209 protein-coding genes, 1 tRNA gene and 4 pseudogenes (2 of these 214 only partly in view) are annotated in these 226,398 nt (G+C 62.2%); 78 read left to right on the top strand and 136 right to left on the bottom strand.

Annotated features, from left to right (window positions below; all coding sequences use genetic code 11):
* The 4 genes and pseudogenes from EJ075_RS34180 to EJ075_RS27690 all read right to left on the bottom strand — a co-directional run.
* Positions 1-1,035 (bottom strand): annotated as a pseudogene (locus EJ075_RS34180) (asparagine synthase C-terminal domain-containing protein); its annotated part reaches 119 nt to the left of the window's first position; the annotation flags it as partial.
* Positions 1,015-1,878, bottom strand: a complete 864-nt coding sequence (asnB, locus tag EJ075_RS34175; protein WP_348627382.1) for an asparagine synthase (glutamine-hydrolyzing) — start codon at positions 1,876-1,878, stop codon at positions 1,015-1,017. The pseudogene EJ075_RS34180 and the gene asnB, both read right to left, overlap by 21 nt.
* Before the next feature lie 4 nt (positions 1,879-1,882).
* Positions 1,883-3,151, bottom strand: a complete 1,269-nt coding sequence (locus EJ075_RS27695; protein WP_126106508.1) for an O-antigen ligase family protein — start codon at positions 3,149-3,151, stop codon at positions 1,883-1,885.
* On the bottom strand, positions 3,148-4,371 hold the full coding sequence (locus tag EJ075_RS27690) for a glycosyltransferase family 4 protein (protein ID WP_095485555.1): 1,224 nt from the start codon (positions 4,369-4,371) through the stop codon (positions 3,148-3,150). The genes EJ075_RS27695 and EJ075_RS27690 overlap by 4 nt, the downstream gene beginning before the upstream one ends.
* A gap of 1,104 nt (positions 4,372-5,475) precedes the next feature.
* Between EJ075_RS27690 and EJ075_RS27685 the strand changes: the two genes are divergently transcribed.
* From EJ075_RS27685 to EJ075_RS27675, 3 genes are all read left to right on the top strand, one after another.
* Entirely contained in the window at positions 5,476-7,179 is a 1,704-nt protein-coding gene (locus tag EJ075_RS27685; protein ID WP_126106507.1) for a calcium-binding protein, read from the top strand.
* A 252-nt stretch (positions 7,180-7,431) separates the two neighbouring features.
* The gene (locus EJ075_RS27680) at positions 7,432-9,198 is read left to right on the top strand and encodes a calcium-binding protein (protein ID WP_126106506.1); all 1,767 of its coding nucleotides are present in this window, start codon (positions 7,432-7,434) and stop codon (positions 9,196-9,198) included.
* A 519-nt stretch (positions 9,199-9,717) separates the two neighbouring features.
* Positions 9,718-10,464, top strand: coding sequence for an FkbM family methyltransferase (locus EJ075_RS27675; RefSeq protein WP_126106505.1), 747 nt, complete (start codon positions 9,718-9,720; stop codon positions 10,462-10,464).
* A 60-nt stretch (positions 10,465-10,524) separates the two neighbouring features.
* Here EJ075_RS27675 and EJ075_RS27670 read toward each other — a convergent pair whose 3' ends face one another.
* Positions 10,525-10,827, bottom strand: coding sequence for a DUF982 domain-containing protein (locus tag EJ075_RS27670; RefSeq protein WP_095485216.1), 303 nt, complete (start codon positions 10,825-10,827; stop codon positions 10,525-10,527).
* A 216-nt stretch (positions 10,828-11,043) separates the two neighbouring features.
* Here EJ075_RS27670 and EJ075_RS27665 point away from each other — a divergent pair, with 216 nt between their 5' ends.
* The 3 genes from EJ075_RS27665 (at position 11,044) to EJ075_RS27655 (ending at position 16,259) form a co-directional block, all read left to right on the top strand.
* Positions 11,044-12,105 (top strand): glycosyltransferase family 4 protein, encoded by a 1,062-nt coding sequence (locus EJ075_RS27665; RefSeq protein ID WP_126106504.1) that lies wholly within the window; start codon positions 11,044-11,046, stop codon positions 12,103-12,105.
* Positions 12,106-12,153: 48 nt separating this feature from the next.
* A complete protein-coding gene (locus EJ075_RS27660) occupies positions 12,154-14,316 on the top strand; it encodes an amylo-alpha-1,6-glucosidase (protein WP_126106503.1) in 2,163 nt (720 codons plus the stop codon).
* Positions 14,317-14,480: 164 nt separating this feature from the next.
* On the top strand, positions 14,481-16,259 hold the full coding sequence (locus EJ075_RS27655; RefSeq protein WP_126106502.1) for a trehalose-6-phosphate synthase: 1,779 nt from the start codon (positions 14,481-14,483) through the stop codon (positions 16,257-16,259).
* A 96-nt stretch (positions 16,260-16,355) separates the two neighbouring features.
* On the opposite strand, the gene EJ075_RS27650 is transcribed toward EJ075_RS27655, so the two are convergent.
* Genes EJ075_RS27650 through EJ075_RS27640 form a run of 3 tightly spaced genes read right to left on the bottom strand, consistent with a single transcriptional unit; the run spans position 16,356 to position 19,274 of the window.
* Positions 16,356-17,027, bottom strand: coding sequence for an ABC transporter ATP-binding protein (locus EJ075_RS27650; RefSeq protein ID WP_126106501.1), 672 nt, complete (start codon positions 17,025-17,027; stop codon positions 16,356-16,358).
* Positions 17,024-18,265 (bottom strand): ABC transporter permease, encoded by a 1,242-nt coding sequence (locus EJ075_RS27645; protein WP_126106500.1) that lies wholly within the window; start codon positions 18,263-18,265, stop codon positions 17,024-17,026. The genes EJ075_RS27650 and EJ075_RS27645 overlap by 4 nt, the downstream gene beginning before the upstream one ends.
* A gap of 7 nt (positions 18,266-18,272) precedes the next feature.
* Positions 18,273-19,274, bottom strand: coding sequence for an efflux RND transporter periplasmic adaptor subunit (locus tag EJ075_RS27640; protein ID WP_245458231.1), 1,002 nt, complete (start codon positions 19,272-19,274; stop codon positions 18,273-18,275).
* Between the two features lie 174 nt (positions 19,275-19,448).
* Between EJ075_RS27640 and EJ075_RS27635 the strand changes: the two genes are divergently transcribed.
* Positions 19,449-20,132, top strand: a complete 684-nt coding sequence (locus tag EJ075_RS27635) for a TetR/AcrR family transcriptional regulator (RefSeq protein ID WP_245458230.1) — start codon at positions 19,449-19,451, stop codon at positions 20,130-20,132.
* Positions 20,133-20,248: 116 nt separating this feature from the next.
* On the opposite strand, the gene EJ075_RS27630 is transcribed toward EJ075_RS27635, so the two are convergent.
* From EJ075_RS27630 to EJ075_RS27610, 5 genes are all read right to left on the bottom strand, one after another.
* Complete coding sequence (locus EJ075_RS27630) at positions 20,249-20,773, bottom strand: cupin domain-containing protein (protein ID WP_126106497.1); 525 nt, start codon at positions 20,771-20,773, stop codon at positions 20,249-20,251.
* Positions 20,774-20,794: 21 nt separating this feature from the next.
* Positions 20,795-21,673, bottom strand: a complete 879-nt coding sequence (locus tag EJ075_RS27625) for a methyltransferase domain-containing protein (RefSeq protein ID WP_126106496.1) — start codon at positions 21,671-21,673, stop codon at positions 20,795-20,797.
* A gap of 201 nt (positions 21,674-21,874) precedes the next feature.
* Entirely contained in the window at positions 21,875-22,423 is a 549-nt protein-coding gene (locus tag EJ075_RS27620) for a cytochrome c (RefSeq protein WP_095485226.1), read from the bottom strand.
* 142 nt (positions 22,424-22,565) lie between these two features.
* The gene (locus EJ075_RS27615; protein WP_126106495.1) at positions 22,566-25,088 is read right to left on the bottom strand and encodes a two-component system VirA-like sensor kinase; all 2,523 of its coding nucleotides are present in this window, start codon (positions 25,086-25,088) and stop codon (positions 22,566-22,568) included.
* Positions 25,085-25,975 (bottom strand): cytochrome c peroxidase, encoded by an 891-nt coding sequence (locus EJ075_RS27610; protein ID WP_164547201.1) that lies wholly within the window; start codon positions 25,973-25,975, stop codon positions 25,085-25,087. The genes EJ075_RS27615 and EJ075_RS27610 overlap by 4 nt, the downstream gene beginning before the upstream one ends.
* 59 nt (positions 25,976-26,034) lie before the next feature.
* Here EJ075_RS27610 and EJ075_RS27605 point away from each other — a divergent pair, with 59 nt between their 5' ends.
* Entirely contained in the window at positions 26,035-27,012 is a 978-nt protein-coding gene (locus EJ075_RS27605) for a response regulator (protein WP_348627344.1), read from the top strand.
* A 44-nt stretch (positions 27,013-27,056) separates the two neighbouring features.
* On the opposite strand, the gene EJ075_RS27600 is transcribed toward EJ075_RS27605, so the two are convergent.
* Entirely contained in the window at positions 27,057-27,359 is a 303-nt protein-coding gene (locus EJ075_RS27600) for a DUF982 domain-containing protein (protein ID WP_095485556.1), read from the bottom strand.
* A gap of 318 nt (positions 27,360-27,677) precedes the next feature.
* Here EJ075_RS27600 and EJ075_RS27595 point away from each other — a divergent pair, with 318 nt between their 5' ends.
* Positions 27,678-29,135 (top strand): NCS1 family nucleobase:cation symporter-1, encoded by a 1,458-nt coding sequence (locus EJ075_RS27595; RefSeq protein ID WP_095485230.1) that lies wholly within the window; start codon positions 27,678-27,680, stop codon positions 29,133-29,135.
* Between the two features lie 162 nt (positions 29,136-29,297).
* On the opposite strand, the gene EJ075_RS27590 is transcribed toward EJ075_RS27595, so the two are convergent.
* From EJ075_RS27590 to tpiA, 5 genes are all read right to left on the bottom strand, one after another.
* Complete coding sequence (locus EJ075_RS27590; RefSeq protein ID WP_126106493.1) at positions 29,298-29,837, bottom strand: DUF1697 domain-containing protein; 540 nt, start codon at positions 29,835-29,837, stop codon at positions 29,298-29,300.
* Between the two features lie 18 nt (positions 29,838-29,855).
* The gene (locus EJ075_RS27585; RefSeq protein ID WP_095485232.1) at positions 29,856-31,493 is read right to left on the bottom strand and encodes a CTP synthase; all 1,638 of its coding nucleotides are present in this window, start codon (positions 31,491-31,493) and stop codon (positions 29,856-29,858) included.
* A gap of 137 nt (positions 31,494-31,630) precedes the next feature.
* Positions 31,631-32,752, bottom strand: coding sequence for a L,D-transpeptidase (locus EJ075_RS27580; protein WP_126107485.1), 1,122 nt, complete (start codon positions 32,750-32,752; stop codon positions 31,631-31,633).
* Positions 32,753-32,964: 212 nt separating this feature from the next.
* Complete coding sequence (gene secG, locus EJ075_RS27575) at positions 32,965-33,444, bottom strand: preprotein translocase subunit SecG (protein ID WP_095485233.1); 480 nt, start codon at positions 33,442-33,444, stop codon at positions 32,965-32,967.
* A gap of 178 nt (positions 33,445-33,622) precedes the next feature.
* Positions 33,623-34,390, bottom strand: a complete 768-nt coding sequence (tpiA, locus tag EJ075_RS27570) for a triose-phosphate isomerase (RefSeq protein ID WP_095485234.1) — start codon at positions 34,388-34,390, stop codon at positions 33,623-33,625.
* A gap of 144 nt (positions 34,391-34,534) precedes the next feature.
* Between tpiA and EJ075_RS27565 the strand changes: the two genes are divergently transcribed.
* The 6 genes from EJ075_RS27565 (at position 34,535) to lexA (ending at position 40,901) form a co-directional block, all read left to right on the top strand.
* Positions 34,535-36,427: a SurA N-terminal domain-containing protein gene (locus EJ075_RS27565; RefSeq protein WP_095485235.1), complete on the top strand. Its 1,893-nt coding sequence runs from the start codon at positions 34,535-34,537 to the stop codon at positions 36,425-36,427.
* Complete coding sequence (gene trpD / locus EJ075_RS27560; RefSeq protein ID WP_095485236.1) at positions 36,424-37,434, top strand: anthranilate phosphoribosyltransferase; 1,011 nt, start codon at positions 36,424-36,426, stop codon at positions 37,432-37,434. Before EJ075_RS27565 ends, trpD begins: the two co-directional genes overlap by 4 nt.
* A gap of 4 nt (positions 37,435-37,438) precedes the next feature.
* A complete protein-coding gene (gene trpC, locus EJ075_RS27555) occupies positions 37,439-38,290 on the top strand; it encodes an indole-3-glycerol phosphate synthase TrpC (protein ID WP_126106492.1) in 852 nt (283 codons plus the stop codon).
* 66 nt (positions 38,291-38,356) lie between these two features.
* Positions 38,357-38,854: a cyclic pyranopterin monophosphate synthase MoaC gene (gene moaC, locus EJ075_RS27550; protein ID WP_126106491.1), complete on the top strand. Its 498-nt coding sequence runs from the start codon at positions 38,357-38,359 to the stop codon at positions 38,852-38,854.
* The gene (glp, locus tag EJ075_RS27545; RefSeq protein ID WP_126106490.1) at positions 38,854-40,059 is read left to right on the top strand and encodes a gephyrin-like molybdotransferase Glp; all 1,206 of its coding nucleotides are present in this window, start codon (positions 38,854-38,856) and stop codon (positions 40,057-40,059) included. The genes moaC and glp overlap by 1 nt, the downstream gene beginning before the upstream one ends.
* A 104-nt stretch (positions 40,060-40,163) precedes the next feature.
* Positions 40,164-40,901 carry a transcriptional repressor LexA gene (gene lexA / locus EJ075_RS27540; protein WP_126106489.1) on the top strand — a complete coding sequence of 246 codons (738 nt, stop codon included), beginning with the start codon at positions 40,164-40,166 and terminating at the stop codon, positions 40,899-40,901.
* Here lexA and EJ075_RS27535 read toward each other — a convergent pair.
* Positions 40,895-43,327, bottom strand: coding sequence for a ComEC/Rec2 family competence protein (locus EJ075_RS27535; protein ID WP_126106488.1), 2,433 nt, complete (start codon positions 43,325-43,327; stop codon positions 40,895-40,897). The two genes, lexA and EJ075_RS27535, sit on opposite strands and share 7 nt — an antisense overlap.
* A gap of 102 nt (positions 43,328-43,429) precedes the next feature.
* Between EJ075_RS27535 and gltX (EJ075_RS27530) the strand changes: the two genes are divergently transcribed.
* A complete protein-coding gene (gene gltX, locus EJ075_RS27530) occupies positions 43,430-44,854 on the top strand; it encodes a glutamate--tRNA ligase (RefSeq protein ID WP_126106487.1) in 1,425 nt (474 codons plus the stop codon).
* A 181-nt stretch (positions 44,855-45,035) separates the two neighbouring features.
* Positions 45,036-46,364, top strand: coding sequence for a citrate synthase (gene gltA / locus EJ075_RS27525; protein ID WP_095485242.1), 1,329 nt, complete (start codon positions 45,036-45,038; stop codon positions 46,362-46,364).
* Between the two features lie 54 nt (positions 46,365-46,418).
* On the opposite strand, the gene lpxB is transcribed toward gltA, so the two are convergent.
* From lpxB to EJ075_RS27460, 12 genes and pseudogenes are all read right to left on the bottom strand, one after another.
* Positions 46,419-47,585, bottom strand: a complete 1,167-nt coding sequence (gene lpxB / locus EJ075_RS27520) for a lipid-A-disaccharide synthase (protein ID WP_126106486.1) — start codon at positions 47,583-47,585, stop codon at positions 46,419-46,421.
* Positions 47,575-48,477: a UDP-2,3-diacylglucosamine diphosphatase LpxI gene (lpxI, locus tag EJ075_RS27515; protein ID WP_164547198.1), complete on the bottom strand. Its 903-nt coding sequence runs from the start codon at positions 48,475-48,477 to the stop codon at positions 47,575-47,577. Before lpxI ends, lpxB begins: the two co-directional genes overlap by 11 nt.
* The gene (gene lpxA / locus EJ075_RS27510; protein WP_126107484.1) at positions 48,464-49,297 is read right to left on the bottom strand and encodes an acyl-ACP--UDP-N-acetylglucosamine O-acyltransferase; all 834 of its coding nucleotides are present in this window, start codon (positions 49,295-49,297) and stop codon (positions 48,464-48,466) included. The genes lpxI and lpxA overlap by 14 nt, the downstream gene beginning before the upstream one ends.
* 13 nt (positions 49,298-49,310) lie before the next feature.
* Positions 49,311-49,778: a 3-hydroxyacyl-ACP dehydratase FabZ gene (gene fabZ, locus EJ075_RS27505; RefSeq protein ID WP_095485245.1), complete on the bottom strand. Its 468-nt coding sequence runs from the start codon at positions 49,776-49,778 to the stop codon at positions 49,311-49,313.
* Positions 49,771-50,829, bottom strand: coding sequence for a UDP-3-O-(3-hydroxymyristoyl)glucosamine N-acyltransferase (lpxD, locus tag EJ075_RS27500; RefSeq protein WP_126106484.1), 1,059 nt, complete (start codon positions 50,827-50,829; stop codon positions 49,771-49,773). The genes fabZ and lpxD overlap by 8 nt, the downstream gene beginning before the upstream one ends.
* 179 nt (positions 50,830-51,008) lie before the next feature.
* Positions 51,009-53,381 carry an outer membrane protein assembly factor BamA gene (bamA, locus tag EJ075_RS27490; RefSeq protein WP_126106483.1) on the bottom strand — a complete coding sequence of 791 codons (2,373 nt, stop codon included), beginning with the start codon at positions 53,379-53,381 and terminating at the stop codon, positions 51,009-51,011.
* 217 nt (positions 53,382-53,598) lie between these two features.
* Positions 53,599-54,741: an RIP metalloprotease RseP gene (gene rseP / locus EJ075_RS27485; protein WP_126106482.1), complete on the bottom strand. Its 1,143-nt coding sequence runs from the start codon at positions 54,739-54,741 to the stop codon at positions 53,599-53,601.
* A gap of 102 nt (positions 54,742-54,843) precedes the next feature.
* Complete coding sequence (locus tag EJ075_RS27480; RefSeq protein ID WP_126106481.1) at positions 54,844-55,659, bottom strand: phosphatidate cytidylyltransferase; 816 nt, start codon at positions 55,657-55,659, stop codon at positions 54,844-54,846.
* Positions 55,656-56,399, bottom strand: a pseudogene (locus EJ075_RS27475) (isoprenyl transferase); the annotation flags it as partial. The pseudogene EJ075_RS27475 and the gene EJ075_RS27480, both read right to left, overlap by 4 nt.
* A gap of 11 nt (positions 56,400-56,410) precedes the next feature.
* Positions 56,411-56,965: a ribosome recycling factor gene (gene frr / locus EJ075_RS27470; protein ID WP_095485252.1), complete on the bottom strand. Its 555-nt coding sequence runs from the start codon at positions 56,963-56,965 to the stop codon at positions 56,411-56,413.
* Positions 56,966-57,090: 125 nt separating this feature from the next.
* Entirely contained in the window at positions 57,091-57,813 is a 723-nt protein-coding gene (gene pyrH / locus EJ075_RS27465; RefSeq protein WP_111546675.1) for a UMP kinase, read from the bottom strand.
* A gap of 138 nt (positions 57,814-57,951) precedes the next feature.
* A complete protein-coding gene (locus EJ075_RS27460; protein ID WP_126106479.1) occupies positions 57,952-59,058 on the bottom strand; it encodes an aldo/keto reductase in 1,107 nt (368 codons plus the stop codon).
* 113 nt (positions 59,059-59,171) lie between these two features.
* Between EJ075_RS27460 and EJ075_RS27455 the strand changes: the two genes are divergently transcribed.
* Positions 59,172-60,128, top strand: coding sequence for a LysR family transcriptional regulator (locus EJ075_RS27455; protein WP_126106478.1), 957 nt, complete (start codon positions 59,172-59,174; stop codon positions 60,126-60,128).
* Here the strand turns inward: EJ075_RS27455 and tsf are convergent.
* The 6 genes from tsf to EJ075_RS27425 all read right to left on the bottom strand — a co-directional run bounded on the left by tsf (position 60,118) and on the right by EJ075_RS27425 (position 65,324).
* On the bottom strand, positions 60,118-61,041 hold the full coding sequence (gene tsf / locus EJ075_RS27450; RefSeq protein WP_095485255.1) for a translation elongation factor Ts: 924 nt from the start codon (positions 61,039-61,041) through the stop codon (positions 60,118-60,120). The genes EJ075_RS27455 and tsf overlap by 11 nt on opposite strands.
* 118 nt (positions 61,042-61,159) lie before the next feature.
* On the bottom strand, positions 61,160-61,957 hold the full coding sequence (gene rpsB / locus EJ075_RS27445) for a 30S ribosomal protein S2 (protein ID WP_095485256.1): 798 nt from the start codon (positions 61,955-61,957) through the stop codon (positions 61,160-61,162).
* A 178-nt stretch (positions 61,958-62,135) separates the two neighbouring features.
* A complete protein-coding gene (locus EJ075_RS27440; protein ID WP_126106477.1) occupies positions 62,136-62,747 on the bottom strand; it encodes a LysE family translocator in 612 nt (203 codons plus the stop codon).
* A complete protein-coding gene (locus EJ075_RS27435; protein WP_126106476.1) occupies positions 62,744-63,022 on the bottom strand; it encodes a DUF4031 domain-containing protein in 279 nt (92 codons plus the stop codon). Before EJ075_RS27435 ends, EJ075_RS27440 begins: the two co-directional genes overlap by 4 nt.
* A gap of 69 nt (positions 63,023-63,091) precedes the next feature.
* Positions 63,092-64,390, bottom strand: coding sequence for a hypothetical protein (locus tag EJ075_RS27430; protein ID WP_126106475.1), 1,299 nt, complete (start codon positions 64,388-64,390; stop codon positions 63,092-63,094).
* A gap of 103 nt (positions 64,391-64,493) precedes the next feature.
* Positions 64,494-65,324, bottom strand: a complete 831-nt coding sequence (locus EJ075_RS27425) for a cell envelope integrity EipB family protein (RefSeq protein ID WP_095485259.1) — start codon at positions 65,322-65,324, stop codon at positions 64,494-64,496.
* A 138-nt stretch (positions 65,325-65,462) separates the two neighbouring features.
* On the opposite strand from EJ075_RS27425, the gene EJ075_RS27420 reads away from it, so the two are divergent.
* The 4 genes from EJ075_RS27420 to EJ075_RS27405 all read left to right on the top strand — a co-directional run bounded on the left by EJ075_RS27420 (position 65,463) and on the right by EJ075_RS27405 (position 68,484).
* A complete protein-coding gene (locus tag EJ075_RS27420; RefSeq protein WP_095485260.1) occupies positions 65,463-65,927 on the top strand; it encodes a RidA family protein in 465 nt (154 codons plus the stop codon).
* 7 nt (positions 65,928-65,934) lie between these two features.
* Positions 65,935-66,663: a glycerophosphodiester phosphodiesterase gene (locus EJ075_RS27415; RefSeq protein ID WP_095485261.1), complete on the top strand. Its 729-nt coding sequence runs from the start codon at positions 65,935-65,937 to the stop codon at positions 66,661-66,663.
* Between the two features lie 41 nt (positions 66,664-66,704).
* The gene (locus EJ075_RS27410) at positions 66,705-67,922 is read left to right on the top strand and encodes a GNAT family N-acetyltransferase (protein ID WP_126106474.1); all 1,218 of its coding nucleotides are present in this window, start codon (positions 66,705-66,707) and stop codon (positions 67,920-67,922) included.
* A 130-nt stretch (positions 67,923-68,052) separates the two neighbouring features.
* Positions 68,053-68,484 (top strand): HIT family protein, encoded by a 432-nt coding sequence (locus tag EJ075_RS27405; RefSeq protein ID WP_126106473.1) that lies wholly within the window; start codon positions 68,053-68,055, stop codon positions 68,482-68,484.
* 87 nt (positions 68,485-68,571) lie between these two features.
* Here EJ075_RS27405 and clpA read toward each other — a convergent pair whose 3' ends face one another.
* The 3 genes from clpA to EJ075_RS27390 form a co-directional block, all read right to left on the bottom strand.
* Complete coding sequence (clpA, locus tag EJ075_RS27400; protein ID WP_126106472.1) at positions 68,572-71,040, bottom strand: ATP-dependent Clp protease ATP-binding subunit ClpA; 2,469 nt, start codon at positions 71,038-71,040, stop codon at positions 68,572-68,574.
* Between the two features lie 6 nt (positions 71,041-71,046).
* Positions 71,047-71,373, bottom strand: a complete 327-nt coding sequence (clpS, locus tag EJ075_RS27395; protein ID WP_036241697.1) for an ATP-dependent Clp protease adapter ClpS — start codon at positions 71,371-71,373, stop codon at positions 71,047-71,049.
* 275 nt (positions 71,374-71,648) lie between these two features.
* Positions 71,649-71,978, bottom strand: a complete 330-nt coding sequence (locus tag EJ075_RS27390) for a phasin family protein (RefSeq protein ID WP_095485265.1) — start codon at positions 71,976-71,978, stop codon at positions 71,649-71,651.
* Positions 71,979-72,308: 330 nt separating this feature from the next.
* Here EJ075_RS27390 and EJ075_RS27385 point away from each other — a divergent pair, with 330 nt between their 5' ends.
* Complete coding sequence (locus EJ075_RS27385; protein WP_126106471.1) at positions 72,309-73,685, top strand: D-alanyl-D-alanine carboxypeptidase; 1,377 nt, start codon at positions 72,309-72,311, stop codon at positions 73,683-73,685.
* Positions 73,686-73,731: 46 nt separating this feature from the next.
* Here EJ075_RS27385 and EJ075_RS27380 read toward each other — a convergent pair whose 3' ends face one another.
* From EJ075_RS27380 to EJ075_RS27365, 4 genes are all read right to left on the bottom strand, one after another.
* Positions 73,732-74,433 (bottom strand): DnaJ domain-containing protein, encoded by a 702-nt coding sequence (locus EJ075_RS27380; RefSeq protein ID WP_206437517.1) that lies wholly within the window; start codon positions 74,431-74,433, stop codon positions 73,732-73,734.
* Complete coding sequence (locus EJ075_RS27375) at positions 74,430-75,161, bottom strand: hypothetical protein (protein ID WP_095485268.1); 732 nt, start codon at positions 75,159-75,161, stop codon at positions 74,430-74,432. Before EJ075_RS27375 ends, EJ075_RS27380 begins: the two co-directional genes overlap by 4 nt.
* A gap of 88 nt (positions 75,162-75,249) precedes the next feature.
* Positions 75,250-75,687, bottom strand: coding sequence for a DUF1489 family protein (locus EJ075_RS27370; protein WP_095485269.1), 438 nt, complete (start codon positions 75,685-75,687; stop codon positions 75,250-75,252).
* Between the two features lie 84 nt (positions 75,688-75,771).
* Positions 75,772-77,175, bottom strand: a complete 1,404-nt coding sequence (locus EJ075_RS27365) for an L-serine ammonia-lyase (RefSeq protein ID WP_095485562.1) — start codon at positions 77,173-77,175, stop codon at positions 75,772-75,774.
* A 161-nt stretch (positions 77,176-77,336) separates the two neighbouring features.
* Here EJ075_RS27365 and EJ075_RS27360 point away from each other — a divergent pair, with 161 nt between their 5' ends.
* Positions 77,337-78,092 carry a DUF599 domain-containing protein gene (locus EJ075_RS27360; RefSeq protein ID WP_095485270.1) on the top strand — a complete coding sequence of 252 codons (756 nt, stop codon included), beginning with the start codon at positions 77,337-77,339 and terminating at the stop codon, positions 78,090-78,092.
* On the opposite strand, the gene EJ075_RS27355 is transcribed toward EJ075_RS27360, so the two are convergent.
* The 6 genes from EJ075_RS27355 to EJ075_RS27330 all read right to left on the bottom strand — a co-directional run bounded on the left by EJ075_RS27355 (position 78,029) and on the right by EJ075_RS27330 (position 82,618).
* A complete protein-coding gene (locus EJ075_RS27355) occupies positions 78,029-78,832 on the bottom strand; it encodes a YdcF family protein (protein WP_126106470.1) in 804 nt (267 codons plus the stop codon). The genes EJ075_RS27360 and EJ075_RS27355 overlap by 64 nt on opposite strands.
* A 214-nt stretch (positions 78,833-79,046) precedes the next feature.
* On the bottom strand, positions 79,047-80,612 hold the full coding sequence (locus EJ075_RS27350) for an amidase family protein (protein ID WP_126106469.1): 1,566 nt from the start codon (positions 80,610-80,612) through the stop codon (positions 79,047-79,049).
* Positions 80,612-81,070, bottom strand: coding sequence for a GNAT family N-acetyltransferase (locus tag EJ075_RS27345; RefSeq protein ID WP_095485273.1), 459 nt, complete (start codon positions 81,068-81,070; stop codon positions 80,612-80,614). Before EJ075_RS27345 ends, EJ075_RS27350 begins: the two co-directional genes overlap by 1 nt.
* A gap of 7 nt (positions 81,071-81,077) precedes the next feature.
* Positions 81,078-81,365, bottom strand: coding sequence for an Asp-tRNA(Asn)/Glu-tRNA(Gln) amidotransferase subunit GatC (gene gatC, locus EJ075_RS27340; RefSeq protein WP_095485274.1), 288 nt, complete (start codon positions 81,363-81,365; stop codon positions 81,078-81,080).
* Positions 81,366-81,458: 93 nt separating this feature from the next.
* The gene (locus EJ075_RS27335; protein ID WP_126106468.1) at positions 81,459-81,872 is read right to left on the bottom strand and encodes a hypothetical protein; all 414 of its coding nucleotides are present in this window, start codon (positions 81,870-81,872) and stop codon (positions 81,459-81,461) included.
* 38 nt (positions 81,873-81,910) lie between these two features.
* Positions 81,911-82,618 carry a metal-dependent hydrolase gene (locus EJ075_RS27330; protein WP_126106467.1) on the bottom strand — a complete coding sequence of 236 codons (708 nt, stop codon included), beginning with the start codon at positions 82,616-82,618 and terminating at the stop codon, positions 81,911-81,913.
* Between the two features lie 100 nt (positions 82,619-82,718).
* Between EJ075_RS27330 and ruvX the strand changes: the two genes are divergently transcribed.
* Entirely contained in the window at positions 82,719-83,204 is a 486-nt protein-coding gene (ruvX, locus tag EJ075_RS27325) for a Holliday junction resolvase RuvX (RefSeq protein WP_095485277.1), read from the top strand.
* Here ruvX and EJ075_RS27320 read toward each other — a convergent pair.
* The 3 genes from EJ075_RS27320 to EJ075_RS27310 form a co-directional block, all read right to left on the bottom strand.
* On the bottom strand, positions 83,171-83,482 hold the full coding sequence (locus EJ075_RS27320) for a DUF6105 family protein (RefSeq protein WP_077384057.1): 312 nt from the start codon (positions 83,480-83,482) through the stop codon (positions 83,171-83,173). The genes ruvX and EJ075_RS27320 overlap by 34 nt on opposite strands.
* Entirely contained in the window at positions 83,482-84,042 is a 561-nt protein-coding gene (locus tag EJ075_RS27315) for a hypothetical protein (RefSeq protein ID WP_126106466.1), read from the bottom strand. Before EJ075_RS27315 ends, EJ075_RS27320 begins: the two co-directional genes overlap by 1 nt.
* A 127-nt stretch (positions 84,043-84,169) precedes the next feature.
* Positions 84,170-85,798 carry a DNA alkylation response protein gene (locus tag EJ075_RS27310; RefSeq protein WP_126106465.1) on the bottom strand — a complete coding sequence of 543 codons (1,629 nt, stop codon included), beginning with the start codon at positions 85,796-85,798 and terminating at the stop codon, positions 84,170-84,172.
* 177 nt (positions 85,799-85,975) lie between these two features.
* Between EJ075_RS27310 and EJ075_RS27305 the strand changes: the two genes are divergently transcribed.
* From EJ075_RS27305 to dprA, 4 genes are all read left to right on the top strand, one after another.
* The gene (locus tag EJ075_RS27305; protein WP_095485279.1) at positions 85,976-86,935 is read left to right on the top strand and encodes an aspartate carbamoyltransferase catalytic subunit; all 960 of its coding nucleotides are present in this window, start codon (positions 85,976-85,978) and stop codon (positions 86,933-86,935) included.
* Positions 86,935-88,221, top strand: a complete 1,287-nt coding sequence (locus EJ075_RS27300; RefSeq protein WP_126107482.1) for a dihydroorotase — start codon at positions 86,935-86,937, stop codon at positions 88,219-88,221. The genes EJ075_RS27305 and EJ075_RS27300 overlap by 1 nt, the downstream gene beginning before the upstream one ends.
* 81 nt (positions 88,222-88,302) lie before the next feature.
* The gene (gene plsY / locus EJ075_RS27295; RefSeq protein WP_126106464.1) at positions 88,303-88,890 is read left to right on the top strand and encodes a glycerol-3-phosphate 1-O-acyltransferase PlsY; all 588 of its coding nucleotides are present in this window, start codon (positions 88,303-88,305) and stop codon (positions 88,888-88,890) included.
* The gene (gene dprA, locus EJ075_RS27290) at positions 88,887-90,023 is read left to right on the top strand and encodes a DNA-processing protein DprA (protein WP_126106463.1); all 1,137 of its coding nucleotides are present in this window, start codon (positions 88,887-88,889) and stop codon (positions 90,021-90,023) included. The genes plsY and dprA overlap by 4 nt, the downstream gene beginning before the upstream one ends.
* A 129-nt stretch (positions 90,024-90,152) precedes the next feature.
* Here the strand turns inward: dprA and EJ075_RS27285 are convergent.
* Positions 90,153-90,228 (bottom strand) — tRNA-Lys (locus EJ075_RS27285).
* A 296-nt stretch (positions 90,229-90,524) separates the two neighbouring features.
* Between EJ075_RS27285 and EJ075_RS27280 the strand changes: the two genes are divergently transcribed.
* Positions 90,525-91,001, top strand: coding sequence for a BA14K family protein (locus EJ075_RS27280; protein WP_095485564.1), 477 nt, complete (start codon positions 90,525-90,527; stop codon positions 90,999-91,001).
* Positions 91,002-91,083: 82 nt separating this feature from the next.
* Here EJ075_RS27280 and glpK read toward each other — a convergent pair whose 3' ends face one another.
* The 15 genes and pseudogenes from glpK to EJ075_RS27205 form a co-directional block, all read right to left on the bottom strand.
* A complete protein-coding gene (gene glpK, locus EJ075_RS27275; RefSeq protein WP_126106462.1) occupies positions 91,084-92,577 on the bottom strand; it encodes a glycerol kinase GlpK in 1,494 nt (497 codons plus the stop codon).
* Positions 92,578-92,666: 89 nt separating this feature from the next.
* The gene (locus tag EJ075_RS27270) at positions 92,667-94,391 is read right to left on the bottom strand and encodes an ABC transporter substrate-binding protein (protein ID WP_126106461.1); all 1,725 of its coding nucleotides are present in this window, start codon (positions 94,389-94,391) and stop codon (positions 92,667-92,669) included.
* Positions 94,392-94,468: 77 nt separating this feature from the next.
* On the bottom strand, positions 94,469-94,750 hold the full coding sequence (locus EJ075_RS27265) for a DUF2160 domain-containing protein (RefSeq protein ID WP_164547197.1): 282 nt from the start codon (positions 94,748-94,750) through the stop codon (positions 94,469-94,471).
* A gap of 67 nt (positions 94,751-94,817) precedes the next feature.
* Positions 94,818-95,738, bottom strand: coding sequence for a carbohydrate ABC transporter permease (locus EJ075_RS27260; protein ID WP_206437516.1), 921 nt, complete (start codon positions 95,736-95,738; stop codon positions 94,818-94,820).
* 1 nt (position 95,739) lies between these two features.
* A complete protein-coding gene (locus EJ075_RS27255; RefSeq protein WP_095485285.1) occupies positions 95,740-96,606 on the bottom strand; it encodes a sugar ABC transporter permease in 867 nt (288 codons plus the stop codon).
* Positions 96,607-96,608: 2 nt separating this feature from the next.
* Positions 96,609-97,679, bottom strand: a complete 1,071-nt coding sequence (locus tag EJ075_RS27250) for an ABC transporter ATP-binding protein (protein ID WP_126106460.1) — start codon at positions 97,677-97,679, stop codon at positions 96,609-96,611.
* A 13-nt stretch (positions 97,680-97,692) separates the two neighbouring features.
* On the bottom strand, positions 97,693-98,775 hold the full coding sequence (locus EJ075_RS27245) for an ABC transporter ATP-binding protein (protein WP_095485287.1): 1,083 nt from the start codon (positions 98,773-98,775) through the stop codon (positions 97,693-97,695).
* Between the two features lie 39 nt (positions 98,776-98,814).
* The gene (glpD, locus tag EJ075_RS27240) at positions 98,815-100,341 is read right to left on the bottom strand and encodes a glycerol-3-phosphate dehydrogenase (RefSeq protein ID WP_126106459.1); all 1,527 of its coding nucleotides are present in this window, start codon (positions 100,339-100,341) and stop codon (positions 98,815-98,817) included.
* A 126-nt stretch (positions 100,342-100,467) separates the two neighbouring features.
* Entirely contained in the window at positions 100,468-101,235 is a 768-nt protein-coding gene (locus EJ075_RS27235; protein ID WP_095485289.1) for a DeoR/GlpR family DNA-binding transcription regulator, read from the bottom strand.
* A gap of 130 nt (positions 101,236-101,365) precedes the next feature.
* Entirely contained in the window at positions 101,366-102,778 is a 1,413-nt protein-coding gene (locus EJ075_RS27230) for an aspartate aminotransferase family protein (RefSeq protein ID WP_126106458.1), read from the bottom strand.
* Positions 102,779-102,802: 24 nt separating this feature from the next.
* Complete coding sequence (locus EJ075_RS27225; RefSeq protein ID WP_095485291.1) at positions 102,803-103,534, bottom strand: peptidase; 732 nt, start codon at positions 103,532-103,534, stop codon at positions 102,803-102,805.
* Positions 103,535-103,565: 31 nt separating this feature from the next.
* Positions 103,566-104,360 carry a transglutaminase family protein gene (locus tag EJ075_RS27220; RefSeq protein ID WP_095485292.1) on the bottom strand — a complete coding sequence of 265 codons (795 nt, stop codon included), beginning with the start codon at positions 104,358-104,360 and terminating at the stop codon, positions 103,566-103,568.
* A 7-nt stretch (positions 104,361-104,367) separates the two neighbouring features.
* Entirely contained in the window at positions 104,368-105,309 is a 942-nt protein-coding gene (locus EJ075_RS27215; RefSeq protein WP_095485293.1) for an alpha-E domain-containing protein, read from the bottom strand.
* A 21-nt stretch (positions 105,310-105,330) separates the two neighbouring features.
* Positions 105,331-106,721, bottom strand: a pseudogene (locus tag EJ075_RS27210) (circularly permuted type 2 ATP-grasp protein).
* Between the two features lie 190 nt (positions 106,722-106,911).
* Entirely contained in the window at positions 106,912-107,148 is a 237-nt protein-coding gene (locus tag EJ075_RS27205; RefSeq protein WP_023674883.1) for an Lrp/AsnC ligand binding domain-containing protein, read from the bottom strand.
* A 274-nt stretch (positions 107,149-107,422) separates the two neighbouring features.
* On the opposite strand from EJ075_RS27205, the pseudogene EJ075_RS34170 reads away from it, so the two are divergent.
* Positions 107,423-107,512: pseudogene (locus tag EJ075_RS34170) on the top strand (DUF4864 domain-containing protein); the annotation flags it as partial.
* A gap of 52 nt (positions 107,513-107,564) precedes the next feature.
* On the opposite strand, the gene EJ075_RS27195 reads toward EJ075_RS34170, so the two are convergent.
* From EJ075_RS27195 to coaD, 7 genes are all read right to left on the bottom strand, one after another.
* Positions 107,565-108,950, bottom strand: coding sequence for a hypothetical protein (locus EJ075_RS27195; RefSeq protein WP_126106457.1), 1,386 nt, complete (start codon positions 108,948-108,950; stop codon positions 107,565-107,567).
* Between the two features lie 174 nt (positions 108,951-109,124).
* Positions 109,125-110,255 (bottom strand): tRNA guanosine(34) transglycosylase Tgt, encoded by a 1,131-nt coding sequence (gene tgt, locus EJ075_RS27190; RefSeq protein ID WP_126106456.1) that lies wholly within the window; start codon positions 110,253-110,255, stop codon positions 109,125-109,127.
* Positions 110,248-111,363: a tRNA preQ1(34) S-adenosylmethionine ribosyltransferase-isomerase QueA gene (gene queA / locus EJ075_RS27185; RefSeq protein ID WP_126106455.1), complete on the bottom strand. Its 1,116-nt coding sequence runs from the start codon at positions 111,361-111,363 to the stop codon at positions 110,248-110,250. Before queA ends, tgt begins: the two co-directional genes overlap by 8 nt.
* Positions 111,364-111,375: 12 nt before the next feature.
* Positions 111,376-111,774: a hypothetical protein gene (locus tag EJ075_RS27180; RefSeq protein ID WP_095485298.1), complete on the bottom strand. Its 399-nt coding sequence runs from the start codon at positions 111,772-111,774 to the stop codon at positions 111,376-111,378.
* Entirely contained in the window at positions 111,771-112,283 is a 513-nt protein-coding gene (locus EJ075_RS27175) for a peptidylprolyl isomerase (RefSeq protein ID WP_091593716.1), read from the bottom strand. The genes EJ075_RS27180 and EJ075_RS27175 overlap by 4 nt, the downstream gene beginning before the upstream one ends.
* Before the next feature lie 28 nt (positions 112,284-112,311).
* Positions 112,312-112,902 carry a peptidylprolyl isomerase gene (locus EJ075_RS27170; protein WP_126106454.1) on the bottom strand — a complete coding sequence of 197 codons (591 nt, stop codon included), beginning with the start codon at positions 112,900-112,902 and terminating at the stop codon, positions 112,312-112,314.
* Positions 112,903-112,977: 75 nt separating this feature from the next.
* Complete coding sequence (coaD, locus tag EJ075_RS27165) at positions 112,978-113,478, bottom strand: pantetheine-phosphate adenylyltransferase (RefSeq protein ID WP_126106453.1); 501 nt, start codon at positions 113,476-113,478, stop codon at positions 112,978-112,980.
* Between the two features lie 298 nt (positions 113,479-113,776).
* On the opposite strand from coaD, the gene EJ075_RS27160 reads away from it, so the two are divergent.
* Positions 113,777-113,929 carry a hypothetical protein gene (locus tag EJ075_RS27160; RefSeq protein ID WP_095485300.1) on the top strand — a complete coding sequence of 51 codons (153 nt, stop codon included), beginning with the start codon at positions 113,777-113,779 and terminating at the stop codon, positions 113,927-113,929.
* 58 nt (positions 113,930-113,987) lie between these two features.
* On the opposite strand, the gene gyrA is transcribed toward EJ075_RS27160, so the two are convergent.
* Positions 113,988-116,789, bottom strand: a complete 2,802-nt coding sequence (gene gyrA / locus EJ075_RS27155; protein WP_126106452.1) for a DNA gyrase subunit A — start codon at positions 116,787-116,789, stop codon at positions 113,988-113,990.
* A gap of 191 nt (positions 116,790-116,980) precedes the next feature.
* Entirely contained in the window at positions 116,981-117,835 is an 855-nt protein-coding gene (locus tag EJ075_RS27150) for an AraC family transcriptional regulator (RefSeq protein WP_126106451.1), read from the bottom strand.
* Positions 117,836-117,955: 120 nt separating this feature from the next.
* Between EJ075_RS27150 and EJ075_RS27145 the strand changes: the two genes are divergently transcribed.
* The 4 genes from EJ075_RS27145 to EJ075_RS27130 all read left to right on the top strand — a co-directional run bounded on the left by EJ075_RS27145 (position 117,956) and on the right by EJ075_RS27130 (position 120,075).
* Positions 117,956-118,492 (top strand): hypothetical protein, encoded by a 537-nt coding sequence (locus tag EJ075_RS27145; protein ID WP_126106450.1) that lies wholly within the window; start codon positions 117,956-117,958, stop codon positions 118,490-118,492.
* A gap of 32 nt (positions 118,493-118,524) precedes the next feature.
* On the top strand, positions 118,525-118,902 hold the full coding sequence (locus tag EJ075_RS27140) for a VOC family protein (RefSeq protein WP_095485304.1): 378 nt from the start codon (positions 118,525-118,527) through the stop codon (positions 118,900-118,902).
* Between the two features lie 148 nt (positions 118,903-119,050).
* On the top strand, positions 119,051-119,680 hold the full coding sequence (locus EJ075_RS27135; RefSeq protein ID WP_029352879.1) for a MarC family protein: 630 nt from the start codon (positions 119,051-119,053) through the stop codon (positions 119,678-119,680).
* A complete protein-coding gene (locus EJ075_RS27130; protein WP_245458026.1) occupies positions 119,677-120,075 on the top strand; it encodes a DUF4440 domain-containing protein in 399 nt (132 codons plus the stop codon). Before EJ075_RS27135 ends, EJ075_RS27130 begins: the two co-directional genes overlap by 4 nt.
* Before the next feature lie 53 nt (positions 120,076-120,128).
* Here EJ075_RS27130 and EJ075_RS27125 read toward each other — a convergent pair whose 3' ends face one another.
* Positions 120,129-120,554, bottom strand: a complete 426-nt coding sequence (locus EJ075_RS27125; protein ID WP_126106449.1) for an OsmC family protein — start codon at positions 120,552-120,554, stop codon at positions 120,129-120,131.
* A 126-nt stretch (positions 120,555-120,680) separates the two neighbouring features.
* Positions 120,681-121,202 carry a single-stranded DNA-binding protein gene (ssb, locus tag EJ075_RS27120; protein WP_126106448.1) on the bottom strand — a complete coding sequence of 174 codons (522 nt, stop codon included), beginning with the start codon at positions 121,200-121,202 and terminating at the stop codon, positions 120,681-120,683.
* Positions 121,203-121,438: 236 nt separating this feature from the next.
* On the opposite strand from ssb, the gene EJ075_RS27115 reads away from it, so the two are divergent.
* The 8 genes from EJ075_RS27115 (at position 121,439) to EJ075_RS27080 (ending at position 129,602) form a co-directional block, all read left to right on the top strand.
* A complete protein-coding gene (locus EJ075_RS27115) occupies positions 121,439-121,753 on the top strand; it encodes a metalloregulator ArsR/SmtB family transcription factor (RefSeq protein WP_126106447.1) in 315 nt (104 codons plus the stop codon).
* A complete protein-coding gene (locus EJ075_RS27110; RefSeq protein ID WP_126106446.1) occupies positions 121,750-122,247 on the top strand; it encodes an SRPBCC domain-containing protein in 498 nt (165 codons plus the stop codon). Before EJ075_RS27115 ends, EJ075_RS27110 begins: the two co-directional genes overlap by 4 nt.
* A gap of 21 nt (positions 122,248-122,268) precedes the next feature.
* Entirely contained in the window at positions 122,269-122,874 is a 606-nt protein-coding gene (locus EJ075_RS27105) for an ATP-dependent Clp protease proteolytic subunit (RefSeq protein WP_126106445.1), read from the top strand.
* Between the two features lie 100 nt (positions 122,875-122,974).
* Entirely contained in the window at positions 122,975-123,265 is a 291-nt protein-coding gene (locus tag EJ075_RS27100; protein ID WP_126106444.1) for a hypothetical protein, read from the top strand.
* A gap of 826 nt (positions 123,266-124,091) precedes the next feature.
* Positions 124,092-127,013, top strand: coding sequence for an excinuclease ABC subunit UvrA (gene uvrA, locus EJ075_RS27095; RefSeq protein ID WP_126106443.1), 2,922 nt, complete (start codon positions 124,092-124,094; stop codon positions 127,011-127,013).
* Positions 127,014-127,050: 37 nt separating this feature from the next.
* A complete protein-coding gene (locus EJ075_RS27090; RefSeq protein WP_126106442.1) occupies positions 127,051-127,521 on the top strand; it encodes a GNAT family N-acetyltransferase in 471 nt (156 codons plus the stop codon).
* A gap of 26 nt (positions 127,522-127,547) precedes the next feature.
* Positions 127,548-128,354 carry a DUF72 domain-containing protein gene (locus EJ075_RS27085; RefSeq protein WP_126106441.1) on the top strand — a complete coding sequence of 269 codons (807 nt, stop codon included), beginning with the start codon at positions 127,548-127,550 and terminating at the stop codon, positions 128,352-128,354.
* Positions 128,355-128,450: 96 nt separating this feature from the next.
* A complete protein-coding gene (locus tag EJ075_RS27080; protein ID WP_126106440.1) occupies positions 128,451-129,602 on the top strand; it encodes a GGDEF domain-containing protein in 1,152 nt (383 codons plus the stop codon).
* Between the two features lie 38 nt (positions 129,603-129,640).
* Here EJ075_RS27080 and EJ075_RS27075 read toward each other — a convergent pair whose 3' ends face one another.
* The 6 genes from EJ075_RS27075 to urtA form a co-directional block, all read right to left on the bottom strand.
* A complete protein-coding gene (locus EJ075_RS27075) occupies positions 129,641-129,817 on the bottom strand; it encodes a hypothetical protein (protein ID WP_095485313.1) in 177 nt (58 codons plus the stop codon).
* 483 nt (positions 129,818-130,300) lie between these two features.
* Positions 130,301-130,996: an urea ABC transporter ATP-binding subunit UrtE gene (gene urtE / locus EJ075_RS27070; RefSeq protein WP_095485572.1), complete on the bottom strand. Its 696-nt coding sequence runs from the start codon at positions 130,994-130,996 to the stop codon at positions 130,301-130,303.
* 70 nt (positions 130,997-131,066) lie between these two features.
* On the bottom strand, positions 131,067-131,813 hold the full coding sequence (gene urtD / locus EJ075_RS27065) for an urea ABC transporter ATP-binding protein UrtD (RefSeq protein WP_126106439.1): 747 nt from the start codon (positions 131,811-131,813) through the stop codon (positions 131,067-131,069).
* A gap of 3 nt (positions 131,814-131,816) precedes the next feature.
* On the bottom strand, positions 131,817-133,049 hold the full coding sequence (urtC, locus tag EJ075_RS27060; RefSeq protein ID WP_126106438.1) for an urea ABC transporter permease subunit UrtC: 1,233 nt from the start codon (positions 133,047-133,049) through the stop codon (positions 131,817-131,819).
* Positions 133,046-134,662 carry an urea ABC transporter permease subunit UrtB gene (gene urtB / locus EJ075_RS27055; protein ID WP_095485317.1) on the bottom strand — a complete coding sequence of 539 codons (1,617 nt, stop codon included), beginning with the start codon at positions 134,660-134,662 and terminating at the stop codon, positions 133,046-133,048. Before urtB ends, urtC begins: the two co-directional genes overlap by 4 nt.
* Positions 134,663-134,787: 125 nt before the next feature.
* Positions 134,788-136,098 carry an urea ABC transporter substrate-binding protein gene (gene urtA, locus EJ075_RS27050; protein ID WP_095485318.1) on the bottom strand — a complete coding sequence of 437 codons (1,311 nt, stop codon included), beginning with the start codon at positions 136,096-136,098 and terminating at the stop codon, positions 134,788-134,790.
* A 301-nt stretch (positions 136,099-136,399) separates the two neighbouring features.
* On the opposite strand from urtA, the gene EJ075_RS27045 reads away from it, so the two are divergent.
* A complete protein-coding gene (locus EJ075_RS27045; protein WP_095485573.1) occupies positions 136,400-136,795 on the top strand; it encodes a hypothetical protein in 396 nt (131 codons plus the stop codon).
* Positions 136,796-136,863: 68 nt separating this feature from the next.
* Here the strand turns inward: EJ075_RS27045 and EJ075_RS27040 are convergent, their stop codons facing one another.
* The 3 genes from EJ075_RS27040 to EJ075_RS27030 form a co-directional block, all read right to left on the bottom strand.
* A complete protein-coding gene (locus EJ075_RS27040; protein ID WP_126106437.1) occupies positions 136,864-138,435 on the bottom strand; it encodes a GMC family oxidoreductase in 1,572 nt (523 codons plus the stop codon).
* A gap of 45 nt (positions 138,436-138,480) precedes the next feature.
* Complete coding sequence (locus EJ075_RS27035; protein ID WP_126106436.1) at positions 138,481-139,011, bottom strand: twin-arginine translocation signal domain-containing protein; 531 nt, start codon at positions 139,009-139,011, stop codon at positions 138,481-138,483.
* 79 nt (positions 139,012-139,090) lie between these two features.
* Positions 139,091-139,486 carry a VOC family protein gene (locus EJ075_RS27030; RefSeq protein WP_126106435.1) on the bottom strand — a complete coding sequence of 132 codons (396 nt, stop codon included), beginning with the start codon at positions 139,484-139,486 and terminating at the stop codon, positions 139,091-139,093.
* A 260-nt stretch (positions 139,487-139,746) separates the two neighbouring features.
* Here EJ075_RS27030 and EJ075_RS27025 point away from each other — a divergent pair, with 260 nt between their 5' ends.
* Positions 139,747-140,052, top strand: a complete 306-nt coding sequence (locus tag EJ075_RS27025; protein WP_126106434.1) for a ribbon-helix-helix domain-containing protein — start codon at positions 139,747-139,749, stop codon at positions 140,050-140,052.
* On the opposite strand, the gene EJ075_RS27020 is transcribed toward EJ075_RS27025, so the two are convergent.
* Complete coding sequence (locus EJ075_RS27020) at positions 140,049-140,759, bottom strand: DeoD-type purine-nucleoside phosphorylase (protein WP_126106433.1); 711 nt, start codon at positions 140,757-140,759, stop codon at positions 140,049-140,051. The genes EJ075_RS27025 and EJ075_RS27020 overlap by 4 nt on opposite strands.
* A gap of 84 nt (positions 140,760-140,843) precedes the next feature.
* On the bottom strand, positions 140,844-143,414 hold the full coding sequence (locus EJ075_RS27015; protein ID WP_126106432.1) for a PAS domain-containing sensor histidine kinase: 2,571 nt from the start codon (positions 143,412-143,414) through the stop codon (positions 140,844-140,846).
* A 306-nt stretch (positions 143,415-143,720) separates the two neighbouring features.
* On the opposite strand from EJ075_RS27015, the gene EJ075_RS27010 reads away from it, so the two are divergent.
* Positions 143,721-144,461, top strand: a complete 741-nt coding sequence (locus EJ075_RS27010) for a flagellar biosynthetic protein FliO (protein WP_164547196.1) — start codon at positions 143,721-143,723, stop codon at positions 144,459-144,461.
* Between the two features lie 99 nt (positions 144,462-144,560).
* Here the strand turns inward: EJ075_RS27010 and dksA are convergent, their stop codons facing one another.
* Entirely contained in the window at positions 144,561-144,977 is a 417-nt protein-coding gene (gene dksA / locus EJ075_RS27005) for an RNA polymerase-binding protein DksA (protein WP_006202025.1), read from the bottom strand.
* Between the two features lie 264 nt (positions 144,978-145,241).
* Between dksA and EJ075_RS27000 the strand changes: the two genes are divergently transcribed.
* The 4 genes from EJ075_RS27000 (at position 145,242) to EJ075_RS26985 (ending at position 149,119) form a co-directional block, all read left to right on the top strand.
* On the top strand, positions 145,242-145,745 hold the full coding sequence (locus EJ075_RS27000; protein ID WP_126106431.1) for a histidine phosphatase family protein: 504 nt from the start codon (positions 145,242-145,244) through the stop codon (positions 145,743-145,745).
* Between the two features lie 64 nt (positions 145,746-145,809).
* A complete protein-coding gene (locus EJ075_RS26995; RefSeq protein WP_126106430.1) occupies positions 145,810-147,288 on the top strand; it encodes a YcjX family protein in 1,479 nt (492 codons plus the stop codon).
* A complete protein-coding gene (locus tag EJ075_RS26990) occupies positions 147,285-148,376 on the top strand; it encodes a YcjF family protein (RefSeq protein ID WP_126106429.1) in 1,092 nt (363 codons plus the stop codon). The genes EJ075_RS26995 and EJ075_RS26990 overlap by 4 nt, the downstream gene beginning before the upstream one ends.
* 188 nt (positions 148,377-148,564) lie before the next feature.
* The gene (locus tag EJ075_RS26985) at positions 148,565-149,119 is read left to right on the top strand and encodes a hypothetical protein (RefSeq protein ID WP_126106428.1); all 555 of its coding nucleotides are present in this window, start codon (positions 148,565-148,567) and stop codon (positions 149,117-149,119) included.
* 93 nt (positions 149,120-149,212) lie between these two features.
* Here EJ075_RS26985 and EJ075_RS26980 read toward each other — a convergent pair whose 3' ends face one another.
* Positions 149,213-149,479, bottom strand: a complete 267-nt coding sequence (locus EJ075_RS26980; protein WP_095485329.1) for a hypothetical protein — start codon at positions 149,477-149,479, stop codon at positions 149,213-149,215.
* 247 nt (positions 149,480-149,726) lie between these two features.
* Between EJ075_RS26980 and EJ075_RS26975 the strand changes: the two genes are divergently transcribed.
* Together EJ075_RS26975 and EJ075_RS26970 are read left to right on the top strand one after the other, a co-directional pair.
* Entirely contained in the window at positions 149,727-151,562 is a 1,836-nt protein-coding gene (locus EJ075_RS26975; RefSeq protein ID WP_126106427.1) for a monovalent cation:proton antiporter-2 (CPA2) family protein, read from the top strand.
* 17 nt (positions 151,563-151,579) lie between these two features.
* Positions 151,580-152,128, top strand: a complete 549-nt coding sequence (locus EJ075_RS26970) for a DUF924 family protein (RefSeq protein WP_126106426.1) — start codon at positions 151,580-151,582, stop codon at positions 152,126-152,128.
* 48 nt (positions 152,129-152,176) lie between these two features.
* Here the strand turns inward: EJ075_RS26970 and folK are convergent, their stop codons facing one another.
* The 3 genes from folK to folP all read right to left on the bottom strand — a co-directional run bounded on the left by folK (position 152,177) and on the right by folP (position 153,987).
* Positions 152,177-152,689: a 2-amino-4-hydroxy-6-hydroxymethyldihydropteridine diphosphokinase gene (gene folK, locus EJ075_RS26965; RefSeq protein ID WP_126106425.1), complete on the bottom strand. Its 513-nt coding sequence runs from the start codon at positions 152,687-152,689 to the stop codon at positions 152,177-152,179.
* Positions 152,673-153,032: a dihydroneopterin aldolase gene (gene folB / locus EJ075_RS26960; protein ID WP_126106424.1), complete on the bottom strand. Its 360-nt coding sequence runs from the start codon at positions 153,030-153,032 to the stop codon at positions 152,673-152,675. Before folB ends, folK begins: the two co-directional genes overlap by 17 nt.
* 112 nt (positions 153,033-153,144) lie before the next feature.
* The gene (gene folP, locus EJ075_RS26955) at positions 153,145-153,987 is read right to left on the bottom strand and encodes a dihydropteroate synthase (RefSeq protein ID WP_126106423.1); all 843 of its coding nucleotides are present in this window, start codon (positions 153,985-153,987) and stop codon (positions 153,145-153,147) included.
* 84 nt (positions 153,988-154,071) lie between these two features.
* Between folP and EJ075_RS26950 the strand changes: the two genes are divergently transcribed.
* From EJ075_RS26950 to EJ075_RS26940, 3 genes are all read left to right on the top strand, one after another.
* Positions 154,072-154,689, top strand: coding sequence for a DUF922 domain-containing protein (locus EJ075_RS26950; RefSeq protein WP_164547195.1), 618 nt, complete (start codon positions 154,072-154,074; stop codon positions 154,687-154,689).
* A gap of 483 nt (positions 154,690-155,172) precedes the next feature.
* Entirely contained in the window at positions 155,173-155,391 is a 219-nt protein-coding gene (locus EJ075_RS26945) for an AbrB/MazE/SpoVT family DNA-binding domain-containing protein (protein ID WP_280953365.1), read from the top strand.
* Entirely contained in the window at positions 155,391-155,765 is a 375-nt protein-coding gene (locus EJ075_RS26940; RefSeq protein WP_095485336.1) for a type II toxin-antitoxin system VapC family toxin, read from the top strand. The genes EJ075_RS26945 and EJ075_RS26940 overlap by 1 nt, the downstream gene beginning before the upstream one ends.
* 270 nt (positions 155,766-156,035) lie before the next feature.
* On the opposite strand, the gene EJ075_RS26935 is transcribed toward EJ075_RS26940, so the two are convergent.
* The 3 genes from EJ075_RS26935 to EJ075_RS26925 all read right to left on the bottom strand — a co-directional run bounded on the left by EJ075_RS26935 (position 156,036) and on the right by EJ075_RS26925 (position 158,060).
* Positions 156,036-157,064 (bottom strand): NAD(P)/FAD-dependent oxidoreductase, encoded by a 1,029-nt coding sequence (locus EJ075_RS26935; RefSeq protein ID WP_126106421.1) that lies wholly within the window; start codon positions 157,062-157,064, stop codon positions 156,036-156,038.
* Positions 157,065-157,270: 206 nt separating this feature from the next.
* The gene (locus EJ075_RS26930) at positions 157,271-157,591 is read right to left on the bottom strand and encodes a 2Fe-2S iron-sulfur cluster-binding protein (RefSeq protein ID WP_006334837.1); all 321 of its coding nucleotides are present in this window, start codon (positions 157,589-157,591) and stop codon (positions 157,271-157,273) included.
* Positions 157,592-157,691: 100 nt separating this feature from the next.
* A complete protein-coding gene (locus tag EJ075_RS26925; RefSeq protein ID WP_095485577.1) occupies positions 157,692-158,060 on the bottom strand; it encodes an Hpt domain-containing protein in 369 nt (122 codons plus the stop codon).
* A gap of 273 nt (positions 158,061-158,333) precedes the next feature.
* Between EJ075_RS26925 and EJ075_RS26920 the strand changes: the two genes are divergently transcribed.
* Positions 158,334-164,795, top strand: coding sequence for a kinesin (locus tag EJ075_RS26920; protein WP_126106420.1), 6,462 nt, complete (start codon positions 158,334-158,336; stop codon positions 164,793-164,795).
* A gap of 79 nt (positions 164,796-164,874) precedes the next feature.
* On the opposite strand, the gene EJ075_RS26915 is transcribed toward EJ075_RS26920, so the two are convergent.
* From EJ075_RS26915 to EJ075_RS26890, 6 genes are all read right to left on the bottom strand, one after another.
* Positions 164,875-165,318, bottom strand: coding sequence for an SRPBCC family protein (locus EJ075_RS26915; protein WP_029352946.1), 444 nt, complete (start codon positions 165,316-165,318; stop codon positions 164,875-164,877).
* 151 nt (positions 165,319-165,469) lie between these two features.
* The gene (locus tag EJ075_RS26910; protein WP_126106419.1) at positions 165,470-165,865 is read right to left on the bottom strand and encodes a DUF2314 domain-containing protein; all 396 of its coding nucleotides are present in this window, start codon (positions 165,863-165,865) and stop codon (positions 165,470-165,472) included.
* 150 nt (positions 165,866-166,015) lie between these two features.
* Complete coding sequence (locus EJ075_RS26905) at positions 166,016-166,684, bottom strand: ABC-type transport auxiliary lipoprotein family protein (RefSeq protein ID WP_185928242.1); 669 nt, start codon at positions 166,682-166,684, stop codon at positions 166,016-166,018.
* 46 nt (positions 166,685-166,730) lie between these two features.
* Complete coding sequence (locus tag EJ075_RS26900) at positions 166,731-168,104, bottom strand: MlaD family protein (RefSeq protein WP_126106417.1); 1,374 nt, start codon at positions 168,102-168,104, stop codon at positions 166,731-166,733.
* A 14-nt stretch (positions 168,105-168,118) separates the two neighbouring features.
* Positions 168,119-168,940, bottom strand: coding sequence for an ABC transporter ATP-binding protein (locus EJ075_RS26895; RefSeq protein ID WP_126106416.1), 822 nt, complete (start codon positions 168,938-168,940; stop codon positions 168,119-168,121).
* A 1-nt stretch (position 168,941) separates the two neighbouring features.
* On the bottom strand, positions 168,942-170,129 hold the full coding sequence (locus EJ075_RS26890) for an ABC transporter permease (RefSeq protein WP_126106415.1): 1,188 nt from the start codon (positions 170,127-170,129) through the stop codon (positions 168,942-168,944).
* Positions 170,130-170,229: 100 nt separating this feature from the next.
* Between EJ075_RS26890 and dgcA the strand changes: the two genes are divergently transcribed.
* Positions 170,230-171,213 (top strand): N-acetyl-D-Glu racemase DgcA, encoded by a 984-nt coding sequence (gene dgcA / locus EJ075_RS26885; RefSeq protein WP_126106414.1) that lies wholly within the window; start codon positions 170,230-170,232, stop codon positions 171,211-171,213.
* On the opposite strand, the gene EJ075_RS26880 is transcribed toward dgcA, so the two are convergent.
* A complete protein-coding gene (locus EJ075_RS26880; RefSeq protein ID WP_126106413.1) occupies positions 171,184-172,401 on the bottom strand; it encodes an MFS transporter in 1,218 nt (405 codons plus the stop codon). The two genes, dgcA and EJ075_RS26880, sit on opposite strands and share 30 nt — an antisense overlap.
* Before the next feature lie 127 nt (positions 172,402-172,528).
* Complete coding sequence (locus EJ075_RS26875) at positions 172,529-173,350, bottom strand: UDP-2,3-diacylglucosamine diphosphatase (protein WP_126106412.1); 822 nt, start codon at positions 173,348-173,350, stop codon at positions 172,529-172,531.
* A 119-nt stretch (positions 173,351-173,469) separates the two neighbouring features.
* On the opposite strand from EJ075_RS26875, the gene EJ075_RS26870 reads away from it, so the two are divergent.
* Positions 173,470-174,249: an SDR family oxidoreductase gene (locus EJ075_RS26870; protein WP_095485345.1), complete on the top strand. Its 780-nt coding sequence runs from the start codon at positions 173,470-173,472 to the stop codon at positions 174,247-174,249.
* Positions 174,250-174,331: 82 nt separating this feature from the next.
* Here EJ075_RS26870 and EJ075_RS33865 read toward each other — a convergent pair whose 3' ends face one another.
* Entirely contained in the window at positions 174,332-174,682 is a 351-nt protein-coding gene (locus EJ075_RS33865) for an alpha/beta hydrolase (protein ID WP_245458025.1), read from the bottom strand.
* 77 nt (positions 174,683-174,759) lie between these two features.
* Complete coding sequence (locus EJ075_RS33860; RefSeq protein ID WP_245458024.1) at positions 174,760-175,407, bottom strand: alpha/beta fold hydrolase; 648 nt, start codon at positions 175,405-175,407, stop codon at positions 174,760-174,762.
* A 144-nt stretch (positions 175,408-175,551) separates the two neighbouring features.
* Here EJ075_RS33860 and EJ075_RS26860 point away from each other — a divergent pair, with 144 nt between their 5' ends.
* From EJ075_RS26860 to EJ075_RS26850, 3 genes are all read left to right on the top strand, one after another.
* Positions 175,552-176,385, top strand: a complete 834-nt coding sequence (locus tag EJ075_RS26860; protein WP_245458023.1) for a LysR family transcriptional regulator — start codon at positions 175,552-175,554, stop codon at positions 176,383-176,385.
* A 212-nt stretch (positions 176,386-176,597) separates the two neighbouring features.
* Complete coding sequence (locus EJ075_RS26855) at positions 176,598-178,922, top strand: NADP-dependent malic enzyme (protein ID WP_126106410.1); 2,325 nt, start codon at positions 176,598-176,600, stop codon at positions 178,920-178,922.
* 81 nt (positions 178,923-179,003) lie between these two features.
* Entirely contained in the window at positions 179,004-180,200 is a 1,197-nt protein-coding gene (locus EJ075_RS26850) for a DUF2865 domain-containing protein (protein ID WP_126106409.1), read from the top strand.
* Here EJ075_RS26850 and gltX (EJ075_RS26845) read toward each other — a convergent pair.
* The 5 genes from gltX (EJ075_RS26845) to EJ075_RS26825 form a co-directional block, all read right to left on the bottom strand.
* A complete protein-coding gene (gene gltX / locus EJ075_RS26845; RefSeq protein ID WP_126106408.1) occupies positions 180,118-181,491 on the bottom strand; it encodes a glutamate--tRNA ligase in 1,374 nt (457 codons plus the stop codon). The genes EJ075_RS26850 and gltX (EJ075_RS26845) overlap by 83 nt on opposite strands.
* Before the next feature lie 136 nt (positions 181,492-181,627).
* Positions 181,628-183,433, bottom strand: coding sequence for an ABC transporter ATP-binding protein (locus tag EJ075_RS26840; protein ID WP_126106407.1), 1,806 nt, complete (start codon positions 183,431-183,433; stop codon positions 181,628-181,630).
* A 489-nt stretch (positions 183,434-183,922) separates the two neighbouring features.
* Positions 183,923-184,336 (bottom strand): GNAT family N-acetyltransferase, encoded by a 414-nt coding sequence (locus EJ075_RS26835; protein ID WP_126106406.1) that lies wholly within the window; start codon positions 184,334-184,336, stop codon positions 183,923-183,925.
* Positions 184,337-184,391: 55 nt separating this feature from the next.
* Positions 184,392-186,107 carry an NAD+ synthase gene (locus EJ075_RS26830; protein ID WP_126106405.1) on the bottom strand — a complete coding sequence of 572 codons (1,716 nt, stop codon included), beginning with the start codon at positions 186,105-186,107 and terminating at the stop codon, positions 184,392-184,394.
* A gap of 108 nt (positions 186,108-186,215) precedes the next feature.
* Positions 186,216-186,929, bottom strand: a complete 714-nt coding sequence (locus EJ075_RS26825) for a DNA-3-methyladenine glycosylase I (protein WP_126106404.1) — start codon at positions 186,927-186,929, stop codon at positions 186,216-186,218.
* Positions 186,930-187,013: 84 nt separating this feature from the next.
* Between EJ075_RS26825 and EJ075_RS26820 the strand changes: the two genes are divergently transcribed.
* Positions 187,014-187,577 (top strand): DUF1003 domain-containing protein, encoded by a 564-nt coding sequence (locus EJ075_RS26820; protein ID WP_126106403.1) that lies wholly within the window; start codon positions 187,014-187,016, stop codon positions 187,575-187,577.
* Positions 187,574-188,161, top strand: a complete 588-nt coding sequence (locus EJ075_RS26815; protein WP_126106402.1) for a DedA family protein — start codon at positions 187,574-187,576, stop codon at positions 188,159-188,161. The genes EJ075_RS26820 and EJ075_RS26815 overlap by 4 nt, the downstream gene beginning before the upstream one ends.
* 3 nt (positions 188,162-188,164) lie before the next feature.
* Here the strand turns inward: EJ075_RS26815 and EJ075_RS26810 are convergent, their stop codons facing one another.
* The 7 genes from EJ075_RS26810 to EJ075_RS26780 all read right to left on the bottom strand — a co-directional run bounded on the left by EJ075_RS26810 (position 188,165) and on the right by EJ075_RS26780 (position 195,958).
* Entirely contained in the window at positions 188,165-188,752 is a 588-nt protein-coding gene (locus tag EJ075_RS26810; protein ID WP_126106401.1) for a hemerythrin domain-containing protein, read from the bottom strand.
* Positions 188,753-188,792: 40 nt separating this feature from the next.
* The gene (locus tag EJ075_RS26805; protein ID WP_029352991.1) at positions 188,793-189,152 is read right to left on the bottom strand and encodes a diacylglycerol kinase; all 360 of its coding nucleotides are present in this window, start codon (positions 189,150-189,152) and stop codon (positions 188,793-188,795) included.
* Between the two features lie 95 nt (positions 189,153-189,247).
* Complete coding sequence (locus EJ075_RS26800) at positions 189,248-189,667, bottom strand: GFA family protein (protein ID WP_126107478.1); 420 nt, start codon at positions 189,665-189,667, stop codon at positions 189,248-189,250.
* 192 nt (positions 189,668-189,859) lie between these two features.
* Positions 189,860-190,417: a dihydrofolate reductase family protein gene (locus EJ075_RS26795; protein ID WP_126106400.1), complete on the bottom strand. Its 558-nt coding sequence runs from the start codon at positions 190,415-190,417 to the stop codon at positions 189,860-189,862.
* Between the two features lie 188 nt (positions 190,418-190,605).
* Positions 190,606-191,979 carry a 3-deoxy-7-phosphoheptulonate synthase class II gene (locus tag EJ075_RS26790; RefSeq protein WP_126106399.1) on the bottom strand — a complete coding sequence of 458 codons (1,374 nt, stop codon included), beginning with the start codon at positions 191,977-191,979 and terminating at the stop codon, positions 190,606-190,608.
* Between the two features lie 181 nt (positions 191,980-192,160).
* Positions 192,161-195,658, bottom strand: a complete 3,498-nt coding sequence (gene mfd, locus EJ075_RS26785; protein ID WP_126106398.1) for a transcription-repair coupling factor — start codon at positions 195,656-195,658, stop codon at positions 192,161-192,163.
* A 12-nt stretch (positions 195,659-195,670) separates the two neighbouring features.
* A complete protein-coding gene (locus tag EJ075_RS26780) occupies positions 195,671-195,958 on the bottom strand; it encodes a succinate dehydrogenase assembly factor 2 (RefSeq protein ID WP_126106397.1) in 288 nt (95 codons plus the stop codon).
* Between the two features lie 92 nt (positions 195,959-196,050).
* Here EJ075_RS26780 and recG point away from each other — a divergent pair, with 92 nt between their 5' ends.
* Positions 196,051-198,159, top strand: coding sequence for an ATP-dependent DNA helicase RecG (gene recG, locus EJ075_RS26775; protein WP_126106396.1), 2,109 nt, complete (start codon positions 196,051-196,053; stop codon positions 198,157-198,159).
* Here the strand turns inward: recG and EJ075_RS26770 are convergent.
* The 4 genes from EJ075_RS26770 to EJ075_RS26755 form a co-directional block, all read right to left on the bottom strand.
* Complete coding sequence (locus EJ075_RS26770) at positions 198,111-198,869, bottom strand: DUF502 domain-containing protein (RefSeq protein WP_126106395.1); 759 nt, start codon at positions 198,867-198,869, stop codon at positions 198,111-198,113. The genes recG and EJ075_RS26770 overlap by 49 nt on opposite strands.
* Before the next feature lie 80 nt (positions 198,870-198,949).
* Positions 198,950-200,773: a glutamine--fructose-6-phosphate transaminase (isomerizing) gene (gene glmS / locus EJ075_RS26765; protein ID WP_126106394.1), complete on the bottom strand. Its 1,824-nt coding sequence runs from the start codon at positions 200,771-200,773 to the stop codon at positions 198,950-198,952.
* 235 nt (positions 200,774-201,008) lie between these two features.
* Positions 201,009-202,370, bottom strand: coding sequence for a bifunctional UDP-N-acetylglucosamine diphosphorylase/glucosamine-1-phosphate N-acetyltransferase GlmU (glmU, locus tag EJ075_RS26760; protein ID WP_126106393.1), 1,362 nt, complete (start codon positions 202,368-202,370; stop codon positions 201,009-201,011).
* Positions 202,371-202,537: 167 nt separating this feature from the next.
* On the bottom strand, positions 202,538-203,284 hold the full coding sequence (locus EJ075_RS26755) for a cytochrome c biogenesis CcdA family protein (RefSeq protein WP_126106392.1): 747 nt from the start codon (positions 203,282-203,284) through the stop codon (positions 202,538-202,540).
* Positions 203,285-203,457: 173 nt separating this feature from the next.
* Here EJ075_RS26755 and EJ075_RS26750 point away from each other — a divergent pair, with 173 nt between their 5' ends.
* The 8 genes from EJ075_RS26750 to rpmG all read left to right on the top strand — a co-directional run bounded on the left by EJ075_RS26750 (position 203,458) and on the right by rpmG (position 212,702).
* Positions 203,458-203,835 carry a hypothetical protein gene (locus EJ075_RS26750; RefSeq protein WP_126106391.1) on the top strand — a complete coding sequence of 126 codons (378 nt, stop codon included), beginning with the start codon at positions 203,458-203,460 and terminating at the stop codon, positions 203,833-203,835.
* Between the two features lie 451 nt (positions 203,836-204,286).
* On the top strand, positions 204,287-206,914 hold the full coding sequence (topA, locus tag EJ075_RS26745) for a type I DNA topoisomerase (protein WP_126106390.1): 2,628 nt from the start codon (positions 204,287-204,289) through the stop codon (positions 206,912-206,914).
* Positions 206,915-206,956: 42 nt separating this feature from the next.
* Positions 206,957-209,227 (top strand): ribonuclease R, encoded by a 2,271-nt coding sequence (gene rnr, locus EJ075_RS26740; RefSeq protein ID WP_245458228.1) that lies wholly within the window; start codon positions 206,957-206,959, stop codon positions 209,225-209,227.
* Positions 209,227-209,679: a DUF983 domain-containing protein gene (locus EJ075_RS26735; protein ID WP_126106388.1), complete on the top strand. Its 453-nt coding sequence runs from the start codon at positions 209,227-209,229 to the stop codon at positions 209,677-209,679. Before rnr ends, EJ075_RS26735 begins: the two co-directional genes overlap by 1 nt.
* Positions 209,680-209,751: 72 nt before the next feature.
* Complete coding sequence (locus tag EJ075_RS26730; protein WP_095485367.1) at positions 209,752-210,486, top strand: NUDIX domain-containing protein; 735 nt, start codon at positions 209,752-209,754, stop codon at positions 210,484-210,486.
* Positions 210,487-210,506: 20 nt separating this feature from the next.
* Positions 210,507-211,682, top strand: coding sequence for an MFS transporter (locus tag EJ075_RS26725; protein WP_095485368.1), 1,176 nt, complete (start codon positions 210,507-210,509; stop codon positions 211,680-211,682).
* A gap of 104 nt (positions 211,683-211,786) precedes the next feature.
* Positions 211,787-212,245 (top strand): hypothetical protein, encoded by a 459-nt coding sequence (locus tag EJ075_RS26720; RefSeq protein ID WP_095485369.1) that lies wholly within the window; start codon positions 211,787-211,789, stop codon positions 212,243-212,245.
* 289 nt (positions 212,246-212,534) lie between these two features.
* The gene (gene rpmG, locus EJ075_RS26715; protein WP_006201775.1) at positions 212,535-212,702 is read left to right on the top strand and encodes a 50S ribosomal protein L33; all 168 of its coding nucleotides are present in this window, start codon (positions 212,535-212,537) and stop codon (positions 212,700-212,702) included.
* A gap of 392 nt (positions 212,703-213,094) precedes the next feature.
* Here the strand turns inward: rpmG and EJ075_RS26705 are convergent, their stop codons facing one another.
* Together EJ075_RS26705 and EJ075_RS26700 are read right to left on the bottom strand one after the other, a co-directional pair.
* Positions 213,095-214,468, bottom strand: coding sequence for a PleD family two-component system response regulator (locus EJ075_RS26705; RefSeq protein ID WP_095485371.1), 1,374 nt, complete (start codon positions 214,466-214,468; stop codon positions 213,095-213,097).
* Positions 214,469-214,501: 33 nt separating this feature from the next.
* Positions 214,502-214,858, bottom strand: a complete 357-nt coding sequence (locus EJ075_RS26700) for a response regulator (protein WP_287247952.1) — start codon at positions 214,856-214,858, stop codon at positions 214,502-214,504.
* A gap of 250 nt (positions 214,859-215,108) precedes the next feature.
* Here EJ075_RS26700 and EJ075_RS26695 point away from each other — a divergent pair, with 250 nt between their 5' ends.
* Positions 215,109-215,408 (top strand): DUF3572 domain-containing protein, encoded by a 300-nt coding sequence (locus EJ075_RS26695; protein ID WP_095485583.1) that lies wholly within the window; start codon positions 215,109-215,111, stop codon positions 215,406-215,408.
* 102 nt (positions 215,409-215,510) lie between these two features.
* Here the strand turns inward: EJ075_RS26695 and EJ075_RS26690 are convergent, their stop codons facing one another.
* Together EJ075_RS26690 and EJ075_RS26685 are read right to left on the bottom strand one after the other, a co-directional pair.
* Entirely contained in the window at positions 215,511-216,992 is a 1,482-nt protein-coding gene (locus tag EJ075_RS26690; RefSeq protein WP_126106387.1) for a hypothetical protein, read from the bottom strand.
* 101 nt (positions 216,993-217,093) lie between these two features.
* Positions 217,094-218,539: a S8 family serine peptidase gene (locus EJ075_RS26685; protein WP_245329857.1), complete on the bottom strand. Its 1,446-nt coding sequence runs from the start codon at positions 218,537-218,539 to the stop codon at positions 217,094-217,096.
* A gap of 119 nt (positions 218,540-218,658) precedes the next feature.
* On the opposite strand from EJ075_RS26685, the gene EJ075_RS26680 reads away from it, so the two are divergent.
* Together EJ075_RS26680 and EJ075_RS26675 are read left to right on the top strand one after the other, a co-directional pair.
* Positions 218,659-219,201, top strand: coding sequence for an RNA polymerase sigma factor (locus tag EJ075_RS26680; RefSeq protein WP_095485373.1), 543 nt, complete (start codon positions 218,659-218,661; stop codon positions 219,199-219,201).
* Positions 219,198-219,977 (top strand): anti-sigma factor, encoded by a 780-nt coding sequence (locus EJ075_RS26675; protein ID WP_126106386.1) that lies wholly within the window; start codon positions 219,198-219,200, stop codon positions 219,975-219,977. The genes EJ075_RS26680 and EJ075_RS26675 overlap by 4 nt, the downstream gene beginning before the upstream one ends.
* Before the next feature lie 88 nt (positions 219,978-220,065).
* Here the strand turns inward: EJ075_RS26675 and EJ075_RS33285 are convergent, their stop codons facing one another.
* From EJ075_RS33285 to EJ075_RS26660, 3 genes are all read right to left on the bottom strand, one after another.
* Positions 220,066-220,380 (bottom strand): hypothetical protein, encoded by a 315-nt coding sequence (locus tag EJ075_RS33285; RefSeq protein ID WP_164547194.1) that lies wholly within the window; start codon positions 220,378-220,380, stop codon positions 220,066-220,068.
* Positions 220,381-220,553: 173 nt separating this feature from the next.
* A complete protein-coding gene (locus EJ075_RS26665; protein WP_126106385.1) occupies positions 220,554-221,264 on the bottom strand; it encodes a DUF6065 family protein in 711 nt (236 codons plus the stop codon).
* A 148-nt stretch (positions 221,265-221,412) separates the two neighbouring features.
* Positions 221,413-221,988, bottom strand: coding sequence for a GNAT family N-acetyltransferase (locus EJ075_RS26660; protein ID WP_126106384.1), 576 nt, complete (start codon positions 221,986-221,988; stop codon positions 221,413-221,415).
* A 68-nt stretch (positions 221,989-222,056) separates the two neighbouring features.
* On the opposite strand from EJ075_RS26660, the gene EJ075_RS26655 reads away from it, so the two are divergent.
* Positions 222,057-223,385, top strand: a complete 1,329-nt coding sequence (locus EJ075_RS26655; RefSeq protein WP_126106383.1) for a DNA polymerase IV — start codon at positions 222,057-222,059, stop codon at positions 223,383-223,385.
* 90 nt (positions 223,386-223,475) lie between these two features.
* Here the strand turns inward: EJ075_RS26655 and EJ075_RS26650 are convergent, their stop codons facing one another.
* Positions 223,476-223,982 carry a hypothetical protein gene (locus EJ075_RS26650; protein ID WP_126106382.1) on the bottom strand — a complete coding sequence of 169 codons (507 nt, stop codon included), beginning with the start codon at positions 223,980-223,982 and terminating at the stop codon, positions 223,476-223,478.
* Positions 223,983-224,170: 188 nt separating this feature from the next.
* Between EJ075_RS26650 and EJ075_RS26645 the strand changes: the two genes are divergently transcribed.
* Complete coding sequence (locus EJ075_RS26645; RefSeq protein WP_126106381.1) at positions 224,171-225,052, top strand: DMT family transporter; 882 nt, start codon at positions 224,171-224,173, stop codon at positions 225,050-225,052.
* Positions 225,053-225,064: 12 nt separating this feature from the next.
* On the opposite strand, the gene EJ075_RS26640 is transcribed toward EJ075_RS26645, so the two are convergent.
* Positions 225,065-225,868 (bottom strand): potassium channel family protein, encoded by an 804-nt coding sequence (locus EJ075_RS26640; RefSeq protein ID WP_095485381.1) that lies wholly within the window; start codon positions 225,866-225,868, stop codon positions 225,065-225,067.
* A gap of 104 nt (positions 225,869-225,972) precedes the next feature.
* Positions 225,973-226,398, bottom strand: the final stretch of a protein-coding gene (locus EJ075_RS26635; protein ID WP_126106380.1) for a methyltransferase. The gene runs 585 nt beyond the window's last position; only the last 426 of its 1,011 coding nucleotides appear in the window; its start codon lies off the right edge, out of view — the gene reads right to left on this strand; it ends in the stop codon at positions 225,973-225,975.

Raw genomic sequence — 226,398 nt, 5'->3', positions numbered from 1 at the left:
GCCTTCCATCCAAGTGATCTCGCCAGCACGCCTCGACCTTTGCAAAGTCGAATATCCCGTCTCCGGAGAGGCGCATGTCGGTGAGAACATCGCTGGCCCAGATGCGCAGCGGACCTCTCAGCCAGACTGCTATGGGAACATCGAAACCTTGCTTCGGACGATCGATCAGCCGCTCGGGAACATACCGATGCAGCAACTGACGAAGGAGCCACTTGCCTTTGCCGTGGCGCACCATTACGTCCGCCGGTAGGCGCCAGGCGAAGTCGACAACGCGATGGTCGAGAAGCGGGCATCGTCCCTCGAGGCCGGCGGCCATGCTGGCGCGATCCAGCTTCACCATTATGTCGCCAGGCAGGTAGCCGACCATGTCATCGTACAAGAGACGGGACAGCAGATCATCAAACGGAGGTTCGCCCTGAACCGATACGGGTGTTTTCTGATGGGTGAGGTTCTCGGTCGATGATCCACTGAGCCGCTGATACAATTCGTTCTCATCTGCCGCTGCGAGCAGCCGAGCCAGGCGATCCAACCGGTCGCTCCGCAGCGCGTGCCGGGCATGCACCGAAAGCGGCAGCTTACCGACGAGATCGTGACGGGCTGCACGAGCAAGCAATCCAACACCTGCAGCAAGCGTCTGACGCAGCGGCGACGGCAGCGTATGCAGTCGTCTCGCTCGAGCTGCCATAAGGTGGCGAGCGTAGCCGGCGAAGCATTCGTCGCCGCCGTCGCCCGTCAGAGCCACCGTAACGTGCTGGCGAGCGAGCCTCGCCACGAGCAGAGTTGGTATCTGCGATTCGTCGCCGAACGGTTCGTCCCAAATTTGCGGCAGTTCTGGAATGACCTCCTGCGCGGCCGCGCTGGAAAGGTGGAGTTCGGTATGGTCGGTGCCCAGATGTCGGGCGACCGCCGCAGCGTGCGGAGCCTCATCGAACCCGCACTCTCCGAAAGCTATGGTGAATGTGCGCACCGGCTTCTCCGACTGCGCTTGCATCAGGGCAACAACGGCTGAACTGTCTATCCCCCCGACAGGAAGGCTCCCAGCGGGACGTCAGCGATCATGCGCTCCCGAACGGCAAGTCGAAGCAGGACATCGAGCTCATTCGTCAGTTCTTCATCGGTGCCGACAATCGGGTCCGCCCTACCCTTCGTGGCGGTGTCGGCCAGCGACCACCAGTACCGGATGCGATCCAAAAGCGACGCGGCACTGCGCGCCTCGGTAAAATTTGCGGCCGTTACGGACAGTACCGAACCAGGCGGCAACTTGAATACGCCTCGCCAGATGCACTTGTCATCCGGTACCCATCCCCTCGACAGCATCGTCGTGGCGACATCGAGATCGAGTTCCTGACAGAAACCTGGAAAGCAGTTGATCGCCTTCAACTCGGAGGCAAAAACGAGCGCGTCGCGTGTTGAAGCAACGTAAAGCGGCTTCTTGCCCATTCGATCGCGCGCGAGATGAAGGGTCCTGGTCTCCCTGTCCCACAATCCAAAGGCGAACATGCCGGCGAAGCGCTTGAGTGCGGCATCGAGCCCCCAACTCTCAATCGCGCACAGCAAGACCTCGGTATCGCAGGTGCTGCGGAAACGATGGCCCGCGCCTTCAAGTTCGCGGCGCAGGTCGTGGAAATTGTATATTTCGCCGTTAAAGGTGATGGCATATCGGCCAGTTGCCGAATGCATCGGCTGGTGTCCTGCTTCCGACAAGTCGACGATGGCCAAACGCCTGTGGCCGAAGGCAACGCCGGCTTCCCGATCTCGCCAGAAGCCGTAGCCATCAGGCCCACGATGACGAAGGGCTGTCGTCATTTGCGCTATTGCCCTCAGCGGCTTCGCACTGGCCGCATCGGTTGCAAGAAGAATTCCGGTGATCCCACACATCCCGTCACCCCAAGTCCGTGGATGTTTTTCTAGAAGATACCGAAGCTGCTCGCGGCGTTCCGGCAACGAGACAGAGGGTCAGCCCAAACCAAACGATCGGGTGGCGGATGATCAGGTGCGGAAACCCGTAAATCATGATCGCCACCACCAGCGCAAAAAGCGCGTCGAGCTTCGCACGCCATGCTGACATGGCGGCCGAGCCGACGATCCAAAACAGGGCCAGGATCGCAATCAGACCACCTTGAGTGTACAGATCGAGTACCGTGTTGTGGGCCTCGAAAGGTTCGGGCAGAAACTGCCGATAGTAGACGGAGGGGCGGGCCACATGCGGGCCGGGACCGAGGCCAAGTGACGCTGACGTCACGCCCTTGTAGACTGCATCACCCCAGAGCCTGACGCGAAGTGTAGCGGTTGAGGCGGTCTCCTCGCCGCCCCCCCCCTTGCTGAGGCTCTTGGCGAAATTTTCGACGCTGCTCATGTCCTTGAGCACGTAAGGCGTCATCGACATCGCCAGGGGGAGGAAGCCGATCATCAAGAGCACGGCGACTTGCCGGGAAACGCCGACCTTGGCACCGGTCGTGAGCCATGTCCGAACCCGCAGCCCTAGAAATATCAGGCAGGTCAGGACGCTTGTAAGAAGATACGCATCACTCCTTGTCAGCCTTCCGACATAGACGGTCAGTACAAGGCTGCTGAACCCAAACAACCTTCCCCATGGACTGCTTGTGGTCGTCGCAAGATGTAAGGCCAGGGGGCCAAAAAGTGCACAATAGATCGCGAGTTGGTTCGGATTCTCGGACCAGCCGGTGAAGCGATCCCAGAACCAGGGATTGACACCGGATTGGTGGATCCAACCCCACCCAAGTGCCAGCTGAAAGGTAAAGCATGCACTCACTATCCCGATCGCCCACCAGGCAGTGCGGCGCAGATGGCGACCAGCGTCGGGCTCCGCAGCGGCCAGGCAGGTGACGCTGGCCAACAGCAGGTAGGCCATTGTGTCGTGAATCGGCCCCGAGAGGTCCAGAACCGTCGTGGTCAGCAAACCGACAAGGGCCCCGACCCCCTGAGCAAACGTCATGATCAGCCAGAAGGTCACAAGACGGAACAGGGCCGGCGTCGCCTCCAGGCGACCACCAACGACTACGCGCCCGATCGACAGCATGATCCAGAGCGATAGGAACAATTCGGTATATCCGAGGTGCAGTCCCGGAACACTGATCTGCGCCGCATAGCCCATCGAAATGCCGGCGGCCAGCAACGCGCTCCGGATCATCGGGGCGCTCCACCCAATTCGCGGTTTGCGGCATTTTCTTTGAGCAAGACCGGGGACGCCGGTCGAGCAAGACCGCCGTGGGATTCGGCGCTAAGGACATTTTTGTACAGATCGCAATACTGATCGACCACCCGCGGCAGCGCGAACTGCTCCCGGACCAGTTCGACGGAACGACCGCCCATGACCTTTCCACGGCCGCGGTCGGACAAGATGTCTATTATTCGAGACGCAAGCCCATCAGCATCGTGCGGTGGGACGAGATAGCCGTTCCATCCGTCCTCAACCACGTCATTGCAGCCAGGCATCCTTGAGGCGACGATAGGCAATCCCGCCAGTCCTGCCTCGAGCAAGACGCGCGGAATCCCTTCCCGATATTGCGTCGGAAAGGCGAACAGATCGGCCATGCCAAGAAGGGCTGGAACATCGCGTCGTGGACCCAAGGCTATGACATGGGGTGCATATTGATCGATATCCGATTTATCGACGGCAAAGGGCCCCTCAGATTCCCATGGGCCGACAAGCACGAAACGTGCATCAGGCCTTTTTGACAGGATGCGTGGAACTGCTTTGAGGAGTGTCGGGATGCCCTTCTGGCGGGTCAGCCGGCCAACGAAAATTACGACTTCGGCGGACTGGAGCCCAAACTCTTCGCGCATTTTCATCGCCGACGGGGCAAGGTGCCTTGCCATGGCGAACGCATCGACGTCGATTCCAGAACTGCGGATCAGCCGCCCGCTGCCGCGTCGGATTAGTCGGTAGCGCTCAAAGAAAGCCTGATCGTCCTGATTTTGGAAGACCGTCGCAGCCGTCCAGAAGGACGAGAGCCATTGCAGTCCGCAAAAGATTGGACGTAGGGCCAGAGCCCGTGGCTCCAGCGACGAGAATGTCCAGCCCAGACCATTGATCGTGCGGATCACTGGAACCTTCCCGCGCGCCGCAAGCGGCGTCAGCAGGTTCGGCTTGGTGTCGAAACTTTGGACAATGTCCGGTCGTAGTTCCGACATTAATTTTCGAATCGCTCTGATGGCCCCCCATCCCCCGCTACTGCTGGCAAATCGGTCGAAACCATAGCTGCGATGCGGAATGCCATGTCGCAAAAACGCGGCTTCAGCACCACTGGAGACGGCAGTGACCCGAAAACCCCTTTCGCGCAGCGACATCAGGAACGGAATTCTTAAGGCGTGATCCTCGCCTCCCACGCACATGAGATGCGGGTTCATCCTGCCTCTCCCGACCATGCGCCGTCTCCCAATCGCGGGAAGTGGCCGGCTTTTGCTTCTGCCTTCATGATCTTGGTTTCGCTTCTTCTGCGCGTAAGATGCCAAGTCACGGTAAGGGCAGGCTTGCCTACTGTCCTCGTCTGTTTGAATGAGGCAAACCGCATTTGGATCAAGGTGTTGCGAGCTTCAGGCCGTTAGGTCTCCCGGCTTGGCGCGACAATCCGCACCAAGGACCTGCACAGGTGTGGTACCGAGGCCGTATGGCGGGCCGTCTTGACGCGCATATCCTCCTGCGCAATGAGGGGGTGGCGGGGTCATTTACGCGTGGAAGTTGAGGAATCCTGCGGGCACATTCGCCCATGGGCGGGCAACCGAATACTGCGCTTCCGACAGCCGTCGGTTGTTAGACCTCCGTCTGGGCCGGTGCCTAGGTATGCTGGTTGAGCCGCATCTCAGTCACATCCGTCTTGGCTGCCTTCCCGCGACTGGCAGCTAAGCCAAACTCGACTACTCCGATGTCGGCAACCTTAGTTTTATCGGTTGTAAGCGAGCACCCGCCCACTGTGTCCACAACAAATTTGGTTGCGACAGCAGAGGACATGGCCCGGCCCAGAACCTAGCTTAACGTGATCGGATTTGCTCGCAGGCAAGTGCGCATATTGTGCAGAAGAGCTATTCTGCCTGCCGTTCTATTTATGGCCTCTAGTTGTCGGCAATCAAAAATCCGATTTTTGCCACGCCACTTCAGCGGGGTCAGCACCGCCAAGGCACCATCATAACCTACCAGCTTCGGCGCCGTCCAAATCATATTAAAAACCAAGCCACTCATAGCAAAGTATTTTTGAAGGCAAGTTCATATAAATAGTTACCAAGATCGATTCGCTGAAAATATAATTTATCTTAATAGGCGTTTAGAGACTGCGATGAAAAAACGCTTTTTTTGATCTCGAACCGGTCGGTTGTCATAAGTAGAATTTTCGCTTCCGTGCGGCAATCCTGTCGGCGATCAACGAATCTATCAGAAGGGTGCGGGTATTTGATTTGTTGCTAATATACGCCGTCTAGTAGGCAGGCACCGCGGGGCGCTAAGAAAAAGGAATATAAATGGCACTTCATTTTGCAGCGGGTGGATCCGCCACCGAAGTCGCAAGCGCCGGCTTCAATCTGGTTGACGTTCAATACGTTGATCAGGTCAACGAGCTGCCGGATGGCACGAAGGGCTTGGTCTGGCTCAACGAGGGCGAGGGCGTAACTCAGTCCTTTATCGACAAAGTCACCCCCTTCCTTGGCAATCCGAAGGTATTTGGGTTTTTTCTCGTCGACGAGCCGGATCCCACCGGCCAATACCACACACAGGTAGACGCTGAGGATCTGAAAGCCGAATCCGACTGGATCCACTCTCGTATGCCAGAAGCCAAGACCTTCATCACCGCGATGGACATGGGGTCTGCCGCCGATCCGGATTTTTCCAACACCTACAACTATGACAACACGCATATCGATCTGTTCGGAATAGACCCGTACCCAGTGCGCACCGGCACAGAAACGGTCGATTACGACATGATCGACAGAACCGTGGCTGCAGCGGTGGAGTCGGGCATCCCGACCAGCGCGATCGTTCCGGTCTACCAGACCTTTGGCGGCGGCAATTATACGACCAACACGGGCGGCAAATATGTCATGCCGACGACGGATCAGTTGGAGACCATGATGGACCACTGGGAACAGCTGGTTCCCAATCCTGCCTTTGACTTTGCCTACGCCTGGGGTTCACAGGAAGGCGATACCGCGCTTGAGAGCTCACCGGAGCTGCAGGCTGTTTTCCGGGAACACAACCTTGCTACGCCTACCACCGTGCCTGACGTTGCTCCGCCTACCCCCGTGCCTGACGTCGCTACGCCTACGCCCGTGCCTGACGTTGCTACGCCTACGCCCGTGCCCGACCTTGCTACGCCTACTCCTACTCCCGTGCCTGATGGCGGCAACGACGATTACTATGTCGACAATGCCGGCGATAGGGTGATCGAGTCCGCTGGCCAAGGTCAAGACAGGGTGTGGACCGCTGTGGACTATGCGCTCTCAGCCGGCTCGTCGATTGAAGTCCTTGGCACCACTGAGGACGCCGGCACCACGGCGATCAACCTCACCGGCAACGAATTGGCCCAAACCATCCAGGGCAATGCCGGCGCCAACGTCATCAATGGCGGCGGCGGTGCTGACAAGTTGAACGGCTTTGGCGGCAACGACGATTACTATGCCGACAATGCCGGCGACGAGGTGGTCGAGTCCTCTGGCCAAGGTCAAGACAGGGTGTGGACCTCTGTGAGCTATGTGCTCTCAGCCGGCTCTTCGATTGAAGTCCTCGGCACCACGAAGGACGCCGGCACCACGGCAATCAACCTGACCGGCAACGAATTGGCCCAAACCATCCAGGGCAATGCCGGCGCCAACGTCATCAACGGCGGCGGCGGTGCCGATAAGTTGAGCGGCTTTGGCGGCAACGACATTTTTGTCTTCAATAGCGCCCTTGGTGACGGCAATGTCGACAGGATTACCGACTTCAATCCGTCCCAGAACAAGATCCACCTCGACGACGCGATTTTTGCCGGGCTCAAGTTGGGCACGCTCACATCCGACGCTTTCTTTGCGGGTAGCGCCGCGGATGATAGCGCCGACCACATCATCTACAACAGTTCGACTGGAGCGCTCTCCTTCGACAGTGACGGGATCGGCGGTGCGTCTCAAACACAGTTCGCCACTCTCTCACCCGATCTGTCGCTTAACGCAGCCTCATTCTTTGTGACCTGAAGGAGCTAGCGGCAAACGAGACCGCGCCAGGGCCCGCGGTCGCCTACAGAGACAGGTGGACAAACTGCACCTTGAAGCCTGTCTCTTTGGCGAGCGTGAATGCTCTGGCGCGGACCGTCAGTCAAATCACATGACAGCTCCGTCGAAGATCAATGATTCTATCAATGGCATGTCGCTAATTGATTAGGCGCTAATATGGGCCGTCGAGTAGGCAGGGGAACGGGGGCTATCGAATCAGACGAGGATATTCGCATGGCCACAATGCACTACACTTGGGGCGCCTCAGCGGCCCAGGCCAAGGCCGCTGGTTTCAACCTGGTTGATCTTCAATACGCGTCATCGGTCAACGCGTTGCCGGATGGCTCGAAGGCCCTGATCTGGCTCGGCGAGAGCAACGGGGTAACCCAGTCCTTTATCGACAAGGTAACGCCTCTCATCGGCAATCCGAAGGTTCTTGGATTTTTCCTGACTGATGAGCCTGATCCCACCGGCAGATACCATACCCAGGTGAGCGCTGCCAACCTGAAGGCGGAATCCGACTGGATCCATTCCCATTTTCCGGGCGCCAAGACTTTTATCACCCTGATGGACATGGGGTCGTTCGCAGATTCGGACTATTCCAATACCTACAATCCTGCCAACACTGGCATCGATTATTATGGAATAAACCCTTATCCGGTGCGCACAACTGCGGTGGACTTCAACTACATTGATAGAGCCGTGGCTGCGGCGTTGGAAGCAGGCATCCCGCAGAGCGCGATCATTCCGGTCTATCAGGCGTTTGGCGGCGGCGGCTGGGCGACCAATACGGGCGGGTCGTATGTCATGCCCACGACGTCTCAGATGCAGACCATGATGGACCACTGGGAAAGGCTGGTTCCCAATCCTGCCTTTGACATGGCCTATAAATGGGCCTCGCAGAACGGCGAAACCTCGCTTGGCAACACTTCGTCAATGCAATCCTTTTTCCTGCAGCACAACACCAGCACGACGACCCCGCCTCCAACCGACACCCCGCCTCCAACCGACACCCCGCCTCCTACCGACACCCCGCCTCCTACCGACACCCCGCCTCCTACCGACACCCCACCTCCTACCGACACCCAACCTCCGACTACCGATAAACTCGACGGCACCAGCGGAGCCGATGTTCTTCGGGCAACCGGTGCCCACACAATGGCCGGCCATGGCGGCAATGATGATTACTATCTCGACAGTGCCGGCGATAAGGTGGTCGAGTCCTCTGGCCAAGGTCAAGACAGGGTGTGGACCGCTGTGGACTATGCGCTCTCAGCCGGCTCGTCGATTGAAGTCCTTGGCACCACGAAGGACGCCGGTACCACGGCGATCAACCTCACCGGCAACGAATTGGCCCAGACCATCCAGGCCAATGCCGGCGCCAACGTCATCAACGGCGGCGGCGGTGTCGATAAGATGAGCGGCTTTGGCGGCAACGACGATTTCTATGTCGACCATGCCGGCGACAGGGTGATCGAGTCCGCTGGCCAGGGTCAAGACAGGGTGTGGACCGCTGTGGACTACGCGCTCTCAGCCGGCTCGTCGATTGAAGTCCTCGGCACCACGAACGACGCCGGTACCACGGCAATCAACCTGACCGGCAACGAGTTGGCCCAAACCATCCAGGGCAATGCCGGCGCCAACGTCATCAACGGCGGCGGCGGTGCCGACAAGTTGAGCGGCTTTGGCGGCAATGACATTTTCGTCTTCAATAGCGCCCTTGGTGACGGCAATGTCGACAGGATTACCGACTTCAATCCGTCCCAGGACAAGATCCACATCGACAACGCCATCTTTGCCGGGCTGAGCGCGGGCGCGCTCACATCCGCCGCTTTCTTTGCGGGTGCGGCTGCGCATGATAGCTCCGACCATATTATCTACAACAGTTCAACTGGAGCGCTCTCCTTCGACAGCGACGGCATCGGCGGCGCAGCTCAAACACAGTTCGCCACCCTTTCTCCAGGTCTCTCGGTTACGGCAGGCGCATTCTTTGTGACCTGAAGAGCTGGCGGGAAACGAGATCGCGCGAGGGCCAGCGGTCGCCAACAGAGACAGGTGGACAAACTGCACCTGAAGCCTGTCTCTTTGGCGAGCGTGGATGCTCTGGCGCGGACCGTCCCCAAAACCATTCTAGGCCATTTCGGCATAGTCGATTCCCCTCATGTCTTGCAAAGCAGGCTACCCTCAGCCCGTGGAGCTCCAGGAAACGGCAAGATTAGCTTAAAGTGCCGGTTCCCCTGAACCAGCAGCAGGCCAAAGGAACCGCGCTGGTTTCGTTGCGCAGTGTTTCGGCGAAACGTGTATGGCCTGTCATTCATTCGTAGGATGAGAGTTCATATCTCAATGGCTAGAAATTGAAGATGAGTGGACCTGCCCTTCTCCCGCACAAGGCGATGCGTGTCTGAGCTTGGAGAGAGTCCGGTAGACGTCAGTTCCGCGGGCAAAGCAGCAAGCGGGTTCTTAAAAACTGAGGATGCTAGGCCGCAACGGAGCCGGCAGTGCTATTGGCAATGAGGGGTCATGGGAAAGATCAAGCAATCCTTAGAGGTCTTACGAACCGAGGGACCTGGTCGACTCCTCCAGTTGTCGGCCCTGTCGCTGACCGAGCCGCTTAGATCGCAAGGGCTTCGCCCTCGCGTTGCGTCTGATGCAAGGCAGGCATTGTCCCATCTCAATTTGACAAAGCGAAGTCGCGGATTGTTTATCGATTGCGGCTCAAATATAGGCCAAGGGTTTAGATACTTTTCTGCATACTACACGCCCGATAGATACGATTACATTTTGATCGAACCCAACAAGAATTGCCTTGCTCAGCTTAATGCTTTGCGCGCAGAAAATTTGACTATGGAGATTGTCGCAAAGGCGGCAAGCGTGAAAGATGGCTACGCTGAATTGTTTGGCCCCCCTCCAGAACGGTCGGAGGCCACCCACCAAAGTTGCTCGCTAGTCTTGGACCACAACGGAAGCCTGTATCAATCGCAGCGATTTGCGCCGGACCTCGTCGAAACGTTTTCGCTCTCACAGATGATCCGGACAAAGCGTAAGCTGTATGATGTGATCGTTCTCAAGCTCGACGTCGAAGGGGCAGAGTACGAAATTCTTGATGATTTGATCAGGGCTGGGACCCATCGTGATCTATATGCCGCCTATGTGGAATTCCACTCTCTTAAACTGAGGAATCCCGCGAGACGGGAGAAGCGCGCCCTGGAAGCTCAAATGGTGCGCGAATTCGATGAAGCCGGCATTCGATTTAGAAGGTGGATATAGCGTCCCGACAGGAACGCCGGCTCCGACACAGCGCTAGATCGAAGAAAAGTGGGCGGGCGTCTATCGCCTCGGCGAGTATACGCTGTCCATCTTTTCGCTGCCTATCGGCAGCGTCATGTCGTCATCCAGCAACCGGGTGATCCGGGCAAAGCCCGCAAAAGCCTTTCTTGCTTCCTCGGCAGACATCTGACCTGCCAGAGCCGCAGCGCAGCAGTTCAGCGCGCATTGATACACCGGCCCGCGCCGTCCTCTCGGCCATTTCCGCAAAAACGCCATCGCTTCATTAACGCCCTCAATGTCCTCCACAGGCTGTCCCTGCCCGTGCGAAATCCGCACAGGCGAAAAGAATTGTAGGCGATCCATTTGTTCCTCCCGGTCGATCGCGATGCGTTCGATCGAACCTAGTTAAATTCACGGCCAGCCAATTGGTTCCCGGCAAAAATGCCCACGGCCTTGATAAATGGCTGCGGACCAGCTGAGTGAATCGCCAGTCATCGCCCGACTTCTTGCCGTTGCGGGAACGTTCGGGGGCTGATGCATTTCGACTTCAGCGATGATCTTTGAGGGAAACGCCAGACTATGAGAATAGCCCATGTGGCGCCGCTCCATGAATCCGTGCCGCCTCGGCTCTATGGAGGTACGGAGCGCATTGTCTCCTATCTGACCGAAGGATTGGTCGAGCTTGGCCATGACGTAACCTTGTTCGCCAGTGGCGATACAAGGACGTCGGCAAAATTGGTACCGTGTCGCGAGCGAGCGCTGCGTCTTGACCCGCGCCCGCTGAAATCCGAGACAGCCGCGCATCTTTCGATGCTTTCCAAGGTGAGGAAACAAGCTCAAGAGTTTGATATCATTCACTTCCACCTCAGCCATTTTCTGCACTTTTCCTTCTTCGAGCACATGCCCGAGCGGACGGTGACGACGCCGCATGGCAGGCTCGACTATGTCGATCTGGCGCCGGCCTATGAACGTTTTCCACGCTTTCCGATGATCTCCGTTTCCCGTGGCCAAAGAACGGGGCTCGCCAACGCGAACTGGTTGGCGACGATCCACCACGGGCTGCCGACCGAGATCTACAAACCGGTTTTCGAAACGAGCCCAGGGAAGCCGTACCTCGCCTTCCTTGGCCGGATGTCGCGCGACAAACGTCCGGATCGTGCCATCGAGGTCGCGCTGCGCTCGGGGCTGAAACTGAAGCTTGCGGCAAAGGTCGGCGATGACGACCGCGCCTATTTCCGCAAGATGGTCGAGCCGCTGGTCGACGGTGACCGTGTCGACTATGTCGGCGAGATCGAGGAGGACAAGAAGGCGGAGTTCCTGGGCAAGGCAGCAGGCCTCATATTCCCGATCGACTGGCCCGAGCCGTTCGGTCTCGCCGTCATAGAGGCGATGGCCTGCGGCACTCCGGTGATCGCCTGGAACTGCGGCGCCATGCCGGAGATCGTCGATCAGGGCGTGACCGGTTTTATCGTGGATTCCATGGAGGACGCGGTCGCGTCTGTGCCCGGCATGCTGCGGCTCGACAGGCGGGAGGTGCGGGCTGTCTTCGAAAGGCGGTTTTCCGCTAAAAGAATGACCCGCGACTATGTTTCCGCCTATGCGCGCCTGATCGGTGCCTCGGCCGAAGCAAGGGCGTCGTAAGCGGCGTTACCTCGGGGGCGCAGAGCGAACGAGAGAGATGTATAGCGAATGACCCAACTCGACGAGCGCAAGCTTGATCCCGCGGTGGCACTTGCCTCCCTGGACGCCACCGCACCGCGGGAGCCGCACCGGCTGTTCGCCCTCAAGCAAGGCGATTGTTTTGCCGTGGCCGACGCTTACGGCGATATCCGCGGCGCCGGCGACGGTTTCTTCCGTGACGACACGCGAGTGCTTTCCGAATTCCGGCTGACAGTCGGCGGCCGGCAAACGTCGCTGCTCGGCGCGTCGCTCAGTCAGGACAATGTGCTCTTCACCTCCAACCTGACCAATCTGCCGATGCAGAGCGTCCGCGGCCGAGACATTCCGCAGGGCGCGATCCATATCGAACGTGTCCGCCTGCTTTGGCAGGACCGGCTGTTTGAACGCATCACCCTTTCCAATTACAGCCAGGAACACTCCACCATCCGCGTTTCGCTGCACTTTGCCGCCGATTTCCGCGACATGTTCGAAGTGCGCGGCTCGACAAGGCTAAAGCGCGGTATGGCCCATGCTGCCGAGACGGATGCGACCTCCGTCCTGCTTCGCTACGACGGATTGGACGGGCTGGCGCGGATGTCGGCGATATCGTTCTCGCAGGCGCCGGACCATCTGGCGGCCGACCGTGCGGATTTCCTGATTGCCGTGACGAGGCGCAGCAGCAAGGTGCTGTATGTCGAGGTTGGTCCCGAGGTCGCGGAAACGCCGAACCGCGATCGCTACCGCGCCGCCGCGGCGCGGGCTCGCTTCGGCATGCGGGCCAAGCGCCGCCATGGTGCCACGGTGCATAGTTCCGGGCGCGTCTTCAACGATTGGGTCGCGCGCGCTCGCGCAGATGTGGCGCTGCTGACCACCGAGCTTACGACCGGACCCTACCCCTATGCGGGCATTCCTTGGTTTTCGACGGCGTTCGGCCGCGACGGCGTGATCTCCGCGCTGCAGATGCTTTGGCTTAACCCGGGCTTGGCGCGGGGTGTGCTGGCCTTCCTTGCTCAGCACCAGGCGACGGAGACATCGCCGTTCAGCGATTCGCAGCCGGGCAAGATCATGCACGAGACCCGCAAAGGTGAAATGGCGGCGCTGAGGGAACTCCCCTTCGGCCGCTACTATGGCGGTGTCGACACGACGCCGCTCTACATCCATCTCGCCTGCGCCTATGCGGACCGCACCGGAGACATGGCGTTTGTCGACAGCCTGTGGCCGTCGCTCTGCGCGGCGGCTGAATGGACCGAGGACGCAAGCCGGCCGACCGGCTTCGTTACCTATCAGCGTGCCGCCGCGTCCGGCCTCACCAACCAGGGATGGAAGGACAGTATCGATTCCGTCTTCCATGCAGACGGTCGAATACCCAAGGGCCCGATCGCCCTAGTGGAGGTGCAAGGTTATGTCTTCGCCGCGTTCCGGGGGCTGGCGGCGCTCGCCCGTCGCCGCGGCGAGGACGACAGGGCCGATCATTGGGACAGCCGCGCCGAGGCGATGCGCACCTCCGTGGAACGCCATTTCTGGCTGGACGATCTCGGCTTCTATGCCTTGGCGATCGACGGCGCTGGCGAGCCCTGCAAGGTGCGGACGTCTAATGTCGGGCATCTTCTCTATGTCGGGCTCCCCGAGCCGATGCGGGCGCAGATGGTCGCCGACCAGCTGCTTTCGGCGCCCTTCCATTCGGGTTGGGGGCTGAGGACGCTCGCCGACGATGCTGTGTTCTTCAACCCGATGTCGTACCACAACGGTTCGATCTGGCCACATGACACCGCCATGTGCGGCGCCGGTCTGGCACGCTTTGGCGAGCGTGAAAGCGTGGTCCGGCTGATGAGCAGCACCTTCGAATCGGCGGTCCATTTCAACATGCGGTTGCCCGAACTGTTCTGCGGTTTTACCCGCGCGCCGGGCGAAGCGCCGATCGCCTATCCCGTCGCCTGCTTGCCGCAGGCGTGGTCGGCCGGGTCTGCCTTCATGCTGATGCAGGCCTGTCTCGGCCTGGAGATCGACGGCTGGAAGGGCGAAATCCACGTCACTCGGCCTAGGCTGCCGATTGGTATCGACATGCTCACGCTGAGGCATCTGGGCGTTGGCGCAAGGGCGGTGGATCTGACATTTCAGCGCGTCGGCGACAGGGTCGTCGCCTATCTCGCCGACCGGCACGAGGGATTGGTGCCGCTCATCGTGCGGACCTAGTTTGGCTTTGCACATCGAATTGCCGCCTCGCTCCAACTACCGGAACCGATGGCCCATCCGTGCGTTGCAAATCATGCCGGCGCACAGCGGCATGTCACCAGTGGCCGGCCTCGAAAAACAAAGAAAAATGGCCACCGACCGGCCAAAGGGAAAACGCTGTTCCAATGTCAGACTATGGCATAGAGGCTCTCTTGCTTCTGATCCTTGCAAGCCTCGGCCTTTCCGCTGCTGCCGTGGTATTCTCGGCATTCCAACGACGCCACAGCCACACGCCAGCTGTCGCATACGCTTCAGGCGAGGACGTGGCTTCGGAAGCGGCTCGCAAAGTGCTGCGAGAATTTGAAAAGAACGGACACGCGGCCGATGCAGCGCTGATCACATGGTCACCCGACACCTTGCGCAAGATTCTGGCCGACGATCTGCCGGAAACGCAGGTGATCGTGGTATCCAACCGCGAGCCCTACATCCACAACATCGGGGATGATGGCGTCGAGCTCTTGGTACCGGCCAGCGGGCTGGTTTCCGCGCTCGAGCCGATCACCCGCGCCTGTGCCGGCACCTGGATCGCCTACGGCGGCGGAACAGCGGACCGTCTCATGGTCGACAAGAACGACCGGGTTGAGGTGCCGCCTGGCAATCCGTCCTACGCGCTGCGCAGGGTCTGGCTGACAGAGGAAGAATACAAGGGCTACTATCTGGGCTTCGCCAATGAAGGTCTGTGGCCGCTTTGCCATATCGCCTTCACCCGCCCGATTTTCCGCGCGTCGGATTGGGAGGCCTATGAGTCCGTCAACCGGAAGTTCGCTGATACGGTGGTTGCTGAAGCGCGCAACGCGCGGCCGATTGTGCTGGTCCAGGACTACCATTTCGCGCTCTTGCCGCGCATGATCCGCGAGCGCCTGCCCGAGGCGATCGTTATCACTTTCTGGCATATCCCGTGGCCCAACCCGGAAGTGTACAGCATCTGCCCTTGGCGTGAACGGGTCCTGGAAGGCCTGCTCGGCAGCTCCATCATCGGCTTTCATACCCAGTTCCATGCCAATAATTTCGCCGAAAGCGTCGATCGCTTCCTGGAAAGCCGTATAGAGCGGGCCGATGCGGCGATCTCCTACGGCGGACAGACGACGCTGGTGCACGCCTATCCCATCTCCATAGAATGGCCGGCCGAACTTTTGGCGAAACTGCCCGAGGTCGAAGAATGCCGCACCCGCCTGCGCGAGAGGTTCGGACTGAAAGCGGATGTCAAACTGTGCGTCGGCGTCGAGCGTCTCGACTACACGAAGGGCATTCTCGACCGTTTCCGGGCGCTGGAAGAATTGTTCACGAGACATCCCGAATGGGTCGGGAAACTGGTTCTGCTTCAGATCGCGGCACCCAGCCGGGGCACGCTCCCGGCTTACAGGCAACTCCATGATGAATGCCGTCGCTATGTCGAAGAGATCAACCAGCGCTACGGCAGCGAGGATTACAGTCCTGTCCTGATGATAGACAAACATCACGCGCAGGAACAGGTCTACGAGATCTATCGCGCCGCCGACATATGCATGGTCACCAGCCTGCATGACGGCATGAACTTGGTGGCCAAGGAATTCGTCGCAGCGCGCGACGACGAACAGGGTGTGTTGTTGCTCAGCACCTTTGCCGGCGCTTCGCGCGAGCTTCTGGAGGCATTGATCGTCAATCCGTACGATACGGCTATGACGAGCGAGGTGCTGCTGCAGGCGCTGACCATGACGCCGGAGGAACAGCGCGAGCGCATGCGACCCATGCGCGAGATGGTCCGCGACAACAATGTCTATCGCTGGGCCGGCAGCATGCTTCTGGATGCGGCCCGCCTTCGCAAGCGCGGCGACCTCGACCGGGTGATGGGTAACGGCGAGCGACCATCGAACAACAACAACGTCATTCCCATATTCGAGCGGGCTAGAAAGGCAGTGTCGTGACGATCCTTCGCTGACGCCGGCGCCGAAGCTGTCGGAAAAGATGCCCTCGATCGCATCAACGCCCTGCCCCACGGCCCCGGCAACCGAAGAAGCTGATCAGCCGATCTTCCCGTCCACGATGTGAATGCGGCGATCCATGCGCGCCGCCATGTCGAGATCATGCGTAACCGCCACGACGGTCTTGCCGCGCTCGCGCACCAGATTCTCCAGGATTGCAAAAACCTGCTCGGAACTCTTGCTGTCGAGGCTCCCTGTCGGCTCATCGGCCAGGATAAGCGGCGGGTCGTTGGCGAGCGAGCGTGCCACCGCGACGCGCTGACGCTGGCCGCCCGAGAGCTGGTCAGGCCGCTTGTCGAGATGTTCGCTGAGCCCCAGGGATGAAAGCAGCTCCCCTGCCCGTTCGCGCATCTGAGGCCGCGCCAGTCGGCCCAGCTTGCGCATTGGGATTTCGACATTTTCGCGCGCCGTGAACTCCGGCAGCAGAAAATGAAACTGGAACACGAAGCCCAGCATCGAAAGCCTGGTCCGCGCGCGTTCCCTTTCATTCATCGGCTCGGTGTCGCGGCCGCCTATCCTCAACGTCCCAGCGGTCGGCCGGTCGAGCAGCCCGAGCAGATAGAGCAATGAGGATTTTCCGGAGCCGGAGGGACCGGTGACGGCGACGAATTCTCTCTCGTCGATCGCGAGCGTGATGTCCTTGACCAGCGTGACGGGAACCGTCTCAGGCAACACGCGCGTCAGTTTCTCGGCCTCGATGAGTGCGCTCATGACGCGCCTCTGATGATCTCGACGGGGTTCAGGCGCGCCGCACGGCGCGCCGGCAGGTAGCCGGCCACTGCCGCCGAGCCCAGCGCGAAAGCCGACGCGATGACGTAGTGCATCAAGCTCCAGGCGATCGGTAGCCGGGTCATCTCCTGGCCGGTCGCGGCGATCTCGAAGCGCACCAGCGACAGCGCATAGGTCATGGAGAAGCCGAGCAGCGCGCCGAGCACGGAGCCGGCAGCGCCGATGGCCACGCCTTCCAGCAGAAAGAGCCGGCGCATGTCGGACTCCGGGAAGCCAAGCGATTTCATGATGGCGATATCGCGCGCCTTCTCATGCGTGATGGTGGAGATGATGTTGTAGATGCCGAAGCCAGCGACCAGCATGATCGCGCCGACGACGGTGTACATGATGACGTTGCGCACGACGAGCGCTTCGAGGATCGATTCATTCGCCTCCTGCCACGCCACGGCTTTGTAGCCCAGTTCGGCCTCGGCACGGTGCGCCACCGCCGGAGCGCGGTTGGGATCGTCGAGCTTGATGCGGATCTCGTTGATGGCGTTCGGCCGCGCGGAGAGGATCTGCGCGTTCTTCAGCAGCACATAGGCCTCACCTTCGTCGCGCGCGGTGGTGCCGGTGTGGAACAGGCCAGCGATCTTGAAGTTGCGCGTCAGTCCTTCGGAGGAAACCGCCGTTATCGTGTCGCCGAACCCGGCGCCGAGCCGGCTCGCCATCGTGTCGCCAATGAGGACGTTGTTGCCGCCCGCGGCAAGTGCCGAAAAGCTGCCTTCGACGAAGTCTCCGACGATCGGCGACACGCCGGACTCGCGCTCCGGTTCGATCCCAATGATCGCCGCGCCCACTTCGCGGCTGGAATAGCGGATCACACCTTGCGTTTTGAGGCTTGCCGCGAACCGGCCGGGAAGCCAGCTCTCGAGCCAGGAGGTTGCGGCGGTCGGATTTATGATGCCGCGGCGATCGTCGCGCGGCCTGAGCCCGGAGATCGCGACTGTCGCGAAGGCATCGTCGGCTGGCTGGCGGCGGGCGGTGCGCTGCTCGTCGGTGATGTCGACATGCGGCATCGTGTCGACGAGCTGCCTGACGAAATCGTCCTGCCCGCCCTGCATCAGCGCCGCCATGGCGATGGAGAATCCGACACCGACGGCAACGCCGATCACGGCAACCAGCGTCTGGCGACCGCGGCCGGCGATATGCGTGATGGCGATGTCGAAGATGAGCGGCATCGTAGCTTTATCTCTCCTGAGCGGCGGTGATGCTTACGCGCCCTCCATCGGCCAGATCGGCGGGATAGGGCGAGATGACGCGAGCCTTCTCGTCGACACCAACCTTCCCGTCGGCACCCGACAGAACCTCGACGCCATTGGTGCCGCGAATGCCCGTTCGGATTTCACGCCGCGAGGCCTTGTCGCCTTCGACTACGAACACCTTGTTCCCCTCCATCGCAGCGGACGGGATCAACAGGGCACTTTTCGCAACGCGGATGACGATGTTCACGTCGGTCGACATGCCTATACGAAGCGGCGTGTCGTCCGGCAGGCGGAAACGGACGCGATAGGTCTTCGTCACCGGATCGCCCTTGGGCGTGATGCTGTCGACCACCGCTTCCAGGTTCTGCCTGAGAAACGCATCGGATTTAAGCAGCGCGCGCTGGCCGACCTCGACCCGGGGTATGTCCTCCTCGTTGACCTCGGCGACCACCAGGAGTGGCTTGGGCTCGCCGACCCAGAACAACACCGTGCCGAGTTCGGCGACTTCACCCACCTCGCCGTCCTGCCTGAGCACGACACCGGCGCTCGGCGCACGTAAGACGTAGGTGTCGAGTCGCGCTTTCTGTCCGGCAACCAGCGCCTCGATCTGGCCGAGCTCGCTCTGCGCACGATCAAGCGCCTGCTGGCTCGCCGCACGCCTTTCAGCAAGCACCGTCAGCCGCCGAAGCTCTTCCTGGGCAAGCGCCTGGCGCGCTTCGAGCTCGCCAAGCACGGCCCGGGCCTCGCTGTCGTCGAGCTTGGCGAGCACGTCGCCTTGTGCAACCCTCGACCCTTCGCAATTACATTGCTCGACGATCCTCTCGCGGACCACGGGAGTGACCTTGGCCCAGGTTCGCGGCTCGACGGAGCCACTCGCGTAAACGATTTCCGCCGCGTCGCCGCGCTGTGGCGTGACGACCAAAACCTTGGCCGGCTGCCACAGATACCAAACGCCGACAGCGACAGCCGCCGCGACAAAAACGATGCCAACAGTCCAGCGTAGCCGTCGCAAGAAACTCTCCCTCCATCATCGAATCCGAACGTAGGGCGATAGCAGACATAGCACTAGACCGACCGTCGGTCTATAAAAGTTGCATAAAGATACGGTTCGTGCTCCTCTTGCCCCAACCTGTACTTTGCGAGGTCGATTTTGCCCCGAGTGATAAAGCCGCCGGAGATACGATCCGCCGAGCTCCTCGACTGTGCCCAGCGGCTGTTCTTCGAGCAAGGCTACGACAGCACGACCGTGAACGACATCATCCGCGAGGCCGGCCTGTCGAAAGGCGCGTTCTACCACTATTTCGCATCGAAAGAGGCTCTGCTGGAGGCGCTCGCCACACGTCTGGCGCGCGACAGTTTCACCGAGCTGCAGCCCGTGCTCAACGATCCGTCACTTGATGGGCTTGGCCGGCTCAATGCGCTCTTTGCCGGCTCGCGACGGCTGAACGTCGAGCTTGCTCCGCAACTGCGCAAAACATTTTTCGTCCTGTTCCGGCCCGAAAACCTTGCCCTCTTCCATCGGGTCGACCAGGCGGCCAGGGAATTGGCAATGCCGATAATCACCGATCTGCTTAGGAAAGGGAGCGAGGAAGGCGTCTTCGACGTGCCCGATCCGGATGCTTTCGCCGAGATGTTTTTGCAGCTGCGGCTGATCTTTCGGGATGTGATGCACCGCGCCTTGCTGAAGGCCGAGCAGGGCAATATCGACGAAGCGGCGCGGCTGCTCGACGACCGGCTGCGGCTCTATGGCATCGCAATCGACCGGCTTTTGAAGCTACCCGATGGAACGATAGAAGCGGCGCAACCCGGGTTTGCCCGGGCTTTCCTCGAATCAGGTCCGTGATCCGCCGAGCCCGCCAGGCCGCGGAGCAGCAATTCACCGCTTCGGTAGATCGGACCCACTCCGACCCAGCGACTCCTCGTACTGCCGTGGAGAGGGCTTTGCCGATGCTGTTCAAATCACGTCAGTGAAAGACCTACACTCGCATTCTCTTCCGGCGTCGCGTTCCAGTAGCCGTATGCCGCGGCAGTCTTCAGGAAATGCTGGACCGCTTCGGCTGAGGGAGGATCCGAATGCCTGCTTTCCCCGGCGGTCGGCTTTCCGACTTCCCGGAAGAACCGGCCTATCCTTGACGTGCTGACGAGGATCATCACGGCCGCCTCAGTCGACAGGTTTCGAAAGGCGTGCTTCGCCCCGCCCGGCACATGGAAAATGTCGCCCGGCCGGATCGATACCCAGACGAAGCCTTTCGGCGACTGCGAAAGCCCTTCGATCTCGCCGGAAATCTGGATGAAGGTCTCCGGGTCGGCGTGGCTGTGCAGCGGCACGGTAACACCCGGCGGGATGGTGCCGCGCATGACGCAAGGCTCGCCGTCGCGCGGCGCTGTAAGAAACTGGACCACAGGGCCCAGCATGTCGAGCGTCTCGACATTGCGAGGGTCGACGAGATGCGCCGCGCGCTCGCTGATGGCAGTGTCGAGCATCCGATATCTCTCTTTGGTTCGTTATCCCGGCGTATTTGCCCATGCGCCGACAAAGGGCGGCAGCATGATGCACATCTGCTGTTCGACAGCCTCGTTGCGCAGTCGCTCGGCGAGCGTGTCGACCTTCATTTCGGCAGCGGTCGCGGCACCGACGGCCTCGGCCATCGGCAACAGGCTACGCAAGGTGCCCGCGATATAGTCGTAGATCGGCGAGTCAGGCCCGCTGCCGGCGAGGCCGGCGGAATTCAGCTGCGGCGCAGGCAGCCCTGCGCCGGCGAAGACCATGGGCAGCCTGCCACCCATGTCGACCTCGAAACCCGCCCGCTCGATCGTCTCGATGATCCAGCCGCGGCATTTGCTGAACAGCGGCGCCTCTGGAAAACTGCGGGCGAGCGGAATCGCCATTTCCTGGAAGGCGATGAGGCCGCCCGGCCGAAGAAACCCGGCAAGCCTGCGCAGGGTTGCAGCCGGGTCGGGCAGATACATCAGGACCAGCCTGCCGATCACCGCATCGAAGGTCTCGTCGGGCGAGAATTTATCAAGCTCGCCCACAGTGAAGCGTGTCCAGTAACACTGGCCGGATTCGGTGGCGCGCCGCTCGGCAATGTCTACAGCCTCTGCCGAGCGATCGACGCCGAGCACCCTTCCGGTCGGTCCGACCAGCTTCCCGGCCAGCAAGGAGACGTCGCCGACGCCGCACCCGATGTCGAGCACGCGCATGCCCGGTCCTATCCCCGCGCTGCGCAGGACATGCTCCGTAAGGTCGTGAATGAGCGCTCCCTGCAGCTCCAGGCGCTTGAATTCACCCTCCGTGTAACCCAAGGCATAGGGACGCGGATCCGTGGTGCTCTGATCGCGATCGATCTTCGGCGCGTGTTCGGCAAGCAGATTGTACATCATTTGACTCCATGATTATCTGGATTTGACTCCCGATTATCTGGCCCTCGGCTGCCATATGGCCGCCTGGGCTGGACCGTCACGATCGGAGATCAGTGCTACAAGGTGATTTCCGGAATCGGGAATTGCGTTACGACTGAAACACGCGGCCGTGTCTGACGTACCGCAGAGGCGGAGAACCCTCCGCCGGGCCTTAGGATGCGCCTATGACTTCGGAGCCTGCGGTACGAACACAATGTGCGGTGTCTTCGGCGGACGATCGGGCGGCACATAGTCTGGAACCGGCGTATCGTCTGCCGGCAGCGAAAGCACATATCGGTGTATGGCGCGCAGGTCGGCCTCGGTCATGGCACGCAGGTTGAACCACGGCATAGGGGGGCGCGTCTCGATTGTACGCGCTAACTGTACCCAGTCGTCCTCGTCCATGGTGCGCAAAAGGTAGCGAAGATTGGTTGGATAAGTCGTGCCCCACGGCCCATTGAAGCCGAGAGAGCCGCCGATCAGCCATCGATCCTCGGGGACGTTGCCGGCCTTCTCCAAGTACCCTGGCGTGTGGCAGTCGTTACAGCCGCCAATTTTCACCAGGTATCGACCGTGCTCGATCGAGTCGGCCGCTGTCGCCGAACCCAGCCCATTTCGGTCGAGCATCGCGACTGTGAGCACTCCGCCCAGCCCAAGGGCGGCAATTCCGATGAGAGCCCGTCGTATCATCAGCTTCTCCGGTTTGCTGCCATTTGACGCCGACGAGACCATGATCTTTTCCGAAAACCGGTTTCCATTTTTCAGGGATCATAGTTTGGGCGTAGGAGAAACATCGAACAGCCCGGCTACGGGTTGATTTCAGCCAGGGGGACTTTTGGTTACGTCTGTAACGAAGAAACCCACCCGACCCTGATCAGCCTGAATGCAGATGGCGGGCGAGGCATTTTGCAATGGCGGCCGGCAGCAGCGGCTTCTTGATGACTTCGCTTATGCCGGCTGCCGTCAGTTGACGCGATCGGAGCGGGCGGCCGTAACCGGTCATCAGGACAATTGGAAGATCCGACCGGATCTCATGCAACTGGCCGGAGAACTCGATGCCTGTCATGTCAGGCATGACCTCGTCCGTCAGCACCAGGTCGAAGCGCTCCGGATCGGTGCGGAATGCATTGAGAGCCGCAGGGCTTCGGTCGAACCCGACGGGCTCGTAGCCAAGCGCGGCGAGCATCTCCTCGGCAAGTTGCATCAGCGGCGTGTCGTCGTCCACGACCAGGATCGTCTCGCCATTGCCATGCTGGATCGGAACCTCGGCGCCGGCGCCCTCGTCCTCGTCCGCATCGGTCGCAGCGGATTCGATCTGCGGAAAATAGACCTCGAAGATCGTGCCTTCGCCAAGTTGGCTCTTCACGTCCACCGCGCCTCTATGCGCCGCGACGATGCCGTGCACCGTCGACAGGCCGAGCCCGGTGCCTTGCCCCACCGGCTTGGTCGTGAAGAACGGCTCGAAAATACGCTCGAGCGTCGCCTGATCCATGCCGCTGCCGTTGTCCCTGACGGCGAGGCGGAGATGGCGGCCGGCCGGCAGGTTTCCGTGCGAAAGCATCCGCGCCTCCACGAGTTCCGTCGTGTTGAGAGCGACCTCCAATACGCCGCGGTTGTTCATCGCCTGCGCCGCGTTGGTGCCGAGGTTCATCACCACCTGCTGAAGTTCGGTCGGATCGCCCATCATCGCGGCATCCGCGCCTGCAAGATGCGTCTCCACTGAAAGTGTGGCCGGGAACGAGGCGCGCAGCAGGTCGACCGCCTCCGCAACCACGGGCTGCGCCCGCAGCGCGTGGTGCTGCCGCTCGCGGCGACGGCCGAAGGCAAGGATCTGCTCCGTGACGTCCTGCGCCCGCCGGCCGGCCTTCATGATCTGCTGGACGTAGCGCCGCGCACGAGACTCCTTCAGCAGCACCGCCAGCGCCATCTCGCCATAGCCGAGGACGGCGCCGAGGATGTTGTTGAACTCGTGCGCTATGCCACCGGCGAGTATTCCGATTGCTTCCAGCCGCTGCGACTGGTTGAGCCGCGCCTGCAGCGCCTCGCGTTCACGTTCATTGTGCTCGCGCGCGATGGCATTGGCGAAAATCTCGGCGGCGGTGCGCAGCAGGGCGATGTCGTCGTCGGTCCAACGCTTTTCGTGCGTGACGGTATCGAGAGCCAGAAAACCTAGCCGCTCGCCGGCATGCGACATCGGTATGCACAGCCAGGATTGAAACTGGTGCGCCTGCAGGCATGCCTTCTCCCGCCCTTCAGGAAGGTCGCCGACGCGGGGAACGTCGATGCAGCCTTGCCGCTCGTGGCCCGCCAGCGTCCAGCGTGAAGCGAGCTCGATCATGTCTTTCGACAGGCGGGCCGGCGTGTTCCCGCTCGGACGGCGATAGAAGTAGCCTCCGGAAGATTCCGCATCTTGTGTGCGGCTGACGATAATCTGGGCGCCGTCGAGCCCGGCATGTTCCACCAGGCGCGCGAGGCCCTTGCTGATGCCGGCCCGGATGCGGTCGCGCGGCAGATTGATGAACTGGGTGGAGATCGAGGCGATCAGACCCTCGAATTCCAGCCGCTCGCGCAGGATCCGCGCATTGTGGCGCAGCCGGGCGAACAGATAGACCACATAGCACACGAGAACCAACGCGGCGATGTAGAGCAGCGTCTGAAACCGCGCGGCCCGCGCCGCAGCGCGCCCATGCGCATCGAGATAAAGGTCCTGCAGCGCGCGGGCCAGTTCGCTCGTTGGCGCAGTCTGTAGGCGGGCGACGAGGTCGTCGACCGCCGGAAGCCTGGTGACGATAAGCCGGCCGTGGGAGACGAGCGAGTGGACGTCGCTTGGCTGCACGGCATCGACGGACGGCTTGGCCAGCCGGTCGAGCGCAGCGGTCACTGCCCTTGCCGCCTCCGGTTGGGGATCGCTGATGAACCGCGACATTGTGATCATCAGGGCTCCGATCTCGACCGCTCGAAGGCCGTCACCCTCGCTCGTAAGCCGACCGCTCATGTAGTTGAAATAGTTCAGCGAGTTCTGCAGCAGCGCGTTGTCCGACTTGAACGCCTCGACAAGCGTTTCCTCGTCGCGCACCGCGGCGGCGACATCGGCGATCCCCCGGTCGATCTCCGCCCGAACTCCGCCGCTGGCGATGTCCCGGGCGGCTGGCAGCGTCTGCGTCGCAGCGTTCAGGTTCTCGATCGACCGCACAAGCGGATCGTAGCTGCGCAGCAGTCCCGTGCGTGCCCGCAACACATCGCGCTGGAGGGCGGCGTTATAGAGGATGACGGTCCTGAGAGCATCGAGCGTGCGTTCGTGGCGCGCGGCATCAGGAGCCGCACCCTGCACCAGGAAATAGGTCAGGACGATGAGCAGGCAGGCGACGACCGGCGCCAGGACGCGTAGCGACTTCATTGCTGCAGACGATCGGCTGCGCTGGTCAACGGCTGGCCGCGATACTCGCCCGTCAGCGTCCCGAGGAATTCGACGATAAGATCGGCATCGCGCTGGTCGATCTCCCTGCCGAGCTGGTTCCGCGCCATGATCCTCACTGCCTGTCCAAGCGATGCGGTACGGCCGTCGTGAAAATACGGCGCCGTCACCGCGACGTTGCGCAGGCTGGGAACGCGGAACACATGGCGGTCGCTCTCGGCACCTGTAATGGCGAAACGGCCGAGATCCGCCTGGCTCAAGGTCTTCTGGCCGGCGAAGGGATCCTGGAAGATGCCGAACTTCTGAAACAAATTGCCTCCTACATTGGCGCCTTGATGGCAAGCGATGCAGCCATACGCCTTGAACAGCTGATAGCCATGTTCCTCGTCCGCCGTGATGGCGCCGCGCTCGCCCTTGAGATAGCGGTCGAAACGGGCGTTGGGCGTGATCAGCGAGCGCTGAAAGATGGCTAGGGCGTCGAGCACTTCCGCCTGGCCGGGGGCGGCGCCGTAGACGTCTGCGAATCGCTGCGAATAGTCCGGATCGGAGCGCAATTTCGGCAGCAATTCCTCCCAGCTCGTGTTCATCAGCCTGTCATCGAGCAAGGCTGCCTCGTTCTGCTCCTCGAGAGTGCGGAAATTGCCACGCCAGTTCAGCCGGAAATCGAGCGTTGCGTTGAAGACCGTCGGCGTGTTGAAGTCGAGCGGCTCGCCATCCGCCGCCGTGGAACGAGCCCTGCCGTCGTCGCCGCTGAGATCGAGCCTGTGGCAGCCGCTGCAGGCGATGACATCGTCATGTGACAGCCGGACATCGTTGAACAGGCTCTCGCCAAGTGCGACCTTCGCCTGGTCGGAAGGACCAATGCCCACTATCGGAGCAATCGGCTCGCCGATCGGAGGGGCCGGCTGATTAACCAAGGCCAACGCAAATGGTGCCGCCGCTGCCAGGCAAAGCGGAACAAAAAGCCCCGCACGAACCTTACCAATCTGCTCATGCGCCATCGAGTGAGCCTGTGGTATCCGATCACGAAGATCATCGGCGCTTACCAACAAATCGCCGAAAATCAACGGTAAGTCTAATAAAGCAACGGCTCGGTCATGGGTTCCATACGTGCGGACGGTCTGAGATGTCAGTCGAACAGAACACTCGCTACAAAGAGCAGTCGAAAGGCAGAATCGAACAGGCAGTGACGCCGAAGCATATTCTTGTCGTCGATGACGACCCCGAAATCCGCGAAATGCTCACCAATTACCTGGAGAGCGAGAACTTCAGGGTCAGCGCTGTCACCGACAGCCGGTCCATGTCGCGTGTCCTCAATGAAAGACCGGTAGACCTGATGATCCTCGACATGCGGCTTGCCGATGAGGACGGGTTTGAAATCATGCGGCAACTCGGCAGTCCGCCGGAAGCTCCCATCATCATTATCACCGGCCACAGGCGCGACGAAGTGGATCGCGTCGTTGGATTGGAACTCGGAGCCGACGACTACATCACCAAGCCCTTCAGCCTCAGGGAACTGCTTGCGCGCGTTCGCGCCGTGCTGCGGCGATCGGGGTCAACGCGCCAGAATTCGCGGGGCAAGAAGCACAAACGCTACCGCTTTGCCGGCTGGGAGCTCGACATGCGGATGCGGCGCCTGAAATCGCCCGCGGGCGAAACAACGCCGCTGACCGCGGGGGAGTTCAACCTGCTGGCAGCGTTCCTGCAATCGCCGCAGCAGATCCTGAGCCGCGAGCAGCTTCTCGCTGCCAGCAGGATTCACGACGAAGAGGTGTTTGACCGCAGTATCGACGTGCAAATACTGCGACTGCGCCGCAAGCTCGAGGTCAACCCGAGCGAGCCGAAGCTCGTTGTCACCGAGCGGGGCGCTGGCTACCTGTTCGCTGCCTCGGTTGAGGTGCTGTGACTTTGCCGTAGGCCACGTTCACGGCGGGGCGCAAATATGAAGGTTCATCGCCTTAGCGCATGCACGCTATCAATATTTTCGCCGCCCATCGGCAGCGCCATGTCGTCGTCGAGCAAGCGCGTGATGCGGGCGAAGCCGGCAAAGGCCTTCCTTGCTTGCTCTGCCGACATCCGGCCCGCCAGAGCCGCGGAGCAGCAATTCACCGCGCATTGGTAGACTGGCCCCCGACGGCCTATTGGCCATTTACGCAAGAACCCCATCGCTTCGGCTACGCTATAAATTTCTTCGACAGGGCTTTCCTGCCCGCGCGAAATCCGCACAGGCGTAAAGAATTGCAGGCGATCCATCGTTTCCTCCCGGTCGATCGCTATGTGCTTGATCGAACCTTTAAACTCACGGCTGGCCATTTGGATTCCGGCAAACAGAGCCCGGTGAAAAAAGAGGTCGGGCTAAAATGAAGTCTCTCACATCGTTCGACCGAAATCGAATCACCAAACATGACAAACATGCGACGAACCGTTGCGCAGCGCCGATAAGCGCGATTCTCATTGAATATCTTTAAGGTCAAAGCCGGCAAATCAATCGGTTGCCGGTTCTCCAGCGTCAGGCTTAACCTGCGTAGTCAACGCGTGGAGGCGCGCGGCAACCAAGGGGAGGACATCGCAATGACCATACAAGGCGCATCACCCGACCTATACAACGAAGATCTCGCTCCGGCGAAGGTTCGAAACTGGGGACCGTTCTCGATCTTCAACGTCTGGACGTCGGACGTCCACAGTCTCTGGGGCTACTATCTGGCGGCAAGCCTGTTCCTGTTCTGCGGTGGCTTCGTCAACTTCATCATCGCCATCGGCATCGGTTCGCTGATCATCTACGTGCTGATGAACATGGTCGGCTATGCCGGCGTGAAGACCGGAGTGCCCTACCCCGTGCTTGCCCGCGCATCCTTCGGCATCTGGGGCGCCAACATACCAGCGCTGGTGCGCGCCATCGTCGCCTGCTTCTGGTACGGCGCGCAGACGGCGGCCGCGTCCGGCGCGATCGTGGCGTTGCTGATCCGATCGCAGTGGTTCGCCGATTTCAACCAGAACACGCATTTCCTCGGGCACACGGGCCTGGAGGTGATCTGCTTCGCGGTGATCTGGGCACTGCAGCTGCTGATCATCCAGAAAGGCATGGAAACGGTGCGCCGCTTCCAGGACTGGGCCGGACCGGCGGTATGGGTGATGATGCTGATCCTGGCGATCTATCTCTGCGTCAAATCCGGGACTTTTGCCTTCACCAGCGACATCCCGATGGACGTGCTGCTCGACAAGACCAAGGACGCTGGCGTGCCCGGCACGCCGGGCTCATGGACCTCGCTGTTCGCGGTGGCGGCGATCTGGGTGACCTATTTCTCGGCGCTCTATCTCAACTTCTGCGATTTCGCCCGCTATGCGCCGGACAAGGCGTCGCTGCGCAAGGGCAATATCTGGGGCCTGCCGGTCAACCTTATCCTGTTCTCGCTGGTCGCCGGCGTCACCACGATTGCCGCCTTCGACGTCTATGGCGAGGTGCTGCTGCATCCAGACCAGATATCGGCCAAGTTCGACAGCTGGTTCCTGGCGGCGCTCGCCGCCTTGACCTTCGCCGTGGCGACGCTCGGCATCAACGTGGTGGCAAACTTCGTGTCGCCGGCATTCGATTTTTCCAACGTCTTTCCACGGCAGATCGACTTCAAGAAGGGCGGCTATATCGCGGCGTTGATCGCGCTGGTGCTCTATCCCTTCGCGCCATGGGAAGGCAGCGCCGCTTCCTTCGTCAACATCATCGGTGCGACGATGGGGCCGATCTTCGGTGTCATGATGGTCGACTATTACCTGATCCGGAAGGGCGAGGTCGACGTTGAGGCCCTCTACAGGGAAGACGGCGAGTTCCGCTTCCAGGGCGGCTGGCACGTCAACGCCTTCGTCGCCGCCGGTATCGGCGCGATCTTCTCCTCGGTCCTGCCGAACTTCACCAACTGGCTGCCGTCGTGGTGGGGCGTCTATGGCTGGTTCTTCGGCGTGGCCATCGCCGGCGCCATCTATTACGTGCTGCGTACGATGGCACTGGGCGCCAGGGCCAGGATGGCAAAGGCCTGAGCGGTTTCTGCCTTCTCCCCTTGTGGGAGAAGGTGGATCGGCGCGCAGCGCCGAGACGGTTGAGGGGTGTTCCAGCGGAGTGAGACGTTGGCGTTCCCTGGAACACCCCTCATCCGTCGCCTTCGGCGACACCTTCTCCCACAAGGGGAGAAGGGAAAGCGCCTATCCGCCAACCATCTCCGCCAATTTGCGGACTGTGTTCCAGTTGCGCGACGTGCCGACACCGAGACGTTTATGGCTTGTCGCCGCAAGCAATCGCGAACTTGGCGTTTCGCGGGAAAAGACGACCCAGATGTCGCCGCTGACCGCCCGCATCTTTTCATCCTTGCCGACATAGGCGTCCAGCGCCGCGACGGCTTCCGCCGGAACGGGCTTGCGCATTACGCGCACCGCCACCTGGTCCGCGGCGGCAGCCGATTCGGCGGGAAACGGATTGCCGGCCGCAAGCATCAACCAGTCATTTGCGCAGCGCACGATGATATCGACATGGCGGCCGAAGGTTGCCTCGAACGCTGCTTCGAGCCGCCCTTCCAGCACTGCAATTTCCGTTTCTTGCGCCTCGAAGACCAGATTGCCGGTCGCCACCAGCGTGCGCGGGTTGCTCAGCCCCAGGCCTTGCGCCATAGCCCTGAGATCGGACATGACGACCCGGCGTCCCTCGCCCAGGACGATGCTGTAAAGCAGAGCGACATAGGTTTGCACGGCAGCCGGGCGGCAGGCCTAGACCAATCGCGACTGTTCCACTGCCGCTTCGATGAAGCTGGCAAACAGTGGATGCGGGTCGAGTGGCCGGCTTTTTAGTTCGGGGTGGTACTGCACGCCGATGAACCAGGGATGGTCTGGATATTCGACCGTCTCCGGCAGGACGCCGTCCGGCGACATGCCGGCAAAGACCAGGCCGCAATCCTCGAGCCGCTCCTTGTAGTCGACATTGACCTCATAGCGGTGGCGGTGACGCTCGGAAATCTGCGTGTCACCATAGATGTCGGCGATTTTCGAGCCCTTGGCGAGGTCCGCCTGATAGGCGCCGAGCCGCATGGTGCCGCCGAGGTCGCCGGTTTCCCTGCGCTTCTCCAGCATGTTGCCTTTCAGCCATTCGGTCATCAGGCCGACGACCGGTTCCTCGGTCGGGCCGAATTCGGTCGACGAGGCATGCTCGACGCCGGCCAGCGAACGCGCTGCCTCGATGCAGGCCATCTGCATGCCGAAGCAGATGCCGAAATACGGCACTTTTCGCTCGCGGGCGAACTTCGCCGCCAAGATCTTGCCTTCCGCGCCGCGCTCGCCAAAGCCGCCGGGGACCAGAATGCCATGGACCTTCTCCAGCCACGGCGCAGGATCTTCCTTCTCGAATATTTCGCTCTCGATCCAGTCGAGCTTGACCTTGACGCGGTTGGCAAGACCGCCATGCGACAGCGCCTCGATCAGCGATTTGTAAGCGTCCTTGAGACCGGTGTATTTGCCGACGACGGCGATGGTCACCTCGCCTTCCGGATTGTGGATGCGCTTCGACACCGCTTGCCAGGGCTCCATACGCGGCTTCGGCGCCGGATCTATGCCGAAAGCGGCCAGCACTTCCGAATCCAACCCTTCATTGTGATAGGCCATCGGCACGTCGTAGATGTGCGGCACGTCGAGTGCCTGGATGACCGCACTTTCGCGCACGTTGCAGAACAGCGACAGTTTACGGCGCTCTTCCCTAGGGATGGGACGGTCGGCGCGGACCAGCAGGATGTCGGGCGCGATGCCGATGCCGCGCAATTCCTTGACCGAATGCTGGGTCGGCTTGGTCTTCAATTCGCCCGCCGTCGGGATGTAGGGCATAAGCGTCAGATGCACATAGACGGCGTTGTTGCGCGGCAGGTCGTTGCCGAGCTGGCGGATCGCCTCCAGGAACGGCATCGCCTCGATGTCGCCGACGGTGCCACCGATCTCGCACAGGACGAAGTCGTAATCGTCATTGCCGTTGAGGACGAAATTCTTGATCTCGTCGGTAACGTGCGGAATGACCTGCACCGTGGCGCCGAGATAGTCGCCGCGCCGCTCCCGCTCGATGATGTTCTTGTAGATGCGGCCGGTTGTGATGTTGTCCTGCTGGTTGGCCGAACGACCGGTGAAGCGCTCATAATGGCCAAGATCGAGATCGGTCTCGGCGCCGTCATCGGTCACGAAGACCTCGCCATGCTGGTATGGCGACATCGTGCCGGGATCGACATTGAGATAGGGATCAAGCTTCTTTATGCGTGCGCGATAGCCTCGCGCCTGCAAGAGAGCCCCAAGGGCCGCTGCAGCGATGCCTTTTCCGAGTGAGGAGACCACGCCGCCTGTGATGAATACATATCGCGCCATGGGAGTCATCGCTTAACGCGGCCGAATTGATTCCGCCAGAGAAAAAACCGCCGCGAAGGCTTTTTCCCAAGAAGGCGCTGTGGCGATGGATGAGCAAAACAAAAGGGCCGGCGAGGCCGGCCCTTTCGGCAGTATGGTTAAAAACGTCAGATGATGACGACCTTGGTGCCGACTTTCACCCTGCGGTAAAGGTCCATGACGTGCTCGTTGATCATGCGGAAGCAGCCATTGGAGGCGCTCGTTCCGATCGACTGCGGCGCGATGGTGCCGTGAATGCGCAGATGCGTGTCCTTCTTGCCTTCGTAGAGATAGATGGCGCGCGCGCCGAGCGGATTGTCGCCGCCGCCGGGCATGCCGTCCTTGTACCGGCCATAATTCTTCGGTTCGCGCTTCTGCATGTCGAGCGTCGGGATCCAGCGCGGCCATTCCTGCTTATCGCCGACCGCGACCGTGCCCTTGAACTGCAGGCCGTCACGGCCGACGGCGATGGCGTAGCGGCGGGCCGTCGACGAGGACTCGACGAGATAGAGGCGGCGCGCGCTTGTATCGATGACGATGGTGCCGGGATTGTAGCCGGTGAACTCCACGCTCTGCGGCACGAACTCCGGCTTTACCGTGAACTGTTTCTTGGCTTCCTTCCTGGCGAGTGCGGCGTCAAGAGCGCGCGTCTCGGGGAGCAGCGACATTGAAGAGGACGAGGCGGTGCCGCCGAACAGGCCGGCAAAGAGTCCGACGTTCTGCGGCTTCTGTCCGACCGGCTCGCTGCGCAATTCGCCGTTGTTGCGGACCAGCGCGACGTTCATGGCCTCGGCGGAACCTAGTTCGGCCGACTGGATCGGTGCGATGGGTTGAACCGGTTCGATGATCTTCTTCTTAGCCGGCTTGGCGTCGGCCAACTGGGCAGGCTTATCTTTCTTGGCAAGGCCCTTCTTGGCAAGAAACGCCTGCCGTTCCGCGTCGGCCTTGGCTTTGGCCGCCTCCCGCATCGCCAGCTTCCTGGCTTCGACCGCCTTGGCTCGAGCGGCCTCCTTGTCGGCCGCGATCTTGGCTTCGAGCTTGCTGATCTGGGCAAGATCGTCCGAGGTCGGTTTTTTCTTCTTCTTGAGGAGTCTTAGTTGCGCCGTGTCGCTTTTGGCGGCGACGTTGACGACGTCAGTTGTCACTGCGGCTTTAGAGGCCGAATTGCCCGCCGGCATAGCCGCGTAAGCGGGCGCACCAAGGCTGAGCACGGCACAAAGGCCGGCTAAAATGAAGCTGCGAAGCTGCATGGCGAAGATCCGATCGTTCAATGCTTGTTGCCCACGGCGTCGCCCGGCGTCCCCCAAGGACCCCGAAAGTGCCGCGCGCAATCTATAATCGATTAAGCGGAGACGCCTCAAGCGCCCTGTCGTGCCGTGCCCGGTCGAATCGTCGTGATCGTGCGGCATTTGCCGCGACTGTGTTCAAACAACAACAGATCGCGGCGCCGGACGCCTGCCGATTACTGGTTTGGGACCTGCGGCGTTACTGGCAGGGTGACGCCGTTTGTGGCCGGCGGTGTGGTCGAACCCGCTGCAGGCGGCGCAGCGGGAGCCGGAGCTGCGGCATCATTGCCGGAAGGTGGCGTTGGTGCCGTGTTGCCGGAAGGTGCCGTGTTGCCGGAAGGCGGCGTCGGCGCCGTGGTGCCAGGCAACTGGTTGAGCACGCCACCACCCGCGCCGTTCGCCGCCGGCACGCGATCGAGAATATCGATCGGCTTCTCGCCGTAACGGGCGATGATCGACAGCGTCAGCGAGGTGGCGAAGAAAGCCGCGGCCAGGATCGCCGTCGCCCGCGTCAGCGCGTTGGCGGCGCCGCGCGCGGTCATGAAGCCCGATCCGCCGCCGATGCCGAGGCCGCCGCCTTCGGAGCGCTGCAGCAGCACCACACCGACAAGAGCGAGCACGACCATGAGGTGGACGACGATTAGTACGGTTTCCATAGTTTATCCTGGCAAAGCCTTGCGCGGCCGTGGATACGACCGGTGATTTGGAGGCGGCTCAATACAATGCTTTGACGGCATTTCCAAGCCCGTGGCCGGAATATGGGAAGCAATGCGCCCTTTGCAACGATTTCCGCTGCGGCATGGCCTATCCGAGGTGCCCGACAGGATCTGGCTGCTACGAGATATTTCGATAGGCTTCGGCGATGCCGAGAAAGTCCGCCGCCTTCAGACTGGCGCCGCCGACCAGCGCGCCGTCGACATTTTTCACGCCAAGCAGTTCGACGGCGTTCGACGGCTTGACCGAGCCGCCATAGAGGATACGCATCTTCGCCGCTGCACTGCCAAGCTTTTCCGACAGTTTTTCGCGAATATGCGCATGCGCCTCCGTAACGTCGGCGGCGGTCGGCGTCAGCCCCGTGCCGATCGCCCATACCGGCTCGTAGGCGATGACGGTATTCGACGCCGTGGCGTTGGGCGGCACCGAGCCGGCGATCTGGCGCGACAGCACGTCGAGTGTAGCGCCAGCTTCGCGTTCGGCTCTCGTCTCGCCGATGCAGATGATGGCCACCAGCCCGGCCCGCCACGCAGCGGACGCCTTGGCCTGAACGATCGCGTCGTCCTCGTTGTTATCGGCGCGGCGTTCGGAATGACCGACGATGACGTGGCTGGCGCCCGCATCTTTCAGCATCTCGGCCGAAATGCAGCCGGTATGGGCGCCGCTCTCCTTGGTGTGGCAATCCTCGCCGCCGGCCCGGACCGGCGTGCGCGACAAAATCTCTGCGGCGTGCGCAAGCAGCGTCGCCGGAACGCAGACCAGCGCTTCGGTCTCCGCATCGAGCCCACTCATGAAGCCGTTGCCGATCATCCTGAGTTCGTTGAGCGAGGCGCTGGTGCCGTTCATTTTCCAGTTGCCTGCGACCAGCGGGCGGATTCCTGGCGTCATGGGATTTGTTTCTCCGGGCAACATTCGGCTGCGTCCTCACTACCAAACTCAGCCCACAAAGCAATCGACAGTGGGCCGGAAGGACGCTATTGCGCTTGTTTCAGACTCGGCGCATGCGAAAATGCGCAAAAAATCGGAAGTGACATGCTTGGTATCTTGAGAAGCGCGGCGGGGACCTGGGTGGCGAAGGCGCTGCTGATATTGTTGGTGTTGAGCTTCGCCGTCTGGGGCATTTCGGGACAGCTTCTGGGTGGTTTTGCAGGCCACGACGCGGTTATCACGGCCGGAGGCACCAAAGTATCGATCAACGAGTATCGTCTCGCCTATGATCGCCAGATCAGCGTGATGTCGCAGCAATTCGGCCAGCGCATCAGCCGCGAGCAGGCGACGGCGCTCGGCCTGGACAACCAGGTGCTGGCGCAACTCGTGTCGGGTGCAGTGCTCGATGAGCAGGCCCGCAAGCTCGGGCTTGGGCTGTCCAAGGACCGCCTGGCCCAACTCACGCATGAGGACCCGGCCTTCAAGGGCCCCGGCGGCACCTTCGACAGAAGGACTTTCGAATACATACTGCAACAGGTCGGCATGCGGCCTGAAGACTATCTCAGGAATCGCGCCCAGGTGGCTGTGCGCCAGCAGATCGTCGAGGCGGTTTCGGACGGTCTCAAGACCCCGGATACCTTCTTGAAGGCGGTCGCGCTCTATCGTGGCGAAGACCGCACCATCGACTACCTGACTTTACCGAAATCGCTGGTCGAGCCGATTGAAGCGCCGTCCGACAGCGTGCTTTCGACCTATTTCGAGGAAAACAAGAAGACCTATGCGGCGCCTGAATACCGCAAATTCTCCTATGTCAGGCTCGAGCCGCAAGACATTATGGATCTGAGTGCCGTGACCGACCAACAGGTCAGCGACGACTACAACAAGAACAAGGGGCGCTACACCACGCCGGAAACGCGCACCATCGAACAGCTCGTGTTCAAGACGCCTGATGCCGCCAAGGCCGCGCTCGATTCACTCAAGACCGGCGCGACCTTCGACAAGATCGTTGCCGCCGAAGGCAAGACGCAAGCCGACACGCTGCTTGGCACGCTGCCCAAGGACAAGATTGCCGACAAGGCGGTGGCCGACGCCGCCTTCGCGCTCAACGCCAACGAGATCAGCCCGGTCGTTCAGGGCGCCTTTGGTGCGGTGCTGCTGCGCGTCACCGACATCAAGCCCGAAGTGGTGAAGCCGCTGGCCGAAGTGTCCGCCGAGATCCGCAAGGATCTGGCGTTGAGCGAGGCAAGCCGCATTCTGCTGGACGTGCATGACAACTACGAAGACATGCGCGCTTCGGGCAGCACGCTTACGCAAGCTGCCGAAAAACTGAAGCTGAAGGTCGTCACTATCGATGCGATCGATCGCACCGGCCAGAGGCCGGACGGCACCATCGTCAACGACCTGCCGGAATCGCCGGATCTCATCAAGGCGGTGTTCGACGCCGAACCCGGCACCGAGAATCCCGACCTCACCACCGCCGGCAACGGCTTCGTGTTCTACGAGGTGGATTCGATCACGCCGGCCCGCGACCGCACGCTGGATGAAGTCCACCAGAAGGTAGTGGCCGACTGGACGGCGGCGGAAACGACCAAGCGGCTCACCGCAAAAGCGGTTGAACTCGAAAAGCGTCTCAAGGCCGGCACCACGCTCGATGTAATCGCAAGCGAGCTCAAGCTCGAGAAGCAGACCAAGCGCGGCGTCAAGCGCGAGGCGGACGACGTCGATTTCGGCAAGGAAGGGGCGGCAGCGATGTTCGGCGAAGGCGAAGGCGGGACCGGGTTGATCCCCTCGCCCACCGGCGACGGACAGATCCTGTTCAAGATTGCCGAAGTCTTCGAGCCTGCCGGAGCCGACGCCAGCTCGGTGCCGGACGACGCGCAGAAATCCTTCACATCCGGCATGTCCGACGACCTGCTCGACCAGTTGGTGGCGCAGTTGCAGACGCAATACGACGTTCGTATCGATCAGACAGCTGTTGCCCAAGCCCTGACCAGATGAGCGCGCTCAAGACCCATATCGCAAAGGTCGCCGCAGGCACCGCCCTTTCCTTCGAGGAGGCGCGCGAGGCCTTCGACATCATCATGTCGGGCGACGCTACGCCCGGCCAGATCGGCGGCTTCCTGATGGCGCTGCGGGTGCGCGGCGAGACGGTGAGCGAGATTTCCGGCGCCGTCGCAACGATGCGCGCCAAGATGCTGCGTGTCGATGCGCCCGCTGACGCCATCGACATCGTCGGCACCGGCGGCGACAATTCGCACAGCGTCAACATCTCGACCGCTTCCGCCTTCGTCGTCGCCGCTTGCGGCGTGCCGGTGGCTAAGCACGGCAATCGCGGACTGTCCTCGCAGACCGGCGCCGCCGACGTGCTGACCGCGCTCGGCGTCAAGATCGATATCCCGCCGGAAACGATCAGCCGCTGCATCCACGATGCAGGCGTCGGCTTCATGTTCGCGCCGGCGCATCATCCGGCGATGAAGCATGTCGGCCCGACCCGCGTCGAGCTCGGCACCCGCACCATCTTCAACCTGCTTGGCCCGCTCTCCAATCCGGCTGGTGTCAGCAGGCAGATGGTTGGCGTCTTCTTGCCGGAATGGATCATGCCGGTGGCCGAGACGCTGAAGGCATTGGGCGCCGAACACGCCTGGGTCGCCCATGGCGACGGCTATGACGAAATCACCACCACTGGCGAAACCCAAGTGGCCGAGCTGGTCGGCGGTGAGATCCGCAGCTTTACGCTAACCCCGGAAGCAGTCGGGCTGAAGCGGCACACCAAGGACGAGTTGCGCGGCGGCGACGCCGCCTATAACGCCCAGGCGCTACGCGACATGCTGGGCGGCGCCGCCGGCGCCTTTCGTGATACGGTGCTGATGAACGCCGGCGCCGGACTGGTGGTGGCTGGCAAGGCGACGATGCTTGCCGACGGCATGGCGACGGCGGCGCAAGCCATCGACAGCGGCCGGGCGCTGCAAGTGCTCGACCGGCTGGTCGAGATTTCGAACGGATAGAGCCGTGTCTGATATCCTGCGCAAGATCGAAGCCTACAAGCGCGACGAGATCGCGGCGGCGAAGGCGCGCGTGCCGCTTGCCGAGATCAAGGCGCGGGCGAAGGACACCGATGCGCCGCGCGGCTTTCTCTCGGCCCTTGAAGCCAGGCGCAAATCCGGCAGCTTCGCGCTGATCGCCGAGATCAAGAAGGCGAGCCCTTCCAAGGGCCTGATCCGAGCCGATTTCGATCCGCCGGCACTGGCCAGGGCCTATGCGAAAGGTGGCGCCGCCTGCCTCTCGGTGCTGACCGACGCGCCGTCCTTCCAGGGCGCGCCTGAATTCCTCACCGATGCGCGCAGTGCCGTGACATTGCCCGCCTTGCGCAAGGATTTTCTGTTCGAGCCTTATCAGGTGTTCGAAGCCCGTGCGTGGGGCGCTGACGCCATCCTGATCATCATGGCGAGCGTCGATGACGCCGTGGCCAGGGAGCTCGAAATGACGGCTTTCGAGCTCGGCATGGACGCGCTGGTCGAGGTGCATGACGAAGCCGAGACGGAACGCGCGCTGAAACTGTCGTCACGGCTGATCGGCATCAACAACCGCAACCTCCGGACGTTCGAAACCAGTCTCGATACTTCGGAGCGGCTCGCGACGATGGTGCCGGCCGACCGCCTGCTGGTCAGCGAGAGCGGTATTTTCTCGCACGAAGATTGCCGCAGGCTGGAAAAAAGCGACATCGGCACCTTCCTCGTCGGCGAGAGCCTGATGCGGCAACAGGACGTGGCCGCCGCAACGCACCTGCTTTTGACGGGTAAGGCGCCGGCTCATGCATCGGCCCGAAAATCGGAATCGATTTTCGGAGAGCACGATGCATAAATCCAAAGTGTTAGAGCATGCTATGTGCGTCCAAACGGACGCACGTCGTTCTAAGGCCGTCTGACGATGACGGCTGCCCTCACCCATCTTGGCGCGAAAGGCGAAGCCAATATGGTCGATGTCGGCGACAAGGCGGAAACGACCCGCACGGCGATCGCCGAAGGTCTTGTCTCGATGCGGCCAGAAACGCTGAAGATGATCCTCGACGGCGATGCCAAGAAAGGCGACGTGCTGGGCACGGCGCGCATCGCCGGCATCATGGCGGCCAAGAGGACGCATGAGCTGATCCCGCTCTGTCACCCGCTGCTGTTGACCAAGATATCCGTCGACATCGAACCGGACGCGACGCTGCCTGGCCTGAAGGTCACGGCGCTGGCCCGCGTCACCGGCAAGACCGGCGTCGAGATGGAGGCGCTGACCGCCGTCTCGGTCGCTTGCCTGACCATCTACGACATGGCTAAGGCGGTCGACCGCGCCATGGTGATCTCCGGCATCAGGCTGGTGGAAAAGACCGGCGGCAAATCCGGCGTCTACAAAGTAAGCGCCCAAGGGGCAGGCCAATAATGGCGCTGCTTCCGGTTGCCGACGCGCTCGAGCGCCTGCTTGAAGATGCTGCGCCCTTGCAAGCTGAAAGCCTCACCCTGATGGACGCCGCCGACCGGATACTGGCGGACCCGCTCACGGCGCTCCGCACCCAGCCGCCCTTCAACGCGTCCGCCATGGACGGCTATGCCGTGCGGGCCGAGGATGTCGCCTCCGCGCCGGCAACACTTGCGGTGATCGGCATGGCGCCGGCCGGACGCGGCTTTGCCGGAACAGTCGGCCCGGCGCAGGCCGTGCGCATCTTCACCGGCGCGCCGCTTCCCGCAGGCGCTGACACCATCGTCATCCAGGAGAATGTCCGCGACCTCGGCGGCGGCAGCATCGAAGTGACCGCGTCGACGGTTGAAGGCCGCAACATCCGCCGCCTCGGGCTCGATTTCTCGAAGGGCGACGTTCTGCTGGAGAAAGGCCGCCTGCTTGATCCGGCGGCGTTGTCGCTGGCGGCGTCGGCCAACCATCCGCAGGTCAGCGTGGTGAAACGGCCGCTGGTCGCCATCATCGCCACCGGCGACGAATTGCTGCCGCCAGGCAGCGACCTTGGCCCGGACCAGATCATCTCGTCCAACGCCTATGGCGTCGCTGCCGCGGCCCGCTCGGTCGGCGCCAGCGCGCTCGACCTCGGCATCGCCCCCGACCGCAAAGAGGCGATTGCCGCGCTGGTGAAAAAGGCGGTTAACGCAGGGGCTGACGTCATCGTCACGCTGGGCGGCGCCTCGGTCGGCGACCACGACCTCGTCCACGACGTGCTGACCGGCGAAGGCATGACGCTCGATTTCTGGAAGATCGCCATGCGGCCCGGCAAGCCGCTGATGTTCGGTCGGCTGGGCGACATCCGCTGCATCGGCCTGCCCGGCAATCCGGTGGCGAGCCTAGTCTGCACGCAGCTCTTCCTGAAGCCGCTGCTTGCGCGGCTTGGCGGACGCGCCTACCGGCAGGACATGCGTCAGGCGCGGCTCGGTGCCGCCATGGCGGCCAACGATATCAGGCAGGACTATGTACGCGCCGTGGTGAAGGAAGACGCGGGCACGCTCAAGGCGACGCCGTTCGGCATCCAGGATTCCTCGATGCTCAGAATGCTGGCCGACGCCAACGGGCTGATCGTGCGCGAGCCATTCGCTCCCCCCGCCGCGACAGGTGCCGCCTGCACCGTGCTGATGCTACGCTGAACAAAACGTCAACACATTCATTAAACTTTAAACAGTTGCGGAACACAACTGGAACAGATAGTGTTTGTTCTGGGTTTGTTTTTCTGATTCTGTTGGGGGTCGCGATGCTGACACGCAAACAACATGAGCTGCTGATGTTCATCCACGAGCGGCTGAAGGAAAGCGGCATTCCGCCCTCGTTTGACGAGATGAAGGAAGCGCTCGATCTCGCGTCCAAATCGGGAATCCATCGGCTGATCACGGCGCTGGAGGAGCGCGGCTTCATTCGCCGGCTGCCCAACCGCGCCCGCGCGCTGGAAGTGCTGCGCTTGCCCGATTCGATCGCGCCCGGCCTCAATGCGGCGCGCAAATTCTCGCCGAGCGTCATTCAGGGCAGCCTTGGGCAGGGCAGCCTCGGCCGACAGATCAAGCCGGCGCCGTCACGCATGCCTGCGGCCGGCAATGACGACGACGTCGTTGCCACCGTCTCCATTCCGGTGATGGGCCGCATCGCTGCCGGTGTGCCGATCGATGCCATCCAGCACCAGACGCATTCGATCTCGGTGCCACCGGACATGATCACAGGCGGCGCGCACTACGCGCTGGAGGTCAAGGGTGATTCGATGATCGAGGCCGGCATCTTCGACGGCGACACGGTCATCATTCGCAACGCCGACACCGCCCAGCCTGGCGAGATCATTGTCGCCCTGGTCGACGAGGAGGAAGCGACGCTGAAGCGGTTCCGCCGCAAAGGCGCCTCGATCGCCCTGGAAGCCGCCAACCCGGCCTATGAGACGCGCATCTTCGGGCCGGACCGGGTCAAGGTGCAAGGCAAGCTCGTCGGATTGATCCGACGTTACTGAACGGCAGCTTTCTTGGGTTTCTCAGGCTTACGGTATGGCGGCAGGCCCCTAGCCTCGCGAGAAAATCTCCGCTGCTCATGCCAAGGCCTATATGGCTGTTTGACGGCAAAACGGATTTCTGCGCGCGTCGTCGCCGATAGCGGATCGAAAAAGACGGCGGCACTGCCCATGCGAGCGAGCTGCCGTTTGGTCACGACGAGGACCAGCGGGTTGCGGCAGGGATTATAATAGGCCGTGGCATCGTCGATGACGATCAAGTCCGCAAAGGCACAGGCTGGCCGCGCGATTTTGCGGTCGTCGGCGAGCGCGATGATCGCGCCGGACGGATGCCGGGCGAGGCACAGGCCGGCAGTGCAATAGAAAGGCGCTCCCGGCGGCAGGTCGGCCGGGTCGGCGATGTCGAACCGCACGTCTCCTTTTTCGAACGTCTCCGGCTCGACAATGGTCGCTGAAGTCAGCGCATGTTTCCAGTTGTCGGTGGTGAATTCGTTCGAGCGCACCCGGTTGACGGCAAGTTCGCCGCCGCCGATCGGCAGCGCCACCAGATGCGCATCCTCCGAGATCAGCACGTCGGGGGTTCGCGTCTCGGAAATCGTCAGCAGGCCGGCAAGCGCAAAGGGAAGTGCCGCAAGCCGCAACCATGTCGTCGCCATCGTGGCGATGACCAGGGCGACCGTCACCAGCAGAACCGACTGCAACGAAATCAGCCCGACTGCATCGACCGGCGAACGTTCGGAGATCCATCCCGATATTGCAATCATGGCCGTCAGCCCCTTGCCCATCATGTAGAGGAAAGGTCCGTCGAAGCCGAAAGGCATTGCCAAGGCGCTGACGACCGCCAGGAACATGACGACCGTGACGATCGGCATGACGGCCAGATTGGCAAACAGACTGAGCGGCGAGACGCGCTGGAAGTGCCAGATGGCGAAGAGCGCGGTGGCGCTGCCGGCAATGATGGAGGTCATGGCGATGGTGCCTGTTCCAGCGACGAGCTTCCGCGTGACGAAAGCGGCCGGTGACCGTCGTTGTGGCGGCGCCGTGGCCTTGTCGGCACGATAGTCGGACCAGCCGGCATAGGCGCCCACGAGAGCCGCGGTCGCGGCGAAGGACATCTGGAAGCTTGGGCCGACCACCTCGTGCGGCGACACGACGATGACGGCGATGGCTGAAATCGTAAGATTGCGCATGGTGAGCGCAGCCCGGTCGAACAGCACGGCGACAAGCATTACCGCCAGCATGATGAAGCTGCGCTCAGCCGCGACCACGATGCCGGAAAAAATGAGATAGGCAGCGATGGAAAGGAGTGCGGCTGCAGCCGCATATTTTTTGACCGGCCGGCGCGACGAAAAATCGGGAAACAGCGCAAAGGCGCCGCGCAGCAATCCCATGATGGTGCCGGCGACAAGCGCCATGTGCAGGCCGGAAATGGAGATGATGTGGTAGATGCCGGTGCGCCGCATCGATTCGTTGATCTCTTCGGGGATGCCGGCACGCACGCCGACGATCAGCGCAGCGGCAATCTCCCCCTCGGCGCCACCGATGCTGTCCCTGATATGGTCGGCGATGGTTTCACGCGCCTTTTCGATCGACGAAGAAAGGCGCGCTGCTAACGGTGCATCTTCGGAAGCGACGATCTTCGGATTGCCGAGGAAAAAGCCACTGGCGCCGATACCGGCGAAATAGCTGTCAAAGGAGAAGTCATAGCTGTCGGGCCGAACCGGGCCAGTCGGAGGCAAAAGCCTTGCATAGCCGGTTGCCACCGAGCCTGCGGTCATCTCAGCGGGAATTTTGCGTGCCGAAACCCTGACACGTTCCGGTGCATAACGCAGTGTCGGCCGGGCGGTCGATATCACGTCGAGGGTCAGCCTGATCCGGCCGTTCGCCATCTGGTCGAGCCTGACGACGCGGCCGGTGAGTTGGGTCTGGATTACCGAACCGAGCATCTGCGTTCCCGCGCGCCAGGTTTCAACCTTGGCGGCGAGCACACCGAGCGCGCACAGCAACGCTGCCATGAAACACAAATGTGTTTTGCGCCATGACCGCGTGACCGCTGCGCACAATGCCGTGAGGACCACCACGGCAATGGGCTGCGGAAAGTCCGGTTCCACGGCAAGCGAGAAATAGACGATCACTCCGGATGCCAGGAAAACCGGCACCAGCAGGAAGGCGACGCCGCGGTCGAGCTCCATGCCCGCCGCCGAAACCACGCTGTTGCGGAGAGCGGATAGTGAAAGACGGCGGAAATGAACGACAGGCCCGGGTATTGGCGCGGAGCGGTCCGGCGAGAGAGGCTGGATGCCGGGGTGCGACGCAGGCAGCGAAACGGGTAGCGGCTCGACGGGAGAAACGTCGGCAAACAGCGATCGTTCGCTGACGCTCGCGATCGCGCCCTCGCTCTCGTCCACGCCGCGGCCTGGTCCAGCCATCGGGTCTGCCCCTTGCGCCCTTGACCTCCTATGCTACATGAACGCGCGACGCGCGAAAGTCCGCGCAACCACATCGGTTTCCTGCACTTGCCCGAGAGTTCCATGTCCGACAAGGTCGTCACCCGTTTTGCCCCGTCGCCCACCGGCTTCCTGCATATTGGCGGGGCCCGGACGGCGCTGTTCAACTGGCTGTATTCGAAACACACCGGCGGCAAGATGCTGCTGCGCATTGAAGACACCGATCGTGAGCGTTCGACCGATGCGGCAACCGCCGCCATTCTCGAGGGGCTCTCCTGGCTCGGCCTCACCTGGGACGGCGAGCCGGTATCGCAGTTCGAGCGCGCGCCGCGCCACCGCGCTGTCGCCGAGGAGCTGGTACGCCTCGGCAAGGCCTATTACTGCTATGCGACGCCGGCTGAGCTGGAGGCGATGCGTGAGAGCGCGCGGGCCAAGGGGCTGCCTCCCCGCTATGACGGCCGCTGGCGCGATCGCGACCCGTCGGAGGCGCCGGCCGGCGCCAAGGGCGCCATCCGCATCAAGGCGCCGGCCGACGGCGAGACGGTGGTGCATGACCTCGTGCAGGGCGATGTCCGCTTTCCCAACAAGGATCTCGACGATTTCATCATCCTGCGCTCGGACGGCAATCCGACCTATATGCATGCCGTCGTCGTCGACGACCATGACATGGGCATCACCCACATCATCCGCGGCGACGACCATCTGACCAATGCCGCCCGCCAGATGGTGATCTATCGAGCCATGGGCTGGGACGTGCCGTCGATGTCGCATATCCCGCTGATCCATGGCGCCGACGGCGCCAAGCTGTCGAAGCGGCACGGGGCCCTCGGCGTCGAAGCCTATCGTGCCATGGGCTATCTGCCCGAAGCACTGCTCAACTACCTGGCGCGGCTCGGCTGGAGCCACGGCGACGACGAAATCATGTCGATCGCCGACATGATTGCGTGGTTCGACATCGGCGACGTCAACAAGGGAGCCGCCCGCTTCGACTTCGCCAAGCTCGAGGCGCTGAACGGCGTGCACATGCGCCGCATGAACGACGCCGAATTGCTCGATATCTTCATCGCCACCTTGCCCTATCTCGAAGGCGGCCCGGCGATCGCCGCGCGCCTCGACGACACGCGCAAGGCGCAGTTGCTTGCCGCCCTGCCCGGCCTGAAGGAGCGCGCCAAGACGCTGGTTGAGCTGGCCGACGGTGCCGCCTTCCTGTTTGCCGAGCGCCCGCTGCCGATCGACGAGAAGGCGGCTGCATTGCTCGGCGGTGAGGCGCGCGAGATCCTGCGGGGCGCGCACGTGGCGCTGAAGACGATTTCAGGCGACTGGACGGCCGAAGCGGCGGAAGCCGCGATCCGCGAATATGCGCTGGCCGGCGGCCATAAGCTCGGCGCCGTGGCCCAACCTTTGCGTGCCGCGCTCACCGGCAAGAGCACCTCGCCCGGCGTGTTCGACGTGCTTGCCGTGCTTGGCCGCGAGGAAAGCCTGGCGCGCGTCGCGGATCAAATCGATTAGCAAAACTGGCCCAAGAAGATTGGCATTGAAAGGTGGGTTTCGCAGTGCAACATTAGGTCTTGGCCCAATTTGGCACGCAAATCCAATTGCGGGCGCAAACGCGCGGACTCCGATCCTTTCGACGTGTTGCGTTGCAGATATTTCGCCTTTGCCGGCATGAGAAAACCAAAAGGAGTTTGCAATGTCCGAAGCTGCGACAAAAATGGAATTTGGCGGCAAAACCCAGGCGTCGACTGCAAAACTTGAGTTCGGCGGCAAAACTCACGAACTCAAGGTGCGAAGCGGCTCGGTCGGACCTGATGTCATCGATATCGGCTCGCTTTACAGCACCACCGGGGCCTTCACCTACGATCCCGGCTTCACGTCGACGGCAAGCTGCGAGTCGGAGATCACTTTCATCGACGGCGATGCCGGCATCCTTTTGCATCGCGGCTATCCCATCGACCAGCTGGCCGAGCATGGCGACTTCCTCGAAGTCTGCTATCTCTTGCTCTACGGCGAATTGCCGACCAAGGCGCAGAAGGACGATTTCGACTACCGGGTGACGCGCCACACCATGGTGCATGAGCAGATGTCGCGCTTCTTCACCGGCTTTCGCCGCGACGCGCACCCGATGGCGGTGATGTGCGGCGTGGTCGGCGCGCTGTCGGCCTTCTATCACGATTCCACCGACATCTCGGACCCGTATCAGCGCATGGTCGCATCGATGCGGCTGATCGCGAAAATGCCGACGATCGCGGCGATGGCCTACAAATATCACATCGGCCAGCCCTTCATTTACCCGAAGAACGAGCTGAATTTCGCGGCCAACTTCCTGCATATGTGCTTTGCCGTGCCGTGCGAGGAATACAAGATCAACCCGGTGCTGGCCCGCGCGATGGAGCGCATCTTTATCCTGCACGCCGATCACGAGCAGAACGCCTCGACATCGACCGTCCGCCTCGCCGGCTCGTCGGGCGCCAATCCGTTTGCCTGCATCGCAGCCGGCATCGCCTGCCTGTGGGGACCGGCCCATGGCGGCGCCAACGAGGCGGCCTTGAACATGCTGGGCGAGATCGGCCATGTCGACCACATCCCGGAATTCATCGCCCGCGCCAAAGACAAGAACGACCCGTTCCGGCTGATGGGTTTTGGCCACCGCGTCTACAAGAACTACGATCCGCGCGCCAAGATCATGCAGAAGACCGCACATGAGGTTCTGGGCGAACTCGGCATCAAGGACGATCCGCTGCTCGACATCGCCATGGAGCTGGAAAAGATCGCGCTGACCGACTCCTATTTCATTGAGAAGAAGCTCTATCCGAACGTCGATTTCTATTCCGGCATCACGCTGAAGGCGCTGGGCTTCCCCACCACCATGTTCACGGTGCTGTTCGCAGTCGCCCGCACCGTCGGCTGGATCGCGCAGTGGAAAGAGATGATCGAGGATCCGCACCAGAAGATCGGCCGCCCGCGCCAGCTCTATACAGGTGCGCCGGAACGCGATTACGTGCCGATTGCGAAGCGGTAAAAAGAAAAAGTGAGTAGTGAGTAGTAAATAGGAATTTTCTTCACTACTCACTACTCACCCGTTGATGTACTTCATCACGACCCCCGCTGCGATGTCGCCCGAAGGTCTGTCGACGGCCATGCGTCTGGCCACCTCGGCAAAACCGTCCTTCTGCCATGCGCGATAGGGGGTGTCGGAAAACAGCGCCTCCAACTGCCGCGCCAGATAACGCGGCCGCACATATTCGTTGTAGTTTTCCGGCACGACCGGACGGTCGGCGATGAGATTTGGCAAGGCGGCGCTCCATACGGTGATCAGGCGCTGGGCCATCCGCATGACCGGATCGAGCCGGTAGCAGGAGATCATCGGCACACCCGACAGCGCCAACTCCAGCGACACCGTTCCCGATGCGATCAGCGCCGCATCGGCCTTGCCGAAGGCCTGCCATTTGCGCTCGGGATCAAGGATGATCTCCGGCTTCTCGTCCCAGCTTGCGACCGAAGCCCTGACCAGGTCGGCGACATGCGGCACCGTCGGCAACAGCAGGCGTAAGCGGTGTCCGCGCGCGCGCAGGATCGAGATCGTCTTGCCGAATGGGCCGACCAGCCGTCGCACCTCGCCGCGACGCGAGCCGGGCAGCACAAGCAGTGTCTTCACACGATCGTCGGACAGATCGCGCGGCAGGCTTTGCGCCTTGGCAGCGCCGAGCACGCCCGGATCATGTGTGAGGCGATGGCCGACATAGGTGCCGGGCGGACCGCCGAGGCGTGCGAGCTCCTTCACTTCGAAAGGCAGGATGCAGAGGATATGGTCGACATACGGTTTCATCGCCACCGCCCTGCCCGGTCGCCACGCCCAGACGCTCGGGCAGACATAGTGAACGATCGGGATCGTCGGATCGGCGGCGCGAACCTTCTTCGCCACGCGCAGCGAAAAATCCGGGCTGTCGATGGTGACGAGACAGTCGGGCTTTCCACCAGCGACCGCGCTGGCCGTCTGGCTGATCCGCCGCATCAGGCGCGGCAGGTCGCGCAGGATGGCGCTCAAGCCCATCAGCGCGATCTCGCCGCCGTCGAAGAGCGGCGTGAGGCCGAGCGCCTGCAAATGGCGGCCGCCGATGCCGACGAGCCGGACCTCGCGGCCGGTCGCGCGCTTGAGCGCCTCCACGATGTCGGCACCAAGCAGATCGCCGGATTCCTCGCCGGCAACGATGGCGATCTTCAGCGGTTTGTCAGTCGCCATGCGCCGGCTCCGCAGCGGGCAGGCCAATCACGAACAGGCCGAGCGCATTGGCGCGTGCGACGACGGTGGGGCCTTCAAGAACCAGCGAGCGGCCGGCTTCGACGGCAATGCCGGCAAGTCCGGCGGCATGCGCCGCCTCGATCGTCTGTGGGCCGATGGAGGGCAGGTCCGCGCGCAACTCCTGGCCGGGCTTGGCGCATTTGACCAGGACGCCGCGCGTTCTGCCGGCAAGTCTGCCATGGCCGCGCAACTGCCTTGTTCGATCAAGCAATCCATCGGTGCCCTCGACGCCTTCCAGCGCGATGGCGCGGCCGCCGATCGCGACAGCTGCCTGGCCGATATCCAGCGCGCCGATGGCCTTTGCCGCCGCATGCGCCGCTTCGATGTCGCGCCAGTCGGATTTGCGCGGCGCTGCCTTGGTCAACGTCCCTTCGGCCGCGACCAGTTCCGGCACGATCTCATGGGCGCCGACGACCTTGACCCCACGCGCCTCCAGAGCCCGCGTCAAAACCTTTAACAGACCGTCGTCACCACGGGCAAGCGCCATGACCACCGACGGCGCCACAGCCAGCAAGCCGAGGCTCGGGCGCATGTCGATCAGTCTCGGCCGGCGCCTGATCTCGCCGGCAAGGACGAGATGGCTGATCCGTCGACGCCTCAGTAACGAAGCCAGCGAACCGATGTCTTCCAGAGCGAGGCTCTCATGCTCGTAGCCGCTGAGGTCGGACTTGCGGTCGACTTCGCCCTCGATCAGGATAATGACGGGCGGGTAGCCTTGTCCGGCCAGACTGATCGCAACTTCGACCGGCAAACTGCCGCCGCCGGCGATGATGCCGACCCTGGCATCTGGCGCAAGATCAAGGCCCGTCCGGGTGGCCTCAATCTTCGTCATCTGCATCGTCGCCGTCGCCACCCCTAAGCGACGGGACGGCATAGTGCCGTTTGCCGCGACTGGCGATGAAATCGATGATTTTCATGGCGGTCGGTGACGAGGCGAATTCCGCCTTGGCGAACTCGACGTTTTCGCCGACGGTTCGGGAGCGATCGAAGATCGTCCTGTAGGCCTTTCGCAGCGTATGGATCTCGGAGCGCGGCAGGCCGGCGCGCTTCAGGCCGATGATGTTGAGGCCGCGAAGTTTGGCGCGATTGCCGACGGCGATGGCGTAGGGAATGACATCGCCGACGATTGCCGAGCAACCGCCGAGAAAGGCGTTGTCGCCGACGCGGACAAACTGATGAACGGCGGTGAGGCCACCGATATAGACGTTGTCGCCGATCTCGCAATGGCCGCCCAACGTCGCTCCATTGGCGAAGGTGGCGTTATTGCCGACGATGCAGTCATGGGCGATGTGGGCGTAGGCAAGGAAGTTGCCATTGTCGCCGATCGTCGTCTCGCCGCGGCTGGAATCGGTGCCGAGATGCATGGTCACGCCTTCGCGGATCGTGCAGTTCTCACCGATGACCAGCGTGGTGCGGCCGCCCTTGTGCTTGGTGTTCTGCGGCGGCGCGCCCAGTGTCGCCATCGGATAGACCTTGGTCGACGCCCCGACGGTGGTCGCGCCCATTACCGAGATATGGCTGACCAGTTCGACGCGGTCGCCGATCACTGCGTCGGCGCTGATGTGGCAGAACGGCCCGATGCGGACGCCTTCGCCGATTTTAGCGCCTGCCTCGATGACCGAAGATGGATGGATCACTGTCTGGATTTTCATAAGCATTCGATCGTCAGTCGCTCGTAACCATCATCGCCGAGATCTCGGCTTCCGCGGCCTTGACGCCGTCGACCAGAGCCTCGCAGGCGAATTTGAGAAGGTTGCCGCGTTTCTTGATTTTCTTCACATGGATCTTCAACTGGTCGCCGGGAACGACCGGTTTGCGGAATTTGGCGTTGTCGATGGTCAGGAAATAGACCAGCGACGGTTTTTCGGTGCCAAGGCTGCGGATGCAGATGGCGCCGGCCGTCTGCGCCATCGCCTCGACGATCAGCACGCCGGGCATAACCGGCTGGTCCGGGAAATGACCCTGAAAATGCGGCTCGTTTATGGTCACGTTCTTGATGCCGATAGCGGACTCGTCGCCATCGATGTCGATAATGCGGTCGATCATCAGGAACGGATAGCGATGCGGCAGGAGCTTCATCAGCCCCAATATGTCGACCGCCTCGAGCGTCGTCGCCGCCACCATCTCAGCTATTCCCTCCGTCGCCGGATTTGCGCGCCCTGGCCAGTCTTCGCAGGGCCGCGATCTCCCGCATGGCTTCCGCCATCGGCTGTGCCGGATACCCTCCCCAAATCTCGCCCGCAGGGACGTTGCTCATGAACCCGCTTCTTGCGGCAAGCTTGGCCCCTGTCCCTATGGTCAGGTGATCCGCAAGGCCGACACCGCCACCCATGGTGACGTTGTCGCCCACCGTTACGGAACCGGAAATACCCGAAAGACCGGCGATTATGCAGTTGCGGCCGATGCGGACGTTATGGGCGATCTGCACCAGATTGTCGATCTTGGTGCCCTGGCCGATGATCGTGTCGGACATGGCGCCACGATCGACCGTGGTGTTCGAGCCGATCTCGACATCGTCCTGGATAACGACCCGGCCGATTTGCGGGACGCGCTCCGGGCCCTTGGCGCCGGCCACGAAGCCAAAACCGTCCTGACCGATGCGGGCGCCGCCATGGATGATGACGCGGTTGCCGATCAGGGCGTATTGGATGCTGGCGCCCGGACCGACATAGCCATCGCGGCCGAACTGGCAGGAGGGACCGATAACGGCATGAGGAGCAATGACGCTTCCGCTGCCGATAGAAGCGCGGGGGCCGATGATCGCGCCGGCCTCGATGATCGCGCCGGCCTCAATGTGCGCCGAAGGATCGATATGGGCATGCGGTGAGATACCGGTTTCTCCGGTCATCGGCGCCGGTGTGGCGGCAGCCGGGAAAAGAAGGCGTCCGACCATCGCGAAAGCCTGTTGCGGGCGCGGATGGACCAGAACCGCGACACCCGCCGGCGCCTTGCCGGCAAATTCGGCGGGACAGAGGACTGCCGCCGCCCGCAGCGATTGCATCAGCGCGAAGTTGCGTCTGCCGTCGACGAAGACAAGGGCATGCTCGCCGCCTTCGCTCGCCGGTGCCAAGGCTTCGATCGATATGTCGGACTGGCCGGAATCGACAAGCACCGAGCCGGTCAGATTCGCGACTTCGCCAGCCGTATACCGGCGTGAGGGCGCGAAGAACACCGGATCGGTCATTCCAGAAGCTATATCCAGCTAGCGTATGACCCGGAAAATCGGAATCGATTTTCGCTGGGGATCATGCGCAAAATCAAAGTGCTACAGCGTTCTTTGCGCGTCCAAGAGGACGCGCGGCGCTGTAGTGTCGGATCACTCTCTTCCGGGCCCCAACGGCCCGGAAACATCGTTGCCGCCGATCAGAAGCGGGTCGATATGCCGAAGTTGAATTCCTGCACGTCGTCGGTGTCTTCCTTGAGGACCGGGATCGCATAGTCGATGCGGATCGGGCCGAACGGCGACGCCCACATCAGACCAACGCCGACCGAGGCGCGCCACTGCATGTCGGTTGTCGATTGATCGACCAAATCAGCACTGACCTTGCTGCCATAGAGCGTTGCCGCATCGGCGAAGACCGCGCCGCGCAGGCCGAAGCTCTCCGGAATGACCGGCATTGGGAACTGGGCTTCCGCCGAGGCGTTGAAATAGGTGGTGCCGCCGAGATGGTCATCAAATCCGTCCGAGTCGACGGGGCCGATGCCGCCATAGGCAAAGCCGCGGATCATGCGGTCACTGCTCTGGAAATGATCGAAGATGCGCAGATCGCCGCCGCCAAAGCCTTGGACGTGGCCTGCCCCGCCCGAAACCAAGCCGACCAGATCAAGCTGCTCCGACAATGTCTGGTAGACGCTGCCACGCGCCGTCACCTTGACGAACTTGGCGTCACCGCCGAGCCCGGCCACCTCCGTGGTGACATTGGCGTAGATGCCCTCATGCGGGTTCTTCATGTCGTCGATGGTGTTGTAGACCAGGCCGAGACTGACCGACGACTTGAGCCACGGGCTTTCCTGAATACCTTCAAAGATTGCCTCAGAGACGTCGCAGCCGGCGTCGGGCTCGCCATCATTGTCAACATCGCAGTCGTCATCGAGCTTATACTTCTCCTGCGAGATATTATACGCCAGCTGCGTCGAGATGTTGTCGGTGATCGGCAGGCCGAAGCGCACTGTCGCGCCTATCGTCTCGCTCTCGTATTCGTCATAGTTCCTGGTCCGGTTGAAGACATCGAAACCGGCAGCGATACGCCGCCCAAGGAAATAGGGCTCGGTGAAGGAGAAGCTGTAGTCGCGCGAATTCTTGCCGCCGCCCGCCGATAACTTGATGAACTGGCCGCGCCCGAGGAAGTTGCGCTCGGTGATCGAGCCTTCGATGGACGGGCCTGACGTGTCGCCACCGGTCGAATAGCCGGCGCCAACCGAGAACTCGCCGGTCGATTTCTCGACCACGTCGACCACGAGCACCACCTGGTCTGGCTCAGAGCCGGGCACGGTGGAAACCTCGACTTTTTCAAAGTAATCGAGCGCTTCCAGCCGCTTCTTCGCGCGCTGGATGAGAACCTGGTTGAAGGCATCGCCCTCACTGACGTCGAATTCGCGACGAATGACATAGTCGCGTGTCCGGTCGTTGCCGCGAATCTCGATGCGTTCGACATAGGCCTTGGTGCCTTGGTCGATCGTATAGACCACCGAAATGGTGTGGTTCTCGAAATTGCGGTCGCCGCGCGGCGTCACCTGAGCGAAGGCATAGCCGGAACCGGCAACCTTCTCGGTCAGCGCGATGATGGTGTCTTCAACGTTCTTGGCGTTGTAGACATCGCCCTTGTGGGTCTCGACCACCGACTGCAGCGACGCACCGTCGACCTCGGGAATGGTGCTCTCGACGCTGACATCGCCGAATGTGTAGCGATCTCCTTCCTGCACGGTGATGGTCACCGTGTACTTATTGGTGGTCTCGTCGAGCTCGCCGACCGCGGAAACGACCTGGAAGTCGGCATAGCCGTGATTGTAATAGAAACGGCGCAGCAGCTCCTGATCGGCGCGCAGCTTGTCGTCGTCATAGACGTCGTCGCGCAGCACGAACGAGAGGAAGGTCGAGCGCTTGGTCGAGATGACGTCGGACAGGCGACGGCTTGAATAGGCGCTGTTACCGACGAAATTGACCGCGGCGATCTGCGTGCGGCCGCCTTCGTTGATGTTGAAGACCACGTTCACGCGGTTGTCGCCGAGATCCATGATCTGGGTGGTCACGGCGGCGTCGTCGCGACCGATACGCCTGTAGGCGGCCTTGACCGCCTCGACATCGGCATCGAGCGCCTGCTGCGAGAATGTTCCGCGCGGCTTCAACTGAACCGCGGCCGCAAGGGCGTTGTCCTTGAGCTTCTTGTTGCCCTGGAACAGCACCTGGTTCACGACCTGATATTCGGAAACCTTGACGACCAGCGACGAACCGACCTGGTTGATCTGGACGTCCGAGAACAGCCCGGTGCCGAACAGCGCCTTGACCGCATCGTCGATATCGGCGCTGGAAAAGGCCTTGCCGGGCTTGATTGTGATGTAGTTGCGGATCGTGTCGGCGTCGACACGCTGATTGCCGCTGACTTCAACTCTTGAGACAACAGCGGCCTCGGCCGCCGATGTGGCAACGAATTGCACTGCGAGCGCACCTGGCACGACCAGAGCGGCGGACAGGGCCACCGCGGACGCGGCGCTCAAAAACTTGGATGCTGCCTTCATCGGGCTTTTGTACCTTTTCTCGAAGTCCCCACGGCGAGAAAACCGGACGTGCGGTAATTTCCCCTACCGTATTAACCGGATTTTCCCTACACGCAAGGCTCCTGGTTAATTTGTATTTACTTAACCCTGTTGCGTGGCTTTCGCGTCACGCATATCCCCACGCATGGTAAACGGCGTCTCAACGTTGGCTGTGCCGAAGCCAAATTTCTTCATGATTTCAGCACCCAAACAGATCGTTCCAGAAAACGAACCCCATGAAGCCCAACACGAGCATGAAGCCAGCCCTATAGCCCATCTCCATCATCCGCTCCGACACCGGTCGCCGAATGACGGCCTCCACGCCGTAGAACAAGAGATGGCCGCCGTCGAGGGGGGGAATCGGCAAAAGGTTGAGAATGCCGATGCCGACCGACAGCAGCGCGACAAGTTGCACAAGCCAGTCGAAGCCCAATTTTGCCGCCTGCCCCGACATCTTTGCGATCTTGATTGGGCCGCCCAGCTGGCATTTGTCTTCGCGCCCGACGACGAAACGCTGCAGGAACTGACCGGTGCGCTGAATGATGTATCCCGTCTCCTCGACCGCCGCCCCTACCGCTTCGATCGGGTTGTAAGTGACTAGCCTGGGTTGGCCAAATTCCTGATTGTTGACGACGCCGATCACGGCCACTTTGACCTTGTTGCCCAGCCCATCTTGCTGCTCCATCAGCTCCGGCGTCGCCGTGGCAGTGATCTCCTTGCCGTCGCGCAGCATGACGAAGGTGATGGCATCGCCGCCGCGGCCCGAAACCAGGCGCTGGACGTCGGAGAAAGTCTGGACCTTGCTGCCGTTGACGCTGACGAATCGGTCACCAGGCAGGATGCCAGCCCTGGCCGCAGGACTGCCGGCGGTGACTTCAGCCACCATCGGCTCCATCACAGGGCGGCCATAGGCGGAAAACAGCACCGCAAAGACGGCAATCGTCAGCAGGAAGTTGAACAACGGGCCGGCCACCACAGTCGCCGCGCGCTTCCAGACCGGCTGCGTGTGAAAGGCAATCTTGCGTTCGGCATTGGTCAGCGATTCGAGCTCCTCCGAGCTGGGCTGGCTCGATGTGGCATTCATGTCGCCGACGAATTTGACATAGCCGCCAAGCGGAATGGCGCAGAGTTTCCAGCGTGTGCCATGGCTGTCATTGAAGCCGAAGAGTTCCGGGCCGAAGCCAATCGAAAAGGCCTTTACGCCGATGCCGCACCAGCGGCCGACGAGGTAATGGCCCATCTCGTGGACGAACACGACCACGGTCAGCACGAACAGGAAAGGCACCAGCGTGCCGAGGAAAAAGCCCTCCGTGCTGAAAACCGCGTGAAGAATCTCGTTCAACTCATGTCCTCAAATTCGTCCGCAGCACGCTCGTACCGCGACTGTGACATCAATCCAGGCGAATCCATGGCGCATCCTGCGCAAGTCAAGACACAATGCCGATCAAGCTGGAAACAGCCCCTGCGCCGGATGGTCGGCGGTCGCCGAAATCCAGCCGATGACGTACAGGGCGAAGGCCGCCGCGACAAGCCCGTCGACCCGGTCCATGACACCGCCATGGCCAGGTATCAGCGTGCCCGAATCCTTGCGGTCGTGGCGGCGCTTCACCCATGATTCGAAAAGGTCGCCGGCCTGGGCGACGATCGAAAGCACGAGCGCAACGACGCCGAGCACTGCGAGATTGCCGGCTCCGGCCGCTGCGGCCAAAAGCAGCCCGGCAACCACGCCGCCGACCGCGCCGCCGAGTGCCCCGCTCTGCGTCTTGCCGGGCGAGATCGACGGCGCCAGTTTCGGACCGCCGACAGCGCGGCCGACGAAATAGGCTGATATGTCGGTCGCCCAAACCACCGCGAACAGGAAAAGAATGGCGACGAGGCCGGGATGATCGCCGTCGCGTAAAAGAGCAAGCGACAGGCCAGAAATGGCGGCATAGGCAAGGCCGGACGGGTCCCATTGTCCCGTTTGGCGCATCGAACCCACGACCACGGTGACAACGACCATCACTGCCACAAGAAGCAGCAGCCAGGACGCAGGCAGGCCGGCGACCAAGGCGACGACGAAGACCAGAAGCAGCGCATCCGGCAGAAGACCAAGACCCGTCGCGGCGACCGGGCGGCACATTCGCGTCCATTCATAGAAGATCAGGATCGACATGGCGGCGCAAAGCAACCGGAAAGGCAGTCCGCCGAGCCAGGTCAGACCAAGCGTGACGACGGCAAGCACGATGGCGGAAATAATACGAAGCTGGAGGTTGCTCATCCCTTGGCCGTCACGGCGACGTCTTGAGCGCCAAGCCCGCCGAAACGGCGCTCGCGGCCAGCGAAATCGCGCAATGCGTCGGCCAAATGCTCGCGGCTGAAATCGGGCCAGTAGCAAGGCAGGAAGACGAGCTCGCTATAGGCCGCCTGCCACAGAAGGAAATTCGACAGCCTAAGCTCGCCGCTGGTGCGGATGACCAGTTCAGGGTCCGGAATACCCTGGGTATCGAGAGAGCCGGCAAAGGATTCGGCCGTGATCGCCTCGCTGTCGAGCTCGCCGCGCGCCACCGCCGAGGCAAGCTTGCGCGCCGTGCGCACGATCTCGTCACGCCCGCCATAGTTGAAGGCGATGACCAGGGTCAGCGCCTCGTTGCGCATGGTCAGCGTTTCGGCCTCTTCAAGCAGGGTCCTGATATCAGGCTGCAACCCTGCCCTGTCGCCGATGATCCTGACCCTCACGCCGCTCTGGTGCAGTTCGGCGAGATCGCGGCGGATGAAGATTTTCAAGAGACCCATCAGGTCGCTGACTTCCGACTTCGGTCGCGACCAGTTTTCCGACGAGAAAGCGTAGACGGTCAGGAAGGAGATGCCGAGGCCAGGAGCGGCGCGTACCGTGTTGCGTAGCGCCTCGACGCCGGCACGATGCCCGGCAAGCCGCGGCATGCCGCGCGCTTTGGCCCAGCGTCCGTTTCCGTCCATGATGATCGCGACATGCGCGGGGCTTGTCATAGTTTCGCTTTCGGGTCGGACCCTTAAACCTGCATGATTTCGGCTTCCTTATCGGAAAGCAGATGGTCGATGGTGCCGATCATCTCGTCGGTGAGCTTCTGGACCTGGTCGGACCGCTTGCGCTGATCGTCCTCGCTGATATCGCCGTCCTTTTCCGCCTTTTTGAGAAACTCCATGCCGTCCCGGCGCACGTGGCGCACGGCGATGCGGGCATTCTCGGCATAACCATGCGAGATCTTGACCAGCTCCTTGCGGCGCTGTTCGTTGAGCTCGGGCAGCGGAATTCTAAGATTGGTGCCGTCGACGATCGGATTGAAGCCGAGATTGGATTCGCGGATGGCGCGATCGACCGCGCCGACCATCGACTTGTCCCAGACCGAAACCGAAATCATGCGCGGCTCCGGCACCGACACGTTCGCCACCTGGTTGATAGGCATGGTGGTGCCATAGGCCTGCACTTGGATTGCGTCGAGCAGGTTGCTCGATGCGCGACCGGTTCGCAGCGAAGCCAGATCGTGCTTGAACGCAGCGATCGCCCCGTCCATGCGCCGTTTGAGATCATCGTATTCGCCACTCATCATCGTCTCCTCGACCCGTTAGCCCGGGTTCACTGTTCAGGGATAACCCCGTGTTCGAGCCTCAATCCGAAACCGGCTCCCGCTTTTCGCTTACGCGGACCCTCGGTTCGGGATAGTGCTCCCGATCAGTCGTCCGCGACGACCGTGCAACGGCCGCCGCCCCTCAGAATATCACCGAAACCACCCTTCTCGTGGATCGAATAGACGATTATCGGAATGTTGTTTTCGCGCGCAAGTGCAATCGCGGCTGTATCCATGATCGAAAGGCCGCGTTTTATGACTTCGCCATGGCTGATGCGCTCGAAGCGTGTAGCATTCGGGTCCTTCTTGGGATCGGCCGAATAGACGCCGTCGACCTGCGTGCCCTTGAACAGCGCATCGGCGCCGATTTCCGCCGCGCGAAGCGCCGCGGCCGAATCGGTGGTGAAGAACGGATTGCCGGTGCCGCCGGCAAAAATGACGACCTTGCCCTGGTTCATGTAGGCGGTCGCCTGGCGCTGCGAAAAGCTCTCGCAAAGCTCTGGCATGGCGATTGCCGACAGCACCACTGCGTCGACGCCGATCTTGTTCAGCGAAGTGCGCAGCGCCAGCGAGTTGATGACGGTGGCGAGCATGCCCATGTGGTCGCCGGTGACCCGGTCACCGCCCTTGGACGCAACCGCCACGCCGCGAAAGATGTTGCCGCCGCCGATGACGACGCCGACCTCGATGCCCAGGGCGCGGGCCTCGGCGATGTCGGCAGCGATGCGATCGACCACCGATACGTCGATGCCGAAATGCTGTTCACCCATCAGCGCTTCGCCCGAAGCTTTCAGCAAGACACGTCGATAGAGGGGCTTCACCGTCATCTGGTCCTCATCATTATGCGTGTGACGCGTCTGGGGCGGCTTCCCCGCGCAGGCGCTGCCCCGAAACATTGGCGTTCCGATACACGAAGGGCGCCGCGATGTCACGCGGCGCCCGAGCCGGAAAACTCTCTTCCCCTCTTAGCTTACGCCAGCAAAAGCACCTTGCATGAGCAGATCCGGCAGATAGCCAGCCGGCTTATCGCCGACCGCCTGGCCTCCCGTAAGGCCGCCCTGTATTTCCGAGCCGAAGAACGAATACGGAAAGGGTGTGATCGGTCGGCTCACCGCATCGAGCCGTGCCCGAAGCTCCTGCGGAATGTCGAAATCGAGCGCGCCGAGATTGTCCTTGAGTTGATCCAGCTTCGTCGCACCGATGATCACCGACGCAATGCCGGGCTGGGTCGCGGCCCAGTTCAAGGCGACCTGAGCCATGCTGCGGCCGAGCTGACTTGCGACCTTTTCCAGCTCGGCGACGATCTCCCAGTTGCGATCGTTGAATTTCTGAAACCCAGGATTGGTCGAGCCGCGCATCGTCTCCAGCCTGCCGCCTGCCTCATTCACTGTATCGGAACGATATTTCCCGCTGAGCAGACCGCTGGCCAACGGGCTCCAGACCATTATACCCGCACCGTGGCGCGTGCCGAATGGCACGAACTCATGTTCGATGTTGCGCTCCGCCAGAGAATATTCGAGCTGAAGCGCCGAAACCGGTTCATAGCCGCGGTGCTCGGCTACCGACTGGGCCCGGCTTGCGTACCACGCCGGCACGTCCGACAGGCCGACATGGCGGATCTTTCCGGCGCGGACCAGATCATCCAGCGTCCGCATCACCTCCTCCGGAGGCGTCAGCCTGTCCCAGGCATGCAGGATGTAGAGATCGATATAGTCGGTGCTGAGGCGCTTCAACGAGCCTTCGACCGCGCGGATGATGTTCTTGCGGCCGTTGCCTCCGCCATTCGGATTGCCTTCTTCGAGGTTCATGCTGAATTTGGTGCTGATCACCGCCTTGTCGCGCAGCCCACGCTCGGCGATGAATTCGCCAAGCCAGGTTTCGGATGTGCCTCCGGTATAGGCGTCGGCCGTATCGAAGAAGTTGCCGCCTGCCTCGACATAGGCATCGACCATCGCGCGGGCCGTTTCCTTTTCGGCTCCCCAGCCCCATTCCGTGCCGAAGGTCATAGTGCCGAACGCGAGGCGGGTGACACGCAGCCCGCTGTTGCCGAGCGTGTAATAGGACATGGTCATTGGTCGTCTCCTTGCTGCTTACAGAATTGGTGTTCAATGCAGCCTAGATGCGCCTCCTCTGTCCGATTGATAAGTTTGCATTATTAGCATGGACTATGCGATACTGTTCATGAATGGATCGAGACCTGCTCAGCCATCTTCCTGTCGTCGTCGCTGTGGCGCGGCGCGGCGGCTTTGCCTTGGCCGCCGCCGAACTCGGCATGAGTCCGTCGGCAGTCAGCCATGCGGTGCGGGTGGTGGAGGAGCGGATCGGCCAACCGCTGTTTGCCCGCACCACGCGCAGTGTCGCTCTGACTGAGGCCGGCGAGGCGCTTGTCGCGGCAGCGGAGCCGGCGCTGGAAGACATCGCGGACCGGATGGAGCGTATCCGCTCGGTCAAAGGCAGAGCGAGCGGGCTGCTCAGGATCAACGCGCCGCGCATTGCGCTGCCTCTGGCCCTGATGCCCATCCTGTCGGCAATGGCGGAGCGTTATCCCGACGTGACGGTGGAGATCGTCACCGACGAACGCTTGAGCGACATCGTCGGCGAAGGTTTCGACGCTGGCATCCGGCTTGGCGAGATGATCGCCGAGGACATGGTGACGGTGCGGCTGACCCAGCCTTTCCGCACCATCGTCGTCGCCTCTCCGGCCTATGTCGGCCGTCATGGGCAGCCACGGACGCTGGCCGATCTCTCGGCGCACAACTGCATCGGATACAGGCTGCTGCGATCGCGTGCTCTCTACCGCTGGGACCTGAACGACCAGGGCAAGGATATCAGCGTCGAGACGCGCGGCAGCGTCGTCCTCACCGATCCGCTTTCGGCGCGAGATATGGCGCTGGCCGGCATCGGCCTCGCCTATCTGTTCGAGCCGCTTGTCCGGGCTGACGTAGAGGCCGGCCGGCTGGTAGAAGTCCTGCGCGACACCTCGATCGATGAACCGGGGCTGTTCCTCTATTTTCCACGCCGGGCGGCGATGGCGCCGAAGCTCAGGGCCTTCATCGACACCGCGCAAGAAATCGGCCGGGCATCCTCGCGGACACCCGGCCGTAAAGTCTTTTCAGAAGATAGAGTGCGGTTTACTTCTTGACCGCTGCCGCGACTTCCGCCGCGAAATCGGTCTCTTCCTTCTCGATGCCCTCGCCGAGCGCGAAGCGCAGATAGGCAGTGATCTTGGCCGGTGCGCCGATTTCCTTTTCGGCATCCGTCAGCGCCTTCTCGACGGTGATGTCGGGATTGAGCACAAAAGCCTGCTTGAGCAGCACGACCTCTTCGTAGAACTTGCGCAGACGGCCCTCGACCATCTTCTCGATGATCGCTTCCGGCTTGCCGGACTGGCGCGCCTGGTCGGCGAAGATCGCCTTCTCGCGCTCGACCGCGGCCGGATCGAGCTGTTCCGTCGTCAGCGCCATCGGGTTGGTGGCGGCGACATGCATGGCGACCTGGCGGGCAAAGGCGTTGGCTGCCTGCGCGTTGCCTGTTGTTTCGATGGCGACCAGCACGCCGAGCTTGCCAAGGCCGTCGGCAACCGCATTGTGGACGTAGGTCGCAACAGCGCCGTGTTCGACGGTGAGCTTGGCCGAACGGCGGAAACCAAGATTCTCGCCGATCGTGCCGACAGCGTCCTTGATGGTCTCGGTGACCGACTTGTCCGAACCCGGATACGGCGCGGCTGCGACGGCCTCGGTCTTGCCACCATAGGCGAGCGCGACCTTGGCAACCTTGGCGACGATCTCCTGGAAGGCGGCGTTGCGGGCAACGAAGTCCGTCTCGGAATTGACCTCGACGACTGCCGCCTCGCGGATACCGGAATCGACGCCGATGAGACCCTCGGCCGCGGTACGGCCGGCCTTCTTGTCGGCCTTGGAGATGCCCTTCTTGCGCAGCCAGTCGACGGCCTCTTCCATGTTGCCGTTGGTCTCGTTCAACGCCGCTTTGCAATCCATCATGCCCGCGCCGGTCAAGTCGCGGAGTTCTTTGACCTGTGCAGCCGAAATGCTCATTGTCGCCTCTTTGTTTTAAAATGCACCGACGCACCACCGGTCCTCGATGATGCGCCTGGCGCCAGCGCTCAGCGCGCCAAAATATGAGAAAGATGAAGGCCGAAACCGGCCTTCGCTGTTACGCTTCCGGTGTCTGGGCAGCCGGTGTCTCGGCGGCCGGCGTCGGCTCGAGTGCCGGCTCGACCGGAGCCTCGGCCAAAGCGCCGACATCGACGCCGAGCGCGCCCTGCTGGCGGGCGATGCCGTCGATTGCAGCCTTGGCGATCAGATCGCAATAGAGCTGGATGGCGCGGGCAGCGTCGTCATTGCCCGGAATCGGGAAATCGATCTTGTCCGGGTCGCAGTTGGAATCGATGATGGCGACGACCGGGATGCCGAGACGCTTGGCCTCGAGGATGGCGATCGCTTCCTTGTTGGTGTCGATCACGAACATCAGGTCGGGCGTCGAGCCCATGTCCTTGATGCCGCCCAGCGCCTTGTCGAGCTTCTCGCGCTCGCGATCAAGGTTGAGGCGCTCCTTCTTGGTGAGCCCCTGGGCCTCGCCTGCCAGCATCTCGTCGAGCTTGCGCAAGCGCTGGATGGAATTCGAGATCGTCTTCCAGTTGGTCATCATGCCGCCGAGCCAGCGGGAGTTGACATAGTACTGGGCCGAGCGCTGCGCGGCGTCGGCGACGATGTCGGACGCCTGACGCTTGGTGCCGACGAACAGCACGCGGCCACCCTTGGCGACGGTGTCGGAAACCTGCTTCAGCGCCTGGTGCAGCAGCGGCACCGTCTGTGAGAGGTCGATGATGTGGATGTTGTTGCGGGCGCCATAGATATAGGGCGCCATCTTCGGGTTCCAGCGGTGGGTCTGGTGGCCGAAGTGAATGCCAGCTTCCAAAAGCTGACGCATGCTGAAATCAGGCAGAGCCATTCTCGAGTATCCTTTCCGGTTAGCCTCCACGGACACAGGCATTTCTGGACTTTGTCCTCGAACGCCACCGGAGGTTTCAGCCGGATTTCTCCCGGGCAGACACCAAAGTCCGTGTGTGGAATGAGCGCGCATATAGAGGGGATGCGCGACAAACGCAAGCGCTGCGGTGTCTTGCGGCTCAGCGTGCGGCGATCAGCGCACCGGTGCCGATCATGGCGCCGCCGGCAAACCTGTTCATCAAGCGCATCCGCCTCGGCGTTTTGAACCAGCTCGAAGCCTGCCCGGCAAGCACCGCATAGACGCCCATGGTGATAATGTTGACGCCGATCACGACCGCAACCACGAGCAGCCCCTCAGCGAGGCTCATCGTGTTGAGATCGAGGATCAGCGGCATAATCGAGGCGTGGAACAGGATCGCCTTGGGATTGCCCAGAGCAATGGAGATGCCGAGGAAAAACGATCGGGACAGTCTTGCCTGCGTTGCCTGCAGTCCGCTCGATTCCGCCGAAGCCGATCGCCACATCCTGATGCCAAGAAACATCAGATAGGCAGCACCCGCATATTTCAGGATGAGAAAAACCCATTCGAAGGTCTGTGCCAGTGCCACGAGACCGAGCAGCGCCAAAATCACCAGCACCGCGTCGCCGGCGGCGATGCCGAGACCAGCCAGGAAAGCGCGAACGAAGCCACGCGAGACGCCGTTGGCGATGACCGTGAATACAGCGGGGCCAGGCGTGGCGGCGGCAAATGTGATCGCGGCGCAGTAAGCCAGAAATACCGTCAGCGTCATGGTCGTATCTTCCCCTTCGGCACGCGAACACGCCGGAAAACAGCAACGATCTCCTCGCGGCTGCATTCGAGGGCGCCTAGCCGTACCGCGCGGTCGCGTTCGAAGCCGGTTATGTCATAATGCGGCGCCGATGTCTTCGGCGGTCCCTGATAGGACGAACGCTTGACGCCGAGCTGTGCTGCAAAACGGTGCAACTCGTCGGTGTCGTCGGCCAGCAGGTGACACCAGCGGTGGCCGACCCATTTCCAGATCGCCGCGTCGACATAGACCGCCATGAGGCTCGCCGCACTCCTTCATCTTGCGCCGTCCAGCGGAGCCAGCTCAAATGGAGCCAAGATCCAATGCTAGTGATGATAGAAGGGATTCGGATAGAAAATGAAGCCGCCGGCGGCTTCGAGTTCGGCTACGGTCCTGGTGACGGCCTCCTGCATGCGGCTGTGCAACTCTGCAAGCGCATCTTCGATCGAGCCAGGATAGGCGTGCAATCCCAACGGCTCCGGCACCCGGATATGAGCGCAGCGCGGCCCGGCCGGTTGCGGCACGAAGCGGTTGACCGTGTCGCGCAGCGTGCCTTTGCAATAATCATTGCGGATACGCTTCAGATGCTCGGCGATCTCCTCTTGCGTGATGCGCGGGTTGGCTGAGGCCCACTTCCCAACGCGTTGGAGACGCTGGATCGTGTCCGCCAGCGCCCGGACCTGTTTTTGCCGTTCGGCGTCACCGGTGTTTTCCCGCAGCCAGCGGCGCGACCGGCGCAAAAGCTCGGCAGCCTCGTTGGCGGCGGGATCGACCGAAATACCCTCCCCCAGACGCCGGCTCAGCTCGAACAGCAGTTGCATTTGACGCGCGGCATACGAAGCCCGCTCGTCGGGCGCCATGCCGCAGGCAATCTCATCGCGCGACAGCAGCGTCGCATAGATGTGGTGGACGCGCTCCGGCAGCGTATCGCCGGCACGGCGCTCGATCTTCAGGCTCTTCTCGACATAGGCGCATTCCTGCGCCAGAGCCGGCTCGACATTCTTGGTGAAGGCGAGCTTCCAGACAACCGGCGCGATCCAAACCCTAGAATCCTGATCGGTGGCGCGAGCGCGCTTGAGCGCTTCGAACCCCATCTCGACCGCGCCCGGGAGAAGCGGACCGACGGCATCGGCATGCCAGCCGACGCCGCCTTCGGGATGCAAGAGCACACCATGCCCTTTCAGCGCCCAGGCGATCGAGTGTTCCTTGGCAGCCCCACTGTTGCCGGGAATCTGGGCGATCAGATTGTTGGCCAACCAGAATTTCTGCATGATCCGGCCGAGGCCGTTGACGACGCCATGCGTGGCCCATGATGCCGCGAGCGGACTGACCTGCGAGACGATCTCCTTGTCGATCATCCAGTCGGTAAAGAATTCCGGATGGTTGGGCGTGATGAACGTCGCCTTGCCTAGCCCGCAACGGGCCTTCAGCCGCTGCCGGTCGTCGTCGGGAAAGTCGATATGGCGGACATTGGCGACGCCGCGCAATCCGGCCAGGCGGTTGAACGGCAACAGGTCGCGAAATCCGGGAATGCCGTGCAGCATGACAAGCCGGTTGACGACAGTCATGATCCTGATCAGCGCCGGATTGGGCCTCGGCGCCACGAACACATCGATTCTGTTCAACCCATCCCCCCGATCGACCCGTCGGCGTAGAGGTTGAGATGCAATTGCGGCGTGTTCAAGTCATTCGCCGCCGCCGCTTTGTGGCGTGGTTAAGCTGAAAGCCCTATTTCGGCGGACAGGCCTTCGACTGATCGAACAACGACAGATTGACCAGCTTGCCGGTCATCGAGAACTCGCCGTAGTCCATGACGAGGTCGCGCGTGATGCCGTTCTCATGCAGCTTGAAGCTGATCCGGTACTCCGGCACCTCCTCGCCTGTCTTGTCGGTGCCATCGAAATAGGCGATGTCGACTGGCCAGTATTTGTCGGTGGCGAGTTTCGCCAGTGCCGGCGCTTCCGGATCGGTCTTGTCGGCATCGGCTTTCTTGCCGACGACGACGGTGGTGGTCATCACCTTGTCTGCATCTTCCGAGCCGTCGAACAGATTGGTTTCGTAGAAATTTTCGCCCTTTTCGGCCTTGTCGATCAGCTCGACCAGATGCTGGGTCGGAAACTGGGTGGCGGCCAGTTCGAGGCTGTTCTTCTCCGGCTTGTCGATGTCGACCTTGAGGCCCTTCGTCTCCTTCGTCGCCGTGCCCTTGACCTCCTTGTCAAGGTTCTGGTCGACGAAGGATTTTGTCACGAACGAGAAAGTCTTGCCTTCGGCGTCCTCGAAAGTGGTCGTCTGCTGGTCGGTCAGCTTTGTTGTGTTGTCGTTGGTGGCAATCTGGGTGACGAAGCGAAACTTCACCGTGTAGCCTTCGCAAGGCGAGCCGTTGAACTCATAGACCATGCGGCCGGAAATGCCAGTGATGCCCGAGCGGTCGGAAGCCTTGTCCAGGCTCAGATCATAAACCGCGCGATGCGCCTGCAGTGCCGGCACGGCAAAAGCCGGCGCCATCGAGAACACCGCTGGCAGCAGGACTGCATGGAATGCGAGACGTGTTGCGCGCATGAGGAGCTCCGATCATCGCGCCTGATGGCAGGCCGCAGGGAAAGATGGTCCAGCTTAAAAAAAGTCGTGGCGGAAGCGAGGCAAAAATAGCAATTTCGGCCCGACCTGCGCGGCGTCATCAAGCAATAGGGAAATACCATGAATGAAACAATCGAAAAGCGGCTGAGCGACCTCGGCGTGACGCTTCCGATCGCCGCCGCGCCCGCCGCCAACTACGTGCCCTTTTGCAGGTCAGGCAATCTGCTGTTCACCGCCGGACAGCTGCCGCTCAAGGACGGCAAGGTGCAGGCGAGCGGACTGCTCGGCCGCGATGTCGACACCGCAACTGGCAAGGAAGCGGCAAAATACTGCGCGATCAACATATTGGCGCAGGCCAAGGCAGCACTTGGCGATCTCGAGAGAATCCGCCGCCTGGTGAAGATCACCGTCTTCGTCGCCTCGGCGCCCGATTTTGTAGAGCAGCATCTGGTTGCCAACGGCGCCTCGGATTTTCTGGTTGCAGTGCTTGGCGATCACGGCAAACATGCCCGCTCCGCCGTCGGCGCCGCCTCCCTGCCGCTTAATGCCGCAGTGGAAATCGAAGCCATTTTCGAAGTCGAATGAGCCAGACATGACCGACCTTTCTTGGCTGACCGCCCGACCCGTCGCCCATCGCGGCCTCCACGACATGAACAAGACGCGCTGGGAGAACACGCTTTCCGCCTTCGCCGCTGCAGCCGAACGCGGCTATGCGATCGAATGCGACGTGCATCTGTCGTCTGACCGCATCCCGGTCATCATCCATGACCGTGATCTAAAGCGGCTGACCGGCCAGGACGGTTTCGTCTGGCAGCGCACGGCAGCGGAAATGACGGCGCTCAAGATCGGCGGCACATCAGACCATCTGCCGACCCTGCAGCAGGCACTCGACCTGGTCGATGGTCGTGTGCCGATGGTCGTCGAGCTGAAAGGGGCCCCCGGCCATGACGAAGGCCTGGTGGAAAGCGTCGGCAAGATGCTCAAGCGCTACAAGGGCAAGGCGGCGATCATGTCGTTCGACCACTGGCTGATCCGCGATTTCCCGAAACACGCGCCCGGCATTCCGGGCGGGCTGACCGCCTATGGCAAAGACACACCCCTGATCGAGGCGCATTTCGCCATGCTGGCGCATGACATCGCCTTCACCTCCTATGCCGCCGGCGACCTGCCGAACCGGTTCGTCTCCTTCGTGCGCGAAAGGCTCAAAATGCCGGTAATCACCTGGACGGTGCTCGACCAGCCGGCGGTCGACCTGACCTTCAGATATGCCGATCAGATGACGTTCGAAGGATTCGAACCCGATCTTATACAGGTCGCTTGAACCGGGCTTGCATGGACCGGCATGGAGCTTAAATAAGCCCAATGGATCAAGGCGATGAAGGCGACGGGCAAACGGCGAATGGAGAGTATGCGATCCGGGTTGCCTCCGGCATCGGAGCCTTTACCTGCGCGGAATGGGATGGCCTCGGCGGCACCACCCGCAGCGATACAGAAAACGGCTACAACCCACTCGTTTCATTCGCTTTTCTGAGTGCACTCGAGGATTCCGGCTGCGCCGTGCGGCGCACCGGCTGGCAGGGCCATCATCTCAGGCTGGAGACGGCGCAGGGAAAACTGCTCGGTGCCGTTCCCTGCTACCTGAAATCGCACAGCCAGGGCGAATATGTTTTCGACCACGGCTGGTCGGACGCGTTTGAGCGCGCCGGCGGGCGCTATTATCCAAAACTGCAATGCGCCGTGCCGTTCACGCCGGTCACCGGCCCTCGCCTGCTGGCCAACAAGGGCGAGGACAGTTGCGCAGTGAAAGCCGGCTTGGCAGCAGGCCTGAAGGCGGTGACGGAAAAGCTCGGCGTGTCTTCCGCGCACGTGACCTTCGCGCAGGAAAAAGATGTTGGGGCATTGGAAGCGGCGGGCTTCCTGCACCGCACCGACCAGCAGTTCCACTTCTTCAATGAAGGTTTTTCGACCTACGACGATTTTCTCGCCACTCTGGCATCGCGTAAGCGCAAGGCGTTGAAGAAGGAGCGGCGCGAGGCGCTCGCTCACGGCATCTCGATCGACTGGCTGACCGGCAAGGATCTGACCGAAAGGGTCTGGGACGACTTCTTTGCCTTCTACATGGATACCGGCAGCAGGAAATGGGGGCGGCCCTATCTCAGCCGCGAGTTCTTCTCGATGATCGGCGAGCGCATGGCCGACGACATCCTGCTGGTGATGGCCAAGCGCAATGGGCGCTACATTGCCGGCGCCATCAATTTCATCGGTTCCGATGCGCTCTACGGGCGCAACTGGGGCTGCATCGAAGACCATCCTTTCCTGCATTTCGAGGTCTGTTATCATCAGGCGATCGACTTCGCGATCGACCGTAAGCTGAAAGTGGTCGAGGCGGGCGCGCAAGGCGAGCACAAGCTGGCGCGCGGCTATAGGCCGGTGACCATGCATTCGGCGCATTACATCGCGCATCCCGGCTTGCGCAATGCGGTCGCCGACTATCTCAGACGCGAGCGGCGCGAGGTCGAGCGGATGGGCGACTATCTCGAAGAACACACTCCGTTCCGCAAGGATCTGGCGGACGATTAGAGCGACGTGCGTCCAATTGGACGCACAAAGTACGCTCTAACACTTTGAACCTCCTCATCGTACTTTCCGAAAATCGATTCCGATTTTCGGGTCGATGCGGTAGAGCAAGGCACAATCGGGAGCGCACGCCATGGCCGACCCCACCTACGACAGCAACAATATCTTCGCGAAAATCCTGCTCGGTGAAATTCCGTCGCATCGCGTCTATGAAGATGACGCAGTTGTCGCCTTCATGGATGTAATGCCGCAGGGGCCGGGTCATACACTGGTTGTGCCGAAGGCGCAGTCGCGCAACCTGCTTGACGCGGACCCGGCAGTGTTCGGCCCGCTCTTCGCAAATGTCCAGAAAGTTGCGCGGGCAGTGAAAAAGGCCTTCGATGCCGATGGCGTCACCATCATGCAGTTCAACGAGCCTGCTTCAGGCCAGACCGTCTTTCACCTCCATGTCCATGTCATTCCACGCTTCGAGGGCACCCCTTTGAAGCCGCATAGCGGGCAGATGGAGAAGCCGGAAGTGCTGGCTGAGAATGCTGGCAAGATACGAACCGCGCTGGGAAGCTGAAGCCGAGCGGCGCGCACAACGCCTTCGGCCACTCTTTATCCAACAAAAAAGCCCCGTTTCCGGGGCTTTTTTCAGCTTTCAGGGCCATCACGCCTTGCGGGGCAGTTGCGGCACCAGGCTGCGCTTACTGCCATCCTTGCTCTTAGGCCCCGCCTTCTGCGCTATCGCCTTTTTCGCGACGGGCTTCTTGGCGGCAGCCTTCTTGGGCTTCGGCGTGTCGTCCGGTTCTTCCTTCTTCGGCTTGACCGGCGCCTCGTCGGCGAGCGACTCGAGCTTCAGGCCGGTCTCGCCGGTCTCCTTCTTCTCGACGGTGACACGCACCGTGCCGCCCTTCTTGAGCTTGCCGAACAGCACCTCGTCCGCCAGCGGCTTCTTGATGTGCTCCTGGATGACGCGGCCGAGCGGCCGTGCTCCCATGCGCTCATCATAGCCCTTCTCGGCCAGCCAGGCGATCGCCTCCTGCGACAGGTCGAAGGTGACGCCACGCTCGGAAAGCTGGGCCTCAAGCTGCATGACGAACTTCTGCACCACCTGGTGGATGACCGGAACCGGCAGCGAGCCGAACGGGATGATCGCATCGAGACGATTGCGGAACTCCGGCGTGAACAGCCGATTGATCGCTTCGACGTCGTCGCCTTCGCGCTTGGTCGAGCCGAAACCGATCGCCGCGCGCTGCGCATCCGAGGCGCCCGCATTGGTGGTCATGATCAGGATGACATTACGGAAGTCGATCTGCTTGCCGTTGTGGTCGGTCAGCTTGCCGTGGTCCATGACCTGCAACAGAATATTGAACAGGTCCGGATGCGCCTTCTCGACCTCATCCAGCAACAGCACGCAATGCGGATGCTGGTCGACGCCGTCGGTCAACAGGCCGCCCTGGTCGAAGCCGACATAGCCGGGAGGCGCGCCGATCAGCCGCGAGACGGTGTGGCGTTCCATATATTCCGACATGTCGAAGCGGATCAGCTCAACACCGAGCGAGGCGGCGAGCTGCTTTGCCACTTCGGTCTTGCCGACCCCGGTCGGTCCCGAGAACAGATAGGAGCCGATCGGCTTCTCCGGTTCGCGCAGGCCGGCCCGCGCCAGCTTGATCGCCGAGGTCAACGCCGTGATCGCGGTATCCTGACCGTAGACGACGCGCTTCAGCTCGATGTCGAGACCGGCCAGCACCTTCTCGTCGTCGGCGGAAACCGTCTTTGGCGGGATGCGGGCGATGGTGGCGATCGTCGCCTCGATCTCCTTGATGCCGATGGTCTTCTTGCGCTTGGCCTCCGGCACCAGCATCTGCGAGGCGCCGGTCTCGTCGATCACGTCGATCGCCTTGTCCGGCAGCTTGCGGTCGTTGATGTAGCGCGCCGACAGTTCGACCGAAGCCTTGATCGCCTCAGCCGTGTAGCGAACCTTGTGGAACTCCTCGAAATACGGCTTCAGCCCCTTCATGATCTCGATGGCGTCCTCGATGGTCGGCTCGTTGACGTCGATCTTCTGGAAGCGCCGCACCAGGGCGCGATCCTTCTCGAAGAACTGGCGGAACTCCTTGTAGGTGGTCGAGCCGATGCAGCGGATCGCGCCGGACGACAGCGCCGGCTTCAACAGATTCGACGCATCCATGGCGCCGCCCGACGTCGCCCCTGCCCCGATCACGGTGTGGATCTCGTCGATGAACAGCACCGCGCCCGGATAATCCTCGAGTTCCTTGACAACCTGCTTCAGCCGCTCCTCGAAATCGCCGCGATAGCGCGTGCCGGCCAGCAGCGTGCCCATGTCGAGCGCGAAGATGGTGGCATTGTGCAGCACTTCCGGCACGTCGCCCTCGACGATGCGCTTGGCAAGGCCTTCGGCGATCGCCGTCTTTCCGACGCCGGGGTCTCCGACATAGAGCGGATTGTTCTTCGAGCGGCGGCACAGCACCTGGATGGTGCGGTTGATCTCGGACTCGCGGCCAATCAGCGGATCGATCTTGCCGGCCTTGGCTTTGTTGTTCAGGTTGACGCAATAGGCGGTCAGCGCGTCCTGCTGCTGCTTTTTCTTGCCGCCGTCCTCTTGCGGCTCGGCGCCGTTCTGGCCGCCCTGCTCGTCGTCGGCGCCGCGCGGCGACCGCGTCTCGGATGCGCCGGGGCGCTTGGCGATGCCATGCGAGATGTAGTTGACCGCGTCATAACGGGTCATCTGCTGTTCCTGCAGGAAATAGGCGGCATGGCTCTCGCGCTCGGCGAAGATGGCAACGAGCACGTTGGCGCCGGACACTTCCTCGCGGCCGGACGACTGAACATGGATCACCGCGCGCTGGATGACGCGCTGGAAACCGGCCGTCGGCTTGGAATCCTCGTCGTAACCGGTGACGAGATTGTCGAGCTCTGTGTCGATATAGGTGAGAACCGTATGCTTCAGCTCGTCGAGATCGACGTTGCAGGCGCGCATTACCGCGGCCGCCTCGGTGTCGTCGATGAGGGCGAGCAGCAAATGTTCAAGGGTTGCGTATTCGTGGTGCCGCTCATTGGCGAGCGTCAGCGCCTGGTGAAGCGCCTTTTCCAGGCCTTGGGAGAAAGCCGGCATGTTACCTCACTTCTTCTCCATCACGCATTGCAGCGGATGCTGATTCTGTCGGGCGAAATCCATGACCTGAGACACTTTGGTCTCGGCCACCTCGAATGTATAGACCCCGCACTCGCCAACTCCATGATTGTGAACATGTAGCATGATGCGTGTGGCGGCTTCACGGTCCTTCTGGAAAAAACGCTCCAGCACGTGAACCACGAATTCCATGGGTGTGTAGTCGTCGTTGAGAATGAGGACCCGATAAAGACTTGGCTTCTTGGTCTTGGTTTTGGTGCGCGTGATGACAGCCGTGCCGCGACCGGCCTCGTTGCCGTCGCTGCCGTTTTGCATACGCACCACATCTCCTGTGGCAGTCAAACCTGTAGTCACGTAATCCTGCCTTTTTCGAATTCCCCAAGCGAGTTCACATGTAGGTGTTCGATGGACGATTTTAAGCCCTTCTGTTTAGCTGACAATATGGCTAGGTGGTCAAACTTGGCCGATTTTCGAAATCGTGAAGCAGCAGAGAGCCCTGATTTCAAATTGCCACGAAAAAACCCGGCCGCGCGTTCGCGACCGGGTCTGTCTTGCAGGCCCGAGGGCCATCTTCACATTTTATAGCGAGATTATTTCGCTTTTGCGACGATTGATTCGAACGGCTTGTAGGCTTCTTTGGCGAGCTCGGCATAGAGATCGCCGATCTTGGTCGCTTCGGCGACGAAGGATTCGTAGGACTGCTTGGCAAAATCGGACTGGATCTCGATGGCCTTCTCCAGCGACTTGGCCGACAAAAGTTTCTCGGCTGCGGCACTGCCGGCTTCGAAGCTCTTCTTGGTGTACTCGCCCGCCTCGGTGGCGATGGCCTGCGCACCCTTGGAGAGGGATGCGAAGCTCTTCAAGCCGGTGTCGGCAAACTCCTTGCCGTATTTGCTGAAATCTTCATAGGTCTGGGTCATTTCACGCTCCCTTGACGGTTGCCCTTGAACGGCGGACGCGCCCTGTCCGGGCCGCGTTGTGCAATGCAAGCAATATATTGTGCAATGCACAAAAAGTCAATGTTCGCCGAGTGCGACGCCAGCACGCCGGCCCGGCACATCGACCCGGTCGCCGGCCCAGGCACTAGCGGTGGCTAAAATTCGAATAAAGAGAAGCTCAAACCCGAAGAAAATGGTGAACGTGGCGGTTACCATAAACGGATTGGTAACGCTGACCGCGATAGCTTGGCTGGAAGTGAGGCAGGAACCTTTGCCGCCTCCAGAGCAACAAAAAATCCAAAGGAACCATCGGTGCGTCAGGCGTTGTCGGGCATTCTCTCCAAATCCTCTTTGAAAACGATCATGATCCTCGCTTTGGCGATGACATTCGTCGTCGCCGACGCTGCTTCGTCCATGGCGGCGAGGTCGGCGGCCATCGTCATCGACGCCAAGACCGGCAAGGTGCTTTATTCTTCGAATGCGGATGGTCGGCGCTATCCCGCCTCGCTCACCAAGATGATGACGCTTTACATGGCCTTCGAGGCCATGGCGAAGGGCAAGATCAGCAAGAACTCCCGGGTCGTCTTCTCGGCCAATGCTGCTGCCGAACCGCCGACGAAACTCGGCGTCAGACCGGGCGGCGCGATCACGGTCGAGACCGCGATCCTGTCGATGGTGACCAAGTCGGCAAACGACTCGGCAACGGCGCTCGGCGAGCTTCTCGGCGGCAACGAAGCCAATTTCGCCCACATGATGACAGCCAAGGCGCGTGCACTGGGCATGAAGGGGACCGTTTTCCGCAACGCCCACGGCTTGCCAAATCCCGGTCAGTTCACGACCGCGCGCGACATGGCGGTGCTCGGCATCGCGCTACGGGAGCATTTTCCCCAATACTACGGCTATTTCTCACAACGTTCATTTCTCTACGGCCGCAAGCGCATCAACGGCCATAACCGCCTGCTTGGGCGCATCAAGGGGGTCGACGGCATCAAGACGGGTTACACCCGCGCCTCCGGCTACAATCTCGTCTCCTCGGTCGACGACGGCGATCGCCGCATCGTAGCAGTTGTCATAGGCGGGAAATCCGGCGGCAGCCGCGACAACCAGATGGCCGAATTGATCAACACCTACATGCCGAAGGCGTCGTCGCGCGGCAGCGGCATGCTGATCGCCAAGGCAGGCGGCGGCAATCCGATCACCGCGCTGGCAAAAGTGTTCCTGCCCAAGCGCGATGCGCCGACGCCGGACAGCAGGCCGGACGACGACGTCATTGCCTCCCTTGTTGAGGAAAGCGAGCCGGTCGTCGAAGAAACCACCCCCGTCGTTGAGACCAGGAAGGTCAAGACAGTGGCCGTGGCCACGGCGGACGATGTGGCGACCGCACGGGTCGCAGCAGCCTACGCCGAACCCGCTTCGGTCGACCCCGTCAACACGGCATCGGTGCCGTCCGGCTGGGCAGTCCAGGTCGCCTCTTCGCCAAAACAGTCCGAAGCTCAGGCTCTCCTGGACGAGACTAGCAAGCAGGCGCCTTCGATCCTCGCCGATGCCACAGGTTTCACCGTCGCCTTCGAAAAGGACGGCGTCACCTACTACCGCGCCCGGTTCGGCTTTGGTTCGAAGACTGCCGCCTGGAAAGCCTGCAACGCCCTGAAGAAAAAGAAAATCGAGTGCTACGCCGTCCAGCAGTAGACGACGTCGAAAACATCTCCCGGAAAAATTCTGCGTCGAAGGAGAACTAGTTGTGATTGGAGAGCAAGACGTCCTTGGCTTCATTGATCCGCGCCGCCAGAAAAGACGTGCCGCCGATATCGGGGTGCAGGCGCTGCATCAGGCGGCGGTGCGCCTTGCGGACATCCGCCGCGGCGGCCCCCGCTTCAAGACCAAGGATCTTGTAGGCCTCCTCCTTAGTCATGGCGCCCGAACCTGGCGAAACACCCAGCCCTTCGCCACCATTCGCCTCAGCGTCTTTGCGCCAGATGGGAAATCTGCCGTCAAGATACGTCTCTAGCAGCTGGCGGCTCTCCGGGTCGCCGGGGAGTTCGCGATAAAGCTGCTGCAATTCCGCAAGGCTCATGGTGCCGAGCATCTTGCCTTCATGCCGGCCGGCAAGCACCAGCCCCTCCAGACTGCCGGTATCGTGATCAAGCTCCATCTCAAGTGCCGCGGTACGCACCGTCGAATGCTTGCCCGGCTCCAGTTTCGCCGTCGGCCGCTTCATCCGCATGGAGCCATACCAGGCGAGCGCCGCCGACAGGATCAAGCCGCCGATGCCTTCGCGTCCGACCAGGAGCACGGCGACGCCGATCAGCGCCAACAGGACGGGCCCAAGCGTCCTCATTCCGCTGGCGAGTTTGGCAGGGTCGGCGCGGAGAAAGACCGTGACCACGCCGAGCAGCACCAAAAGCAACGCCACGAATGCGATAATCGCGCCCATCATTTCCTGCCGCCCCGCAGATGCTCGATCATCAGCCGGTCTTCCGCCCTGCCCCTGGCCTCCAGTGCCTTCAGCCCGCCGGTCGCAAACACGGCGACCGCCGAGAGCAGGCTGGCCAAGGTTGCGCCAGCCCGTCGATCAAATCGGAACCAAGCTCCTTTGGACAGCCGCGCAATTTCCTTGAACGCCTTTTCTGCGCCGGAATCATGGCCCTCCTGAAAGACGAAGACAGGAACGCCGTGCAGGCCCAGGCTGCCGGCCTTTTCCGCCAGATCGTCTATATTTTCTTCCATCGCATCGCCGATATAGACCAACGCGTTGACCTTGGCCGCAGCAGTCTGTTTCAGCGTATGGGCGAGGACCTTGCCGATCTGGGTGTGTCCGCTGCGGCAATCGATCCTCGTCATCAACTGTTTCAGCGCCTCCGTATCGCTGACGAATGCGGATGAGCGGCACTCGCCAAGGCCCCGAAAATAGACCAGTTGAACCTTGAGCGCTCCGGCCTTGCCGACCGCGTCGAACATCTCGCCCTGCAGCGCACAGGCGAGATCCCAGGTCGGCTGACGGCTCATCGTCGCGTCGAGTGACAGAATGAGCCTGCCAGAACCGGTCGCGGATGCTGCGAGCGTTTTTGCCTGACGGATAAAGGCGTCGATCTCGCCGGTGCTCGATTGGGGCTCGACCGGCGCAGGATTGGCCTTGGCGGGCACGGGCTGCTTCTTGTCGCTCATGACATTCAAGATGTGGCGTTGTCGCACAGCTTGCAAGCCCAGATGAGGCGACCTGGAGGGCCAGCGGCAGCTTTGAATTTGGGCCTTCCTAGAGAAGGCCGAGATCGGCAAGCTCGCGCCTGAGTTTCGGCGGCATCTCGACCAGCCCCGCTTTGCCCTTACCGAGATCGGCCGGTGCGTCCGACGGTTTCAGGTAGCGCCAGCCTTGAAAGGCCCGGCGCGGCTGCCAGTCGGTGCGCACGACCACAGGATCGAGCATCAGGTGACAGCGGCCAATGCCGTCATCATCAGTGAAAGGGCGGATTTCGGTGATCAACTGGCGGCACTGCACATTGCCCTTGATCACCCAGTAGAGGGAACCGCCATCGGTGACCTCGGCGCCGCGCGTCGGCATCATGCGTGTGGTGTGGTAATGCTCGGCCGGCTCGCCGGCGCGCCGCCGTTCGTCGAGGCGGAAGGCGATCCACTCTTCGAGATCTTCGACGCTGTCGCAGCCGACACAGAGCTTTATGATATTGAGAGACATGGATTAAGGTTTAGTCCTGCGCGCGAAGGCGTCAACGGCCTGGTCGACTTTCTCCACAGTGCCAATCCATGGTGCAAGGTTGGCTCAGCACTCCACGATATTGACGGCCAGTCCGCCGAGGCTGGTTTCCTTGTATTTCTCGTTCATGTCGAGGCCGGTCTGGCGCATGGTCTCGATCGCGGCATCAAGCGGCACGAAATGAACGCCGTCGCCCTTGATGGCCAGCGACGCGGCAGTCACCGCCTTGACGGCACCGAGCGCATTGCGCTCGATGCAAGGCACCTGCACCAGTCCGCCAACCGGATCGCAGGTCATGCCGAGATGATGTTCGAGCGCGATCTCGGCGGCGTTCTCGACCTGCTCCGGCGTGCCGCCCATGACGGCGCACAGCCCCGCCGCCGCCATCGCCGAGGCCGAACCGACCTCGCCCTGGCAGCCGACTTCGGCGCCTGAGATCGAAGCGTTGGTCTTGATGATGCCGCCGATCGCCGCCGCGGTCAGCAGGAAATCGCGGATACTTGGTTGGTCGGCCTCGGGATGGAAATGCAGCCAGTAGCGCAGCACCGCGGGCAGCGTGCCTGCAGCACCATTGGTCGGCGCGGTGACGACGCGCCCGCCGGCGGCGTTCTCCTCGTTCACCGCCATGGCATAGATCGACAGCCAGTCATTCGCGAGCAGCGGGTTGGGCCGGTTCTGCCGCCACTGCTCTTGCAGCTTGTCATGCAATTGCCGCGCGCGTCGGCGCACCTTCAGTCCGCCCGGCATGATGCCGTCCTGCGACAGGCCGCGTTCGATGCAGCTCTTCATGGCGCTCCAGATGCCGTCAAGACCGGCGTCGAGCTCCTCGCGCGACATCTGCGTCTCTTCGTTGACGCGCTTCATGTCGGCGATGGAAAGGCCGCTTTTCGCCGCCATCGACAGCATCTCGACGGCATTCTTGAAGGGGTATGGAACCTTCTTGCCTTCCGTCGTCACCGAGCCCTTCGCCTTCATACGCTGCAGCTCCTCCTCCGAAACCACGAAGCCGCCGCCGATCGAATAATAGATACGCTTGAGCAGCAGCCGGTCGTCGGCATCATAGGCGGAGAAAGCCATGCCGTTGGCATGGCCGGAAAGCGGCGTCTTGCGATCCAGCACCAGATCCGTTGCCGGGTCGAAGCGGTAGGAGGGATGGCCGGGCGGTGAAATCCGCTTCTCGGCAGCGATGCTGGCGACGATTCCATCCGCCTGATCGGGGTCCACCGTCTGGGGCGTCTGGCCGGCAAGGCCGAGCACAACGGCACGGTCGGAACCATGGCCGATGCCGGTATAGGCGAGCGAGCCGTGCAGGCTGGCGGCGATGCGGTCGACCCGGGCGCCGGCCGGGCGCGGCCAGTCATCTCCCGCGATCTCGTCGAGGAAACGCCGCGCAGCCGTCATCGGTCCCATCGTGTGCGAACTCGATGGTCCAATACCGATCTTGAACAGGTCGAAAACCGAAAGGAACACGCGCCGCTCTCTCCTATTGGAATTTACATATAGGAATTCCTGTGATGTTTCCGCTCTTTCGAAGATCGCGGCGCTGCACCTGCCGACCTTGTTTGCTCCGGCAGCGACATCGTTGCGTTCTGCCATCGAAGCGGCACCACCGCTTGTGGTAAAAGGGTCGCATGGGCGATTCCTTCCATTTGTCGACGGCAGACCTCGTGGCGCTGGCCTTCTTCCTTTTCGTATGGGTGCTGCATACGCTCGCCTCCGACGGAAAGCTGGTCAGCCGCATGTCGCTGACGACGGCGATGAACGTGCAGCGTGAAGCCTGGATGCGGACCATGGCCGAACGCGAGATTCGCATTGTCGACACCGCCATCATGGCAGGTCTTCAACAGGGAACCGCCTTTTTCGCCTCCAGCTCGCTGATTGCGATCGGCGGCTGTTTCGCCCTGCTCGGTGCCTCCGATCAGGTTGTTTCGGTGCTGAGCAACCTGCCGCTCGGCGCGACATCATCCCGCTCCGCCTTTCAGATGAAGGTGTTCGGATTGGTGCTGATCCTGGCCTATTCCTTCTTCAAGTTCGGCTGGGCCTACCGGCTGTTCAACTACTGCTCGATTCTGATCGGCGCGGTGCCGATCCCGCATGGCGAAGCCTCACGCAACCCGGTCAGCGAGACGGCGGTATGGCGGGCGGCGCGCATGAACATGCTGGCCGGAAAACACTTCAATTCCGGCATGCGCGGTGTGTTCTTCTCGATCGGCTATCTCGGCTGGTTCGTCGATCCAAGGGTGTTCGTGCTGTCGACGCTGTTGTTGCTGGCGGTTCTGGTACGTCGCCAGTTCTTCTCAGCGGCGCGGCAAGCCGTGATCGGTCAGCCGCCCGAGCCGACACCCGGTCCGGGGAAAAGCCGATCGATGCGGCCCGACAGCCAATAGGTGACGAGCCCTATCCATTCACGGACCGCCGTGGTGGTGACCTCCAACCCGTTGTAAGGGGGAAGCGTGGCTATGTTTTCCTTACCGGAGGTCATGTAGTCGACCGGCCACGCAACGGTCGGAAAACCTGCTTTGTCGAACAGCGCCGTGGCCCGCGGCATGTGGAAGGCCGAGGTCACCAGCAGCCAGGTCTCGCCCGGTTTCGGCGTCACCAATTCCCTGGTGAAGATTGCGTTCTCGTAGGTGTTGCGGGATTTGTTCTCGAGGACCAGCCGATCGGCCGTCACGCCAAGCGCAGTGAGCAGGCGCGGGCCTGTGTCCGCATCGCCCTCACCTGCGGTCATCATCTCAACGGTGCCGCCGGAGATGACGATTTTCGCAGTCGGAAAACGCCGTGCCAGTACGGCCGCCTCGACGATCCGGTCGCCAGCGCCATTGATTTCATAGCCGCCACGCACGGCATTGATGGGGCTCTCCAGACCGCCGCCCAGCACAATGATACCATTAACCTTTTCCGGCAGCGGCGGCTTGGGGAAGCGATCTTCCAGCGGACTGATCATTATTGCGCCGAGCTCCGTCCATGTCGAAAGCGCAAGAATGAGAACGGCAAGGACGGTGCCGGCGGTGGTCCATCGTCGCCGTCCGAACATCGCCGCCACCAGCCCCGCCAGCAACAGGAAGATTGCAAAATTCAACGGCTGGACAAAGAACCAGAGCAATTTGGAAAGATAGAAGAACATCCCTCACCCCCACATCGGCCCAAATCGGAATCGATTCTCGGAAAGCACGATGCGCAGATTCAACGTGCTAGAGCGTACTTTGTGCGTCCAAGTGGACGCACGTCGCTCTAATGCATACCGCTCCATAAGCACGTGGCGCTTTTAGAGTAACAACATGCATAAACTAGGACCAAAGCGCCCCGCATCATTCAAATGCGATGCCTAAGGGACGACACTACCACCACTTTTCCGGCTGGAACGTACCCGCCGCCTGTTCGATGACGTGGGCGGTCTGGAACAAGGTTTCCTCATCGAAGGGCCGGCCGATGAGCTGCAGGCCGAGCGGCAGGCCCTTGGCGTCAAGCCCTGCGGGCACGGCGATGCCCGGCAGTCCGGCCATGTTCACCGTCACCGTAAAGATGTCATTGAGGTACATTTTGACTGGGTCGGCGGCCATGTCCTCGTCGGCGATGCCAAAAGCCGCCGACGGCGTCGCCGGCGTCAGGATGACGTCGACGCCCGCCGCGAATGCATTTTCGAAATCCCGCTTGATGAGGTTCCGCACCTTCTGCGCCTGCAGATAGTAGGCATCGTAGTAGCCGGCGGAGAGCACATAAGTGCCGATCATGATGCGGCGCTTGACCTCGCGGCCGAAGCCGGCGGCGCGGGTCCTCTCGTACATGTCGACGATGTCCTTGCCCGGCACCCGCAACCCGTAGCGGACGCCGTCATAGCGGGCGAGGTTCGACGAGGCTTCGGCAGGCGCAACGATGTAATAGGCCGGCAGCGCATATTTCGTATGCGGGAGCGAAATGTCGACGATCTCGGCGCCGGCATCTTTCAGCCAGGCAATACCCTTCTGCCACAGCGCCTCGATCTCCTCGGGCATGCCGTCGACGCGGTATTCCCTGGGGATGCCGATCTTCATGCCCTTGATCGGCTTGCCGATCGCCGCCTCGTAATCCGGCACCGGCCGGTCGACCGAGGTGGTGTCCTTCGGATCGACCGAGGCCATGGATTTCAAGAGGATCGCGGCATCACGCACATCGCGGGCGATCGGTCCGGCCTGGTCGAGCGACGAAGCGAAGGCGACGATGCCCCAGCGCGAGCAGCGGCCGTAGGTCGGCTTGATGCCGACCGTGCCGGTGAAGGCGGCGGGCTGGCGGATCGAGCCGCCGGTGTCCGTGGCCGTGGCGCCGGCACATAGAAACGCGGAGACAGCCGAGGCCGAGCCGCCTGACGAACCGCCCGGCACCAGCTGGGCGTTGTCCAGCGTGCGCGCGGTCCTGGTGCCGCCGGCCGAGACGAAACCGCCATCGCCCTGATGCGTGGTCGGCATCACCACCGTATCGAGCCGCGAACGCCGCCACGGATTGACCACGGGGCCGTAATAGGAGGTCTCGTTGGACGAGCCCATGGCGAACTCGTCCATGTTGAGCTTGCCGAGCATCACGGCGCCGTCGGCCCACAGATTGGCGGTGACGGTCGATTCGTAGTGCGGCTTGAACCCATCCAGCACATGGCTGCAGGCCTGGGTGTGAATGCCTTCGGTGCCGAACAGGTCCTTGATCCCGAGCGGAATGCCTTCGAGCGACCCGCCCTCGCCCTTCGCCAGCTTCGCGTCCGAGGCCTTGGCCATGTCGCGCGCCTTGTCGTCGGTGACCACGACATAGGCGTTGAGCGCCGGATTGGCCCGCTCGATCGCATAGAGATAGGCTTCGGTGATCTCGGTTGCGGTGATTTCCTTGGCGCGCAGCTTGGCGCGGGCCTGCGAAATCGTCAGGTGGGTCAGGTCGCTCATCAGGCAAGGCTCTTTTCGTAAAACACCGACCACTCGGAATGGGGATAGTCCAGCACCGGGCCGCAGCGCGAGAATCCGGCGCGTTCATAAACGGTCCACGCAGCCGGATGGCGGTCGCCCGTTTCCAGCACCAGACGCTTCAGCCCTTCATTGCGCGCCAACGCCTCGATCCGCTCGACGATCTTGGCGCCGATCTTCTGTCCACGATGCGACGGCCGCGTGTACATGCGCTTGATCTCGCCGACAGCGGCATCGTGGCGCTTCAGTGCGCCGCAGCCGATGGCAAGGCTGCTGTCACGGGCGATGAAGACAGTCGTGTCGTTGTCGGCCATCTGCTCGACGGTCATGTGGTAGCAGTGCTCCGGCGGTGTCAGTTCGAGCAGCGTGGCGTTGAGTTCCTCGACCAACCCGCGCACATCGTCCTGCAGCGGCGTCTCGATGGCGATATCGATTGCCATCGGCCCGCTACTCCACGACCTTCGGCACCAGGAAGAAATTCTCTTCGGTAGCCGGCGCGTTGGCGACGATGTCGGCCGCCTTGCTGCCGTCGGTGACGACGTCCTGGCGCTTCTTCATCTCCATCGGGGTCACCGAAGTCATCGGCTCGACGCCGGACACGTCGACCTCGTTTAGCTGCTCGACAAAGCCCAGAATGGCGTTCAACTCGCCGGTCATGCGCTCGGCATCCTCCTCGCTCACCGCAATGCGGGCGAGACGCGCGACGCGCTTCACAGTCAGAAGATCAACGGACATATTTGTTTGTGCCTCGGGAAAACCAGTCCGCGCTATAGCGGCGCGGCGCGTGCCGCGCAACATGCATCGTGCCGAGAACCGGGACCGTAAGGTCTATGGCAGGGCCACGCCGTCGCAGAGGAAATAGCTGCCGCTGTTGCTGCCCCCTTCGCTTTCGTCTTCCGCAGATCGGACCGAAACCAGATCGATCTGCTTCGCGTTCATTTGCGTTACGGAGAGAACGTCCGGAAAGACGTGGCCGGGCTCCTGGCATATGGCTGTCACCGCCCAGCTCGGCGAGAGCGTCGCCTTGGTGATCTGAAGGAACTCGCAATCGTATTCGACGCTTTGCAGGCCACGCGCCGAGAGCACAATGTTGCCGGCGTCGATCAGCGACTGCAGTGTGTCCTTCCTGGCCTGCGCACAAAGATCCTCGGACTGGAGATAGACGCCTTCAATGAAGTCCTCCGCGGCGGACGCTGGGGAAGCCACAGAAATAGAAATGAAAAGAAAGCCCCTCAAAACCATGTTTTCACTCCATTTTGGCGCCTTATACCTAGCGTCTTCTACAAGCTAATCGTCTCGCCGATCTTCGGCAATGCCACTTTCACGTCCGATCCATCCATCCCTGCTACGAACTTTTCGGCGGTCTGGTCGATGATCGGGAACGTGCCGAAGTGACTGGGGATGACAGTCTCGAACTGAAAGAAGCGCCGGCAGGCAAGGGCTGCTACCGCGCCACCCATGGTAAAGCGATCGCCGACCGGCACGATACCGATCTTCGGCTCGTGCAATTCATTGATCAGTGCCATGTCGGAAAAGATGTCGGTGTCGCCCATATGATAGAGCGTCTTATCTTCCGGGAAATGCAGAACGAGCCCGCCCGGATTGCCGAGGTAGGTGTTCTGGCCATTGTCGCCCGGAAACGAGGATGAATGGAGCGCCTGGACGAAGGTGGTGGTGAAACCGCCGCAATCCACGGTGCCGCCGATATTGCCGGGATTGATCTTCTTGTCGCTGGCGCCCTGGCCGACCAGATACATGCAAACCTCGAAATTGGCGACCAGCATGGCGCCGCTTTTCCCAAGCACTTCCAGCGCACCGCTGATGTGGTCGCTATGGCCGTGGGTCAAAAGGACATGCGTGACCCCTTCCGCCGGTCCTTCCCAGCCGCCCGTCCATGACGGATTGCCGACCAGATAGGGATCGATGAGGATTTTCGCGTCGGCGGTTTCGACACAAAATGCTGAATGTCCGTACCAGGTCAGTTTCATGAATGCTTTCCTCGATTTTTGCTTCGGCAGAGGATAGAACGCGGGCAGTAAAATTAAAGCCCCGCAGCGTCCTTTGCGGCGTGGATTCCAAGGAAAGCCGTTGAGCATCATCACCATCGAAGAGTTGCCGGCGCGGCTCAGCGGCGGCAAGACGCTGGCCGGGCTCGACCTCGGCGACAAGACCATCGGCGTGGCGGTTTCCGACCGGGGCTTTGCCTTCGCCCATCCGCGCCCCGTCATCATGCGCAGGAAATTCTCGCTGGATGCAGCTGTGCTGCTCGCCTTGCTGCAGAAAGAGAATGTCGGCGCCGTGGTGCTCGGCCTGCCGATCAACATGGACGGGTCAGAAGGTCCGCGTGCCCAGAAATCCCGCGCCTTCGCCCGCAACATGGCTGGTATGACCGACCTGCCCTTCGTTTTATGGGACGAGCGACTGTCGACGGTGGCGGCTGAGCGGACATTGATCGAGATGGATTTTTCGCGCCGCAAACGCGCCGGCAAGATCGATTCGGCCGCGGCAGCGTTTATCCTGCAGGGCGTTCTCGACCGGCTTCAGGCGCTCGGCGTCGATGCCTGGTCGAAATAACGGTCGCGCATTATCCTGATCCAGCCACCGATCACCCGGCGGCGGCGAAACGCCCAAAACGCCATCAGCAGCAGACTGTCGAGGATGCAGGCCTTTGCCACCATGCCAGGAATGAGCGCCGGATCAATGCCAAGCATTTCCCCATAGAGCTGGAAAACCAGGTCATGCAATTGGCGGCTCAGCATGACATAGCCGAAATTGATGTCGTTGAGCGACAGGAAGAACCAGCCCCAGAACAGAGCGAGCGGTGCCGCCCATAGCGCGAACAAGGTGCGCATCAGCGGCCATCCCTCAAGTTCGTGTCCGGCCGGCCGGAAATGCGCGAAAGCGCCGAGTTGTGCGCCGCCGCCTTCGCCATCACATGCGCTGCGGCACGGATTTCGCCGGTGCCCGGATCCGCTGCGGCAAAAGCCGACCGCCGCTCTGCGAGCATGGCGACATAGGAAGCCAGCAATGCCGCCAGCTGCACCGCGACGACCATGAACAGCCCGTTGATGCCTTGCGCGGCGCCGCCGACCACGATCAGCGACAGCACGCCGGAAGCGGAGATGAAGGCGACCCGCACAACGCTGTCGGTGGCGTCCGGATTTGTCGGGACGCTGAATAGAGTCTCGACAAAAGCCCAGCAGAACAGCACCGCGACGACAAGCAGCGCCACGGCAAGCGGCGCCACCACGATGGCATTTTCGAGGTCGACGAATCGGGTGTGCTGGACGGCAACGCCGAGCACGCCAAGCGCTGCAGCAACACCGCGATTTCCGTCGATGCAGATGAACGCCAGCAGGGCGAAAACGACCGCCCAGTGCAAGGCCAGAAAGGAGCTCAATATGTGCCGCATGGCGTTCCTGCTTCAGTAAACAGGACAGTGGGCTTTGCGGCTTGCGACCGCAATGGAAACCATTTGTTAAGGTTAACGGCTTTCCACAGAGCGGCGATCGACGAGGAAAATCCGTCCCGAAGCCTTCTCAGGTGACCGGCGGATAGAGCGTCTCGATGATCATGCGCGCGTCATGGCGCGAATCGAGCATGCCATAGGTGTTGCGCCACTGGCCGGCGAGGCGCGTCTCGACGAAGGCGTCGGCGATCCGCCCTGCCCCCAGCCTGCGAAGCTCCGCCGCTGCCGCCGACAGTGCCAGTTGTTCGGTGAGCAGACGAGCCGAGCCCTCATCGGTTGCCGCGACCTGCATTGCCGCCTTGAGCACACCGACGGTGCCGCGTCCGCCGGCGCCGAGATCGCGATCGATGCCGGCCAGCACGTCCTCGAACAGGCCGGGCGCACGCCCCAGCACGCGCAGCACGTCGAGCGCCATGACGTTGCCGGACCCCTCCCATATCGCGTTGACCGGAGCCTCGCGATAGTAGCGGGCGAGCGGTCCCTCCTCGACATAGCCGTTGCCGCCGAGGCACTCCATCGCTTCATAGAGCAGCGGCGGCGCGATCTTGCAGACCCAGTATTTGACGACCGGCGTCATGGCGCGCGCGAAGGCCGCCTCGCCACGGTCTCCGGCCGCCTCGTCGAAGGAGCGCGCCAGCCGGAACGACAGCGCGGTGGCGGCAGCAACGTCGAGCGCCATGTCGGCCAGCACGCGCTGCATCAGCGGCTGCTCGATCAGATTGGTTCCAAACACCTGGCGGTGACGGGCGTGGTGGACGGCCTCGGCCAGCCCGGCACGCATGATCGCCGACGAGGCGATCGCGCAGTCGAGCCGGGTCAGCGTCACCATGTCCATGATCGTCTTGACGCCCGCCCCGGGCTCGCCGATCATCTCGCCGATGGCGTTGACGAACTCCACTTCCGACGAGGCGTTGGAGCGGTTGCCGAGCTTGTCCTTCAGCCGCTGGAAGCGGAAGCCGTTGCCCGAACCATCGCCGAGAATGCGGGGAACGAGAAAGCACGAAAGCCCTTCCGGCGCCTGTCCAAGCACCAGGAATGCGTCCGACATCGGCGCCGACATGAACCATTTGTGGCCGGTCAGCCGATAGAAGCCGCTGCCAGCGCGCTCGGCCCGGGTGACGTTGGCGCGGACGTCGGTGCCGCCTTGCTTCTCGGTCATGCCCATGCCGAGCGTCAGCCCGGCCTTTTCGACCGGCGGCTTTTGGCTCTGGTCGTATTTGCGTGTCGTCACGCGCGGCGCCCATTCGCGAAACAGCTTCGGACTTGCCATCAGCGCTGCCAGCGATGCGCTGGTCATGGTGATGGGACAGAGATGCCCGGTTTCGAGCTCGGCCGTCAGGTAGAAACGGGCGGCGCGCACCTGATGACGGCGGCCGATCTCGGCATCGCCATTTTCCCAGACCGACGAATGCAGCCCGTTCGCCACCGACCGGCGCATCAGCGCATGATAGGCAGGATGGAACTCGACCAGGTCGATGCGTCGGCCCTGGCGGTCATGGGTCCTGAGCTTCGGCGTCTCGACATTGGCGAGGCGGGCCAGCTCCTGCGCCTCCTGCGTCAGCACAAAACGGCCAAGCCCATCGAGATCCTTGCGCACCGGATCGGAAAAACGCTCGGCAAGCTGGATCAGCAACGGATCGCCCCGCCAGGCGTTGCCGCCTGCCAGCGGCGGCGGCTGGTTCGTCACGTCGTCGGTCACGCACTGTCCTTCTATCGGCAGAAAGGCCTTATCATCACAAGGCCACGAATCCGAAGCCATCAGCTAGATATAGCCCAAGCCGCGCAACGCGCGCGACGAAAATACCGGGGAGAAAGGCCGCAATCCAAAGCTGGCGCTTGCAGCCAAAGGTCCTCCACCCTATAGCAGCGCCTTGAGATGACCGACGCTTCGTCCCTGCCACTCTATCCCCACCGCCATCTTCTGGGCATCCGCGATCTTTCCCCCGCCGACATCGAGCTTTTGCTGGACCGGGCGGACCGAGCGGTCGCGATCTCGCGGCAATCGGAGAAGAAGACCTCGACGCTGCGCGGCCGCACCCAGATCAACCTTTTCTACGAAGCGTCGACCCGCACGCAATCGTCGTTCGAGCTGGCGGGAAAACGGCTCGGCGCCGACGTCATGAACATGTCGGTGGCCAGTTCTTCGGTGAAGAAGGGCGAGACGTTGATCGACACGGCGATGACGCTGAATGCCATGCGCCCCGACATATTGATCATCCGCCACCAGTCGGCCGGTGCTGCGGCGCTGCTGGCGCAAAAGGTCGGCTGCTCGGTGATCAATGCCGGCGACGGCGCCCATGAGCACCCGACGCAGGCGCTGCTCGACGCGCTGACCATCCGCCGCGCCAGGGGTCCGCTGTCGAAGCTGATCGTGGCGATCTGCGGCGACATCCTGCATTCGCGCGTGGCGCGCTCCAACATCATGCTGCTCAACGCGCTCGGTGCCCAGGTCCGCGTCGTGGCGCCGTCGACGCTTCTGCCCGCCGGCATCGAGAAAATGGGCGTGATCGTCACTCGTTCGATGGCCGAAGGGCTCAAGGACGCGGATGTGGTGATGATGCTGCGCCTGCAGCGCGAGCGGATGGAAGGCGCCTTCGTGCCTTCGGTGCGGGAATATTTCCGCTATTTCGGCCTCGATGCCGAGAAGCTGAAGGCGGCCAAGGACGGCGCTCTGGTCATGCATCCCGGCCCCATGAACCGCGGCGTCGAGATCGCCTCGGAAATCGCCGACGGTCCGCAGAGCGTCATCCAGGAACAGGTGGAGATGGGCGTTGCCGTGCGCATGGCGGTGATGGAAGCGCTGCTCGATCCTCGCCGCAATCGCGAGGTTGCATGATGAGCACGACGGTCTTCAGCCAGGCCCGCATCGTCGACCCATCGCGCGGCATCGATGAGGTCGGCACGGTCATTGTCGAAGGCCGCAAGATCGTCGCTGCCGGCAAGGCCGCCTTGAACCAGGGCGCTCCGCAGGACGCTACGGTCATCGACTGCGCCGGCAAGGCTGTTATCCCCGGCCTGATCGATGCGTGCGTCTTCATCGGCGAGCCCGGCGGCGAGCACCGCGAAACCATCGCCTCGGCCAGCGTCGCTGCGGCCGCCGGCGGCGTCACTTCCATCGTCATGATGCCCGACACCGACCCAGTGATCGACAATGTCGCGCTGGTCGAATTCGTGCTGCGTACCGCCAAGGACACGGCCATCGTCAACATTTTTCCGGCGGCGGCGATCACCAAGGGCCTCGAAGGCCGCGAGATGACCGAATTCGGCCTGCTGCGCGAGGCCGGCGCGGTCGCCTTCACCGACGGACGGCACACCATATCAAGCGCGCTGGTGATGCGCCGCGCGCTGACTTACGCGCGCGATTTCGGCGGCGTGATCGCCCATGAAACCCAAGACGCCGACCTCGCTTCGTCCGGCGTCATGAATGAAGGCCTCTATGCCAGCTGGCTCGGCCTTGCCGGCATCCCGCGCGAGGCCGAGTCCATTCCGCTGGAGCGCGATCTGGCGTTGGCGCGGCTGACCGGCGGCGCCTATCACGCGGCCAAGATTTCGACGGCGATGGCGGCAAACGCGGTAACGCGGGCGAAAGCCGACGGCGCGAATGTCACAGCAGGCGTCTCAATCCACAACCTGTCGCTCAACGAGAACGATGTCGGCGAATACCGCACCTTCTTCCGGCTGACACCGCCGCTGCGCGCCGAGGAAGACCGGCTGGCGATGATCGAGGCGGTCAAGGACGGCACGATCGACCTCATCGTCTCCTCGCACGACCCGCAGGACGTCGACACCAAGCGCCTGCCCTTCGCCGACGCCGCAGCCGGCGCCATCGGGCTCGAAACGCTGCTGGGCGCGGCGCTGCGGCTCTATCACAATGGCGACGTGACGCTGCTTAGATTGATCGAGACGTTGTCCACCGCACCGGCAAGGCTGTTCGGCCTGCCCGGCGGCACGCTGAAGCCGGGCACGGTCGCCGATCTTGCGCTGGTCGATCTCGACGAACCATGGATCGTCAGCGAAAGCGGCATCCGTTCGCGCTCGAAAAACACCTGTTTCGAAGGTGCGCGGCTGCAGGGCAAGGTCTTGCAAACCATGGTGGCGGGCCGCACAGTGTTTTCAGCCTAGGGAGTGTCGATATTCAGGTGATGCCGGCCTGACCTGAATATCAACACTCCCCAAAGCCGGCAGTTGGAGTTCGGGGGAACAATGGCTTACGACATCGTCTTGGCGCTGGTGTTCGGCTATCTGCTCGGCTCGATCCCGTTTGGGCTCCTGATCACCCGAGCCGCCGGCCTTGGCGACGTCCGCAACATCGGCTCCGGCAATATCGGCGCCACCAATGTGCTGCGCACCGGCAACAAGGGCCTAGCCGCCGCCACGCTGCTGCTCGACGCGCTGAAAGGCACGGCGGCTGTGTTGATCGCCGGTCGCTATGCGCCGGAGCTCGGGCCTTTGGCTGGCCTCGGCGCCTTCCTCGGCCATCTCTTTCCGGTCTGGCTCGGTTTCAAGGGTGGCAAGGGGGTCGCCACCTATCTCGGCGTGCTGATCGGCCTTGCCTGGCAAGTGGCGCTGATCTTCGCCGTCGTCTGGCTGGCCGTTGCTTTCCTGTTCCGTTACTCCTCGCTGGCGGCGCTGACGGCAGCAGTCGTCGTGCCGATCGCGCTCTATGTCCTCAGCACGCCTGAGATTGCCGGGCTGTTCGCGCTGATGAGCCTGATCGTCATCATAAAACACCGTGCCAATATCGCGCGGCTGCTGGCCGGCACCGAGGGCAAGATTGGGACCAAAGAGTGAGCCAGCGCGCCGCCGGGCCGCGGCTCAGCGACAGGCAGCGGTTGAGCTGGCTTCGTTTGATCCGCACGCCGAATGTCGGCCCGGCCACCTTTCGCGACCTGATCAACCGCTTCGGCTCGGCCGAGACGGCGCTCGAGATGCTGCCCGAGCTGATGATTTCGGGCGGCGCCAGAAAGATCGTCCGCATCCCGTCGATTGCCGAGGCAGAGGCGGAGCTGGAAGCAGCCCGCCGGGCCGGCGCCCGCTTCGTCGGGATTGGCGAGGCCGACTATCCGCCGCTGATGAAGAGCATGGACCATCCGCCGCCGCTGCTCGCGGTCAAGGGCGAAGGCGCGGTGTTCCGGCTGCCGGCAATCGCCATCGTCGGCGCCCGCAACGCTTCGCTGGCCGGCATCAAGATGGCGCGGACGCTCGCCGCCGAACTCGGCCGCGACGGCTACGGCATCGTCTCCGGCCTGGCGCGCGGCATCGACACGGCAGCACATCAAGGCAGCCTTGCGTCAGGCACGATCGGTGTGCTGGCCGGCGGCCTCGACCTGCCCTACCCGCCTGAGAATGCCGGACTATGCAACGAGATTGCCGAGCGCGGCGGCGCCATCATTTCAGAGATGCCGTTCGGCTGGCAGCCACGCGCCCAGGATTTTCCGCGCCGCAACCGCCTTGTCGCCGGCGCAGCATTGGGGCTGGTCGTGGTCGAGGCGGCGCACCGCTCCGGCTCGCTGATCAGCGCCAGGCTTGCCGGCGAGATGGGCCGGCTGGTCTTCGCCGTCCCCGGCTCGCCGCTCGATCCGCGCGCCGCCGGCACCAACGCTCTGCTCAAGGACGGCGCCACCCTTGTCACCGAGGCTTCGGACGTTACCAGCGCGATCGCGCCGCTGGTCGGCGCACTGGCACCAAGGATGGCGCCGGTTGGGGAGCCGCCCGACTTTTCGGCAACGCCACCGCCCGGCGAGGATGACCGCGCCCGCGTCATCGAGGCGCTCGGCCCGACGCCGGTGGCCGTCGACGAAATCATCCGCCACACCGGCCTGCATCCCGCTCAGGTTTTCATGGTGCTACTGGAACTCGATCTCGCCGGCCGGCTGGAGCGCCACGCCGGCGGGAACGTGTCGCTGGTTTTTGGGGATATTTAGCAGGGTCGGTAGCCGGAAGCATCGCGTGATTGCGAGAAAATGTTCTCGCACGGCCTCGCATTTTCTCGCACGTTCCGGCGCTGTTCCAGACGCTAAAGCGCTAACTTACTGATTTCTCGTACGAAACAATGGTGAGCGCGCAGGGATTCGAACCCTGGACCTACTGATTAAAAGTCAGTTGCTCTACCGGCTGAGCTACGCGCTCCCGCGGGCTCAGAATGCCGCCCTCGAAATTGCGCGGAACATAGGGAGAGTGCCTCGACCGGTCAACCGGAAAAAGAGGGCGCGCAAGTCGGGCTTTTCCACGCACTTGCAGCGCCTCGCACATCGCGTCAGCAAAGGGCGGAACGGCCTTTGACAGACAAGCCCAATACCGGCTTTTCGTCGAGGCCGAGCGGGAGAGAGAACGTTACAGATCAGCATCTTGCTACTTTGACGGAACAATTGCGCAGCCTGCCCGTTTTTGTCGCTACAAGGGACGACGCTTTCAAGGAGAAGATCATGAACAGGATCATGTCGGGCCTGCTGGCGACCGCGTTGTCAGCGTCATTCGCTGTAGCGGAGATCGTGCCCGTCAACGCCCAGCCCACCTACGTGCCGCTTGGTCAGAACGTTTCGTCGGATGTCCAGACTGTCGACCACAGGCGGTGGAGGCGTAGTTTCAACCGCGATCGCGATTTTTCCCGCCGCGATTTTCGTCGTGGTTTCGCGCGTGACGACGGCAGGTATTGGCGCGGCCATCGCGGTTATCGCTATTATCGTCGCGGCTATCGCCGTCACGGCGACTTCTGGTTCCCGTTGGCTGCCTTTGCGACCGGCGCGCTGATCACCGGTGCGATCGTCAACCAGAACCGCCGCGTCTATCGAGGCGATTCGCACGTGGAGTGGTGCTACAGCCGCTACAGATCTTACCGGGCATATGACAACACGTACCAGCCTTACTATGGCCCGCGCCGGCAGTGCATCTCGCCCTATTGATAAAGCTCGGGCGGAGCTGAGTAAAAGATATTGAAGAGCCTGCGCCGGCAACGGCGCGGGTTTTTGTGGTGACACCTCCTACTTATTGCACGCTCAGCGTCCTGCGCACAGCATCGCGCCAGCCCGCCAGCTTGGCGGAACGGGCGGACGCATTCATCTCCGGCTTGAACCGCCGCTCGAGCGCCCAGCTCTTGGCGAAGTCTCTCGCCTTCGGCCAGACGCCCGCCTTAGAGCCGGCCAGCCATGCCGCGCCGAGCGCCGTCGTCTCCAGGATCGTCGGGCGGTCTACCGGCGCATCGAGGATGTCGGCAAGCCGCTGCATGGTCCAGTCCGAGGCCACCATGCCACCATCGACCCTGAGAACGGTCTTTACTGACGCGCCCTTCCAGTCCTTGCGCATCGCGTCGAGCAGGTCGCGCGTCTGGAACGCAACGGATTCCAGTGCGGCGCGGGCAAATTCCGCCGGGCCCGAATTGCGGGTCAGCCCGAAGATGGCGCCGCGCGCTTCGGCATCCCAGTGCGGCGCGCCAAGCCCGACGAAAGCCGGCACCAGATAGACTTCCTGCGTCGGGTCGGCGCTCGCCGCCAGCACGCCGCTCTGCTCCGCCTTGCCGATCACCTTGATGCCGTCGCGCAGCCACTGCACGGCTGCACCGGCGATGAAGATCGACCCTTCCAGAGCATAAGTGGTCTTGCCGTTCAGCCTGTAGGCAATGGTCGTCAACAACCGGTTCTTCGAGCGCACCAGATCGCTTCCGGTGTTGAGCAGCGCGAAGCACCCCGTGCCATAGGTGGATTTCATCATACCCGGCTCGAAACAGGCCTGGCCGATGGCCGCTGCGTGCTGATCGCCAGCCACGCCGAGGATTTTTATCTCTGCGCCGAACAGGCTTTCCTCTGTGATTCCATAGTCGTCAGCGCAATCCTTCACCTGCGGCAGCATTTTTGCCGGTATGCCGAGAATCGCCAGAAGCTCGTCGTCCCAGGTATTCTTTTCGATGTTGTAGACCAGCGTGCGCGAGGCATTGGTGGCGTCGGTGGCGTGAACCTTGCCGCCGGTCAGCCGCCAGATCAGAAAGCTGTCGATCGTGCCGGCCAGCAATTCGCCCTTCTCGGCACGTTTTCTGGCACCCTTCACCTTGTCCAGCATCCAGGCGATCTTGGTGCCGGAGAAATAGGGATCGAGCAGCAAGCCGGTCTTTCTGGTGAACTTCTTCTCCAGCCCCTGCTTCTTCAATTTCTGGCACAGCGGCGCGGTGCGGCGATCCTGCCAGACAATCGCGTTGTGGATCGGCTTGCCGGTCGCCCTGTCCCAGATGACGACGGTCTCGCGCTGGTTGGTGATGCCGATCGCCGCGACATCCGACGCATTGCGGCCGGCGCTCTTCAGCGCAGCCTTCACCGTCGCCACGACGCTCGACCAGATCTCCTCGGGATCATGCTCGACCCAGCCGGAGGCCGGATAATGCTGGGTGAATTCCTTCTGCCCGCTGCCCACCACCTTCATCTCACGGTCGAACAGGATCGCCCGGCTCGATGTCGTTCCCTGGTCGATTGCAAGGATAAAGCTATTCATTTCCATTCCCCTCGGCGCAAACAGGGGAGACGGCAAGATGCCGCCTCCCCCGATTGTCGCGATGCGGGCGCGAACGCCCGGATCGATGCTCAGTTGCTCCAGCTCTTGACCAGCTCGTCGTAGTTGATGGTCTGCGCCTTATCCTTCTCCGGCTCGATCTTCAGCTGCGGCGCGAGATTGCCCTTGGCGACGGCATCGGCGTTCCACTCTTCGAGGGTCTTTTCCTCGGCGAGTTTCGGTCCGATGTCGCCCTGCACGCCGGCGCGCTCAAGGCGCTCAAGCACCTTTTCCTGCTCGGCGCAGAGCGAGTCCATCGCCTCCTGCGGGGTTTTGGCACCCGACGAAGCATCGCCGATCGCCTGCCACCAGAGCTGTGCCAGCTTCGGATAGTCAGGAACGTTCGTACCCGTCGGCGACCACTGGACGCGGGCCGGCGAGCGGTAGAACTCGATCAGGCCGCCGAGCTTCGGGGCGCGGTCCGTGAAGCTCTTGTGCTGGATCGTGCTCTCGCGGATCAGCGTCAGGCCAACGTGGCTTTTCTTCACGTCGACTGTCTTCGAGGTGACGAACTGCGCGTAGAGCCAGGCTGCCTTGGCGCGATCGTCAGGCGTCGACTTGAGAAGCGTCCAGGAACCCACGTCCTGGTAGCCGAGCTTCATGCCGTCCTTCCAGTAGACGCCGTGCGGCGACGGAGCGAAGCGCCATTTCGGCGTACCGTCCTCGTTCACGACGGGAAGGCCGTCCTTCACCATGTCGGCGGTGAAGGCCGTGTACATGAACATCTGCTGGGCAATTTCGCCCTGCGCCGGTACCGGTCCGGATTCCGAGAAGGTCATGCCCTGGGCCGCGGCCGGAGCGTAGGCCTTCATCCAGTCGAGATATTTCTGGATGGCATAGACCGACGCCGGACCGTTGGTGTCGCCGCCCCGAGCCACGCAGGAGCCGACAGGCCGCGACTTCTCGTCGACCTTGATGCCCCATTCGTCGACCGGAAGACCGTTCGGCAGTCCCTTGTCGCCATTGCCGGCCATCGAAAGCCAGGCATCGGTGAAGCGCCAGCCGAGCGAAGGATCCTTCTTGCCGTAGTCCATGTGGCCGTAGACCTTCTTGCCGTCGATCTCGCGCCCGGTGAAGAATTCGGCGATATCCTCATAGGCTGACCAGTTGACCGGCACGCCGAGGTCGTAGCCGTACTTCGCCTTGAAGTCCGCCTTGTTCTTCTCGTCGTTGAACCAGTCGTAGCGGAACCAGTAGAGGTTCGCGAACTGCTGGTCGGGCAGCTGATAAAGATCGCCGTCCGGAGCCGTCGTGAACTTGGTGCCGATGAAGTCTGCGAGGTCGAGGTTCGGGTTGGTGACGTCCTTGCCCTCGTTCGCCATCCAGTCGGTCAGGCTGCGCGCCTGCTGGTAGCGCCAATGGGTGCCTATCAGGTCGGAGTCGTTGACATAGGCGTCGTAGACGTTTTCGCCCGACTGCATCTGCGTTTGCAGCTTCTCGACGACATCGCCTTCGCCGATCAGATCATGGGTGATCTTGATGCCCGTAATGTCGGCGAACGCCTTGGCCAGCGTTTTCGATTCATACTCGTGCGTCGAGATGGTTTCCGAGACGACCTTGATGTCCATGCCCGCAAAGGGTTTTGCAGCATCGATGAACCATTGCATCTCGGCTTCCTGGGCAGCGCGATCGAGCGTCGACATGTCCTTGATCTCGGCGTCGAGAAATGCCTTGGCTTCGTCCATCCCGGCATAGGCGTTGCCTGCCCCGAGCAATAGGACAAGCGCTGTCGTTGATGTCAAAAATTGCCGTCTCATGTGTTTCCTCCACTGTTTCAGTTTCAAGTGCGATCGGAGCAGCCGCCGGCACGCGGCCGCTCCAACAGTTTCCCCCTCTATACGTAGCGGAACACGCCAATGGCGTAGACCACGGAGAGAGCGAGAGCCCACCACAGGTTGGGTCCGACAAGACCCAGCCAAGCGAGATGGATAAAGGCGCTGCCAAGCAGCGATAGAAAGAGACGGTCGCCGCGCGTCGTCTCGAACCGCAGCACGCCAACCCGCGGATTGCCGCCCGGCGAGGCGTATTCCCAGATCGCCATGCCGCAGAGCAGCACCAGGATCGTGATGAAAAAGATCGCCGTCGGTAGCGTCCATGCCATCCAGGTAAGGTTCATGGTCATACCCTCCCCAAGGCAAAGCCTTTGGCGATGGTGTTGCGTATGAACTCTTGCGTTCGTTTCATCACACCCTCCCCAGGGCAAAGCCTTTGGCGATGTAGTTGCGGACGAACCAGATCACGAGCGCGCCTGGAAGGATGGTGAGCACGCCGGCGGCGGCCAGAACGCCCCAGTCGAGGCCCGAGGCCGAGACCGTGCGCGTCATGATCGCGGCGATCGGCTTGGCAGCGGTCGTGGTCAACGTTCGTGCGATCAGCAGCTCGACCCACGAGAACATGAAGCAGAAGAAGCAGGCCACGCCTACACCGCTCGCGATCAGCGGCATGAATATCCTGAGGAAGAAACGCGGGAAGGAATAGCCGTCAATATAGGCGGTCTCGTCGATTTCCTTCGGCACGCCCGACATGAAGCCTTCGAGAATCCAGACCGCCAGCGGGACGTTGAATAGGCAGTGCGCCAGCGCCACCGCGATATGGGTGTCGATCAGGCCAAATGCCGAATAAAGCTGGAAGAACGGCAGCGCGAACACCGCCGGTGGCGCCATGCGGTTGGTCAAGAGCCAGAAAAACAGGTGCTTGTCGCCAAGGAAGCGGTAGCGCGAGAAGGCATAGGCTGCCGGAAGCGCCACGGCGACGGAAATCACCGTGTTCATAACCACATAGATGATCGAGTTGATGTAACCCTTGTACCAGGACGGGTCGGTGAAGATCACCATGTAATTGGCGATCGTCGGGTTTCTCGGCCACAGCGAGAAGGTGCCGAGTATCTCCTGGTTGGTCTTGAAGCTCATATTGACCAGCCAGTAGATCGGCAGCATCAGGAAGATGATGTAGATGGTCGGCACCAGCCACCAGAACCTCGACTCCTCGCCCCGTCGCCGCATCTTGCGGGCCAGCGTGGCGTTCGCTATCTGCGCTTCCGCGCTAGCGGGGGTTTGCCGCATCAGCGTTCGTCCGTCGGCCGTGCTTTCCTCGAGTCGCGCCATCTCACTGCTCCGCGTCGTAGGCTGTCATGACGGTGTAGAACACCCAGGAAAGGAGCATGATGATCAAGAAATAGACGATCGACATGGCCGCTGCCTCACCGAGGTTGAACTCTCCGATGGCCAGCTTCACCAGATCGATCGACAGGAAAGTGGTGGTGTTGCCGGGCCCGCCGCCGGTGACGACGAACGGCTCGGTGTAGATCATGAAACTATCCATGAAGCGCAGCAGAACCGCGATCAGCAGCACGCGGTTCATCTTAGGCAGCTGGATATAGCGGAAGATCGCCCAGCGCGACGCACCGTCGATCTTCGCCGCCTGGTAATAGGCGTCGGGGATCGAGACCAATCCCGCGTAGCAGAGCAAGACCACAAGGCTCGTCCAGTGCCAGACGTCCATGACGATAACGGTGATCCAGGCGTCGAACGGGTCGTTGACATAGTTGTAGTTGAAGCCGAGCGCCCGCAGCGTATATCCGAGCAGGCCGATATCGACGCGGCCGAACACTTGCCAGATCGTGCCGACGACGTTCCAAGGAATGAGCAGCGGCAGCGCCATCAGCACCAGGCAGACCGGAACGCCCCAGCCCTTCTTCGGCATGTTGAGCGCAATGAAGATGCCGAGCGGAATCTCGATGATCAGGATGATGGCCGAGAAGGCCAGGTTGCGGGCCATCGCTTCCCAAAAACGGTCGGAATGCAGGATTTCCTCGAACCATTCCGAGCCCGCCCAGAAGAAGACGTTGTTGCCGAAAGTGTCCTGCACCGAATAATTCACGACCGTCATCAGCGGGATGATTGCCGAGAAAGCCACCAGCAAGAGCACCGGCAGCACCATGAACCAGGCCTTGTTGTTCCAGGTCCTTTCCATGCTCAGCCTCCCATCTCGACGCGCCAGGAATCGGCATAGATGTTGATGCCGGCCGGGTCGAAAGCGATCTTCGGATCGGCGGGAATGTCCTCATCCTCGCCGACGATCGCCGCGATGTCGCGGCCTTCGAAACTGGCCCGCACCACCTTGTGGCGGCCGATATCCTCGACCTTTCGGATTGAAACCGGCATGCCGGTAGCGCCAAGCCTGACATATTCGGGGCGGATACCAAGTTCGATCACGCCTGTGGTTCCAGCCTTGGGCGCGCCCGGCAATTCGATCGTCTGGCTGCCGAGCCGCGCGCTGCTGCCTTCGACCGCGACCGGCATGACGTTCATGCCCGGCGAGCCGATGAAATAGCCGACGAATGTATGCTTGGGGCGCTCGAACAATTCGGCCGGAGAGCCGATCTGCACGATCTCGCCCTCATACATGACGACGACGTTCTCGGCGAAGGTGAGCGCCTCGGTCTGGTCGTGCGTGACATACACCATGGTGAAACCAAAGCGCCTGTGCAACTGCTTCAGCTGCGAGCGCAGCACCCACTTCATATGCGGATCGATGACGGTCAGCGGCTCGTCGAACAGGATCGCGTTGACATCGGAACGCACCAGCCCGCGTCCGAGCGAGATCTTCTGTTTCTGGTCGGCAGTCAGCCCCCTCGCCTTTCTCCGGGCCATATCGGCCAATCCCGTCATTTCCAGCGTCTCGCGCACCTTGCGATCGACGTCGGGTTCCGGAACGCCGCGGTTGCGCAGCGGGAAGGCCAGATTGTCATAGACGGTCATGGTGTCGTAGATGACCGGGAACTGGAATACTTGCGCGATGTTGCGCTCCTGCGTCGACAGATTGGTCACGTCCTTGCCGTCGAACAGAAGCTCGCCGTGTGACGGGTACAACAGGCCGGAAATGATGTTGAGCAGCGTGGTCTTGCCGCAGCCCGACGGCCCTAGCAGCGCATAGGCGCCGCCGTCCTCGAAGGCGTGATGCACCTCCTTCAGCGCATAGTCCTTGTCCGACTTCGGATGCGGCCCGTAGGCGTGGCGGATGTGGTTGCAGTCGATGCGCGCCATGTGCCCTCCTCCCTCAAGCCGCCAGCATCTGTGGCGGCGCGGCCGAGCGGCCGTTCGCGTCGAAAACCATGATGTGCCGCGGATCGATGAACACCTCGATGGTCTGGTCAGGCTCAAACACCAGGATGCCGTGCTCCAGCATCACCCAGCGGACATCGGCGAAGTCGAGATGCACAAAGCTCTCCGAACCGGTGATCTCGGTGACCGAGACCTTGGCTCTCACCGGAACCGCTGACGGGCTCGGCCGAGTAAGAGAGAGATGGTGGGGCTGGAAGCCGATCGTGTAACTCGTATCGGCAATACCGGCGAGCTCAGCCGGCACCGGGAGGTTCACCCCACCATCAAGAAGGAAGCTCGAGCCGCTCTTCTTCAGCACAATCGTGTTGAGCGGCGGATCCGCGAAAGTCTTGGCCGTGACGAGGTCGTTCGGCCTGCGAAAGACGTCGATCGTGGGGCCGAACTGAGTGATGCGGCCTTCGGAAAGCGTCGCCGTGTTGCCGCCGAGCAGCAAAGCTTCGTGCGGCTCCGTCGTGGCGTAGACGAAGATGGTGCCGCTCGCCGCGAAGATTTTCGGCAATTCCGCACGCAGCTCCTCGCGCAGTTTGTAATCGAGATTGGCGAGCGGCTCGTCGAGCAGCACGAGGCTGGCGTTCTTGACGATGGCGCGCGCCAGCGCGGTGCGCTGCTGCTGGCCACCCGAGAGGCTGAGCGGCGTGCGGTCGAGAAAGGGCGTCAGCTTGAGCAGGGCTGCAGCATTGCGCACCTCCTTGTCGATCTTTGCCCGCTCGGTCCCGGCCACCCTCAGCGGCGAGGCGATGTTCTCGTAAACGGTCATCGCCGGATAGTTGATGAACTGCTGGTAGACCATGGCGACGTTGCGCTTCTGCACCGGGATACCGGTGACATCCTTGCCGTCGAACCAGACCGAACCGGATGTCGGAACATCAAGGCCGGCCATCAGCCGCATCAGGCTGGTCTTGCCGGAGAGCGTCGGTCCGAGAAGGACGTTGAGCGAGCCGTGCTGAAGCGTCAGGGACACGTCGCGTATATGCTCCGTCGCGCCGACCGTCTTCGTCACGTTTCTCAGTTCCAGCATGATGCCTCCTCCCAGGCTTTCTGCATCAGTCAGACCCCACTATTCGGCAGCCGCGACATGGCGCCGGCTTATCCCGCGCATGAATTCGTCGAGCGCTGCCGCCTGCTCGCGGCCCAGATGCAGGCCGCGCTTGGTCCTGCGCCACAATACATCTTCGGCCGTCATCGCCCATTCATTTTGAACGAGGTACCGCACCTCGGCCTCGTAGAGATCGGCGCCGAAGTTCCGGCCAAGGTCGGCATTCGATCTGGCGAGGCCCAGCAGCATCCTTGCGCGAGTCCCGTAAAGCCGGGTCAGGCGGCGCGCCAGGCGCGCGTCGAGGAACGGATAGGCCGTTTTCAGTTTCGCCACTTCGGCATCGAAGCCGCTCGCCGGGAAATCGCCGCCCGGAAGCGGCGCGTTTGCCGTCCACGGCTTGCCGCGCTTGCCGAGAAAACCCTCGATTTTCTCGAGCATCGATTCCGACAGTCGGCGATAAGTGGTGATCTTGCCGCCAAAAGTGTTGACGATCGGTGCCGTGCCCTCGCCGCCGTCGGCCTTCAGCACATAGTCGCGGGTCGCTTCCTGCGCCTTGGAGGCGCCGTCGTCATAAAGCGGGCGCACGGCGGAATAAGTCCAGACGATGTCCGAACGCTTGACCGGTTTCGCGAAATATTCGCTCGCCGCAGCACAGAGGTAATCGATCTCTGCGTCGCTGATCTTCACGCCATGCGGGTCGCCAGGATAGTCCTGGTCGGTGGTGCCGATCAGCGTGAACTCTTCCTCGTAGGGAATCGCGAAAATTATGCGGCCGTCCTTGTTCTGGAAAAAATAGGCGCGCGGATCGTCGAACTTCTTAGCGATGACGATATGGCTGCCCTGTACCAGCCGGACATTGTGCACGTCGTTCAAGCCGACGGTCGCGGACAGCACCTGGTCAACCCATGGACCGGCGGCGTTGACCAAAAGCCGCGCCTTGACCTCCTCGGTGTCCCCGGTCTGCGTGTTTTCCAGCCTAACCGCCCAAAGCCCGCCTTCACGACGTGCGCCGATGACTTTCGTTCGGGTTCGGATCGTCGCGCCGCGGTCGGCGGCGTCGCGGGCGTTCAACGCCACCAGCCGCGCATCGTTGACCCAGCCGTCGGAATACTCGAAGGCCTTTCGAAACAACGGCTTCAGCGGCTTGCCGGCCGGATCCCTTGCCATGTCCAGCGTCTTGGTCGCCGGCAGCAACTTGCGTCCGCCAATGTGGTCGTAAAGGAAAAGGCCGAGCCTGATCAGCCAGGCCGGGCGCAGACCCTTGGCATAGGGCAGCACGAAGCGCATCGGCCAGATGATGTGCGGCGCGTTCTTCCACAGAATCTCGCGCTCCATCAGCGCCTCGCGCACCAGGCGGAACTCATAGAACTCGAGGTAGCGCAAGCCGCCATGGATCAGTTTGGTCGAGCCGGAGGAGGTTCCGCTGGCCAGATCGTTCATTTCGGCAAGGAAGACCGAAAAGCCGCGCCCAACTGCATCGCGGGCAATGCCGCAGCCGTTGATACCGCCACCGATGACGAAGATGTCATGGATCGGGGGTGCGTCCACAAAAGTCCTCCCGGATTTCGCATTGCAGCATTTTTAGGTTTTTACGAAACCGTGACGGGATTATTTCGAAATGAGAACGAATGTCAAACGAAATATAAACGGCGACAATTGCCGCAACGGCACCCTTTAGGAGAGCGACGTTTCGATCAGTTGAACCTCTGCCTCCTGGCAGATTTTGCGCACCGACGGGATGTCGCAGCGATCGGTGATGAAGGTGTTGACCTGCGACAGGTGGCCGATCCGGACCGGCGCCGTCCGCTCGAACTTGGTCTGGTCGGAGACGAGGATCACATGCCGGGCATTGGCGATGATCGCCTGCGCCACCTTCACTTCACGAAAATCGAAATCGAGCAGCGCACCGTCATGGTCGATCGCCGAGGCGCCGATCACCGCGTAGTCGACCTTGAACTGCCTGATGAAATCGACCGCCGCCTCGCCGACCACGCCGCCGTCGGAACCACGCACGACGCCGCCGGCGATCACCACCTCGATCGAAGGATATATACGCATCCTGTTGGCAACATTGATGTTATTGGTGATGACCATCAGGCCACTATGATCAAGAAGCGCCTTGCTGACCGACTCCGTCGTGGTGCCGATATTGATGAACAGCGAGGCATTATCCGGGATCAGCCTGGCCGCCGCGCGACCGATCGCCTCCTTCTCGTCGGCGGCGATCTTGCGCCGTGCCTCATATTCCATGTTCTCGATGCCGGAGGGAAACAGCGCCCCGCCATGAATGCGCGACAGCAGCCGCTGGTCGCACAGATCGTTGAGGTCCTTGCGGATGGTCTGCGGCGTCACGTTGAAATGCGTCGCCAGATCGTCGACCAGCACGCGGCCGTGGTCCTTGGCCATCTGGATGATCTCTGAATGGCGCGGCGACAGATACATTGGGGAAGCTCCCGTTTTCGTTTTTCTTGTCTATAGCGGAAAACGAAAGTGATGAAAAGGCATAAGCCGGCTAACGAAATCACATGCGTCCAAAGACAAACCTCGGCGCAACTTTGCCGACCAATTCAACTCAACCCAGACCGCGGGCGATTTCGGTGACGACTTCGAAAGCGGTGTCGACATCCGCCGCCGTCGTATCGAACTGGCCGACCTGAAAGCGGATCGCCACCTGTCCGCCCACCCGTGTCTGGGTCAGGTAGATGCGGCCATCGTCGTTGATCGCGTTGACCAGCCGCAGATTGTGTTCGTCCGAATCGATTCCCGCCGCCGCCAGATGCCGGAACGAGAACAACGACAGCATCGGTTCCGTGACGATCTCGAAATCCGGTTCCCCGGCCAGCCGCTCGGCAAGGCCTTCGCTCCAGGCGACATGGTTGCGGATCATGCTCCGGAGATTTTCCAGCCCGTGGGCGCGTAGCAGGAACCATAGTTTCAGTGCGCGAAAGCGCCGCCCGAGCGGCACCGACCATTCGGAATAGTTGATGATGCCGTCGCGCCCGTGCGTCTTCAGGTAATCCGGCTTGATGGCCAGCGTCCGCACCAGGTCTTCCGGCCGGCGGATAAACTGGATCGAGCAGTCGAATTGCGCACCCAGCCATTTGTGCGGGTTGAAGACGATAGAATCCGCGTGCTCCACGCCCGCCCAGAAATGCCGGTATTCCGGACATATCATCGCCGAACCGGCCCAGGCGGCATCGACATGCACATAGAGCCCCTGCCGTTTCGCCACCGCGGCGACTTCGGCGATGTCATCGGTGCCGCCGGTGCTGGTGCCGCCGACACAAGCAATGATGCCGGCCGGCAGCATGCCCGCCTCCCGGTCGGCGACGATCGCCTCTTCCAGGGCTGCGACATCCATGGCGCGAAAGCGGCCGGCAACCGGAATGCGCACGAGGTTGTCCTCGCCGATGCCCGATACCCAGATCGCCCGGTCGATGGAGGTATGAACCTGGTCGGAAGAATAGACGCGCAATGTCGGCTGGCCTTGCAGGCCCTTCTCGTTGCCCTGCCAGTCGAGCGCGCGCTCGCGCATGGTCAACACGGCGGCGAGCGTCGCCGACGATGCCGAATCCTGCATGACGCCGGAAAACCCTTCCGGCAGACCAAGCGCCTGACGCATCCAGTCGACGACGCGCGTCTCGAGCTCGGTCGCTGCCGGCGAGGTCTGCCAGAGCATGCATTGCGCGGCCATCACCGAGACCAGATATTCGGCCACCACCGAAACCGGTGCGGCGTTGGCCGGGAAATAGGCGAAGAAGCGCGGATGCTGCCAATGCGTCATGCCCGGCAGGATCTTTTGCTCGAAGTCGGCGAAGATCTCATCCATCGGCTCCGCCGCTTCAGGCGGCGAAGTCTCTACGCTCTTGAAAATGCCACCCGGCTCGACCAGCGGCCGCACCGGTCTTTCGCGCAGCGAGTTGCGATAGTCGGCGCCCCAATCCGCAGCGCGCCTCGACCATTGCCGGAAATCGTCGTTGTTCATCGCACCTCCGGAAAGACGGGCCGTCTATTCGGGAAAATCAGGCAAGCTCGCAAAGGCAGTCTTCAGCGCGTTCGACCAGCCGTCTGAGATGGTGCGGTAGTATTGATCGTCCTGGGCTATCCGCTTCTTCAGGCTGACCTTGTAGGCGTCCTTTTCGTAGAATAGCAGGTCGAGCGGCAGACCGACCGACAGGTTCGATTTCAGCGTCGAGTCGAACGAGACCAGCAGTAGCTTCACCGTCTCGGCGAAACTCATCGTCTTTTCATAGGCGCGGATGATGATCGGCTTGCCGTATTTGGTCTCGCCGATCTGGAAAAACGGCGTGTCGTCGGTCGATTCGATGAAATTGCCTTCCGGATAGATCATGAACAGCCGCGGCGCGCTGCCCTTGATCTGGCCGCCGAGGATGAAGGAGGCATTGAAATAGGAATCCGCCCTGTCGCCGGTTGGTGACGAACTGGCGATGACTTCCTTGACGGTATCACCGACCATCCGCACCGTCTGGTACATGGAGGGCGTTTCGAGCAGTGTCGCGTGGCGATCGCCAACTGCCTTGGTGCGCTCGTCGAGCAGGCTGACGACCGCCTGCGTCGTCGCCAGATTGCCGGCCGACATCAGCACGATGACGCGCTCGCCCGGTTCCTCCCAGACATGCATCTTCTTGAAGGTCGAGATCGAATCCATGCCGGCATTGGTGCGCGTGTCGGACATGAACACGAGCCCGCGATCGATCTTCAGGCCGACGCAATAGGTCATCGAATCTCTTTGGCAGCAATCTTGCCGGGGATTACTGCTCTACCGTGACGGTGACCGCAAGCTGTTCTTCCGCTTGTCCCAGCCGAATTCCCGATACGGGCGTGGCGTCGCGGTAATCACGGCCGGTCGCCACCTTTACATAGCGTTCGTCGGGCGAAATGCCGTTGGCGACGTCGAACGCGACCCAGCCCAGGCCCGCAACATGCGCCTCGGCCCAGGCATGGCTTGCCGCCTGCTCGACCGCAGCATCCATCATCAGATAGCCGCTGACGTAGCGGGCCGGAAACCCCATGGCGCGCGCGGCGGCGGCAAAGATGTGGCTGTGGTCCTGGCAGACGCCGGTCTTGAGCGCCAGAGCGTCCTCGGCCGGGGTCGTCGCGTTGGTGGTGCCTGGCGTATAGGCGACACGCTCGCCGATCACGGCCATCAGCCGGTGCAACCTTTCGATATCGGTCCCCTCGCCGACCGACGCCGCGAGTTCGCGAATGCCGCTGCCGATCGTGGTCAACGGCGTTTCATGGCCAAACAGCCAGAGCGGCGCGAAGCCCTGATGTGGCCCGGAGACGCCCGATGTGTCGCGTGTCACCACCTCGCCTGATGCCTCGACGGTGATGAAATCGCGCTCGCCTTCGACGCTCAACAGTCGTGTGTCGTTGCCGAAATGGTCGCTGAAGCGCACTTCCTCGCGAGCCCCTTCGATCTTCAGCGACCAGGACAAGACGGTCTGCGTCGATCCGCTGACCGGAAGCAGCCGCAGCCGCTGCAGCAGATAATGCACCGGCGCATCGTAGCGGTATTCGGTCCGGTGGGTGATCTTCAGCCGCATGGCTTCCTCAATAGAATCGATAGTCCTGCGCGATCTCGTCGCCGAGCCTGATGTTGTCGCGGATGAAATTCGCCAGGAATTCATGCAGGCCGGCGTCGAATATGTCCTTGATCGAGCCGGCCGCCAGCATGGCCTGGGTCTTGCCGGCTGTCGCATGACAGGCATGGCGCTCGCCATAATCGTCGCCCAGGAATCTGAGATGCTCCGTCAGGAAACGATAGCAGAAGGTCAGCGAGCGCGGCATGCGAACGTTGAGGATCAGATAGTCGGCGATGTTGCTCGGCTTGTAGTCGGCCTCGTAGACCCAGCGATAGGAGCGATGCGCCGACACCGAGCGCAGGATCGATTCCCACTGGTAATTGTCGAGCGTGGAGCCGACCCACGAGATCGACGGCAACAGCACGTAGTATTTCACATCCAGGATGCGTGCCGTGTTGTCGGCGCGTTCGACATAGGTGCCGAGCTGCGAGAAATCGAAGATCTCATTGCGCAGCATGGTGCCGTAGAACGAGCCGCGGATCAGGGCCGTCTCGCGCTTGATCGCGTCGAGCACACTGGGCAGGTCGCGCTCGTCGATCGGCCTGGCCAGCATCCGCTTAAGCGACATCCAGGCTTCGTTGATGCTTTCCCAGGTTTCGCGCGTCAGCGCGGTGCGCACCATGCGGGCATTGTTGCGAGCCGTCTCGATCGACGCCATCGTGCTCGACGGGTTGGATGTGTCGCGCAGCAGGAAATCGGCGACGTTGGCGGCGGTATAGTCGGAATATTTCTGCGTGAAGGCAGCATCCGAGCCGGCGCTGAGCAGCACCGAATTCCACTCTTCGGAGGCATTCTGGGTGCGGGTCAGCGCCATGCGCAGCCCGGCATCGACCAGCCGCGCCATGTTTTCCGCCCGCTCGATATAGCGGTTCATCCAGTAGAGCCCGTTGGCGGTGCGGCCTAAAAGCATCAAAAAACCTTCAAGTGAAAATTAATCATCGAGCACCCACGTATCCTTGGTGCCGCCGCCCTGCGATGAGTTGACCACCAGCGAGCCTTCCTTGAGCGCCACGCGCGTCAGCCCGCCCGGCACGATCTGGATGCGGTCGGAAACCAGCACATAGGGCCTGAGATCGACATGGCGCGGCGCCAGTCCTTTGTCGGTCAGGATCGGACAGGTCGACAGCGCCAGTGTCGGCTGGGCGATGTAGTTCGACGGTTTTGCCGCGAGTTTCTTGGAAAAATCCTCGCATTCCTTCTTGGTCGCCGCCGGCCCCACCAGCATGCCGTAGCCGCCGGACCCGTGAACTTCCTTCACCACCAGCTCATGGATGTGTTCGAGCACATATTTCAGGCTGTCCGGCTCCGAGCAGCGCCAGGTCGGGATGTTGCCGAGGATCGCCTTGCGGCCGGTGTAGAATTCGACGATCTCGGGCATGTAGGAATAGATCGCCTTGTCGTCGGCGATGCCGGTTCCCGGCGCATTGGCGATGGTGATGTTGCCGGCGCGGTAGACATCCATGATGCCCGGCACGCCAAGTGCCGAGTCCGGACGGAAGGTCAGCGGATCGAGGAAAGAATCATCGACCCTTCGATAAAGCACGTCGATCTGCTTGTAGCCTTCGGTCGTGCGCATCGCGACATGGCCGTCGACGACGCGCAGATCCTGTCCCTCGACAAGCTGCACGCCCATCTGATCGGCAAGGAAGGCATGCTCGAAATAGGCGGAGTTGAGGCAGGCGTCAGCACGGCGATGGTCGGCGCGCCCTTGGTGCTTTGCGGCCGCACCGCTGCCAGCGATTGGCGCAAGAGCTGCGGATAGTTTTCCACCGGGCGTACCTTGATCTGCTGGAACAGCTCGGGAAAGAGCTGCATCATCGTCTCGCGGTTCTCCAGCATGTAGGAGACGCCGGACGGCGTGCGCGCATTGTCCTCCAGCACGTAGAACTCGTTCTCGCTGATGCGCACGATATCGACGCCGATGATATGGGTGTAGACGCCCGCCGGCGGCCGCACTCCGATCATCTCCGGCAGGAACGCCTCGTTCTTGGCGATCAATTCCTTGGGGACGCGCCCGGCGCGCAAGATCTCCTGGCGGTGGTAGATATCGTCGAGGAAGGCGTTCAGCGCCTGGACGCGCTGCTCGATGCCTTGCGTCAGCCGTCGCCATTCATTGCCGGATATGATGCGCGGAACGATATCGAAGGGAATCAGGCGTTCGGAGGCTTCCTGCTCGCCATAGACGGCAAAGGTGATGCCGGTCTTGCGAAAGACGCGTTCGGCGTCCTGCATCTTTTCAGTAAGCCTGGCCGGATCCTGCTCCTTCAGCCAGCGATCGTAAGCCGAATACGGTTTTCTCAATCCGGAGATTTCCGGAAGCATTTCGTCGAAGGCTGCCAATCGCATACTCCCCTGTGAGGCCATTTCACTGGCGTCACCGGAGAAAATCAAGCGCAATCGGCGATTTGGAGGACGCGGGCGATCAGTATGTGGCGGCTGCCTAAAATTAGGGCAGCACCAATATGGCTGCGATCAGGCTTTGCCTTATGTCCAGGCAGGCGGCAGGCGCTGCTCAGAACGCGCGAAAGGTGACGACCGTGAACGTGTCCTTGATGCCTGGAAGAATCTGCACCTTCTCGTTGACGAAATGGCCGATGTCTTCCTCGTCGTCGACGTAGAATTTGGCGAGCAGATCGTAGTTGCCGGCTGTCGAGTAGATTTCCGAAGCGATCTCGGCATCGGCCAAAGCGCTGGCAACGTCATAGGCCTTGCCCAGATCGCACTTTATCTGCACGAAAAATGCCTTCATTGACCGGTCCTGCTCAAGCTTGCGCCTACAGCGCCGCGCGTCCTTCAGAACGCGCAAAGGACGCTGTAGCACTTTGATTGCGCATGATCCTTTCCGAAAATCGATTCCGATTTTTGGGGTCATGCGCATAGGCGGCCCTTGTGGCAGACTGCCGCGCGGCTTTCAAGCATCAGGACGGCGCTCAGGCAGAACCCGATTTAAAGGAAGAAGCTTAACTGCGGCCGGACGGCGAATGTTCGCGGCTGCTGAAACCGTGAAGCGCCGCCGACCGTATGTTATCGTCGGGCCGGATGGCAAGGATTACACGGCCGTCTACACGCAACAGCCCGACGGCAGCTTCCGCATCACCGGCTGCAGCCTGCGCTGCTTCCACTTCGCTGAGCACCTGAGCGCCTGCCCGAGCCGCGACGGTCTGATCAATCGCGCCGCCGGTAAAGCGTCCAGCTCAGCCCTGATAGGCCCCAGTTCCTTGACGCATCAATTCGCTCATAGGCAAGTGCGCAAGCCGACGCGGGTTCGACCCGTTTCGATTGTATGTCAGGATCCCCCTCCATGATCAGCCAAGCGGGACGTCGAATGCATAGTTCGTCTTTCGGGACGAACCAAGCCTGACGGCCTGTCCGCGCTGCAAAGTAGTCGACGACCATCGCAGTCCGGAAGTCGTGGTTGCTGGCATAGGTGGTGGCACCGTTTTGCGTCATCTGCCCCACGATCGAGGCATAGGAACCGCGGCCATATTCGTAGAACTGCAGCAGCGACGATATGCTGCCGCTCATCATGACCGCGAGCGCTCCTGCCGCCAGATATCTTTTGAACCCGCCCGCATCGAAGCCGCGACCGAGCATCTCGCCAGTCCAAAGCAGCAACAACGTTCCACTGACGATGAAATAGCGTGGGATCTGGAGATTGGGCAGATTCGCTGCGCACATGAGGGCAGGCAATCCCACAATTCCGATGACGTAGAGACTGGCCCGACGATCACGCCATATGCCGGCAGAGATGCAGACCATGCCGCAGGCAGCAGCGATGCAGGTCCAATCGCCAATCCAGGACGGCAGGCCCAGCAGATATCTGATCACCCCGCCATATCCCTTTGCGAACGCCTGGAACGAGAAAGGCGAAACACCCCCGACGACGAAGCCGGACAGCTGGGCGCCGACGACCACGCAGATGGCCAACGGCAGCACCGCAAGGACGGCAGGCGTGAAAGTCAAACCGACGTCAGCGAGTGTGCGGCCAATCCTTTCCGTGCGCAGCCAAGTGACCCATGTGGTCCAGGCTACAAGGACCGGCACCATTTCGATCATCGTGAGGTGAGACAGCAGGCCCAGCAGGATCGCCGCGGCCAAAGCGATGACCGATGAACCTCGTTTGTCGAGCCAGCGTTCCAGAAAAACCACAGAAAGGAGCGTGAACAGCACCAGCCCGGCGTAGCCGCGCGCTTCCGAGCCGTAGTGGACCATCGGATAGCTCACTGCAAACAGCAGACTTGTGGAAATCATCGCCCATCGCCCGCGTGGCACTGCTGCAGCTGCAACAATCGTGCTGGCGCCGAACGCGATGGACAGGCCTCGTTGGAGCAGCGGCGAAGTATCAGGGCCGATCAGATACAGATAGGCCGAATTGAGGAAATGATTGTTGTCGTGATTTACGCGCCAGAAGATCTGGTTGATCGAGGTGAGCGGCTCGATGAGAGAAAAACTCCAGATCTCGTCCAGCCAGAGATCGCCGCGTGCGCCCAGCAACCGCAGAACAAGGCCAGCCACAACGATCGCAAAAATCGCAAGCGATGGCTTGGCCATCCATCGCCGGACCGACATGAAAGAAGAGGCGCAAGGTTCGGCAACGCCGTTCGTCCGCGCCGTCACTTCTGAAGCTGAAGCTTGTCCCGAGACGAACAGGTTCTTGGTCCCCGCCCAATGCCATCCCGGCAATGCTTATTCGTCAGTCGTTTCAAAACAGTTCCCGGACAGGCTTTAGCGGGCTGGAATATCGCCCCTTGCCCAGCCCTCAGAAATTTCCACCGCCCGAGTCTCGAAGGCGCCGGCCTCGATGGCGGCACGAATGTCCTGCATCAGCTTCTGGTAGTAGGAAAGATTGTTCCAGGTCAGCAGCATCGCCCCCAACGCCTCTTGCGAGCGGACCAGATGGTGCAGATAGGCGCGCGAATAATCTCTGGCGGCCGGGCAGTCGCTCTCCTCGTCCAGCGGGCGCGGATCGTCGGCATGGCGAGCGTTGCGCAGATTGACCTTGCCGCGCCGTGTATAGGCGAGGCCATGACGGCCGGCGCGCGTCGGCATCACGCAATCGAACATGTCGATGCCGCGCGCCACCGATTTCAAGATGTCGTCAGGCGTGCCGACACCCATCAGATAGCGCGGCCTGTCCGCCGGCAGCTCCGGGCAGGTGATTTCGAGCATTTCGAGCATCACCGCTTGCGGCTCGCCGACGGCCAGCCCGCCTATCGCATAGCCCTTGAGGTCCATCGCTTTCAGCGCCTGCGACGAGCGCAGCCGCAAGGCCGGTATGTCGCCGCCCTGGACGATGCCGAACATCGCCTTGCCCTGCTGATCGCCGAACGCCGTCTTGCAACGCTCGGCCCAGCGCAGCGACAGCTCCATGGCCCGCTCGATCTCTTTCTCCATGGCCGGCAGCGCAGTGCATTCGTCGAGCTGCATCTGGATGTCGGAATCGAGCAGTCCCTGGATCTCGATCGAGCGCTCGGGCGACATCTCATAGGCGGCGCCGTCGATGTGCGAGCGGAAGGTGACGCCCTTCTCGGTGAGTTTCCTCAGCTTCGACAGCGACATAACCTGGAAGCCGCCGCTGTCGGTCAGGATCGGATGCGGCCAGCGGGCGAATTCATGCAGGCCGCCAAGCCGCGCCACACGTTCGGCGCCGGGCCGCAGCATCAGATGATAGGTGTTGCCCAGGATGATGTCCGAGCCGACGCCACGCACCTGATCCATATACATGGTCTTGACCGTGCCGCCGGTGCCGACCGGCATGAAGGCGGGCGTGCGGATTTCTCCGCGCGGCATGGTGATCGCGCCGCGCCGCGCTTTGCCGTCGGTCGCCAGCACCTCGAAGGTAAACGCCTTAGTCATTGAATTCCTTGTGTATACCGGACGCGCGTCCATCGTTATCCTCCTTGAACAGCAGACTTGCGTCTCCGTAGGAATAAAACCTGTAGCGGTTCTCGATCGCATGCGCATAGGCCGCACGCATCGTTTCCAGACCGCAAAACGCCGAAACCAGCATGAACAGCGTCGAGCGCGGCAGATGGAAATTGGTCATCAGCATGTCGGCGGCCTTGAAACGGTAGCCGGGCGTGATGAAGATGTCCGTCGGGCCGGACCACGCGGCGAGCCGGCCGTCCTCCCGCGCAGCGCTTTCAAGCAGGCGCAGCGACGTCGTGCCGACGGCGATGATGCGCCCGCCACGCGCCTTTGCCGCGTTCAGCGCCTCGGCGGTTTCCGCGCTGACCGAGCCGATCTCGGCATGCATCTTGTGATCGGCGGTGTCGTCGACTTTCACCGGCAGGAACGTGCCGGCGCCGACATGCAGGGTGACGAAGCGCCGCTCGACGCCTTTGGCATCGAGCGCGGCGAAAAGCTCCGGCGTGAAATGCAGGCCGGCCGTGGGTGCCGCCACGGCGCCCTCCTCCCTGGCATAGATGGTCTGGTAGTCGCTGCGGTCGCGCTCGTCGTCATCGCGCTTCGAGGCGATGTAGGGCGGCAACGGAATGTGGCCGACGGCATGCAGCGCCTCGTCGAGGAATGGACCTGACAGGTCAAAGCCAAGCAACGCCTCGCCGGCCTCGCCCTTCTCGATCACCGTGGCATCGAGCTGGCCGAGAAAGCAGGAATTGGTGTCATGGCCGAAATGGATGCGGTCGCTAACGGCGATGCGCTTGCCCGGCCGCATGAAAGCCAGCCAGCGGTCGGGAGCCACCCGCATGTGCAGCGTGGCTTCGACTTGCGCCGCCGCTTCGCCGCGCCGCCTGATGCCTTTCAACTGCGCCGGAATGACCTTGGTGTCGTTGAAGACCAGCACATCACCGGCCTCGAGCAGGGTCGGTAGCTCGCGCACCGTCCGGTTCTCAAGCCCCTCACCCGGCCTGACAACCAGCATTTTGGCGCTGTCGCGCGGTTCTGCCGGTCGAAGCGCGATGCGCTCCTCCGGCAGATCAAAGTCGAAAAGGTCGACGCGCAAGAAAATCCCGCCTCAAGGTTCCGGGCAGGTCACCGCCCAGGCGCCAACACCGTCGATGCTCAGCGTGCCGCCCATTGCGAAATTGGACTGTTCGCGGGCCTTGACCAGTCGCAGTTTGGCGACAATCGAGCTGATACCCTCGTCGGTGAGATCGATCGCCATGTGCTGGTCGTCCTCGAATGCCTGTCCGACGATCACTTTCGTCGATCCCGGCTGACCGTCGGTGGTCCATGTCTTGCCGCCGGCATCCAGCCACACGCGCGCGACTGCGATCGCGGCGGTGTTTCCCATCAGGACATCGATCGATGCCGCGTCGCCTTCAGCGCTGCAAACGATCGATTCCGTCGCCAGCGCCGAAGTGGCCGCCGCGACAAGCATCAGAGTGATAGCCGCGACAGCCCGGTAGATCATTTCACGTCGGCCGCGACCTTCAGCGACACGATCTTGTCGGGATCCGGCACCGGCTCGCCGCGCTTGATCTTGTCGACATTGTCCATGCCTTCGATGACCTGGCCCCAGACCGTGTATTGGCGATTGAGGAAGGCGGCATCATCGAAGCAGATGAAGAACTGCGAGTTGGCCGAGTTCGGGTTCTGCGAGCGCGCCATCGAGCAGGTGCCGCGGCCATGGTTGGCGTTGGAGAACTCGGCCTTCAGGTCGGGCTTGTCGGAGCCGCCCGTGCCGGCACGGGCGGGCGCGAAAGAGGGCTTGCTGGAATTGCCGAATTTCACATCGCCGGTCTGCGCCATGAAGCCGTCGATGACGCGATGGAACACCACGCCGTCATAAGCGCCTTCGCGCGCCAGTTCCTTGATGCGGCCGACATGGCCGGGCGCCAGATCGGGAAACAGTTCGATGACGACCTTGCCCTTGGTCGTTTCCATGATGAGCGCGTTCTCGCGGTCCTTGATCTCGGCCATGTCAGAATATCCTTTGAAACTAATGGGTTTACTTGCCGTCGGCGGCGATACGCACCTTGATCATGCGATCGGGACCGGTGACAACCCCGTTCTGCGCCTCGTCGCCTTTCTTTATCTGGTCCACCAACTCCATGCCTTTCTCGACATTGCCGACGATGGTGTACTGGCCATCGAGCGGCGGCGCCGGCGCGAACATGATGAAGAACTGCGAATTGGCGGAATCCGGGTTTTGCGAGCGGGCCATTCCGACGACGCCGCGCACGTAGCGCTCGGATGTCGAGAATTCAGCCGGCAGGTCGGGAAGATCGGAAGCGCCGGTGCCGACAGCATCGGCGTTGAAACCGTTCTTCATGTTGCCGAACTTCACGTCGCCGGTCTGTGCCATGAAGCCGTCGATGACGCGGTGGAAAGCGACGCTGTCGTAAGCGCCCTGGCGCACCAGCTTCTTGATCTGCTCGACATGCTTCGGCGCGAGATCAGGCCTGAGTGCGATGGTCACGTCGCCGCCCTTCAGCGTGATGATCATGGTGTTTTCCGGATCGGCGGCGAAGGCCGAAACGGATGCAGCCACAAGGCCGAAAAGAACGACAAAGCAGGTGGCGAGCCTTTTGAGCTGCATGGATCTTTCTCCGAAAACCTTTGTTTCATGCATATCGCTGTCCCGAAACCGGGTTCGACTTCTGGGCGACATGCCTTATTTCGCGAATTTGGCGGTGAGTACGCCAGCCACAGCCGCCGGCACGAAGGGGCGGATGTCGCCTCCCATCGAGGCTATCTGACGGACAAGTGTGGCGGTAATGGTTCGCACCGAAGGGCTGGCGGGCAGAAAAACCGTCTGCAGTTCCGGCGCCATGGTCTCGTTCATGCCGGCCATCTGCATCTCGTAGTCGAGATCGGTGCCGTCGCGCAGGCCGCGGATCATGATCGAGGCACCCTGCTTCCTGGCCGCGTCGATGACCAGCCCGTCGAAAGCGACAACCTTGATGCGGGCGCCGTCACGGCCGAATTCGGCCTTCGTCGCCGCTTCGATGAGGCCGACCCGTTCCTCGAACGAAAACAGCGGCTTCTTGCCGGGATGAATGCCGATCGCCGCATAGACGGTGTCCGCCACGGCCAGCGACGCCTTCAGCACGTCGAGATGGCCGTTGGTCAGCGGGTCGAAGGAGCCGGCATAAAGGGCGATGCGTTCGGTCATGGCAGGTGCTTCTAGCGAGCCTCTCTCGCAAAGGCAATCCGATCAGCGAGCCGCCGATGCATGTCGCCCAAAAGTGCGCAGCGGTTTTGGGACTAGGACAGGCACCCAGACGGGGACTCAATGCGCATCGCCTGGGCCACGTTAATCGCGATGCGCTTTGAGTGAACCTTTTGGCTGAAATGAACGACAGATGAACGGGCCGATCACAGAGGCTTCACGCAGCGTTCACTAGGTTGCAGCTTCAGAAGATGAAACCAAAACCCCATTTAAACGTTGTTAGGCGCAGGAGAACACGCACATGCTGATCTACATGCTCGCCGCCGCAATGACCGTCGCCATGCTGATTGCAACCGTATTCGGGTTGCATCAGGAAGCAGGGCGTGTCCGCGCCAAGGCCAATACCAAACGGTTCGAGGGCTTCGGCATCCGCAAGCCTTATCGCCACTTCTGAACCGGCCGTTATTTGTTGACGGCGCCGGCCCATCGGGCCGGCATTTCCCCATCAAGGCCTACTCGCCGCTGTTGTCCGGGTCAGCACCGGCATCCGGGCTGGCGTTGCCCTCAACACTCTCTTCGGCTTCCTCGTCCGATTGCGGTTCCGATATCCGCTCCACCGAAACGACCTTCTCGCCGTCGGCCGTGTTGAAGATGGTCACGCCCTTGGTGGCGCGGCTGGCGAAACGAATGCCGTTGACCGGCACGCGGATGACGGTGCCGCCGTCCGAGACAAGCATGATCTGGTCGTCGTTGCCGACCGGGAAGGTCGCCACCAGGCGACCGATCTCGGCCGCTTTCGACACGTCGGTGGCGCGAATGCCCTTGCCGCCGCGCCCTGTAAGGCGGAAATCATAGGAAGACGAACGCTTGCCGTAGCCATATTCCGTCACCGTCAGCACGAACTGCTCATGTGCCTTGAGGAATTCGTAGCGCTCGTCGGAAAGCTCCGTCTCCTCGCCAACCTCTTCATTGGTAAGCTGGATGTCTTCGTCCTCGCCGGCCGCAATGCCGGCGGCGAGCCGCCGTTCGGCCACCACCCGCTTGAGATAAGCGGCGCGCTCGGCCGGCGGCGCCTCGACATGTTCGATCACCGCCATCGAGATCACCCGGTCGGTGGGAGCCATGGCGATGCCGCGCACGCCGACCGAGTTGCGGCTCTGGAAGACGCGCACGTCGCTGACCGAGAAGCGGATGCACTGGCCGGAGCTTGCGGTCAAAAGCACGTCGTCATTGTCTGTGCAGGTCTCGACGCCGAGAATCTCGTCGCCTTCCTCTTCCAGCTTCATGGCGATCTTGCCGTTGCGGTTGACCTGGACGAAGTCCGACAACTTGTTGCGGCGCACCGTGCCGCGCGTGGTGGCGAACATCACGTCGAGCTCGCCCCAGCTGGTCTCGTCCTCGGGCAGCGGCATGATGGTGGTGATGCGTTCGCCCTGCTCCAGCGGCAGCATGTTGATCAGCGCCTTGCCGCGCGACTGCGGGTTGCCGATCGGCAGGCGCCAGACCTTTTCCTTGTAGACGATGCCACGCGAAGAGAAGAACAGCACCGGCGTGTGCGTGTTGGCGACGAACAGCCGGGTGACGAAATCCTCTTCCTTGGTCGACATGCCGGAACGGCCCTTGCCGCCGCGACGCTGCGCCCGATAGAGCGACAGCGGCACGCGCTTGATGTAGCCGGAATGGCTGACCGTCACGACCATGTCCTCGCGCTGGATCAGGTCCTCGTCTTCCATATCCGCCCCGCCCTCGGAGAGCTCGGTGCGGCGCGGCGTGCCGAACTCGTCGCGCACGGCGGCAAGCTCGTCCTTGACGATCTGCTGAATGCGGGCGCGGGACGACAGGATGTCCAGGTAATCCTTGATCTCGTCGCCGATCGTGTTCAACTCGTCGGCGATTTCGTCGCGGCCGAGCGCGGTCAGGCGCTGCAGGCGCAGTTCGAGGATGGCGCGGGCCTGTTCCTCGGACAGATTGTAGGTGCCGTCCTCGTTGATGCGGTGGCGCGGATCGTCGATCAGCAGGATCAGCGATTCGACGTCGCCCGAGGGCCAGCGCCGCTCCATCAACTGCTCGCGCGCCGTCTGCGGGTCCGGAGCGCTGCGGATCAGCTTGATGACCTCGTCGATGTTGGCGACAGCAATGGCAAGGCCGACCAGCACATGGGCGCGGTCGCGCGCCTTGCGCAGCAGGAATTTCGTGCGCCGGCTGATCACATCCTCGCGGAAGGCGACGAACGCCTTCAGCATGTCGGTTAGCGTCAGCAATTCCGGCTTGCCGCCGTTCAGCGCCACCATATTGGCGCCGAACGACGTCTGCAGCGGCGTGAAACGGTAGAGCTGGTTGAGGATGACGTCGGCGACCGCGTCGCGCTTCAATTCGATGACGACGCGGTAGCCTTGGCGGTCGCTCTCGTCGCGGATGTCGGAAATGCCCTCGATGCGCTTGTCGCGCACAAGCTCGGCCATCTTCTCGATCATCGACGACTTGTTCACCTGATAGGGAACTTCGGTGATGATGATCGATTCACGGTCATTGCCGCGTTGCTCAATATTGACGCGGCCGCGCATGACGATGGAGCCGCGGCCGGTCGAATAGGCGCTGTAGATGCCGGAACGGCCGAGCACGATGCCGCCGGTCGGGAAATCCGGCCCCGGAATGATCTCCATCAGCGCCGGCAGGTCGATTGCCGGATTGTCGATGAGGGCAATGGCGCCGTTGCAGACCTCGCCCAGATTGTGCGGCGGGATGTTGGTGGCCATGCCGACGGCGATGCCGCCGGAGCCATTGACCAACAGGTTCGGGAAGCGCGCCGGCAGGACTTTCGGTTCGCTGCCGGACGCATCATAAGTGTCCTGGAAATCGACGGTGTCCTTGTCGATGTCTTCCAGCAACTCATGCGCGACCTTGGTCAGCCGCGATTCAGTATAACGCATCGCCGCCGGCGGATCGCCGTCGATCGAGCCGAAATTGCCTTGCCCGTCGATCAGCGGCACGCGCAGCGACCAGTCTTGCGCCATGCGCACCAAGGCGTCGTAGATCGAGGCGTCGCCATGCGGATGGTATTTACCCATCACGTCGGCGACCGGGCGGGCCGATTTCACATATTTGCGGTTCCAGTGGTAGCCGCTCTCATGGGCGGCGTAGAGGATGCGGCGATGCACCGGCTTCAACCCGTCGCGCACGTCCGGCAGCGCACGGCTGACGATCACGCTCATGGCGTAATCGAGATAGGAGCGCTGCATCTCCTCGATGATGGATATCGGCTCGATGCCGGTGGGGCCGCCGTCGGCGCCGCGCGGTGTCTTCTGGTCGGTCAAATCAGGTCACAATCTAATCAGGAATCACTCGGTGCTTATATAGGAAGCCGGGCCGAAACTCCAATGTCCGCGGCAGTTTTCCAGTGGCGATTTTTGTGGTGATTTCAAAAGGATATCACCGATTGCGACGATATGGCCGAGGCGCATTTCGTGGCCACCGGCGCAAAGCTCATTGTCAGGCCAATTTTGCTTCACAACGCCGGAACGGCAGATGTGCTCGGCGCTTTATCACCTCGCTGCCGGAGCCGGTAGGCGCCAGGCGCCTCCCCCATCACGCGCCGGAAACGGCGGTTGAAGGTCGACAAATCGTTGAACCCCGCCTCGAAGGCGATCGTCGAGATCGCCTCGTCCGACATGCGCAGCCGCACCGCCGCCCTGTGCAGCCGGGTCTTCAGCAGGAACTGGTAGGGCGTCACGCCCGCCACGTGCCGGAAGCTGCGCAGGAAATGGTAGGGGCTGGTCGCCGTCTCACTTGCAAGCTCGGCAAGCGAGATCGGCCTTTCGGCGTCCTTTTCGATGCGCCGCACCGCCTCTGCGACACGTTTCTGGTCGCGGCGGCTCGGCACCCGGGCAGCAGGCGTGACGCCGGAGGCGACGGCCGCGCTGGCAATGCGCAGGGCGAGTTCCTCGAAAGCGTCGATGTCGGCCATTTCGCGCGCGGCTTCCGCCTCGGCAAGCAGCGCTGCCAGCGCCGGCAAGGGCGGCAGGCGCGGCATCTTGAAATTCATCTTCTTTGCATCCGGCATGCCGGCGACGATCTGTTCCATATAGGCTGGCTCGAAATGGAAGGAGAGGCAACGGTCGCCAGCGCCATGCTCGTGTCCGCATTCGTAGCATGTGCCGGGGTTGCCGAGCAGAAGCGCGCCCGGCGCCAGCATCGCTGTTCCCTGTTGCGCGCGGTAGCGGAAGGTGCCGCTGGTCACCACGGCGACGCAGAACTTGCGATGCTCTTCCTCGAACGGGCGATCAGCGGCGCCGGCGGTGCAGACCACGTCCGACACCTGCCAGCCTCGCCCAGACGCCAGTGTATGCGCGCTTGTCGTCATGGCTTGAAAGATAGCAATTTTTCCCAAGCACAGAACCCTGCTGCCGCCTATTCTTCCCAATCTCCTGACAAGATGGGGCTCCTGACAAGACGGGGCTCCTGCCAAGATGAGGTCGAAATCATGCTCAATTCATCTTCCTTTGCCGAAGCCCTGCACAGCGACGGGCCTGCGGGGGACCTTGCCGAAAAACTGAACCTTTACGGCCGCTTCGTCGGCGCCTGGACATTCGATGCCACGCGCCATCTCGAAGACGGCCAGGTGCTGACCGGGCGCGGCGAGGTGCATTTTGGCTGGGTGCTCGAGGGCCGCGCAATCCAGGACGTATGGATCCTGCCCGCGCGGAACACTGGCGCACAGAATTCCCTCGGCAAATGGACCTTCTATGGCACGACACTGCGCGTCTATGACCCCGGCGTCGACGCCTGGCACATCTTCTGGAGCGATCCGCGCACCCAATATTACAGCCGTCAGCTCGGCCGCGCCGAGGGCGACACCATCGTCCAGCAAGGCGCAGACGGCACCGGCGCCTCGGTGCGCTGGAGTTTTTCCCGCATTACCGAAAATTCATTCCGCTGGCTGGGCGAACGCTCGCAGGACGACGGCGCGACCTGGCGGCTCGAAGTCGAGTTCCTGGCGCGGCGCACAACTGGAAACTGACGGCCCAACATATTGTAAAAAAGGAGAAAAAGATGCTGGATCATGTCTCGATCGGCGTCCGCGATACCGACGCCTCGAAGCGTTTTTATGATGCCGCGCTGAAGCCGCTTGGCTATACCTGTCTCAGCCAGTCGCCGGGCTCGCTCGGCTATGGTGCGGAGGCGGTGTCGCTGTGGGTGAACGAGGCTCAGCGCCCGGTTTCGGCCGACGGCGAGTCCGGCCTGCATTTCTGCTTTGCGGCGCCGACGCGGAGCAGCGTCGACGCTTTCCATGCGGGCGCCTTGCGTGCGGGCGGCAGTGACAATGGGGCACCTGGCCTGCGCCCCAGCTACGGCGAAGACTACTACGCCGCCTTTGTCATCGACCCGGACGGCTATCGCCTCGAGGCCTATTGCGGAGCGGCCGGCTAGGCTCATCCTGCCCCATCAAGGTTGCCGAATTCCCGCGGCTCAAACGGTTTCCACTGACCCTGCTTTGCTCTACCAATGCCAAGATTGGGCAATGCCAATATTGGGGCAATGCCAGTATTCGGGCACGGCCCGGCGGGGAGGGTCAGAGATGCCGAGCTTCGACAGCCTGTTCAACGCCTTCGTCACCATTCTCGTGACCATCGACCCGCCTGGCCTGGCACCACTCTTCCTCGCGGTGACCCGCGGCATGAACCGCGAGGAGCGCAACCAGGTTTCCGTGCGCGCCTCGATCATCGGCTTCCTGGTGATGGCGCTGTTCGCAATCGCTGGCGCATCGATCCTGTCGGTGTTCGGCATCACGCTGCCGGCTTTCCGCGTCGCTGGCGGCTTTCTGCTGTTTTTCATCGCCTTCGAAATGGTGTTCGAGCGCAGGCAGGACCGCAAGGAGAAGATCGGCGATGTCGCCATCACCAAGGACATGATCCACAACATCGCCGCCTTCCCGCTGGCGATCCCGCTGATCGCCGGTCCGGGCGCGATTTCGGCGACCGTCCTGTTGTCCGGCTCATTTCCAGGTTTTGGCGCGCAGGCAGCCCTTGTCGGCATCATCGCGATCTGCCTTGTCATCACCTATCTGGTTTTCGTGCTGGCCGAGCGCATCGACCGTATCCTCGGCCAGACCGGCCGCTCCATCCTGACGCGGCTGCTAGGCGTCATCCTGGCGGCGCTTGCCGTGCAGTTCGTCGCCGACGGCATCAAGGCGCTGATGGCAGCATGATGTCAGATCCGGTAACCGATCCCAAGATTGTCGAGCTGGAGCTCGCCTTATTGCGAGCGCCGACCCGCTATGACCCGGATTTTCTTGAAACCGTGCTCGACGACGGCATGATCGAGTTCGGAAAATCCGGCAATGAATATGACAAGAGATCGATTCTGGCAGCGCTTCCTGCGTCGAAAGCCGAACCGGCACCGGATGATGAGCTGGAAATGACCGACGTCAGAACAGTTCAATTGGCGCCTGAGGTGGTGCTTTTGACTTACCGGCTAAGGCCCAAGAAAGAAAAAGCTATTCCATCACTGCGCAGTTCCATATGGAAACGCACCGATGGGCACTGGCGATTGGTATTCCATCAGGGAACCCGAGCCGCGTCCGAAGAAACAAACGGTCCCTGAACGCGGGATTTGTCATACGGGCTTCGTCGTCCAGCTCGCGGGGGCGACGCTATCTATTTCGCCGTCGTATCAATAACTTCGAAGTCGTGGGTGATCTCGGCGGTCTTGGCTACCATCGCCGAAGCCGAGCAGTATTTTTCGATCGAAAGGTTGATCGCCCGCCTCACCTTGTCGGGTGAGAGTGCCCGGCCCTCGACGACGAAATGCATATGGATGCGCGTGAAGACCCTGGGATCGGCCTCCGCCCGGTCGGCGTCGAGTTCGACCACGCAGTCTTCGACCGCCTCGCGCCCCTTTTCGAGGATGTGGACCACATCATAGGCCGAGCAGCCGCCGGTGCCGAGCAGAACCAGTTCCATCGGGCTCGGCCCCGGCGTCTTGCCGTCCGGTCCGAACGCGGTCCCCAGCACCACCTTGTGACCGCTGCCGGACTCGCCGACGAAAGTGCGGTCCTCGACCCATTTGACCCGTGCTTTCACCTGATAAGTCCTTTCACCGCGCACTACTCAAACGCACAACGTCCCGAAAACCCAGGAGAGATTGCGGGACGCCAAAGCGTGGCCTCAAGTAGCTAGCGTTGTGGCAGAGCCGTTCGCTCCGAGGGATCAGAACGGGATTTCGTCGTCCAGTTCGCGCGACGAACCGCCGCCACCACCCTTGTTGCCGCCACCGCCGCCGCGATTGAAACTCTCGCCCGGGCCGGACTGCCCGAAATCGGAGCCGCGGCTGCTGCCGCCACCGGCGTAGCTACCGACCTGACCGCCCTCGCCCTGCCCGCGTGCGTCGAGCATCTGCAGCTCGCCGCGGAATTTCTGCAGCACGATTTCGGTGGTGTAGCGGTCATTACCAGTCTGGTCCTGCCATTTGCGCGTCTGCAACTGGCCCTCGACATAAACCTTCGCACCCTTCTTCAGATACTGCTCGGCGACCTTGGCGAGCTGGTCGTTGAAGATGACGACGTTGTGCCACTCGGTCTTTTCCTTGCGCTCGCCGGACGTCTTGTCGCGCCAGCTTTCCGACGTGGCGATGCGGATGTTGACGACCGGCTCACCCGAATTCAAACGGCGGATTTCCGGGTCCGCCCCGAGATTGCCCACCAGAATGACCTTGTTGACGCTACCCGCCATGATACTTCTCCGCGCTCATCCGAAACAAAATTTCTGTCGCTCACCTTATAGGCTGCGGACAATCGCCGCCTGCCACGGCTGCCTTTTCCCACAAGGTTTTTGTTCTCTTTTCGTTCTAGTCTCATCGACCCCCAGTGTCAAGGAATGTCAGCAATCGATGGGGTTCGCCGCACCATTTCATATGGGCGTGAAAAGATCGCTTGCCAAATCGATAAGTGTAGACTTATGCTTCCATCATGATCGAAGCAGAGATTTTTCGAGCGCTTTCCGACCCGACGCGCCGTGCTGTCTACGAACGGCTCTCCGCAGGCGAGATGACGGTGTCGGAACTGCGCGGCGGCATGACCGTGTCGCAACCGGCCGTGTCGCAGCATCTCGCGGTGCTGCGCGGCGCCGGTCTGGTGGTCGAGCGGCGAGCCGGCCGCAACGCCTATTATCGCGCCGATCCGCAAGGGCTTGACCCACTGCTCGGCTGGATCGAGCGCTACCGTGCTTTCTGGCCCGAGCGTATCGAACGGCTCAAGGCGGTTTTGAAGGATATGGATCAATGACGGCAAAACAGCATTCGGACGCGACGGACTCGATCGAGTTCGAGTGCGAGCTTCCAGATCCGCCGGAAAAAGTGTGGCGGGCGCTGACGGTGCCGGACCTGCTCGCGGCCTGGATGATGCCGAACGACATCAAGCCCGAGATCGGCAGCCGCTTTGCCTTTGCCAAGCCGGACGCACCGATCGAGTGCGAAGTCCTCGACGCCGAGCCTGAACGCCTGCTGCGCTACTCCTGGCGGGAGCGGCCGGAGCCTGGCAATGCAGCGGATCCGCTCGCCAGCCCGCTGGATAGCCCAATGGATAGCATTGTCACCTTCACGCTCGACCGCACCGTGTCAGGCGGCACGCATCTGCGCATCGTCCACGATGGATTTGCGCGAGTAGCTACGCCTGCGGTTGCGATGGTGGGCGGCGGTTGCCGGCTTTCGCTCAACGCACACAGCACCAAACAGACAATTGCCGCAAACACGCCTCGCCTGTTCCTGCGCGCGGCCTGAGCCACACAACGGAGAAAAGCGATGAGCGGTTTTGCCAATTTGGTGCCAATGGTGATCGAGCAGTCGAGCCGCGGCGAACGCGCCTTCGACATTTTTTCGCGGCTGCTGCGAGAGCGCATCGTCTTCATCAACGGCCCGATCGACGACAATGTGTCGGCACTGGTCTGTGCTCAGCTCCTGTCGCTGGAATCCGACAATCCCGACAAGGAGATATCCCTCTACATCAATTCGCCGGGCGGCGTGGTGACCAGCGGCTTCGCCATCTACGACACGATGCAGTATATCCGCAGCCCGGTATCCACCGTCTGCATGGGTTTTGCCGCCTCGATGGCCTCGTTCCTGCTGATGGCGGGCACGCCGGGACGGCGCATCGCGCTGCCCAACACCAGCATCGTGCTGCACCAGCCGCTGGGTGGCTTTCAGGGTCAGGCTTCCGATATCCAGCGTCACGCCGAAGGCATCCTGCGCACCAAGAAGCGCATGGCCGAACTCTATGCGCATCACTGCGGCCGCACTTACGAGGAGGTCGAACGCACGCTCGACCGCGATTATTTCATGACCGCCGCGGAGGCAAAGACATGGGGCCTTGTCGATCATGTTTTCGATACGCGCAAACAGGCGGCGTGAAGGGGTAGCCGAACACCATGTGAGACAACAGCCAAGCCGTTCGGCAAGTTTGATCGCCACCGGTCTGGCTTCAGGCCCTGGGCGGCGATATGGTCGTTCGATGTCCGATAATGATTCCCGCACCCGCTTGAACCGGCTGATCATCGGCATCGCTGCCGCGGTGATGACCTCCAGCACGGCGTTCGCCGAAGACAATTCAACGCCTTCGCACAAAACCACGCTGCCCGGCGTGGCCGACGACTACCGCATCGCCAAACCGGCTCCCGAGCCCGACTATGCCGTGCCCGGCAGCGGCAACGGCCAGTTCAAGATCGGCGATACCGATGTCAGGATTTCCGGCAGCTTAACCTTCGATGTCGGCGCCGGCTCGATCAAGCCCTCCCGGCGATAGGCCATCTGCCTTCATCGCTGCCACAAGGCAGCCCGTGCGCCTGCGGTCATCTGAAACGAATAGCCCCGCCGTTGCTTCAGCAAAACGGTCGGGGCTTTCTTGGATTTAAAATCCAACTTGCCGGGAATATACTGCCGGCGTTCGATTTCGGATGCTTCGCGGTGTTCAGCCGCTGATCCGACTAGTGGTCTCTGATTTTTATAAGGATCGACAGGTCACGGTTTGTCGGGCGGCGCAAACGCCTGGCCCTGGCACTTATGCCTGCCGCGGCTCCACCGACACGTGGAGCCTCAAGGGACTGTCCGGTGGAGTCATTCCTTCTGCTCTCCTCTTCTGTCCATTGCGACCAGTGTCGTCCGAAGCACATATCGCAAAAGCCTGCGACGTCTAGCAGGCCACCTTGGGGTGGCGAGGCCATCGAAAGACGGCCGGCTTCGGTGACGTTTGGAGTCTGACTCTCTGAGGCTGAGACGTCAACAGTTGGATAGCCGATTACAAAAAATGTGATCGCTTATACGGCAAATCGGAAATCCGCTGCAGTTTTGAGCAGCGCGGCATCGGCCGTGCTGCGTTCGTGAGCTAGCAAACGCGTGGAACTTTAAATTCATCATGATACGGCGGTTTGTGAAGCTGGTTTCATGGGCGCTTTTGTCAGGAGCGTGTTCGGTCTTTGTTCTTTCCGCTTGCTCGCCTGCGCGAAAGACGGTTAAAGGCTTTGGTCGAGAGTTGTGGCGTCTCTCGAAAAGGTGACGAAATTACCTACATAGGGGATGGCCGGGACAACCCGCCATCCCATGAGATTCCAGATCTGAGGCGGCGACCGGCGATGGCCGACCATAAATATCTTTCCATTCGCGGGGCGCGCGAACACAATCTGAAGAATGTCGATCTCGACCTGCCGCGTGACAGCCTGATCGTCATGACCGGCCTGTCGGGGTCCGGCAAGTCGTCGCTCGCCTTCGACACCATCTATGCCGAGGGCCAGCGCCGCTACGTCGAGAGCCTGTCAGCCTATGCCAGGCAATTCCTCGAAATGATGCAGAAGCCGGATGTCGACCAGATCGACGGCCTGTCGCCGGCCATCTCAATCGAGCAGAAGACCACGTCGAAGAACCCGCGCTCGACTGTCGGCACCGTCACCGAGATCTACGACTATATGCGGCTGCTGTTCGCGCGCGTCGGCATCCCCTATTCACCGACCACCGGCCTGCCGATCGAGAGCCAGACGGTGTCGCAGATGGTCGACCGCGTGCTGGCGGTCGAGGAAGGCACGCGCCTGTTCATCCTGGCGCCGATGGTGCGCGGCCGCAAAGGCGAGTACCGCAAGGAACTGCTGGAGCTGCAGAAGAAGGGCTTCCAGCGCGTCAAGGTCGACGGCGTGTTCTACGAAATTGCCGACGTGCCGGCGCTGGACAAGAAGTACAAACATGACCTCGACGTCGTCGTCGATCGCATCGTCGTGCGCGGCGACCTGGCGACGCGGCTTGCGGATTCCATTGAAACCGCGCTGAAGCTCGCCGACGGGCTGGCGGTCGCCGAATTCGCCGACCGGCCGCTCGATGCCAGCCAGACCGGCGAGGATTCGGTCAACAAGTCGAAGAACGAGACGCATGAGCGCATCCTGTTCTCGGAAAAATTCGCTTGCCCGGTATCCGGCTTCACCATTCCCGAGATCGAGCCGAGGCTGTTCTCCTTCAACAACCCGTTCGGAGCCTGCCCGACCTGCGACGGCCTCGGCAGCCAGCGTGCGATCGACGCCAGCCTGATCGTGCCCGACGACAATCTGTCCCTGCGCGCCGGTGCCGTCAGCCCGTGGGCGAAATCGACCTCGCCCTATTACGTGCAGACGCTCGAGGCGCTGGGCAAGGCCTATGGCTTCAAGCTCGGCGACAAGTTCAGGGATCTGACCGAAGAGGCAAAGCAAGCCATCCTGCATGGCACCGGCGAGCGCGAGGTCACCTTCCAGTATGATGACGGCCTGCGCTCCTACAAGACGACCAAGACCTTCGAAGGTGTCATTCCCAATCTGGAGCGGCGCTGGAAGGAAACCGAATCCGCCTGGATGCGCGAGGAGATCGAGCGCTTCATGTCGGCCACGCCTTGCCCGGCCTGTCGCGGCTACCGGCTGAAGCCGGAATCGCTTGCGGTGAAGATCGCCGGAAAGCACATCGGCGAGATCACCGAGCTGTCGATCCGCAAGGCCGACCATTGGTTCACCGAGCTACCCGCCTCGCTCAGCGACAAGCAGAACGAGATCGCGGTGCGCGTGCTCAAGGAGATCCGCGAGCGGCTGCGCTTCCTCAACGATGTCGGGCTCGACTATCTGACACTGTCGCGCAATTCCGGCACGCTGTCGGGCGGCGAGAGCCAGCGCATTCGGCTGGCCTCGCAGATCGGCTCCGGCCTTACCGGCGTGCTCTACGTGCTGGACGAGCCGTCAATCGGCCTCCATCAGCGCGACAATGCGCGCCTGCTCGATACGTTGAAGCATCTGCGCGACATCGGCAACACGGTGATCGTCGTCGAGCATGACGAGGACGCCATCCTGCATGCCGACTATGTCGTCGATATCGGCCCGGCCGCCGGCATCCATGGCGGCCACATCATCGCGCAGGGAACACCGCAGCAGATCATGGCAAGCCCGGCCTCGATCACCGGCAAATATTTGTCCGGCGAGCTCGAAGTCGCGACGCCGGCCGTGCGGCGCGAGGCCAAGAAGAGCCGGCGCCTGAAGATTGTCGGCGCGCGCGGCAACAATCTGAAGAACGTCACCGCCGAAATCCCGCTCGGCACCTTCACCGCCGTCACTGGCGTCTCCGGCGGCGGCAAATCGACCTTCCTGATCGAGACCCTGTTCAAGGCGGCGTCTCGCCGCATCATGGGCTCGCGCGAGCATCCGGCCGAGCACGACCGCATCGAGGGCCTCGAATTCCTCGACAAGGTCATCGATATCGACCAATCGCCGATCGGACGGACGCCGCGCTCCAACCCTGCCACCTACACCGGCGCCTTCACGCCGATCCGCGACTGGTTCGCCGGCCTGCCGGAGTCCAAGGCGCGTGGCTATCAGCCCGGCCGCTTCTCGTTCAACGTCAAGGGCGGCCGCTGCGAGGCCTGCCAGGGCGACGGCGTCATCAAGATCGAGATGCATTTCCTGCCGGATGTCTATGTCACCTGCGACGTCTGCCATGGCAAGCGCTATAACAGAGAGACGCTCGACGTCTTATTCAAGGGCAAGTCGATTGCCGACGTGCTCGACATGACGGTCGAGGAGGGCGTCGATTTCTTCGCCGCCGTGCCGGGAGTGCGCGACAAGCTGGAGACGCTAAAACAGGTCGGCCTCGGCTACATCCATGTCGGCCAACAGGCGACGACCCTGTCAGGCGGCGAGGCGCAGCGCATCAAGCTCGCCAAGGAACTGTCGCGCAAGGCGACCGGAAAGACGCTCTACATCCTCGACGAGCCGACCACCGGCCTGCATTTCCACGACGTCGCCAAGCTGCTCGAAGTGCTGCACGAGCTGGTCGACCAGGGCAACACCGTGGTCGTCATCGAGCACAATCTCGAGGTGATCAAGACCGCCGACTGGGTGCTCGATCTCGGCCCCGAAGGCGGCGACGGCGGTGGCGAGCTGGTGGCATCCGGCACGCCGGAGGACATCGTCCGCGAGAAGCGCAGCTACACCGGCCAGTTCCTGCGGGAATTGCTGGAACGGCGCCCCGGAGGCAAGCGCGAGGCGGCGGAGTGAATGAGGACTGGCTGGCGGCGTTTGGAAGAACCTTCAAATGAAGATCAGAAGAGCGCTTGCCGGTGATCTTGATGCTGTCGTTGAACTGAACACCGCTGCCTACGCGCCCTACACTGCGTTGCTGGGCGCGCCGCCGATCCCGGTGACAGAGGACTATGCGCCGCGGATCCTGCGCGATGAGGCCTGGCTGCTGGAAAGCGACGGCGAGCCGGCCGGACTGATTGTCCTCGAACGCCACCCAGATCACACGATGATCTTCTCCGTCGCCGTCTGCCCTGCCTTTCAGGGCAAGGGCTTTGGCATCGCGCTGCTCAACTTCGCGGACGAGCAGACACGGGCGTGGAGGTTGCCCGAGGTGCGGCTCTATACCAACGCTAAGATGGAGCGGAACATCGCGCTCTACAAAGAGTATGGCTTTCACGAAACGGGTCGTCGGCCCAATCCATACCGGCCAGGATGGACGATCGTCGACATGGCGAAGACTGTCGAGACGATCGCTACGGCCTGATCCATTTCAAACTCGGGAGGACGACAATGACCCAATCAGGAAAAATCCGCGCCGGCATGGGCGGCTGGACCTTCGAGCCGTGGGACACGTCCTTCTATCCGGACAAGCTGTCCAAGGCGAAGCAGCTGCACTACGCAACCCGGCAGGTGCCGAGCATCGAGGTCAACGGCACCTATTATTCGAGCTTCAAGGAGCCGACCTTCGTCAAATGGGCTGGTGAGGCGCCGGATGGCTTCGTCTATTCACTGAAAGGCAACCGCTTCGTCACCAACCGCCGTGTGCTCGGCGAGGCCGGCGAGTCCATGATGCGCTTCCTGGGGTCGGGCGTCGCCGCGCTCGGCGACAAGCTCGGCCCGATCCTGTGGCAGTTCGCGCCAACCAAAAAATTCGACCCGGACGATTTCGAAGCCTTCCTCAAGCTTTTGCCTGAAAAGCAGGACGGCGTGGCCCTGCGCCATGCGGTGGAGGTGCGCAACGACAGCTTCGTCGTGCCGGAATTCGCCGCCCTGGCGCGCAAATACAAGGTCGCGATCGTCTACGCCGACCACGCCAAATATCCTGGGATCGCCGATGTCACCGGCGATTTCATCTATGCCCGGTTGCAGACCGGCAGCGACGACAATCCCGACTGCTACACGCCAAAGGCGCTCGACCAATGGGCGGCGCGCGCAAAAACCTGGGCGGGAGGCAAGGTGCCGGCCGACCTGCCTCGGGCCGATCCGTCGACCGACGGACCGGTAAAGCCGCGCGATGTGTTCGTCTACTTCATCACCGAGGGCAAGGTCCGTGCGCCGTTCGGCGCCATGGCGCTGATGAAGCGCGTCACAGGCTGACGGCCTGGAATTGTGACATCTTCACCACCATCGTAACCTTATCGATACCTCCTTGCTGCATGAATCCGCGGAGCTAGGGCAGCCGCGGGTTAGGGCATGTCACTTGACTACCACTCACTTCTGCTGGCTGTCGGTTTTTCCGCCGCCTGCCTGAGCCTGACATTGTTCGGCATCTGGCTGACAGCACGAACCGAAAAGTTTCTGCTGACATGGGCGATCAGCGCTTTGTTGGTCGTCGGCGATGTTTTTATCTACCAGGATTATATCGAGACGCCGGGACGCATACTCGGCATTGCGACGTTCGCGCTGTTCCTTGTAGGGTTCTCGACCATGCTGGGTGCCGCCTACCAGTTCAGGTCAGGCCGATCGCCGATCCCGCTGACGGTTCTCGGCAGCTGCATCACGCTTGCCCTGGCGCTGCCGCCGATGGCGCTCGGATATGACGGGCTGGGCTTCATGTTCGAAAATCTCCTTGCCGCCTTGCTTCTGTTTGCAACGGCCTATCAGTACTGGATCGGGCGCGCTGAGGCTCCTGTCCCGATCATCGGCCTCACCGCGCTCTACTCGGCCACCGGCGTTTCCTTTGTGCTGTGTGCCGTGACTCTTGCGTGGGATGGGAAGCTTCTCCTCGGACATGCGCCGAGCAACTGGGCCGAGGATCTGAGCCTCGTCATCGTCATCGCCAGCATGACCGGCATCGGTGCCCTTTCGCTGGCGCTCAACCAGGGCCGTCTGGCCCGACATCACCGTTTGGATGCGCTGACCGATCCGCTGACCGGCCTGCTCAATCGCCGCGCCCTGTTCGATCTCAATGGCAGCGCCCCAATTGGGGCCTTCACGGCGGTGGTCGTGTTCGACCTCGACGGCTTCAAGGCCATCAACGACGAATTCGGCCACGCCACGGGCGATCAGGTGCTGAAAGTGTTCGCCGAGGAACTCGTCGAAAACCTTCGCCCGACCGATGTCGCCGCGCGCATGGGCGGAGAGGAATTCGCGTTGGTTCTGAAGCGCACCCTGCCCGAAACGGTGGAATTCACCGCCGAGCGTATACGCACCGCCTTCGCCGCGCGTGTCATCGAGACCGAAACCCGTCACCTGACATGCACGGTCAGCGCCGGATACGCTTTCGGCAGCAAGGACGGCATGAGCTTCGACAAAGTGCTCAGCGCCGCCGACAAGGCGCTCTATGCTGCCAAGCGCGGCGGTCGCAACCGCGTCGAGGCTTCGACATTCCGACGCGCGAGCTAGCCGCTTGGCGGCGCGGGCAGCCGCCCCTCCGCCAGCTCTTATGCCGCCATGACGACCTCGTTGTAGGCATCGAGATCGACGTAGAAGACCTTGGTGATCTCGGCAATCAGCTCGTCGTGGTCATATCCCTGCGATTTCAGAATGTTGATGGCGGTCATGATGTCAACGCGCTCGGTGAGCCGTCGTTTTTGGTAGTCCTCGACATAACGTTCCATCGGCTGTCCGGGGCCAAGTGCCCCAAAAGCGTTGAACAACGATCAGATCACAGGAAGGAGGCGGCCTGCATGGAACATGCCGGCTGAGCCTGCGCCTCACCCTTGATCTGTCAACGAGACTGATACGGAAGCGGCCGACTCAACAAGGCCAAGTAAAGATTAGCATGCAATCTTCGGCGCGCTAGAGTTGCAAACGATGTGATTGAAGAAAATCTAGTAGACCTTCGTGATTTCGTCATCCTTGGGCGCAGCGACGCGAAGCGGAGCGAAGACCCGGGGATCCATGCCGTGACTTCTGAGCGTCGCCACGGTACAGAATCCAGGATGGTGTACGCCGGAAAACGGCTTCTGTTCTTGACCGCTGCATTCTTTGACTGACGGCACGGCATGGATCCTGGGGTCTGCGCCGCGTCGCTTCGCTCCTTGCTTCGCCCCAGGATGACGAAGGAGGGATGGTTCGGCTAACCCTAGAGGTTTGCGACCCTACACCGTAAGGAACTTGCGGACGTCTGCCCGGTCGAGATCCTCGGCCGGGCCGGTGTGGACGATCAGGCCGCGGTCCATGATGTTGACCTCGTCGGCCAGTTCCCGGCAGAAATCGAGATACTGTTCGACCAGCAGCACAGCGATGCCTGCCTGGTCGCGCAGATAGCGGATGGCGCGGCCGATATCCTTGATGATCGACGGCTGGATGCCTTCGGTCGGCTCGTCGAGCACCAGCAGCTTCGGCCGCATCACCAGCGCCCTGCCAATGGCAAGCTGCTGCTGCTGGCCGCCGGAAAGATCACCGCCCCGGCGGCCGAGCATCTGCTTCAGCACCGGGAACAATTCGAAGATGTGGCCGGGAATGTTGCGATCGGCGCGCTTCAACGGCGCAAAGCCCGATTCGAGGTTTTCCCGCACGGTGAGCAGCGGGAAGATCTCCCTGCCCTGCGGCACAAATGCGATGCCCGACCGGGCGCGATCATACGCCGCGCTCCGGTCGAGCGCCTTCCCCTCGAAGGCAACACTTCCGCTCGTCAGCCGGTGGTGGCCGACGATCGATCTCATCAAACTGGTTTTGCCGACGCCGTTGCGGCCGAGCACGCAGGTGATCTTGCCCGCGCCGGCCTTCAGCGAGACGCCGCGCAGTGCCTGGGCGGCGCCATAGTGGAGCGTGGCGTTGGAGACTTCGAGCATGGTCAGCGCCTTCTCCAACGCCTGAAGAACGAAAGGTCGAAATGATGGAACGGAACGCGCCAGACCATGATCATCTCCCCAGATAGACTTCGACGACCCGCTCGTCGGCCGAAACGAAATCGAGCGAACCTTCGGACAAGACCGAGCCTTCGTGCAGGCAAGTGACCTTGACGCCGAGCTCGCGCACGAAATGCATGTCGTGCTCGACGACGATGACCGAATGGTCGCGCGCAATATCCTTGAGCAGCCGCGCGGTCTCCTCGGTCTCGGCGTCGGTCATGCCGGCGACCGGCTCGTCGACCAGCAGCAGCTTCGGATCCTGCGCCAGCAGCATGCCGATCTCGAGCCATTGCTTCTGTCCGTGGCTGAGATTGGCGGCGATTTCGTCGCGCTTGTCGCCGAGCCGGATGATGCCGAGGATGTCGTCGATCTGCCGCACTTCCGCGGCCGAGCGGCGATGGAACAGTGCCGGGAAGATCGAGCGTGGGCCTTTCAGCGCCAGCATCAGATTCTCCTCGATCGTGTGGCTTTCGAAGACGGTCGGCTTCTGGAATTTCCTGCCGATGCCCATCATGGCGATCTCGGCCTCGTCATGTTTCGTCAGGTCGACCTGCCCGTCGAAGTAAACCTCGCCCGCGTCTGGCCGCGTCTTGCCGGTGACAATGTCCATCATCGTGGTCTTGCCGGCGCCGTTGGGACCGATGATCGCGCGCATCTCGCCCTTGTCGAGCACCAGCGACAGATTGTTGATGGCGCGAAAGCCGTCGAAGGAAACCGAGACGCCGTCGAGATAGAGGATGGTGTTGCTCTTCGACATCGCTCACTCCGCCGGCTGCGGGTCGGGGCTGGATGCGGACCAGTCGCCGGGCGTTCTCGCGGCACCGCGAACGACCTTCGGTGGCGCCGGGATATCGGGGTCGGTGCCGGCTTCCTCGGCGATCGAGGCCGCGCGCAGCGCCTTGGCATTGCCACGCCAGGAATCCCACATGCCGATAATGCCCTTGGGCAGGAATAGCGTGACGGCAACAAACAGTCCGCCCAGCGCAAACAGCCAGAATTCGGGCAGCACGCCGGTGAACCAGGATTTGCCGGCATTGACCACGAGCGCGCCGATGATCGGCCCGACGATGGTGCCGCGCCCGCCGACGGCCGCCCACACTACGACCTCGATCGAATTGGACGGTTCGAACTCACCCGGATTGATGATGCCGACCTGCGGCACGTAAAGCGCGCCGGCAATGCCGGCCATGACAGCCGACACTGTGAAGGCGAACAGTTTGACGTTCTCCGCCCGCCAGCCGAGGAAGCGCGTGCGGCTCTCGGCGTCACGCACCGCCATCAGCAGCTTGCCGTATTTGGAACCGACGATGGCCCAGGTGACGTAGACGGCTAGCGCGAGCGTGACAGCGCTGGCCGCGAACAATGTCGAGCGTGTCGCATCGGCCTGCACGTTGAAGCCCAGAATATCCTTGAAATCGGTCAGGCCATTATTGCCGCCGAAACCCATGTCGTTGCGGAAAAACGCAAGCAGCAGCGCATAGGTCATCGCCTGGGTGATGATCGACAGATAGACGCCGGTGACACGGCTGCGGAAGGCGAACCAGCCGAAGACGAAGGCGAGCAGGCCGGGCACCGCAAGCACCATGATCGCGGCAAACCAGAAATGGTCGAAACCGTACCAGAACCATGGCAATTCCTTGTAGTTCAGGAACACCATGAAATCCGGCAGCAGCGGATTGCCGTAGACGCCGCGCGAGCCGATCTGGCGCATCAGATACATGCCCATCGCATAGCCGCCGAGCGCGAAGAAGGCGCCGTGGCCGAGCGAGAGGATGCCGCAATAGCCCCAGACGAGATCGAGCGCCAAGGCGAGCAGCGCATAGCAGAGATATTTCCCGGTAAGCGCGACGATATAGGACGGCACGTAGAACGCACTTGTCGGCGAGACCGCAAGATTGAGCAGCGGCACGACGATGGCGACCGCCAAAAGGATGAAGATCGTGATGGCGATACGGCGGTCGGCGCCGGCAGCGAAGAAGCGTCCCGTGATCATGCTTCCACCGATCTGCCCTTCAACGCGAACAGGCCGCGCGGGCGTTTCTGGATGAACAGGATGATGAGGACCAGGACGACGATCTTGCCGAGGACTGCACCGGCATAGGGTTCGAGGAACTTGTTGACGATGCCGAGCGAGAAGGCGCCGACCAGCGTGCCCCAGAGATTGCCGACGCCGCCGAAAACGACGACCATGAAGCTGTCGATGATGTAGCCGCGGCCGAGATTGGGCGAGACATTGTCGATCTGGCTGAGCGCGACGCCGGCAATGCCAGCTATGCCGGACCCCAATGCAAAGGTCAGCGCGTCGACCCATGGCGTTCTGATGCCCATCGACGCGGCCATGCGGCGGTTGGCGGTGACGGCGCGCATCTGCAGGCCCCAGGGCGTGCGCTTCATCACATAGAGCAGCACCGCGAACACGCCGAGCGAGAATACCAGTATCCAGAGCCGGTTCCAGGTCACTGCAAGCTGGCCGATATCGAACGAACCGGACATCCATGACGGATTGCCGACTTCCTGGTTCGTCGGCCCGAAGATGGTGCGCACGGCCTGCTGCAGGATCAGCGAGACGCCCCATGTCGCCAGCAGCGTCTCCAGCGGGCGGCCGTAGAGGAAACGGATGACGCCGCGTTCGATGACGAGGCCGACGAGCGCCGCGACGAGGAAGGCGAGCGGCAGTGCGATGGCCAGCGACCAGTCGAACAGGCCGGGAAAGGAATTGCGGATCACTTCCTGCACGACAAAGGTCGTGTAGGCGCCGAGCATCACCATTTCGCCATGCGCCATGTTGATGACACCCATGACGCCGAAGGTGATGGCAAGGCCAATCGCTGCCAGCAGCAGCACCGACCCCAGCGAAATGCCGTACCAGATGTTCTGGCCAGCATCCCACAGCGCCAGCGTCGAATTGATGTTGGCGATCGCCGCCGTCGCCGCGTCCTTGACCGCGCCCTCGGAATTGGCCTCGACGGAGGTGAGCAGGGACAGCGCGTCGCGGTCGCCGCGCGCGCCGATCAGGGCGATCGCCGCCAGCTTGTCGGCCTCCGGCCTGTCCGACACCAGAACAGATGCGGCGCGGGCCTGTTCGAGCAGCGCTTTGACGCTTGCCACGGTTTCGCTGGCGATTGCGGCATCGAGTGGCTCGATATTTGTGGCATCGGGCGTCTTGAACATGGTGTCAGCGGCAGCGATGCGCGCAGCCGGGTCTTTCGCGCCGAGCGTCAGCGTGCCCAAAGCATCGCGGACGGCGCGGCGCAGCGTATTGTTGACCTTGATCTTGGTGATCTCGCCCTTGGCCGCATCGCCGGACTTTTCACCGCTCAGCGGGTCGAGCAGCTCAACGCTACCGCCACCTTCCTTACCGATGAAAACCTGCGAATCGGTCTTGCGGACGTAAAGATCGCCCTCCGCAAGCGCGCCAAGCGGGCGCTCGACGGCGGTATCACCGGTGGCCGCGAGCTCGCGCACGACAGCTTCGATCGCCGAAAAATTCGAGGCAGTGGCGAATTTGGCGATGATGGCACGCAGATCCGCTTCGGCAGCATTCGACGGCGACAGCATCCCCAAGAGGAGCAGCAGCGTCAGCCCAATTGCGCGGATGAAGGTCATCGGTTTCTGGAGGCTCTCGAAGGGTTGAAATTCGCGTCCGGGCGGACTCGAGGAGAGGAGGAGCTCGCCCGGACGCTTCGCGGTCTAGGTCGTGGAGAAATCCACGACCGTCAGACCCGGGAGGATCAGTTGGTTCCCTTGCCGCCGCACTTGCCGGTAGCGACATTGAAGTTGCCGCAGGACAGAGGCGCGCGCCAATCGGAGATCAGGTCCTTGGAATCAGGCAGGTAGTCGGACCACTCGTCGCCCATCACCAGGCCGGGCGTCTGCGAGACGGTCTCGAACTGGCCGTCGGCCTGGATTTCGCCGATCAGCACCGGCTTGGTGATGTGGTGGTTCGGCATCATGGTCGAATAACCACCGGTCAGGTTCGGCACCGAGACGCCGACCACGGCGTCGATGACCTTGTCCGGATCGGTGGTGCCGGCCTTCTCGACCGCCTTCACCCACATGTTGAAGCCGACATAATGGGCTTCCATCGGGTCGTTGGTGGTGCGCTTGTCGTTCTTGATGAACTTGTGCCAGTCGGCAATGAACTTCGCATTCTCCGGCGTGTCGATGCTCTGGAAGTAGTTCCAGGCGGCGAGATGGCCGACGAGCGGCGTGGTGTCGAGACCGGCAAGCTCTTCCTCGCCGACCGAGAAGGCCATGACCGGGATATCCTCGGCCTTGATGCCCTGGTTGCCGAGTTCCTTGTAGAACGGCACGTTGGCGTCGCCATTGACGGTCGAGACGACGGCGGTCTTCTTGCCGGCCGAGCCGAACTTCTTGATCGCCGAGACCTCCGTCTGCCAATCGGAGAAGCCGAACGGCGTGTAGTTGACCATGATGTCTTCGGCGGCGACGCCCTTGGCCTTCAGATAGGCTTCGAGGATCTTGTTGGTGGTGCGCGGATAGACGTAGTCGGTGCCTTCAAGCACCCAGCGCTTCACCGAACCGCCATCCTCGCTCATCAGATAGTCGACGGCCGGAATGGCCTGCTGGTTCGGCGCCGCACCGGTGTAGAACACGTTGCGCTCACTCTCCTCGCCCTCATACTGGACGGGATAGAACAGGATGTTGTCGAGTTCGCTGAACACCGGCAGCACCGACTTGCGCGACACTGACGTCCAGCAACCGAACACCGCCGCGACCTTGTCCTTGGAGATCAGCTCGCGCGCCTTTTCGGCGAACAGCGGCCAGTTGGAAGCCGGATCGACGACGACCGCTTCGAGTTTCTTGCCAAGCAGGCCGCCCTTTGCATTCTGCTCTTCGATGAGCATCAGCATGGCGTCCTTCAGCGTCGTCTCCGAAATCGCCATGGTCCCCGACAGCGAATGGAGAATGCCCACCTTGATCGTGTCGTCAGCCGCTCTGGCGGGGACGCTCATCAGCAGGCCGGCCGTGACCACGCCTGCCGAAAACATTTTTGTTATTGTCGAGAAACTGCCCCTCATATTTCAAACTCCCAAGCTGGTTGATCGCATCGCAAACAGAACATGCAACGGCTGTGCCAACCGCAGGAGCAAAATTGAGTGGGCTGAGATTTCCTAGCTCTATCAGCCGGTTAATATATTAGCCGCTAAAGATGAGCGCCGCCGCCCGTGTTCCGCTTGAGAGAAAATGACCCGCCGCCGCCTAAATTTTGCTCACATGCCAACTAATGCACTTTTTTTGAGCAACGACACATCGACGATCGCGAACCGTTGCAGCGCTGCAGGAAAATGGGGCAAGCTCGATCTTCAAAAGAGCGACGTCATGGCCCCCAGGATTTCTCGTATTTTCAGCATAGTTCTCCTGGCTGCGGCCACCGGCGGCGCACACGCCGACTTCACCGACGGCAAATTGCCCGACGGCACCTATCACTGCGAAGTCTATCTGCTTGGAATGTTCCTCAGCCTTGGCGATATCACCATCAAAGGAAACGTCTATAGCGGCCCGGTGACCTTCGGGACCGCTCCGCAGGCTTACAATTATCAGATGAATGCAAACGGCGAGATCACCTGGCTGGGCCCGTTGGGCGGCTACACGACCGGCGGCAACTCGATCTCGCTTACGCAAGCCACCCTGGACGGCCAAACCAGCCCATCCTTCGACATCATCATGAAGCAGCCTGACGGCGCCTTCACCGCCTCGACCTGCACGAAACGTTGAACAGCCGACAAAAAGAGGCGCGGAACCGTGCGAGGCTCCGCGCCAGCAGGCAGCCGGGAGGGCGACGGCTAGATGCTCTTAGCCGACATCTGTTCAGCGATATAATCGGCCTGACGGATCGCCAGCGACACGATCGTCAAAGTTGGATTTTCGGCGCCGCCGGTGGTGAACTGGCTGCCGTCCGACACGAACAGGTTCTTGATGTCGTGTGCCTGGCCGTGCTTGTTGACGACGCCGTCGGCCGCCTTCTCGCTCATCCGGTTGGTGCCGAGATTGTGGGTCGAAGGATAGGGCGGCGTCGGGAAAGTCCGCGTCGCGCCCACCGCCGCGTACAGCGCCGAGCCCTGCTTGTAGGCGTGGTTGCGCATCGCGGTGTCATTGGCATGGTCGTCGAAATGGACATCCGCCACCGGCATGCCGTGCTCGTCCTTGATATCGGCATGCAGCGTGATGCGGTTTTCCTCGCGTGGCATGTCTTCGCCGACGATCCACATGCCGGCCATATGGTCGTAATGATCGAGCGCCGTGGTGAAGGAACGTCCCCAGCCGCCGGGGTCAAGGAAGGCGGCCATGAACGGCAGGCCGAGCGACAGCGTCTCTAGCTCGTAGCCGCCGACGAAGCCGCGCGAGGGATCGTTGCGGGCCTCGTCGCGAATGATACCGGCCATGGTGGTGCCGCGATACATATGCACCGGCTTGTCGAAGATGCCGTAGACCGAGCCCGTGGTGTGGCGCATGTAGTTCTTGCCGACCTGTCCCGACGAATTGGCAAGGCCGTCGGGAAACTGGCTCGATGCCGAATTGAGCAGCAGCCGTGGGCTCTCGATCGAATTTCCGGCGACGGCGACGATGCGGGCCTTCTGTTCCTGGAGTTTGCCGTCTTTGTCGGCATAGACGACGCCGGTCACCTTGCCTGACGCATCGTGGTTGATCTTGATAGCCATGGCATTCGGCCTGACCTCGAGATGACCGGTCGCCTCGCCCTTCGGGATTTCGGTATACAGTGTCGACCACTTGGCGCCCCATTTGCAGCCCTGGAAGCAGAAGCCAGTCTGCTGGCAAGCATTGCGGTCGTCGCGCGGCTCGGAGTTGATCGCCATCCGGCCGGTGTGGCACTCCTTGTAGCCGAGCTTGTCGGCGCCGGCCTTCATCACCTTGAAGTTGTTGTTGCCGGGAAGGCCTGGGATGTTGTTGGTGAGTGTCACGCCGAGCTTGTCTTCGGCCTTTGCGTAGTAGGGTTCAAGATCGGCAAGCGTGATCGGCCAGTCGAGCAGGTTGGCGCCATCCAGCTTTCCGTAGGTCGAGAGCGTCTTGAATTCGTGCTCCTGTAAGCGCAGCGAGGCGCCTGCCCAGTGCGTGGTCGAACCGCCGACCGACTTGACGATCCAGGCCGGCAAGTTTGGAAAATCCTTCGCCACCCGCCAGTCGCCCGAGGTCGTGCGCTTGTCCGTCCAGGCGAGCTGGGCGAATGAATCCCACTCGTCGTTGATGAAATCCTCGTATTCGTGGCGGCCGCCCGCCTCCAGGATGACGACATCGATGCCCTTCTGGGCAAGCTCGTTGCCGAGCGTGCCGCCGCCGGCGCCCGAGCCGATGATGACGACCACGCCATCGTTCTTGAGATCAAATGGTGCTGCCATGGTTTCCTCCCATGATGTCTGTTGTGTGCGGTTGCGACGAGAGGCTCAGAGCCACTCGATATCGTCGAACCCGCGCGCCATGTAGCCGCCCTTGGAGTAGGACTCGCCTTCGTAGCCAAAAATCGGCCAGACCTCCTTCTGGTTGTAGAGGCCGACGACAAGTCCGCCGCGGACCGCCTGGAAGAACGGCGTGTCCTCGATCTCTCTCAGCACCGCGACGCGCTGCTCCTCCCAGCCGAGACCGGTGTAGCCGTCCTTGCCAGACTTCAGGTCGAGATCGGCGATGCCCTTTTCGATGAGATCCTTGTGGGCCGGGTCTTTGCCTGCCTGCTCATCGTGGGCCTTGACGGCGATTGCGTAATATTTGTCAGGCACCTGGTCGTGCGGATAGATGTCGCGCGCCATCTGGATCAGGGTAGCCATGGTTTCGGGCTTGAGCGCAGATGTTTGGAGACCCCAGGCATGTTGCGGGCTGATGACGGCACTGCCTGCAATGACCAGCAATGCGCCGACGCCCCCGCGTTTCAGAAGTTCGCGGCGCGACAGCCCGGGCTTGCTTTCGTAAATCGTGACCATTTCTTCCTCCCTTGCTTGCTATTTGCACCGTAAAGGTGCCGTGGCTGGCGCCGCGCTGGCCGGCGCGACCTGATGTCTCCTATTTAAACCGGCCCTGACGCTGCAGGACCTCGATCTTGTAGCCGTCGGGATCCTCGATGAAGAAAAAGCGCGCGAGCAGCGCTCCATCGCGATTGAACTCGACGATCTTTTTCGGGTTCAGACCAAGCGCGCCAAGCCGGTCGTGTTCGCCGTCCAGATCGGCGACCGAAACCGCGATATGGCCGTAGCCGTCGCCGAGCGAATAGGGCTCCTGCCGGCCCTTGTTGACGGTGAGCTCGACTTCGAATTCCGCCTCGGCATTGCTCAAATAAACGAGCGTGAAGGTTTCGAAATCAAGTCGTTCGGCGACATCAAGCCCAAAGGCTTTCCGGTAGAAGTCGACGGACCGGGCCTCGTCCAGAACCCGGATCATGGTGTGAATCGTCTTCGCCAAATGACACTCCGTCGCAGCAGCGCCTTATGCGCGTCGGGGTGATTATGCGCGGGTTACTGCAAAGGTGGTGGCAGCCGATTACCACGCGCTAATCTAACGACCGCGTGGCATACTGCTTAAGGACGAAAGTCCGATTGCTGTTTTCCGCTTTCCAGCTGAAGATAATTGGCCACGATAGGCACTGCTCAAAGGCGCGAATCACTGCTGATTGCGCCCAAAAATCAACAAGAATGGCCAAAGCCAACAAGAAGGGAGTAACCATGTGCAGGGTTTTTGCCGGGCAGGATCCGGAGGGCTACCGACAGATCAACCGGTCGATCCGCATCGACGGGCACTCGACCAGCATCCAGCTCGAGGCGACGTTCTGGGCTTTGCTCGACGAGATCGCCGATAGCCAGGGTCTGACGACGCCGAAATTCATCTCGAAGCTCTATGACGAGGCTATCGAGATCAACGGCCAGATTCCGAACTTCGCGTCGATGTTGCGCACGACCTGCGCTCTCTATCTGAAAGGCCATCGGCCAGGCATCGAAGAACACACGACGCCTAAGCGGCAAGCAGCTTAGCTGTCGGCTGCAACATCGAGCGCCAGCCGGGTCATGTCAGTGAAAAGCGCCTGGCGCTCGGAATAGTCGGTTTGCTCGCCGGTCACCACATTGTCGACGACGGTCAGCAATGACAGCGCCCGGGCGCCGAAATGCGCCGCGATGCGATAGAGCGCGCTGGTCTCCATATCCACCGCGAGCGCGCCTTCAGCCTGCACCCCGGCAAAGCGGGTCCGTCCCTGGGGATGATAGAATATGTCGCTGCAGGCCGTCAGCCCGGCCTGATGCTCGATGTCGAGTTCGGCAGCCTTGGCCAAGGCGCGGACGAATAGTGCCGGATCGGGGGCGGCAACATCGTTGTAGAGCCCGAAAACCTGACCGCTCTCTGCACTCTCACCTCGTACCGACTGCGAGATCACCAGGCTGCGCAGTTTCAGCCCGGCGGTCAGAGCGCCACAGGTACCGGTGCGGATCAGCGTCCTGACGCCGTAGAAATCGAGCAGCTCATGCACGTAGATCAGGAACGACGGGACACCGATGCCCGTTGCCTGGATGCTGATGGGCTTACCGCGAAACAGGCCGGTAAAACCGAGGGCCTCCCTGCGACGGTTGACGCAGCGCGGCGCCTCCAGAAAGGTTTGCGCCATCCATTCGGCGCGTTGCGGATCGCCTGGCAACAGCACTGTTGCGGCGTAATCACCCTTGCCTGCCTCGTTGTGCGGCGTCACGGCATGCTCCCCAAAACCCGCCGTCCGTTTCACCCGCAATCATGGCAGCCTCGCGTCATTACGCAAGTGCGAGATTAGCAAATCCTAAGATTCAAGCACATCCTTCACGATTGTGGCCAGTTGCTTGAGCGAAAACGGCTTCGGCAGGAAACCGAAATGCGCGTCTGCCGGTAGGTTTTTGGCGAACGCATCTTCCGCGTAGCCAGAAACGAAGACGAATTTGATGTCCGGTTGCCGCTTGCGCAATTCGCCAAGCAGTGTCGGCCCATCCATTTCAGGCATCACCACGTCGGAAACGACGATGTCGACCTTGCCGCCGAGCGCCTCGAAGACTTCCAGTGCCTCGACGCCCGAGGACGCTTCGTGGACAGTGTAGCCGCGCGACGTCAACGCTCGCATGCCGCCCATGCGCACGGCATCCTCGTCCTCGACGAGCAGCACAGTGGCCGAACCCGACAAATCCTTGGCTGCGTCGGCGATCTTTGCCGGTGCAGCCGGCGCCTCGCTGGGTTCGCCTGCCTTTCTCGCCTCTGCAATGTAGCGCGGCAAGAAGATGCGGAACACGGATCCCTTGCCGACTTCGGAATCGCAGAAGATGAAGCCGCCCGTCTGCTTGATGATGCCGTAGACCATGGACAGGCCGAGGCCGGTGCCCTTGCCGACCTCCTTGGTGGTGAAGAAAGGTTCGAAAATCTTCTTGAGCACTTCGGGGGCGATGCCGCTGCCGGTGTCTTCGACTTCGACCACGACATAGTCGGCCGGCGCAAGCTCTCGGTAGGAAAGGCTCCTGCTCTCCTCGGTGGTCACGTTCCGGGTGCGCACGGTGAGGTCGCCGCCGGCCGGCATCGCATCGCGCGCATTGACCGCCAGATTGACCACCACCTGCTCGAACTGCCCGATATCGACCTTCACCGGCCACAGGTCGCGGCCATGATCGACCTTCAGCTTGATGTCGTTGCCGACCAGGCGGGCCAGCAGCATCCGGAGATCGGCAAGCACATCGGTCAGGTTGAGCACCTCCGGCCGCAGCGTCTGCTTGCGTGAGAAGGCCAGAAGCTGCCGCACCAGCGACGCCGCCCGGTTGGCATTCTGCTTGATGTTCATGATGTCCGGGAAGGACGGGTCCGACGGGCGGTGGTTGGTCAACAAAAGGTCCGACGCCATGATGATGGCGGTCAGCACATTGTTGAAGTCGTGGGCAATGCCGCCGGCAAGCTGGCCGACCGCCTGCATCTTCTGGCTTTGCGCCATCTGGCCCTCGAGCGCCTTCTGCTCGGTGGTTTCGACGGCGTAGACGATGGCCGATTCTTCGGCGCCCTCGCTGGTGCCGTCGGCAACCGCGTTGACGTAGAAGCGCATGTGCCGCTCCTCATTGCCGGGCAGCAGCGTATCGATCGGTTCGATGTCGGCCTGCCGTTGTCGCGCCTTTTCAAACGCCACGGCAAAGGCGGGCCGGTCGCGCTCATGGATCACCGTGTCCAGCCGCACGCGCCGATCGACCGCGTCCCCATCGACGACCGAGGAAAACAGCGACAGGAAAGGCGCGTTGGTGCGCAAGATGCGCCCGCCGTTGTCGACAGCCGCTATTGCCATCGGCGTCGAATTGAAGAAGCGGGTGAAGCGGATCTCCGAGGCGCGAAGATCGGCGGAAGCGTCCTCGCCTTGCGTCCGGTTGAGCACGATGGTGCGCGTCGGACCGTTGACGCCCTCGCGGCTGGCCGACACCCGATGCATGAAACGCACGGGCAGCGCCTCGCCCTTCACTGTCGTCAGATCGAGATCGATGACCGCGTTGCGCGTGGTGCCGGGATCGGCCTTGACCGAGCGGACCAGCGCCATGCCGTCGCCGGCGACGATCTCCGGAAGCGTGACGGCACCGGGCGTGAAGCTCGTCAGGTCGATGCCCAGCCACTCCGCAAGCGTGGCATTGATGTAAGTGACGCGCCCTTCCTGGTCGGCCGAAAAGAAGCCGGCCGGCGCGTGGTCGAGATGGTCGATAGCCTTTTGCAGGTCGAGGAAGAACCGCTCCTGCTCGGCCCGTTCTTCCGAGATGTCGGCGAGTTGCCAGGCGAGCAAAGGCAGCCGCTGGCCCGGGACGCTGAAGGCGCGGGCGCGGGCGCGATACCAGCGCGCGCCCGGCTCGGCGCCGGGTCGAATGGATTGAGCAAGCCGAAACTCCCCGTCGCCGGGCTGGCCGTCGCGCAGGCCGGAGGCGAGCCGGTATATGGTCACCGAGGCCTCGGGAACATCGGACAGCAACCCTTCGACCGTCTTGAGATCCGCCGCCGACGCCGCGCCCGTCATGTCGGCATAGGCCCGATTGGCGTAAACGACACGCCCTTTGGTGTCGGTGACGAGAAGACCTTGCGACATTGAATCGACGAAGGCTTTCGACAGCTCGTCGCTCGTCGAGCGCGGTGTGATCTGCACGAAACCGATGGCGGTGGCGAACAGGAAGCCGACGCCGATCATCGCCAGCACACCAAGCATTCCAAGCAGGAATGGATCGCCAAGACGCTCGCGGAAAAGGCCGAAGACGATCGCGGCGCCCGTCAAGACAACGATGAAGATGATGAGCCGGGTTACCGCACCCGGTCGCGTGTTCTGGTCGACGATCGGTACCGGATAGAAATCGCCGCGCGCTTCCTTGGCCATGTGCCCCCTGCTCGTGAATTCCGGTACTTGCCCCTGCCCGGTTGAATCACATTCTCAAGGTCCGGAAAAGGCCTTGGCGGCAAATGTCCGCTAAAAATGAGGCCGTTCGGCGCCCGGTGTGGTGAATTCGAAATTCGCGTCACCTTGCTGCAGCGCCAGGCGAATTTTCGGATTCGTCACACCAGCAACTTGCTGAAAATCCAGTGTGGTGTTTCAAGCTGTTCACGAAGCATGAAAGGCAACTTGCAGTGGCCTGCCGCAACAGTTTAGTGTCGCGTCTTCTTCGAAAGACGATTGGGGGCACCAATGCTGCAGTGGCTGGATAGCGTGGCGGGTCCTGGTTATGCCGCGGCGATCCTGTGGACGCTTGTCGCGCTTGTCCTTTTGGTCATCATTCTCCTTATCATCAAGCTGATCCGCAATCTGACCTTCGGAACATTCGTCGCCGGCGGCAGGAACCGCAAGACACGATTGGCCGTCATGGACGCCACCGCTGTCGACAGTCACCGCCGGTTGGTGCTGGTGCGCCGCGACGATATCGAGCACCTGCTGCTAATCGGAGGTCCGACCGACGTCGTCGTCGAACGCGACATCAGGCTGTCGGCGCTGCGCCGTCCTGCACTGACCGGAGATGGCGGCGGCCATCAGCTGGCACCGCGGCCGCCCGCCCCTCAACCCGCTCCTGCGCCAGTGAGGCAAGCACCGCCTCCGCAGCCGGTAAGCGCGGCCCCAACGCCTGTCCGGCCCTATCAGACGGCGCAGGCGCCGAAGCCAGCAGCGCAAAGCCATCAGTCGGCGACGATCACGCCGCTGCCCGCCTATGGATCGGCGAACGCCAATGCCGTTCGACACGCGCCATCGCCGGCAAGACAGGATTCCCCGGCAAGGCAGGATTCTATCGACGATACGTTGATGAGGGAACTCGAGGTCTCGCTTGACGAGCCACAGCCCGCCAAGCCGGAGAGTAAGCCGGCGGCAAAGGTGCCGCCGTCTCTCGATGACGAGATGACGAAGCTTCTCGGCGAGCTCTCCAGCCAGAAACGGTAACCGGCCAGGAACCGGCCCAGCGAATAGCCAACAAAAATGGCCGGAGACCGGCCATGACAAAGTTCGCTATTTGACCGCTTTTTAGACGCCTCGCCTGCTTCAGTCGTCGCGGTAGACCTTCTCGCGGCGCTCGTGGCGCTCCTGCGCCTCGATCGACAAGGTCGCGATCGGACGCGCATCGAGCCGCTTCAGGGCGATGGGCTCGCCGGTTTCCTCACAATAGCCGTAAGTGCCTTCATCAATGCGCTGGAGCGCGGAATCGATCTTTGAAATGAGTTTTCGCTGGCGATCGCGAGCGCGAAGTTCGATGGCGCGGTCGGTTTCCGAAGAGGCGCGATCGGCGAGATCGGGGTGGTTGGCGTTTTCCTGCTGCAGGATTTCGAGGGTTTCGCGCGCTTCGCGCAATATGTCATTCTTCCAGGTGACGAGCTTCAGGCGAAAGTAGGATTTCTGCCGCTCGTTCATGAACGGCTCGTCTTCGGAGGGTACGTAATCGGCGGTAACGATGTCGTTCATTCGACTCACCCAAACTGCCCCAATTTTGGCGCCTATATATTCGCGGAGCGAATGCTGCACAAGCGTAATCGACGACAGTTTCACGCAATTGTTAATGTCGGGCAAAACGGCACTGGCCGCATCATTCGCATGAAGGGCGCGGCCGAATTCGTTTATGATTCGTGGGGTTTGAAGGGTATCAGCCATTGTGCAAGAGGGCTTTCTCATGGCTAATCCTGCAGCGCCTTTTGACGAGTTTCGGTGTTAGGCACAAGCGAGGGGCCGGTGAGCAAGCTTTATCTGTTGAGGCATGCGAAGGCTGGATGGGCCCTGCCGGGCATGCGCGATTTCGATCGTCCGCTCGACGCATCCGGCCTCGCCGACGCCGAAACGATGGGTGCGGTCATGCGGGCCCGCAACTACATTCCGGACCTCACGCTTTGCTCCAAAGCAAAGCGAGCGCTGCAAACGCTGGAAGGCCTTGCCGGTCACACCGATACCGGCCGGGCCCTGTTCCTGGACGCGCTCTACAGCGAGGATGCCGCCTTCTATCTCAACATCATCCGCGGCAATGGCGGGCCAGGCTCGCTGCTCGTCATCGGCCACAACCCGATGACGGAAGATCTCACTATCGCGCTTTCGGGCGACGGCGAAGAGGCTGCGAAGGGAATGCTAAACCACGGCTTCCCGACCGCCGGCCTTGCGGTCGTCCGTTTTCCAGGCAGTCTTGCCGACGCCGCGCAAGGCACCGGCTATCTCGAAGCCTTCTTGACGCCGGTTGATCTCTGACGCCGTTTCAAATCCAGGTGGCAGCGTCTATATCGGAGCCTACCGAAGCCCCGAGAGAACCGATTTGGCATCATCGCTGACCACTTTCACCGACGAGGCGAAGATTGCCCTGGATACGCTGTCGGGGCGCGCTACAGGGCTTTTTTCGCCGTCGCTGCGCCTCGGCGTTACCGGCCTTTCTCGCGCCGGCAAGACGGTGTTCATCTCGGCCTTTGTCCACAATTTGCTCCATGGCGGGCGCTTGCCGCTATTCGCCGCGCAGAAATCGGGACGCATCGCCCGTGCCTTCCTCGAAGAGCAACCGGATGATGCGGTACCGCGATTCCAGTACGAGGATCACATCGCGGCCCTCGTCAACGACCGCCTCTGGCCGGATTCGACACGTGCCATTTCCGAACTGAGGCTCACCATCGAATATGAATCGGCCTCCGGCTGGAGCCGCATGTTTTCATCAGGCAGATTGTCGGTCGATATCGTCGACTATCCCGGAGAATGGCTGCTTGACCTGCCGCTGCTCGGCAAATCCTACGGCGATTTCTCACGCGAAGCCTTCGAGATGGCCGTGCTGCCGGTGCGCGTCGACCTTTCGCAGGAATGGCGCGCGCTCTCCGCCGCAGTCGACCCGAAGGCGGACGCCGACGAAATGACGGCGCGCCGCCTCACCGAGAGCTTCGCCGCCTATCTCAAGGCATGCAAGCTCGACGAGCGGGCGCTTTCGACCTTGCCACCCGGCCGTTTCCTAATGCCCGGCGATCTTGAGGGCTCACCGGCGCTGACCTTCGCGCCCTTGCCGGACCTGAGCGAGCGGCGAGCGCGTTCGGGGTCGCTGCAGGCGATGATGGAGCGCCGCTACGAGGCCTACAAGACGCATGTCGTAAAGCCGTTCTTTCGGGAGCACATCACGCGCCTTGACCGCCAGATCGTGCTGATCGACGCCTTGCAGGCCTTGAACGCAGGCCCCGGCGCGATGGCCGATCTCGAACGCGCGGTGACCGAAATCCTCGCCTGTTTCCGCCCCGGCCGCGGCAATTTCCTGACAGACTTTTTTTCAAGGCGCATCGACCGCATATTGGTGGCGGCGACGAAGGCGGACCATCTGCATCACGAAAGCCACGACCGGCTGCAGGCGATCGTGCGGCGGCTTGCCGACCGTGCCGTGGCGCGGGCAAATTTCACCGGCGCCGATGTCGACGTGGTCGCCCTGGCGGCCGTGCGCGCGACCCGGGAGGGCACGGTCAAGCAAGGCCGTGAAACACTGCCGGTCATCATCGGCATACCGTTGAAGGGTGAAAGGATCAACGGCGAAGCATTTGATGGAAAGACCGAAACAGCCATATTTCCCGGCGACTTACCGGAAAAAATTGATGCAGTGTTCGATGTCTCTGGACTAGGCCATCGGCAGGGCAACGACGACCCGGCGATCCGCTTTGTGCGCTTTCGCCCGCCAAAGCTCGAACGCACCGCTGAAGGCGTCACGCTGTCGCTGCCGCATATCCGGCTCGACCGCGCCCTGCAGTTCTTGATCGGAGATCATCTGGCATGACCGCGCCCCGCAAGCCGGCGGCATTTCGCATCGAGCCGGAAGCCGCGCCGAGGGAGGAACAGGCATCCTTGCGCCAGCCCGACGCCCCGTCAGCGCGAAAGCCACGCGCGGTGAAGACGGATGGCGCGGTCGTCGTGCCGGCCGAGATCGACGTCTTCGACGAGCCCGACATCGTCGTCGCCGAACCGCCGCCAGCGATCGCGCCGCGGAAGCGTTCGTTGTTCGGCAGCCTGTTCTTCGGCGCATTGGGCGTTCTGGTTTCGCTGGCTGTCGGACTTTGGACCGACCAGCTGATTCGCGATCTGTTCGCGCGCGCCGAATGGCTGGGCTGGCTGGCCGCCGGGATGGCCGTGATCGCGGTGCTGGCGCTTCTGGTCATCCTTGTCCGCGAATTCCTGGCGATCGCCCGCCTCGCCGAGGTCGAAAAGCTGCAGAAGCGGGCACTCGATGCCATCGCCCGCGACGACCCGAAAGCCGCTCGTGCAGTGGTCGACGAACTCTCGGCCTTTGTCGCGGCCAAGCCCGAAACCGCGGCCGGCAGACGCGCGCTGGCTGAGCTGCGCGACGAGATCATCGACGGTGGCAATCTGGTGCGCCTGGCCGAGACCGAGATCCTCGGGCCCCTCGATGCGCGCGCCAAGGTTATGATCCTCGAAGCGGCAAAGCGTGTGTCGCTGGTGACGGCGGTCAGCCCTCGCGCCCTGGTCGACGTCGCCTATGTCGTGTTCGAAGCCGGCCGGCTGATTCGCCGCCTGTCGGAACTTTATGGCGGCCGGCCGGGCACGCTGGGGTTCCTCCGGCTGGCGCGCAGCGTTCTCGCCCATCTGGCGGTGACCGGCTCGATCGCCGTTGGCGACAGTTTCGTGCAGCAGATCGTCGGCCATGGCCTCGCTGCCCGGCTCTCGGCAAAACTTGGCGAAGGCGTCGTCAACGGCATGATGACCGCACGCATCGGCATTGCGGCGATGGAAACCGCGAGGCCCCTGCCCTTCAGCGCCACGAGACGGCCCGGCATGGGTGATTTCCTGTCCGCCCTGACATCGTTTGCGACAAAAAAGCAGAAGGAAACGTCCGCTTCCGATACGTGACAATTGCCTACAGCGCTGCGTCCTTTTGGACGCGCAAAGGACGTTGTAGCGCTTTGATTCTGCGGATGATCCCCAACGCAAATCGATTCTGATTTTCGGGTCACGCGCTAGCGGTGACGAAGCATTAACCAATCTTGTTCATGGTCGGACGGGTTCCAAACCAGTCTCTTTGTTGCCGGGTGTCGTCGATGAAAAGCGTGATCTTGTCTAGCGTCCTGCCCCTGGCAGTCGTGGTTTCAACAACTGCCGGCCTGGTCGAAAAGGCTTTTGCAGCAGAGCCGGACAAGCAGTTCTTTCAATCGGTGGAAGGCAAATGGGTCGGCCCGGGAGAAATCGTCGCCGGCAAGTACAAGGGGACGAAATTCACCTGCAATTTCACCGGCTCGACACCTGACGGCAAGATCGGCATGTCGCTCGACGGCGGTTGCCGGGTCGGCATGTTCACCCAGCAGATGTCGGCGACGATCCAGCGCAAGGGCCGCGAAGGCTACAAGGGCAGCTTCATGGGCGGTGCCGCCGGCTCCGGCCTCGACATCATCGGCGGCAACGTGGTCAACGCCAACAAGGTCGTCTTCACCATCAACCGCAACCAGTTGCGCGGCGTCATGCAAGCTCTTGTCCCCAACGACAACTCGATGACGGTGACGATTGCGGTGCGCGTCGACCAGCAATTGGTGCCGGTCATCGGCATGAAGCTGAAGCGCGTCGATACACTCGAGGTCGGCTCCATCGCGCCAAACTGAGCGATTATTTGCGCGTCCAGTGAACATGCGGCGCGACGCTGCAAAAAAAGCGGCAGCCACGGCCACCGCTTTTTGCAAAACTCAAATCGATGCTCAGCTCTTGATGGCGGTGGTCAGCTCGTCGTAGGCCTTGCAGGCCTCGTCGGCCGTCGTAGTGCCTTGAAACTTGGTCGTGATCGCCTGGACCTTGGCGGTGAGATCGGCTGCCTTGGCCGGATCCTTGGTAATTGCCTCCTGAAGGGCAGCAGTCATGTCCTGAGCCTTCTTAGTCAGCATTTCGGTCGTGCATTCAGGTGCCTTCGAACAGGCCGAGCCGGCAAGTGCCGCGATGCCGACGGCAACAAGCAAAAACGTCTTCATGTCAGTCTCCCTCAAAAAGGGCCGCGACTTGATCGTCGTTCGCCCTCCACTGGCCGAAGCCGGGCGTCCTTAGCGCCCGAATGCCGAAACAAGCAACGCGGCCGGCGCATAAACTTGTGGAGCGCGCCTGCAACACTGCCGCACCGGTTTCCGGATTCGGACTGTTCGATTTCCGCCGAAGCCCCTATCTTGGCCGCTCGATGCCGCAGCACGTGCAGCGGTCCTTAAAAAGAACGGAACGGCAGGCATGGCGGCAGAAGCAGCGGGCAGCGATCTGATCCACGTGGTGGCGCTGCTCGCCGCAGGTGTTGTCGCCGTGCCGATCTTCAAGCGCATGGGGCTTGGTTCCATCCTTGGCTATCTGGCGGCCGGCGTGGTCATCGGCCCGTTCGGCATCGGCATCTTTTCCGAATCGGAAGCCATTCTTCACGTCGCCGAGCTCGGCGTCGTCATGTTCCTGTTCATCATCGGGCTGGAGATGCAGCCGTCGCGGCTGTGGGGCCTGCGCCGGGAGATATTTGGTCTCGGCGCGCTGCAGGTCGGCGTCTGCGCGCTGTTGCTGACCGGCGTCGGACTGGCGGGAGGTTTTCCGATCGCGCAATCCTTCGTCGCCGGCGCCGGCTTCGTGCTGACCTCGACGGCGATCGTCATGCAGCTCCTGGAAGAACGTGGTGAGATCGCCGTGCCCAAAGGCCAGCGCATCGTCTCTATCCTGCTACTCGAGGACCTGGCGATCGTGCCGCTGCTGGCCCTGATCGCCTTCCTGGCACCGGGCGGCGCCGATATGAGCTTGACCCAGCGGCTGACGGAGGTGGGCATCGGCCTTGCGGCCATCCTCGGGCTGGTGCTGGCCGGGCGTTTCCTCCTCAATCCGTTCTTCCGCGTCCTGGCGGATGCCCGCGCCCGCGAGGTGATGACCGCAGCCGCCCTTCTGGTTGTTCTGGGGTCGGCGCTTGCCATGCAGCTCAGCGGCCTGTCGATGGCGATGGGCGCTTTCCTGGCCGGCGTGCTTTTGTCGGAATCCACCTTCCGCCATCAGCTCGAGGCCGACATCGAACCGTTCCGCGGCGTGCTGCTCGGGCTGTTCTTCCTTGCGGTCGGCATGTCGCTCAACCTGCAAGTGGTCGTCGAGAACTGGCGGCTCGTCGCCGTCTACGTCGTCGCCTACATGGTGATAAAGGCGATAGGCATCTATCTCGTCGCCCGCATCCTCAAGGCTGGTCACCGGGAAGCGATCGAGCGTGCCGTCTTCATGGCGCAAGGCGGCGAATTCGCCTTCGTTCTCTATTCCGCCGCCGCGACCGTCGGCATCATCGACAGCCAGGCCAATGCGACCCTGACGGCGATCGTCATCATCTCCATGGTGCTGACACCGCTGGCCACCTTGGCGTTGCGGTACTTGACGCCGCGCGACGAGCAGTCGCTCGAAGGCGTCGATATCGCCGATGGCCTTACCGGCAGCGTGCTGATCATCGGCTTCGGCCGCTTCGGCCAGATCGCCAGCCAGCCGCTGCTGTTGCGCGGGATCGATGTGTCGATCATCGACAATGAGGTCGAAATGATCCAGGCGGCGGCCGATTTCGGTTTCAAGGTCTATTATGGCGACGGCACGCGGCTCGACATTCTGCGCGCCGCAGGCGCCGGCCGCGCGCGCGCCGTGTTGATCTGCGTCGACAAGCCCGACGTCGCCGTCCGCATCGCAGAACTCATCAAGGCAGAGTTTCCCCTGCTGACCGTGCTGGCACGCGCCTTCGACCGCGGAACCGCACTGCAGTTGATACGTGCCGGCGTCGATTTCCAAATTCGCGAAACCTTCGAATCAGCGCTTGTCTTCGGCGGCTCCACACTGGAGGCGCTGGGCGTCGACCCAACGGAAGTCGCCGAGGTGATCGAGGATGTCCGCCACCGCGACGCCGCCCGTTTCGAGTTGCAGCTTGCCGAAGGCGTTCGCGCCGGAGCGCGCTTCCTCAAGGGCAATATCGGCACGCCCATTCCGACCCCGCTCAGCCAGCCGCGCCACGCCGGTCAGGCGCTCAATGAAGAGACCGCCGGCGTTCTGCATAAATCCGAGCCTGCGGACTGAACATGTGGAGCAAACAGATGACCGAACTGGACGAGCGCGCGCTTTCCGTCACCAAATTCTGGCGTGACGCCGGGAAGGATGCATGGTTCGAGAAGCATGACGCCTTCGACGAAGAGTTCCGCAACAGGTTTCTCGATCTGCATTACGCTGCCGCCCGGCGCGAATGTGACGACTGGTCGGAGCATGCCGAAGGCTCACTGGCGCTGATGATCCTGCTCGACCAGTTTCCGCGAAACTGCTTTCGTGGCACTGGCCATATGTATGCCACCGACCCGCTGGCAAGGCATTTCGCCGAAAAGGCAATCGCCGCCGGCCAGGATCTGGCGCTCGACGAAGACCTGCGCGCCTTCCTCTATTTGCCGTATGAGCATTCGGAGCATCTCGCCGACCAGCTCAAATCGATGGACCTCTTTACCGCCAAAGCCCAATCCAACCTGAAATATGCGGTCGAGCACCTGGAGATCATTCAGCGCTTCGGCCGCTTTCCGCATCGAAACAGGATGCTTGGCCGCGAGACGACGCCGGAAGAACAAGTGTTCCTCGATGGGGGCGGATTTTCCGGCTGAGCTTAATGCGTCGGACCCAAAAGTGGCTACCGGTCTTGCGTCCGATGCTTAGGCCCGCCACCAATCCCGGCCAGACGGCAATTGCTCGATGCCGGCGCTGTCGAGAGCGGCAAGCCGATCCTGTACGCTTCTGCCGCCGACGGTGAGGCCAGGCGCGATCTCGGCCAGCGGTGCCAGAACGAAGGCGCGCTCCAGCATGCGCGGATGCGGCACTTCCAGCCCGGTTTCGTGGATGATCCGATCGCCGAACACCAGAATGTCGATGTCGATCAGGCGTGGACCCCAGCGCTCCTCGCGCACCCGTTTCAGTCTGCGCTCGACGTCGAGGCAGAGTTCGAGCAATGCATGTGGTGCGAGAGCAGTCGAAATTTCGGCAGCCGCATTGAGAAAATCCGGCTGGTCGAGCTTGCCCCAGGGTGGCGTGCGGTAAAGCGAGGAAACGACCGCGACGCGCGTATTCTTGTCGGCATCCAGCATGCGCAGCGCCGCGCCCATCGACCTTGCCGGGTCGCCAAGATTGCCGCCAAGGCTGAGATAGACAGTGTTATTCGGGCCAGACAACGGTCACCTCGACATGATCGAGCACACCGGGAACCGGCGCGTTCGGCTTGCGCACAGTAATCTCGGCCTTTTTGATCTGGGGAAACCGGGCCGTCAGCGCCCGGGCCACCTCCAACGCCAGCGCTTCTATCAGGAAACGCCTCTCCCCGGTTATGATCCTTTCGATCACCCCGAAGGCGACACCATAGTGGACGGTGTCCTCGATGGAATCATCGACCAGCGCACGGCCGGGTTCGACGGTGAGCGCAGCGTCGACATAGAAGCGCTGGCCGAGCGTCTCCTCCTCATCCAGCACGCCGTGCCGGGCGAAGAAGGCGCAGTTCTTCATGCGGATGACATACATCGCTCAGCGTCCCGCTCGATTAGAGCGAGGCGCGTCCACTTGGATGCACAAAACGACGCTCTAACGCTTTAAATCTACGCATAGGATCGAAAATCGATTCCGATTTTCGAGCCTATGCGGTGGTTTCACGCGCCAGCATAGCATCCGCAAGCGCCAGCGCATCCACATTGATTGCGACATCGTGGACGCGAAAAAGCTGCGCGCCCTTGAGTCTCAGGATGACGCTCGTCGCCGCTGTTCCGGCACCCCTGGCCGAGGCGTCGCGGCCGGTGACAGCGCCGATGAAGCGCTTTCGCGATGTGCCCGCCATCAGCGGAACGCCCAAGGCATCGAGTTCGGAAAACCGTGCCATCAGGTCGAGATTTTCCTCCGCTGTTTCCTTGGCGAAGCCAAATCCCGGATCGAGCACGATTTGGTCGTCGGCAACGCCGCTTCGCCGGGCGATTTCCAACGATTTCCTGAGGAAGAAAAGCTGATCCTCGATCACGTCGGGCAGTTTTTGCCGGTCACGCCCGGTGTGCATGATGATAAGCCCGGCGCCGGTCTCGGCCGCGACCCGCGCGATGCCGGGCTCGCGCTGCAGACCCCAGACATCGTTGACGATGTGGGCGCCGGCGCCGACGGCAAGCCGGGCGGTGTCCTCGCGATAGGTGTCGACCGAAATCAGCGCCTTGCCAAGCCTGGCCAGCGCCTCGATGACTGGCAGCACGCGGGCCTGCTCTTCCTCGATGGTTACCGGAGATGCGCCGGGGCGTGTCGATTCCCCACCGACATCAATGACCGAGGCTCCCTCTTCCACCATCCGGCGCGCCTGGGCCATCGCCTGTTCGGGCGCAACGAACAGCCCGCCGTCGGAAAAACTGTCCGGCGTGACATTGAGGATACCGACGACCACGGCCTTGCTGCCAAGGTCGAGATGGCGCCCATGCGCCAGCTGCCATCGCCCTGTCGTCATTGTCCATCAACCATGTATGATCCGCCAAAGATCAATTCCGTTGCGCCGGCAACGGCCGTAACGCAAGGTGGGCAAAGAGGCAACATGATGAAACGATCCCTGCTTTGCGCCCTGATGCTCGCTTTTTCCGCCTTTCCGGCGGGCACAGCGAGCTTGGTAAAGATATATAGCTACTTCAGCATCGGCGGCAGAACGCTCGATGATATCGGAACCCAGCTTACGAAACTCGGGCCCCAGGTGAAAAGCACGGGGATGCGGCATCCAGGCGCCACACAGATGGCGTTCACCACCCGCGTCAGCTACGCGGAAAAATCGAATTCCTGCCGGATTGCCGACGCCAACGTCACCGTCAAGGTCAAGGTGATCCTTCCCGAATGGCGCCGCTCGGGCAAGGCCGATGCGGGCGTAAGGCTGTTCTGGGACACGTTGTCGGCCGACATCAAGCGCCATGAGGACCGCCATGTCGAAATCGCCAAGAACCATGCCCGCGAACTCGAGGATGCGCTGAAGGCGACCTACCCGCGGAAGAATTGCCAGGAGGCCAAGACCAAGGCCGCGGAAATCGCTGCCGCTATTCTTGCCAAGCACGACCGGGCCCAGGTGCAATTCGATCGCGTCGAAACCATCAATTTCGAAAGTCGCATCTTGCGACTGCTGCGCTATCGCATGGAGCGCATCGAGAAAAGCCGGCTGCCGGGTTAGCTCAGGCCAGATGGTAACGATTTAGGCACCGGCAGGGCCTTCGCCTCGACACGTCCGGCATCGCCTGCTATTGCCACGCCGCTGTTATGCGAAACGCATGCCGGCCGGCGACCCCGCCTGGCGGGATTCGAAGCCCCGTTGCCCTAACGAGGCCCACAGCCCAATTCAGAGGGTCCGATTTCCGGCCTGTCGCCGTCACCGGCGTTTAGTCGGACGACCTCGGCTCTTCCTCTGGAAACGGTGCCGCCGGCGGGCGGACGGAGTGGATCGATTGACAGATCTGTCAGCGAAGCGGCCACGGCGCCGATAGAGGCGCCGTCTCACTTTTCTCCTGCGTGCCCCACGTCTGCATTTGACATCCCCAAGCCGGGCTACCGTATATCCGTGATGTCTCAATAATGTACCGAGGCCAGACGGCTGCCGTAAGCTCCTTGCACTGGCCCTCATTGCGTCTTACGTTTGGCGCATCGATTAAGTAAGGGTATGATAATGCCGGAGACTGCAACCCTGTCCTCGAAGTTCCAGATATCGATCCCCAAGGCGATCCGGACCGCCCAGCATTGGGAAGCGGGTTTGACCTTTGCCTTCATCCCGAAGGGAACGGGCGTGCTACTCGTCCCTGTGCCGAAGCGGGAAGCGCTGAAGGGGCTGGCGAAGGGCGCTTCGGCGACGGAATATCGCGACCGGTCGGACCGTTTGTGATGGTGCTCGTCGATACCTCGGCTTGGATCGAATGGCTGATAGGCTCTCCAACGGGAGAGCAGGTGGCCGAGCATCTGCCCGAGCAAGCCGACTGGCTCGTTCCGACCATGGTGCAGTTGGAACTCGCAAAATGGCTCACTCGCGAAGTAGGCGAAGACAAAGCCGATCAGACCATCGCCTTTACGCAGGTCTGCACGGTGGCCCCGCTTGACACGGAAATCGCCCTAGCGGCCGCCGAAGCCTGCCGGAAGCACAAATTGGCGACCGCAGATGCGATCATTTTCGCAACCGCTCGGGCGCATGACGCGACGCTCCTGACTTGTGACAAGCATTTCGAGAGCCTGCCAGTCGTCACCCTCATCGAAAAGATCTAGCGCTGACATTGTTGGGCCGCGGGATGATGTCGGCTCCGGCAGCTCACGACCCATTGCTGCCGCTCGCCGAAATCGGCGGCGATGTCCGAGGCTGGCCCCATTGCAGGCCCTGAAAAGCTCGCAAAGCCGAACTTTGCGAGCGACTTAGGATTACGTCAGGAATAAATGACGGGTTGGCGCATTCCGCTCTAGGAAAAGGAATTGGCCGAGCGACCGCTTTCCACCCTGAGCTGCCCTACGCGTCGGGTACCAAGCGTCAGGCTTTCACCACTAGCCGGCGACGCCGAGCTTCTTCTGCAGGCTGGTCGACGAGGTCGTATACTGGAATACGATGCGCTCGCCGGGGCTGACGATGCGCTTGGCTGCCTGCGCCATCAGGGCGACCTCATGGAAGCCCGATAGGATCAGCTTCAGCTTGCCGGGATACCAGTTGATGTCGCCGACGGCAAAGATGCCCGGTACCGACGTCTGGAATTTCTCGGTGTCGACCGGGATCATGTTCTCATGAAGATTGAGGCCCCACTCGGCGATCGGTCCGAGCTTCATGGTCAGGCCGAAAAACGGCAGCATCCGCGTGCACGGCACCTCGGTGTCACCGTCCGGTCCCTTGATGGTCGCGGAGGAAAGCTGGCCGTCCGTGCCGGTCAGTCCCGTCACCTGCCCGACCTGGAAATCCAGTTCCTTCATTTCTTGCATGGCGTACATCTTGTTGACGCTGTCGGGCGCCGCGCGGAATTCCGGCCGCCGGTGGACCAGCGTCACGCTCTTGGCCACCGGCTGCAGGTTCAGCGTCCAATCGAGCGCCGAATCGCCGCCACCGACGATGACGAGGTCGTGGCCGCGGAATTCCTCCATCCGGCGAACCGAGTAGAAGACGCTCTTGCCTTCGTAAAGCTCGATGCCCGGGATCGGCGGCCGCTTCGGCTGGAACGAGCCGCCGCCGGCGGCGATGACCACAACCTTGGCTTCAAACACCTCGTTCTCGTCGGTGACGACGCGAAAGCTGCCGTCATCGAGTTTTTCGAGGCTCGAGACCATGCGGTTAAAGGTGAAGTCGGGCTTGAACGGCGCAATCTGCTCAAGCAGCTTGTCGACTAGGCCCTGCGCCGAGATCGATGGCCAGCCGGGAATGTCGTAGATCGGCTTTTCCGGATAGAGTTCGGCGCATTGCCCGCCGGGCCGGTCGAGTATGTCGATCAGATGGCATTTCATATCGAAGAGGCCGAGCTCGAACACGGCGAACAAGCCGACAGGCCCCGCCCCGACAATCAATGCGTCCGTCCTGGTGATATCGGTCATGAATGCGCCTTCGATGCGCAGGGCCTCGAAAACCGGAATCGATTTTCGCTGGGGATCATGCGCCAATCACAGTGCTACAGCGCCCTTTGCGCGTCCAAGCGGACGCACGGCGCTGTAGAGAACGGCGCGACACTGCATGACCATTGGCCCGCTGCCAAGCCGGGGCCGGAAAAATCGGCTATAAACCCCGCTTCAGCCTTCACGCCTCAGCCTTGGCGGGCGGGCACGCGCACAACCAGGCCGTCGAGTGCGTCGCGCACCTTGATCTGACAGGAGAGCCGCGAGTTCGGCTGGACGTCGTAGGCGAAGTCCAGCATGTCCTCTTCCATGGCTTCCGGCTCGCCGACCTCCGCCGTCCATGCCTCGTCGACATAGACATGGCAGGTCGCGCAGGCGCAGGCGCCACCACATTCGGCCTCGATCCCCGGCACGGCGTTGCGGATCGCGTTTTCCATGACGGTCGAGCCGTTTTCGGCATCCACGTCAAAATGTGTGCCGTCATGGGCGATGAAGGTCAGCTTGGTCATTTGTCACCTGAAGGGAGTCTCAGCCGAGATAATCACTCCGGCAGACAAGTCAACTGCCGCGCAAAAGCGGCGCTCTATGCCGTTTTTTTCGGAAATGGGTTTAACGGCTGATGGCGGCGACGAAATCGCGGACTTCTTCGATCAGCGAGCCAAGCCGCTTGAGGGTATTGGTATCTTCAGGCTGAAGTTCGATCGCGCTGGCGCAATCGGCAATGGCGAAGGCGCCGATGCCGCGCGCCGAGCCCTTCAGCCCGTGCGCCAGAAGCAGTCGTTGCCTCACATCGGCGTCGACGATCTTGTCGCGAACGGACAGCGCCTGCTGCACGAACAGCGCCAGCACCTCCTGCTCGAGGCTGCGGTCGCCCATCGTCTGGCGCGCGAGATGCGCCAGGTCCACCGGCCGCGACCCGGCCGTTCCCGATACGTCGCCGCCGGGCATCGAGAAGGCAATGCCGTTTTCGCCACGCATGAATCTGCAACTCCATTGTTCGACTGCCGAAAAAAATAGGCGCATCCTGTGGACGGCGGGTTAATGATTGGCCCGGAAAAATGTTGCGATAACGGCGCCGGAATCACAGTTCTGTTAACCTTATATTTAAAGTTTTACGTATCGCGCCGAATGCATGTTTTCTTTACCCCGGTGTGTCATTACGATACGACAGGTCCATTTTCAGCCTCTTGCGTGGGACACGACAAGCAGAATCAATAAGTCCCGCGGCAGCTTGTACAGGGTAGCGAAGGCATGGCGAAGAAAACAACGACGACAAGAACGCTCGATAGCGACGTAGCCAGGGAACTCGAAAAAGCGCTTGATATCGACCTGAGCGGGGATGCCGGCGGCGACCTCGACATCGCGGCGTCGATGGAAGACCTGGAAGCGCAGATATCGCAGGCTGCCGACGAGTTGGCACGCGAAGGCCGTAACCAGAATGCCGAGCCTGTCGCCAACCAAGGCCAGAATGCCGAGCCTTTCGCCAACCAGAGCCAGAAGGCGGAGCCTGCCGCCAACCAGGACCAGAAAGCCCAAGACCAGAAAGCAAAGCCCGCGGCAAAGGCCAAGCTGGCTGAACTGCGCCCTGTGGAAACGCGCAATAGCCAGCAGCCGGCCGGTTTCACACCAGCCAATGACCCTCTTCAAAAAGATTACAAAACGCTGCTGCACACCCTCAATCGGCGTGCCTCGAACACGATCTACTGGGTCGTTGCGCTCGTTTCGCTCGCCTGGATCGCGGGCGCCGGTGCGCTGGCCAATCTGCTGTTTGGACCTGGCATCTGGCAAATCCGCACGCCCGACCAGTTTTTCGCCCGTCCTGAACTGATCGGCCTGGCGGTCGCTGCGATCCTACCCGTCCTCCTGTTCTGGGCGTTTGCAGCCATGATTCGCCGCGCCCAGGAAATGCGCATTGCCGCTCAGTCGATGACGGAAGTGGCCTTCCGCCTGACCGAGCCGGAAAATATCGCCCAGGATCGTGTCATGATGATCGGGCAGGCCGTTCGCCGCGAGGTGGCGGCCATGGGTGAAGGCATCGAGCGCACGCTTGCGCGAGCCGTCGAACTCGAAACCCTGGTCCACAGCGAAGTCAACCAGATCGAACGCTCCTACTCGGAGAATGAATCCCGCATCCGTTCGCTTGTCGACGGGCTGGGCAGCGAGCGCGAAGCGGTGGTCACCCACGCCGAACGCGTGCGCGCCTCGATCACCGGCGCGCATGAGACGCTGAAGGACGAAATCGGGGCTGCCAGCGACATCATTCGCGACAGCATTCTCAACGCCTCGACCAACCTGTCGATGACCATCACCAATTCCGGCGACACGCTGATCGACAGGATCAACCAGAGCTCGATGTCGATCTTCGATTCGGTGGAAGGCCGGCTCGAATCGATCACGGACCGGCTGTCGACCTCCGGCGAAGCCTTCGCCAGCCTTCTCGATACACGCATCGCCAAGCTGACGGACACGACCGACGGCCTCACCCGGTCGCTGACCGATCTGCTCGACGATCGGACCTCCGGCATGGTGTCGCTGCTCGGCGGCGCCGCGCGCACGCTCAACTCCGAATTTGAAGCCAGCCTTAACGGCATTGAGCGGACGCTGGCCGAACGCGGCCAGACGCTGATTAGTGAGTTCCAGACCCGCGCCGAAGCGCTGGACACCGGCACCCAGAAGCTCAACGCCGCGCTCGAGGCCCGTGCACGCCAGATCAACGAGACCCTGGTCGAGCGCGCGCGCGAAATCGCCCACACCTTCCAGGAAAGCAAGGAGACGCTGTCGGCGATGATCGATCAGGGCAAGACCCAGATCGGCGCCGACATGGCCGATATCGTTTCGTCGACCTCGTCCATGCTTGAAGCACGCGCCGGCGATTTCGCCGGGCGCATGGAAGCGGCTCGTCATGTGGTGTCACGCTCCTTCGATGCCGATATCCAGCGGCTTGCCGATGCCCGCGTCGGCATCGAGGAAGCCGTCGAGAACCACAGCCGCAAGCTTTCCGAAAGCCGCGAACGCATGGCGGCGGCAATGCAGGCCGATCTGGCGAAATTCGCCGAAAGCCGCGCCGGCATCGACGCGGCTGTCACCGATCAGGTGCAGAAGCTTGCCGAAGGTCGCAGCCTGATCTCGCGCGCGCTCGAAGAGGATCTGCGCAAGGTCAACGAGTCGCGGGCCACCATCGATGCTTCGCTCGGCAGCCATCTCGAAAGCCTCGAAGAGGGCCGTAACAGGCTTTCACAGGCCTTGAACGAAGACTCCGGAAAACTTGTGCAAGCCCGCACGATCATTGATGAAATGGTTGCCGGCCATGTTGGCAAGCTGGCCGAAGGCCGCAGCATTCTTTCACGCGCTCTCGAGGCCGATCTCGGCAAGCTGGCCGACAGCCGCGCCAGCATCGACGGCCTGGTCGCCGGTCAGGTCGAGAAGATCGCCGAAGGTCGCGCCATCCTCGCCAAGGCGCTGGAAAGCGACATCGTCGGCATCAAGGGTCTCATCGAGAACCATTCCGCCAAACTGGCGGAAGACCGCACCGAGCTTTCGCGTTCGCTTGAAAACGACCTGTCCGGCATCAGGGGCCTGATCGAGCAACATTCGGGCAGGCTCGCCGACGATCGCAGCCTGCTTTCGCAGACGCTCGAGGCTGACCTCGCCAAATTGGCGGACAGCCGGTCGAGCATCGACGGGCTGGTCGCCGGCCAGGTCGAGAAGCTGGCCGAAGGCCGCGACATCCTCAAGCGCGCGCTTGAATCCGATCTCAACACGGTCAAAGACGTCATATCGAGCCAGTCGGAAAAGCTGGCGGAAGACCGTGGTCAGCTCTCAAGGGCGTTGGAAATCGACCTGCAGAGCGTGAATGGCCTTATCTCCGATCACATGAACAGGCTCGCAGAGGACCGTTCGACCCTGTCGAAGGCGCTCGAAGACGACCTCGCGAAACTGGCCGAAAGCCGGTCGAGCATCGATGGTCTGGTTACCGGCCAGGTCGAGAAGTTGGCCGAAGGCCGCGACATACTCAAGCGCGCGCTGGAAGCCGATCTCAACACGATCAAGGACGTCATATCAGGTCAGTCCGAAAAGCTGGCGGAAGACCGCTCGACCCTGTCCAAGGCGCTCGAAGACGATCTCGCCAAGCTGGCGGAAAGCCGGTCGAGCATCGACGGGCTGGTTGCCGGCCAGGTCGAGAAGCTAGCCGAAGGTCGCGACATCCTCAGACGTGCGCTGGAAGCAGACCTCAATACGATCAAGGACGTCATATCAAGTCAGTCCGAAAAGCTGGCGGAAAACCGCTCGACCCTGTCCAAGGCGCTCGAAGACGATCTCGCGAAGCTAGCGGAAAGCCGGTCGAGCATCGACGGGTTGGTTGCCGGCCAGGTCGAGAAGCTATCCGAGGGCCGCGACATCCTTAGACGTGCGCTGGAAGCAGACCTCAATACGATCAAGGGTGTCGTCGCCGATCAGTCCCAGCAACTGACCGACAATCGTGCACAGTTTACGCGGGCCCTGGAGGCCGATCTCGGCAGCGTCAACGGTCTTGTAAACAGCCATGCCGAGAAGCTGATCGAGGACCGCTCGATCCTCTCCAAGGCGCTCGAAGACGATCTCGCCAAGCTGGCGGAAAGCCGGTCGAGCATCGACGGGCTGGTTGCCGGCCAGGTCGAGAAACTGGCCGAAGGCCGCGACATCCTCAGACGTGCGCTGGAAGCAGACCTGCAGAAAATTGCAGCGAGCCGCAGCGACGTAGACGACATCATCGCCGGCCATGTCGGAAAGCTGGCCGAAGGCCGCGACGCGCTGACCCGTGCGCTGGAGGACGATCTCTCCAAGCTCGCCGACACCCGCAAGGATGTCGACCGTTCGCTGTCCGGCCATATCGACCAGATCGCCGCCAGGAGCACCGATATTTCCGCGGCAATCGCCGCCGACGTCGAAAAAATCGAGCAGGCGTTCAGCCGGCAGACCGGCATCATCGAGGAGCGCGCCGGAACCATGGAGCGTGCGTTGTCGACCGGTGTCGACAACGTCCGCAACGTGCTCGAAAAGAGCGCCGTCTTCGTTGCGGGAGCGCTGCGTGAAAAGGTCATGGAAGTCACCAGCGCGCTGCATGAGCAGGCGGGTGCTGCGTTCAGCGACGCCGATCGCAAGATCGCCGAACGTGCCGAGCAGACCTCGGCGGCCTTGCTCGCCAGGGCGGAGGATATCGCCCGCACCTTCGAGGAGGCGGATCGCCGCCTCGCCGCACGTGCCGAGGATACGTCGAGCGCGCTCATTGCCCGCGCCGAAGACACATCGAGCACCATCATGGCCCGTGTCGACGATACATCGAACTCCTTGCTGGCGCGCGCCCAGGAAACGGCCGATCAGCTGGCAGCCCGTGCCAGCGAGATCGCCGGCACATTCGATGCGGCGGACCAGAAGCTCGTGGCCCGCGCGGTCGAAACGGCGCAGTCGTTGGCCGCGCGCGCCGGCGACATCTTGCGCAATTTCGAAGGCGCCGACGAACGGCTCGGCGTGCGCATCGGCGAATCGGCCGAGGCGCTCGCGGCGCGGGCATCCGACCTTGGCCGCATTTTCGATGCCGCCGACCAGCAGCTGATGTCGCGTATTGCCGAAGGTTCGGAAGCGCTGTCGGCCCGCGCATCCGAGATCGGCCGTATCTTCGACGAGGCGGATCACCGTCTGGTGTCCCGTATCGCCGACAGCTCGTCGACGATCGGAGAGCATACCGAGAACATCGTCGGGGCATTTGCCAACACCGAGCAGCGGGTTGCCGAACGTGCGAGGCTGACCGGTCAGGAACTTGCCGTCCACGCCCGCGAAATCGAGCAGGCGCTGGCCGGCGCCGACGAGCGCCTGGCATCCAGCGCAGCAGCGGCGGCGGCTCGTGTCGAGGAGCAGGTTGCCGGCGTCGAAAACCGTCTCGTCTACACCACCGAGACGATAGGCCAGAAGCTCAACGAGCAGGTTTCGACTGCCGAGGCGCAACTCATTTCGCGCGCCAACGCGATTGCCGAAACCTTCACCGCGGTCGGCCAGCATATCGGCCAGAGCACCAACGACGCCGCGAAGACCATCGGCACCAACACCCGCGAGCTCAACACCATGCTTGCGGCACGTTCGGCCGAGATCTCGAAAATCCTCGACGAAACGGCACGGCCGCTGGTCGAGCGTTTCGCCCAGGGCGGCTCGGAGCTGCAAAAGAGCATGGAAGAGGTTACCGAGCGCGCGACCGAGAAGTTGCGCAGCGAAAACGCCGCCTTGGTCGACGCGCTCGCCAGCCGCACCGCCGAAACATTGTCGGCCGTCGAAGGCGCACGCTCGACGCTCGCCGACAGTGTCGCCGATCTCATCGGCCGCATGAGCACCTCGAGCTCGCAGCTCGGTCAGTTGATCGAGCAGGCGGCGGCCAATCTCGGCCAGGTCGACGAACGCCTGACCGGCAGCACGCAAAGCTTTGCGGCGACAACGGAAAAAGCCGCGCAGACCTTCGCTAGCTCGGCGCGCCTGGTCGATTCGAACACGACGCGGCTTACCGAATTGTCGTCTTCCACCTTGCGCGAGGTCGCCTCGATTGCCACCAAGTTCGACGAGCACAGCCGTCTGCTGTCCAGTGCTTCGGACCTGTTGAGTTCGGCCCAGAGCAACCTCGAACACACGCTCGAGAGACAGTCGTCGCTGGAGGACCTCGCCGTCGGCCTGGTCAAGAAGTCGGAGGATCTCGAAAAGGTCATGCGCTCGTTCGAGACGCTGGTCGGCCAGACGTTGCAGAACGCCGAAGGCAAGACGCTGGAGTCGGCGGACAAGATCCGTGCCGCCATTTCCGACGTCGTCGATTCGGCAACGAAGCGCTTCGCCGACGCGACCGAGGAGATGCGGCGCACCGCCGGCTCGATCAAGAGCGAGCTCGACCTCACCCGCGCCGAGCTTAAGAAGGGCGTCATCGAGATGCCGGAAGAGGCAAAGGAATCGACCACGGCCATCCGCCGCGCCGTTTCCGAGCAGATCAACGCGCTGAAGGAACTCTCGGATATCGTTGCGAAATCGGGCCGCAGCACCGACACCTCGGAGCCGCCCAACCTGCGTCCGGCACCGCAAGCGCCTGCCGCGCGCGCCGCTGAACCGCAGCGCCGTCCTCCGGCCCCGCAACCGGAACCTCGTGCCCCGCAGGCGCCATCGGGTGACACCGCACTGCGCGGCACGCTCGACCTGGAACGCCCGGCTGAGACGGCGCAGCGCCAGCGCGACCCCAATGGCCGTACGCCGCAAGGCGGCTGGGTGCGCGATCTCTTAACTGGGGCGTCGCGCGAAGAGGCCGCCAAGCCCGCGCCGTCGGAAGCGCCACGCTCGGCCCCTGCCCAGCGCTCGCCGCTTCATGTCGTGGAGTCACTCAACTCGCTTTCCGTCGACATCGCCCGCGCCATCGATCACGATGCCTCGATCGAGTTGTGGAACCGCTACCGGCGCGGCGAGCGTGACGTGTTCACGCGGCGTCTCTACACGCTTAAGGGCCAGCAGACTTTCGATGAGATCCGCCGCAAATATCAGATGGAGGCGGAGTTCCGTGCCGCCGTCGACCGTTACTGCGATGATTTCGAAAAGCTGCTCAAGGACGTGTCGCGCAACGACCGCGACAACATGATGGCGCAGACCTACCTGACGTCGGACACCGGCAAGGTTTACACGATGCTGGCGCATGCAAGCGGCCGCCTGCATTGATCAGGCGATAAACGAAACATGAAAGGCGGGAGATGTTCCCGCCTTTTTTATGCAGTGCCGACGTCCTCGGGATGATGCTCTATTGATTGATCTCCGGCTCGACGAGCCTTGCCAGGTTTCGCAGCGACTCCTGCCAACCGAGATAACAAGCCTCAGCTGGAATGACGTCCGGAACACCTGCCTGCGTGATATCCAGCTCCGTGCCGACCGATACTTTCTTCAAGATCACTGTCACCTGCATCTCACCGGGCAAGTTAGGATCGTCGAACTTGTCCGTATAGCGCAGGCGTTCGCCAGGAACGAGCTCGACATATTCACCGCCAAACGCGTGGCTTTTGTCGGTTGTGAAGTTGCGGAACGACATTTTGAATGTGCCGCCGACTTTGGGTTCCAGATGATAGACCGTGCAGGTAAAGCCGTTGGGCGGTAGCCATTTCGCAAGCGCGTCCGCCTCAAGGAATGCGCGATAGACTTTTTCTGGGCTGGTTGCCAGAACGCGGTGCAGGCGTACGGTACTGGGCATATCATCTATCCCTATGGTTGGAGTGTCGATCCATGCCAAGGACGAACGCGGCTTGACCGATCCGACAACAAGTTAGGATTTTTTGGAACCGGGGCCGCAGACCTTCATGTTGGCGACTGCTATCGGACCCGTTGCAGACATGAGACCGCGATCACGTTTGAGGCCAACGCTTCTTCGGTGTTTGTGCGGCCAAGGCAATGGTTTCCTCGCCACGTTCGCGAATATCGATCACATGACGGGCGGAAAACGGTAACTCAATCCCACTCCAAAGCTCATCATTCTGAGCAACTGCATACGGATCGTTATTGAGGACCCCCAAGTAGGCTCCGTCGATCCGCTCGCGCACCAGCACCCACATGCGCTCTACGGCGACGGGTTCATTCTCATCATCGACCGAAATTCGAAAGATCAGTTTCGCGTGATCTCCCGGTTGCAATCCTTCTCGTTCATGCGAATCGGGTATCCAGAATGTGTCCGGCGACGCCTGACGATATTCCTCGCCATCATCCAGGCACCACCCGTCCAATTGGAAATCCGGTTCACGCATTGCTCTATCTTAGCGGCCACATGGATGTCGGGAAACCACCCGAAACCGACTGTCGTCGACTACCGAGTTTTCGCACGGTGGTCGCAATCAAAGGAACCTGTTGACCATCATGCCGCCGCCAAGTAGCAGCGCCCGGCGTCCCTGGCTGTGTCAGATCACCGAATCGGTCCAGCGAACGATGTCCTTGGCGGCGTCGCCGAACGCAGCGTCGAGCGCGCCGACATAGGCCTGATTGCCGCTGCCCGAGACGGGCGCGCTCGCGGTAAAGCTCTTTGAGGCGCGTACCTCGCCATTGCGGTCGTTCAGTATCCGCACGAACAGGTCGACCTCGGCATGCTCGCCGCCGTCGACCCGGACTTCGAAGGCACGGACCTCGACGATCACCTGGTAGTCGATCGCCAGCCCCTCGCCCGGCTTGCCGACACCGGCGAAGCTGCCCGAGCGCTGGAATGTCTCGGCCAACCGCGCCTGCACGATCAGCGGCAGCCGATCGGCCCATTGCGCGCCCTTGAGGTACTGGATCGAACGCACGGTCGGCTTGATGACGATGTTCTGGCTGTCCAGCGCCTTGAGCGCGGAAGGCTGGGCGATGAGAATCTGGCGGCGGCTGTGGCCGCGCGCATCGAGCGGCGGTGCCGACAGTTCGAATGTGTCCAGGGGCGCCGGCCCGCCGCCCGGCAAAAACGCGCAACTGGCTAGCGAAAGCGTAAGCAGTGCCACTCCCGCTTTGAGCCCGCCCGATTTGACCCCGCCCAATTTAAGCACGACCGACTTCACACGCGATCCCCGTTGTCCCCGAATCGTATGAGCAATCCGCATCCGTAGCGCACTTGCCTGCTGTTCTTGGGGCGGGCGAAAGCCGAAGTCAACGCCGCACCCTGCCGTCGAATTGCCGGACCTCGCCTTCGCCGCCTGACAGGATCCGCTGCGGGTTGCGGCTGAGATCCGTCACCGCCTCTTCGATGCGGGTGATCGAACGGCGGCTGTCCTGGACCAGCGCTTCGACATTCTGCAGGCCCTGACCTGAGAATCGCGCCAGATTGTCGGTGATGGTGCCGAGGCGGGCGTTCAGCGTGTCGGCGACCTGCTTGAACGATCTCAGCGTATTCCTGGCATCGGCTATCATCCCGTCGGCCTGGCCCGAGCCGAGCAATGTATCAACTTTGGCGAGGATGCCGTCGACGCGCACCGAAGCGTCGTTGAGGCGCTCCGCGAGCTGCTGCGCGTCCTTGATCGTCTGGTCGATATCGTCGGCCCGGTTGGCGAATTTGTTGGTCACCTTGGCGATGTCGGCGGCAGCCTCGTTGGCGTTTTCGCTGGCCTTCTGAATGTTGGCCAGCGCGGTGCGAACCTGTGCCGGATCAATGCCGTCGAGAACGCCGTCGACCTTGGCCAGCGTGCCTTGCGTTCTTTGGGCGAAATCGTTGATCGATCCCACCGCGGTGTCGACATTCCTGACGACCCTGTCGAACTGCTTCGAGGTTTCCTTCAGATTCGTGGTCACCGTATCGACATTGGCGACGATGCTCTTGATCTGGTCCTTGTCGACGGCGTTGAGCAGCCCTTCCGCCGCCTTCAACGTGCCGTCGAGCTTGCCTGAGACCCCTCTCAACTCGTCCGACAGCGAACTAACGCTCGCGAGGAATTTGTCGATGCCGTCGGAATTCTTGGCCAGCGCATCGGAGAAGGTCTGCACGTTGTTGACCGTCTGCGTCAGCGGCCCGCGAACGTCCTTGGTAAAGCCTTCGAGCTGGGTGAGAACCGTATCGGCGCGGGTGAAGATGTTCTGCGCCGTCTGCAACAGGTTGGTGACCGCCGACGGATTGGCGACGATCTCGGCGACCTTGCCCTCCGCTTCCGCCTGGTCGAGAAGCTTCGCTTCCTTGGGGTCGGCGCCCTTGAGTTCGATATTGGCCTGGCCGGTGAGGCCGGCAAGGCCGATATCGGCCTGAGTCGATTTGGTGATCGGCGTCATGCGGTCTATTTCGGTGTCGGCGATGGCGGCGGTCGGATTGTCGACGTCGATATAGACGCGCCTGACATCCCCAACCCTGACGCCGTTGAACAGCACGAAACTGCCGCGACCGAGGCCGGAAGCCGATCCCGGAATGCGCACCCGCAGCATCGCCGTCTCACCCCTGTCGCCAATCGCGGCCGTCCAATAGACGAACGCGAATGCCGCCAGGATCGCGGCTAGCGTGAAAATGCCGACAATGACGTAGTTGGCTCTGGTTTCCATTTACCCACTTATGGCTATGCGCGCGCCGCAAGATCAAGTTGCCGCGCACGTTTTCCGCGAAAATAGGATTTCACCCAGGGTTCCTCGCTTCTGAGCATGTCGTCGATCGTGCCTTCGACCAGCACTTTCTTGTTGCCGAGCACGGCCACCCGGTCGCAAGCGGTGAACAGCGTGTCGAGATCGTGCGTGACCATGTACACGGTCAGATCCATGGTATCGCGCAGCTTGACGACCAGTTCGTCGAACTCAGCCGCGCTGATCGGGTCGAGGCCGGATGTCGGTTCGTCCAGGAACACGATGTCGGGGTCGAGCGCCAGCGCGCGCGCCAGCGCCGCACGCTTGATCATGCCGCCGGAAAGCTCGGACGGGAATTTCTGTGCCGCATCCGGCGGCAACCCGACCAGTTCGACCTTGAGCATCGCCAGCTCGTCCATCAGCTTTCTGGGCAGATCGAGATATTCGCGCATCGGCACCTGCACGTTCTCAAGAACTGTGAGCGCCGAAAACAGCGCGCCGTGCTGAAAGAGGACGCCAAGGCGCATGTCGATGCGAAGACGCTCCCTCTCGCTCGCCTTTTCGACATCGACGCCGAACAGCTTGATCGTTCCCGACTGTTTGTGCACCAGGCCAAGGATGGTGCGCAGGAGAACCGACTTGCCGGCGCCGGAGGCGCCGACAAAGCCGAGGATCTCGCCGCGCCTGATATCGAGCGACAATCTGTCGAGAATGACCTTGTCGCCGAAGGATACGGTGATGTCGTGCGCGGAAAGCACGATCTCATCTTCGCTGGCCCCTTCCGCAACCCCAGTCGCCTTTGTGCTGCCTTGCGTCGCCATGTCAGAACTCGATCGCCGCGTAGAACATGGCGAAAAGCCCATCGAGGATGATGACCACGAAGATCGACTTCACCACCGAAGCGGTCACGTGCTGTCCCAGCGATTCGGCGCTGCCGCCAACCTTCATGCCTTCGACCGACGCGATCGTGCCGATGATCATGGCCATGAACGGCGCCTTGATCAGCCCGGCAAAGATGGTGCTGAGATCGATAGCGACGCGCAACCGGTCGATGAACGCGGCCGGTGCGATGTCGGAATAGAGCCACGCCGCCGCAATGCCGCCGCCAAGTGCGGCGAAATTGGCGATGATCGTCAGGCAAGGCAGCGCGATCACCAGCGCGACCAGCCGCGGAAACACCAGCACCCCGATCGGATTGAGCCCGATGACCTTCAGCGCGTCGACCTCCTCGCGCATTTTCATCGAGCCGATTTCAGCCGTGATGGCGCTGCCCGAACGGCCGGCGATCATGATCGCGGTCATCAGCACGCCGAGTTCGCGCAGGATCAGCACGCCGACCAGATCGACGACGAAGATATCGGCGCCGAAATAGCTGAGCTGGTAGGCGCCTTGCTGGGCGACGATCGCGCCGACGATGGCCGACATCAGCACGACCACCGGGATGGCGCCGACGCCCATGCGATCGATCTGGTTGAAGATCGCCGCAGGATTGACCGCATGGCCGCGGCCGAGCTTCATCTGCGAGCCGCGTATAGTGGCGCCCAATATGTTCATCGAGGACAGGAAATCGTCGCGCATTTCATAGACGCGCCGGCCAACCGCCTCGAGCGCGCGAATGATGATGTTGGGCGGCTTTGCGCTGCCGGAATCGGGCTCGCGCCGAACTGCGTCGCCAACGGCGCCGAGCAGGATCGAGGCGATCTCGCTTTGCCCTTCCAGCCTGATCTCGACGCCTTTCTTTTCGAACGCGCTGACCAGGCGGTCGATCAGCCAGGCCCCGGCGGTATCCATCTTCTCGATATGCGAAAGGTCGAGCGCTAGCGTCTGGAAACCGCTGCGCTTCTCGATCTTGCGCATCTCGGCGTCGACCAGCGTCACGGTGCGCGTCGTCCAGTTTCCGGAGAAGGCGCAGCCCAGAACGCCGCCCTCCTCACCGACCGCGACGCGCGGCTGATGGTCGGCCTCCCTGGCGGTCTTGCCGCTTGCGAAGCGTTTGCGGATGGTCAACATGGCGTCCTGTTTAGCCTGACGGGCCAATCTGTTTAACCTGACGGAACCCACCTGTCGATTTGCCGACAAGCTCGTTGTCGCACAGCCGGAGCAGAAAAATATGGCGCGTGTCATTTCGGTCGAGTCCGAGCGCTTTCCCATCGCCGGAACCTTCACCATTTCGCGCGGCTCGAAGACCGAGGCCGAGGTGATCGCTTGCACTATCAGCCAAGCCGAGCATAGCGGGCGGGGCGAATGCGTCCCCTACAGGCGCTACGGCGAGACCATGGACGGTGTTCGCGATGCAATCGAGGCGATGCGAGAGCAGATTGAAGACGGCATTAGCCGGGCCGCGCTGCTCGACGCCATGCCGGCAGGTGCGGCGCGCAACGCCATCGACTGCGCGCTGTGGGACCTGGAGGCGAAGATCACAGGCAAGCCGGTCGCCTCCAGCATCTGCGCGGCTCCGCCGAGGGCGATCGAGACGGCCTACACGCTGTCGCTCGGCGAGCCCGAAGCGATGGCGGCGCAGGCCCGCGCCAATGCCGCGCGGCCGCTGCTCAAGGTCAAGATCGGCGGCGACAACGATATAGCCCGTATCCGCGCAGTAAGAGAGGCAGCACCGGCGAGCCGCATCATACTGGACGCCAATGAGGGCTGGACGGACGACAATGTCATTGCAAACCTGGCCTTTGCCGCCGAGCACGGCATCGCGCTGATCGAACAGCCGCTGCCTGCGGGCCGTGACGGCATCCTTCGCCACATCGCGCATCCGGTGCCGATCTGCGCCGATGAAAGCGTGCATGAGGCAGAGGGCCTTGCCTCGCTTGTCGGCCTGTACGATGCCGTCAACATCAAGCTCGACAAGTCTGGCGGCCTGACCGCAGCCCTCGTCCTTCGCGACCGCGCCCGTGAACTGGGTTTTGGCGTCATGGTCGGCTGCATGGTCGGCACGTCGCTTGCCATGGCGCCGGCCGTGCTGTTGGCGCAGGATGCCGATTTCGTCGATCTCGACGGTCCGCTGCTGCTTGCCCGCGACCGTGTTCCCGGTCTCGTCTACCAAGGTTCGCTGGTGTCACCGCCCGATACGGCGCTGTGGGGCTGAACGCGCTGCAAATCCGATCAGCGCCAAGCCGATCAGAGCGATCGGGATCATGGCAAAAAACCCATCCACGCCGAAGCGGTCATAGAGAGGGCCGGACATGAGCGTCACCACGGCCGTGAAAAAGCCGTTGGAGAAATAGGCGATGCCTTGAGCGGCCCCGGTGCGTTCCTCCGCGACCGTCTCGCCGATCATTTTTTGCAAGCCGATCAGGACCAGCGCCACGGAAACCGCGTGCAGCGTCTGGACTGCGAAAAATCCGGCAACCCCAAGGCCGAGCGGCCAGACCAAGGGGAAGGCAATCCAGCGCACGATCGCGCCTATTCCGGCCATCACCATGATCGACACGACCGAGAAGGAGCCGAAAACCCGGGTGAAGATCATGAACATGCCGATCTCGGCCACCACACCCCAACCCCAAAGCAGCCCGACAACCTGATCGCCGATGCCGATCGATTTCCAGTAGATCGACACGAAGCCGTAGAGAAATGCGTGGCTGGCCGTGATGGCGCCGACGCCGATGGAGAAATACAGGAAATAGGCGTTGAGGAGTTTTGGTGCCGATTGCTGAATGTCGGTCGCCGAAAGCGGCGAAGCACGGCGGGGGCGGCCGAGCCGCGGCGCGATCAGTCCGACGACAAGTGCAGCGCCAAACGCCACGAAAATGATCATCGGAACAGCCTGGGCGCCGGTCCGCGACAGGATGAAACCGCCCGCAAGATTTGCGCACAGATAGGAGATCGATCCCCATTTGCGCATGCTTGCGTAGTTGGAGCCGAAGCGGCGCACCCCCGACAGCGCCAGCGAATCGGCGATCGGCGAATGCGGCGTCCAGACGACAGCGAGCGCCAGCGAGACGGCGAGCACGATGGCGTAGGTCGGCGTCAGGAAATAACCCGCGGACAGCGCCAGCGATGCGGCCATCAGCGCGACATAGACGTGGGCGCGGTCGCTCGCCCTGTCTGCCAGTGCCGTCAGCAATGGCGTCGTCACCACACGCAGGAACATTGGTGCTGCGAGAATGACCGCTATCTGCTCGGCATCAAAACCTTCCGCCTGCAGCCACAGCGGGAAATATGGCAAATGCGTCCCCAGCGGCACGAAAAGCGTGAAGAAAATCAGGCCCATGCGCAGTTCGAAATGACGCGGCTTGACGAGCTGTTCAGGTGAAAGCGGCGGCAGGGAGGACATCAGCGGGCAATCCGTCGGCGCTCCGTTGGGCTGAGTCGGCCTGCAGCGCACGCAATCTCATAACATGCTGAAAAAGTCGGCGGAACCGCGTGGACTAATCGATTAGAGGGAGTTGAGGTCGGGTTGGTCAGGCCGCCTGGACCGCCCTGCCCTTGATGTCGATCGGCACCAGCAGCTCGCTGCCGACCGGCGCCTCCGGCAGGACGTGCGCCCAGTGCAGGATCTCCATCTGGCCGTCGAAATGTTCGACCACCGCGGTGCAGCTCTCCACCCAGTCGCCGGTGTTGATATACTGCACATCCTCGTAGTTTTCGATCGCGGCGTGGTGGATGTGACCGCAGATCACGCCGTCGACATGCGAACGGCGCGCTTCCTCGGTCAGCATGGTCTGGAACGATCCGATGAAATTCACCGCCTTTTTGACGTTGACCTTGGCCCAGGACGAAAACGACCAGTAAGGCAGGCCAAGCAGTTGGCGAAGCCGCGTCACCACGCGGTTGACGAGCATGGCCCCGTCATAGGCGTAGTCGCCGAGATAGGCGAGCCAGCGCGCATTGTGGACGACGGTATCGAACTGGTCGCCATGGATGACAAGAAAACGTTTGCCGTCGGCGGTCTCGTGGGTGGCGCGATCGGCGACGACGATGCCGCCGAAATGCACGCCCTGGAACTGTCGCGCGAACTCGTCGTGATTGCCGGCGATGTAGGTGATGCTGGCGCCCTTGCGTGCCTTGCGCAGCAATTTCTGGACGACGTCATTGTGGCTCTGTGGCCAGTGCCAGCTCCGTCTCAGCCGCCAGCCGTCGACGATATCGCCGACGAGATAGATGATATCGGCGTCGTGATGGCGCAGGAAATCGATCAGGAACTCGGCCTTAGCAGCCTTCGATCCGAGATGGACGTCGGAGATGAACATGCTGCGGAAAGTGCGGGGCTCTGCGCCAGGCATGGGATTCTCACCGTTGCTTTCGCGTTGGCTATGCCCCGATTCATGCAACAACCGTATGACGGTTGCGATTGGTCCAGCCAAAGGGCTAGTTTGCCGCGCAAATCAGAGGAGAAATCGCCATGGATCTCGGTATACGCGGAAAAAAGGCCATCGTCTGTGCTTCGGGTAAGGGCCTTGGGCGGGGCTGCGCCATGGCGCTGGCCGAGGCCGGCTGTGATCTGGTCGTTAATGGGCGCAACGCCGACCAACTGGCAAAGACCGCCGCCGAACTGCGCGAAAGATTTGGCGTCAAGGTGACCGAGATCGTCGGCGACGTGTCGAAGCGCGAGGTGCAGAAGGCGCTGCTTGCCGCCTGCCCCGATCCCGATATCCTCGTCAACAACAATGGCGGACCGCCGTTTCGCGATTTCCGCGAGCTCGACCGCGAAAAGATTCTCGAAGGCGTCACCCAGAACATGGTGACCCCGGTCGAACTGGTTCAGGCTGTGATCGACGGCATGGCCGAGCGCGGCTTCGGCCGCATCGTCAACATCACCTCGCTGTCGGTCTATGTTCCCATTCCGGGCCTCGATCTGTCGTCCGGCGCACGCGCCGGCCTGACGTCGTTCCTTGCCGGCGTGGCGCGGACGGTGATCGACCGCAATGTGACGATCAACAACATGCTGCCGGGCAAGATCGACACCGACCGGCTGCGCCCCCCGCACGAAGCCGGCACTCCCGAAGATCCGGCTGCCGCCGCCGCGCGCAAGACCGAGGCAGCAGCCAACGTTCCGGCCAAGCGGCTCGGCACGCCAGAGGAATTCGGCCAGATCTGCGCCTTCCTGTGCTCGGTCCATGCCGGCTACCTGACCGGGCAGAACATACCGGTCGACGGCGGCGCCTATGTCAGCGCGTTCTGATCGCGCGGCGCGGGGAGCGGCCAGTATGACACTGTTGGTGCGGCTGCTGCGCCCGCAGGACACATAAACGACCCTTCATGGTTCATCCCTCCGGGCGACCGAGAAACCGCTTCACAGCGTCGAGGAACACACCGCGCCCTGCGGCCTCGCGGTCGAGATGGACGAAGTGGGTGGCTTCCGGGATGTCCAGACGTTCCGCTTTTGGTGCTTCGTCTACGATTGTCTTCGCATCCTCCGGCCGGCTCCAGAAATCCCGTCCGGAGCGGATGATGAGCACTGGCATGGTGAGTGCCGCGGCAGACCATTGCCGGCGATCGAATGCCAGTTCGAAGCTGTCGGCCATGGCGCCGCTCGGTGACCGGAAACTCGGCGGCTGGCGCGTCGACGCCGTCTCGTCGGAGGCGAGTGCCGCATCACCATAGGCTGCCGTCACCGCGGGATCGCGCCACTGAGCCTTGTCCGCGACCGGGATGCTGTCGTCCCAGGCGTTGAATAGGGTCGCACGTGTATTCAGCCGATAACCGCCGAACGATTGGATACTAAACGTCCCAGGCCGGTCGGGATTTTCAAGCGGCGAGCCGGTACCAGGGTGGGATGCCGGTCTGAGCCTCCATACAGGGTGTTGTAGAGGACGAGCCGATCAACCGTCTGCGGAAACCGGCTGGCATAGGCGCCGGCCCAATGCCCGCCGGTGGCCCAGCCGACGAGGCTGACCCTTGAAACGTCGCTCCATTTGGCGATGGCGTCGACCGTTGCGGAAATATCCGCCACGACGTCTTCGGTGCGGATCAGAGGAGCGGACTGGTCGGGCGGCCTGTTCATGGCCGCAGGGCGGCTCGATGCGCCGTAGCCGCGAATATCCAGGACATAGACAAGATGCCCGTCAGCCGCGAGGTCGGCGGCAAGCGATCCGCCCGCAACGGGCAGATCGAAGGACGCAACGCCGGGCACGCGTGCGCCATGGATGAGGAGGACGGCGGAGTTGGCTTCGGACGCTGCGCCAGGACGGCGCACCTCCCGGACGAAGAGGCGCTCGCCCGTCCGAAGTTCGACGAACCTGTCGACCCGGACGAGATCCGGCTCTCCTGCCGATGCTGGAGCGGCGGCCATCATGGCTGCTGTGAGCACGAGGGGGAGGACGGTAAAGTGGGACATCATGATATCTCCGGTCGCAATTGCGTTCCGGAAAGACTGTCAGCTATTCGATATCCTATCGATGACGTGTTCAATGATTTTTGATATCGTCAAGATATGGAACTTCGGCATTTGCGACATTTCCTCGCTGTTGCGGAGGAATTGCATATGGGGCGTGCAGCCCTGCGGCTGGCCATGGCGCAGCCTCCGCTTAGTCAATCGATCGGGCGTCTGGAGAAGGAACTCGGCGTCAAGCTGTTCGAGCGAGCCAACCGCCGCCTAACCCTGACGCGCGCAGGCTCGGCCTTCGTAGACGAGGCTCGGGCATCCGTGCGGCACGCCGATTCGGCGCTTCACATCGCCCGCGCAGCGCATGACGGCGAAGCTGGCGAGATCAGGGTCGGCTTCGTTTCGGCGGCTCTCTACGAGCATCTGCCGCATCTCCTGTCTCGGCTTCGCGAGAAATATCCGGACATCCGTCCAAAGCTCATCGAGGCGTCCACCAATGAGCAGATTGCGGCGTTGTCGCGCAGTGAGATCGACGTCGGTTTCGTGCATCCACCGCTCGGGTCCGACGAACGTCTCGACATCCATGACTATCCTGCTGAATATCTTATCGCCGTTCTGCCTGATGACCGGCAGACACAAGGGGTGACGCTGGCGGACATCGCCCGCCATGGGCTCATCATGTTTCCGGCTGCACAAGGCCCGGCGCTCCATGCCCGCATCATGGACACCTTCACCAAGGCTGGCCTCGACGTTCGGATCGTCCAGGAGGCGACGCGGGCACTAACCATGCTCTCGCTCGTGTCCGCCGGTTTGGGCGCTGCCCTGCTTCCACGATCGACACAGCGCCTTTTGTTTCGGGGCGTCCGCTATGCACCGATCACCGGCGTATCGCTGCCCGCGTGGCCACTTGCCGTGATCGCGAAACGGCGACCACGGCCGAGCATTGTCGATAGCGTCTGGAAACTGCTTGAGGGCCATCGAGACGTGAGTTGATCGCCCGCGATCGGAACCACCCGGCCGCGCGAGGCGCTCGATGACAGCCGCGCCGGCCGCGACAAAGCAGGTGAGAATTTCATTGCAACAATCTGACATAGATGAGTTTTTGATGATTCTTCCGCCTAATTGGCGGTTGCGTCATTTGGCATCGTGAAAAACCAACGCTGCATGCTAAAAGGGCGTCAAGGCAGGATCGCAGGGAGGCCCGTATGGAAGGCGAAAGCAAAAAAGCAGCCCGGTCGGACCTCGACGAAGCCGCCCTCTATTTTCACAAGCATCCACGGCCTGGAAAGCTTGAAATCCAGGCAACCAAGCCGCTCGGCAACCAGCGCGACCTGGCGCTTGCCTATTCGCCGGGCGTCGCGGCGCCCTGTCTGGAAATCCGCGACAATCCAGCAACCGCCGCCGACTACACGGCGCGGGCTAATCTGGTTGGCGTCGTTTCCAACGGTTCGGCGGTGCTCGGTCTCGGCAATATCGGTCCGCTCGCCTCCAAGCCGGTGATGGAAGGCAAGGCGGTGCTGTTCAAGAAGTTCGCCGGCATCGACGTCTTCGACATCGAGATCGACGCGCCTGACATCGAGCGTATGGTCGAGACGATCTCGGCGCTGGAGCCGACCTTCGGCGGCATCAACCTCGAGGACATAAAGGCGCCCGAATGCTTCGAGGTCGAGGAACGGCTGAAGGCCCGCATGGCCATACCGGTCTTCCATGACGACCAGCACGGCACCGCGATCATCGTCGCCGCCGCCGTGCTCAATGGGCTGGAATTTGCCGGCAAGACGATCTCCGACATCAAGATCGTCACCTCCGGCGCCGGGGCAGCTGCCCTTGCCTGCCTCAACTTGCTGGTTTTGCTCGGCGCGCGCGTCGAAAACATCTGGGTCACCGACCGTTTCGGCGTCGCTTACAAGGGCCGCGTCGACGAGATGGACCGCTGGAAAGACCCCTACGTGAAAGATACCGAGGCGCGCACGCTAGCCGATGTGCTGCCGGGCGCCGACGTATTCCTCGGTCTTTCGGCCGCCGGCGTGCTGAAACCGGAATTGCTCCAGCATATGGCGCCAAAACCGTTGATTCTGGCGCTGGCCAATCCCAATCCCGAGATCATGCCGGAAGTGGCACGAGCTGCACGACCCGATGCGATGATCTGCACCGGCCGCTCCGATTTCCCCAATCAAGTCAACAACGTACTCTGCTTTCCTTATATATTCCGTGGCGCGCTGGACTGCGGCGCCAGCGCCATCAACGAAGAGATGAAGATGGCCGCGGTGCGGGCGATCGCAGCCCTTGCCCGCGAAGAGCCGTCCGATGTCGCCGCCCGCGCCTATTCCGGCGAAACGCCGATCTTCGGGCCCGATTTCCTGATCCCCTCGCCCTTCGATCCGCGGCTGATCCTGCGCATCGCTCCGGCGGTGGCCAAGGCCGCCTGCGACACCGGCGTCGCCACACGGCCGATCACCGACATGACGGTCTATATCGACACGCTGAATCGCTTCGTCTTCCGCTCCGGCCTGGTCATGAAGCCGGTGTTCACGATGGCCAAGACGTCGAACGCCAAGCGCGTCATCTATGCCGACGGCGAGGACGAGCGCGTGCTGCGAGCCGCGCAAGTGGTGCTGGAAGAAGGCATCGCCGAGCCAATCCTGATCGGCCGCCCGCATGTCATCGAGGTCAGGCTGAAACGCTACGGGCTGCGCATCAAGCCGGGCGTCGACTTCGGCCTGATCAATCCCGAGGACGATCCGCGTTATCGCCACTATGTCGACCTTTTGATCGAGCTCGCCGGCCGGCGCGGCGTGACGACGGAAGCCGCGCGCACCATGGTGCGCACCGACAACACGGTGATCGCAGCACTTGCCCTCAAGCGTGGCGACGCCGACGCCATGGTCTGCGGCCTGGAAGGACGTTTCGAGCGGCATCTGCGCAATGTCACCCTGATCATTGGCCCGCGCGCCGGTATCAGGGATCACGACCTGTCGACGCTTTCCATGCTGATCTCGCAGCGCGGCATCATTTTCCTCACCGACACCCATGTCACCGTCGATCCGACGGCCGAGGAAATCGCCGAGATGACGGTGCTGGCGGCGGAAGAAATCCAGCGCTTCGGCATCGAGCCCAAGGCCGCCCTGCTGTCGCATTCGGATTTCGGCTCGCGCGATTCGCCGAGCGCGCTCAAGATGCGGCAGGCAGCGGCGATCCTGGCGCGCATCGCGCCCGACCTGCAATGCGACGGCGAGATGCATGCCGATTCGGCTCTGTCGGAGGAGCTGCGCCAGCGCGTCTATCCGCATTCGCGGCTGAAGGGCGAAGCCAATCTGCTGGTGTTCCCCAATCTCGATTCGGCGAACATCACGCTTACCGCGCTGCGCACGATGATGGACGCGCTGCATGTCGGGCCGATCCTGCTCGGTACCGACAGACCGGCGCATATATTGACACCGTCGGTGACGTCGCGCGGCGTCGTCAATATGACGGCACTCGCCGTGGTCGAAGCCGCCCACAAGGCGCAGGCGGTCGTAAATCTGGGCTAAAGCGGGCTTTCGCGGTAAGCTAAATATACAACCGCAAAGCGGTAGCTTTCGCGACGGCCTGTTAAACGGAGTTCACGGCGAATGACGGGCGGAGGGTGGAATCTGACGCGTGCCGCCGTACTGCTCGGTGCCTTGACGTTATCAAGCTTTGCCGTCACCGAGCCGCATGCCGCCTCCCGTGTTTGCCGCCAGTTGGAGACCGATCTCGCGGCCGCTGCGCGTGGCGGCGGTGGCAAGCCGGCCCTGCTCAGGAAGTACGACGACGCGATCGTGCGGCAGCGCGAGCAGATTTCAAAGGCAAGCCGCCAGTTCGACAGCGCCGGCTGCGGCTTTTCGCTGGTCGGCCGCAATCGCAACGCATGCGCTGCACTCGAGGCCACGCTCGACCGCATGAACGCCAATCTCGATGCCCTGCAGGTCAAGCGCGCGCAGCTCGCCGGCGGCGGCTCGCGACGTGATCGAGCACGCATACTGGCCTCGCTCGACGCCAATGGCTGTCATGATAGCGCCGTGCCTTCGAAGCGTGTGCCTGTCCCCGAAGCGAACCGTGAAAACGGCAAAGGAAATCTGCTCGATCGGCTTTTGGGCGACGCCAGAAGTCAGCCCGATGCGCTGGATGAGCCGAGCGATCCCGATGAACAACGCGGTATCCGCGCCATGATCAATCGGCCAGACGGCATGGACCTGCCACGTCTTGGCGGCGAATTCCGCACAATGTGCGTGCGCACCTGCGACGGCTATTTCTTCCCGATGTCGAACGCCGCCTCGCTGGGCGATTTCGAGCGCGACCAGAAGAACTGCGATTCGAGCTGCCCCGGCACCGAGATGCAGGTGTTCTATACGCGCGGCATTGGCGACGATTCGGCCTCGATGACGTCCTCGATAACCGGCAGGCCCTACAGCGAACTGCCGACCGCCTATCTCTACAAGCAGCCCGAAACATCGCGGCCGTCGGCCTGCGGCTGCAACGCCTCGCGGAATTTCGAGATCATCGCCGGCAATCCGCCAAGCCCGGAGCAGTCCGAGGCCGACGTGGAGACCACGCCGTCCGTTCCGGTGCCTGCCGCCAGACCCGATCCAGGCGCCGACCCGGAGACTTTGGCCAATGTCGAAGGCGGGCTCGATCGCGAAGCCATCAAGCGCCTCGCCGTCAAACCCTCGCCGACGACCTTGCTGCCGCCGGAACGGCGCAAGGTCAGGGCCGTCGGGCCAGCGTTCCTTCCCGACCCAGCAGCGGCAACAGGTCTGCAAGCTCCGGCCCTGAAGGCTGTCCAGTAAGCGCCAGCCTGAGCGGCATGAACAGCGCCTTGCCCTTGCGGCCGGTCGCTTCCCTGATCCTGCCCGTCCACTCCTTCCAGACCGACCCGTTCCAGGGATCTTCCGGCAAAAGATCGAACGCCTGGCGAAGGAAATCGCGGTCGATATCGGAAAAGTCCGGCTGCTCCTGCGGGCCGTCGCGAAGTGTGCGCCACCAGATCGCTGCATCGGCCAGCCTGTCGAGATTGCCGCGCACCGCCAGCCAGAAGGGCTCGGCCTGTTCGCCGGAGATGCCGAGCACGATCAGTCGGTCACGCGCCTCGGAAAACGGCATATGGTGCAGCAGTGTGCGATTGAGCACGAAGAGTTCGTCCGGATCGAACTTGGCGGCAGATTTCGACGTCGCGGCCGGATCGAAGCGCCGGGCAAGCTCGGCCATGTCAGGCACCGCCACGACATTTTCCGAGGTGCCGACAAGCACGGCCAGCGAGGCGACGGCCATCGGCTCGATGCCGGTCTCGCGCAGGCTCTCGATCGAGAGCGCGCCGCTCCGCTTCGACAGGCCCTCGCCCGATGCGGTGGTCAAGAGATTATGGTGGCCGAACACCGGCGGCTCGGCACCAAGCGCCTGGAACAGGGCGATTTGCACGCCGGTATTGGTGACGTGGTCGTCGCCGCGGATCACGTGGCTGACTGACATTTCGATGTCGTCGACCACTGAAGGCAGCGTGTAAAGATAGGTGCCGTCCTCGCGCAGCAGAACCGGATCGGAAAGCGAGGCAAGATCGACGGTTTCCTCGCCGCGCACCAGATCGTTCCAGTGGATTTCGGTGCGCTCCGGCGCTAAGGGATCACTGGTGAAATTGGGCAGGAGAAAGCGCCAGTGCGGCCGGCGGCCATCTGCCTGGTATTCGGCGACCTGCTCAGGCGTCAGCGTCAGCGCCTCCCGACCATAGACCGGCGGCAGGCCGCGCGTGCGGCGCACCTTGCGCCTGAGATCGAGTTCTTCCGGGGTTTCGTAGCAGGCATAGAGAAGGCGCGCCGCCTTCAATTTCTCCACCATCGCATCGTAGATCTCGAAGCGCCGTGACTGGTATTCCGTGGCGTCCGGAAAGATGCCCAGCCAATGCAGGTCGTAGAGGATGGCGTCGGAGAATTCCTGCGTCGAGCGCGCGACGTCGGTGTCGTCGAAACGCTGGATGAAGCGGCCCTTGTTGTTCATGGCGAACAGCCAGTTGAACAGCGCGGTGCGCGCATTGCCGATATGAATGCGGCCGGTCGGTGATGGGGCGAAACGGACGGTGACTGTCATGGGCGGGGCGTACCGGATGGTTTTCGTATTGACAAGACACGCCCCCGCGCCTGGCGGCAGACATAGAACATGACGAAGGCGATGAAAAGGCGGCAGCGCCGCGCGTCCATTAACACGCGCGCGGCGCTGTAACCCGTCAGATCACCAGCCCCTTGGTCAATTCGAGCGCCTGGCGCTCGAACAGCCGGCGGTAGATGCCACCCTGCAGCCGGATCAACTGGTCATGCGAACCCTCTTCGACGATGCGGCCGCGATCGAACACCAGAAGCCTGTCCAGCGCCCGCACCGTTGAAAGCCGGTGCGCGATGACCAGCGTCGTGCGGCCGACCATCAAGCGCTCCATCGCCTGTTGGATCAGCACCTCCGATTCCGAATCGAGGCTCGACGTCGCCTCGTCCAGGATGAGGATCCGCGCATCGGCGAGGAAAGCGCGCGCGATCGCCACGCGCTGGCGCTCGCCGCCCGATAGTTTCACGCCGCGCTCGCCGACCAGCGTGCCATAGCCTTTGGGCAGATCGACGATGAAGTCGTGCGCGCTGGCCAGCCGCGCGGCGTGCTCGATCTCGGCTTGCGTGGCGCTCGGCCGGGCATAGGCGATGTTTTCGGCCAGCGACCGGTGGAACAGGATGGGCTCCTGCTGGACGATGGCGATCTGCCCGCGCAGCGACGCCTGCGCCACCCCGGCAATATCCTGGCCGTCGATCAGGATGCTTCCCGCGTTCACGTCGTAAAGGCGCTGGATCAGCTTGACGAAGGTCGTCTTGCCCGAGCCCGAATGGCCGACCAGCCCGACGCGCTCGCCAGGCGCGATGTCCACCGAAAAGTCGCGATAGAGCGGCAGGCGGTGGCTGCCATAGTGGAAGGTGACATCGTCGAAGCTGATGCGGCCGTCGGTGATGCGGATCGGCTTGGCGCCGGGCACATCCTCGATGCCGAGCGGCTCGGACTGGAAGTCGACCAGTTCCTCCATGTCGTTGATCGAGCGCTGCAAATTGCGGATATGCGTGCCGATGTCGCGCAAATAGCCTTGCAGCACGAAGAACGAGGTCAGCACGAAGGTGACATCGCCGGCGCTCGCCTGCCCCCACGCCCACAAAAGCAGCGAAAATCCGATCACCGCGGTTCTCAGAAGCAGCAGCATCGCCCCTTGCGTGGTGCCGTTGACGGTGCCGCGCACCCAGGTGCGGCGCGTGCGAGCGCGCCATCTGGCAACCACCTTGGCAAGGCGCGTTTCCTCACGTTCCTCGGCGCCAAAGCCCTTGACCACCGCATTGCAGCTCACCGCATCGGCCAGCGAGCCGCCAAGGCGCGTGTCCCATGCGTTGGCAAGCCTTGCCGCAGGCGCGACATAGCCAAGCGACAGCAGCGCCGTCACCGCGATGAACAGCACCGAGCCTGCAGCGACTACGGCACCCATCAGCGGCCAGAACCAGCCGAGCAGCAGCGTCGAGCCGACAAGCATGACGACGGACGGCAGCAGCGCGATCAGGATCGTGTCGTTGAGCAGATCGAGCGCCCACATGCCGCGCGTTATCTTGCGCACGGTCGACCCGGCGAAGCTGTTGGCATGCCAGTCGGTGGAGAAGCGCTGGACGCGGTGGAAGGCGTCGGCGGCGATATCCGCCATCATCTTCAGGGTCAGCTCCACGATGGCCATGAAGGCGAGGTTGCGCAGCACGACACCGGTGAGCGCCAGAGCCACCAGCATGGAAAACGCCGCCATCGCCGCATTCCACGCGACATCGTCGGCCGCAGCGCTGCTGGCAACGGCGTCGACCAGCCGGCCCGAATAGAGCGGCGTCAGCACGTCGGCCAAGGTCGACAGCAGGAACGTGCCCATGATGAGCGTAAGCCGCCACGGCTGGCGCCGCCAATGGCTAAGCGTGAAGCCAAGGACGCTGCGAAAGGCGCCCGCGCGCAAATCTATCTGAAAACGAGCCATGATGTCATTCGGGCGCAAGCGAGCCCGGTCCCGGTAAGGTCGAAAATTGAAAAAACCCGCGTTGGGCGAATTAGCGCCCGGGAATGCGGAGGTTCGGCATATTTGGCGGCTCGCCCGAAGACGGGCGGCGACCGGCATCGACGAACGCCTGATGTCAGATGGGCTTGGGCGTGAAGGTGAAAACCTTCTGGCGCGCCTCCTGAGACCTAGGCTTCGCGGCCTCGCATAACGATGTCAAATCCTGCCATTCGGTCCTCCCGTTAGAGCGACATGCGTCCATTCGGACGCACAAAGTACGCTCTAACTTTGAATCTGCGCATCGTGCTTTCCGAAAATCGATGCCGATTTTCGGGCCGATGCGTAGGAATCGCGGAAAGGCGTTTATAGAGATGCCTCACCGCCACGCCAAGCCAGCGAGCGACCGAAAGCGCATCTGGTCCAACCAGTGAGACGTTTTTGCAACAATCGCGGGTTGTGCAATTTCCTCGTTCAGGCGGTCGAAATGCGGTCGAGACGCATATAGCGGCCATCGGTGGACGGCCTGAAACCAAGCTTCTCGTAGACCGCATGGGCATCATTCGTCGACAGGCTCCAATGGGTGACTGTCTTGCAATCCGGATGATCGATAAGCGCCTGGACAAGCCGCGTGCCGATGCCTCGCCCGCGATATTCCGGCCAGATGATGATATCGGCCAGATAGGCAAACACCGTGCGGTCGGTGATCGCCCGGCCAAAGCCGATCTGCTTGCCGTCGGCATAAGCACCGACGCAAAGCGAGTTGGCAAAGGCGCGGCGGTGAACTTCGTCGCTGCGCCCGCTGCCCCAGTAGCTTGCCATCAACAGGTCGGAGGTCGCCCGGAAGTCGATCCGCGACACGTCGAAGCTGATTTCACAATCAGGCATGGCTATCCCATTGAGCATCCGGCCCCAGCCATTTCACAGGGGCGAGAAACGGCGCCTATCCGCCATCCCTGAACCGGTTGGTGATGGGATAACGGCGGTCGCGGCCGAAATTCTTTTTGGTGATCTTCACGCCGGGCGCTGCCTGCCGGCGCTTATATTCGGCGATGTAGAGCAGATGCTCGACGCGCGTCACCGTCGCCCGGTCGTGGCCGCGGGCAACGATCTCGTCGACACCCATCTCGTTCTCGACCAGACACTCCAAGATGTCGTCCAGCACCGGATAGGGCGGCAGCGAATCCTGGTCCGTCTGGTTCTCGCGCAGTTCCGCCGACGGCGCCTTGTCGATGATGTTGCTCGGGATCACCTCGCCGGAAGGGCCCAGCGCGCCAGGCGGCACGTGCGTATTGCGCCAGCGCGACAGCGCATAGACCTGCATCTTGTAGAGGTCCTTGATCGGGTTGAAGCCGCCATTCATGTCGCCATAGAGCGTGGCGTAGCCAACCGACATCTCGCTTTTGTTGCCGGTGGTGACCACCATTGAGCCGAACTTGTTGGAGATCGCCATCAAAATGGTGCCGCGCGCGCGGCTCTGCAGGTTTTCCTCGGTGATGCCTTCCTTGGTGCCCTCGAAAAGCTGCGTCAGCGTATGCAGGAATCCCTCGACCGGCTCGAAGATCGGCACGATATCGTAGCGGCACCCAAGCGCACGGGCGCAATCTTCAGCGTCCTTGAGCGAGTCCTTCGAAGTGTAGCGGTAAGGCATCATCACGGCGCGCAGCCGTTCCTCGCCGAGCGCATCGACGGCAAGTGCGGCGCAGATCGCCGAATCGATGCCGCCGGAAAGGCCTAGCACCACATTCTTGAAACCGTTCTTGTTGACGTAATCGCGTAGGCCCAGCATGCAGGCGCGGTAATCGGCCTCCTCCTTTTCCGGGATTTTCGACATTGGCCCTTCGGAGCAGACCCAGCCCTCGGAATGATTTCCATTCTGCGAGCCTGCGGCGGCGCGGTTTCGCTTCCAGGTGGTGACGTTGACCGTCTCCTCGAACTGGCTCATCTGGAAGGCCAGCGTCTTATCAGAACCTATGGCAAACGACGCACCGTCGAAGATCAGCTCGTCCTGGCCGCCAAGCTGGTTGGCATAGATGATCGGCAATCCGCATTCGATGACCTGGCGAATGACGATCTGGTGGCGAACGTCGACCTTGCCGCGATAATAGGGCGAGCCATTCGGCACCAGCAGGATTTCCGCACCGCTTTCGGCCAGCGTCTCGCAGATGCCGACATCGCCCCATATGTCTTCGCAGATCGGAATCCCCAGGCGCACGCCGCGGAAATTGACCGGTCCCTGGATTTCAGGGCCAGCCTGGAAGACGCGCTTCTCGTCGAATTCGCCGTAGTTCGGCAGATCCAGCTTGTAGCGCTCGGCAAGGATCTTGCCGCCATCGGCAACGATGATCGAATTGTGCGTGCCGCTCTTGCGCTTCAGCGGCGTGCCGATGATGACGCCCGGCCCGCCATCGGCGGTATCGCCAGAAAAATCCTTCGCCGCTCGTTCGCAGGCCTTCAGGAATGCAGGCTTCAGCACCAGGTCCTCGGGTGGATAGCCGCCGAGGAAAAGCTCGGTGAACAGCACGAGGTCTGCGCCCTGGCGAGCGGCATCCGCCCTCGCCTCGCGCGCCTTGGCGAGATTGCCGGCGACGTCGCCAACCGTCGGATTGAGCTGGGCGACGGCGATGCGCAATATGTCGGGAGCGGTGTTGTCGGTCATGCCTGCTGACTTAGCGCGACAGAATTCGCCGGGCAATGGCGTTCATTTGGACCACCCTAGATCGAACGACATATGTCATTCGTGTCAGACCGAATGACGGATCGTGTCCTATTCGCCCATATATTCGCGCAGTGCCTCCGGCGAGTGGTTCTCGCCGATCGACATCGCCAGAATGCGCGAAATATGCCGGCGCGGCAGCCCGGTTTGCGCCGCCCAGGCATTGATCTGGTTCTGGATCTTGTCGAGATCCCTCTTCGAGGTCGGGGTTTCGGCGATGTCCAGGCCGGCGTCGCGCAGCGCCGCCGCCATGTCGGCCGAGACGATGAAGGCGTCCCAGTCCAGCCATCTCAGAAAATACTGGCCGGTGTGGCCGCCGAGCCGGCTGCCATGCTTGCCGAGATAGGCCATCAGCCCAACCTGATCATCGGCCGGCCATTCGGCGAGGAATTTGCCGAAGCCGCCATGCTCCTTCGACACCCTCTCGACAAAGGCCGCGTTGTCCCGAACGGATTTGATCTTCTGCGGATTGCGCACGATGCGCTCGTCGGCTGTCAGGTCGTGCCAGAAATCATCGGGCTGGAACAGCAGCCGCTTCGGCTCGAAGCGGAGGAACGCTTCTTCGAAACCAGGCCATTTCTGCTCGATGACGCGCCAAACGAATCCGGCCGCGAAAACACGCTCGGCCATGATCGAAAGGATGCGGTCGTCGGCAACGTCAGCCACCGCGGCATTGTCGGGCATAGGCCCCAGCAGCGATGCCAGCGCCGCTTCCCCGCCCTTGCGTTTGGCCGCGCGGGCGCGGATTTTCTGAAAATCCATCATTGTTTCCTCACCTTATCGCGTCAATCTACCACTTCCCGTGCGAACCAGTAGCCTCTACCTCTATCGCTGACGACGGAGGCGACGATGAACAAGACGATCGAGGAACTGGCAAACCGCTGGCTGAAGCGAAAGCCGGACGGCCTCAGCGCACTTGAAAACCGGGTGCTGCAATCAACGCTCGAGCGCACCACGATCTCGAAGGACACCAACAAGGCTGTCGCCTTTCACCAGACGTTTGGCGACCGCCTCGCCGACACCATCGCCCGGATCGGCGGCTCGTGGTCCTTCATCCTGACATTCATTGCCTTCCTGATCCTGTGGACGGCAGGCAATGTCTGGCTTTTGACGCGCGACGCCTTTGACCCCTACCCCTTCATCTTCCTCAACCTTGTGCTTTCCATGGTCGCGGCCCTGCAGGCGCCGGTGATCATGATGGCGCAGAACCGCCAGACCGAGCGCGATCGGATCGACGCCGCCCACGACTACGAGGTCAATCTCAAGGCCGAGATCGAGATCATGGCGCTGCATGAGAAGCTGGACGAACTGCGCCACAGCCAGATCGTCGGCATGCGCGACGAGATTGCGCAACTGGCCGAACAGGTGAAGCGGATCGACGAGATTCTGTCGAAGCAGCGGACGCCTCCATGACGGATGCCATTCATAATCTCATCGAGCAATATGGGCTGATTGCCGTCTTTCTGGGCTGTATCGCGGAGGGCGAAAGTGCCGCCCTCCTTGGCGGTTTTTTCGCGCATCAGCATGTCTTCGTCCTGTGGCAGGCCTTTCTCGCGGCTGCCTTCGGCGCCTTTGTCGGCGACATGTTCTTTTTCACCCTCGGCCGAAGCTTCGCCGACCATCCGCTCGTGATTAAATTGAGGGGTCGGCCAGGCTTCAGTCACGCCTATCGTCTCGTCTCCAGCCATCCCGACATTTTCGTGCTGTCGAACCGCTTTATCTACGGCCTGCGCCTGGTCGGCGGCATCGCCGCCGGATTGTCCGGCATTGGCGTGGCGCGCTTTGTCATCCTCAACGCCATTTCATCAATCATCTGGGCCGCATTGTTCGCCGCCCTCGGCTATGTTTTCGGATTGGGCGCCGAGCGCATCGTCGGCCAGGCGCTGGCCCGTCACGAGCGATTGCTGATCGCCCTGGCAATTGGCCTGGGCGTGGCGATCCTTGCCTGGTTCGTTGCCCACCAAGTTGCCGGCAAGGAGCGCGCCAAGGAAATGTAAGGATCAGTCGATGCCGAGCGCGCGGTCGCCGCGATCCAGGATCAGCGGAATGATCAAATCTTCCTCATCGGCAAGATGCCGGGTTAGCATGGCGATCAGCCGGCTGTTCTCGTCGGCATAGGCATCGGCGGCGAAGCGCTGCTTGTCCTCGCTGTCCTGAAGCGTGCGGGTGAAGGCGTTCGCCGTCTCGGCATTGCGCTCCAGCCCCTCATGGATCGTGTGATGATCGGCATCGAGAATCTCGAAGCCGCGTTTCAGCCTTGTCTCCGCCTTGGCGAAGACCGGAAAATAATGATGGTCCTCGACATTGTGGTGGCCGTCGAGATGGCCGAGAAAATGGTTGAGGCGCGGCGCGAACCAGCGCGCAAACTCCGGCGCCGTCAGCCTGCCCTCGCGATAGTCGCCAATACCGTTGGTCAGCATGCCGCCGAGCTCGCGGAACATGTCGTGCCGCTGCAGCCACATAGTGGCGATGCCGTGAATGTTGGAGTGCGCCTGCCAGACCTCTCGCGGATATTTTTCGGTCAGCCAGCGCAGATCGTCCGGCAGGCCTGCCCGCTCGAGCAGTAGAAAATCGGCACCTTCACCCATGACGGTCTCCTTTGGTGACCGTCATATAAGAGGTGAGATACTAGATCGGTAGCCCCAAGATTCGCTCGATGATGGCGATGCCCCAAACGCCGGCAACGATCACCACCGAAATCAGCACCGCCAACGAACCGCAGTCCTTGGCGAGCTGGATATCGACGTTGAATTCCCGGCTGAATGCATCGCATGCCGCCTCGATGCCGGTGTTCAGCACTTCGACCATGATCAGAAGCAGCACCGCGCCGATCAGCAGCGCATAGCCGCGCCACGACACTGAAACAAACCAGCCGAGCGGCAGCGCCAGCACGAGCAGCATCAGCTCCTGCTGGAAGGCTTTTTCGCTGGAAGCCAATTTGCGAAACGCCCGCACTGAATTGAAGAAAGCATCGATCAGCCGCTGCATGCCAAACCTTTTCCGAATCACCGGCAGGGGATAGCGCAACGGCCGGATCAAGGGAATAAGGCGATCACTGCAAAAATCATTCGTCGGCGATCTTGTCACTCGTCCGCGACCTTGATTGACGGCGTCGACTTCTCGAACTGCGGCAGCCCGTCGTCGATCGTGTAGTAGTCGCCCTTGTCGCCGACGAAGATGTGGCATTGACCCTGAAGTCTGGTGGGCTTGTCGAACAGCCCGGCCAGAACCGAGACATATTCTTCATCCTGCGGCTTCCAGAACAGCACCGAGCCGCACGTCTTGCAAAAGCCGCGGCTGGCAAACGAAGATGCTTCGTACCAGGTGATGCTCTCCGCGCCCGATATTGTGATGTCTGCGTCGGGGACGTTGGTTGCAGCGTAGAAGTGACCGCTCTGTTTCCGGCACTGGGAGCAGTGGCAGTAGATGACGCCGCGCAATGGTCCCCGGGTCTTGAACCGCACGGCTCCGCACAGGCATGATCCACTGTGACTATCATCCATCTCGGCCTCCAACGAAATCGCCATGCCAAATCGCTGTCCATGTCGTCGGCATTCCGTCAGGATTCCAGTTTTGCAGCGGTTGTGCCCAAGCAAATGCGACATTCGACAGGCGCGTTCCGCAAGCACGTTGGACTAAGCGGTTGGAACGCGGGCGCTGACCGGTTCCTAGACAAAACGACATCAGGCCACAGCTCAACCGGAGGGTGCGTAGCGCAGCAGCGTCACGCCCTGGGTCAGGCTTTCCGTGCCAAGCGGCTTCAACGTCAGCGACAGGCCAGACTGGAAGTACGGCTTGCCGCCGCCCAGCACGACCGGGTGCATGTAGAGCCGGTACTCGTCGATGAGACCGGATCGTGCGAGTTGCGAGGCAAGATCGGCGCCGGCGACGGTGATCTGGCCATCCGTTTCCGACTTGAGAGACCTCACCACGTTCTCGACATCGCCATTCACCAGCCTGGCACTAGGTCCGACTTCCCGAAGCGTCGTCGAAAACACGATCTTCGGAGTCTCGCGCCAGGCGTGGGCAAAATCCAGCTCGACCTCCGCGGTGCCGATCTCGCGGTCCGGGCTGTCCCAGAAGCGCATCGCCTCGTACATCCGGCGTCCACAGAGCGCGATCGAGGTCTGTCTCATCATGTCGTTGAAATGCCGGTGCAACTCCCCTTCGGGTACCGGCAAGGCAATGTCTCCGTCCGGCCCGGCGATATAGCCGTCCAGGGACATCAGCATGGCATAGACGATCCTGGCCATCGGCGCCTCCGTTCTGTTCCTCGCGCAAGGTGCATAACCGATTGCATTTCGCAATCAGTTTATCGCAAGGCGCCCGGAATTCAATGCGGAACTTCGCGGGACCGGCACAACGAGGCCCGCCGGCTGAATCAAGAAGCGCCGGATTTCTCCGGCGCTTCGTGGGATCGTCAATTTCGACGCCGCTGAAATCAGCCGTTGACGGCCTGCTTGTGCTGGACCGGGTGGCTCTTTTTCAGCAGATCCGAGACCAGGAACGCCAGCTCGATCGCCTGGTCGGCGTTGAGGCGCGGGTCGCAATGGGTGTGGTAGCGATCCTGGAGCTCTTCGGCGGTGATGGCGCGGGCGCCACCGGTGCATTCGGTGACGTTCTTGCCGGTCATCTCGATATGGATGCCGCCCGAATGGGTGCCTTCGGCGCGATGCACTTCGAAGAAGGTCTGCACCTCCTTCAGGATGCGGTCGAACGGCCGCGTCTTGTAGCCGGCGGCCTCGATGGTGTTGCCATGCATCGGATCCGACGACCACACCACGCTGCGGCCTTCCTTCTTCACAGCTCGGACCAGCTTCGGCAGATGGTCGGCGACCTTGTCGGAACCGAAGCGCGCGATCAGCGTCAGCCGGCCGGGCTCGTTTTCCGGATTGAGCAGATCGATGAGCTGCAGCAAGCCGTCCGGCGTCAGCGACGGGCCGCATTTCAGGCCCAGCGGGTTCTTGATGCCACGGCAGTATTCGACATGGGCATGGTCGGGCTGGCGGGTGCGATCGCCGATCCAGATCATGTGCCCGGAAGTGGCGTACCAATCGCCTGACGTCGAATCGACTCGGGTCAGCGCCTCCTCGTAGCCGAGCAGCAGCGCTTCGTGGCTGGTGTAGAAATCGGTCTCGCGCAGCGCGTAGTTGGTCTCCGAGGTGATACCGACAGCCTTCATGAAGTCCATCGTCTCGGTGATGCGGTTGGCGAGCGACTCGTATTTCTCACCCTGCGGGCTGTCGGACACAAAGCCCAGCATCCATTGATGCACGTTCTCGAGGCTGGCGTAGCCGCCCTGGGCGAAGGCACGCAGCAGGTTGAGCGTCGCCGCCGACTGGCGGTAGGCCATCTCCTGGCGTGCAGGGTCGGGAATGCGCGACTTGGCGTCGAACTCGATGCCGTTGATGATGTCGCCGCGATAGCTGGGCAGCGTCACGCCACCCTTGGTCTCGTTGTCGGACGAGCGCGGCTTGGCGAACTGGCCGGCGACACGGCCGACCTTCACCACCGGCTGCGCGCCGGCGAAGGTCAGCACCACAGACATCTGCAGGAAGACGCGGAAGAAGTCGCGGATGTTGTCCGCGCCATGCTCGGCAAAACTCTCGGCGCAATCACCGCCCTGCAGAAGGAATGCGTCACCGGCAGCGACGGTCGCAAGCTGCTTCTTCAGCTTGCGTGCCTCACCTGCAAAAACCAGCGGCGGAAAGGTGGCGAGCTGGGCTTCCGTGTTCTTCAGCGCGGCATGATCCGGATAGGCAGGAACCTGCTGGATCGGCTTTGCTCTCCACGAATTCGGCGACCATTTCGTCATCGTTGCACCCAACGTTCTTTCCAGCGAGTACTATCGCCCGCCATTTCGCCCCAATATGGGGATCGCGGCTCCATACACGAAGCCGATTTCCTATTCTAGACCGGATTTGGACGTGTGGCGAATGGCGTGAAACGGCGAAACTGCCGGCGTAGTCATTGGCCAAAGCCCCAGCGACGCCTTGCTACGCAGCCTTCTCCACCAGCCGGGCCAATTGCGTCATGACGACCGCAGACCCAGCCAGCCGCTTTTCAGGTGTTGGCCAGTCGCGGACGAAAACGACGCTGTGATCCGGCCGTATCTTGGCCAGCGAGCCCTGCTCGCCGATGAACGTGACCAGCCCGACAGGATTGGAAAACTCGCGCTTGCGGAAATGTATGACGACCCCCTTTGGCCCGGCATCGAGCTTTTCGACATTGGCCTTGCGGCAGAGCGCCTTGATGAAGACGATCTTCAGCAGATGCTTCACCTCCTCCGGCAGCGGGCCGAAGCGGTCGATCAGCTCGGCGCCGAAGGCATCGATCTCCTCGGTGTTTTCGAGATCGCCGAGGCGGCGATAGAGCGCCAGCCGCAGCTGCAAATCCGGAACATAGCTCTCCGGGATCATCACCGCCGTGCCGACGGCGATCTGCGGCGACCAGCCGCCATCCTGAACCTCGCCGGAATCCTTCACCTCGGCGACCGCTTCCTCCAGCATCTGCTGGTAGAGCTCGAAGCCAACCTCCTTGATGTGGCCGGATTGCTCTTCGCCGAGAAGATTGCCGGCGCCTCTGATATCGAGATCGTGGCTGGCGAGCTGGAAACCGGCGCCCAGCGTGTCGAGCGACTGCAGCACCTTCAGCCGGCGTTCGGCGGTGTCGGTCAGCTTGCGGTTGGCCGGCAGCGTGAACAGCGCATAGGCGCGCACCTTCGAGCGCCCGACGCGACCGCGCAACTGGTAAAGCTGCGACAGGCCGAACATGTCGGCGCGATGCACGATCAGCGTGTTGGCGGTCGGGATATCGAGGCCGGATTCGACAATGGTTGTCGACAGCAACACATCGTACTGGCCGTCGTAGAAGGCGTTCATGATGTCGTCGAGCTCGCCGGGCGGCATCTGGCCGTGAGCGACAGCCACTTTCAGCTCGGGCACCGATTCCCGAAGGAAATCATGGATTTCCGCCAAATCGCTGATGCGCGGCACGACATAAAAGGAATGACCACCTCGGTAGCGTTCCCTGAGCAGGGTCTCGCGTATGACCAGCGGGTCGAAGGGCGAGATGAAGGTGCGCACCGCCAGGCGGTCGACCGGCGGCGTGGCGATCAGCGACAGTTCGCGCACCCCGGTCAACGCCAGTTGCAGCGTGCGCGGGATCGGCGTCGCCGACAGCGTCAGCACATGCACATCGCTCTTCAGGTCCTTCAGCCGTTCCTTGTGCTTGACGCCAAAATGCTGCTCCTCGTCAATGATTAGGAGGCCGAGATTCTTGAACGAGATCGACGAGCCGAGCAGCGCATGGGTGCCGACGACGATGTCGACCGTGCCTTCGGCGATACCCTTCTTGGCCTCGGCCAGATCCTTGGCTCCAACCAGCCGCGATGCCTGGGCGACGCGGATCGGCAGGCCGGAAAAGCGCTGCGAAAAGGTCTTGAAATGCTGGCGTGACAACAGCGTCGTAGGCACCACCACCGCGACCTGAAAGCCTTCCATCGCCGCGATGAAGGCGGCACGAAGGGCGACTTCGGTCTTGCCGAAGCCGACGTCGCCGCAGATCAGCCGGTCCATCGGCTTTCCCGCGCCCAGATCGCCCATGACCGAATCGATCGCCGTCTGCTGGTCGTCGGTTTCCTCATAGGGGAAACGCGCGGAGAATTCGCCATAGAGACCGTCTGCCGGCACCAGCGAAGGAGCGGCGCGCATCTGCCGCTCTGCGGCAATGCGGATCAACTGCCCGGCCATGTCGAGCAGGCGCTTCTTCAGCCGCGCCTTTCGCGATTGCCAGGCGCCGCCGCCAAGCTTGTCCAACGTCGCTTCGGCCGAATCCGAGCCATAGCGCGACAGAAGCTCGATGTTCTCCACCGGCAGGAACAGTCGGTCGTCGCCGGCATAATGGATCTCGAGGCAATCATGCGGCGCACCAACCGCCTCGATGGTGCGCAGCCCGATGAAGCGGCCAATGCCGTGGTCGGTATGGACGACGATATCGCCGGAGGACAACGCCGAGGCCTCGGCGATGAAGTCGGAAGGACGCTTCTTGCGCTTCGAGCGGCGGATCAGCCGGTCGCCCAGAATGTCCTGCTCGGCGACGACGACCAGTTTCTCGGTCTCGAAGCCGGATTCGAGCGGCAGCACGGCAAGTGCCGCCTGCCCCGTCTCGAGCTTTTCCGCCTCGGCCAGCGTGGCGACCGGCTTGAGATTGCCGAGATGATGTTCAGCCAGGATCTGGCCAAGCCGGTCGAGCGAACCTTCGGTCCAGCCGGCGATGACGACGCGGCGGCGGGCGGCCCGCTCATCGGCAATGTGTTTTACGACGACGTCGAAGACGTTGACGTTGGGGTCGGCGCGTTCCTCGACGAAGCTGCGGCCATGCCGCGAGCCGGCATGGAAGATTTTCCTCGCGCCGGCGTCGGGCGCATCGAACGGCGTGAAGTCGATCGCTTCGCGCGGGCCAAGCGAGGCGATGAGGTTTTCGGGCGACAAATAAAGCAGGTCGGGCGGCACCGGCTTATAGGGCACGGCATCCTTCAGTGCGCCGTCGGCCTGCTTCCTGCGCGCCTCGTAATGGTCGAGGATCAGCGCATGGCGCTCAGTCAGCGCCTCATGCGCCAGATGGTCGAACACAACAGGCGTGTCCGGCAGATAGTCGAACACCGTCTCCAGCCGCTCGTAGAAGAACGGCAGCCAGTGCTCCATGCCGGCGAAACGCCGTCCCTCGCTGACCGCCGCATAGAGCCCATCGTCGCGCGAGGGCGCGCCAAAGGCTTCGATGTAGCTGCGGCGGAAACGGCTGATGGTCTCCGGCGTCAGCGCCACTTCACTCATCGCCTGCAGCGCCATCGACTTGCGTTGGCCGATGGTGCGCTGCGTGGCGGCGTCGAAGACGCGGATCGATTCCAGCGTGTCGCCGAAGAAATCGAGGCGCAGCGCTTCCGTCCAGCCCGGTGCGAACAGGTCCAGAATGCCGCCGCGCACGGCAAACTCGCCGACGCCGCGCACTGTAGGCACCCGCTCGAAGCCTGATATCTCCAGCCGCGACACCAGCCCATTCATGTCAATCTGGTTGCCGGGTTTTGCGTGAAATGTCTGTGCCTCGACGAGGCTTGCCGGCGGAATGCGCTGCAGCAGCGCATTGGCGGTGGTCAGGATGACGGCGCGGTGCGGTTTTTTCACCAGCGCGATCATCGCGGTGAGCGCGTCCAGACGCCGCGCGGCAGCATCCGCTCCGGGCGAGACGCGGTCGTAAGGCAGACAATCCCAGGCCGGCAGCTCGAGCACGGGCAGGCCTGGCGCTGCGAATGAAAGCGCCTCGATGATCGAAGGCAGGCGCTGGCCGTCGCGCGCCACGAACAGCACCGGCTTGTCGGGCGCAATCTCGTGCGCGGCCTGCACCAGCGCAAAGGCTTCGTAACCATCGGCGACACCGTCGACGATGAACTGGCCGGCGCGGCCTTTCGGCAGGCCGATGGTGGGGATCAAGCTCATGAAATCACGTATTCAGAATGTCATCGCCTGGCGCGACGCCAGGATCTTTTGCAGGACGGCACAGTCGATATTTGCGGGAACCGGGCGCTCGCCGGTGATCACGGGCAGGAATTCGGTATCGGGAACGTCGAGGAGCCTTTCATATTGGTCGAGTTCGTCGCCGGTCAAGACGCCGATCTCGGCGTCCGCGAAACTGCCGAGAATGAGGTCCATCTCACGCATGCCGCGATGCCAGGAGCGAAACAGAAGCTTGCGGCGGCGGGCGTCGAGCCCCTCGCTTGATCGTCTCGTTCCGGTCATTGTCCTGCTTCCTTGCCTGAAGCGGCGCATATAGCGTGGATAGAGGGCGGTGTCAGCCTTGCGCTACGACCGTCGCGACATAAGCTGACATCATGCGCCCTTCCCTCCTCGATCCGCTGTTTGTCCCGATCACCTCGCTTGCCGGCGTCGGGCCGAAGGTCGGCGCGCTGATCGAGAAAATCGTGCCGGCCGATCTCGGCGATCGTGCGGCGCGCGCCGGCGATCTTTTGTTCGTGCTGCCCCACACGGTGATCGACCGCCGCAACCGGCCGGGTATCGCCGGTTCGGCCGAAGGCGCGATCGTCACCCTTGATGTGCGGATCGATCGCCACCAGCCGCCGCCGCGCGGCAACAGATCGGTGCCGTACCGGGTCTACGCCCATGACGACAGCGGCGAGATCGCGCTGACCTTCTTCCATGCGCACGCCGCCTATCTCGAAAAAGCGATGCCGGAAGGCGAGCATGTCGTGGTCTCGGGTCGAATGGAATGGTTCAACGGCCGCCCGACCATGGTTCACCCCGACCACATCGCGCTGGCCAGCGAAGCGGAAAACCTGCCGCTGGTCGAGCCGGTCTATCCGCTCACCGCCGGGCTCTCGGGAAAAGTGCTGCGCCGGGCAATCGGCCAGGCGCTCGCTCGCTTGCCGGTGCTGCCGGAATGGCAGGATGGCGAGTTTCTGCGCCGCCAGACCTTTCCTGCCTTCGGCGATGCGCTCGCCCGCATCCACAATCCCGCCGACCCGATCGACGTGTCCGTCGACGGCGCAGCCTGGCGGCGTCTCGCCTATGACGAGTTTCTGGCAGGCCAGGTGTCGCTGGCACTGGTGCGGGCAAAAGTCCGCCGCTTGTCCGGACGACCATTGGTCGGTGACGGCCGCATCGTCGAAAAGCTGCGCGCCGCCCTTCCCTATTCGCTGACCACCTCGCAGGAAATGGCGCTTGCCGAAATCAACGCCGATCTCGGTGATCCCGAACGCATGCTGCGCCTGCTGCAGGGCGATGTCGGCTCCGGCAAGACGGTTGTCGCGCTGCTCGCCATGGGGCGCGCCGTCGAGGCCGGCGGCCAGGCGGCATTGATGGCGCCAACCGAAATCCTGGCGCGCCAGCATCTTGCGACGATTGCACCGTTGGCAGAACAGGCGGGCCTGCGCGTTGCCATCCTCACCGGCCGCGAAAAGGGCCGCGAGCGCACCGAGACGCTGGCCGGCCTGGCCAGTGGCGAGATCGACATCGTCGTCGGCACCCACGCCCTGTTCCAGGAAACGGTAACGTTCCACGACCTCGTCTTCGCCGTCATCGACGAACAGCACCGTTTTGGCGTCCATCAGCGGCTTGCCATCACCGCCAAGGGCGACGCGCCCGACATGCTGGTGATGACGGCGACGCCGATCCCACGCACGCTGGTGCTGACCGCCTTCGGCGACATGGATGTTTCGAAGCTCACCGAAAAGCCGGCCGGGCGCCAGCCGGTCCGCACCGTCACCCTGCCGCTCGAACGGCTCGACGAACTGGTCGGCCGCATGCGCGACGCCGTCGCCGACGGCCAGAAGATCTACTGGATCTGTCCGCTGGTCGAGGAATCCGAAGAGATCAAGCTGATGTCGGCGGAGGACCGTTTTGCCTCGCTAAAGCCCCTGTTCGGCGACTGGATCGGCCTGGTGCACGGGCGCATGAAGGGCGCCGACAAGGACGAGGCGATGCGCGCCTTCAAGGCCGGCGAGACACGCATCCTGATCGCCACCACGGTCATCGAGGTCGGCGTCGATGTGCCGGATGCCACGATCATGGTCATCGAGCATGCCGAGCGCTTCGGCCTCGCCCAGCTGCACCAGTTGCGCGGCCGGGTCGGGCGCGGCGAAAAACCGTCGTCCTGCGTGCTGCTCTACAAGGATCCGCTCGGTGAAACGGCAACGCGCCGGCTGTCGGTGATGCGCGAGACCGAGGACGGCTTCCGCATCGCCGAGGAGGACCTGAAGCTGCGTGGCGAAGGCGAGCTGCTGGGCACCCGCCAGTCGGGCACGCCGGGCTTCCAGGTGGCGCGCATCGAGGCGCATGCCGACCTGCTCGAAGCCGCCCGCGACGACGCACGGCTGATCCTGTCGCGCGATCCCGAGCTGCAATCCGAACGCGGCGCCGCCCTTCGCATGCTGCTCTATTTGTTCGGCCGCGACGAGGCAGTGCGGCTCTTACGCGCCGGCTGAGGCTCGGCACCGACCGGCGGATTGGCGATCTGAACGCCGATCGGCTTGCCGTTCAGCGTCACCATTTTCGTCTTGACCTCCGGCGCCACCAGCCCGGCCGAGACAATCAGCTTGGCGCCGTCCTCGATCGTCATGTCGAGCAGCACGACATCGGATTTCGGCACATACATCAGGAAGCCGGTGGTCGGGTTGGGCGTGCACGGCATGAACACCGCGATCAGCGGGTTGCCTTCCTGGTCGAGCTTCTGGTTGATCTCGGTTTCCTTCTCGCTGGCGACGAAGACCAGCGACCAGACGCCCTTGCGCGGGTATTCGACCAGCCCGACCTGGCGGAACATGTTTCCCTTGTTCGACAGCACGGTCTCGAAGATCTGCTTCAGCGAGCCGTAGACGCCGCGCACCAGGGGCATGCGGCCGAGCAGCCGCTCGCCGAACAAGACGATGGCGCGGCCAACGATATTGGCGGTCAGGAAACCGATCAGAGTGATCAGGATCAAGGCAACGATCAGGCCAAATCCCGGAACCGGCGCCGGCAGATAGCTATCGGGGTTGTAGCGCGCCGGAATGTAGGGTTTCACCCAGGAATCGACCCAGCCGATGAAAGACCAGGCGATGTAGGCGGTGATCGCCAGCGGCGCGCAGACGACGAAGCCTGTCAGGAAATAATTCCGCAGCCGGGTCATGCCTGAGGTCTTGGGAGCATCGGACATGGTTCACCGCAGCACTGATTGCGGCGCAACATTAGTGAACCGCATTCGGCTTTGGAACTGCGAAATTTTTAAACCACGCCTTACTCCACAGTCACCGATTTCGCCAGATTACGCGGCTGGTCGACGTCGGTGCCCATGAACACCGCGGTGAAATAGGCCAGCATCTGGATCGGCAGCGCGTAGATGATCGGCGAGATGATTTCCGGCACGTCCGGCAGCACGATCGTCTCCATCGTCTTCACCGTGGCGTGTGCGGCACCCTTGCTGTCGGTGATCAGGATGATCTTGCCGCCGCGCGCCGCCACTTCCTGCATGTTCGACACGGTCTTTTCAAAGATGCGGTCATGCGGGGCAATGACGATCACCGGCATGTTCTCGTCGATCAGCGCGATCGGCCCGTGCTTCAACTCGCCGGCGGCATAGCCCTCGGCATGGATATAGGAGATTTCCTTGAGCTTCAGCGCGCCTTCCATGGCCAGCGGAAAATTGGTGTCGCGGCCGAGATAGAGCACGTTTTTGTAGTGAGAAAGGTCGCGCGCGACTTTTTCGATCTGCCCGTCGAGCTTCAAGACCTGATTGGCATAGCGCGGCGCTTCCGACAGTTGGCGGACCAGCGTCGTTTCCTGCTCCCGCGAGATCGTTCCGCGCGCCACGCCCGCCCGCACGGCAAGCGACGCCAGCACCGACAATTGACAGGTGAAGGCCTTGGTCGAGGCGACGCCGATCTCCGGCCCGGCCAGCGTTGGCAGGATAACGTCGGATTCACGCGCCATCGTCGATTCTCGGACATTGACGACCGCGCCAATCTTCATCCCGGCCTTGCGGCAATAGCGCAGCGAGGCCAGCGTGTCGGCGGTCTCGCCCGATTGCGAGATAAAGAAGGCGGCGTCTGTCTTCGACAGCGGCATTTCACGATAGCGGAATTCCGAGGCGACATCGATGTCGACCGGCAGCCTCGCATACCGCTCGAACCAGTATTTGCTGATCAGGCCGGCCAGATAGGCGGTGCCGCAGGCCGAAATCGCCAACCGGTCGATTTTGGCGAAATCGAAAGGCAGGTCGAGCGGCTTCGAGACGCCACCGACGAAATCCACATAATGCGCCAGCGTGTGCGAGATCACTTCCGGCTGTTCATGGATTTCCTTCTCCATGAAATGGCGCCGATTGCCCTTGTCGACCATGAAGCTGGTGCTGAGCGACTGCTGGCGCTTGCGGTCGACCTTGTTGCCGTCCATGTCGAAGATGGCGACCTCGTTGCGGCGCACAACCGCCCAGTCGCCGTCCTCGAGATAGGTGATCGAGTTGGTGAAGGGGGCAAGCGCGATGGCGTCGGAGCCCAGGAACATCTCGCCGTCGCCATGGCCGACGGCCAGCGGTGGGCCGTTGCGGGCGCCGACGATGAGGTCCTCATCGCCCTTGAACATGATGGCCAGCGCAAAGGCGCCTTCCAGCCGCTTCAGCGCCTGGTGCGCGGCCTCGACCGGCTTCAGGCCCCTGGCCAATTCGCGCGCCACCAGATGGGCGACGACCTCGGTGTCGGTCTGCGATGAAAATGTGTAGCCGTCGCGCATCAGCTCGTCGCGCAATTCGGCGAAATTCTCGATGATGCCATTGTGGACGATGGCGACGCCGTCGGAAAAATGCGGATGCGCATTGGTTTCGTTCGGCACGCCATGCGTTGCCCAGCGCGTGTGGCCGATGCCGATCATGCCGTCGAGTGGTTCGTCCTTCAGCCGGCGCTCGAGATTGATCAGCTTGCCCTCGGCGCGGCGGCGCCCAAGCTTGCCATGCTCGATTGTGGCGACGCCGGCGGAATCGTAGCCGCGATATTCGAGCCTTTTCAGCGCATCGACGATGAGTGGCGCGACTGGCGAGTGACCGACAATTCCGACGATACCGCACATAGACGTTGCCCCCGATTCCGGCGTAAAAACCCAGCGCCATTTAGGGTTGGCCGGGCTGCCGCGAAAATCACATTGCGTTTCGTTCCGTATCAGCCGGAACTGTTCTTGCACAGATGCACGATGACAGAGCGCCCTTGCAATCCGGTTACCGCAATCGCTCAGTTTCTCCGTACGGGCATCCTATCGCGCTCTGCGGTTCCTGAAATCCGTCAAAGACATGATGCAGTCGTGGCGGCTAGGCTTTTTTCCGGGCCGCCGCGGCCGAAGCAAAACGCTCGCGCAATTCCTTGCCCTTGCCGGCCAGCGTCCTCTGGCGGGCGCGGCCGAAGGCCAGCGCATCGTCGGGCACGCTTTCGGTGATCACGCTGCCCGAAGCGATGTAGCCGCCCTTGCCGATTGTAACAGGCGCCACCAGCGAGGAGTTCGAGCCTATGAAGGCGCCCTCGCCGATGTCGGTGAAGAACTTCGAATAGCCGTCATAGTTGCAGGTGATGGTTCCAGCGCCGATGTTGGCGCCGGCGCCGACGCGGGCATCGCCGATATAGGTCAGGTGGTTGACCTTGGCGCCTTCCTCGATCGTCGCCCCTTTGACCTCGCAGAAATTGCCGACCTTGGCTTTTTGCCGGAGATCGGCGCCCGGCCGCAGCCGCGCATACGGACCGACATCGCAGTTCGAGGCGATCGTGGCGCCTTCGATATGGCTGAAAGCATGGATCTTGGCGCCCGTGGCGATCGTCACGCCCGGCCCGAACCAGACATTGGGTTCGACAATCGTGTCCGCGCCGATCTCGGTATCGTGCGAAAAGAACACGGTTTCCGGCGCGATCAATGTGACGCCAGAGAGCATGGCCTCGCGCCGCCGGCGCGTCTGCCAGATGCTTTCGGCCGCGGCAAGTTCAGCGCGGTTGTTGATGCCGAGCGCGTTTTCGAAGCTGGCTTCGGTGGCGACGACGTCAAAACCCTGTCCGCCGGCGATCTCGACGATGTCGGTGAGATAATACTCGCCCTTGGCGTTGTTGCTGCCGACTTGATCAAGCAGCTGCAGCGCATGCTTGCCCGCAACCGCCATCAGCCCGCCATTGCAGAAGGTGATTTTCTTCTCTTCGTCGGTGCAGTCCTTTTCCTCGCGGATGGCGACGAGCTTGCCGCCCTTTTCGATCAGCCGGCCATAGCCGGAAGGATTTGACGTGCGGAAGCCGACCACAACGACGGCAGCGCCTTCGGCCAGCTTCAGGCGCGCCGCAGTCAGCACCTCCGGATCGATCAGCGGCGTATCGCCGAACATTACCAGGATGTCGTCGTAACCCTTTGATATAGCGTCGCGTGCAGCCAGCACGGCATGCGCCGTGCCAAGCCGCCTTTCCTGGACGAATATCTCCGCCTTCGGCGCGAATTTTTGCGTGGCCTTGCGCATCTCTTCCGCCCCATGGCCGATCACCAGCGCCTGGTCACCCGCTCCGGCAGCCTCGGCAGCTCTCACGACATGGGCGACCATCGGCAGGCCGGCGATCGGGTGCAGCACTTTCGGCACGGCGCTTTTCATGCGCGTGCCTTCGCCGGCGGCGAGGATTACGGACAGGCAGGTTCTCTGACTCATGGAATGGCAACCATATGAAAGGGTTGGGAATCAAGGCATGTCTAGCATTGGCGCCATGCTGCACCAATGCGGTTAAATTCCGGTGAGATGGTCGAGCAACTGACTTTTAATCAGTAGGTGTAGAGGGTCAATCCAATGCGCCAGCATGGGCTCGTATCTGGTCAAGCCTATCCCAACTGCCCCAGCACCGGGAAATTTTCCAGCAGCCAATAAGACATGGCCTGCACGCCGCCGGTCAGGAAAAAAACGCCGGCGACGACCAGCAGCGCGCCCATCGCTTTTTCGACCCGGCCGAGATGGACGCGGAACTTCGAGAGAAAACGCATGAAGGCGCCGGAAAACAGCGCCGCGACCAGGAACGGGATGCCGAGGCCGAGCGAATAGGCGGCAAGCAGAGCCGCGCCCTCGCCCACCGTCTCGCGGCCGCCGGCCAGCGTCAGGATTGGTCCCAGCACCGGTCCGATGCAGGGTGTCCAGCCGAAGGCGAAGGCAAGTCCCATGACATAGGCGGCAACGATACTGGCCGGCTTGCCCTGCGACTGGAAGCGCGCCTCACGCGACAGCAGCGGGATGCGCAATATGCCGAGGAAGTTCAACCCCATCAGGATGATCAGCACGCCGGCGGCCATCGCCAGCGGCTCCTGCCAGACGCGCAGCAGCCGGCCAATGGTCGAGGCGCCGGCGCCCAACGCCACGAAGACGGTCGAGAAGCCGAGAACGAAAGCGATCGAGGCATAAAGCAGCGCGCTGCGCGCGTCGGCCTTGGCCGTGACGCCGGCATTGCCGCGGAAATCATCGACTGACACGCCGGCCATATAGCAGAGATAGGGCGGCACCAGCGGCAGCACGCAAGGCGACAGGAACGAGATCGCCCCCGCCCCGACCGCGCTGACATAGCCGATATCCAATGCCATTCCCGAAACTCCAACTGTATCGGCGCCGATATAGCGGCGCACGGACTTGTCCGCCAATCACCATTGCGTGGCAAGTTGCCGCCTGCATCGAGGAAGAAACGACACGCCAAGCGCGTTGATGCAACGGGGCCGCGACTTTCCGCGCGCTTCTCGATCATATCAGGAAGAACCTCATGAAATCGATCACAGTTGGGCTGGCGGTGCTTTTGCTCGGCACCGCCGCCTCATATGCCGCCGAAGCGTGGAAGGAAGCCGATGTCGGCGGCACCAAGATCTACACCGATGCCAATGGCATGACCCTTTACACCTACGACAAGGACGAGACGGGCAAGTCGAACTGCTACGACAAATGCGCCACCAATTGGCCGCCGCTGAAGGCTGAGGCCGACGCCAAGGCCGAGGGCGAATGGACGGTCGTCGACCGCACCGACGGCACCAAGATGTGGGCCTATGAGGGCAAGCCGCTCTACACGTTCATCAAGGACAAGAAGGCCAGCGATGTGACCGGCGACGGCGTCGGCGGCGTCTGGCATATAGCCAAGGCCGACTAAGCTCGGACCGAGATCCCCGCATTGACCGGCGGGGAATCGCTGGCTGCCGTGTATCACTGCAGGCCTTCCGGCTGCCAGCTTCTTGCACTGTCCTGCTGGGCATTCCAGCCCACTCGCGGCGCCAGTATCGCCCGCCCGACCGAGCATCATGCCGGGTGTCTCTCCGGCTGGGGCTGGCGCATGATCGATGTTTCTCTTATATCCGCGGAAGAATTTGTCCCGTTCTCCCGGATTCAATGCCGGCTTGTCCAACGATAGGCAGCCCGCTCCCTTATCCGAGATTGCGGATATCACATGACTCGCTCTTGGGTTGTGCACTCAATGCAGGACTGCATTTTGGGCGCTTCCTCTTGACCGGATGCAAAAGCCCGGCCATGTGAGCGACAATTGTACGAGATTTCGTCGCGCGCAGCGGAATTCTTCTGCCGCACCACAGCTGATATGAGACCTCATGGACGTCGTCGTCGTCGAATCGCCGGCCAAAGCGAAGACAATCAACAAGTACCTCGGAAAGAACTACAAGGTCCTGGCCTCGTTTGGCCACGTCCGCGATCTGCCGGCCAAGGATGGCTCGGTGCGTCCGGACGAGGATTTTGCCATGTCCTGGGCTGTCGACACCGCCTCGAGCAAACGTCTTGCTGACATCGCCAAGGCGGTCAAGGACGCCGACGGCCTGATCCTCGCCACCGATCCGGATCGCGAGGGCGAAGCCATTTCCTGGCATGTCCTGGAGGTGCTGAAGCAGAAGCGCGCGCTGAAGGACAAGCCGGTCAGCCGCGTCGTCTTCAACGCCATCACCAAGTCATCGGTGCTGGAAGCGATGGCCAATCCGCGCCAGATCGATGCGCCGCTGGTCGACGCCTATCTCGCCCGCCGCGCGCTCGACTATCTCGTCGGCTTCACGCTGTCGCCTGTCCTGTGGCGCAAGCTGCCGGGCGCCCGTTCCGCTGGCCGCGTGCAGTCGGTGGCGTTGCGCCTCGTCTGCGACCGCGAATTGGAGATCGAGCGCTTCATCCGCGAGGAGTACTGGCAGGTATCAGCTCTCCTCGGCACGCCGCGCAAGGAAAACTTCGAGGCGCGGCTGACCGCCTTCGACCGCAAGAAGCTGCAAAAGCTCGACATTTCGAACAAGGCGCAGGCCGATGACATCAAGGCGATGCTGGAAGGTGCGACCTTCAAGGCGCTATCGGTCGAAGCCAAGCCGACCAAGCGCAATCCAGGTCCGCCCTTCACCACCTCGACGCTGCAGCAGGCTGCCTCCTCGCGTCTCGGTTTTTCGGCAAGCCGCACCATGCAGGTGGCGCAGCGGCTCTATGAAGGCATGGACATCGGCGGCGAGACCACCGGCCTGATCACCTATATGCGAACCGACGGCGTGCAGATGGCGCCCGAGGCGATATCAGCTGCGCGCGATGCGATCGCCAAGGAATTCGGCCCAAAATACCTGCCCGAGAAGCCGCGCCAATACACGACCAAGGCCAAGAACGCCCAGGAAGCGCACGAAGCGATCCGCCCGACCGATTTCATGCGCACGCCGGCTTCGGTCAGGCAATATCTCGATGCCGACCAGGCACGGCTCTACGAGATCGTGTGGAAACGCGCCATCGCCAGCCAGATGCAGCCGGCCGAGATCGAGCGCACCACGGCCGAGATCGAGGCAGTCAACGGCGCCCGCACCGCGGAACTCCGCGCCATCGGTTCGGTCGTTCGCTTCGACGGCTTCATTGCCGCCTATACCGACCAGAAGGACGAGGATTCGGAAGACGAGGAAGACCGCCGTCTGCCCGAGATCCGTGCCGGCGAACAGCTCGACCGCGAGGCGATAAACGCCACCCAGCACACCACCGAGCCACCGCCGCGCTATTCGGAAGCCTCGCTGATCAAGAAGCTGGAAGAACTCGGCATCGGCCGGCCGTCGACCTACACGGCGATCCTGAAGACGCTCGAGGATCGCGACTACGTCAGCATGGACAAGCGCAAGCTGTTGCCGCAGGCCAAGGGCCGGCTGCTGTCGGCCTTCCTCGAAAGCTTCTTCGAGCGCTATGTCGAATACGACTTCACCGCCTCACTCGAGGAAAAGCTCGACGAGATTTCCGACGGCAAGCTCGCCTGGAAGGATGTGCTGCGCGATTTCTGGAAGGATTTTTCGGGCGCCGTCGCCGACATCAAGGAATTGCGCGTCACCGACGTGCTCGACGCGCTCAACGAGGAACTGGCGCCGCTCGTCTTCCCAACACGGGAAGACGGCTCAAATCCGCGCATCTGCCCGAAATGCGGCACCGGCAACCTGTCGCTGAAGCTCGGCAAGTTCGGCGCCTTTGTCGGCTGTTCCAACTACCCCGAGTGCTCCTTCACCCGCCAGCTCGGCGATGCCGCCAACCCCAATGGCGAAAACGGCAATGGCGAGGACGGCATCAAGGTGCTTGGCAAGGACCCCTACACGGCGGAGGAAATCACGCTGCGTAGCGGTCGTTTCGGCCCCTATATCCAGCGCGGCGACGGCAAAGAAGCCAAGCGCTCCAGCCTGCCCAAAGGCTGGACGGTCGATTCCATCGACCACGAAAAGGCCCTCGCCTTGCTGTCGCTGCCGCGTGACGTCGGCAAGCATCCGGAATCCGGCAAGATGATCTCGGCCGGGCTGGGGCGCTACGGTCCGTTCGTGCTGCACGACGGCACCTACGCCAATCTCGACAACATCGAGGACGTGTTCTCGATCGGCCTCAACCGCGCCGTGTCGGTCATCGCCGAGAAGAAATTGAAGGGCCCCGGCGGCCGCAATGGCGGCACGCCCGCCGCCTTGAAGGAACTTGGCGAGCATCCGGCGGGCGGCGGCAAGATCGTCGTGCGTGACGGCAAATACGGGCCCTATGTTAATTTCGGCAAGGTCAATGCGACGCTGCCGAAGGGCAAGGACCCGCAGTCGGTGACGGTCGAGGATGCGGTGGCGCTGATTGCCGAGAAGGAAGCCAAGGGTGGCAATGGCGGCAGAAAGCCCTTCCGCAAAGCGGCGGCACCTGCCAAAAAGCCTGCGGCAGCCAAAAAACCAGCGGCCAAGAAAGTGGCCAAGAAAAAGGGATAAAGCATCGTGGCGCGCAGGGTATCCGGAAGAAGCCATGGCGATCTGCGCACCGCCGACACGAGGGCCAAGGTCAGGGATAACTATCGGCCGTCCCGCGACGAAATCCTGCGCTACATCGCCGAAAACCCGGATCGCTCCGGCAAACGCGACATCGCCAAGGCGTTTGCGCTGCGCGGTGAGGACCGTATCTGGCTGAAGGACATTTTGCGCGACCTGCAGGATGAGGGCCTGCTGACCAAGGAGCGCAAGCGGCTGGCCCGCGTCGGTGCCCTGGCCCATGTCGCCGTGCTCGACATCTTTGGCCGCGACGCCGACGGCGTGCTGCTGGCACACCCAACCGAAGCCGTGGGCAATGGCGAGCCTCCTGTCATAGCGATCCGCGTGTCGCGTGGCGGCGGCGGCCCGACACCGGGCATCGGCGACCGCGTGCTAGCCAAGACCTTTCCAACCGATGACGCGACGGGCCCTGCCTATACCGGGCGGGTGATGAAGATCTTCGAGAAGCGCACCGATGCCGTTCTCGGCGTCTTCCGCGTGCTGCAGGACGGTACCTTTCGCATCGAGCCTGTCGAAAGACGCCAGCCGGAGCTGGTCGTCGACAAGGAATTCCAGAACGGCGCCAAGAACGGCGATCTGGTCGAGGTCGAGCCGGCGCGGGCCTCCCGCTACGGGCTGCCCAGAGCCAAGGTGCTGGCGGTGCTGGGTTCGCTGACCAGCGAAAAGGCGGTCTCGATGATCGCCATTCACGCGCACGACATTCCACATATTTTCCCGGCAGACGTCATCGCCGAGGCAGAGGCGGTCAAACCGGCAACGCTGGCCGACCGCGAGGACTGGCGCGACCTGCCACTGGTCACCATCGATCCAGCCGACGCCAAGGACCATGACGACGCGGTATTCGCCACGCCGGACACGGATGAGAAGAACCCTGGTGGCGTGGTCGTCACCGTGGCGATTGCAGATGTCGCCGCCTATATCCGCTATGGCACTGCGCTCGATCGCGAGGCGCTGAAGCGCGGCAATTCGGTCTATTTCCCAGATCGCGTCGTGCCGATGCTGCCGGAACGCATCTCGAACGACCTTTGTTCGCTGCGCGAAGGTCAGGACCGCCCGGCGCTGGCGGTCCGCATGACTTTCTCGGCCGATGGCCGCAAGCTCCGGCATTCGTTCCACCGCATCATCATGAAATCGGTGGCGAAACTCGCCTATTCCCAGGCGCAGGCTGCGATCGATGGCGCAGCGGACGACAAGACCGGCCCGATCCTCGACACGGTGCTGAAGCCGCTCTGGGATGCCTACGCCGTCGTGAAGCGCGGCCGTGACACGCGCCAGCCGCTCGAGCTTGAATTGCCGGAGCGGAAAATTCTGCTCAAGGAGGACGGCACCGTCGATCGGGTCGTCGTGCCGGAGCGGCTCGACGCGCACAAGCTGATCGAAGAGTTCATGATCCAGGCCAATGTCGCGGCGGCGGAGACGCTGGAGGCGAAACGACAGGCGCTGGTCTACCGCATCCATGACGCGCCTTCGCTCGCCAAGCAGGAATCGCTGCGCGAATTCCTGCAGACGCTTGGCCTGTCGTTGGCGCGCGGTGCGCAGATGCGGCCGAACCAGTTCAACGGCATCCTGGATCGCGTCCGCGGCGCCGACCATGAGGGGCTGGTCAACGAGGTGGTGCTGCGCACGCAGATGCAGGCCGAATATTCGCCCAGCAACATCGGCCATTTCGGCCTCAATCTGAAGCGCTACGCGCATTTCACCTCGCCGATCCGCAGATATGCCGACCTGATCGTGCATCGCGGGCTGATAGCCGCGCTCGGCTTCGGTGCGGGCGGACTGACGCAGGATGAGGCGGCGCGGCTGGAAGAGGTTTCTGCGCTGATCTCGGCCACCGAGCGCCGCGCCATGGCCGCCGAGCGTGACACGGTCGACCGGCTGATCGCCGCCTATTTGGCCGAGCGTGTCGACGAGCGTTTCGACGCACGCATTTCGGGCGTCACCAAATCGGGACTATTTGTCCAATTGCCGCAGTATGGCGCAGATGGTTTCATCCCGGTGTCAAGTCTGGACGGCGATTACTATATATACGACGAAACTGCCCGATCGCTTTTCGGAGAACGCACCGGCAAGGGCTATCAGCTTGCCGACCGCGTCGAGGTTCGCCTGATCGAGGTGGCGCCTATGGCCGGCGCGATGCGTTTCGAGATGCTGACCGACCCAAAGCCGCTGCCCGGCTCCAAACGGTCGTTTCACAAGACCAAAGGCCGCGCCCGCGCGTCGCAATCGCGTCCAGGCTCACGCGGCAGGAGACGGTAATGCCAAGCGATCTGAAAATGAACCAACAGGTTTTCGGCGGCGAACATCACTCGGGCCGGGTCGCCCGTCCGCTATGGACGGCGATGAAGCGCGGCGCGCTTGGCCGCTGCCCGCATTGCGGCGAGGGAAAGCTGTTCCGCGCTTTCGTCAAGACTGTCGACAAGTGCAATCATTGCGGCGAGGAGCTTCATCACCATCGCGCCGACGACCTGCCGGCCTATCTGGTGGTGGTCATCGTCGGCCACATCGTGCTCGGCGCCTTCATGGGCGTCGAAGCGACCTCCACCTTGTCCACCTGGCAGCACATCGCCATCTGGGTGCCGCTGACCATCCTCATGGCGGTCGTCTTGCTGCAGCCGGTCAAGGGCGCCGTCATCGGCCTGCAATGGGCGTTCTATATGCATGGCTTCGGCGGGGAAGAAGATCTGATCGAGTCGCATCCCGAGGCTTGAAACCGAGGCTGGCGCAATCGGCATGGCTGGACGCCACTTTCGCATCGGAGAAGATTCCGCTAGGTCGTGCGCATGGACGGTATGACCAGGGTGGAAGTCGACAAGGTCGAGCGGATCGCGCTCGACGCCAAGCCTATACGGCCGCGCGACGCCGCGACGTTGATCCTGCTCGACCGCAAGGGCGGCGAGTTTCTGGTGCTGATGGGCCGGCGCCACGCCCGTCACGCCTTCATGCCTGGGAAATTCGTCTTTCCCGGCGGCCGTACCGATCCGGCCGACAGCCGAATTCCCGTCGCCACCGCGCTGCACCCTGAGGAACAGGCGAGGCTGACCGCCGGCGTTGGCCGCATCAGCCCGGCCCGCGCCCGCGCCATCGCCCTGTCGGCGATCCGCGAGACCTATGAGGAGGCTGGCCTGTTGATCGGTCGGAAAGGCGCCTTCGCGACGAGCAGGCGCGATTGGCAGGGTTTTGCCGAGCACGGCGTAAGACCGTCGCTGGCAGAGCTGCGTTTCATCGCGCGTGCCATCACCCCGCCAAACAGGGTGCGGCGCTTCGATACGCGCTTCTTCAGCGCCTGGCGCGAAGATGTCGCCGTGGAGCTGCCGGACGGCGGTCCGACCAACGAGTTGGAGGAGCTGGTCTGGCTGCCGCTCGCCAAGGCCAGACAGGCCGATATTCCCGACATCACCAGGGCTATCCTGGAGGAGCTGGAAAAGCGGCTCGTCGATGATCCGCTGCTGCGCCCCGGTGGTTCCGTCCCGTTCTACCGGCTTGTCCGCAATCGCTTCGCCCGCGAAATTCTGTAAAGCATAGAGCATTCAAATCCATGACGGTCGATACCCAGCAAGAGGTCGAAGAACGCGTACATTGGCTGCCGATGATCGCGGCGATCTCGTCGATCAGCGTCGTCGGCATTGCCATCGGCCTCGGCATGCCGCTGCTCAGCGTCATCCTCGAAACGCGCGGCCATTCGGCGTCGATGATCGGCTTCAACACCGCTGTCGCCGGGTTCGCCTCGATCGCTGGCGCACCGCTCGCCACCCCGCTCGCCATGCGATTCGGCGTCGCCTGGACGATGCTGGCCATGATCGCCACGGGAGTGCTGGCCTTTGTCGGCTTCCATTTCGCGCCGGACTTCTGGATGTGGTTCCCGCTGCGCATCCTGCTGCACATTGCGCTGACGGTGCTGTTCATCCTGTCGGAATTCTGGATCAGCACATCGGCGCCGCCGCACCGGCGCGGCCTGGTCCTCGGCATCTACGCCACGGTATTGTCGCTCGGCTTTGCCGCCGGGCCGTGGCTTTTTGCCCATCTCGGCAGCACCGGCTTCCTGCCCTTCGGCGTCATCATGGCGCTGGTGACGCTGGCCGCCATTCCGGTTCTGGCCGCCCGCAACGAGAGCCCGACGATCGTCTCCAATGGCGAAACCAGCAACTTCCTGCGCTACATCTGGCTGGTGCCGACGGCGACCGCCGCGGTGCTGGTGTTCGGCGCGGTCGAGACCGGCGGCTTTGCGCTGTTCCCCATCTATGGCAGCCGCATCGGCTACTCCGAGGCCGACGCCGCACTTCTGCTCACCATGATCGGCCTCGGCAACGTGCTGTTGCAGATCCCGCTCGGCATGATCAGCGACCGTGTCAGCGACCGCCGTTATCTGCTTCTGGCTTGTGCAACCATTGGGCTTGCCGGCACCATCTTCATGCCCCACTTCGCGCAGAACTGGCACCTGATGGCTGCGCTTCTGTTCGTCTGGGGCGGCGTGGTCGCGGCGATGTACACGATCGGCCTGGCCCATCTCGGCTCGCAGCTTTCCGGCCACGAACTGGCCTCCGCCAACGCTGCCTTCGTGCTCTGCTACGGTGTTGGCATGGTGCTCGGCCCGCAGGCGATCGGCATCGGCATGGACGTTTTCGGTCCCTCGGGCTTCGGCTGGGCGCTCGGCATGTTCTTCGCCTTCTATATCGCGCTGGTCGGCGCCAGGCTGGTCCGAAAAATCCTTTAGAAAGACCGATCGATGCCTCGTGTCGCGCGAGGCTGCTGACATAACCGTGTCAGCAGCACCCGGATAGATTGTCAGCAACACGCCACCAGATTGAGGATGCCATCATGATCGACTCCGGGTTTGAAACGACATCGGTACGGATGGAATTGCTGCTGCTTGTGACCTTTCAATCGCCGGCCTCCGATGTCGACCGCATCATGGAAGCGGTGGTCGCGATCGCGCCGCTCACCATGGGCAAGTACGACAGCAATGCCTACCAGTCGGCGCACGGCATCGAGCGCTACCGGCCACTCGAAGGCGCGGCCGCCGGCGCCGAGACGGAATTGCGCAGACGGCCGGGCACGGTGGAAGTGTCGTTCGAGCTGCCCGACGACCAGGCGCTGGCCGCCCGCATTGTCGAAGCGATTTTCCAGGTCCACAGCTATCAGGAGCCGGTGATCCGCATTCAGCCGATCCTTGCCAGCCGTTCCAAGGGGTTGGACGACCGCTCCAACCCGAACCGCTGGTGGAACGCCACGGGAGACTGGAAGAAGGTGGCTCCGCCGGTTAGGGAAGACGCATAGAAACGGACCGCGGCCTTCCCTTCTCCCCTTGTGGGAGAAGGTGGCCGAGCGAAGCTCGGTCGGATGAGGGGTGCTCCAGCTTGGCGCTGCCGGCACTCCGTCCAGCACCCCTCAACCGTCTTGGCGCTGCGCGCCAATCCACCTTCTCCCACAAGGGGAGAAGGAAGAGGCGCTCTCGCGGGGTTGACTTTCCGGGCGCGTTCTTTATGTGTCGCGCCAAGTTTCCCGCGTCCGGGTGTTTCCCCGTGCTCCAGCGGCTAAAACTCCACGAACATAACGGACGAACAACATGGCCAAAGCCGCAAACATCAAGATCAAGCTTCTGTCGACCGCCGACACCGGTTTCTTCTACGTGACCAGCAAGAACAGCCGCACCAAGACGGACAAGCTGTCGTTCCGCAAATACGATCCGGTCGCCAAGAAGCATGTCGAGTTCAAGGAAACCAAGATTAAGTAATCTGGTTTCCTGCTCCAAAAACCAAAACGCCGCCCCTCTGGGCGGCGTTTTGGTTTTCAAGGCTTCGAAAAGTCCGATATTTCCGATGCTTAGCGCAGAGTCTCGATGTCTTTTCGGAAAGAGGGGGCCGGTCGGCGTTTGGCAGCGGTACGAGGAGGCCACTATGTGCCAGCGCCGGCCGGCCGACCCCACGGACCCAGGAGATGCGGCGGACCTGAGAATCATGGGGTATTCTTCGGATCGACCCGGCAACTACCCTCGCGCCGGTTCCGTCATTGGTCTGCACATTTGCGCAACAGCTTACGAAAATCAACAATTTCTTAACCAAGCGCTGCGAATCGCTTGCGTTAAGGTAAATTCGTAACCCTGTCGCACCGACTGGATAATCGGCGCTACGCCGCCTTGGCGACGACGCGATTACGGCCGGCGCTCTTGGCTTCGTAGAGCGCGAGGTCGGCGCGTTTCATCAGCCCGGCAACCGAGTCCACGCCCTTCAGCACCGACGACACGCCGACGCTGACGGTAACCTCGATCGTCTTGCCATCGAGACCGACGGCAAACGGCATCTGGGCGATTTCGGCGCGAATGCGCTCTGCGACCTTTTCGGCGACCGCGCCGTCCGTGTCCGGCATCACCACGACGAATTCCTCGCCACCGAAGCGGCAGGCGAGATCGATGCCGCGCACATTCTTGCGCAGCCGCCGCGCGAATTCGCGCAGCACCTCGTCGCCGCCGTCATGGCCGTGCGCGTCGTTGATGGTCTTGAAGCGGTCGAGATCGGTGATCATCACCGACAGCGGCCGCCGCCGCGCCACGGCACGGTCGAACAACGTCTGCAGATGGCTGTCGAGGTAACGGCGATTGTGCAATCCCGTCAGGGCGTCGGTCACCGCCATCTCAATGGTTTGGGTGACGCTGGCGCGGAGTTGGTCGTTGTAGCGCTTGCGGCGCACTTGCGTGCGCAGCCGAGCGGTCAGCTCCTGCTGGTCGATCGGCCGCATCAGATAGTCGTTGATGCCGAGTTCGAGGCCGCGGATGATGCGCTCTTCCTCACCCTCCTGCGCCAGAAGGATGATCGGCAGGAAACGGGTGCGATCGAGCGAACGCAGTTGCGAGCAGAGCCTGAGCGGATCGAAATCGGCAAAGGCCGTCGAGATCATCACGCATTCATAGGGGGTCTCGGCGGCCTGGAAGAAGCCGGCATGCGGATCGGTGGCAATGTCGAGGTCAGCGCTGCCGCGCAGCATTTTCTGGACGCGCTCGAAGGAGGACTTGCGCTCGTCGATCAGCAGAACTTTCGGCGTTGTGTCTGCGGAAGCGAAGTTGCGGCTCAACAGCTCCTCGATGCCGATATTGCGCGTGGTCGAGGCGCGCAGGCGCAGCTCGTCGGTCAACGTCTTCAGCCTGACCAGGCTTTTGACGCGCGTCATCAATTGCAGATCATTGACCGGCTTGGTCAGAAAATCGTCGGCGCCGGCCTCAAGGCCGCGCACCCGGTCCGAAACCTGGTCGAGCGCGGTGATCATGACGACGGGTATGTGCGACGTCGCCGGATCGCTCTTCAGCCGCCGGCAGACCTCGAACCCGTCCATATCGGGCATCATCACGTCGAGCAGAACGACATCGACCTTGCCGTTTTCGCAGGTCTCGATCGCGTCCAGCCCGTTGGTGGCGGTCAGCACCTCGAAATATTCGGCAAGCAGCCGGACCTCGAGCAGCCTCACATTGGCAGGGATGTCGTCGACGACGAGGATCCGTGCAGTCATCTCACAAAGCTCCGGCTCGGCTGGAAAGGCGCATCAGGCGTCGCCCAGGTAGGATTTGATCGTTTCGATGAAACGCGGCACCGAGATCGGTTTGGAAATATAGGCTTCGCAGCCACCCTGGCGGATGCGCTCCTCATCGCCCTTCATCGCGAATGCAGTGACGGCAATGACCGGTATGACATGGAGGTCGTCGTCCTCCTTCAGCCATTTGGTCACTTCCAGCCCCGACACTTCGGGCAGCTGGATATCCATCAAAATGAGGTCCGGCTTGTGCAGTCGCGCCAGATCCAGCGCTTCCAGGCCGTTGCGCGTGCGTACCGTCTCGTAACCGCTCGCTTCGATGAGGTCCCGAAAGAGCTTCATGTTGAGCTCATTGTCCTCGACGATCATGACCTTCTTAGGCATCAAATTCCCGTTCCGGCCTGCCTTCCACTCGAAGGATACCGCTATGCGCCCTCGCCGGCACGCATCAAACCCTGCTCGACTCTACGGCAATATAATTGACGAAACGGAAACCGGCTGCCGGAAAAGCTTCGGATTTCGCCTAGAATACCGCATTGCCGAGGTAGATGGCTTGCCGCAGGCGACGCTTGCGATTACTGCCAAAAAGAGACTCATTCCACCGCGCAAGAAGGTAGCGATGGCAAACGCAGCGTCAATGCGCGAGGAAGCGGAAACCATCGCCGTGAAGGCGTTGGGCTTTGTCGCCGCCGATCCGGAACTTCTGCCCCGCTTCCTGGCGATCACCGGTATCGAGGCGCATTCCATCCGCCAGGCTGCCAGCGAGCCGGGATTTTTGGCCGGCGTGCTGCAGTTCATCCTCGCCCACGAGCCGACGCTCATGCGGTTCGCGGAGGAAACCGGCACGCCGCCGGCTTCCGTCGGCAAGGCGTTGCGGGCGCTGCCGCTTGGCGACGACAATCATGAGCATTCCATATGAGCGACGATCCCGAAACAGCGCGCCAGATCGAGGAACTGGCCGCCGACGACTGCGTTTCCAAGCGCCCCGGCAGAACCGCTTAGCCGGGGCTCACGAAAGCGCCTACGGCGTCGTTTCTTCTGCTTCATCATTCGCAACCGGATCGGCCGGCTTCAGCATGGCGCCGTTGACCATCACCGAACCGTCGGCCTTGGTGTTAATGATCCATTCCAACCGGCCGTCCGGCAGCGTCTTGCCAAACCCTTTGATCGCCAGCACTACCGGGAAATACTGCGCGGCTTCCGGCTCCGACTTCGCCGCCGCCTGCAGGCTTTCCACGATCTTGTCGTAGCCGGCTATATCGATCGTCACATTTGCCTCGGGCTTCATGCCGGGGAACGTCATCTCGCCTTCCAGTGCAATTTCCACGTCGCGGTTCTTCACCGTGCTGTGGCCGATGACCATCTTCGGCGCTTTGGCCATGAAATCGGCGGTCAGCGTTTCGCCGAAGCCGGCCGCCAGCGGAGGATTCTGATTGAGATCAAAGGCTTCGATCGCCTTTTTCGCCATGCTGTCGAGATCGATGTTGGCGCCGCCGAAATTCAGATCGATGTCGGTGGGCAACAGCGCTGTGCTCCAGCCGGGGACAAGATGCTGAGGGATCGTCAATCCCGCCGCCTTGATCGAATAGTTGATCGCTCCGTTCTGGGCGATGCCGTCGGACCCGAAGCTAGTGCCCAGCTCCGTCGCACCGAAATGTCCCACCGGGCTCTCGACAGTGAAATCCTTGAACCCGTAGTTTCCGTCGATCCGCTCCCACAGCGGCAGCGCGGCGAGCAAAAGGGATTTGAGCTGCGCCTGGTTGGCCTTCAGCTTGGCCTCGTCTTCATTGGCGACCGCAAATGCTAGCAGATCGAGAAACGGCTTTGTCCTCAAGCCTTTGCCGGTCGCATTCACCCACAATTCTGGCGATTTGATCGTAAGCGGGAATTTCAGCCCGCTTTTTGGGTCGTCAACGTCGATCGCTTCAACAAAGCCGGCCATCGTCTGTGTCATGGTGAAATCGACACCGCCATTCGCGGCCTTGGTTGCGTTCATGGAGGCCGTACCCGCGCCGGTCCTTATTTCCATGTGTTGCACGGCATCCCGTGAGATCATGGTCATACCGGTCATCAATGTCGTAGCATTGGCGAAAGTTGCCAGCTCGGGATCATAGACCCCGGCAAACTTGCCGCCTTCGACCGAGAACTGCGTGCTCTGTGGCCCCTGCGGTCCGTTGATCTCGAAGGAAGCTCTCGTCGTGAAATCCCCCGAGATATCCCATGTCGCGTCGCTGCGCGGTTTGGCCAGCAGGACATAGGGCGCAAAATCGAACTTCAGCAAATCCTGCTTCGGCAGCATTCCGGCAAGCGCCTTGAAGTCGAAGGCGATCTTGTATGCATCACCTTCCACCGAGACCTTCAGGACGCCTTTGTCGATCGCCTGGCTACCGACGTAGCGCGACAGATTTTCGGAAAGCTGCTTCGCACCCTCGCCATCGACGGCCTGGGCGAAAGCGGGCGCGCTAAGCGCGAGAACGAAGACGGCCGGCAGAACACGGGTCACGCAGAATCTCCGTTGCTATTCTTGTAGTAGAAAACTCCAACCGCAACCGTAAGCCGAAACGGGCGAGGCGCAATCCCTCCCAGGCGTTGGATTGAGGAGCTTCACGTCGCCTTCTTCGGTGTGACGACGCAAGCGGCCCGGGCATTGAGCAGGCCCCAGCCGAAGACGGCGTCCTTGCCCGGCGCACCGAGATCTTCCGCCGACTTGCCGAGTGCGTCGTGAATGTCGGCTGCGGTGGCGTTGCTGTTTGCCGATTTCATCAACGCCGCTGCGGCGGTAACAAACGGCGCCGCGAAGGAGGTGCCGGTCTTTGGCCGGGCGCCGCTGACCGAAGCGGCCGTCCACACTTCGACACCGGGAGCGGCCAGATCGATATGCTCGCCGCGCCCGGCACGCCTGTAGGGACGTTTCATGCGGTCCACCGCCGTCACCGCGATCACATCCGCGTAGGCCGCTGGAAAGGAAGGTCCGGCCTTTGGGCCGCCATTGCCGGCGGCGGCGACGATCACCATGCCGCGGTCGGCAAGCCTTCGGACAAACTGCTCTAGAAGCGCATTCGCAGGACCCGACAGGCTCATATTCGTCACCTGCACGCCGCGCACGGAAAGAAGATCGAGCGCGCGAAGAAGATCATAGACGTCCGAGCGGTCATCCTGGCGATCGCCCCGGTGAAACGCATCGACCGCGATCAGCCTAGCGTGCGGCAGGAGGCCCGGGGCACGGCTGTCGACGCCGCCGACGAGCAGGGCCGCGACGGCGGTGCCGTGCTGGCGGCCGGACTCGGGAAAGCCGTCGTCCGACAGGCGAAGAACTTCGACCCGGCCTTTCGCGAAGGCGGCATGCGCAGGATTGATCGCCGTGTCGATGAGGCCGATCGTGACATTGCCACCGCAGCCGGCGGGAAGGCCTATATCGGCCGGCCAGCCGATCAGGCCCGCGGCGGCGCAGTGGGGTCCGGCACATTCGGCTTCTTGTCCGGGCCGGTAGTAATGCACGAAATCTGCTGTCGACTGCGGACCGGCGTCGATGACAAGCTCGCGTGCAGCCTCCAGCGGCGTATTGGGTGGTATGCGCAGCCGGACCAGCTCCGTTCCCAGAAGCTGGATGTCGGCGCGGTCCAGGACGGTGAAGCCCGTTGCCTGAAGCCGACCGATCTCAGCCGAACTCAGCCCGGTCGCGACGATCTGGTCCGGCGCCCGGGACGGCAAAGGGACGGCCGGCCGTTGCGCGCGCCTGCCGCCGCCTCGTCTTGGCGGCCGCGGAAGAAACCGATCCGTCAGCGAGAGAAACAGATTAGGTCCGGTCGACCGCCGGGGAGCCGTTCCCGACCCACCAGACGACGGGCCGGATCGACCGCCGTCATCACCACCGCCACCATCGTCGCCGCCACCGTCATCACCACCACCATCATCATCGGCGAACGCCGATCTTGGTCCGAACTCTGCGGGCGCCATCTGGCCGCTCGGCGCTTGGGGATCGACCAGCAACGCGACAGCTACCCAGAACGGCAGCAGGGCCTTTGGTCTCAGCCATGAGGTGGCGTCCATAGTTTCCCTTCCGGCCGTTGCCGATTTTCAACATCGCGAGGCTAGCGGACCTATCCGGCAATAAGCTAGCGTTGCGAGGAACGGGCGCGGGGCCGCTTTATTCCAGAACTTGGAGCAACATGCCGGAAAAAACCGACCGCGTCCAAGATCAGCTAGTCGCTTTTCTCCCGAATCTGCGCCGCTTCGCGATTGCGCTCTGCCGGTCCCGCGATATGGCGGACGATCTGGTTCAGCGAGCCTGCGAACGGGCGCTCGCCAACGAGCAGCGTTTCGAACAAGGGACGCGCTTCGACGCGTGGATGTTCAAGATTCTCCGAAATCTGTGGATCGATGACATCCGCAAGCGCAAGGTCGCCGGCCCGCAGGACGATATCGACGAGCGCCATGACATCGCCGGCGTTTCCGGTGAGCGCGAGATGGAGGCGCGGCTGGCGCTGAGCGGCGTCGCGCAAGCCATCGGCGAGCTCCCCGGCGACCAGCGCGACGTGCTGCTTCTGGTCTGCGTCGAAGAGCTTTCCTACAAGGAAGCCGCCGAAATCCTTGCCGTGCCGATCGGGACGGTGATGAGCCGGCTGGCCCGGGCGAGGAAGAATCTGGCGGAGGCTACTGGAATATCCACGGCGCCCACCCGTTCTGCGGTCACAAAAGGGGCTACGAAATGACCGAAGAGACTTTTTCGGACGAGATCCTGATGCGGTTCGCCGATGGTGAGCTTGATCCGGAGACTGTCGCCAGGATCGAGCAGGCGATGGAGATCGACGACCGTCTGGTTACCAGGATTGCTATGTTCATCGAAACCAGAGCGCAGGCGCAGGCCGCGCTGAAGCCGCTGCTCGATGAGCCGGTTCCCGAAAAGCTTGTCGCGGCCGTCGAGCAAATGGTCGAGGCCAAGCGTGCCAGCGAGAAGGCGGCATCGGTATTGCCATTCGGCGGCGGGCGTATGGCGGGACCTCCATCCAGATCCCAATGGCTGCTGCCAATTGCCGCCTCTCTCGCGGCCGTCGTCGGCGCGCTCGCCGGGTATTGGGCTGCAGGCACCAACGAACGCGCACAGGGCGGGCTGTGGGTTGCCGGCGTTATCAGGCCAGCCCTCGGCCAAGCGCTTGAAACCGTCGAATCCGGGAAGGAAATCAAGCTCGCCGGGATCAGCGACCGGTTCCGGGCTATTGCCACCTTCCGCAACAATTCGCAGGATTTGTGTCGCGAATTCGAGGTCGACTCGCAGGACCGCTCCACGGTGATGTCGGTCGCCTGCCGTTCCGGCGACGAATGGCGCGTCAGCTTCGCGGTCGTGGCGCCGGGCGACGCCGGAGGCTATGCCCCGGCCTCGTCGGCCGAAGCCCTCGACGCCTATCTTTCGGCGATCGAAGCAGGCACTCCGATGTCAGCCGAGGAGGAAATTCAAGCGCTGACCGAGGTCCGTCAGAAGGACCCGTAAGTGAAGCTGCAACGCGCCGGCTCTCTCTGAATGGAATAAACCCGGCAATCGCCCGTTACTCCGCCGGACCGCAACTGCCGGTCCAGTCTCAAAGAGGAGTAACTACCATGACAAGACACTGGAAACTCAAGTCGACCCTGGTCGCAGGAATGGCAGCGCTCGCAAGCACCGCGGCGCAGGCGAAGGAGTATCCCGCGGCGCCCCTGGAAACCGAGCGTCCGCCGGCCGCAATGACCAGCCAAAGCGACGGTGCCTTCATCGTCGCGGGCAACAGTTCGTCAAATTCGAGCTCCAACTCGTCGAGCAATTCGAGTTCGAACTCGTCGTCCAACAGTTCGTCGAATTCCAGCTCCAATTCGTCGAGCAACTCAAATTCGAACTCATCGTCGAACAGCTCCTCCAATTCGAGCTCGAATAGTTCGGATCGCGGGCCGCGCCACTGGCGGTCCCGCTAGAGCATCGGGCCCTAGAGATAGAGCGGCGGTACGCTTCGACTTGAAAGTCCGCCGCTCTATCGATCCCACAAAGAAACGGGGGCCCAGCGGCCCCCGTTTCGCATTCTTCTCCGGGAAAAAGTTAGCGGGCCGCGCGGGCCCATTTGCGATACCAGCCTTCGCTTGCAATCGTGTTGCGATAGACCGTTTCGCGCTCCGTCGCCTCGGCTCCGGTCTCCGCCCGTATCTCTGCCTTGAGCGCCGCACCTTCGCGGCGAACCGGTATGACCTGGACGAGTGGCGTGCCCTTTTCAATGACGTAGAGGCCATCGGGCGCAGTCGCGAAGAATGGAAAATGGATGTCGGCTGCATAAGTGTCGGTATCGACGATACCGGCGACGCATTCGAAAGGCTGAGCCGGCCTGTTAAGCGGCGGCAGGAACAAGGAACTCCAGCCCGGCGGGGTGCGGATCGACCAGTAATTGTGAAACTTGCACGGCGGGCCCGGCTCCTTCGGGTTGCCGGCGACCTGATGGGCGCCATGATTGCTCACCATAGTCCTGTCGAACTCCCAGCCGGCATCGACGGTGCGGCCGCCATTCTTGACCTCAAGGCGGACCGTCGCCGCAAGCGGCAGGATCCAGCCGGTTGTCATCGCATCGAGAAACGGCATGCAGCGCTTGACGGTCAGACCGTTGTTGGTGGCCGACGCATGCTGCGAATCGACCGCCGGCAATTTGCGGAACCAGTCCGGCAGGACCGTCTTGGCCGCCACTGGCGGGGCGATGACGCCATGGTCTTCCGGCCGACAGAGAAACCGGATCGAGCGAGAGGTCTGGGGAAAATGGAACATCGATAGCCTCCATGGAAAAATCCGAGGAGGAACGGGCCGCAGGCGGATTTATTCCTGCTGAACGTCAACCGTCTGATTGCAGGCAGGCCACGATAATTCGGGCGCCGCCGAGCGAGAACAGCGACAGCGGCGCGCACAGCAGCACTGGCTAAAGCACCAATCGCATCAGCGGCCGGCCTGCCTTGCGCTCGACCAGCCTCTCGAAGCCGGCTTTCTCGAAGACCCGCGACGAGCCGACGAACAGGCCGATCGAACGCGAATCTTTCGACACATCGATCGGACATGCCTCGACCAGTCGCGCCCCATTTTGACGGGCAAACTCGATGCCGCCTTCGACCAGGCGATGGGTGACGCCCCTGCCGCGCGCTTTAACGCGGATGAAGAAGCACGAAATTGCCCAGACGCCCGGATCCGCGGCATCGGCGGGATCGACCGGCGCCGACCCCCTGCCCTTATTGTTCCATTCGGGCACGTCGGCGCGCGCGCCGATCTGCATCCAGCCAACCGCCTTGCCATCCTCGAACGCCAGCAGGCCAGGTGGCGGCCCAGCCTCGATCCGCGCCTTGATGTGGTCCTTGTTGCGCTCCCGGTTGCTGGCGCGGCGAGCTGCCGGCGACAGCCGGAAATGTGTACACCAGCAGCCGTAACAGGCGCCTTGCTTACCGAAAAGATCTTCGAAATCCGCCCAAAGCTCGGGCACCAGCGGCGCTATGGTCGCATTCATGAGCTCTCTCCCGGCCCACCGCCTTGTCGTGGCGTCCGTCCTGACGTACCATTGCATTTGTTCTCTTTATGTTCGCAGCGATGGCGGCTTCTGTCAACAATCCCGATCACGGTTTTTGCCGCGACTGCCTGAGCTTCCAGCGCAGCGAGGCACGGCGTTGCGATCGCTGCGGCAGCCCGCGGCTTGCTCGCCATCCGGAACTCTACCGGCTGCATCTTGCCCATATCGACTGCGACGCGTTCTACGCGGCGGTCGAAAAGCGCGACAACCCTGCGCTGAAAGACCGGCCGTTGATCATCGGCGGCGGCAAGCGCGGCGTCGTCTCCACCGCTTGTTACATCGCCCGCATCCACGGGGTGCGCTCGGCGATGCCGATGTTCAAGGCGCTCGAAGCCTGCCCGGAAGCGGTCGTCATCCCGCCGGACATGGAAAAATATGTGCGCGTCGGCCGCGAGGTGCGCGCCATGATGCAGGCGCTGACGCCACTGGTCGAACCGATCTCCATCGACGAAGCGTTTCTGGACCTTGCCGGCACCGAGCGCCTGCATGGCTTGCCGCCGGCGGTGGTGCTGGCACGCTTCGCGCTCGGTGTGGAGGAAGAGATCGGCATCACCGTTTCAGCAGGGCTTTCCTACTGCAAGTTCCTGGCCAAGGTGGCGTCGGATTTTCGCAAGCCGCGCGGCTTTTCGGTGATCGGCGAAGCCGAAGCATCAGGCTTTCTGGCCGAACAGCCGGTGACGCTGATCTGGGGTGTGGGAAAAGCCTTCGCCGCCACGCTTGAACGGGACGGCATCCGGATGATCGGCCAATTGCAGCGCATGGAGCGCGGCGACCTGATGCGCCGCTACGGCGTGATGGGCGACCGGCTCTACTATCTTTCGCGCGGCGAGGACGACCGCCGCGTCCACCCCGACCAGGATGCGAAAAGCGTCTCGGCGGAGACCACCTTCGACACCGACATCGCATCCCTGGATGAATTGGTTTCGGTGCTGAGGGCGCTGTCGGAAAAGGTCTCCGGGCGCTTGAAGAAATCCGGCATTGCCGGGCGCACCGTCGTGCTGAAGCTGAAGACCCAGGATTTCAAGACCCGCACGCGCAACCGCCAGCTCGGCGACCCGACACGGCTGGCCGACCGCATTTTTTCGACCGGGCTCGAGCTGCTGCGCAAGGAAACGGATGGCACAAGATACCGGCTGCTTGGCATCGGTGTCAGCGACCTTTCAAATGACGAAAAGGCCGATCCGCCCGATCTCGTCGATATCCAGTCGCGCAAGCGCGCCATGGCCGAAGGCGCCATCGACACGCTGCGCGACAAGTTCGGCCGCAGGGCGGTGGAGACCGGCTATACCTTCGGCAAGGGCCGCAGCGCCCATCCCCCCAACCCGATCGAGGACTGAGCATGATGCCGAGAACTGGTATCCGGTTTTTGCTTCGCTGAACCTTCGGTTCGAAAAAGATCATGCTCAAACAAGAAGATAGAGCGGCCTTCAGATGCGCCTCAAATCGATCCGGCTGGTCATCACGCGCTCGCCGGTTTTCGGGTCGACGTCGATAACGGTCAGCCGCATGCCGTCCTCGCCGTTCTTCTCGACCGTCATTTGCGCGGTGCGATCGCCGTTGACCTCCTTCGCCCAACGGATGCCGAGATTGATGGCATTGCCCGAGCGCCTGCCGCTTAGCTGCGCCGGCCCTGTACGGGATCCGACATAGGTGCCACTATACTTCGCCCCGCTGGACTTCAGATCAGCACTGATGGCGCGCGTCACCACGACAAGACCGCGGCAGGTGCCGTCCAGCGACAATGAGCTCGATGTCGCGTCGGAATTGAAGCGGCAGGAGACGTTCACCGTCGGCGCATCGGTGGTTACCTTGACGGTCCCCTTGCCGGCGAAATTCCCCTGGAACGAGCGGAGGAACTCGGCTTCGTCGGCGTGAGCTGCGCCCGCCGCAGCCGCCAGGCAGCCGGCGATTACAAATCGTGCGAATGATTTCATCGGATCTCTCCTCGTTGAGATCGGAAACAAGGCACTTCCTGCTAGGCAGGTAAACACTACGAATCAACGCCTGCCACTTCGGCAGGTTCCGCCTTCAACATGACTGTTTTGCAACACGTCACTTCTGGCCCAGCCGAATGCGTCGACTAGCGGTTGCAGTGAAAGTCCCGGCTTGCGACATAGCGCGCATGGCACCCTCACCATCGATACCCAAGGCCGCATTCTGGATGGCGCTGTCGATCGCATCGTTTCTGGCGATGTCGGTCGCCGGCCGTGCCACGACGGCCGAGCTCAACGTCTTCCAGGTGTTGGAGCTGCGCTCGGTCATCGGCTTTTTCATCCTCCTGCCGCTGGTGATGATATCAGGCGGTTTTGCGGCAATGCGCACCAAACGGCCCTTGGCCAATATCGTCCGCAACGTCGTCCATTTTATCGGCCAGGCGGCGTGGCTTTACGCCTTGACGCTGATCCCGCTGGCCGTGCTGATCTCCATCGAATTCACGACGCCGATCTGGACGGCCATCCTGGCGGTCGGCTTCCTCGGTGAAAGGCTAAGCCGGCCCAAGGTTGCGGCGATCATGCTGGGGCTGATCGGCGTGATGATCATCGTGCGTCCGGGAGCGGGCTCCGTCGATCCGGGACATGTCGTCGTGCTGGGCGCCGCCGTCTGCTTCGGCATATCCGTGGTTCTGGTCAAGTCGCTGACGCGGACGGACAGCGTCGTGCGCATCATCTTCTGGATGCTGCTTATCCAGTCGGTGCTCGGCCTTGTCCCGGCGCTCTACGAATGGCGCAATCCGCCGCTCGAACTGTGGCCGTGGATCCTGCTGATCGCCTTCACCGGCATGTCGTCGCATTTCTGCATGGCCCGCGCGCTCGCCTATGCCGACGCGACCGTCATCTCGCCGATGGACTTTTTGCGCGTGCCGCTGTCGGCGCTGATCGGCTGGCTGCTTTACCACGAGCAGATCGACGCTTTCACTGCCGGCGGCGCCTTGCTGATCCTGATGGGCAATCTGCTCAATCTGCAACGGAAAGCGACGAAACCGGCTGAGATCGCGGTATCATAGTTCCGTCGGAGCTCAAATACCGTCGTCGGGTATCTTGAGAAGATGCCCGCAGGCCTTGCAGTGGACGGCGTCGGGCTCGTGCCGCTGAAGGCCGCATTGCGGGCACGGGAAGAAGACCTTGGCGGGGCGGAAGAGCGCCTGCGCCAGCCTGACGAACAGCGATATGCCGATGATCATGGTGACAATCGCGGTGAGCTTGCCGGCTATCCCCGGCAGCACGATGTCGCCGAAACCGGTCGTTGTCACCGTCGCGACGGTGAAATAAAGCGCGTCGACATAGCCTTCGAGACCGGCCCCGGTGCGGAAGAAGAAGGTGTAGACGAAGCCGGTGACGACAAACAGGAATGTCAGGAGATTGATAACCGCGTGGCTTGCCTCGCGCCATTTTTTGAGGCCGCGCATCTCGAAATACCGCCACAGCGCGCCGCTGCGCGACAGCGACCACAACCGCAGGATGCGCAGGAAACCCAGATTGGCCAGCGCCGAAGGCATCAGCAACGTCAGCAGGATGAAGGCGTCGATCCACGACGCCGGCTGTTTCAGCAGGCGCAGCATGTCATTGGAGGCTAGCAGCCTGGCAATCATGTCGGCGGCGACAAGTGCTGCGACAGAATAATCAAGCCAGAGGAACGAGGACGACTCCTGGATCACCGGTGTGGCGATGAAGAAGGCGATGATGGCAAGGTCGATGATGATCGCCGCCAGTTGAAACCGGAAAGCCGCAGGTGTGCGCCCGTGATAAAGCTTGCGCAACGTATCGCGCAGCCGCGCCAAGGCTGATAACTCCCGCGCTCCGTCCTTGTCTGCCGCCTTCATGGCAACTGCGATAACGTTCGCTGCAACAGCCGTCCAGTGGGCAGAGCAGGGATAAGCCGCCGTGGGTTGAGAACATCCGGAGAGTTTCAGACCCGGAAAGCAATTCAGACCGGTTCCGCCTCGATGATGCTGATGCGAGGTCCGGCTTCAACAATATTCGCGACCCGGAAATCCGACGCTGCAAGCAGCACCCTGAATTCTTCCGCCGTGCGCTCCTGCCCGCCCGGCATGACCAGCATGTTCAGATCGCCGAATTTTGCGCCGGCGCCTTCGTTGGGCGGCGCCAGAATGCTCTCGAGCACCAGCAGTTTGCCTTCTGGGCGCATTGCCCGGCGGCAGGTTTTCAGGATGCGGATGTTTGTGTCGTCGTCCCAGTCATGCAAGATCCATTTAAGCACAATCGCATCGGCGCCCTCGGGCACCGAGACGAAGAAATCGCCGGCAACGATATCGCAACGATCGGCCACGCCCGCGGCGTCAAAGACCGGGCCGGCCTTTGCCACGACCTGCGGCTGATCGAAAAGAATGCC

Source organism: Mesorhizobium sp. M6A.T.Cr.TU.016.01.1.1, from assembly GCF_003952585.1.
Lineage (GTDB): Bacteria > Pseudomonadota > Alphaproteobacteria > Rhizobiales > Rhizobiaceae > Mesorhizobium > Mesorhizobium mediterraneum.
The sequence above is the reverse complement of the archived record's forward strand: the minus strand, read 5'-3'. Positions and strand labels throughout refer to the sequence as shown.

What these genes read in the sequence shown, in the direction of transcription:
- EJ075_RS27315 (WP_126106466.1), bottom strand. Translation starts at nt 84,042, where the DNA reads ATGCGGCACATATTGAGCTCCTTTCTGGCCTTGCACTGGGCGGTCGTT.
- tsf (WP_095485255.1), bottom strand. Translation starts at nt 61,041, where the DNA reads ATGAGCATTTCGGCTGCACAGGTCAAAGAACTCCGCGACTTGACCGGC.
- EJ075_RS27435 (WP_126106476.1), bottom strand. Translation starts at nt 63,022, where the DNA reads ATGGCGGTCTATGTCGACGCGGCGATCTGGAAATGGGTCGGCCACCGC.
- EJ075_RS27630 (WP_126106497.1), bottom strand. Translation starts at nt 20,773, where the DNA reads ATGCTCGACACTGCCATCAGCGAGCGCGCGGCGCATCTCGTCGACCCT.
- EJ075_RS26750 (WP_126106391.1), top strand. Translation starts at nt 203,458, where the DNA reads ATGAAATCGATCACAGTTGGGCTGGCGGTGCTTTTGCTCGGCACCGCC.
- EJ075_RS27370 (WP_095485269.1), bottom strand. Translation starts at nt 75,687, where the DNA reads ATGTCTCTCAATATCATAAAGCTCTGTGTCGGCTGCGACAGCGTCGAA.
- rpsB (WP_095485256.1), bottom strand. Translation starts at nt 61,957, where the DNA reads ATGGCTCTGCCTGATTTCAGCATGCGTCAGCTTTTGGAAGCTGGCATT.
- EJ075_RS27695 (WP_126106508.1), bottom strand. Translation starts at nt 3,151, where the DNA reads ATGATCCGGAGCGCGTTGCTGGCCGCCGGCATTTCGATGGGCTATGCG.
- glpK (WP_126106462.1), bottom strand. Translation starts at nt 92,577, where the DNA reads ATGAATAGCTTTATCCTTGCAATCGACCAGGGAACGACATCGAGCCGG.
- EJ075_RS27535 (WP_126106488.1), bottom strand. Translation starts at nt 43,327, where the DNA reads ATGGCTGGACCAGGCCGCGGCGTGGACGAGAGCGAGGGCGCGATCGCG.
- clpA (WP_126106472.1), bottom strand. Translation starts at nt 71,040, where the DNA reads ATGCCGGCTTTCTCCCAAGGCCTGGAAAAGGCGCTTCACCAGGCGCTG.
- topA (WP_126106390.1), top strand. Translation starts at nt 204,287, where the DNA reads ATGGACGTCGTCGTCGTCGAATCGCCGGCCAAAGCGAAGACAATCAAC.
- EJ075_RS27225 (WP_095485291.1), bottom strand. Translation starts at nt 103,534, where the DNA reads ATGACCTATTGCGTCGGCCTGAAGATCGATCGCGGGCTCGTGTTCATG.
- recG (WP_126106396.1), top strand. Translation starts at nt 196,051, where the DNA reads ATGCGCCCTTCCCTCCTCGATCCGCTGTTTGTCCCGATCACCTCGCTT.
- EJ075_RS27600 (WP_095485556.1), bottom strand. Translation starts at nt 27,359, where the DNA reads ATGGATCGCCTGCAATTCTTTACGCCTGTGCGGATTTCGCGCGGGCAG.
- EJ075_RS27130 (WP_245458026.1), top strand. Translation starts at nt 119,677, where the DNA reads ATGATGTCAGATCCGGTAACCGATCCCAAGATTGTCGAGCTGGAGCTC.
- tpiA (WP_095485234.1), bottom strand. Translation starts at nt 34,390, where the DNA reads ATGACGCCAGGAATCCGCCCGCTGGTCGCAGGCAACTGGAAAATGAAC.
- EJ075_RS27690 (WP_095485555.1), bottom strand. Translation starts at nt 4,371, where the DNA reads ATGAACCCGCATCTCATGTGCGTGGGAGGCGAGGATCACGCCTTAAGA.
- EJ075_RS26900 (WP_126106417.1), bottom strand. Translation starts at nt 168,104, where the DNA reads ATGGAAACCAGAGCCAACTACGTCATTGTCGGCATTTTCACGCTAGCC.
- EJ075_RS27260 (WP_206437516.1), bottom strand. Translation starts at nt 95,738, where the DNA reads ATGGCGCGACTCGAGGAAAGCACGGCCGACGGACGAACGCTGATGCGG.
- EJ075_RS27115 (WP_126106447.1), top strand. Translation starts at nt 121,439, where the DNA reads ATGATCGAAGCAGAGATTTTTCGAGCGCTTTCCGACCCGACGCGCCGT.
- EJ075_RS26755 (WP_126106392.1), bottom strand. Translation starts at nt 203,284, where the DNA reads ATGGCATTGGATATCGGCTATGTCAGCGCGGTCGGGGCGGGGGCGATC.
- EJ075_RS27195 (WP_126106457.1), bottom strand. Translation starts at nt 108,950, where the DNA reads ATGGCCAAGCCATCGCTTGCGATTTTTGCGATCGTTGTGGCTGGCCTT.
- EJ075_RS27010 (WP_164547196.1), top strand. Translation starts at nt 143,721, where the DNA reads ATGCTGCAGTGGCTGGATAGCGTGGCGGGTCCTGGTTATGCCGCGGCG.
- EJ075_RS27650 (WP_126106501.1), bottom strand. Translation starts at nt 17,027, where the DNA reads ATGAGCGCACTCATCGAGGCCGAGAAACTGACGCGCGTGTTGCCTGAG.
- EJ075_RS26940 (WP_095485336.1), top strand. Translation starts at nt 155,391, where the DNA reads ATGGTGCTCGTCGATACCTCGGCTTGGATCGAATGGCTGATAGGCTCT.
- EJ075_RS27160 (WP_095485300.1), top strand. Translation starts at nt 113,777, where the DNA reads ATGCTGATCTACATGCTCGCCGCCGCAATGACCGTCGCCATGCTGATT.
- lpxD (WP_126106484.1), bottom strand. Translation starts at nt 50,829, where the DNA reads ATGACCGATCCGGTGTTCTTCGCGCCCTCACGCCGGTATACGGCTGGC.
- EJ075_RS26695 (WP_095485583.1), top strand. Translation starts at nt 215,109, where the DNA reads ATGGCAAACGCAGCGTCAATGCGCGAGGAAGCGGAAACCATCGCCGTG.
- urtE (WP_095485572.1), bottom strand. Translation starts at nt 130,996, where the DNA reads ATGCTCGAAGTCTCCAACGCCACGCTCCACTATGGCGCCGCCCAGGCA.
- uvrA (WP_126106443.1), top strand. Translation starts at nt 124,092, where the DNA reads ATGGCCGACCATAAATATCTTTCCATTCGCGGGGCGCGCGAACACAAT.
- EJ075_RS27265 (WP_164547197.1), bottom strand. Translation starts at nt 94,750, where the DNA reads ATGAACCTTACCTGGATGGCATGGACGCTACCGACGGCGATCTTTTTC.
- EJ075_RS27665 (WP_126106504.1), top strand. Translation starts at nt 11,044, where the DNA reads ATGAGAATAGCCCATGTGGCGCCGCTCCATGAATCCGTGCCGCCTCGG.
- EJ075_RS26840 (WP_126106407.1), bottom strand. Translation starts at nt 183,433, where the DNA reads ATGGCTCGTTTTCAGATAGATTTGCGCGCGGGCGCCTTTCGCAGCGTC.
- urtD (WP_126106439.1), bottom strand. Translation starts at nt 131,813, where the DNA reads ATGTCGAAGAGCAACACCATCCTCTATCTCGACGGCGTCTCGGTTTCC.
- EJ075_RS27320 (WP_077384057.1), bottom strand. Translation starts at nt 83,482, where the DNA reads ATGCGCACCTTGTTCGCGCTATGGGCGGCACCGCTCGCTCTGTTCTGG.
- EJ075_RS27150 (WP_126106451.1), bottom strand. Translation starts at nt 117,835, where the DNA reads ATGACGACAAGCGCGCATACACTGGCGTCTGGGCGAGGCTGGCAGGTG.
- EJ075_RS27615 (WP_126106495.1), bottom strand. Translation starts at nt 25,088, where the DNA reads ATGAAGTCGCTACGCGTCCTGGCGCCGGTCGTCGCCTGCCTGCTCATC.
- ssb (WP_126106448.1), bottom strand. Translation starts at nt 121,202, where the DNA reads ATGGCGGGTAGCGTCAACAAGGTCATTCTGGTGGGCAATCTCGGGGCG.
- EJ075_RS27675 (WP_126106505.1), top strand. Translation starts at nt 9,718, where the DNA reads ATGGGAAAGATCAAGCAATCCTTAGAGGTCTTACGAACCGAGGGACCT.
- EJ075_RS26770 (WP_126106395.1), bottom strand. Translation starts at nt 198,869, where the DNA reads ATGTCCGATGCTCCCAAGACCTCAGGCATGACCCGGCTGCGGAATTAT.
- EJ075_RS26825 (WP_126106404.1), bottom strand. Translation starts at nt 186,929, where the DNA reads ATGATGGATTTTCAGAAAATCCGCGCCCGCGCGGCCAAACGCAAGGGC.
- EJ075_RS27250 (WP_126106460.1), bottom strand. Translation starts at nt 97,679, where the DNA reads ATGGCGCGCATCGACTGCAACCACATCCGCCACGCCTACGGGCCGCAT.
- trpD (WP_095485236.1), top strand. Translation starts at nt 36,424, where the DNA reads ATGAGCGCGCTCAAGACCCATATCGCAAAGGTCGCCGCAGGCACCGCC.
- EJ075_RS27645 (WP_126106500.1), bottom strand. Translation starts at nt 18,265, where the DNA reads ATGCCGCTCATCTTCGACATCGCCATCACGCATATCGCCGGCCGCGGT.
- EJ075_RS27605 (WP_348627344.1), top strand. Translation starts at nt 26,035, where the DNA reads ATGGTGCCGCCGCTGCCAGGCAAAGCGGAACAAAAAGCCCCGCACGAA.
- EJ075_RS27580 (WP_126107485.1), bottom strand. Translation starts at nt 32,752, where the DNA reads ATGCAGCTTCGCAGCTTCATTTTAGCCGGCCTTTGTGCCGTGCTCAGC.
- EJ075_RS27460 (WP_126106479.1), bottom strand. Translation starts at nt 59,058, where the DNA reads ATGACCATGTCCTATTACACGCTCGGCAACAGCGGGCTGCGTGTCACC.
- EJ075_RS26810 (WP_126106401.1), bottom strand. Translation starts at nt 188,752, where the DNA reads ATGGGTGAAGGTGCCGATTTTCTACTGCTCGAGCGGGCAGGCCTGCCG.
- EJ075_RS26650 (WP_126106382.1), bottom strand. Translation starts at nt 223,982, where the DNA reads ATGAAATCATTCGCACGATTTGTAATCGCCGGCTGCCTGGCGGCTGCG.
- EJ075_RS27360 (WP_095485270.1), top strand. Translation starts at nt 77,337, where the DNA reads ATGGGCGATTCCTTCCATTTGTCGACGGCAGACCTCGTGGCGCTGGCC.
- EJ075_RS27175 (WP_091593716.1), bottom strand. Translation starts at nt 112,283, where the DNA reads ATGGCCGAGATCAAGGACCGCGAGAACGCGCTCATCATGGAAACGACC.
- EJ075_RS27215 (WP_095485293.1), bottom strand. Translation starts at nt 105,309, where the DNA reads ATGCTTTTAGGCCGCACCGCCAACGGGCTCTACTGGATGAACCGCTAT.
- EJ075_RS26640 (WP_095485381.1), bottom strand. Translation starts at nt 225,868, where the DNA reads ATGAAGGCGGCAGACAAGGACGGAGCGCGGGAGTTATCAGCCTTGGCG.
- EJ075_RS26805 (WP_029352991.1), bottom strand. Translation starts at nt 189,152, where the DNA reads ATGCAGCGGCTGATCGATGCTTTCTTCAATTCAGTGCGGGCGTTTCGC.
- EJ075_RS26990 (WP_126106429.1), top strand. Translation starts at nt 147,285, where the DNA reads ATGACCGCGCCCCGCAAGCCGGCGGCATTTCGCATCGAGCCGGAAGCC.
- EJ075_RS27220 (WP_095485292.1), bottom strand. Translation starts at nt 104,360, where the DNA reads ATGCGGCTGAAGATCACCCACCGGACCGAATACCGCTACGATGCGCCG.
- EJ075_RS27255 (WP_095485285.1), bottom strand. Translation starts at nt 96,606, where the DNA reads ATGGAAAGGACCTGGAACAACAAGGCCTGGTTCATGGTGCTGCCGGTG.
- EJ075_RS27270 (WP_126106461.1), bottom strand. Translation starts at nt 94,391, where the DNA reads ATGAGACGGCAATTTTTGACATCAACGACAGCGCTTGTCCTATTGCTC.
- EJ075_RS26895 (WP_126106416.1), bottom strand. Translation starts at nt 168,940, where the DNA reads ATGGCGACGCAAGGCAGCACAAAGGCGACTGGGGTTGCGGAAGGGGCC.
- EJ075_RS27585 (WP_095485232.1), bottom strand. Translation starts at nt 31,493, where the DNA reads ATGACTCCCATGGCGCGATATGTATTCATCACAGGCGGCGTGGTCTCC.
- EJ075_RS26875 (WP_126106412.1), bottom strand. Translation starts at nt 173,350, where the DNA reads ATGCCTGGCGCAGAGCCCCGCACTTTCCGCAGCATGTTCATCTCCGAC.
- EJ075_RS27355 (WP_126106470.1), bottom strand. Translation starts at nt 78,832, where the DNA reads ATGTTCTTCTATCTTTCCAAATTGCTCTGGTTCTTTGTCCAGCCGTTG.
- secG (WP_095485233.1), bottom strand. Translation starts at nt 33,444, where the DNA reads ATGGAAACCGTACTAATCGTCGTCCACCTCATGGTCGTGCTCGCTCTT.
- urtA (WP_095485318.1), bottom strand. Translation starts at nt 136,098, where the DNA reads ATGAGGGGCAGTTTCTCGACAATAACAAAAATGTTTTCGGCAGGCGTG.
- EJ075_RS27075 (WP_095485313.1), bottom strand. Translation starts at nt 129,817, where the DNA reads ATGGAACGTTATGTCGAGGACTACCAAAAACGACGGCTCACCGAGCGC.
- EJ075_RS27280 (WP_095485564.1), top strand. Translation starts at nt 90,525, where the DNA reads ATGAACAGGATCATGTCGGGCCTGCTGGCGACCGCGTTGTCAGCGTCA.
- EJ075_RS27015 (WP_126106432.1), bottom strand. Translation starts at nt 143,414, where the DNA reads ATGGCCAAGGAAGCGCGCGGCGATTTCTATCCGGTACCGATCGTCGAC.
- EJ075_RS26720 (WP_095485369.1), top strand. Translation starts at nt 211,787, where the DNA reads ATGATCGACTCCGGGTTTGAAACGACATCGGTACGGATGGAATTGCTG.
- EJ075_RS27425 (WP_095485259.1), bottom strand. Translation starts at nt 65,324, where the DNA reads ATGCGCGCAACACGTCTCGCATTCCATGCAGTCCTGCTGCCAGCGGTG.
- gltX (WP_126106487.1), top strand. Translation starts at nt 43,430, where the DNA reads ATGTCCGACAAGGTCGTCACCCGTTTTGCCCCGTCGCCCACCGGCTTC.
- gatC (WP_095485274.1), bottom strand. Translation starts at nt 81,365, where the DNA reads ATGTCCGTTGATCTTCTGACTGTGAAGCGCGTCGCGCGTCTCGCCCGC.
- dksA (WP_006202025.1), bottom strand. Translation starts at nt 144,977, where the DNA reads ATGAACGACATCGTTACCGCCGATTACGTACCCTCCGAAGACGAGCCG.
- lexA (WP_126106489.1), top strand. Translation starts at nt 40,164, where the DNA reads ATGCTGACACGCAAACAACATGAGCTGCTGATGTTCATCCACGAGCGG.
- EJ075_RS26975 (WP_126106427.1), top strand. Translation starts at nt 149,727, where the DNA reads ATGGCGGCAGAAGCAGCGGGCAGCGATCTGATCCACGTGGTGGCGCTG.
- EJ075_RS27655 (WP_126106502.1), top strand. Translation starts at nt 14,481, where the DNA reads ATGTCAGACTATGGCATAGAGGCTCTCTTGCTTCTGATCCTTGCAAGC.
- EJ075_RS27415 (WP_095485261.1), top strand. Translation starts at nt 65,935, where the DNA reads ATGACCGACCTTTCTTGGCTGACCGCCCGACCCGTCGCCCATCGCGGC.
- clpS (WP_036241697.1), bottom strand. Translation starts at nt 71,373, where the DNA reads ATGCAAAACGGCAGCGACGGCAACGAGGCCGGTCGCGGCACGGCTGTC.
- EJ075_RS26915 (WP_029352946.1), bottom strand. Translation starts at nt 165,318, where the DNA reads ATGCCCAGTACCGTACGCCTGCACCGCGTTCTGGCAACCAGCCCAGAA.
- EJ075_RS27595 (WP_095485230.1), top strand. Translation starts at nt 27,678, where the DNA reads ATGACCATACAAGGCGCATCACCCGACCTATACAACGAAGATCTCGCT.
- glp (WP_126106490.1), top strand. Translation starts at nt 38,854, where the DNA reads ATGGCGCTGCTTCCGGTTGCCGACGCGCTCGAGCGCCTGCTTGAAGAT.
- EJ075_RS26980 (WP_095485329.1), bottom strand. Translation starts at nt 149,479, where the DNA reads ATGAAGACGTTTTTGCTTGTTGCCGTCGGCATCGCGGCACTTGCCGGC.
- EJ075_RS26685 (WP_245329857.1), bottom strand. Translation starts at nt 218,539, where the DNA reads ATGGACGCCACCTCATGGCTGAGACCAAAGGCCCTGCTGCCGTTCTGG.
- EJ075_RS26970 (WP_126106426.1), top strand. Translation starts at nt 151,580, where the DNA reads ATGACCGAACTGGACGAGCGCGCGCTTTCCGTCACCAAATTCTGGCGT.
- EJ075_RS26890 (WP_126106415.1), bottom strand. Translation starts at nt 170,129, where the DNA reads ATGTTGACCATCCGCAAACGCTTCGCAAGCGGCAAGACCGCCAGGGAG.
- dgcA (WP_126106414.1), top strand. Translation starts at nt 170,230, where the DNA reads ATGGCGCGTGTCATTTCGGTCGAGTCCGAGCGCTTTCCCATCGCCGGA.
- folP (WP_126106423.1), bottom strand. Translation starts at nt 153,987, where the DNA reads ATGACGACAGGGCGATGGCAGCTGGCGCATGGGCGCCATCTCGACCTT.
- bamA (WP_126106483.1), bottom strand. Translation starts at nt 53,381, where the DNA reads ATGAAGGCAGCATCCAAGTTTTTGAGCGCCGCGTCCGCGGTGGCCCTG.
- EJ075_RS26925 (WP_095485577.1), bottom strand. Translation starts at nt 158,060, where the DNA reads ATGCGTGGCGAAAACGGCATTGCCTTCTCGATGCCCGGCGGCGACGTA.
- EJ075_RS26935 (WP_126106421.1), bottom strand. Translation starts at nt 157,064, where the DNA reads ATGACCGATATCACCAGGACGGACGCATTGATTGTCGGGGCGGGGCCT.
- EJ075_RS27305 (WP_095485279.1), top strand. Translation starts at nt 85,976, where the DNA reads ATGACCGACGCTTCGTCCCTGCCACTCTATCCCCACCGCCATCTTCTG.
- EJ075_RS26705 (WP_095485371.1), bottom strand. Translation starts at nt 214,468, where the DNA reads ATGACTGCACGGATCCTCGTCGTCGACGACATCCCTGCCAATGTGAGG.
- EJ075_RS26905 (WP_185928242.1), bottom strand. Translation starts at nt 166,684, where the DNA reads ATGCGGATTGCTCATACGATTCGGGGACAACGGGGATCGCGTGTGAAG.
- EJ075_RS26835 (WP_126106406.1), bottom strand. Translation starts at nt 184,336, where the DNA reads ATGCCTGATTGTGAAATCAGCTTCGACGTGTCGCGGATCGACTTCCGG.
- EJ075_RS27565 (WP_095485235.1), top strand. Translation starts at nt 34,535, where the DNA reads ATGCTTGGTATCTTGAGAAGCGCGGCGGGGACCTGGGTGGCGAAGGCG.
- glmS (WP_126106394.1), bottom strand. Translation starts at nt 200,773, where the DNA reads ATGTGCGGTATCGTCGGAATTGTCGGTCACTCGCCAGTCGCGCCACTC.
- EJ075_RS26680 (WP_095485373.1), top strand. Translation starts at nt 218,659, where the DNA reads ATGCCGGAAAAAACCGACCGCGTCCAAGATCAGCTAGTCGCTTTTCTC.
- EJ075_RS27390 (WP_095485265.1), bottom strand. Translation starts at nt 71,978, where the DNA reads ATGACCCAGACCTATGAAGATTTCAGCAAATACGGCAAGGAGTTTGCC.
- EJ075_RS27140 (WP_095485304.1), top strand. Translation starts at nt 118,525, where the DNA reads ATGCTGGATCATGTCTCGATCGGCGTCCGCGATACCGACGCCTCGAAG.
- EJ075_RS26655 (WP_126106383.1), top strand. Translation starts at nt 222,057, where the DNA reads ATGTTCGCAGCGATGGCGGCTTCTGTCAACAATCCCGATCACGGTTTT.
- EJ075_RS27480 (WP_126106481.1), bottom strand. Translation starts at nt 55,659, where the DNA reads ATGAGCAACCTCCAGCTTCGTATTATTTCCGCCATCGTGCTTGCCGTC.
- EJ075_RS27170 (WP_126106454.1), bottom strand. Translation starts at nt 112,902, where the DNA reads ATGCAGCTCAAAAGGCTCGCCACCTGCTTTGTCGTTCTTTTCGGCCTT.
- EJ075_RS26725 (WP_095485368.1), top strand. Translation starts at nt 210,507, where the DNA reads ATGACGGTCGATACCCAGCAAGAGGTCGAAGAACGCGTACATTGGCTG.
- EJ075_RS26815 (WP_126106402.1), top strand. Translation starts at nt 187,574, where the DNA reads ATGACGGATGCCATTCATAATCTCATCGAGCAATATGGGCTGATTGCC.
- EJ075_RS27045 (WP_095485573.1), top strand. Translation starts at nt 136,400, where the DNA reads ATGGCCCCCAGGATTTCTCGTATTTTCAGCATAGTTCTCCTGGCTGCG.
- EJ075_RS27410 (WP_126106474.1), top strand. Translation starts at nt 66,705, where the DNA reads ATGGATCAAGGCGATGAAGGCGACGGGCAAACGGCGAATGGAGAGTAT.
- EJ075_RS26735 (WP_126106388.1), top strand. Translation starts at nt 209,227, where the DNA reads ATGCCAAGCGATCTGAAAATGAACCAACAGGTTTTCGGCGGCGAACAT.
- pyrH (WP_111546675.1), bottom strand. Translation starts at nt 57,813, where the DNA reads ATGACGGTGAAGCCCCTCTATCGACGTGTCTTGCTGAAAGCTTCGGGC.
- EJ075_RS26660 (WP_126106384.1), bottom strand. Translation starts at nt 221,988, where the DNA reads ATGAATGCGACCATAGCGCCGCTGGTGCCCGAGCTTTGGGCGGATTTC.
- EJ075_RS27620 (WP_095485226.1), bottom strand. Translation starts at nt 22,423, where the DNA reads ATGGTCTCGTCGGCGTCAAATGGCAGCAAACCGGAGAAGCTGATGATA.
- EJ075_RS27405 (WP_126106473.1), top strand. Translation starts at nt 68,053, where the DNA reads ATGGCCGACCCCACCTACGACAGCAACAATATCTTCGCGAAAATCCTG.
- EJ075_RS27205 (WP_023674883.1), bottom strand. Translation starts at nt 107,148, where the DNA reads ATGAAGGCATTTTTCGTGCAGATAAAGTGCGATCTGGGCAAGGCCTAT.
- coaD (WP_126106453.1), bottom strand. Translation starts at nt 113,478, where the DNA reads ATGACCGAACGCATCGCCCTTTATGCCGGCTCCTTCGACCCGCTGACC.
- EJ075_RS26665 (WP_126106385.1), bottom strand. Translation starts at nt 221,264, where the DNA reads ATGTTCCATTTTCCCCAGACCTCTCGCTCGATCCGGTTTCTCTGTCGG.
- EJ075_RS27345 (WP_095485273.1), bottom strand. Translation starts at nt 81,070, where the DNA reads ATGGCAATCGATATCGCCATCGAGACGCCGCTGCAGGACGATGTGCGC.
- EJ075_RS27105 (WP_126106445.1), top strand. Translation starts at nt 122,269, where the DNA reads ATGAGCGGTTTTGCCAATTTGGTGCCAATGGTGATCGAGCAGTCGAGC.
- EJ075_RS27080 (WP_126106440.1), top strand. Translation starts at nt 128,451, where the DNA reads ATGTCACTTGACTACCACTCACTTCTGCTGGCTGTCGGTTTTTCCGCC.
- EJ075_RS27335 (WP_126106468.1), bottom strand. Translation starts at nt 81,872, where the DNA reads ATGGTTTTGAGGGGCTTTCTTTTCATTTCTATTTCTGTGGCTTCCCCA.
- EJ075_RS27025 (WP_126106434.1), top strand. Translation starts at nt 139,747, where the DNA reads ATGTGCAGGGTTTTTGCCGGGCAGGATCCGGAGGGCTACCGACAGATC.
- EJ075_RS27100 (WP_126106444.1), top strand. Translation starts at nt 122,975, where the DNA reads ATGTCCGATAATGATTCCCGCACCCGCTTGAACCGGCTGATCATCGGC.
- EJ075_RS27035 (WP_126106436.1), bottom strand. Translation starts at nt 139,011, where the DNA reads ATGGTCACGATTTACGAAAGCAAGCCCGGGCTGTCGCGCCGCGAACTT.
- EJ075_RS27135 (WP_029352879.1), top strand. Translation starts at nt 119,051, where the DNA reads ATGCCGAGCTTCGACAGCCTGTTCAACGCCTTCGTCACCATTCTCGTG.
- EJ075_RS27235 (WP_095485289.1), bottom strand. Translation starts at nt 101,235, where the DNA reads ATGTATCTGTCGCCGCGCCATTCAGAGATCATCCAGATGGCCAAGGAC.
- lpxA (WP_126107484.1), bottom strand. Translation starts at nt 49,297, where the DNA reads ATGAAAATCCAGACAGTGATCCATCCATCTTCGGTCATCGAGGCAGGC.
- mfd (WP_126106398.1), bottom strand. Translation starts at nt 195,658, where the DNA reads ATGAGCTTGATCCCCACCATCGGCCTGCCGAAAGGCCGCGCCGGCCAG.
- EJ075_RS27330 (WP_126106467.1), bottom strand. Translation starts at nt 82,618, where the DNA reads ATGAAACTGACCTGGTACGGACATTCAGCATTTTGTGTCGAAACCGCC.
- EJ075_RS27230 (WP_126106458.1), bottom strand. Translation starts at nt 102,778, where the DNA reads ATGAACAACGACGATTTCCGGCAATGGTCGAGGCGCGCTGCGGATTGG.
- EJ075_RS26790 (WP_126106399.1), bottom strand. Translation starts at nt 191,979, where the DNA reads ATGACGAAATGGTCGCCGAATTCGTGGAGAGCAAAGCCGATCCAGCAG.
- gltA (WP_095485242.1), top strand. Translation starts at nt 45,036, where the DNA reads ATGTCCGAAGCTGCGACAAAAATGGAATTTGGCGGCAAAACCCAGGCG.
- EJ075_RS26830 (WP_126106405.1), bottom strand. Translation starts at nt 186,107, where the DNA reads ATGACCGACAACACCGCTCCCGACATATTGCGCATCGCCGTCGCCCAG.
- lpxB (WP_126106486.1), bottom strand. Translation starts at nt 47,585, where the DNA reads ATGGCGACTGACAAACCGCTGAAGATCGCCATCGTTGCCGGCGAGGAA.
- EJ075_RS33860 (WP_245458024.1), bottom strand. Translation starts at nt 175,407, where the DNA reads ATGATGTCCCACTTTACCGTCCTCCCCCTCGTGCTCACAGCAGCCATG.
- EJ075_RS27350 (WP_126106469.1), bottom strand. Translation starts at nt 80,612, where the DNA reads ATGAGCGACCTGACCCACCTGACGATTTCGCAGGCCCGCGCCAAGCTG.
- frr (WP_095485252.1), bottom strand. Translation starts at nt 56,965, where the DNA reads ATGAGTGGCGAATACGATGATCTCAAACGGCGCATGGACGGGGCGATC.
- EJ075_RS27090 (WP_126106442.1), top strand. Translation starts at nt 127,051, where the DNA reads ATGAAGATCAGAAGAGCGCTTGCCGGTGATCTTGATGCTGTCGTTGAA.
- EJ075_RS27245 (WP_095485287.1), bottom strand. Translation starts at nt 98,775, where the DNA reads ATGCTGGAACTGAGAAACGTGACGAAGACGGTCGGCGCGACGGAGCAT.
- EJ075_RS27040 (WP_126106437.1), bottom strand. Translation starts at nt 138,435, where the DNA reads ATGGCAGCACCATTTGATCTCAAGAACGATGGCGTGGTCGTCATCATC.
- EJ075_RS27380 (WP_206437517.1), bottom strand. Translation starts at nt 74,433, where the DNA reads ATGATGGGCGCGATTATCGCATTCGTGGCGTTGCTTTTGGTGCTGCTC.
- plsY (WP_126106464.1), top strand. Translation starts at nt 88,303, where the DNA reads ATGGCTTACGACATCGTCTTGGCGCTGGTGTTCGGCTATCTGCTCGGC.
- EJ075_RS26880 (WP_126106413.1), bottom strand. Translation starts at nt 172,401, where the DNA reads ATGTCCTCCCTGCCGCCGCTTTCACCTGAACAGCTCGTCAAGCCGCGT.
- EJ075_RS26945 (WP_280953365.1), top strand. Translation starts at nt 155,173, where the DNA reads ATGATAATGCCGGAGACTGCAACCCTGTCCTCGAAGTTCCAGATATCG.
- gltX (WP_126106408.1), bottom strand. Translation starts at nt 181,491, where the DNA reads ATGACAGTCACCGTCCGTTTCGCCCCATCACCGACCGGCCGCATTCAT.
- EJ075_RS27670 (WP_095485216.1), bottom strand. Translation starts at nt 10,827, where the DNA reads ATGGATCGCCTACAATTCTTTTCGCCTGTGCGGATTTCGCACGGGCAG.
- EJ075_RS26850 (WP_126106409.1), top strand. Translation starts at nt 179,004, where the DNA reads ATGACGGGCGGAGGGTGGAATCTGACGCGTGCCGCCGTACTGCTCGGT.
- urtC (WP_126106438.1), bottom strand. Translation starts at nt 133,049, where the DNA reads ATGATCACGGGACGCTTCTTCGCTGCCGGCGCCGACCGCCGTATCGCC.
- EJ075_RS27145 (WP_126106450.1), top strand. Translation starts at nt 117,956, where the DNA reads ATGCTCAATTCATCTTCCTTTGCCGAAGCCCTGCACAGCGACGGGCCT.
- EJ075_RS27110 (WP_126106446.1), top strand. Translation starts at nt 121,750, where the DNA reads ATGACGGCAAAACAGCATTCGGACGCGACGGACTCGATCGAGTTCGAG.
- EJ075_RS26800 (WP_126107478.1), bottom strand. Translation starts at nt 189,667, where the DNA reads ATGGATGATAGTCACAGTGGATCATGCCTGTGCGGAGCCGTGCGGTTC.
- EJ075_RS26730 (WP_095485367.1), top strand. Translation starts at nt 209,752, where the DNA reads ATGGACGGTATGACCAGGGTGGAAGTCGACAAGGTCGAGCGGATCGCG.
- EJ075_RS26780 (WP_126106397.1), bottom strand. Translation starts at nt 195,958, where the DNA reads ATGACCGGAACGAGACGATCAAGCGAGGGGCTCGACGCCCGCCGCCGC.
- EJ075_RS26855 (WP_126106410.1), top strand. Translation starts at nt 176,598, where the DNA reads ATGGAAGGCGAAAGCAAAAAAGCAGCCCGGTCGGACCTCGACGAAGCC.
- EJ075_RS26700 (WP_287247952.1), bottom strand. Translation starts at nt 214,858, where the DNA reads ATGATCGTCGAGGACAATGAGCTCAACATGAAGCTCTTTCGGGACCTC.
- EJ075_RS27685 (WP_126106507.1), top strand. Translation starts at nt 5,476, where the DNA reads ATGGCACTTCATTTTGCAGCGGGTGGATCCGCCACCGAAGTCGCAAGC.
- EJ075_RS26910 (WP_126106419.1), bottom strand. Translation starts at nt 165,865, where the DNA reads ATGCGTGAACCGGATTTCCAATTGGACGGGTGGTGCCTGGATGATGGC.
- moaC (WP_126106491.1), top strand. Translation starts at nt 38,357, where the DNA reads ATGACGGCTGCCCTCACCCATCTTGGCGCGAAAGGCGAAGCCAATATG.
- EJ075_RS26950 (WP_164547195.1), top strand. Translation starts at nt 154,072, where the DNA reads ATGATGAAACGATCCCTGCTTTGCGCCCTGATGCTCGCTTTTTCCGCC.
- EJ075_RS27420 (WP_095485260.1), top strand. Translation starts at nt 65,463, where the DNA reads ATGAATGAAACAATCGAAAAGCGGCTGAGCGACCTCGGCGTGACGCTT.
- lpxI (WP_164547198.1), bottom strand. Translation starts at nt 48,477, where the DNA reads ATGACGAAGATTGAGGCCACCCGGACGGGCCTTGATCTTGCGCCAGAT.
- folB (WP_126106424.1), bottom strand. Translation starts at nt 153,032, where the DNA reads ATGTATGTCATCCGCATGAAGAACTGCGCCTTCTTCGCCCGGCACGGC.
- EJ075_RS26645 (WP_126106381.1), top strand. Translation starts at nt 224,171, where the DNA reads ATGGCACCCTCACCATCGATACCCAAGGCCGCATTCTGGATGGCGCTG.
- glmU (WP_126106393.1), bottom strand. Translation starts at nt 202,370, where the DNA reads ATGAGTCAGAGAACCTGCCTGTCCGTAATCCTCGCCGCCGGCGAAGGC.
- EJ075_RS26920 (WP_126106420.1), top strand. Translation starts at nt 158,334, where the DNA reads ATGGCGAAGAAAACAACGACGACAAGAACGCTCGATAGCGACGTAGCC.
- EJ075_RS27085 (WP_126106441.1), top strand. Translation starts at nt 127,548, where the DNA reads ATGACCCAATCAGGAAAAATCCGCGCCGGCATGGGCGGCTGGACCTTC.
- EJ075_RS27455 (WP_126106478.1), top strand. Translation starts at nt 59,172, where the DNA reads ATGGATCGAGACCTGCTCAGCCATCTTCCTGTCGTCGTCGCTGTGGCG.
- EJ075_RS27180 (WP_095485298.1), bottom strand. Translation starts at nt 111,774, where the DNA reads ATGATCTACCGGGCTGTCGCGGCTATCACTCTGATGCTTGTCGCGGCG.
- EJ075_RS26860 (WP_245458023.1), top strand. Translation starts at nt 175,552, where the DNA reads ATGGGGCGTGCAGCCCTGCGGCTGGCCATGGCGCAGCCTCCGCTTAGT.
- urtB (WP_095485317.1), bottom strand. Translation starts at nt 134,662, where the DNA reads ATGACCTTCATCCGCGCAATTGGGCTGACGCTGCTGCTCCTCTTGGGG.
- EJ075_RS26795 (WP_126106400.1), bottom strand. Translation starts at nt 190,417, where the DNA reads ATGGCCAGGATCGTCTATGCCATGCTGATGTCCCTGGACGGCTATATC.
- EJ075_RS27680 (WP_126106506.1), top strand. Translation starts at nt 7,432, where the DNA reads ATGGCCACAATGCACTACACTTGGGGCGCCTCAGCGGCCCAGGCCAAG.
- EJ075_RS27300 (WP_126107482.1), top strand. Translation starts at nt 86,935, where the DNA reads ATGAGCACGACGGTCTTCAGCCAGGCCCGCATCGTCGACCCATCGCGC.
- tgt (WP_126106456.1), bottom strand. Translation starts at nt 110,255, where the DNA reads ATGACTAAGGCGTTTACCTTCGAGGTGCTGGCGACCGACGGCAAAGCG.
- asnB (WP_348627382.1), bottom strand. Translation starts at nt 1,878, where the DNA reads ATGTGTGGGATCACCGGAATTCTTCTTGCAACCGATGCGGCCAGTGCG.
- EJ075_RS27660 (WP_126106503.1), top strand. Translation starts at nt 12,154, where the DNA reads ATGACCCAACTCGACGAGCGCAAGCTTGATCCCGCGGTGGCACTTGCC.
- EJ075_RS26870 (WP_095485345.1), top strand. Translation starts at nt 173,470, where the DNA reads ATGGATCTCGGTATACGCGGAAAAAAGGCCATCGTCTGTGCTTCGGGT.
- EJ075_RS26930 (WP_006334837.1), bottom strand. Translation starts at nt 157,591, where the DNA reads ATGACCAAGCTGACCTTCATCGCCCATGACGGCACACATTTTGACGTG.
- rpmG (WP_006201775.1), top strand. Translation starts at nt 212,535, where the DNA reads ATGGCCAAAGCCGCAAACATCAAGATCAAGCTTCTGTCGACCGCCGAC.
- EJ075_RS26820 (WP_126106403.1), top strand. Translation starts at nt 187,014, where the DNA reads ATGAACAAGACGATCGAGGAACTGGCAAACCGCTGGCTGAAGCGAAAG.
- EJ075_RS27440 (WP_126106477.1), bottom strand. Translation starts at nt 62,747, where the DNA reads ATGACGCTGACGGTATTTCTGGCTTACTGCGCCGCGATCACATTTGCC.
- EJ075_RS26675 (WP_126106386.1), top strand. Translation starts at nt 219,198, where the DNA reads ATGACCGAAGAGACTTTTTCGGACGAGATCCTGATGCGGTTCGCCGAT.
- EJ075_RS26985 (WP_126106428.1), top strand. Translation starts at nt 148,565, where the DNA reads ATGAAAAGCGTGATCTTGTCTAGCGTCCTGCCCCTGGCAGTCGTGGTT.
- EJ075_RS27625 (WP_126106496.1), bottom strand. Translation starts at nt 21,673, where the DNA reads ATGATGTACAATCTGCTTGCCGAACACGCGCCGAAGATCGATCGCGAT.
- EJ075_RS27375 (WP_095485268.1), bottom strand. Translation starts at nt 75,161, where the DNA reads ATGAGCGACAAGAAGCAGCCCGTGCCCGCCAAGGCCAATCCTGCGCCG.